The organism is Rhodococcus sp. DN22 (genome assembly GCF_036669995.1).
In the GTDB taxonomy this organism is placed as follows: domain Bacteria; phylum Actinomycetota; class Actinomycetes; order Mycobacteriales; family Mycobacteriaceae; genus Rhodococcus_F; species Rhodococcus_F erythropolis.
In genome coordinates this window covers 956,029-1,186,714 of the sequence record NZ_CP133326.1, presented here as the reverse complement: position 1 = coordinate 1,186,714, position 230,686 = coordinate 956,029, and the positions used below count along the sequence as shown (strand labels likewise).

Sequence of the window (230,686 nt, the reverse complement as noted above, 5' to 3'; positions counted from 1 at the left end):
CACGAAGACCTGCGCCAACCCGAGATTCGCCAACCACACTTGATAGCCCCCGCCGGCACCGGGCAGGAACAGCAGGATCAGGACCACTGCCACCCAGTACGCCGGCAGAATGCGCGTCGCGCGGGAGATCCAGTACCGGACGGTCGACTGCGGCTGCCCGATTCCGCGAGCCTTTGCCGCGTGGGGGCGCCACAGGAGAAATCCGGACAAGGCAAAGAACACCGCTACGGCGAGATCGAGTCGACCGAACGCGCGCCCGATCGCACCGGACTGCGCTTCACCGGTCTGGAACGCGACATGGGTGACGAGGACGCCGAGCGCGGCCAATCCACGCATACCGTCCAAAGCCGGAACGAAGCCCCGAGCCTGTGGCGGGACCGTCTGAGAGGAATTCGTGGAACTGATCATCACGGATAAGTGTGCACCCCAGGCCGATTGAGGGAAACCACCAGGCACTCACAACAAAATGCCTGGCCAATTCATGCCCTCATGCGACAAACCGGGCCGGTGGACTGTTAGTGTTCTGCCACACATGGTGTCCATCGGGGGCCCCATGCGATCTGCGCAGCTCATATTGTGCCGGTTGGGGAACCTCGAAAGACTTAACGGGTTAGGAGTCACAGCATGGCGGAACGCTCAGGGCCGAGCCGGATACTTCCTTGCATTCTGGTGGGCCTCGGTGCCTTCCTTTTGGCCATCGCCATCCTCATTCCTACCTACACGGTAGGCAAGCTGGAGAAGACGCCACTCGACCTCGAGGTGACCACCGTCGCCACAGGCACCGGTAGCGTCCTCAACTCGGCGGCCCTCCTCGGCGGAAAGGCACAGGTCGACACCAACGTGCCGATCGTCGCTCAGCGCTACGTCACCACGCAGGACCCGTCCGACGCCGACATCATCACCGTCGAAGCCGGCCAGACGGTCCGTCGTACCGACAAGCAGGGCGATACCGGACTGCTGACCGCAACCCTGGACCGCGTCACGCTCGATCGCGTCAGCTCGATGCCGACCAACGATCCGGCCGGAACCGTCCAGACGTCCAGCGACCAGCCCGCCGAAGAAGTTTCCCGCGACGGTCTGCAGTACAAGTTCCCGTTCAACACGGAACAGAAGAGCTACCCCTACTTCGACCTGAACGCTCGCGCCACGAAGGACATCGACTTCGTCGAAGAGACCGAGATCAACGGTCTGAAGGTGTACCACTTCCAGCAGACGATCGATCCCGTCGACCTGTCGAAGGTCGTCAACTCCCCCACCAACAAGCTGAGCCTTCCCGCTGACACCTGGGGCGTTCCCGGCGGCGCAACCCCGATCACGATGACGCGTTGGTACACCAACGTCCGTGACCTGTGGGTCGAGCCCAAGACCGGTGTCGTCGTCAAGGGCCAGGAGCAGTTGCACCAGTACTACGGCCGCAACAAGGATGCCGTCGACGTCGAGGTTCTCAAGGTCACGCTGCCCTTCGACGAGGCGACCATCGAGTACCAGGTCCAGCAGGCGCGTGACGGCATGGACAAGCTCTCGCTGTTCGGCCGCACCGTCCCGATCGTGGCAGGTGTCCTCGGAGTCATCGCGCTGATCGCCGGTATCTTCCTCGGCCTTCGCGGCGGCAAGGGCGGAACTCCGGCCCGCGCTGCACACGGCGGAACGAACCAGAATCCCAGCGGCCAGGGTTCGCCCGAGCCGGCTCCGGGTGAGCACGACTGGACCTCGGACGACACTCAGGTGATCCCGCGTCCGGATCTGCGCAAGGACTGATTCAGGCAGTAAGCAGAGCGCCCCTTCCACACGGAAGGGGCGCTCTGCTGCATTTCGGGACTTTGTTGCCGGATCGGCGTACGGATTGGCGCAACGGGTCGTTCCCTCCGCGTGGTCGCGGGCTTAGCGTTTTCTGGAAGTCCAGACCACCCCGAACACGAGGAGCCACATGCCCGCATCAACAGTTCTGGGTTCGCACATCTGTGTCAGCGATCTGACACGTCGGAGATTTGTTGTCGGCAGTGCTGCATTCTCCGGGCTGTTCGCCGCCGGTTGCGCAAGGTCCGCCGGTACCGAGGGCGATGCGTCCGGGATGCGCACGGTCACGACCTCGCTCGGAACCTACGACATTCCGGTGACACCGAAGCGCGTCGTCGCCATCGACTCCCGACTCGACCTCGAACCAGCCGTTGCGATGGGCCTGCCGGTCATCGCGTACAGCTTCGACGCCGCCGAGCCGTGGGTTCCAGCCGATCCCACGGCGCAGGTGTTCGAGGCACCGGTCAACGTCGAGGCAATTCTCGCGCTGGAACCGGACCTGATCATCTGCACCGACATCGGTGAGGCCTCCGACATGTGGCCGCTGCAGCAGTTGAGCCAGACGGCTCCTGTGCTTCCGATGGACTTCACCCGTCCGTGGCGCGAGAACATCGATCAGTTGGCAAGTTGGCTGGATCGCACCGAGAACCCCGAAGTCCGTCAGGTCATCGGAGCGTACGAGGACAAGGCAGCCGGATTGAAGGAACGCCACGCCCGGAGTTTGGCGAGCAAGCAGATCGCGCTGCTGAACTACGTGAATCAGAAGGTCAACGGCGTCAACCGAAAGGGCATCTCCACGCAGGTGGCCGAAGACCTCGGCGTCCAACTCCAGTGGCCGGTCGAGGGACAGAAGGAGATCTCCACCGAAAATCTGGTGACTTCCCTCGACTCGGCCGACGGAATGATCGTCACCACCGCGCCCGGCGTGGATCCCGTCACCGACGACCGCGCGATGTGGAACCGTATCCGCGCAGTACAAGGCGACAACGTCGTCTACACGGGTGGGAACATCAACTACGGATCCGTCTACACCGCGATGCGTACGCTCGACTACTTCGACGATTTGTTCACGCGTCTGGAGAACTGACGTCGCTGTGAGGTGCCGGCCGGGCGCGGTCGGCACTTCGCACTGCGGCGACGGACACCGCCAAGGCCGTCGTCGACGCAACCACCACCGCGACGCCGATCAGCTCTCCCGGCGTCTTCGCCCACACCAGCATGACCGTCGCCTCCACAACCAGTCCCGCCCACGCAAGAAGGGCCACTCGCGTGCGTTCTGACGCGATTGCGGACAGCAAGGCACCCTGGAGTACCGCCAGCGCTGCACCGTGCAGGGCGAAGGCCCACAGCATCGGAGCCACGGCGGCGTACGCGTCGCCCACGAGCATCGGCACCAGCGGGCCGGCAACCGCCGCCCCCAGAACCAACACGGCGCCGATACCGACGAGCACCGCCAACGCCGAGCGAACCGCTTGCGCCGAGTGCGCCGGATTCGCCATCTTCGGGTACAGCACGACGCCCACTGCCTGTGGCAGCCAGAACGCCACCTTCGTCGCGACGGCGCCGAGTGCGTAGACACCGGCGTCGTACTCACTGAGGACGACGCGGACGATCAGCAGGTCCAGCGAAGACAACGCGATCAGCGCGAGCTGGACCTGTGACGCCGCGAGCACGGAGACGACGCCGATACGCACCGCACGGTCCTCGCTCACCGAGACGGTTCGGTCGACCACTCGAACTATCGCCACCAGCAACGCAGTTCCGGCCGCGCCCGCGACCAATGCCGCGCCTGCCCCGCCACCGAAAGCCAGAACGATCACTGCCGGAAGGACTTTCATCACCCCGGCTCCGGCCAGCACGGCGCTGAGAGTGCCGAATCGACCGTGACCCTGCAACAACCCCTGCTCCGTTGCCAGTAGAACCAACATCGGCGCAGTCACCAATGCCGAGAACGACGCCACGATTCCGGTGTCGAGCAGCCACGCCATCGCCGGAGCGAGCGCAACCGCGAGGACGGCAACGATCGCGGTGCATCGATACCCCAACGACCGCAACGCATCTGTGCTCTTGCCACGCACCGCCTCGCGGGCGACCACCGTCTGCAACGCCAAAGCCGGAACTGCAAGTACCAACTGGGCGGCAAGCAGACTCGCGAACTCGCCGTAGCCGACCGGACCCAACCATCGGCTGGCCAACCATGCCAACAGGTACGACGCGACATTGGCCGTCATCGATCCCACCAAAACCATGCCGACCCCGGCCGCGGCGGCGCGATCGAGTGGTTGGCGAGGCATGGCAGTAATGATGCACCACGTATCGTGCGCGTCATGACAGTGCAAGCCGGATACCGCCGTTACCTGCCTGCGGCGTACAGCCTGGCGCTGGCACTGTTGATCCTCGGACCGCTGCTCGGCCCCGGCTACCTCCTGCTGCGCGACGCCGTCAGCACGCCGCGCTCGTACCTGACCGACTCCGCCCTCGGACTCACCGACGCCGCAGCCCGCGCCGTTCCCCAGGACGCGCTGATCGCAGCGTTGAGCACCGTGATCGACGGCGGACTGGTGGTCAAGTTCATCCTGCTCGTGGCGCTCTGGCTCGCCGGTTGGGGTGCGGCGCGCATGGTCGCCGTCCTGCTGCCGACGGCCGGTCTCGGTCCACAACTGGTCGCGTCGACGGTGATGCTCTGGAACCCCTACGTGGCCGAGCGCCTGTTACAAGGACATTGGAGCCTGCTGACCGGTTATGCCGCACTGCCGTGGATCGTGGGTGCCGGAATCGGAGTTCGCCGAGCCACGCCCGGGTCCTGGTGGGCGTTGGCCGCGTCACTGGCATTCGCGGGCCTGACACCTACCGGCGCTCTGCTCGCTCTGACGGCCGCGCTGGTGGTGGTAGCCACCCCCGGAGGCCGAACCTCGGCCATGCGGCGTGTCTGCGGCGCTATCGGGCTGTTCCTCGTCGCCGCCTCGCCGTGGTTGGTCGCCACCTTCGTATCGGGAGCAGCAGGCGACGGTTCCGATCCGGCGGGAGTCGCCGCCTTTGCCGCCCGAGCAGAACCGGGACTCGCAACGCTCGGCAGCCTCGCCGGGCTCGGCGGTATCTGGAACTCGGCAGCGGTACCTTCCACGCGCACAACACTCTTCGCGTTGGTCGGAACAGTTCTTCTGCTTGTCGTGGTGTTTGCCGGTGTGCCCGCTCTATGGCGCCGACGCCGGAACCCCGTTGTCGGTGGACTCGGCGCGCTGGCCCTGTTCGCGGTGCTCGCTCCGACCCTGGGCGCTACTCCGTGGGGGCTCGACGTCGGCCGATGGTCGGTCGAGGTGTTCACCGGCGCCGGTCTACTGCGTGACGCCCAGAAGTGGGTCGCGCTGGCCGTACCGTTCTACGCACTCGCTGCCGCCGCCGCGGTGATGTGGGCGGGCAATCGGTTCTCCCTTCCCCGCCCGACATTCTCGATCGCCGCCGTCGTGGTGACGATCGTGGCGCTACCGGATCTGGTGTGGGGTGTCGGCGGCGCGTTGAAGCCCGTGCACTATCCCGGGTCCTGGACCGTGGTGGCCGAGCAACTACGAGACGAAACCGGTGACGTTGCAGTGCTTCCCGCCGGGATGTTCCGCGCCTTCCCCTACAGCGGTGATGCGCCGGTACTCGATCCAGCACCACGCTTCCTACCCCTCGACGTGCTGCAGACCGGCCAACTGGTGGTTGCCGGTGGTGCTGTCGGCGGTGAAGGAACCCGGGCCACCCAGGTCGAGGATGTGCTGCTTGCCGGCGGGAGTCCTACGCAGTTGGCCGATCTCGGAGTCGGATGGGTACTGATCGAGCGTGAGACACCAGGCCAGCTCGGCAAGGCGGCAGCGACACTCGACGGGTTGGAACAGGTCTTTGCCGACAACGATCTCGAGCTCTACCGGGTACCGGGAGATGTTGCCGCGCACGAAGCCTCGACCGGCGCCCGAACGGCCGTCATAGTTGCGCATCTCGCCTGGATACTGATGGGCGTGATCGCGCTGATCTCAGTCGGACTGAACCAGAACCGAATTCGACTCGCGAGGCGCGGCCAGTCCTGAGACCCAACGACCGTCCTTGTGCGCGGTCAGCACCTCGAGCACTCCGGTGCCGGTCTGCTCCCAGGAGAACTCGCCCGACCACACCCGAGCTTTCTCACCGAGCACCGTGCGGAGTTCGTGGTCGCGGAGCAGGGTGCCTGCTGCCTGCGTCAGATCAGCGATGTCGCCGTCGCCGGCGTGCTCACCGCCGACCAACAGCCCGGTCACTCCGTCGACGATCGAATCGGTCAAGCCCTTGGAACTGCGGTAACCGATCGTCGGAACACCGTGCTGCGCAGCCTCGATGACCGCCAGGCCCCACCCTTCCTTCCGCGAAGGCATGAGGTGAATCCACGACTGCGCAAGGAGTTCATGTTTACGAGCCTCGTCGACGTGACCGTAGAACGAGACGGCGTCACCGATTCCCAACTCGGCGGCGCGATCTCGCAGGTTCTGCTCCCACCAACCACCACCGATGACGTCGAGATGGATGTCCGGAAGCGTCGGACGCAGGGCTGCGACGGCCTCGAGTGCGTCCTCGATCTGCTTGTGCGGCACCAGTCGTGAGAGAACCGAGATGGTGGGACGCTCGGCCCTGGTGATCGATCCACCCGCGTCGACGCCGACGGGGAGCCGATCGGCACCGTTGCGCACCACGGCAATTCGTTCGCGCTCGACACCGAGGTCCACCAATTCTTCGGCCGAAGGAAGCGACACCGTCAGATACTGACTACGTCGATGGGTGCGCGGTGACAATCGCGATTCGACCCACCAGCCGATCCGGCCGACGAGCTTGCCTGCCACCGGCCATTGTTCACGATGGCAGTGATGGACCAGAAGCGTGACCGGCGCACCCGCCACGGTCTTCGAGAAGAAGGGGATGCCGTTCTGGGTGTCGATCACCGCGTCGGGGCGAATGCCCTTGAGCGATCCGAAACCCAGACGTCCGGCGGCAATGGCGGCCAGAGCGCGGGGGTACACGCTGAAACGTCCACCGGCCCGGCTGATCGTGATGCCGTCTCGAACCTCCGACGCGGGCGCCCCGGGATACGACGCCGTCCGCAGCGTCACCTTGATACCGCGCTCGGCCAACTGGGATCCGACCTGCTCGAGGTAACGCTCGCTTCCACCGCCCTGGGGATGCCCGGTATCGCGCCAGCAGAGCAACAGAACCTCGCGCACGTGCGTTACTCCCTGAGTCGGTCGGTGGCCACCCCGGTTCGGGCGATCCTGCGGGATGCCCCGCCTGACCGGCCGGTAACCCTGCCGAACACCCTAACTGTTCGAGCGTCCGTATTGCCGCGCTCCTGACGGTGTTCGTGGACCGGGCGACCCAGTGGCTAAAGTTGCTACCCGTGACCAAGCCCGCAGTGACCCGCATTTTCGGCCGACGGGCAACCCTGAAACGCTCGTTCGGCCTGCTCAGCGACTTCCGCCATGAGCAGTCCGCGCCCGACATCTTCTACGGCGCGCTTGCGCGCGACTCCGTCGAGTTGATCTCGGACCTGCACGAAGGTCACACCGGACGATCCCTCGACGGTCTCACTGTCCTCGACGTCGGCGGTGGTCCGGGCTATTTCGCGGAGGTCTTTCAAGCCGCAGGTGCCCGCTACATTCCCGTCGAACCCGACCCGTCGGAGATGCACGCCGCGGGTCTGACCGTGGGCGGCGCGGTGCGTGGATCCGGTTTGGCACTGCCGTTCCTGGACTCGTCCGTGGACATCTGCTTCTCCTCCAACGTGGCCGAACACGTCAGCGAGCCGTGGCTGATGGCCGAGGAAATGCTGCGCGTGACCAAGCCCGGCGGCTTGATGGTTCTCTCGTACACCCTGTGGTGGGGCCCGTTCGGCGGCCACGAAACCGGACCGTGGCACGCGCTGGGGGGCGAGTACGCAGCCAAGCGGTACCTCCGCAAGACCGGACGCGAACCGAAGAACAGATTCGGGGTGTCGTTGTTCAAAGTCGGCGCCACCGACGGCCTACGCTGGGCCCGTGGAACCAGCCAGGGCACGTTGCTCGCCGCGATCCCGCGCTACCACCCGTCGTGGGCGTGGTGGATGGTCCGAGTCCCCGGTCTTCGGGAGTTCCTGGTGAGCAACCTCGTCGTGGTTCTCGAAAAGCGATAGCGACATGCGCCTCGCACTCGATATCGGTGGCACCAAGATGGCGGCCGGCGTCGTGTCCGAGGACGGCCGCGTTCCCGTGTTCGACAGTGTGCCGACGCCGCAGACCGACCCGTGGGGAGCGTGTGCGGCGCTGCTCGAACGAGTCGCAGACGGCCGCGACGTCGACGGTGTGGGCATCGCTTGCGCCGGGCCGGTGGACACCGTCGCCGGCGTCGTGGCCCCCATCAACATCACCGAGTGGGCACAGGGATTCGAGCTCGTAGCGGGCGTCCGCAGCGTCTTTCCCGATGCCGGAACTGCCCTCGCCATGGACGGAGCCGCAGCGGCATTGGCGGAGTTCCACCACGGCGCCGGACGCGGAACCCCGAACCTCCTGAGCCTGGTCGTCTCGACGGGAATCGGCGGAGGAATCGTCCTCGGCGGTGAGATTGCTCGGGGTCGCACGGGGAACGCCGGTCACATCGGCCACCTCGTCGTTCCAGGATCTTCCGAACCGTGCAGCTGCGGGGGCGTCGGCTGCCTCGAGACGGTGGCCAGTGGACCGTCCGCGGTGCGATGGGCTCGTAGCCAGGGCTGGTCGGGAAACACCGGCCGTGAACTAGCCGAGGGTGCACGCAGCGGTGACGCGATCGCCGTGGACGCGCTTCACCGCGCAGGCACGGCGCTCGGTGGTGCCATCGCCTCGACGGCTGCCCTCCTGGACGTGGACCTCGCGGTGATCGGCGGCGGTTTCGCGCAGTCGGGTGCACCGCTGTGGGAACCGATGCTCGACGCGGCTGCCCGACATGCCCGTTTGTCGTTCATCGCCGGGCTCCGGATCGTTCCCGCCGAGCTGGGTGGCGCCGGAACTCTGACCGGTGCGGGCTTGCTCGCGCTCACCGCCGTTATCTGACACGCGTTCTTCCCCGATAAATCCGCAGGGAGTCCCACTAAACGGGTGCCACCTGTTCCCAATTTCTGTAACGTGTTTTAGTGTTCTGACTCACACCGTTACGGGCATTGCACGTGACGCCTACGGGAAGGAGGTGACCGTGAGCCCAGACGCTTCCTCATCTGACGTTGCCTCGACTGCTTCTTCGACCGATGAAACCGAGCATCACGCCCAGGTCGCCCGACCGAGCGATTCCCTCCGCGACACCGAAGACCTCCGTGAGCGCCTGGAACGGTGGATGGTCGGCAAGGTGCCGAGCGGATCCACTGTGACCGTCGCCGACGTCACCTTGCCCGCAGCCAACGGCATGTCCAGCGAAACCATCCTCTTCGACGCCACCTGGGACGGCGATCATCATCCCTTGGTCGCTCGGGTGGCACCGACGGAATCGACCATGCCGGTGTTTCCGACCTACGACCTCGAATCCCAGTTCCGCACCATGGCTCAGGTGCGCGAGCACTCGGCGGTGCCCATACCCGCGGTGTACTGGTCAGAATCCGACCCGGACGCGTTGGGTGCGCCGTTCTTCGTGATGGAACGAATCTCCGGCGACGTGCCGCCAGACGTCATGCCGTACAACTTCGGATCGTGGGTCACCGAAGCGTCCCCCGAGCAGCGAAAAACCCTCCAGCGCAGCTCGGTCGACGTCCTGGCTCAATTGCACGCCATCGACAAGCCGTGCGAGCGTTTCGACTTCCTCCGACTCCCGAATTCGGGAACGACGGCACGAGAAGCATTCACGGCGCACATCGCCGAGCAGCGCGCGTACTACGAGTGGGTGGTCTCCGACGGCATCAGATCACCGCTCATCGAACGTGCCCTCGACTGGATCGAGGAGAACAATCCCGCGGACGATTCTCCGGCGGTGCTCTGTTGGGGCGACTCGCGCATCGGCAACGTCATGTACCAGGACTTCGCGCCGGTAGCCGTACTCGACTGGGAAATGGCAACTCTCGGACCGCGAGAGATGGATCTGGGCTGGATGGCATTCCTGCACAGGTTCTTCGAGGACATCGCCGGACTGGCGAACCTACCCGGTCTTCCCGACTTCCTTCGACTGCCGGATCTCGCGCAGACCTACGCCGAGATCACCGGCCACACCCCACACGATCTGGAGTTCTACGTTACCTATGCCGCACTGCGTCAGGCGGTCATCATGTGGCGAATCCAGGCCCGCGCCATAGCTTTCGGCCAGTCGCAGCGACCCGAAGACCCCGACGACATGATCATGCACCGTGCTTCGCTCGCCGCGATGCTCGACGGTACCTACTGGGAGAGGTTGGCCTGACATGCTCTCACCGATGGACGACTATCCCGTTCACCAGATCGCCGAACCGATCCGTCACGTAGCCACCTCGGATCGAAACTTCTACGACCGCTACTACTTCAATTGCTACCCCACCGAATCCCCCGACGTGTTCCTCATCGTCGGACTCGGCCAGTACCCCAACCTCGGCGTCATGGACGCATTCGCTGTCCTTCGCCGCGGTGACGACCACATCGTTGCTCGCATGTCGAAGGCGCTGGGTGCCGACCGTACCGACACCACCGTCGGACCTTTGCGCATCGAAGTGCTCGAAGGGCTGCAGAAGCTCCGCGTCGTACTCGAACCGGGCAGCGAATACGATCTCTCCTTCGACATCACCTTCGATGCCACCATCCCCGCGGCGCTCGAGCCCAAGCACTTTCGCCGTCAACTCGAACGAGTCACGTTCGACACCTCACGCTTCCTGCAGACCGGCACGTGGACCGGATCGCTCACCGTCGACGGGGAGGACCTCGCGATCGACCCGAAGACGTGGCGAGGTAACCGCGACCGCTCGTGGGGTGTGCGTCCGGTCGGTGAAGCCGAACCGCAAGGCAGACGCGCCGTCGACGGAATCCAGAACTTCTTCTGGATCTACGCGGTCATGCAGTTCGACGAGTTCACGATCTCGGTGATCATGCAGGAAGACGAGCAGGGCAGGCGGATCGTCGAAGAAGCCATGCGAGTGTGGCCGGACGAAGCCAGGGACAACGAATGGCTCGGCCGACCCGAACACGAGCTGACGTTCTGCCCCGACACCCGCGACGTCACCGGAGCGACCATCACCTTCCACCGGCCAGGCGGTGAAGTCCTCACCGTCGCCTGCGAACTGCTGCTGGCCAACTACATCGGAATCGGCACCGGCTACGGGCTCGAACAGGACTGGCGTCACGGAATGTGGCAGGGCGAACTCGTCGTACAAGGGCTCCGCCACAAGGTCCACGAGATCGAACCGTTCCAACGCATGTTCTCCCCCGTCGACAACCTCGCGTCCTTCACGCTCACCGAAGGCACGAACACCAACACCGGCACCGGTCTTTTCGAGGTAGCCGCCATCGGACCGCACGAGAAATACGGATTCACCAGTTTCACCGACACCGCACAGGCAGACGACGCGTATGCCCTCGCGGCGACCGACAACACCGAGGAATGAATTGATGACTGACTACGACAAGCTCTACATCGGTGGAGCATGGGTGGCCCCGGCCACCGACCAGGTACTCGAAGTGTTCTCTCCCGCAACGGAGGAGCGCGTCGGCAGCTGTCCCATCGCAGCACCGGCAGATATCGACGCGGCCGTGTCCGCAGCCCGCGCGGCGTTCGAGGGACCGTGGTCACGCACCACCCCCGCCGAGCGCGGCGCGATCCTCGCCAAGGCCGCCAAGCTGATCGAAGAGCGCAGCGCGGAAATCAACCAGCTCATCTCCAACGAGATGGGCCAGCCGCCCGCCATGGTCGGCATGATGCAGCAGACCCCGTCGATGGCGACGCTGGGCTACTACGCCGAGCTGGCCGACAAGTTCGCGTGGGAAGAGAAGCGCACCGGTGCGTTCGGGCAGACCAAGGTGACCCGTGAGCCCGTCGGCGTCGTCGCCGCCGTGCTGGCCTGGAACGTCCCGCTGTTCCTGGCGATCAACAAGCTGGCCCCCGCGCTGCTCGCCGGCTGCACCGTACTGCTCAAGCCCGCACCCGAATCCCCTCTCTCCGTCCACGTGATCGCCGAGATCTTCACCGAGGCAGGCGTTCCCGAAGGCGTCATCTCCGTGCTCCCCGGCGGAGCCGAGACCGGCGAATACCTGGTCTCTCATGCGGGCATCGACAAGATCACGTTCACCGGATCCAGTGCCGTCGGCCGCAAGATCGGTGCCATCGCCGCGCAGAACCTCAAGCGCTGCTCCCTCGAACTGGGTGGCAAGTCCGCCGCGATCATCCTCGAGGACGCCGACATCGCCGCCGGAATGCCGATGCTCGTCATGGCCGGGCTGATGAACACCGGCCAGGCCTGTGTCGCTCAGACCCGAATCCTCGCTCCCCGTTCGCGTTACGACGAGGTCATCGAGGGAATGAAGACCGCGGCAGGCTTCATGACCGTCGGCGATCCGTCCGATCCCGCAGCACAACTCGGCCCGCTGATCTCCGAGAAGCAGCGCGAGCGCGTCGAGGGCTATATCGCCAAGGGCAAGGAAGAAGGCGCGCGCGTCGTACTCGGTGGTGGACGTCCCGCCGGCCTGGACAAGGGCTGGTACGTCGAGCCGACGATCTTCGCCGACGTGGACAACTCGATGACCATCGCACGCGAGGAGATCTTCGGACCCGTCCTCTCGGTGATCCCGTACGACTCCGAGGACGAGGCCATCAAGATCGCCAACGATTCGGATTACGGCCTCGCCGGATCGGTGTGGACCACCGACATCGATCACGGACTCGAAGTTGCCGCGCAGATCCGCACTGGTACCTACGCGATCAACTGGTACGCCTTCGATCCCGGATCACCGTTCGGTGGTTACAAGAACTCCGGTATCGGACGCGAGAACGGACCTGAGGGCCTCGAAGCCTTCTGCGAGACCAAGTCCGTACTCATGCCGCCCGGCTACGTGGGCTGACCCACCCGGGAGTTGGCACCCTTTGCTGACAGTTGGCACCCGTTCCGACCTGCCGGAACGGGTGCCAGCCCCATGAAATGGGTGCCAACTCCCAGCGAATCCACAGATCCACCCGGTACCGTCGAAAACGAATCAGTCATCTCACAAAGGACATTCATATGCTCACCAACGCCATCAACGCTTTCCTCGCACTCTGGGGCAGCGCCTCCGTCGGCAGCAGTGGATACCAGATCCCGCCGGGAACCCTTCCCTTCGGTTCCTGAGACAGGACAACAGAACCCGCTGAGCGCACTTCGCGCTCAGCGGGTTCTCTGTTTCGCCGACCTGTATCTACCGGTCCAGAACGTGATCCATCAATTGATTCTCCTGACCTGCGACCAATGCTTCAGCGTCACCGGCGTCCACATGACCGAACCAGGTGCCACCGGGGTTCGCGATCACCAACGGGCCCAGGTTGCACGGGCTCAGACAACCGGTTCCCGTCACCTTTGCCGAAGTGCCTTTGGCCGCCGCACTCATGGCCCGGTGGAGAGGCCCTGCTCCGTACGCCATGCAGCGGGGCCCCTTGCACACCAACAGATGCGTATCGTGCTGCTCGATCACCGACCAAGCCGGACTGCGATACGACGCCGGACTGGCAGTGATCGGCTTTCCGGCCGCGCCGAGTTCATCGATCACCTGCGCGGCCACAGCACCTTCGAGCGTTTCCGATTCGTGGAGCGAAACTTCCAGTTCGGCACCGATCCGGGTTTCGCGCCAGTTCGCAACCGCCTTGCTGGTCCACGTGAGCAGGTACCGATCCCTCGGCACCGCAACTGGAATCAACACGACCTTGCCCACGTCATCGGTATGCGCTCGATCGAGTTCCTCGTGAAGGCTCGGCGACGCGACATCGAGGTACGCAATACGAACGTCGGCGTCGGTGCCGGCCCGAACAGCGTCGAACATCCGTCGCGCGGCCGACTCGTCGAGGCCGCTGACGGTCGGCCGCAGTACGACGATCACCCGATTCGAACCACTGTCGACACTCATGCCGACGGCGCGGTTGTCCAGTCGATCCCGCTCGACGGAGCAAGTCCGAACTCTTCGATCTTCGCGCGCAGCTCTTCCGCGCCGTAGACGTTGGGGAATCCGCTGGTGAACATCGCGAGCGGGAGTACGACGAAGCGGTTCTGCTTGACGGCGTCGAGATCGCGTAGGCCTTCTCGGCTCTTGATCGCGTCGATCTTGCCCTGTACTTCGTCAGCGCTCTTCTTGTAGTCCATGATCACGATGACGTCGGGTTCTGACTTCGCGACGGTCTCCCAGCTCGCTTTGAACCAGGTGTTGTCGACGTCGGCGAACACGTTGGTTCCCCCGGCGACGTCGATGATTCCGTTGGGGGCTCCGTTGCCTCCGCTGGTGTACAGATCTTCTTCACCGCTGTCGTAGATCAAAACCTTCGGCTTGTCAGCGGCATCTGGCGCGGACTCCAGACGTGCCAAACGTGAATCCAATTCGGTCAGTGCCTCGGCGGCGGTGTCCTCGGTTCCGAACAGCTTGCCGTAATTGGTCACGTCCGCACGAAGGGCATCCCACGGACCCATCGTGCCGAGCGCGGAATCCGCTGCGGCACTCTGCCGACAACTATCGGAGATCACATATGCATCGATGTTGTTGCTCTGCAGCGATTCCGGCGTCACACCGGAGGCTCCCTTGAACAAGCCACTGTAGGAGCCGACCACCAGGTCCGCCTGCTTACCCAGAATCGTCTCCATCGTGATCGTTCCGTCCAGGTGTGGGACGTCCGCAATTCCAGGGCCGAACATCGACTCCATGATCGCGTCGTTGTTCGTGTTCAACACGACGGCCGCGAGACGATCCAAACCGCCGACTCGGAGAATGGTGCCGATATTGGCCGCATTGCTTGTCGCAACGACGTTCCCGATCGGAAGCTGGAAAGTGCTTTCGGTCCCGCAGTTCTCCACTGTCACCGAAGTCTTGTCTGCAGCTTCGTCGACGGGCGCGGTTGCCGAGCAGCCGGCAACTGTCAACAACGCTGTCGCGGCTACAACCGCACCGAACGACGCTCGAGTCTTGACATGTATCAAAGTGCACTCTCCGAAAATGATTGTTGTAGTTGAGAATTTCGTGATTCGAATACGAGGTGTGAACGGCCTGTCGCGGGGTTCACGAGCTCGAAAGTCTCGACGCCGAAGACAGTTGCCACCACCGAGGTGGTGAGTACGTCGGATGGATGTCCGAACGCCCTGGCCACTCCATCCGCGAGCACGAGCACCCGATCGCACACTGCCGCAGCCAAATCGAGGTCGTGCAGTGCCATGATCACCGTCCGGTCCAACGACCGGACCAGATCGAGCAGTTCGAGTTGATGCCGGATGTCGAGATGATTGGTCGGCTCGTCGAGGATGAGCACGCCGGCGTCCTGCGCGAGACCTCGGGCGAGAAATACCCGCCGACGCTCGCCGCCGGAAAGCGTGTCCATCGAAGAGAGCCTGTGCTCGATCATTCCGACCTCGCCCAGAGCACGATCAACGACGGCATTCTCGTGCTTTCCGCCGACACTCCAGGGCTTTGTATGTGGCGTGCGCCCCAGAGTCACGTACTCGTGAACCAACAAATCGGCGGGACTCTGCTCTTCCTGCGCCACAAAAGAAATGGCTTTGGCCCGCGAACGCGCGGACATCGCGTGCACGGACTCGCCGCCGACGCGGACGTCACCGTCAGCGATCGGTCCGAGACCGGCAAGCGCACGCAACAAAGTCGACTTGCCCGATCCGTTCGGACCGACGACGCCTACTACTGCACCGGCGTCCGCCGCGATGTCGACGCCCTTGACGACGGTTCGGCGATCGATGCGGACAACGACTCCGGACGCGGTCACCGCCAGGGCGCGGGCGCTCACGAACTGCCACCGAATCGGTAGCGCCGACGGCCGAGAAGCAGGAGAAACAGCGGGGCACCGATCACCCCGGTCACCACGCTCAGCGGGATCTCGGTCGGCCGCAACGAGGTCCGCGCCACGACGTCGACCCACACCAGGAACGACGCGCCGATCAGCGCTGCCGCCGGCAACACCACTCGATGTCTGGCTCCGACAAGCATGCGTGTGACGTGCGGTATGACCAAGCCTACGAAGGCAATCGCGCCGGACACTGCAACCATCGTGCCGACCAACGCTGCCAGCACGCCGAACAGCACGTTTCGCAGGGTTCGGATGGGAATACCGAGCGAAGCCGCGACGTCCGGTCCGGCCGCCAGCGCATCCAGCCAACCGTGCAGGGCGAACACCGCTGCCGTCAGCAGGAACACTACGATGACCGGCGCCCACAACTTGTCCCAGGATGCCCCGGCCAAACTTCCCAGGAGCCAGAACAATACGGACTGCGCGGCCTGGGAATCATTGGTACGCAGCACCAGAAAACTCGCGATCGCCGACAGGGCGGATGCGGTAACGGTGCCGGTCAGAACCAATCGCAGTGGAGTGATACCGCCTTGCAGCGTCGCGATGGTGAAGACGAGAATCGCAGCTCCCAACGCCCCGATCATCGCGCCGAAACTGAGCGCCCACACTCCCGCGCCGGCGAACAGTCCGGTGGTGATGACGGCGGTGGCACCTACACTCGCGCCGGACGACACTCCCAGCAAGTGGGGATCGGCGAGAGCGTTGCGGACGAGGGTTTGCACCACCGCGCCGGCGACGGCAAGACCAGCGCCGACGGCCAGACCGAGCAGTACCCGAGGTGCTCTGATCCCCCACACGATCGCAAGTTCGGAACGCGTGACGGGTGGGCCTCCGAAGCGCGAGTGCACCACGTCCACCACAGTGGACACGGGGAGCATCTCGGATCCGAATGCCAACGCGCACACAGCAGAGAGCACGGTGACGACCAGCAGAGCGGGCAGCACGATACCCGGACTGAGCCGTCCGCGAGGCGCACCAGCCTTCGGCGAAGGCAGGTGGGTAGGTGGAGACAGAGCTCCGCCAACAGCATTCATGGTGTGACCGATCCATCCTCGTGGCATGACACAACGTCAACGAGGGTGGTATCTGGCTACGGTCGACGCATGGACGACCTCACAGTGGCGGGACCGCGCCGGAATTGCACCGACTTCCCATTACCTCGATGATGACGTCAGAACCATAACGGACTGTGGTCACCATTCCGCACACCGGATCAGGATTCCGACGCGATCATCGATCTCGCCTGCCGCACGACGGCTTCCGTTCGCACTCGAAGGTCTTCGGGTGAATCCGATTCCAGCACAACCCGATGCACCTGGCTGTCCACGGCAGTCACAGTCAGCCGCGACGTCAACAACGCATCGTCCGCACTGAAACCGCGGCTCTGCAAGTACTCCGAAAAACCCAGTACCAGTTGCCGATTCATTCCTTCGACCTGCGCGATGAGCTCACGCGTACGCGGAACCTGATCGTAGAGCAGGTGAAAGAACTCTCGCGGCTTACTGTTCACTTCGACCGCGCACTCCACCAACATCCGGACGGCCTCGTCCGGGGCGAGTTCACGCTCGACGATGTCGGCAAGGCAGAGCGCAAAACTCTCCCGCGCAGCACTCACGTGACGGTTCGCCAACTCCGCAAGGATCTCGTACTTGTCGCCGAAATACTGGTAGAGCGAGCCCACCGACACCCCTGCTTCGTCAGCGATCCGGTTGGTGGTCGCTGCCATGCCCTCCGACGCGAAAACGCGAGTAGCTGCCTCCAGGATCGCGTCGTAGGTAGCCCTCGAGCGCTGCTGGGAGGGCCTTTTCCGCCGAGTCGACACGGTCCTCCGATGCGAGTTGTCAGCCGCGACGCCGATACCGAGAATTGTGTAGGTGACCAGCGCCGATTACTCGAAGTTTATGCCCGACCGGTACACCGACCACATGCCGGCGCCGACCCCGACGTGGTGGGAGTGGAACGGCAACACCGTCCACGTCGCACGGGCAGTGGTTCCAGACGCGCCGGTTCGTGTTCTCGGCATCCACGGCGCCGGCGGCTACTCGGGCGCATTGTGGCCGTTCGCCGGGATCGGCGTGAAACTCGGAGCCGAAGTCCTCTTCCCCGATCTTCCGCTGTACGGCGACACCGTCGTAGCCGATCCCGCCGGCGTCCGGTACGAGCAGTGGGTCGCTCTCCTCTGCGATCTCGTCCGGGACGAGAAGGCAGCCGACGATCGGCCGCTGGTGTTGTTGGGCGCCAGCATCGGCGGTCTGCTGGCCTACGAGGTAGCCGCGCGGACCGGTCTGGCCGACGCCGTCGTCGCCACCTGTCTGCTCGATCCCTCGAATCCGTCGGCCAGAGCTGCCGCGGCGCGCTTCGGCCCGATGGGTGTCTACGGCGCTCCCCTGATGCGCCGCACCGAACGACTGGTGGGCCGTATCCGCGTGCCCATCCGTTGGGTCGCCGACGTCGCGAACATGAGCAGCAACCGTGAACTCGCGACGCTGTGCGCAACCGATCCGCGCGGTGGCGGTGTTCGGGTGCCACTCGGATTCCTCAGCAGCTACTTCTCGTTCGAGCACACCGCACCCGAAGCATTTCGGACGACGCCCGTCTTGCTCACCCACCCGGCCGACGACCGATGGACGCCACCCGAACTGAGCTTGCAGTTCCTCCGCCGCATCAACGCACCCACCGAATTCGTGATGCTGGACGGGTGCGGGCACTTTCCCGTCGAAGAGCCGGGCCTGACGCAGTTCCACGACGCCGTCGACACACTGCTGCGCTCCGTCGCCGAGCGTCACCGCACGAAACCGTCGCCACCCGCCTAGCCTGAAGTTCGTGAGCATCGAACCCAAGGCCGAGCCGACGGGAAACGGCGACGAGAGCACCACGACAGTCGTACTGGCGTTTGCGGCTAACGCGCTGATCGCCGGGGCCAAGACGGCGGCCGCCATCGTCACCGGATCTGCATCGATGGTCGCCGAGGCCACCCACTCCTGGGCCGATACCGGCAACGAAGTGCTGCTGCTGATCGCGAACCGCCGCTCGAAAAGGGTTCCCGACCGAGACCAGCCACTCGGGTACGGCCGGGAGGCCTACATCTGGTCGATGTTCGCCGCCCTCGGACTCTTCGCGCTCGGCGCAGGTGTGTCGATCACCCACGGCATCCAGGAACTGTTCCATTCCGAACCGGCCACCGACTTCGGTGTCGCCTACGCAGTCCTCGGCGTCTCGTTCATCCTCGAAGGCATCTCGTTCCGGCAGGCGTACAAGCAACTCCGAACCGAAGCATCCGCCGTGAACCGCGACGTCATGGCCCAGGCGCTCAACACGTCCGACCCGACGACCCGGGCCGTGTTCGCCGAAGATGCTGCGGCACTGATCGGTTTGGTCATCGCATTCGTCGGCGTCCTACTGCACCAGATCACCGGTTCACCGATCCCCGACGCCCTCGGCTCCATCTTCGTCGGCATACTTCTCGGAGTCATCGCGATCATCCTGATCGATCGCAACCGCCGATTCCTGGTCGGCGAAGAGGCCTCACCGACGCTGCGGGCAGCAGCCGTCGAAGCTCTCACCCAACTGCCCGAGATCAACCGAATCACGTTCCTGCGCATGGAATACCTCGGTCCGCGGCAGGTGTACCTGGTGGCCAGCGTCGACCTGGTCGGCGACTACGCGGAATCCCGAGTGGCCCACACGTTGCGCGAACTCGAACGCTCACTCGAGCAGAGTCCACGCGTCGTGCGAGCGATCCTGACCCTCTCGACGCCCGAAGAACCGTCGATCGCAGTCTGAACTTCCGGCCGGGCGATAGGCTCGTTCGATGCGCGCACTGATCGTGATTCTGGCGGTTCTGGGATTTGTCGTCGGGGGAATTCCCCTGGTAGGCAGTCTGATCGACGTGATGACCAGTCCTGACGAGACCATCGTCTATCAGGGTTCCTACGTACCACTGCGCGGCGTACAGATGGCTCGGGACTACGAGTCGTCGTTGAACATCGCTTTCGACGCCCGATCGGACAATCCACGCTGGCTCGTCCTGGCCTGCTATCCCCTGATCGGAGCAGCACTGGGCGCTGCGACGGCCGTCGTACTGGGACGTCGCGGGTGGCACCTGACGCGAGCCTGAACAGACGCCGATGGCCACCCGCCGTCTACACGAGGGTGGCCATCGAAGAAGGAGTGCTTCAGATGTACATCGCAGGATCGATGTAACTGTTCGGGTCCACCAGTTTTTCCTTGGTGGTCCGTGGCCGCGCCACCGCCGGGATACCCGTCGCGATGGATTCGGCCGGAACATCTCTGGTGACAACGGCATTGGCGCCGATAGCGCTACCTTCACCGATGACGACAGGTCCGAGGATCTTGGCACCAGCGCCGACGGTGACCCGGTCTCCCAGCGTCGGGTGACGCTTGACCTGCTCGAGCGAGCGACCACCCAGGGTGACGCCGTGATAGAGCATCACGTCGTTACCGACCTCGGCCGTCTCCCCGATCACGACGCCCATGCCGTGGTCGATGAAGAACCGTCGACCGATGGTGGCACCGGGGTGAATCTCGATGCCGGTAACGAAGCGTGTCAGCTGCGAGAGCACTCGCGCCGGGCCGCGTAGTGCAGGGACGGCCCACATACGATGCGCAACCCGATGCGCCCAAATGGCATGCAGCCCTGAATAAACGAGCGCGTTCTCCACATTGCTGCGCGCGGCAGGATCCTGACCGCGCGCAGCCTGCAGGTCCTCGCGAATTATCCCGAGGATACTCACAAGTCTCAGTCCCGGATGTGTTCGAACAGCGGGGTGGAGATGTAACGCTCGCCGAAGTCACACACGACAGCCACGATCAGCTTGCCGGCGTTTTCCGGACGCTTCGCCAACTCGAGTGCGGCCCAGACGATGGCACCGGACGAGATGCCGCCCAGGATGCCTTCCTGGGTGCCGAGTGCGCGAGCGACCTCGATGGAATCGGGGAACGAGACGTCGATGATCTCGTCGTAGATCTCGCGATCGAGGACGTCGGGCACGAAGTTCGCGCCGATTCCCTGGATCTTGTGGGGACCGGGCTGGCCACCGTTGAGGATCGGCGAGTCGATGGGCTCGACGCCCACGATCTTGACCTCTGGCTTGTACTTGCGAAGGGTGCGTCCGACACCGGTGATGGTGCCGCCGGTGCCGATGCCGGACACGAAGATGTCGACGGCGCCGTCGGTGTCGGCCCAGACCTCTTCGCCCGTCGTTGCCTCGTGGATGGCCGGGTTGGCCGGGTTGGCGAACTGGCTGGCCGAGACGGCGTTCTCGGTCTGCTCGACGATTTCCTTGGCCTTGGCGACTGCACCGGCCATGCCCTCGGAGCCCGGGGTCAGCACGATCTCGGCGCCGTAAGCACGCAGCATCACGCGACGCTCGGTGGACATGGTCTCCGGCATGGTCAGGATGACCTTGTAGCCGCGAGCAGCACCGACCATGGCGAGTGCGATACCGGTGTTACCACTGGTGCCCTCGACGATGGTTCCGCCGGGCTTGAGTGCACCGGACTTCTCGGCGGCGTCGATGATTGCCACGCCGATCCGGTCCTTGACGCTGTTGGCCGGGTTGTAGAACTCGAGCTTGACGGCGACCTGTGCGTCCAGGCCCTCGGTCAGACGGTTGAGCCGCACGATCGGGGTGCGCCCGACCAGCTCGGTCACGTTGTTATAGATACCGCTCATATCTGGTCCTCCTGAGGATCGAGTGTGTCGACCCGCTCGCTGATCACTGCTTTACGGCTGAACTGCATAACGGCTGAACTGCTTAACGGCTACAGGCAAGGGCATACAGACGACCGATGCCGCATCGGTTCATCAAATTGAACCAATGCGGCATCAGACCACTACATACGGGGGCGGTTTATCAGGCCAACCGCTGCTTCAGAGCTTCGAACTCGTCACGAATGCCGGTCGGCAGCTTCTCGCCGACGAAGTCGAACCACTCTTCGATGAGCGGGATCTCGGCCTTCCACTCGTCGATGTTGACCGCGAGGGCCTCGGTGATGTCGGCGTCCGACACGTCCAGGCCTTCGATGTCGAGTGCCGATCCGGTGGGAACGACGCCGATCGGGGTGTCGATGCCGGCAGCCTTGTGCTCGATGCGCTCGACGATCCACTTCAGGACGCGAGAGTTCTCGCCGAAGCCTGGCCACAGGAAGCGTCCGTCATCGCCACGGCGGAACCAGTTGACGTAGAAGACCTTGGGGAGCTTGGACGCGTCCGCGGACTTGCCGAGGTCGATCCAGTGCTGGAAGTAGTCACCGACGTTGTAGCCGAGGAACGGCAGCATTGCCATCGGATCGCGGCGAACCGTACCGACCTGGCCTTCGGCTGCTGCGGTCTGCTCGGAGCCGACCGTTGCACCCATGAAGACGCCGTGCTGCCAGTCGCGAGCCTCGGTGACCAGCGGAACCGTCGTCTTGCGGCGTCCACCGAACAGGATTGCCGAGATCGGCACCCCCTTCGGGTCGTCCCACTCGGGAGCCATGATCGGGCACTGCGACATCGGGGTGCAGTAACGCGAGTTGGGATGAGCCGCATGGGTGCCCGACTCGGGCGTCCACTCGTTGCCCTTCCAGTCGATCAGGTGCTGCGGGTCGCCTTCGAGGCCTTCCCACCAAACGTCACCGTCGTCGGTCAGAGCGACGTTGGTGAAGACCGTGTTGCCCTGGTCGATGGTGCGCATGGCGTTGGGGTTCGACGACCAGTTGGTGCCGGGAGCCACGCCGAAGAAACCGAATTCCGGGTTGACGGCGTAGAGCTGTCCGTCCTCACCGAAACGCATCCAGGCAATGTCGTCACCGAGGGTCTCGGCGCGCCATCCGGGGATGGTCGGCTGGATCATCGCGAGGTTGGTCTTGCCACAAGCGGAGGGGAATGCCGCCGCGATGTAGTAGGCCTTGTCCTCGGGCGAGATGAGCTTGAGGATGAGCATGTGCTCGGCCAGCCAGCCCTCGTCGTGCGCCATTGCCGAAGCGATACGCAGCGAGTAGCACTTCTTGCCCAGGAGAGCGTTTCCGCCGTAGCCGGAACCGAAGCTCCAGATCTCACGATCCTCGGGGAAGTGGGTGATGTACTTGGTGTCGTTGCACGGCCACGCGACATCTTCCTGGCCATCGGCCAGCGGAGCGCCCAGCGAGTGCAGCGCCTTGACGAAGAATCCGTCGGTGCCGAGCTTGTCGAGAACCTTGCTGCCCATGCGGGTCATGACGCGCATGGAGACGACGACGTACTCGGAATCGGTGAGCTCGACGCCCAGCTTCGGATCCTCGGCGTCGAGGGGGCCCATGCAGAACGGCACGACGTACATGGTGCGTCCACGCATGCAACCGCGGTACAGGTCACCCATGAGGGTGCGCATCTCCGCCGGGTCCATCCAGTTGTTGGTGGGACCTGCGTCGATTTCTTCCTTCGAGCAGATGTACGTACGCGATTCGACTCGCGCGACATCGGACGGATCGGAGTTGCCGAGGAAAGAGTTCGGCTTCTTCTCGTCGTTGAGGCGGGTGAAGGTTCCTGCCTCGACCAACTTCGTTGTCAGTCGGTCCCATTCTTCGTCCGAGCCGTCTGCGAAGACGACGCGATCAGGCTGGGTGAGTTCGGCAACCTCTTGCACCCATGCAAGCAGTTCCTTGTGCTGCGTGGGGGGCGTGCCGTCAGTTCCATTGAGACCGGGAATGGTCGCTGAGGTCATCAAACTCTCCTGGGGTGAGCCGGAACCGGGTTCTCGTGACACCGGATGCAAACTGCAGCGCCCCGATACCAGTCGATCCCGGTGTCCCCCTCTCGACGGGGTCCAGCCGCGTCATCCACTCACGTGGATTTCACGGACGCCGGGTGTCCTATGTATTGAGGTTAACGCTGGCTGTTCACCTGCAGGTAATCGGGTGCGGTCAGAAATGTCACAGAAACGATTCAGTTGGTGTGTTCAGGTGCCTACCCGGCGCTCAGAGCACATAAACGGAACCTTCTCAGAGCGCTCCGGCATCGATTTTCTGCCACACGAGGGCGCCTTCGTCGTCTCGACTGCATTCCCAGGCCGAGTAGTCGCCGTCCGACTCGATCATCGTGAGGCGATCGGCACTACCGTCGCGATCGAAGTCGGACACGATCACGACGTCGTCGTCGGAGTGGACGACACGGCTGTCGACCGTTCCGTCACCGTCCAAGTCGAAGGCGTCGAAGTTCAGGTCGCCGGCATCGACCGGTCCCGACGAGGGCCCGAAGGTCTCGGGCTCGATACGCCCAGGATCGAGCGCTTCGGCTTCGTGCCCGTCGATGTGTCCGGCCGTGATCAGAAATGCGTCCATTACTCCCCCTACTGGATGGTGACCTACTGCTTCGGCAACCCCTACCGAAACCGTCCGCTCAGTATTACCAGACCCCGACGATCAGTCGAGGCCGAAATTACGACGCTGTGGAGAACTCTGCACTCGCGGAATGTCAGTAGGCGGCGTTCAAAACGGCGAGGTCGCGCTCGCACGACGCCAGTTGCCCTGATCTGGCCGCGGCAAGCTCGCGAAGTTCACCGTCGATCTCCACGATTCGGGCCTGCGCCGACGCCACCTGCTCGCGGCTCTCCGCCATGATCGCCGCTCCCAGATCCGCCTCGGCCTCGAGCAGAACACTCTGGACTCGCTGCTCCCACTGTGCGCGAACCGTCGACATCGATTCGACGATCCACGACCTGGAGTAGGCACGATCCGCCGTCAGCCCGCGAGTTCGCGCCAACCACCACGCCGCGGCGCCGCCCAGAACCAACGTCACGGGGATACTCGCGAACTCCAATGCTGGAATCATTTCCAGCGGAGTCACCGCGATACGGCCGAGGCCGAGACCCGCGGACGCGCCGACAAGAATTGTCACCCGGTCCTCGTTTCCGCGCTGACGTCCCGGCGGGCCCTCCGGAATCCGTGGGGAAGGCATGTACCCGGTCGTGCCCGCCACTTCCACCGCTGCCGCCATCGCGGCATCGAACACCCGGGTGTGATGGTCGACCTCGTGCTGCAGTCGCGTCGGCACGCTACCCAATTCGGCTCGCGAGGCCACATCGACCCAGGCACGTGCCCCCGCGACCGTAGCCCGGGTTGCCTCGGCGATTTGTTGTGACAGATCCCCGCGCGCTCGCTGCAGTCGGCTTCGCACCTGCACCAGGCGTTCGCCTCGCCGGCCGTCGCGGTCTGCGAGCAGCTGTGATCGCTCGGCCCGCAGTTCGGCACCAGGAACGCTGTCACGCAGATTCCGGATCTCTATCTCGATCATCCGGCGCGTCTGCGCGATGACACCGGAATCCGAACCGCCTGCTTCCCTCTGCCGTGCCGCCCGGCTGACGACCGAAACGAGCGACTGCTCTTGACCGGGCGCAATCGGGACCACCGGGGCCTGAGCAAAAGCAGTGCAGTGCGAAGCAAGAATCTGGGCATCACGCCGGCGCACCGCCTGCCAGTCTCGGTAGACGTCGATGCGGGTCAGCGCAACCACCACCGGGATTCCGCTCTCTGCAGCGTCGTCGAGAAGAAGAAGATCCTCGCGTCCGATCACACTGGCGGCATCGACGACCAGAAGTACGACGTCGGCGTCCACCTCGCGTGTCACTGTCGAACAGTCATCAGAAGCATTGAACATCCGGGCGACGTCTTCCCGTCCACACCTCGGTGGGCCGACAACGTAAATTCTAGTGCCACTGGATGTTTCGGCGGCGATCTGGCGACCCGGATCGGATGCCGGATTCCATCGCTGCACCACGCGCAGCACCGAATCCGGAAGTACCGAAACGCTATCCATCGGTCACCGCCGGAGCGGAGCGATCGCCCCCGAGCTGCGCCCACCGACGCACATACCCGCGACGAATCAGTGAGACCCTTTGTTGCGGAGCCTGTTCCGACTCGTCCACGAGCTCGCCCCACCACCGGCTGCATGTGCCCGCGTCGTCGGCGGTACGAGGATCGGGAGGCTCGCCTTGACGCAGGGCTCGAATTTCGGGGCTCATCATCGCCGCCGCGGCGCCGAACAGCACCGCGGAGTCCGAACTCAGATACAACTCGATCTCGTCCCTGCCCGCAGCGCTGCGCGAGGCAGACCGCCTCAGCGCCGGGCCGATCTGCTCGACCCTGCCCCACCACTGCGCCTCCAGAACAGGTCCGAGAGCCGCGAACAATTCTTCGACGCCGCGCCCGGTCAGCGTCTCCACCGGAACCGTGGGCACGCCGACGGTCTCCGAGATCTCCGCGGCCCGTCCCAGCGCCTCGTCCCAGCGCGGCCCGAACAAGTCAGCCTTGTTCGCAGCGACGACCACACGATCGGAAACTCGGGCAATGGCTCGGCCGTCGACGTCGCGGACCGCGTCGACCACCACGTAGACAACGCAACGACGACCCAGATCGGGGTTCGACGTTCCAGGGACGTCGAACGCGCGCGACTCGGTCACCACAACCGGTGCGCCGACGACTCTGCGCGAGAACCGGTCGTCGCGCCCCAGGATCCGCGCCAACGACGACCGCCCCACCCCGGCTCGCCCGGCGACCACCAATTCGAGCGGCGCGCTCAGCGATCCGAGCACCGAGTGAACCGCCTCTGCGGCTCCCGAATCGATCGACGTCAGCCGATATGCCAGAGCGCGCAAGTGGTCGATCGGCTCCGCGCAGGCGTCGTCGATCGATTCTGCGGGCAACATTCGTGACCAATTACTGCATGCAAATCCTGTGTTCATCCCCACCCCACGTCCCCATCGTGTCGGTGAGATTCTGTCAGGTTCTCGGCAAGGACGGCAGGTGACACCACTCTTTCGCTGGCTGTCCGAAGTCGGCTGTTTCAGGACTTTCCGCAGAAAGTCTCAACTCAAACTTCAGACCCGTCTGCGCTAAACGGGGGTCATGCGTGACAATGGGTTCGTGAACGAAGCCGATCAGCATGCACCGCAGACCCCTGACACGGGGCAGACGGACCACGCCAAGGGGTCCCGTCTCCATCCGAGAGTGACCAGCTTTCGCTCTCGCCGGGGTGCGCTGACCGACGCGCAGCAGCAGGCTTGGGACCGTCAGTGGCCGCTCATCGGCGCCGACGTCTCGGACACACCGCTCGACGCGAACGCCTGGTTCGGACGCGAGGCACCCCTGATCATCGAGATCGGTTCGGGTACCGGCACCGCGACGGCCGCTATGGCCAAGGCGGAACCGCACGTGAACCTGATCGCGATCGAGGTGTACCGCCCGGGGCTCGCGCAGCTTCTCCAGCAGGTCGAGCGTGAAGAGATTCCCAACGTCCGCGTACTACGCGGTGACGCGATGGACGTACTCGAGAACATGGTCGCCCCCGAGTCCCTGACGGGCGTCCGGGTGTTCTTCCCGGACCCGTGGCCCAAGGCCCGCCATCACAAGCGTCGCCTCCTGCAGGGGCCGACGTTCGCGCTGATCGCCAACCGCCTCAAGCCCGGCGGAGTCCTGCACGTGGCAACCGATCACGCCGAGTACGCCGAATGGATCGAAGAAGCCGGCAATGCCGAGCCACTGCTGACCGCACTCGACTGGGAGTCTCCGATGACCCACGAGCGTCCGGTCACCAAGTTCGAGGACAAAGCCCATAAGGTCGGTAGTGCAATCACCGAGCTTATATGGGGGAAGATCAGAGCATGAGCGTCAGCGAACAGCTATCCGACGACGTGACGTCGTCGGAATCTCCTCTCGACTTCGGTCGTGACTCCCGCCACCCCAAGCGGGTGCTTCTGGTCTGGGACGCCCCCAACCTCGACATGGGCCTCGGCGCCATCCTCGGTGGCCGGCCTACCGCCGCCTACCGGCCACGATTCGACGCTTTGGGTCGTTGGCTGCTCTCTCGCACCGCCGAACTGTCCGCACAGAACAGCGGCACGCTCGAGCCTGAAGCGACCGTCTTCACCAACATCGCGTCCGGCAGCGCCGACGTCGTTCGTCCTTGGGTCGAAGCCTTGCGTAACGTGGGTTTCGCGGTGTTCGCCAAGCCGAAGGTCGATGAAGACAGCGATGTCGATTCGGACATGCTCGAGCACATCGCGCTCCGGTACGGCGAGGGCCTCGCCGGAATCATGGTCGCGTCCGCCGACGGCCAAGCGTTCCGCGAACCTCTCGAGGACATCGCAGCAACCGGTATCCCGGTCCAGGTTCTCGGGTTCCGTGAACACGCCAGCTGGGCTGTGTCGTCCGATATCTTGGACTTCGTCGATCTCGAGGACATCCCAGGTGTCTTCCGTGAGCCTCTGCCACGGGTAAGCCTGGACACCCTGCCCGACGAGGGCGCCTGGTTGCAGCCGTTCCGACCGCTTTCTGCCCTGCTCATCGGGCGAAAAAGTGTTGCCGAGTAGGAGTTGATCAGTGTTCGCCAGCTGGGGAAGCATCGTCTATCGAGCCCGCTTCACCGTCATCGCTGTCATGGTGGCGGGGCTCCTCGGGCTCGCTGCGTACGGCCTGAGCCTGCAGGATCATCTCAGCCAGAGCGGCTGGGACGATCCGGGGTCGGAATCGGTAGAGGCTGCAAAACTCGCTGACGGCACGTTCGGACGCAGCACGACGGGTGACGTTCTGGCGCTGTACACGGCGCCGGAGGGCAAGACCGTCGACGACCCCGAGTTCCAAGCGAAGGTCATCGACAATCTGCAGCGGCTCGTCGCCGACAACCCCGACCAGATCATGAAGATCAACGGCTCGTACTTCAAGGTCGACAACGGTCTCTCGGTGGCGGCCCTGGCGGACAAGACCAAGCAACACGCGGTCACCAGCATCGCGATCGCCGGCGACAACGACACCGCGGTGTCCAACAACTTCCGCGACGTCGAGTCGCAGTTCTACATCGACGGCGTCGACGTGCAACTCGCCGGCCTGCAACCTGTCGCGAATTCGCTCAACGACACGATGGCCAACGACATCAAGCGCATGGAAATGCTCGCGATTCCCGCCGTCGGTGTCCTGCTGTTCTTCGTCTTCGGTGGCGTCGTCGCTGCAGCCCTCCCGTTGATCGTCGGCGGTCTGACCGTCATCGGCGCCAACGGCATCATTCGACTGATCACCAACTTCACCGAGGTCAACGCGTTTGTTGCGCCCGTGGTCTCTCTGGTCGGCCTGGGTCTCGCGATCGACTACGGACTGTTCATCGTCAGCCGTTTCCGAGAAGAGATAGCCGAGGGGTACGACACCCCGACCGCAGTACGCCGAACGGTCATGACGGCGGGTAGAACGGTCATGTTCTCGGCGACCATGGTTGCCGTCAGCCTCGGCGGTCTGCTGTTGTTCCCGCAGGGCTTCCTCAAATCGGTGGCCTACGGCGCCATTGCGGCCGTCATGCTTGCCGCGATCTCGTCCATCACGATTCTTCCCGCGATTCTCGGCATTCTCGGCAAACGGATCGACGCGCTGACCTTCAAGAAGCTGCGCCAGACCAAGACCAACGAGGAAATCGAGAACGGTTTCTGGGGCAAGCTCACCCGCTGGGTCATGCAGCATCCGCTCAAGGTCGCGGTCCCGATCGTCGCGGCTCTACTGCTGATGATCATTCCGCTGACGGGCATCAAGTTCGGCGGTATCAACGAGACGTACCTGCCCCCGGACAGCCCCACGCGTGTCGCGCAGGCGCAGTTCGACGAACTCTTCCCGGGCAATCGCACCGAGCCCGTTCGACTCGTCATCGAGGGAGCGGACAACACCACTCTCGGTCAGATTTCCAAGACCGCAAACGCTGCGCCGGGTCTGGTCGAGAAGTTCACCCCGGAGGTCGCGACCAAGGACGGGGTCAACGTCCTCAAAGCCGGTCTGACCGAGCGCAACGAGGCACGTCCCACCATCGACTATCTGCGATCCGCGGATTGGCCCGAGGGCACAACAGTGCTCGTCGGCGGTACTCCGGCCATCGAGCAGGACAGCGTCGACGCGTTGCTCGACCGTCTGCCGCTGATGGTCGTATCCGTCATCCTGCTGACGACGCTGCTGATGTTCTTGACGTTCGGTTCGCTCGTCCTGCCCATCAAGGCTGCGTTGATGAGCGCGCTCGGCCTGGGTTCGACGCTCGGAATCTTGACCTGGATCTTCATCGACGGCCACGGTTCCGGTCTGTTGAACTTCACGCCGGGACCGATCATGTCTCCCGTCCTGGTGTTGATCATCGCGATCGTCTACGGCCTGTCGACCGACTACGAAGTGTTCCTGCTCTCCCGCATGGTCGAAGCGCGAGCGCAGGGCGCGAGTACTACCGAATCCATCCGAATCGGCACGGCACATACCGGCCGGATCATCACCGCTGCCGCACTGATTCTGATCGTGGTCACCGGTGCATTCGGCCTGTCCGATCTGGTGATGATGAAGTACATCTCGTACGGCATGATCTCCGCGCTGATCATCGACGCCACGCTGATCCGAATGTTCCTGGTCCCCGCGACCATGAAAATGCTCGGCGACGACTGCTGGTGGGCCCCGGCCTGGATGAAGCGGATCCAGCAGAAGATCGGGCTGGGTGAGCCGATCCTCGACAACGAACTCGTGCTCGCAAACGTCCCGCAGATCGCGCCTGTCGGTGCGATCGCCGGACCGGGTCAGCCGCGCAAGATCGAAGCGGCCTCGCGGGTCATGCCGCCGCCTGCCCCGGCTGCACAGCCGGAAAGCGGACCTCGTGTTCCTGATCCCCTCACCGAGCCCATTCCGCTCAGCGAAATGACGATCAAGGCACCGAACACGGATACACCTGCCGCGGAGAAGCCGGCACCGCGACGTCGTCTCGATATCGGGAGTGCAGCCAGCGCGCCCCAGAACCTGATCGAGGCACCGGTCCCCAATCCCTCGTACCGGCCGCAACCGAACACCACCGACAAGCGGAGAAACCCGACGTCCCCTGCGCCGGCCGAACGTCCCATCGAGAGTTGGTTGTCGGACCTGCGGGCTCGGGAACAGACTCCCCCGGCCTCACGGCCGCTGCCGGTGGTCCGGACGCCTTCGCGTACAAACGGTTCGGCAAGCAGCGGTTCAGGTACCAACGGCTCGAGCCGGAATGGCTCTGCAAACGGTGCTACCAACGGTTCTGCAACAAATGGCGCTGCAACAAACGGCTCGGCCCCGACCTCGATGGAGGCGACCCCCCAGTCGCCGCCTCCACCGATCGCTCCGGAGCGTCGTCCCACCGAGCCCCGAGTCTCGGATGCCTCTGACGGCGACGACAACGCCACCGGCAGGCACCGACCTGACGACGCAGGCGCCATCAGTGTCAGCGAGCTCATCGCTCGCCAGAAGCGAAGCTGACTCATGATCCAGAAGCGGAGCTGACCTGCTCCTGCTTGGCGAAGGCTCGTGCATAACGAGTCCCGACCAGCAGGAGCAGCAAGCCGACCACCAGGAAGGCAGCGCTGCGCACCAGCCCACTGAGCGTGGCCAGGTCGAAGAGGAACAGCTTGGCCACTGCCGCGCTGGTGAGAGCAAGACCAGCTCCGAGCAAAACGCGAGCATGCTGACGGTTGTTCAGGCCGAGCACCAGCGCTGACGTGGCGGCAAGCATCCAGACGATGGTTGCAACGCTGTGCCCGGCAACAAATCCGGTTGCACTGTCGAAGATTTCGACGCCGGATGAGACGAGCGCACACGTCACCGCGTAGAGGACACCGAACCCTGCGGCCGCCCATAGAACCGCTGCATTCGAATCGGCGATCAACTTCAGTCGGTGAATCGCCCACACCAGCATCACCAGTGCACCTATCGCCGTCAGGCTCGAGAGTGCCGTGATCGCACCGAGTTGCATGGATGCGGCACGGGCAGTCGTCAACGCTTCCGGTGGAACCGTCGTGAGGTATCCGATCGATCCGATTGCCGCAAAGGCGGTTCCGAGGGCGAAGACGAAGCGCGAACCCGCATACAGCGAGACTCCGAGGAAGATCATGCCGACGGTGAGGACCAGCGGTACGACCAGAGATTCCGTCGCCCCGGACAAGCAGCACAGCAACAATGCGAGAGCGCCGGTTGCGCCCAGTCCGAATCGCAGTTGCGTCGGCAAAGGCTTGGCTGCCGCTGCAGCGGAAAGTAGTAGTAGCGCTGCAATTCCGTACAGCACTGCGGATTCGGTGCGCCCGAGCACGGCTCCGACGCTCATCAGCGGAAGGGACGAGACAACAAAGGTAGCGGTGGACCACGCCCCTGCAACTCCGCCGCGCGAGGGCGAACCCGTCCACTGCATAGCCATCGCGCAGCCGGCGCCCACTATTGCAACCACGCCGGCACTGATCACCAATTGCACTGCACTGTTACCGGATTCGCTGAAGATGGACTCCGACGCTATCGCTACGAGCAGCGCGAGAACCACCGGTACGGTGCGCGCCATGCCCAGGTACTTCCAGTCACGACCGAGTTGGGCGGATAACGTCGCCGACTGGATCGCGAAGAGGAAACCGATGAGAGTCAACGATATTCCCGAGGTCAACACGGGAGCCAGCACCGCTGCGCCCAGAACGATCATGAGCGCCAGTGATTCGGAATCCCATTTCACCGCCAAAGCAACGCCGGCCGCGGCAATCCCGAAGGCAATCACCACCGCGAGCGGCGTCGTCACCCAACCGTAGAGAACAGAGGCAGCGACGACGTCGAGGTACATTCCCGCAAAACCGGTGGCAGCCAGAGCAATCGCTCCCACTTTGCCACCTGGTCGTCCGTGGACCCGAACTCCGGCAAACACCAAGGCGCCGGAAAGGAGTGCGCCACCGAGCACCCGCAGCGGCGGTCCAAAGAATCCGGCCTGCGCTGCAAGTACCAGCAGCATCACGACGCCGATCAGTGTGACGGCTACACCGGCGGCGGCCAGGAGTCGACTGATGACACCGTCGCGTTGCCACCAGGGCTGGCGAGGTGCGGCAACCGGATACGTCGGCGGCTGCCAGGTGGGCACGTTCTGCTGAGGACGCATTGGCGGCATCTGTGGCGCCGGAGCTGCGGGTGCAGGAACTACCGGCATGGGCGGGGGCACAGTAGCCGAGGCCAGCTGAGTCTGCAGGATCGACAGGTTCTGGCCCATGTGACGCAACTGCCGGCCGATGCTGTCGCACTCGGCCGAGAGGGCGGTCACCAGTCGCGGATCGACGGCGGAAGAACTCGGTGTGGTCATGGCTACGAGCTTGCTGCGTGGCCGAACCGATCAGATGAGTAGTACTACTCGATCAGCCTGGGGACTTCTCGTATTCAACTGAGGACACCTTCGACTGACAGCACCATCAACCGACTGCACCATCGACCGACAGGGAACTATCGCCGAGGCGCTGCATTCCGCAATCGTTCGGAGAGCAACCGACCCGAAGTGTGAAGCGGAGCGGGATCCTGACGCGCCCGAGCGAGGACAAGCGCGCCCTCGAGTGCGGACAGAGCGAGAATTGCCTCGGACTCTGCGTCTTCGCGGGACCAACCGTCGGCTTCGAGGCGCTGAGCCAGCAGCCCCAGCCACGAGTTGTACCCGTCCGCACAAGCACCACGGATGACCTCGGATTCGGTTGCGGCATCCAGTGTTGCCGTAGCCAGGGCGCATCCACGTTCGTAGTCCGAATCCGACAAACGCGCAGCCAGTGCGGCAGCAAATGCCGAGATCGCGGTGGCGGCATCGGGTGAGCTCTCCAGGAGATGCCGGATGAAATCGGCCATTGCCTCACCGCGTCGCCTCAGAGCCTCGCCTGCGAGTTCTTCCTTGCCACCGGGAAAGTGAAAGTACAAGGACCCCTTGGTGGTCGCGCTCGCCGAGAGCACTTCCGACACACCCGTTCCCGCGTACCCCTTCCGCTGCAACAAGTCGGCAGCGGCATCGACCAACAAATCCCTCGTAGACATAAGTTCAACATACCGATCAGTACACATATCGACAACACTTGAAGTGCATAAATAGCCAAAACCTTGCATCACTAGACCGATTGGTACATGATTCGAGAATCGAAACCGGAGCGCAGCCAACGACGCTCACGACGGCAAAGGACCAAATCGATGTCACCGAATTCCGCAAACCACACCACGACGACCGTCCTCGGACCGGACGTAGATCTCGCCGGGACTCTCGCGGCCACCGGCGTCCGGATGATGGTTCGAAGCAAACAAACCGAGGGAGGATTCTCTCTTGTACAACACCGCATCGCTCCGCATTCGATGACCTCACCGGTCCATCGCCACAGCCGCGAAGACGAGTACACGGTGGTTCAAAGTGGCCGCGTCGCAGCGATGGTCGGAGACGAGGTCGTCTACGCGGAGACTGGCGCCATGATCTTCAAACCGCGTGGCCAGTGGCACGCCGTGTGGAATCCCGACGACGCTCCAGCACGGATTCTCGAAATCATCACGCCCGGAGGGATGGAAGACCTGTTCGAACTGATGCCGAAACTACTGGCCGAAGCAAGTTCCGCCGCGGAATCGGTTGCAGCGCGGGTAGAAGCAGATTTCGGGATCGAATTCGATCTCGTTGCCACCGCCGAGATCGCACAGACGCACGGTGTGGGATTCGGCATCGAAAGTCACTGACCGACTGCCAGCACCTACCGATCAAAGGAAGATTCATGCTTGTACTCACCGGAGCAGAAGACCTCAGCGCCAACCTGAACCAAGAGTTGGGCGTCAGCGACTGGCACGATGTCACGCAGGAGTCCATCGACGAGTTCGCCCGGGTCACCGGCGACGATCAGTGGATTCACGTCGATGTGGATCGCGCGAAGGAGTCACCGTTCGGTGGAACGATCGCGCACGGCAACTACACGCTCTCACTCGGACCCATGTTCTCGTATGCGATGTTCTCGCTCGAGGGTTTTGCGTTTGCTCTCAACTGCGGATTCGACAAGGTCAGGTTGCCTGCTCCGCTTCCGGTTGGCTCTCGCGTTCGCATGCGTGCGACGTTGAGCAAAGTCGAACCGATCAATGGCGGCGTCCAGATCACGGTGACGCAGACATTCGAACGAGAACACGGTGACAAACCCGTGTGCGTCGCCGAGATGTTGACCCGCGCGTATCACTGAAAGGTCAGGAGCCGAACATCTTTCGGATCGTGGTGCCGAAGGGATGCTTCGCGGTGACACTGCCGAATCGCACCTTGCCGTGCACCACCAGATGCAGCGGGCCCATCTGCGGGCCGGAACGAACCTTGTTCGACGCACTTCCTCCGACTGCCTCGACACCGTTCATGTCCACCGTCGCCTCTTCGGGAACGATCAGTGAAATCGAACTGGCGTAGTCGTCGATCGAGATGTTCACGACCTGCGTCTGCATCACAGCGCGCGTGAAATCGATAGTCACACTGGACATTCTGGTATCGACCACGACAGCGGGAGGAACGATCCATGCGCCGTTCCGCGTCACCGTCGCCATTCGTCCACGGATCACGGCAGCATTTGCCGCTCCGTAGTTACCGACTACCGGAGCCCCGACGGGAGCGCGGTAAGGCGGGCTCGGGTGAACCGGCGGCGGCTGGGGTTGGTATGTCGGCGCAGGATACGGCTGGCCTTGGTACATCGGCTGACCTGCATTGGGATACGCGGGTGGGTCGTAGTCGGAGATCAGCGTGATGCCCGGAAGATCGGCGAGAACCGAGTTGAGCTCACCTCGCGTCTTTGCAGCCAAGGCAGTGTCCATGCGCTCGGTGAACTCACCGAGCGAGAGCATCCCTTGACCGACAGCTTTCTGCAGCAGCTCGCCGACGTGCTCTCGTTCGGCATCGGATACGCGTAGATTCCTGGCCTCCATGATTTCCAGGATAAACGTTATTCCAGACCTTGTTCTATCGCGTATCGCGTGAGCTCGACGCGATTGGCCAACTGAAGTTTCCGCAGCGTCGCCTGGACGTGGTTTTCGACGGTCCGGTGGCTGAGCGAGAGCCTCGTGGCGATCTGTTTTGCGCTCAGCCCCTTGGCGACAAGACGGAGCACTTCGGTCTCACGGTCGGTGAGCCGAGGCAGCTCGGGTGCGCGATCGTCGGCCGGTGCCGTCGACATCCGGCGGTACTCGCCGAGCACCAATCCGGCGAGGCCGGGTGTGAAGACGGCTTGTCCGTCGAAAGTCGCTCGCACGGCCTCGAGAAGTTCCGCCACCGAAGCACTCTTGACCAGGTAACCCGACGCTCCGGCTTTGACCGCGTCGAGGACGTCGTCACGCTCGGCGGAGGCCGAAAGCACCAGTACCTTGCTCTTCGGCGAAACCTCGAGCACCGCGGTGGTGGCGTCGGCACCGTTTCCGTCCGGCAAGTTCATGTCCATCAGAACCACGGCCGGTTGCACGGCGGCGGCTCGGCGGCGCGCACTCTCGACACCCTCCGCCGTGGCGCTCACGGTGAAGCCCGCGGCTTCGAGGTCCCGGGAGACACCGTCGCGCCACATCGGGTGATCGTCGACGACCATCACCGTCACCGGATTCTCGCCCATTTCGTCAGCCACGCTCACTCTTCCCCTTCGGAACGTTGATCTCCCATTCGGTGCCCTCCCCCGGCCCCGTTTGCAGGACTGCAGTTCCGCCGAGCACCTGTACTCGACCGAGAATGGACTTCGATACTCCCATGCGGCCTTCGGCCTCGGCCTGCGCCAAGCGACCTTCGGGGATTCCGACGCCGTCGTCACGGACACTGACGATCACCTCGTCCGGCAGATCTTCGAGCAATACGTACGCCTTCGCCGCAGGACCGGCGTGAAGCCCGACATTGGACAGGGCATTGTCGACGATGGCTGCCAGTTCGATTGCTCGATCGCGCTCGATCACGACCGGATGCGCGGGCGTCGACACCGACACCGACGTGCTGGCCTGCGTAGTCAGCAGCGGACACAGATCCACTGTCTGTCCGCCGACATCTGCCGCGGCACCCGAAACCTGCTCGGAAATCAGCATTCTCAACGCGACCTCCTGCTCGCCGGCCAGCGCGGCCAGCTCAGCTGCCTCGCCGCCGAGTGCGGCTCCTCGCCGGCGCACCATCGCCAGCACCTGCAGAACGCCGTCGTGCACTTCGCGTGCCAATCGTTCGCGCTCTTCGGTAGCCGCCGCCAGACGTACGGCCTGCTCGAGTTGTCGATGCGAGCGCCGAGCGGTGGTGGTGGCCAAGCCCAACGCCAGGCCGACCGATACGAGCACGGGAGCCGTCGCATCGCGCCAGAGGTCCAGGTTGACCTGGTCGCGGATGATCGCGCTGGCCGCCGAGATGACAACTCCGGACGCCATACCGAGCCACGGCCCGCCGAGAATTGCCGCGGAGATGACCGCGTTGGTGGCCCACAGCGTGGTGGGGAGCGTCTGGTGATTCTGATACCACTCGTGGTCGGAGACCAGCCTCGTCGACGCCATCAGCAAGATGACGACAACCTGATCGGCGATCACCACCTGGTACCGCGGCAGCTTCTTCCCGAACAACGCACCGGAGGTCCCGAGCAACAGTGCCGACACCCCGGTCCACACGGCCATCAGAGCGACGAAGAACCAGCTGAGCCGGGAGTTGGTGTAGTCGGAGGCCGAAGCGAACTGGTAGCTGATCGCGTACACCAGCGTGACGAGGCGAAATGCCTGCGCCGCCCGCCACAGCGGGGCATCAGGGTCGGTGTCGACGCCCGACGCCTCGCGAACGGTCGGCTGATAGTGCAGCCGACGACGGCGGGTGGGCTCAGTCATCGGGAGGAGTGGGGTTCACGATGCGAGGCTCGGCGCGCGGCTCGTCGGGTTCGGCGGGGAACAGTGGGGTCTCCGGATCTTCGACGTGCAGTTCGGCGTACGCGATGTCCGGGTCGTCGGCGAGGAGGGAACGAATGGCGGTATTCAGGACCGCGACGATCGGAACAGCCAAGAGCCCGCCGACGATTCCGGCGAGGACGATGCCCGTTGTAATGGCGAGAACGACTGCCAGCGGATGCAGGCGAACAGCGCGACCCAACAACAGCGGTTGCATCACGTGCGCTTCGAGCTGCATGACGCCGATGATGATGCCGAGGACGATCAGTGCCGTCAGGAAACCCTTCGTGACCAGAGCGACAAGCACCGCGAGAAAACCGGTCAGAAATGCACCGACGATCGGGATGAACGCGCCGATGAACACCAACGACGCCAGCGGCAGGGCGAGCGGCACCCCGAGGATCGCCAGGCCGGCACCGATACCGATCGCGTCGGCGGCGGCAACCGCGACCGTGGCGCGCACGTAACCGATCAGCGACCCAAAACCTGCAGAACCGGCGATCCGCACCCGACGACGCGCGTCGGTGGGAACGATCCGGGTGACGAACTGCCAGATCTGGTCGCCGCCGTAGAGGAAGAAGATGAGAGTGAACAGCGTCAGCAATGCCCCGGTGAAGATCTCGCCGATGACTGTCGCCGTGGTCAAGGCGCCGCTGGTCAGGGACTCACGATTGGATTGCACCGACTTGACGACCGAATCACCAGCCTGGCGGATCTGATCCTCGCTGAAGTGCAGCGGTCCACTGGTGAGCCAGTTCTGAATCTGCGTGACGCTGGCCGTGAACTGGTCGGTGAGCTGGGGCAACCCGTCGATGAACTGCTCGACGACAAACGTCATGATTCCCGCGACCAGTCCGATCGAGGCAAGCAGAACGACGATCACAGCTGCCGAGCGGGGAACTCCCCACACCTGTAGCCGATCGACAACCGGAATCAACAGAGCCGATGCCAGTAGAGCCAGCCCCACCGGGATGAGCACGGTCTCGAGGCGCAGAACCACGTATCCGAGAACCAGTAGCCCGGCAAAGATCACGATGAGGCGCCACGACCATTCCGCCGCGATGCGCACGCCCGGGTGCACCGCCCGAGCGTCGGCGGAGATGGGTTTGTTCATCCTCGAAGCTCGCTCCGCACGCCCCCTGTTTGCGTTCACCTCGCGAGCCTAACCGGACCGGCCGACACAGGTGAGCGGACCAATAATCGGACGCGCGTACCAACACTTCGAGCTCTGCCAGCTAAATTGAACCCTGTGCGGGCCTCATACAGAGCAATAGCGGTGACCATCCGCAGCCGGTGGCCCCTCTATATGCTCTCCATGCTCGCAGCCAATCTGATCGGCGCGGTGCTGGTCTTTGCCTTCGTCCGGTACGGCGTTCCGATCCAGGAGTCCGACGCGATAGTTGCCGACCGTGTCCGCAACTTCGCGATCTTCGGCGTTTACCTGGCATTCGCCGGTGCCGTCAGCCTCACCGCGGCGGCCATGATGTTGAAATCGGTCATCCGTTGGCGGCTGCGCGGGGGTCCGCCGACGAGGTCCGAGCAGATGGCGGCACTTCACGCGCCGCTTCGCCAGGCCATCGTTCACCTGGTGCTGTGGATTCTGGGCGGCATCATCTTCGTGTTCCTGACCATCACCGAGATGCCCGGACTCGCGATCGCGGTGATCGTGACGGTCTGTATGGCCGCGACCACGACCTTCGGGTTCACCTACATGCTCGGTGAGCGCATTTTGCGTCCGGTCGCCGCCCAGGCCTTGAGTGAGGGCGAATTCGATCGGACCATGGCGCCGGGCGTCGGAACCCGGCTGGCGATGACCTGGGGTCTCGGCACGCTGATGCCCGTCGCCGGCATCATCTTGCTGTGCTCGACGCAGCTCACGACGAATCTCGAGTTCTCCCCCGACTCGCTCGCGTGGGCGATCCTGCTCATCTCGATCATGGCGATCGTGCAGGCCTTTGCACTGTCGATGCTGACGGCTACTCAGATCTCCGATCCGATCCGACAACTGCGACGCGCCATCGAGCGAGTGCAGCGCGGCGCCACCGACGTACGCGTCGAGGTGTTCGACGGCAGTGAGATCGGCCGGCTGCAGGTCGGCTTCAACCGCATGATGAAAGAGTCCGACGAGCGTCGCTTGCTGCGTGAGCTCTTCGGCCAGCACGTCGGCGAGGACGTGGCCCGCCGCGCGCTGAAGTTCGGTACCGAACTGGGCGGCGAAACTCGATTCGTGGCAGTTCTGTTCGTCGACATGGTCGGATCAACCGGTGCCGCGGCCGAGCGCCCGCCGGGCGAAGTGGTCGAGCTGCTCAACGAGTTCTTCCGTGTGGTCGTCGACGTCATCGATCGCCACCACGGTTTTGTCAACAAGTTCATGGGTGATGCGGCGCTCGCCATCTTCGGTGCACCACTCGATCGACCCGACGCTCCGACGGCAGCCCTCGCGGCGGCTCGCGAGCTGCGGTTCAAGCTCAACGACATCACCGGCCTGGACGTCGGTATCGGCGTGAGCGCGGGGCTCGCGGTCGCCGGCAACATCGGTGCTGCCGAACGTTTCGAGTACACCGTGATCGGCGATCCGGTCAACGAAGCATCACGGCTCACCGAGCTCGCGAAACTTCGGCCCAGCCGGGTGCTGGCGTCGACGAGCGCGCTGTATTTCGCCGACGAAGAGGAACAGGCCGAGTGGGAACTCGGCGAGCAAGTCCAACTGCGTGGGCGCCGACGACTGACGCATCTGGCGTGGCCGGAAAAGTATCCAGAGGTCGATCCGGATCAAATTGGTTAGGGTGAGTCGATGGCTCAGCCTGGAAACACCCCACGGCGACTGAGACGACCACGCTCGCCCGTGGCCGAGACCAGTCGGGCCAGAGGGCGCTTCTGGTGGCTGAAGTGGGTGCTCGGGATAGCGCTCATCGCCCTCCTGATAGTCGAAGGCGCATATCTCTGGCCCAGACTCAGTGAGGCCTGGCGGGTCCTGACCGAAATCCATTGGGGTTGGGTGGCCGCGTGCGTCGCGGCCCAACTCATTTCGTTAAGCGGATACGCGTCCGTTCAACAACGTCTGCTCAATGCCGCCGGTGTGGTTGCCGGTCACCTCAAGAACCTCTCGGTCATCTATGCCAGTACGGCAATGGCGCTGACGTTGCCTGCTGGCCAGGTCTTCTCCACTGCGTTCACGTACAAGCAGACTCGAAAGTGGGGCGCTACACCGGTTGTCGCATCCTGGCAGTTGGCGATGTGCGGTGTCATCGCTGCCGCGACGCTGGCACTACTCGGCGCTACCGGCGCAGCGGCGTTCGGCACCAAGGTCAGCCCGGTGACGCTGACGATTTCGCTCGTCGGCATGGCAGCACTGTTTCTGGCGTTGCGATACATAGCCCAGAATCCCGGCAGCATCGAGCGCATCGGGCACCGAGTTCTGGCGCTGTACAACCGTTCTCGCAATAACCCGACCGGGCGCGGTATGCACCGTTGGTCCGAAATCCTCAAGCAACTGGATTCGGTCGAGCTCAGCCGCACCGACTCGGTCATCGCATTCGGGTGGTCGGCCATCCATCGTGTCGCCGATGTCGCTTGTTTGGGTTTCGCATGCTGGGCGGTGGGCGCGGAACCCTCCTTCGCGGGGCTCCTGATTGCCTTTACCGCTGCCAAAGCAGTCGGCAGCATTCCGCTGCTTCCCGGCGGGCTGGGCTACGTGGACACCGCACTGATCACCGCGCTGACGATCGCCGGTGCCAGTGGACCGCAGGCAATTGCGGCATGGTTTGTATATCGGATGGTCAGCTTCATCATGGTCGCTGTCGCCGGTTGGATCGTCTTCTTGATCACGTTCCGTGCAACCCACCACGAAGATCTCGAGATGGACCTCGAGTTCGAACGTCGAGAACAACCCGGCGTCTAGCGTCGCAACGCTGCTGCCATGTCGTCGAGGTGGGCTCGGCTGATCCGTACCGCTGCCTCCGCGTCGCCGGCTTCGATGGCGTCCACCAACATTCGATGCTCGTCCGCATCCGGCTGACTGTGTGGATGCAGGTCCAGAACCGCGATCAACTCGATCAACGCGGCCCGCAGACGCGGCACAAAAGTCTCGAAGAGTTCCGACAGCACGGGATTGTGGGCCGCATCCACCACTGCCCGGTGGACGGCGATATCGGCGTCGACAAACGCTGCGTCTCCAGAGTGCGCGGCGGCAGTTCTACCGTCCAACGCCTGCCGCAGAGCCGCGACGTCAACGGCATCGCGGCGCTGTGCCGCCAGCCGAGCCGCTTCGATCTCGACCGCATTTCGCACCTCGACGACATGAAGAATCGCCTCGGCTTCGAGCACGCGCGGCCACTGATCCGGAGGCGTCGTACTCCGCAGGAAGACGCCGGCACCCTGTCTCGATTCGAGCATGCTGAGGCCCGCGAGGGTCCGCACCGCTTCCCTGATGGTGGACCGACCGATACCCAACTGCGCAGCCAAAGTGGTTTCACCTGGAAGTTTGGCGCCGACTTCCCATTCACCGCTCACGATCCGCGCTCGCAGCAACTCCGCGGCCTGGTCGGTGAGCAGCCGACGCTCGACGATAGGTGACACGTGAACTCCTCAGGTTGTCTGATAAGTGATTTCGTTCTAGTGTAGCCCGCATGGCTACAGGAGCACTCCTTCTCGACTGCCGCGGCGGGGCCTGACAGACCGGCACCCCTCCGCGGGGTTTCGCCATGCCGGTCTCTCGACTCGACCGCAGGAGAAACCGAAGATGAGTACTACCCGCGCCAACCGCTGGAACAACCAGAAGCCGTCACCCATGCCGTCCGAGCGCTACCGCGCCGCGTGGGATCGCGTCGACATTCCGACTTTCGACCGAACGTGGCCGTCCAATCGCACCACCGCGGCGCCCCTGTGGGTGCCCGTCGATCTGCGTGACGGCAATCAAGCCCTCGCAGAACCGATGGACCCCGAACGCAAGCGCCGAATGTTCGAACTGATGGTGGCGATCGGCTACAAGGAAATCGAGGTCGGCTATCCCTCTGCGAGCCAGACCGATTTCGATTTCGTTCGCGACCTGGTGCGGTTCGATCTCGTTCCCGACGACGTCACCATCGTCGTATTCACCGCCGCGCGTATGGATTTGATCGAACGGACGTACCAGTCGATCGAGGGACTGCCAAACGCGGTCGTCCACATGTACACCGCGACTGCGCCGACGTGGCGAAACGTGGTTCTCGGCAAAGAGCGAGAAGAGTTGCACGACATGATTTTCCGCGCGGCGCAGGACGTGGCCCGTGGCGGCGAAGGCCACGACGGGTGGCGATTCGAGTTCTCCCCCGAGGTCTTCAACCTCACCGAACCCGATTACATCCTGCAGGTCTGCAACAGCCTCACCGAACTCTGGGACGCCAGTCCCGATCGCCCGGTCATCCACAACCTGCCTGCCACAGTCGAAATCGCCACCCCCAACATCTATGCCGACCAGATCGAATACATGCACCAGAACCTGGCCCGACGCGATTCGGTGATTCTCTCGGTCCACCCGCACAACGACCGCGGCACCGGGGTTGCATGTGCCGAACTGGCAGTACTGGCCGGCGCGCAGCGCGTCGAGGGATGCCTGTTCGGCAACGGCGAGCGCACGGGCAACGTCGACCTGGTCACGCTGGGGCTGAATCTGCATGCACAGGGCGTCGATCCGGAAATCGACTTCTCCGACATCGACAAGATCCGTCGAACGGTGGAGTACTGCAACCGAATTCCCGTCCACGAGCGCCACCCGTACGGCGGCGATCTCGTGTACACGGCATTTTCCGGAACCCACCAGGATGCGATCAAGAAGGGCTTCGCCCATCACTACGAGAGTGCGGAGGCTGCCGGCGTCGATCCGGGATCGGCGCCGTGGGCAGTCCCCTATCTGCCGATCGACCCCGCCGACGTCGGCCGCGATTACCAGGCGGTGATTCGTGTGAACAGCCAGTCGGGCAAAGGCGGAATCGCTTATCTGTTGCAGACCGAGTACGGGGTCGAACTCCCGCGGCGCCTGCAAATCGACTTCGCCTCGCGGGTGCAGCTCGAGACCGACGACTCGGGCACCGAAATGACCGCCGACCAGCTGTGGAAACTGCTGCTGCGCGAGTACGGGTACAACGGAGGAGTGCGTCGGTACTCACTGGAACACACCGCCGACGGTGATCAGTTGTTCATCGCCATTGGTCGCGACGGACGCGAGGTCACCGCCGCCGCGAGTGCGTCCGGGCCGGTCGAGGCATTGAGCAAGATCCTGACGGAACAGGGCTCGGACGTCGAGGTCGTCTCGCTCACCCAGCATTCACTGCCCCGCAACCCGGAGTCTTCCGGTAGTGCGAATTCGGCAGTCACCATCGCAGAATGCGTGGTGAACGGCGAAGGGCACTGGGGCATTGCGGTGCATCAGTCAGTGACAGCGTCGGCGCTTCACGCGGTCTATGCCGCCAGTACACAAACTGTGATGCAGCTCACATGATCTTGCGGAAGGATTTCCAGGGGTCCATAGTTGAAGCTACAAGAACTTGAACATTCAACTACTTATTCAGGAGCTTCCATGACCACCGCAACCTTGCCCACATTGACCGCCGGAACCTGGGTCATCGACACCGTCCACTCCACTGTCGGATTCTCGGTTCGCCACCTCATGGTTTCCAAGGTTCGTGGAACGTTCGACGAGTTCTCGGGAACGATCACCGTTGCCGAAGACGGAACCCCCGCCGTCGAGGCCGAGATCTCCGTGGACTCCATCAACACCAAGAACGAGCAGCGCGACGGCCACATCAAGTCCGCTGACTTCTTCGACGTCGAGAAGTTCCCGAAGGCCACCTTCAAGTCCACCGCAGTGCGCTCCAAGGGCAGCGACTTCGTCCTCGCCGGCGACTTCACGCTCCACGGCGTCACCCGCGAGGTCGAGCTGAACCTCGAGTTCAACGGCGTCAACCCGGGCATGGGCCAGGGCCCCGTCGCCGGATTCGAAGCCACCACCGTCATCAACCGCAAGGACTTCGACATCTCCATCGAGATGCCCCTCGAAGGCGGCGGAGCAGTTGTCGGCGACAAGATCACGATCACCCTCGAGATCGAAGCCGGCCTCCAGGCCTAACAGCACTGTGCGCCTTTATTAACCGCCCGCGGTTAATAAAGGCGCACAGTCGTATGGTGTGAGCGTGAAGAAGTACGCACCATTCCTGCTGATCGACGCCATTCTTGTCATAATCTTCTGCGCGATAGGGCGCCGTACCCACGAAGAAGCCAATGCGCTCGCCGGTCTGGCGAAGACATCGTGGCCCTTCCTGACCGGCCTGGTGATCGGATGGGCTGCCACGTTCGCGCTGTACCGCGACAAGTTCAATGCCGTTCTCCTTCTTCCCACCGGCATTGTCGTTTGGCTCGGCGCCGTCGTCATCGGCATGATCCTGCGAGTGTTGAGTGGCCAGGGCACCCAGTTCAGCTTCATCGTCGTCGCGACGCTGGTCCTCGGCGCGTTCCTTCTCGGTTGGCGCGCACTCGCTCCGCTGGTAGTGAAAATCCGCACCAAGTCGTAACCAAACTCCACGGCTCGGAACCACCCGAAATGCCCGAGCACGTAGGACACTTTTCGAATGAGCAACACTACGGAGCCCGTCGAACGTAGCGAGAAAGAAGACCGGGGGTTCTTCGGCCAACCCTTTGCGCTGGCGAACCTGTTCGGCGTCGAGATGTGGGAGAGATTCTCCTTCTACGGGATGCAAGGCATCCTCATCTACTACCTGTACTACAGCGTCAGCGACGGCGGCCTCGGCATCAGTCAGGCGGCAGCGACCAGCATCGTCGGCGCATACGGCGGCACCGTCTATCTGTCGACGATTCTCGGCGCGTGGGTGGCCGACCGACTTCTCGGCTCCGAGCGCACACTCTTCTACAGCGCTTCGCTGGTGATGGCCGGCCACATCGCCTTGTCGGTTCTTCCTGGCATGTGGGGTGTGGGTGTCGGCCTGGTCATGGTCGCCTTCGGCAGCGGCGGCTTGAAGGCCAATGCGACCTCTCTGGTCGGAGACCTCTATTCCGAACAGGACAATCGCCGCGACGCCGGATTCTCCATCTTCTACATGGGCATCAACATCGGCGGTCTTGTCGGTCCACTGCTCACCGGAGCCGTCCAGGACGCCTGGGGATTCCACGCCGGTTTTGCTCTCGCCGCCGTCGGCATGGCTCTCGGCCTGATCCAGTACACGCTGGGTCGGAAGCATCTTCATGGAATCGGAGCCGAGCCCGGCAACCCGTTGCCCGCGGACAAGCGCGCGCTCTACATCGGGATCGGCATTGCCGCGATCGTCGTAGTCGCGGTTGCCTCGATCACCGGTTTGATCACCGCGGACAACATGTCCGACGTCGTTGTCGGACTCACGATCGTCGCTTCGGTCGGTTACTTCCTCCTCATGCTCACCAGCAAGAAGGTAACCAAGGTCGAACGCAGTCGAGTCTTTGCATTCATCCCGATGTTCATTGCGAGCGCGGCCTTCTGGTCGCTGTTTCAGCAGCAGTTCACCACCGTGCCGGTGATCTCCGACAAACTCCTGGACCGCAATCTCTTCGGTTGGGACTTCCCGCCGACGTGGGTGCAGTCGATCAATCCGGTGTTCATCATCATCTTTGCCGGTGTGTTTGCAGCGATGTGGACAAAACTCGGTGACCGTCAGCCGTCGTCGCCGATTAAGTTCGCGCTCGGTACCGGCACGATGGGTCTGGCGTTCCTGGCATTCATCCCGATCACCGGTGGCGGACCGAACAGTGCACCGCTCCTCGGCCTTGCCGGAGTGCTTCTGCTCTTCACCTTCGCGGAACTCTTCCTGTCCCCCGTCGGCCTTTCCCTTGCAACCAAACTCGCGCCCGAGCATTTCCACACCCAGATGGTGGCGTTGTTCTTCTTGTCCGTTGCGTTGGGTTCTTCGATGGCGGGAACCTTGGCCGGTTACTTCGACATCGACGACAGTCGCCCGTTCTTCCTGATCATCGGTTTCTCGTCAATCGGAATCGGAGTACTTCTTGCTCTTGCCTCACCATGGATCAAGAAGCTGATGCAGGGCGTGAAGTAGGCGGTCTCACTTCACCCACAACCACAGAGCCAGCACGAATCCCGCTATCGCTACTGCCACTCGCAGTACCGATGGCGGGATTTTCTTGACTACGGGCGGGCCACACCAACCTCCGGCCAACGCTCCGAGCGCCATCGCCAACGCGGCCACCCAATGCACCTGTCCGGAGAAGGCGAAGATGAGTGCAGCCACAAGATTGGCAATGCCGAGAAAGAAGCTCTTCAGGATCGTTGCACGCCACACCGTTTCGGACGTGAGGATGAGCGTCGCGGCCAGGAAGATGACGCCGGCACCGGCACCGAAATAGCCGCCGTAGACCGCGACGGCAAACAGTGCGGCCGAGTAGATTCCGGGACGGTCACCGCCGCCGGACAACTCACGAATCTTCGGTTGCAGTAGCAACGCGAGCGAGGCGAACACAACCATTGCCGGCACGACGGATTCGAACGAACCTTCCGGTGCCAGCCACAGAATCAGGGCACCGATGATGCCACCGGCAGCCGAATAGAGAGACCAGCGAACAAGTTTCGGACCCGTGTCGGCAACTTCACGGGACGAGTTCGCCAATGCGCCGACGCCCACGGCCACCAACGCGACGGTATTGGTCATGTTCGCGCTGACCGGCGAGAGCCCGACGCTCAGCAGCGCCGGATACGAAACGATCGACGCGAGACCGGTGACAAAACCGACTAGACCGCTGAAGAATCCCGCTACGACGAGGAAAAGGAAATCGAGCAGGTTCACGAACCAGGAATCTACCCGCGGTGCCTGGTACTACTTGTCGGCAGGCTTGCCGAGTTCCTGGAAGAGCTTGTCCGTCATCTGCATTGCTCGATCGCCGCCGTCGGCGTCTGCGACGAACACTGCAAACGCGAAGTCTCCGCGCGATCCGTAGAACCAGCGATCGTCACCGCTCGCTGCACCGGCCGCCATCATGTCCGGGTACCCGGCCAGTCCGCCGGCCCCTCGCATCGCGTCGCGCAGACGATTGTTCACGTCGCCGGGCAATGCCGTCGGTGTGACGTCGGCGGTAGCCGGTTGTCCGAAGACCATCATCGGCAGCGGGGCACTGCCGCGGGCGATCGATGCCGCGAGCATCGCCATTCCGAACGGTGTCACTGTCGGCGCGTCCGCGTCGTTGGACGTCTTGTTGGCCATGACGTTGTTCATCGCCTGGTCCACGCCGGGGCGGTTCGCGGCAAGTACTGCCGTCTGCTGATCGAGTCCCTGAATGTGGAAGCCGTTGCCGAGCCCGAGTTGCTGCCCGGTGTCGGCCAACTGTTCGGGTGACACAGATCCCGGGTCGACGCCGTTCTGCATCGACGATGCGAGGCGGACCAGATCGAGGGCGCCGCCGGCCGGGCGCAACCCGGTGAATGCGATCGGGCCCTGCTCGATGGCCTGATTGTTCTGTGCGGCAGCCAGAATGGCGCCGTCCGACGGGCGGATCGCGACGATGGCGGCGGGAGTACCTGCACTGACGACGGCTTCGATCGCAGCGAGTTGAGCGTGCGAATCGAGGGTTGCGGCGACGTCGGGGCCGGGAGGTCCTTGGAAGCCGGCTTGCTTGATCGGGAATCCGTTGGACTCCACCAGGTTGACCGCCCAACCGGCGGTGGCGTCGCGATTGGCCTGCCACACGGTCCGAAGCGGGTCCAGGAGCGGCGAGTTGATACGACGATCGGAGGCGATCAGCTTGGGTGTCTTGACCACGACGACGCCGGGGATTGCAAAATCGCTTTCCAGGTACGCGTAGTCGGGATCGCGGAGCAGTACGGCGGTGACGGGCTTGCCCGGGTTGGCCGCGAGGTCGGCCAGCATCGACTCCGAGGTCACCAACGGTGCGACGGGCTCGAGAACTGCGGCGAGGCGACGAGTGGTGTCGACGGGGTCCGGCATGGTCGTCGGGTCGAGAGTGATCGCGTTGATGGTCTGCTCGTTCATGAGCAGGGTGCCCGTGCTGTCGACCACCTTCGGGGGCGCTGCGTCGGTGCGGGTGTACGAGACGGTGCGCCCGTTTCCGAGGTCGGGAACCAGGACTGACGGGTCCCAGGACACCCGCCAGCCGACGGAAAGATCGCGAACCTCGCCCTGCGACTGGTAGCTCCAGTCCTTGCCTTCGCCGAAGTTCCAGGACGCGTCGAGGGTGAAGAGTCCGGAGTCGCTACCCAGATCCATGACCTGAGCGACGTCGAAGTCGGTGGACTTGGCGGCCAGTCCGTCGAACATCTGCTGGATCGAGGGGCGGGCTGCGTTGGGGTACGACGTGAGCGCCGCAGCAGCTTCGGCGTCGTGGTTGTTGAGGGCGGTGACGAAGTCTTCCACCACCGAAGCGGCGTCGGTTTTCTTCTCCCCACCGATGACACATGACGCGAGCGCCACTGTCAGAACGACAGCAGTTATCGAAGCAACGACATATTTTCCACGACGGTTGTGCTGTCCTCCGGGCCCCATGCATGTAACTCTTTACTTCTGTCACACGAGTAACAAGCACGGGATGCCTACGAACGTGTCACGGTTGAGCTACGACGGCGTGATCCAACTGCAACGGAAAACAGGTTTCAGCGCAGAAAAGTGCCCGCTACCTGCACCGCAGGCGAAGAGCTGTCCGCGCCGGCAATGAACACCGCAAATGCGAGATCTCCCTTGATTCCGACAAACCACCCGTGTGCTGGACCACCTTCGGTTTCGGCCGTACCGGTCTTGCCCAGAAGCCCCGGAATGTCCTGCAACGACGTTGCCGTACCGCCTGTGACGGTCTCGCGCATCATCACCCGCAACTGTTCGGTCACCTCGGTGGGAGCCGGTGCCACGGTCTGATCTGCCACGCCGGGCTGTCCCTTGACCAACATCGGCGCGGGTGTCGTCCCGTTGGCGATCGAGGCCGCCACGAGAGCCATCCCGAAAGGCGTGGCGGTCACCGTGCCCTGTCCGATCGCGGACTCGACGCGTTCGGCGGGCGTGTTCGCGTCGGGGACGTTGCCCGTCACCGTCGTGAGGCCCGGGGTGACGTAGTCGACGCCAAGCCCGAACTGCAGCGCCGCGTTGTGCAGAGCATCGGCAGGCAGACCGACGGCCATTCTGGCCATGGTGGTGTTGCACGACTTCGCGAACGCGGTGTGCAGCGGAACCGATCCGAGGTCGAACTCGTCGTCGTTGGGGATCTGACGGCCCTCGATGTTCTCGGTACCCGGGCACGCCACAACGGTGTCCGGTGTAGCGACGCCGGCTTGCAGCGCCGCGGAGGTCGTCACGGTCTTGAACGTGGACCCCGGTGGGTACAGGCCGGTCAACGCAATGGGGCCCTGTGCGTCGGCGGGGGCATTCTGGGCCACCGCCAACACCGCTCCGGTCGACGGCTGTAGCGCTACGATCGCCGCCTGTTGCGTCACCCCGGCGAGCGCGTTCTCGGCCGCGAACTGCAGTGGTCGGTCGATGGTGGTCGCGATGTTCGGAGCAACCGGCCCGTCTTGGCCGGCGACGGTGGTGATGGTTCCGTTCTGCTTCACCTGCTGCACCGCCCAGCCTGCGGATTTGTCCTGCCCCTCCTGCCACAGATCGGACAGCCCACTGAACGTCGGCGACGCCAAAGTTTTGTCCACCGAGAGCAACCGCGCTTGCGGCGCCAAGCTCACTCCGGGAATCGCCGCCAACCGCTCTTCGATCGGTGCAAGATCCTCGGCACGCAAAGTGATTGCGGTGACCGGCTTCCCGCTCGCCGACGCAAGGTCGCCGCTGAGCGATGCCGCCGTGATCGTCGGCGCGACGGGCGAGAGCAGGGCGGCCACGGCTGCCGTGTCCACCGGCGGAACCGCAGCGGAATCCAGATTGACCAGCGTCACCACCTGCTGCTCCATGATCGGCTGACCCGCCGCGTCCAGCACGGACGGCGGCGCACCGGTCGTGGGCGTGTAGCGCAGAGTGGTCGAGGAGGTCAGGTCCGGGGCCAGCAGCGCCGGGTCCCACTGGATCAGCCAGTTGTCCCCGCTTTTCGACGCGTTTCCCTGCGTCGAGTAGTTCCAGTCCTGACCTTCACCGAACTTCCACGCCGCATCGAGTGCGAACGTCCCCGCAGAATCACCGGACTCGGTGGCGTCGGAGACGGTGAATGTTCCCTCGTCCTTGCCCAGCCCGTCGATCAGAGCCGAAATCGCAGTCGAGGCCGCCGCCGGATCGGTGGTCAGGGCTGCCGCCGCTTGCACGTCATCCGACGTGAGCGCGGAGGCGAACTCCTCTGCCACTGATTTCGGCTGGTCAGGGCCAGAACTGCAGGCAACTACCGATCCTGCGGCCAATACCCCCAAAGCCACGGCAGCTACGGGACGACGGAAAGTTCGGAAGCTCTGACGAGCGTGTGAAAGGCGCACGACTCCGATCATGCCCGAATTTGTGGCGCCGGTTCGACTATCGGTGTAATCATGTAATCAGTGCAATAAACGCACGTCATGCTCCACCAGCTTTCCGAGGAGAACGCCATGAAGAACTCACAAAGCTCCGGCGACCGCAGGTTCGGCCGTCCCGGAGGTTGGCAACAGGCATCGGTTCCCGACGCGAGTGATGCGTCCGACTGGTTTGCCGGTCGACTTCCAGATGACTGGTTCACCGGGACCGCCGACGTCCAGGTCGACCGCGAAGAAATCGTCGTGATCGGTGAACTCCCGGCAGTCGACGGTGGCGAGGCCGCCGCGGACGGAAGGATCTCGCGCTTTCGTGAAACCACGCGCGCCGACCGGATGCGCATCGCCGACGAGGCCGAGGCTCGCTACGGACGCAAGGTCGCCTGGGGTGTACGCCTGGACGAAAAGACCGTCCTGTTCACACATCTCTCAGTTCCGGTGATGACACGACTACGTCAGCCCGAACGCAAGGTTCTCGACACCTTGGTGGACGCGGGAGTTGCTCGCTCGCGAGCGGACGCTCTCATGTGGACAGTCCGGTTGGCGGGCAAGCACAGCGAACAATGGCTCACGGAACTCCGCGAAGCGATGTCGAAGGTCGACGATCTTCGGTCCGAAGGCCCGAAAATCTGAGGACCAGAAAATCTCAGCACCGAACACTGACGAGACCGACAGCACAAATTAATTCGATTGCAGGGGACCACTCGAGTGTTCTAACCTGGAACACGAATCATTCCCGACAGAACAGGAAACGGGCCGTTGCTCCTCTAGAGGTTCATCACGCGAAGGCACTCGCACCCATCAGCAATTGCTGAGCCGGGCGCACAGTCCAAGCACCCTCTGGAGTACTCATGACCCAATCCCATCCTTCTCTGTCGCTCTCGGATCTCACCTTCATCTGGCCGGACGGCGAATCAGTCTTTTCCCGCACCAATTTTGTATTCCCCAGTGGCCGTGTCGGTCTCGTGGGACTTAACGGATCGGGAAAGTCGACTCTGCTGCGATTGATCGCGGGAGAGCTCTCACCGGAATCCGGATCCGTGACCGCTTCCGGCGAGGTCGGCTACCTCCGTCAGGACATCACACTCGATCCGAGTGTTCGGGTGGACGGCATCCTCGGTATCCACGAACTACGAAACGCATTGCACCGCATCGAAACCGGCAACGGATCCGAGTCCGATTTTGCACTCGTCGACAACAACTGGGATATCGAGGAGAGCGCTCTCTCCACCTTGCATCGACTCGGCCTCGAGAAGGTAGTTCCGGATACCGCAGCATTGAGCCGAACCGTCGGCACCCTCTCCGGCGGGGAGACCGTCCTACTCGGCCTGACCGCAACGCTGCTGAAGAATCCGCAGGTGCTGCTCCTCGACGAGCCGACCAACAACCTGGACCGCGACGCTCGATCACGAGTTCATGCTGCAGTCCAACAGTTTCCGGGAACCGTACTGATCGTCAGCCACGACCGGGAACTGCTCGACACCGCGGAGTACACGGTCGAACTACGTCGGGGCGATCTACGCGTGTTCGGCGGCAACTACTCGCACTACCAGGAGGTCGTGACCGCTGAGCAGGAAAGCGCACTCGCCACCGTTCGCGACGCCAAGGCCGATCTGGCGAAGCAGAGCCGCGAGCTGATCGACGCTCGAACAAAGCTGGACCGACGTAAGCGCTATGGGCAGAAGATGTTCGAGAACAAGCGGGTGCCGCTGATTATCGCGCAGGAACGAAAACGCCAAGCCCAAGTTTCGGCCGGAAAGCTGGCCCTCAACCATATCGGGAAGGTGGACGAGGCCAAGTCCGCCCTGTCGGAGGCAGAGGAACTCCTTCGAGACGATCGCGAGATTCGCCTGGACCTTCCTGCTACAGAGGTTCATCCGGGGCAGCAGGTTGCGCGGCTCGCCGAGGTTACGTTGCGGAGCGGCCAAGGGGTATCGCTCCAGATCACCGGGCCGGAGCGGATTGCGCTACTGGGACGCAACGGAATCGGCAAGACAACATTGCTCGATGCACTCGCTGCGTCGACTCCGTTCGTAGCCTCTCGTGCGCTCCCCCAACGTCTCGACGTGTTCGACGAGAATCTCTCGGTGGCGGACAACGTCGCTTTGGCCGCGCCACACGCGACAGCCGAGGAAATTCGTGGGCAGTTGGCACGGTTCCTTTTCCGGGGAACGGATTCCGATGTGTTGGCTTCTGCGCTCTCCGGCGGTGAACGATTGCGCGCGGCGTTAGCGACGATCCTTCTGGCCGAACCCGCGCCCCAGCTGCTTCTTCTCGACGAGCCGACTAACAACCTGGACCTACCGAGTCTCGCTCACCTCACGCAGGCACTTTCCGATTTCCGCGGTGCCATGGTGGTGGTGAGTCACGATCTGCCGTTCCTGCGCGACATCGGCATAACGCGATGGATCAGCATGGACGAGAATGGTATTCAGGACATCGATCCCGAGTAGGCCGACGGTTGACGCTATCGGTGCGAGACGGTCTGGCCTTACTGTGGGGCGATGTGCCTTCACCTCGACGCAACCGCCGCGCTGTCGATCGCATGTTGGGTTCGCGAAGAACCTACTCGATCGGCCTCTGCCCCAGTTCCGCAACCGCTGGTCGGCGTTTGTGATCAACTCATCGTGTGGGCGAGTTCGTTCTCCGTACTTGCCAGTTCCGACGACCAGGTGTGGTTTCTCTCGGCGGAGAACTATGCCGGTGGAGTCGGCGTCAGTGATGAGGCGTTTCCTTGGAATGCGTTCCGGCACGAGAGCCTGGCGGTCGCTTCCGGGCCGGCTGAGCGCGCGGCGATCAACGCCTTCTGGTCCACTCACCTCCCGGTTCTGCTGTCGGTACGCAATGGGTACGAGTACCTGGCGCTCGCACCGGACGGTCAGGTTGTCCGTGGGGGAGAGCCTGAGTTCGAGGAGGTCACCGTAGTTGCCACTGATTTCGAGGCTCTGCTTCGGGGCATAGGCGCAGGCGTCAGCACGGCAGACCCCTTCACCGATGCACTGCTTGGAACGGTGGGTACTGCCCGGCCGGGCAGTGACCGGTAGCTCTGAGGGAGGCCGAGTTGATTGCTCGACTGGTCGTGAAAGTTCACGGCATCCGTCGGAATGGCTCCGGACGACTACTCGAGTTCGTGTGCGCAGTAGCTGGCACCCATACTGGACGGGTGTTGCACGACGTGAGAAATCCGGTGGACGGTGCGCGGATCACCTATCAGATCGTGGGCGATGGCCCACCCCTGTTGATGGTGCACGGCACAGCGTTGTCGCGCTCCATCTGGCGTGGCTTCGGGTACGTCAAGGCGCTCCAGGAACAGTATCGTCTGATCCTCGTCGACATGCGGGGTCACGGACGCAGTGACAAACCACACGACTCCGATTCGTATGCAATGGATCTGGTGGTCGGCGACCTCCTGGAGATCCTCGACACGGAGTCTCCGTTCGAACCGGCGCACGTCCTCGGATACTCGTTCGGCGGGCGCTCGGTGATGTCGCTGACCGTCGAGCACTCCGAACGGGTGCGATCGCTGACCGTCGGGGGCGGTAGTAGCCGGCCGATGACGGGGGCGTTCGACGCATTGTTCTTCCCAGGCTGCATCGACGCACTCGAAAGCGGCGGTATCGAGGGGTTTCTGAGCGGTTGGGGCGCGAGGCGCGGCAAACCGGTGGATCCACAGACTGCGACTGCCTTTCGAATCAACGATGCCCTCGCACTCGCGGCCTACATGCGCCGGGCCGAGAAGGAGCAGGGCATCGACGACGCCGTGCTTCAACGGATCACCACACCGGCGTTGTTGTTCGTCGGATCGAGAGATCGCGAGCGCCTGCCGGATACCGAGCATCTCGCGTCGCTGATCCCGGACAGTGCCTTGACTGTGATCGAGGGGGCTGATCACGCGAGCGCAGTCGCGGACTCCGAAGCTGTGCTGCGTGCGCTCGTTCCGTTCCTGAGCCGACAGTAGTCCGCCTTCATCCGCTCACTACTGCGGTGTGAGCACTCTCGACTCGAACGCGGTCACCGGTGGTTGCCGCAAGTCCAAGCGTCGCAGCAACTGGGCATTCGCGGCAACGACCACAGTGGATACCGACATCAGGATTGCTCCGACCTCCATCGGCAGCACAAACCCGACGGGCGCCAGTACTCCCGCAGCGAGGGGAACCGAGATCGCGTTGTATCCCGCTGCCCACCAGAGGTTCTGAACCATCTTGCGGTAGGTGGCGCGGGACAGCTCGATGACCGAGCTCACCGAACGCGGATCATCGCTGGCCAGAACAACTCCCGCCGATGCGATCGCCACGTCGGTTCCGGCACCGATCGCGATACCCACATCCGCCTGGGCGAGTGCCGGCGCATCGTTGACCCCGTCACCGACCATCGCCACGCGGTGGCCCGCAGCCTGAAGCCGAGATACCTGCGCGCCCTTGTCCTGAGGAAGCACTTCGGCGAAAACTTCGTCGATCCCGAGCCTGCGAGCCACCGAATGGGCCACGGCCTCCGCGTCTCCGGTGACCATGGCCACTCGAACACCGCGAGCGTGGAGGGCGTCGACGGCCAATGCTGATTCCGGGCGAATCTCGTCGGCCAATGCCAATGCGCCGATTACCTTCTCGTCACGCACTACATGCAGGACCGTCGACCCGTCACTGAGCCACTCTTCGGTCCCCGGGATCGCTGTGGCCCCGACCGATCTCAACATCCCCGGTCCGCCGACACCGACGCGTGCGCCGCCGACGTCCGCAGCAACCCCGATTCCGTTGTGCGCCTGAAAGTCGGAACCCGAAGTGAATTCGAGCGACAACTCCCGCGCTGCTGCGACGACGGCGCGCCCGAGTGGATGTTCGCTGTCGAATTCGACGGCAGCTGCTGCGCTGAGAACTTCGTCGTCGGAGTACCCGTCGACGCCGCGCACACCGACCACTGCGGGCTCCCCCTTGGTGAGAGTGCCGGTCTTGTCGAAGAGAACGGTGTCTACGTTGCGCATCGCCTCGAGGGCCATGCGGTCGGTGATCAGAATCCCAGCCCGAGCTGCTCGTTCCGTCGCGATGGAGACGACCAGCGGAATCGCCAACCCGAGCGCGTGCGGGCAGGCGATCACCAGAACGGTGATCGTCCGGGTGACTGCGCTCTCCGGTGTGCCCCAGATACTCCAGGCGATCGCGGTCAGCACTGCCGCGCCCAGTGCGTACCAGAACAGCAGAGCAGCGGCCTTGTCCGCCAACACCTGAGCACGACTCGACGAGTTCTGCGCCTGTTCGACCAGGCGCCGAATACCGGCGAGCGCGGTGTCTTCTCCCACAGCGGTGACTCGAAGCCGAAGTGCCGAGTCGGTGGCTACGGTGCCGGCCACCACCTGATCTCCGACAGTCCGGCGGACGGTCTTCGACTCGCCCGTGATCATGGATTCGTCCATGTCGGCACTGCCCTCGACGACCGTTCCGTCCGAGGGAACGCGGGCGCCGGGACGAACTATCACCAGGTCGCCGGTGGCCAGAGCTGCGGTGGGCACGGTTTCCACCGACTCCCCCACCACCCGTTCGGCCTCGTCGGGCAGCAAAGCGGCAAGCGAATCCAAGGCGCTCGATGTCTGACTGAGCGAACGCATCTCGATCCAGTGACCCAACAACATGATCACGATCAGAAGCGCGAGCTCCCACCAGAAATCAAGAGTGTGATCCACCCAGTGCAGACTTGCAGCCCAAGAAGCGAAGAAGGCAACGGTGATGGCAAGTGCGATCAGAAGCATCATTCCGGGTTGCCGAGAACGTATTTCGGCGACAGCGCCGGTGAGGAACGGCTTGCCTCCCCAGAAGTACATCACGGTGCCGAGTACCGGTGAGATCCATTCCACCAGAGAGTTTTCCGGCAATGTCTACCCGACCAGATCAGCGAACATCGCATCTGCCGCAACAACCGGAACTGCGATTACCAGCATGACTGCGAACAACGTCCGGAACTGTGCGACATGATCCGCGTGACCACCGTGTGCACCGTGCTCCATCTGGCTATGGTCCATCGCGCTATGGTCCGTCTCGCTATGGTCCATCTGACTGTGATCCATGTGGCGGTCATCCCCTCGCGTGTGATTTCGGCACTGCAGCGGTCAAACCATCAGCCTCGAACGTATGCCCGACTCGGCCACCGAGCAAGGTCACGCGGCCGAGGTCAACCGTTCATTTCTCCTTCAACATCGCTTCCATCTGAGTGATTTCCGCCTGCTGACCGGCAATGATCGCTTCTGCCATCTTTTCCGCCGATGGATCGAGCCCGTTGTCGAGTTCGGTCTGGGACATGGTGATGGCACCCTTGTGGTGCTCGATCATCATCGTCAGCCACAACTTGTCGAACTCCGCGCCACTGGCGTCGGTGAGGGCGGTCATGTCGTCGGCCGACATCATGCCCGGCATCTCGGCCATCCCGACGCCGTGTCCCGCATGCGCCGAATCATCCATGCCCTCCATCGAACTCGACGAAGGATCGGGGCGTCCCCACTTCGTCAGCAATTCCGTCATCTGAGCCATTTCCGGGCCTTGCGCTGCCTCTATCTGCGCTGCAAGAGAGAGAAGTTCGGCATTGTCGGTTCGACCGTCGACCATTCTGGCCATGTCCAATGCCTGCGCGTGATGCGGGTACATCCCTTCGAGAAACTCGATATCGGCAGCATTGACACCCGCAGGAATCTCCGACTGTGCTGCGACGCTGGTTGTTTCGGAAGAATGGTTGACGCTCTCCCCGGAGTTGTCCGAGCATCCGGCAATCAACAGTGCTGCCGCTGCCACAACCGGTACGAACCGTGCGGCGCTCTTCCTGACCGTCAAAGACATGTTTCACTCCCGAAAATTGATTCTGTTCGATATGCACTGCACCACAATTGATTTGACAACAATGCTGCACATGCACAGTTGCCACGTTACCGGCGAAAATCCGCCTCGAAGCCCGATAACCGGCCCAAACAGGCTTCCTTCATCGAATCTTCACAGTCGAGCGGAAACCACCACACGACAGCAATGCAGACACACAGTCGACTAACCTCGGTTTGATGAGCGCCGAACTACGACCTGGTGAGGAACCGGGGCGTGTTCTTGTCGTCGACGACGAGACTGCCCTCGCGAAGGTTGTCGCCAACTATCTGACACGCGAAGGATTCACCGTGCGCCTCGCCCACGACGGGCCGAGCGCAGTACGCTCGGTGCGCGAATTCGAGCCCGCGCTGATCGTGCTCGATCTGATGCTCCCGGGCTTCGACGGCATGGAAGTCTGCCGACGAATCCGCACCTTCTCGGACGCGTACATCCTGATGCTCTCCGCCCGCGGTGAAGAGTCGGACAAAGTGACGGGTCTGGCGGCCGGCGCGGATGACTACGTGGTCAAACCCTTCGGCCCCCGCGAGTTGGTTGCGCGAGTGAAAGCTCTGCTCAGACGGCCACGCGCGTCGAGTTTGCTGCCGAAAGTGCTGCCAACGCCTCCCGGACTCGACATCGACGTCCTGGCGCGCACGGTCCGTGTCGACGACAACCTGGTCGATCTGACCCCCACCGAGTTCACCCTGTTGTCCGCGCTCGCATCCCGACCCGACGCAGCCTGGAGTCGGGCCGATATCATCGCCTCGGTGTGGGGGTCGTCCTGGTTCGGGGACCAGCACATCGTCGACGTCCATGTCCGTGCATTACGCCGCAAACTCGGCGACGACGCGACCGATCCGCGGTTCATCAGAACCGTCAGGGGCGTCGGATACTCACTGAGGTCGTCATGAACACGGTCGTCATGAAAAGACTCGGGCTACGCGGAAAACTACTGCTCGCGCAGCTTGTCGTCCTGTTCGTCGCCTGCCTCGTCATCGCCGCCGTTGCCATCGCCGTCGCTGCCCCGCTCTTTCACAACCACCTCATGATGGCCGGCATCGAAGACTCGAATGTCCGTACCCACACCGAAGAAGCATTCGCTCAGACCATGACCATTGCTCTGTTGTGCGGGATCGCGGTCGCGCTCGTGGGCGCAGGCATCGCCGCGGTCTACATCGTCCGACGCGTCACGGCACCGATCACCATGCTGGCAGAGGCGGCGCAAAGCGTCGCCGACGGGAACTTCGACGTGACTATCGGCAGGTCCGACGTAGATGCCGATTTCACGCGTCTCGAAACGGCATTCGCCGACATGGCTGCACGCCTTGATCATTCGGATCGGGTCCGCAAACGACTGCTTGCCGACCTTGCCCACGAATTGCGCACTCCGGTATCGACTTTGGCTGCGTACGTGGACGGCATCGAGGACGGAGTTGTGCCGACAGATCCTTCGTCATGGTCGGTGATGCGCGATCAACTCGAACGTCTGCGTCGGCTGTCGTGCGATCTGGCGGACGTCTCCGCTGCCGACGAACACGCTCTCGAACTCGATCGCCGGACCGAGAATCTCGACGACATCGTCTGCAGCGCAACGGCAGCAGCAGGGCCACGTTTTGCCGATCGTGGAGTCGAATTGACAACCGCCCTGCCTCCGCAACCGGTCACGGCCGAGGTCGATCGCCAACGAATCGAACAGATCCTCGCCAACCTGCTCGAAAACGCGTTGCGGCACACTCCAACCGGAGGTTCGGTGAAGGTGACACTCGCACGGGAAGGTGATCACCTCACGGTGTCCGTCACCGATACCGGTGACGGAATTCCCGCAGACCAACTCGAATCCGTCTTCGACCGTTTCCATCGCGGTGATCGATCCGACGGCTCCGGTTTGGGACTGACCATTGCGAGGAGCCTCGCGCTGGCGCATGGCGGCAACCTGACGGCCCGCCGCAATGAGCAGCCGCTCGGCAGCACGCTCGTCCTCACTGTGCCGATGGGACTCAGGCAGCTGCCTTGAACGGATCGTGCTCGGCGATCAACTTCTCGAGTCGAGCCTCGTCCACTCGAACCCTGACGGTAGACGCCTCCTGCTGATCACGAATCACCTTGGCCAACGTGAACGTACTGGTGACCAAGAACAGCAAGGACATTCCGAGAAATCCGCGTTGCCACGCATCGATCGGAAGATACGCAATTCCGAGGAGGGTGCCGACAAAACTGACGGCAAAGGCTATTCCGGCCTGCAGATAGAAGGCTGCAGTGGTCTTCGAAGGTGTTGTCGGTGTGCTCATGCTTCGAAGTCTGCTCGCCCATCCCGGCACTCGGATGCGTAGTCCTACTCGAGTGCGCACGGTACTTCCCCGGCAAAAATCAGATGCCGTTACCCATCCTGGTGGATAGTCTCGGTCCGGTATCCGGAGTTGTTCCAGAACAGTTGTTGTTCGACAACAGTCAGACGGCAGGAGTGATCGATGACCCGCAGACATATCGCCATGGTGAGCATTCCGGCACCTGGCCACGTCAATCCGAGCCTGGCGATCATCGCGCGTCTCGTCGCCGCCGGTCACCGCGTCACCTACGCCAACGACGAGTCGATGCGCGAGGTCATCGAGGCGACCGGGGCCGAATTCGCACCGTACGTCTCCACGCTGCCCAGCCTCGTTCCTTCCCCTGACGGCGCCGAACCGGAGAAGAGTTGGGATGGGGATCTGATCGATCAGTTGACGATTTTCCAGGACGACTACGAGGCGATGCTGCCGCAGCTGCGCCAAATCTACGACGACGACCGTCCCGACCTCTTTCTCTACGACATCGCCGGGATCCCCGCGCGAATACTGGCTCAGCAGTGGAACGTTCCCATCATCCAGTTGTCGCCGACGTATGTTGCCTGGGACGGCTACGAAGACGACGCCGCACCGATGTACGACGAGATTCGTTCCGATCCGAGAGGCGTCGACCTACTCGATCGCGAGGCCCGGTTCTTCCGCGCCGAAGGCGTCGAGGTCGATCCGCGTGAGTTCACCGGACGCCCACCCCGTGCAATCGTGCTGATCGCAGAATCGATGCAGCCCAACGCCGATCGCGTGAACCGCGACGTCTACACGTTTGTCGGCCCCGCACTCGAACCGAGCAATCAACCCTGGGTGAACCCGGATCCCGAACGCAAGCTTGTGTTGATTTCGCTGGGTTCAGCCTTCACCGATCATCCGGATTTCTATCGCACCTGCGTCGAGGCTTTCGGCCCGATGGACGGCTGGCACGTCGTCCTCCAGATCGGAAAGCAGGTGCAGATCTCGGATCTCGGACCACTACCCGACAACGTCGAAATACACCGCTGGGTACCGCAGTTCGCGATTCTGCAGCAGGCCGACATATTCGTGACCCACGCGGGTATGGGCGGATCCAGCGAGGGGCTCGTGACCGGCACACCCATGATCGCGGTGCCGCAAGCCGTCGATCAGTTCGGCAACGCCGACTCGCTCGTCGACGCCGGTGTCGCAGTACGCGTCGACGGCGCCACCGTCACGGCAGTAGAGCTTCGTGAGGCGCTGACTCGGGTGACCTCGGACGAGTTCCGCCGACGCAGTGCAGAGTTGGCAAAAGAACTCGCAGCGGCGGGCGGTGTATCTCGTGCCGTCGAGTTGATCGAGGCCGCCCTGCCAGACAGCGGGCGGCGGTAGTGGTGGCTACCAGTGCCAGGCGTCGCCGCCCACGTTCTTGATGGTTCGCTGCAGAACCGTGATGGTGGTGACGAATTCTTCTTCGCTGATTCCCTTCATCCGCTCTTCCTGCAGCATCTGCTGTACCCGCGCGGCGCGATCGAACTGCTGGGAGCCCGCATCAGTAGGGAGAAGGACAGACTCGACTTCACGCGCCCAGCCCAGGTCGAGAGCAGAGTCGACGGCCGCGTCGATCACGTCGGTTGATTCGTTCGGACCGATCGTTCGCAGGAGGACAGCTCGCTCCACCCCTTCAGGGTGCAGCGAAAGTTGGTGCAGGACCCACCACCCCGGCTGGGTCACGCCGATTGCTTCGAGCGCTCCGCGCGTGCGCGCGCGAATCGCTTCACCGGCACGCGCTGTCCAGAATCCGATCGGCTGATTGGCCGGCGGCTGCATCGCTTGTTTGTTCATGGACACGACGATAAAACCTCAACGGAAGTTCAGGTCAACCACCAGCGAGGTGAAGTTCTACATATGTTGTGTGATTGCTCGGCCGATGATGCGGGCGGCGTCGGGGAACTCACCCGGGTTCGGTCCGGCGTAGTTGAGCCGCAAAAACTTTCCGGTCGGTTCTGCCGGGAACCAATCGTCACCGGCCCCGACGATGACGCCGGCCGAGCGGCAGTCCTGCACGACACGTTCGAGATTCGTGGTGTCCGGGAGCCGAAGCCAGAGGTTGAGTCCGCCTTGCGGGACAGCGTCGAGGTGAGCGTCCGGCGCATGCTCGCGCAGACTCGACACGAGGAGGTCGCGTCTGGCCTCGAGTTGCTGACGAAGCCGGCGCAAGTGCGTACGCCAGGCCGGTTGGGTCACGACGTCGAGCGCTACCGCTTGCAGCATCCCACTGACATACATCGAATCCGCCTGTGTATCAGCAAGAATCCGCTCGTAGGCCGGGCCTCGGGCGATCAATCCGGCAACTCGCACCGACGGCGACACGCTCTTGGTCAGTGCACGAAGGTAGACGACGTGTCCGCTGTCGTCGCGTGCAGCGATGGGGCTGGGATCTGCGGTGATTCCGAAGTCGAGCGCCGAACTGTCCTCGATGAGGAAGGCGCCGTGGCGACGGACGGTGTCGAGAACCTTGTCAGCCAACGACGGCGACCACAGCGCTCCCGTCGGGCTCGCGAAGCTCGGTTGTGCGTAGAACGCACGGGCACCGGTCTGTTCGAATGCACGCGAAAGCTCTTCGGGATCAGGACCGTTGGCGCCACTGGAGATCGGAATGACCGTGACTCCGGCCTGGGCGGCAGCCAGGATCGCACCCCAGTAGGTCGGCGATTCCATGAGCAACGGACGCCCCTCCCCCACCAACGCGCGGAAGGACGTCGCAAGCCCACCCTGACTGCCGGGAAGTACAACCACGTCGTTCGGCCCCGGCGGAGTGATGCCGGCAGGAGTTGCGGAACCCAATTCGGAGGCAAACCAGGACTGCAGTTCCGGAAGCCCGGCAGCGAGGGGCCGATTGAACACAGCGTCGGTTCGCGTCGCCCTGGTGAATGCTGCACGAACCAGCCCTTCGGGCAACAGCTCTCGGGCCGGATAGCCGGAATGCAGTGCGATCACGTCGTTGGAGGTGGACTGCAGCGCAATAGGCAGCTGCAGACGATAGTTCGGCGATCCGAGCGCCGCGGTCTGCCACCCGTAATCGTTGGGTCGCACGACGCGTGCGGCGCGTACGAAGGTTCCCACACCGGGACGAGCCTCCACCACCCCCTGAGATACCAGCGTTCGCAGCGCCTTCTGCACGGTGACCGGGCTCGCCCCGTGCAGGCTCACGAGCGACCGAGTGGACGGAAGCTTCGCGCCTGGAGGTGCCGTCGCGATCCATTCGCGCAAGGCTGCGACAATCCTCGAACTGCTATCATTGGACATGTCGAATCATAGTAGCGCTACTCTCCTCTCGCCGCTAGCGCTATCGCGAATCAATGTCCGTTTCCAGACCGAACCCTGAGGCGCCCTTCTCATCTGAAACACAACTCGCCCACCCGAACCGGAGAGGTACGTAACCGCGTGAACACACCCATCGATCAGGCCCGCAAGCTCGAGAATGTCAGGTACGACATCAGAGGGCGAATTCTCGACAAGACCGAAGAACTCGAGGATCAGGGACACACGATCCTGCGACTCAACGTCGGTAATCCAGCCCCCTTCGGATTCGAAGCACCGGACGAAATCATGATGGCCATGATCCGCAATCTCCCTACCGCCCAGGGATATTGCGATTCTCGCGGACTGTATTCGGCGCGCACCGCGGTGGTCCAGTACTACCAGACGCGGGGTATCACCGACGTCACCGTCGACGAGATCTATCTCGGAAACGGCGTCTCCGAACTGATCACGCTGACGATGCAGGCGCTCTGCAATCCCGAGGACGAGATCCTGATTCCCGCTCCCGACTACCCCTTGTGGACGGCTTCGGTTTCACTTGCCGGCGGCACGCCGGTTCACTACCTCACCGATGAAAGCCAGGGCTGGGCACCGGACTTCGACGATCTGGAAGCCCGGATCTCTCCGCGCACCCGAGGGATTGTCGTCATCAATCCCAACAATCCGACGGGCGCCGTCTACTCGACGGAGGTGCTGCAACGCTTCGTCGACATTGCCCGCAAGCATGACCTGATGCTCTTCGCCGACGAGATCTACGAGAAGATCGTCTACGACGGCCGATCCATGACAAACCTTGCGTCGATGACCGGGCGAGACGTTTTGTGTCTGACGTACTCGGGGCTGTCCAAGGCCTACCGCGTCTGCGGGTTCCGAGCCGGATGGCTGGCCATCACCGGACCACTCGAGCGGGCGTCGAGTTTCATCGAAGGCATCAAACTGCTGGCCAACATGCGAATGTGTGCCAATGTGCCGGCGCAGCACGCGATCCAGACCGCACTCGGCGGACGCCAGTCCATCGAGGACCTCCTGCTCCCGCAAGGTCGACTGACAGCACAGCGCGATCTCGCGCACAGCACGCTCAACAGCATCGACGGGATCAGCTGTCAGCAGGCCGACGGCGCGCTGTATCTGTTCCCGAAGCTCGACGTCGACAAGTTCGGCATCGTCGACGACGAGAGGTTCGTTCTCGATCTACTGGAATCGGAGAAGATTCTGGTCAGTCACGGCCGCGCGTTCAATTGGATCGAACCCGACCACTTTCGGTTGGTGACCCTGCCGAACACCGACGACCTCGCGACCGCCCTCGAGCGTCTCGGCAACTTCCTCAGTTCCTACAGCCAGTAACCCGAGAACCGGGACGCCCCCACAAACGACTGAACGCCGACCGGATTTCCGGTCGGCGTTCAGTGGTGAAAATCAGCAGGCGATCAGGCAGTGACGATCGCGTCGAGTGCCGAGTAGAACAAGCCGAGTCCGTCGTCGCTCGGTCCGGTGAGAGCCTCGGTGGCGTGCTCGGGGTGCGGCATCAAACCGACGACGCGGCCGTTGGCCGAAGAGATACCGGCGATACGACGCTGCGAACCGTTGGGGTTCTCCTCCGAGTAGCGGAAGACGACGCGGCCTTCGCCCTCGAGTTCGTCGAGAACATTCTCGGAAGCCTGGAAGCGACCTTCACCCGACTTGAGCGGGATGAGGATCTGGGCGCCGGCCTCGTAACGCGAGGACCAAGCCGTGTTGTTGGCTTCGACCGTCAACCACTCGTCGCGGCAGATGAAGTGCAGACCCTGGTTACGGGTCAGGGCACCGGGGAGCAAACCTGCTTCGCAGAGGATCTGGAAACCGTTGCAGATGCCCAGGACCGGCATGCCTCCCTTGGCTGCTTCGACAACCTTGCCCATCGCGGGAGCAAAACGTGCGATCGCGCCGCAACGAAGGTAGTCGCCGTAGGAGAATCCGCCGGGAACGACAACCGCGTCGACACCCTTGAGGTCTGCGTCGCCGTGCCAGAGTTCGACAGCTTCACCGCCGGCCAGGTTGATGGCCCGAGCAGCATCGATGTCGTCGAGCGTGCCCGGGAACGTGATAACCCCGATACGTGCGCTCATGCCTCGACTCGCCTGACGGTCCAATCCTCGATCACCGTGTTGGCCAGCAGGCCTTCGGCGATCTTCTCGAGTTCGGCGTCTTCGACACTGCCGTCGATCTCCAACTCGAACCGCTTGCCCTGACGGACATCGGATACTCCTGCAAAGCCCAGGCGAGACAGTGCCCCGACAATTGCCTGTCCCTGGGGGTCGAGAATCTCGGCCTTGGGCATGACTTCGACGACGACACGGGCCACGTGCTGCTCCTCGGTACTAGTGCGCGAACCCGGAGTGAAACGCTCGGGTGATGGCCAGTTTACCGGGCGCACCCGAGATGGTTCGCATCGAGTGATCGGGGCGTGACGGCCAACACCCGCGAAACCCGCCTGCGAGTCACTCCAGGGCGGCGCATACTCGAAATCATGCGACTGACACATTTTGGCCATTCCTGTGTGCTCGTGGAGTTGAACGGATCGAAAATCCTCTTCGATCCCGGCAACTTCTCGCACGGATTCGAAGGCATCACCGGCCTCGACGCCATCCTCGTGACACATCAACACCCCGATCATGCCGACCCGGCGCGGCTACCCGAACTGGCCGAAGCAAACCCCGACGCGGTGCTGTACAGCGATCCGCAGACGGCTGAGAAGCTCGGTGGGCGCTGGACGGGAGTCCGGCCGGGCGACCGGTTCAGCATCGGCGACGTCGAGGTGACCGGAACCGGCGGAGAGCACGCGATCATCCATCCGGACCTACCGATGATCGACAACACCGCGTTCCTCCTCGGCGACGCCACCAACCCGGCGCAGTTCATGCATCCCGGCGATTCCCTCTACATCCCCGAACAGAAGGTCGACGTTCTTGCCCTTCCCGCCGCCGCACCGTGGCTCAAGATCTCGGAGGCCATCGACTACCTCCGCGCGGTAGCGCCGCGCGTCGCGGTTCCCATCCATCAAGCGATCATCCGCGACGAAGCCACAGGTATTTTCTACGGTCGCTATTCGGAAATGGCTGCCGACGGCACCGAGTTCCGAGTTCTCGGCGAGGAGTCGAGCGTCGAAGTCGCCTGATTCAGTTCTCACGCACTCACGTCGACGATGATCCAGCCGGTGCTCGTCCCACCGTCTGCATCGGTGAGTGTGTAGAGAATCCTGTCGGTGCCTGTCTTCGTTCCGGCCTCGAACACAACTTCACCGTTTTCGAGTTTTACCGTGCCACCGAGAAGTGATGTCCCCTCGACGCCGGTCACCTTGATCGAATCTCCGTTGCTGTCATGATCATTCGCGACGGCGTCGACGGTGGCCGCGCCACCTGAGCGGACCCGCGCGGTGTCGAGTGCGGCGTACGGCGGGATCGGACTTGCCGTGTACCGACCGACATCGTCGAGTCGAGCCGAGGCAACATCCGCAGCATCGACGATGGCAGCAAATTCGGTGCCGTCGAAGCGCGAGAGGTCGTTGCCGTTCATGATGGTCGATCCCTCGGCGCCACCGCCGTGATAGTCGTCGGCATAGAAGTTGTGGCCCAACTCGTGGCGGAGGACACGACTGAAGGTGCCATCGGGCCCGGCACCGACGTGCGCGTAGCTGTGATCGAGTTCGAACTTCGAGTAGTAGGCATTTCCGCCACCGGATTTGCACACGACAGTCGCCTGATCGACGCTGGTCCCGACTTGATCGGACCACAGTTCTTCCAACTGCTCGAGGTTTTCACAACTGCTCGAATACGGATCTTCGGCGGCATCTGCCCGAAGGACGACCCGACCGAGGATCGGCCGGATTCCGACGTCTCTGATCCAGATCGCAGCGGTTCTGGCCATGGATTCCTCGGCCCGGTCCAGGGCGACGGCGGGACTGCGTTCACCGTGCGCGGAGTACCACTCGCCGCTCAGGTCCAGCCCAACCACGAACTGCTTCACCGTCTTGCCGACGTTTGCTGCCGAGGCCGTCGCGATGGAGGCGGTCGGCCATTGCGGCTTCGCATCGATCGGCGCGGTGCTGCGACCGACCACGTCCGATCCGACGAACTCGATCGAAGCGCCCCGATCGAAAATCACCTGTCCGCGCAGTGTTCCGGCGGAGTCGACGATGGCCGAGACGATTGCGTCCGGATGCCCTTCCACACTGCCGATGTACGAACGGGGCGCCGGGATCACCACATCGGTCAGCTCGCCGCCGCTTTCCTGTACGGCCATCGAGAAGTCGGATCCCCGCAGATTCATCTTGTGAAGCCGCAGTGTGAGTTGCTCACCTTCGTCGTCGACAGTTGCGGTGCGGGTGCCTTCGCTCGCACCGCCGTCGACACCGCCTGTCGGCAGCGTGTGAACCACGCCGGTCGGAGCGGCAGACGCAACTGCCGGGACGATTGCAGCACAGACGACTGCGCCCACAGCCAGAGCGACAAGACCCTCGGCCGACTTGGAGAACCCTCGTGCGCGCATGGTGAACCTCAACTTCGTCTACTAGCGGCAGATTAACTGCACGCACTGTAGCAGCGAAAAGGTTGGGCGACGCCATACTCGAATTCAACGTCCACTTTATGCGACTTTGACCTAATCGGCCCTACTGCCTGCAAGGAACGGGATAAATGCGAAGAGTCTGCCTGCTCGGGCAACCCGGACACACGACACCATCTCGCAGCTATCAAATAGTTGCCAATGACCGAATTCAGGCAGCGCCGAGTGCCTGCGACGGGGAGTTCCATCGGTATACCTGCGAGGTGGCCTCATGAAAAAGCGCGAGGTCCACAGCGTCGAGAACAGCCTGACGTGGGCCCTCGTTTCCCAACTGCTTGGCAGTAATCGACAATCTGACCAGTCCCCCACGCTTGGCGGCGCGCCCGGCTCCGAGAACCAATGCGCGACACCACCACGGCTCGGCCTTGAAGCCCTCGCCGATACCGAAAACCCTTCCCCGCTGCAAGGTTCCACGGGTCAGATCGTGTACTGCGCCGAGGCCTGCCATCGTCCGAAAGCCGGTCTCCGGCAACACCGACATGGCACCAGGCGACACCACCCAGCGCGGCGGTGCGAACACCCGGGTCCGAAGGCCTGCATGCTCGAGAACCCGATCCGCAGCGAGTAGTCGCAGTTTTGCTTCGTGCTTCGACAGAGTGGCGAACTCGGCTCGACGACGCTTGGTCGCGGCCTGGTCGTAGCCGTGCAGAACGATGGCGTCGCCGTGCTCACGACGCTCACGCAGCCAGGCCGTCGTCACCGCGTCGTCGGCCAGTCGGTATTTGTCCTTCAGTCGCGGCGCCACCAGGAGCGACAGGCGGACACCTCGAGCGTCCATCTCGTCTGCGAATCCGGCAGCGAGATAACATGTCTCGTCTCTGATTCCGGATACCGACACGATCAGTTCTGCGGACATACTCCGATAGTGGCAGCTGTGGGTGAACAGCACACTGCCGCCGGATGATCATCCGGCGGCAGTTTTCAGCACAGCTACTAGTTCTTGAGAAGCGCGGCTACTAATTCCTGGGAAGCGCGGCTTCGATGGCGGCGACAACCTCGGGAGCGTCAGGTTCGGTCCGCGGACGGAAGCGGTTGACGACGGTGCCGTCCGGTCCGATCAAGAACTTCTCGAAGTTCCACTGGATGTCGCCCGCAGCGCCTTCGGCGTCGGCAGCCTTGGTGAGTTCGGCGTACAGCGGATGCTGGTTCTCGCCGTTCACCTCGATCTTCTCGAGGAGCGGGAACGTGACGCCGTAGGTAGTGGAGCAGAACGTCTCGATCTCTTCGGCGGTACCCGGTTCCTGCCCCATGAACTGGTTGCACGGGATGCCGATCACGGTCAGACCGCGATCGGCGTACTCGCTGGCCAGCTTCTCGAGCGCCGAGTACTGCGGGGTCAGTCCACACTTGGATGCCACGTTGACCACGAGCACGGCACGGCCGTCGTATTCACCCAACGAGGTGGGCACGCCACCGAGGGTGTTGATCGCGATGTTCTGTACTGGAGTTGTCATAGGTCCAACTTAGCGACTCTTGCCGACTGCCAGTTCTCGCCCACTACTTGTTCTCACCTACTGCTTGTTCTCACCTACTGCTACTTCGATGCTCCGAGAATGCGATCGAGGTCGTCCAGAACGGTGAGGCCGCCGAGCGGTCCGACGCCCGTGATCCAGTAGGACATGTCGACCAGATGTGGGTTCGGGAAGAATCCGGCGTTGTCCGCCACGGCCTTCGGCATCGTGCTGGCATCTGCCGGCTTCGCGGAGGTGACCAGGATGAGGTCGGCGTTGGCTCCGGAGACGAATTCCGGGGAGAGGTCGACGGAGATCGAGTTCTCCCAGTCGCGTGCGGGAATCGTGAGTCCCGCGCATTCGAGAGTGCTTCCGGCAAACGACGTGGGTCCGTACAGCGTCAGAACGTCGTCGCGTGGGCGGATGAGCTGAGCGGTCTTGCCCTCGGTGCTGTGCTTGCTCGCCACTTCCTCGCAGCGTGCCGTGTAATCACCGAGCAGTTCGCCTGCCTGATCGGTCTTGTTCAACGCCTCTGCGACGAACTGGACGTTGTCCTGCCACGGATCGGTCTGGGTCGCCATGTAGACGGTCGGCGCGATGGCAGCGAGTTGCTCGTACAGATCACCGTGCCGCGATTCCGTTCCGATGATCAGGTCCGGGCTCAGTGCGACGATCTTCTCGAGGTTCGGCGCCGCGACGGTGCCGACCATCTCGATCTCCGCGGCCTTCTCACCGAGGTACGCCGGAACACCGGTCGTCTCGCTGAGGACCGCGGTGCCCACGGGAATCACGCCCAGCGCTACCGACGTGTCGAGCTGAACCGGCTCGAGCACGACAACTCTCTGCGGATCCATCGGTACGTCCGTGGTTCCGCGGGCATGGGTGACCGCGTGCACGGTGTCGGCGGACTGACTGTCGGTATCCGTCTTGTCGTCACTGCCACACGCCGTTGTCGTTGCCACGATGGCGGCGAGGACAAAACCACCCAGCACGTACTTCGCCCGCGAGTTACTGCGTTTCATTCCCAACACTCCTGTTACCGACTGCTTTCGACCGTCACAGCCACGCGCATTCACCACGGCTGAGCAAAGGATTCACCATCCAATAGTCTGGTGAGCCTAACCTACGAGACTGGAGCCTCATCATGTCTTCCCTTCCCTGCCACACCTGCAGCGACGGTGTCCTGGGGAAGGCATCTACGCAGTGCTTTCCGGAATTTGTCGCCAATCCGCAAACCAGTCGACGCCCTCACGCCTGTACACGGCAGTCGTCGACCGCCGGCGAACCGATGGTCGGTCGCGCCGGAATGACACATCTGTGGGTGTTGATCGAGCACCCCGGCCCCTGGCCGGCGTCCGCTCCTGACGACGTTCTCCCAGTCGCACTCACCGAAAAAATCTACGCAGCGCAGGGTCGTATCCGCCTCGTGGTGATCCGGCGGCCCCGCAACCGCCGAGTCCTCACCCCGATGTGCGTACTCGCCTGGACGGACGGCACACGTCAGTGGATGCGGGAAGGGTCGGTCGACCGATACGAGGACCTGTCGGTACTGCCGTTCGAATCGATGGCCACCGGAGTGGAACCCGACTTCGGCCGCTCCCGCACGGAACCGCTCTTCGCGGTCTGCACACATGGAAAGAAGGATGCGTGCTGCGCGGAACTCGGTCGCCCGGTCGTGTCGGCGCTGAACGCGGCACAGATCGCAGATGTGTGGGAATGCAGTCACATCGGCGGAGATCGATTCGCGGCCAACATGATTGCGTGGCCCGCCGCAGTCTATTTCAGCCGACTGGACGGCAACTCCGCGATCGATGCAGCCGAAAAATGCCAAGCCGGAGAATTGGAGCTGCTGCACCTGCGCGGCCGAGCGGCACTGTCACAGGCCGCTCAGGCCGCCGAACACGCAGTCCGACGCGTTACCGGCATCGTCGCGACGGACGCACTCGAGAGCGTCACCGAGAGCGTCGACGGAGAACATACGACTGTCGATCTTCGATTGGAGGCGAGAGACTTTCGCGTGGTCGTTCGACCCGGCTCTCCAGGGCAGCCGTTCCGACACGATTGCGGTTCCGGAGGAACTGTCGAATGGAACGGATGGATCGTAGAACACCTTCACGAGCAATCGCACTGACCACTCGATTCCGGTAGAACTGCCCGGCAGGCCATCGAACCGAGATTTGCGCGGACTGACAACACTTCGAATCAGGTCGCGATGAAGGATCGACGCCCCTGGTGATTACAGCTTGCATTCTTCCCATGACCACCGCACTGACGCCGAATGCCGTTTCCCGGTCTGCAGATCCGATCAAGAGTGAGGTCGACTACGAAACACTGGCAGCAAAATTCCGTCCGATCTTCGCGGACATCGCACAAGCCGTCGTCGAACGCGAACGCGATCACGTGCTTCCCTTCCAACAGATCGACGCACTCAAGAAAGCAGGCTTCGGCGCCGTTCGGGTGCCGACAACACACGGTGGATCCGGCGCGAGCATCCCGCAATTGATCCGGTTACTAGTCGAGTTGTCGAGCGCCGATTCCAACATCACCCAGGCACTGCGCGGTCATTTCGCGTTTGTCGAAGACCGACTGGTCGCCGACCCCGGACCTGAGCGCGACACCTGGCTCCGACGCTTCGCGGAGGGACAGTTGGTCGGCAACGCGTGGACCGAAATCGGCGACGTTGCATTGGGTGAAGCCAACACCAAGGTCTCGCCCGCACCCGATTCCGACCATTTCTTGGCGAACGGGGCAAAGTTCTACAGCACGGGTTCCATTTTCGCCGACTGGATCGACCTGTACTCGCAGCGCACCGACACCGGCGCATTCGTGATCGCCGCAGTCGAAGCGAGACAACCCGGTGTCACACACAGTGACGACTGGAACGGGTTCGGCCAGCAGACGACTGGCTCCGGCTCGTCCGTCTACGAGAACGCAATAGTCCAGCCGGAGAACATCTTCGACTTCTCGACGCGCTTCAAATACCAGACCGCGTTCTACCAACTGTTCCATCTCGCCACTCTCGCCGGCATCGCCAAGGCTGCGACAACCGAGATCTCTCGTCGAGTCGCCTCTCGTACTCGAACCTTCAGTCACGGCAACGCTCCGAGATACGCGCAGGATTCGCAGATCCAGCAAGTTGTCGGCGAGGTGTCCTCGGCTGCCTTTGCAGCCGAGGCCGTGGCGCTGCACGCAGCACAGTCGTCCCAATGGGCATACGAAGCCGCATTCTCCGGCTCGCCGGAGGAAGAGAAAGCCGCCAACATCGCAGCCGAAATCGATTCGGGGCGAGGGCAAGTCGCCTCGATCGGACTCGTCGTTCCGGCCACGGCCAAGATCTTCGACGCACTCGGTGCTTCCGGAGTGAGCCGCGACCTCGATCTCGATCGGTTCTGGCGCAACGCGCGCACCGTGGCCAGTCATAATCCGGTCGTCTTCAAATCCAAAGTTGTCGGCGACTACGAAATCAACGGAACCGAACCGATTTACGTGTGGGCCATCGGGACTGCACCGACCGAAAAGGATGTACAGGCATGACCGTGACCAGTGAAACCGAAGTCTTCGTCGGCGTTCCCGACACATCCGAAGGCTGGATCGACCGCGCTCGCGAGGTGAGCAACGTCCTTGCCGTCGACGCGCTCGCCCGCGACCGAGCCGGCGAACCACCGTTCCGAGAAGTCCAGCTGCTCAAGGACAGTGGTCTGGTGACACTGCTGGGTCCGATCGAGTTCGGCGGCGGTGGGCAGCGATGGGAGACCGCCTACAAGGTGGTTCGGGAGATCGCGCGCGCCGACGGCTCGATCGGGCAACTGCTCGGGTACCACTACCTGTGGGCATGGGCAGCCAGATTGGTCGGAACCGATCCGCAGATCTCCGCTGTCGAGGAGCTGTACACGAGCAACCGATTCTTCTTCGGCGGCGCGGTGAACCCTCGAGACACCGACCTCACCGTCGTGGATCGCGGAGACACCCTGGTATTCAACGGTGTGAAGTCGTTTTCCACCGGCGGACGAGTCACCGACCTCACGGTGCTCGAAGGAATCATCGACGGAACTGCGACGCATGTGTTCGCTATCGTGCCGACTGCTCAGGACGGCATAGTCTTCCGCGGCGATTGGGACAACCTCGGGCAGCGCCTCACCGATTCGGGCAGTGTCGAGATCAACGACGTCGAGGTCGACTGGGCAAGTGCGGCAGGCTTTGTCGACAAGGAATTCCAACCTCTGGTCTACAACACCCTGAACTTCCCCGCGATCGAGATCGTGTTCGCGAACTTCTACCTCGGGATCGCCCGTGGCGCACTGGACACTGCGGCCGAGTACACCCGAACCCGTACGCGTCCATGGCCGTACGGCGGTGACAACCGCGAAATCGCAACCGACGAGTGGTACCTCCTTGAGGGCTACGGCGACTTGCAATCGAAGCTGTGGGCGGCGGAGGCCTTCGTGGATCAGGTCAGCCGTGAGGCCGACGCCGTGCTCCACGACGCTCGCGAAAACCTCACCGAGCAGGCTCGCGGCGACCTCGCCGTACGCATTGCGGCCGCAAAACTTCGCGCCGCCGACGTCTCCTTGGAGATCAGCAACAAGATCTTCGAACTGACCGGTGCCAGAGCCACGTCCAACGATGTCGGCCTGGATATCTACTGGCGCAACATCCGGACGCATACCCTTCACGATCCGCTCGCGTACAAGCGCCGTGAAGTCGGTAGTCGTTTTCTGACCGGCGAGATTCCCGAACCCACCTGGTACACATAGCACCCACGAACAGAAAGAGACCGTCGCACGGTTGGTGCGGCGGTCTCTTTCATCGTTACGACCAGGATCACTGATCGTAGATCGGGTTCCGCGCCTGCTGTGCGGTCAAACGTTCAGGAGAGCGGAAGTATCTAGTGATGGCTCACAAATGACTGCTTGGTGCCGGTCGGAGCCGTTTCGAGTTTGTGCTGCTCTTCTTCGTCCTCGTCGTCGAGCATCGTGGCTTCGTTGAACGGAATCTTCCCGTCGAGCACCTCGATGACGCGTTCCTTGTCGATCGTCTTGGTCCACGCGCCGACCAGGAGAGTCGCGACCGCATTGCCCGAGAAGTTGGTGATCGCTCGCGCTTCCGACATGAAGCGGTCGATTCCGACGATGAGTCCGACGCCGTCGAGAAGCTCGGGGCGATGGCTCTGCAGTCCACCGGCCAGCGTGGCCAGACCGGCGCCGCTGACTCCCGCAGCGCCCTTGGAGGCGATGATCATGAACACCAGCAGCGAGAGCTGTTCACCGAAGGCGAGCGGCTGTCCCATGGCGTCGGCGATGAAGATCGAGGCCATCGTCAGGTAGATCGCGGTGCCGTCGAGGTTGAACGAGTAGCCGGTGGGAACGACGATGCCCACCGTGGTGCGCTCGACGCCGACGTGCTCCATCTTGGCGATCAGACGCGGCAGTGCCGATTCGGAGGACGACGTGGCGAAGATGAGCAGGTACTCACGGGCCAAGTACTTGACCAGCTTGAAGATGTTGAATCCGGTGACGGCGCGCAGCAGCGTTCCGAGAACACCGAAGACGAAGATCAGGCAGGTCAGGTAGAAGCCGATCATCAGGGTTCCGAGCTGGACGACGGCGTTCAAACCGGTCTGGCCGACGACGCTGGCGATGGCGCCGAAAGCACCGATCGGGGCGAGCCAGAGAATCATCGTCAGGATCTTGAACACGAGCTTCTGGATGTATCCGACGGCCTTGAGAATCGGCTCACCCGACTTGCCGAGCGACTGGATCGCGAAGCCGACCAGAAGGGCGACGAACAGAGTCTGCAGCACGCTGCCGGCGGTGAGGGAGGACAGCATCGAAGTCGGAATGATGGACGCGATGAAGTCCCAGGTACCGCCCGCGCTGTGGGCCTGATCTGCAAGCTTGGCCACGGAGGCCGCGTTGGGCGTGATGTTCAGGCCACTGCCCGGGTTGAGCAGGTTGCCGACGCCCAGGCCGATCGCGAGTGCGATGGTGGACATCCCGATGAAGTAGGCGAGTGCGAGGCCGCCGACCTTGCCGACCTTGGCCGCAGCTCGAACCGAGCCGATGCCGAGCACGATGGTGCAGAAGATGACCGGGCTGATCATCATCTTGATCAGGCTGACGAACAACGTGCCGAGTACACCGACGGACTTACCGAACTCGGGTGCGAGCCAACCGACGAGGATGCCGCCGATAACCGCGACGATGACGCTCATGTAGAGCCAATGCGTCTTGTCGCGCTTTGCCTTGGTGCCCTCGGGCTGTGGGGAACCGTCTACTGTCCCTGTTGCCGTGCTGCTCATGGGGTGTCCTTTGGATCGGATATCTGTGAAGTGATCGGGATCACTTCGAGTCGTGGAGAATTCTTGTTGCAAACAGGTGGGCCCGGAAGTTTGTGTTCATTACGTTCAGGAGGCGCTCGATGGTCGAACGAAAGACCGGCCGACGTATGAGCGTCGCCAGGCAGATCCTGCTCCTGCAATTGGCGTTGTTGGCGCTGGTCATCGGCGTAGGGGCCGCGCTCGCAGTTGTCGACGAACGCCGAGACAGCGACGACGCGATCCGCAGACAGGTGAGCTCGATAGCGCAGACTCTCGCCCTGTCGGATTCGACGGCGGCCGCCCTGACGAGTCCGGACCCGACCGCGATTCTGCAACCACAGACCGAGAAGATCCGACAGGCAACCGGCGTCGATTTCATCGTGGTGATGGCGCCGGATCGCACTCGATTCACCCACACGAGCCCGGAGCTGATCGGTCAACTGTTCAACGGAAACATTGACCGCGCACTCGCCGGCGTGACCTTCACGGAGACGTACGCCGGGTCGCTGGGGCCGTCGATCCGCGCAGTCACTCCTGTCTACGATTCCGGCGGAACCCTGGTCGGTCTGGTTTCTGCCGGTGTCACCCGCGAGCAGATCAGCAAGCAGTTCGCCCAAAGTGTTCCGGTCATCCTGTTCGTTGCCGGCGGCGGTCTTCTTGCCGCCCTCCTGAGTTCACTTCTGGTGAGCCGACGCATCAGGCGACAGACCCTGGGAATGGCTCCGGACGAACTGCGCACCATGTACGAGCACCACGACGCCGTACTGCACAGCATCGGTGAGGGTTTGGTGGTGATCGGGCAAGGCCGAAGCAAAGACGCGAGAGTGGACATCGTCAACGACGAAGCACGTCGCCTCCTCGATCTACCGGACGGGCCCGTGCCACTTTCATCCATCCCCGAGACCATGCGGGTCGACGACGCCTCTCCCGCGAAGGATCAAGTGCACCTCACCGACAAGCGTGTGCTGGTGGTCAACCAACACCCGGTTGAGTGGGAGGGCAACAGAATTGGCACCGTGCTGACAATTCGCGATCACACCGAACTTCAGAACGTACTCGGGGAATTGGATTCGGTACGTAGTTTTGCCGAGTCGCTTCGATCTCAAGCCCACGAGAGCGCAAATCGTCTGCACACGATCATCACGATGGTCGAGTTGGGGCGAAACGAGGACGCAGTGGCCTTCGCCACCAACGAATTGCGGGTGTCCCAACAGCTGATCGATCGTCTGATGAATGCGGTCCACGAGCCGGCGCTGGCCGCACTACTGCTCGGGAAAATGAGCGAAGCGACCGAACGCGGGGTCGACCTGACCATCACGGAAGACACCGCGCTCGGTCCGGTTCCTTCGCTCAATGCACGCGAGTTGGTCACGCTGGTCGGCAATCTCGTGGACAATGCTATTGACGCATCGCGCGCGAGCGAGTCTCCGTGGGTGGAAGTGACGGTAATGGAAGAGGATTCGATGATGGTTGTTGCCGTCGCCGACAGCGGCCCGGGAATGACACCCGAAGCACTCGAAAAGGCCAAGGGCCGTGGCTACTCCACAAAATCCGGCTCTCGCGGACTCGGTCTCGCACTGGTCTCTCAAGTCGTGAAACGGCACGGCGGCACGCTCACCAGCGAGCCGGCGATGGGCTCCATGCTGGTTGTCCGTATCCCGCTGCGCGAGGCGGAAGCACCGCGATGATCCGTGTACTGATAGTCGACGACGAACCGTTGATCGCCCAGGCGCACCGTTCGTACGTCGAGCGTGTGCCGGAATTCGTGGTCCACAGCGTGGTTCATTCCGGGAACGCCGCCGTGCGTGCAGTTACGGCGGCCAATGCCACCGACCAGCCCATCGACCTGGTCCTGCTCGACATCGGGTTGCCCGACGCCAGCGGTCTCGACGTGGCCTCCGCCCTGGGCGGGTTGCGGCCCAGTCCGGACATCATCGCGGTTACCTCGGCGCGCGATCTGGAGGTGGTCCGAAGCGCCGTGGCTCGCGGGATCGTCCTCTATCTTCTCAAGCCGTTCACTTTCGCAGCATTCCGCGACAAGCTCGAGCGCTACCTCGAATATCGTGCAGCACTTCCCGCTGGAGAGTCTGCGGTCAGTCAACACGACATCGACCGCGCGATGTCCGCACTACGAACGTCCGACGATCGAGCAGCGGCACCGAAAGGCTTTGCGTCTCAAACACTCGGACTCGTCGCAGCGTCTGTCCGGGATTCTGAGGGACCGGTGACCGCTGCAGAGGTGGCAGCATCGGTCGGCGTGTCCCGGGTGACGGCCTGGCGCTACCTGGAAAAGCTGGCAGACGACGGCATGCTCACCCGGGAGACCGAGTACGGGCGCGCTGGGCGCCCTCAGGTTCGTTACCGCAGAACCTGATTGACACAGAAGCTAGTTTGCGCCGACCGTGTCGAGAACCCAGGCGAACTCGAACGCGACCTCTTTCCACTTCTCGTACCGACCGCTGACACCGCCGTGTCCGGCGCTCATCTCGGTCTTGAGAAGTAGCGGAGCATCACCGGTCTTGGTGGCGCGCAGTTTTGCGACCCACTTGGCCGGCTCCACGTACAGAACACGGGTGTCGTTGATGCTCGTGATCGCAAGAATGGCGGGATAGTCCTTGGCTTCCACGTTCTCGTACGGGCTGTACGAGCGCATGTAGTCGTAGACGTCCTTGTTGTGCAGCGGATCTCCCCATTCGTCCCACTCGATGACCGTCAACGGCAGCGACGGATCGAGAATCGACGTCAGCGGGTCGACAAACGGAACATTGGCGAGAATGCCGGCAAACAGTTCCGGGGCGAGGTTGGCGACAGCCCCCATCAGCAATCCACCCGCACTACCGCCGTCGGCAACCATCCGATCAGCGGCTGTGACACCGGTGTCGATCAAATGCTTTGCGCACGAGACAAAATCGGTGAAAGTGTTCTTCTTCGTGAGCGTCTTGCCGTTTTCGTACCAGTGACGACCCATCTCGCCGCCGCCGCGCACGTGTGCGACCACGAAGACGACGCCGCGATCGAGCAACGACAAGCGGGCAACCGAGAACGACGGGTCGATGCTCGCCTCGTAGGAACCGTAGCCGTACAACAGCAGCGGCGCGGGACCTTCCGGCGCACCTACGCGCCTCACGATCGAGAGCGGAATGCGGGTTCCGTCGTCGGCCACTGCCCAGTCGCGACGCTGCTCGTAATTACTCGCATCGAAGTCACCGAGAACAGGCTGCGACTTGCGCAGTGCCAGTTCACCACTGGCGACGTAGTAGTCGTACACCTGCCCGGGAGTGATGAACGACGTGAAGCCGAGTCGGATGGTGGGCTGCGCCCATTCCGGGTTGGACCCCATACCGATGCTGAAGAGTTCTTCGTCGAAGTCGATTTCGTGACGCTCGCCGTAGCCGTCATCCGTCAACGGCCACACGGCAACCCGAGTGAGCGCCTCGCGGCGGTAGCTCAGGACGAGGTGTCCGGCAAAAGCTTCGGCTTCTTCCAGACGAACGTCTGCGCTGTGCTCGATCAGCGTCGTCATGTTTGTCGGATCCGACACGGGAGCTTCCACCAACACGAAGTTCTCGGCCTTGACTCCGTCCACGACGTCGTTGTGGAGGATCAGGAAGCGGTCCTCTCCCCCGATCACCGCGTGTTCAGCGCCGTACTCGACGCCCTCGCGACGCGGGATGATGACGCGGAAGTCGCCTTCCGGGTTCGCCGATTCCAGCATCCAGCCTTCGCTGGTCACCTTGGAACCGACCCAGATCATCAGGTACTTCTCACTGCGGGTAGACCCCACCGAAACCCAGTACCGCTCGTCGGGCTCGTGGAACACCGAAACATCTTGACTCTGCGGCGTTCCCAGCTTGTGACGCCACACGGTGTCCGGACGCCAGGAATCGTCGACCGTCATGTAGAAGACGTGACTGTGGTCGATCGCCCAGGTGGCGCCAGGCGCGGTATCGGGAATCTCGTCGGCGAGCATCTCACCGGTCTCGAGGTTCTTGAACCGCAAGGTGTACCGCTCGTCGCCGACGATGTCCACCGAGTACGCGAGCAACGTGCCGTCCTCGCTGATGGAGAACGCGCCGAGCGAAAAGAACTCGTGCCCTTCGGCTTCGACGTTGCCGTCCATGAGGATCTGCTCGCCGGCCAGCTCGACGCCGGGCGTCAGGTTGGGCGGAGTCCAGTCGTCTTCACCGGCGATGGGGCACCGGCACTGGACGGTGTACGACTTGCCTTCCACGCTGCGCGAGTAGTACCACCACTTACCCATGCGAGTGGGCACCGACATGTCGGTTTCCTGCGTCCGCGACTTGATCTCCTGGAAGATCTTCTCGCGCAACGGCTCGAGCGCGGCCGTCTGCTCGTCGGTGTACGCGTTTTCGGCTTCGAGGTATGCGACTACCTCGGCGTTGTCCTTGTCCCGCAGCCACTCGTAGTCATCGACGAACGTGTGTCCGTGATGGGTACGTTCGGCGGGGACCTTCTTTGCGACCGGCGGGATCAGGCTCATGCGCTGGGACCGACCCAATCGTCGAAGGACAGACCGGAAATGCGCTCGTACGCCTCGATGTAGCGTGCCCGAGTCGCGTCGACGATCTCCTGCGGCAACGGCGGCGGTGTCGTGTCCGAGCTACGGTCCCAGCCAGATTCGGGGCTCGTGAGCCAGTCGCGCACGAACTGCTTGTCGAAACTGGGCTGCACCTTGCCCGCTTCATAGCCTTCGAGAGGCCAGTAGCGCGACGAGTCGGGGGTGAGCACCTCGTCGGCGAGCACGAGGTTTCCACCGGAGTCGAGACCGAATTCGAGCTTGGTGTCGGCAAGGATGATTCCGCGATCGGCCGCGAAGTTGGAGGCGCGGGCATAAACGTCGAGAGTGTCCTCGCGAAGCTGCACTGCCAGCTTCTGGCCGACCTTCTCCACTACCTGATCGAAGCTGATGTTCTCGTCGTGATCCCCGAGAGCTGCCTTGGACGCCGGGGTGAAGATGGGGTCGGGCAGCCGCGACGCCTCGACGAGGCCCTCGGGCAACGCGACGCCGCACACTGCGCCGGTGTTGTTGTAGTCGACCAGGCCGGAGCCGGTGAGGAAGCCACGAACGACGCATTCGACGGGAACCATGTCGAGGGAGCGCACCACGAGAGCGCGGCCGAGAACCTCTTCCGGGATGCGATCGTCGTCGGGCTCGCCGGCCAGGTGGTTGGTGCCACCGAGGACGTTGAAGAAGAACACGCTCATCGCGGTGAGCACGCGACCCTTGTCCGGGATCGGCGTGCTGAGCACGTGGTCGTAGGCCGAGATCCGATCACTCGCGACAAGCAGCAGATGCTCGTCGTCGATCGTGTAAAGGTCACGGACCTTGCCACCGGCCAGATGAGTGTAGGAATCAAGTGTAGGACGCACCCGGTCACCCTATCGGGCGTTCGCAGTTCGTACAGAACCCCGGTAGCCGGGACAGGTGAGCGTCCTCGCCGTTCGGAGAGCTGTCCGCCCTGCTCATCCGGATATGCAGGTGGCCCCTCGCCCGCAGGCGAGAGGCCACCGTCACAGTCGATGAACTACTGGTTTGCGGGCAGCTTCGACAGGCCCTCGTCGATCGAATCCAGCGTCAGAAGAGCCGTCTGATAGGTCGCGGCCAGCGAATGCTGGACCTGGACGACGTTGCCGGCCTTCACTGCGGGCAATTCCTTCCACAGCTTGGAATTGACCAGCTCCTGCAACTGCGGAGACATCGAGCCGTCGGCGTTGAGGCCGTAGACGATCACGTCGACATTTCCGAGATTTTCGCCGATCTTCTCGATGGATACCTGTTCGACGTGGATGTCGGCGGGGTCTGCGGGGGTGCCGGGGAACTGCAGTCCGAGTCCGTCGAACAGATTGGTCGTGTACGAAGACGCGTACTCGCGTGAGAAGGTGCCGGCCTCGGGCTTGCAGACGTTGCACACGCCGCCGAAGGTCAACGAGCCGAGCTTGTCCTTGTACTTCGCGGCCAGTTCGGCGGTTTTGGCGTCGTAGTCGTCCTTGAACTCGCCGTAGGTGTCGGAGACATTCGCGGCATCGGCGAACTGCTCGCCCAGCACTCGCCAATCAGCAGGAACCGTCGGTCCCAGGAAGACGACGGGAGCGGCCGCCTTGAGCTGCGTCATGTCCAGCTGGCTTTCGACACGAGCGGGAACACCCATGATGATCAGATCGGGCTCGGCAGCGACGATTCCCTCGTAGTTGAGCTGGGAGACGTTGCCGTCGGGCGCGACCTTCGGCAGAGCTTCGTAAGCGGCCTTGGTCTTGTCGTCCATGTTGCCGAGTTCACGGGTCCACTCACATACTGCTGCCAGGTTCGCTCCCGCCTGAATCAGCGGCAGAACTGCGTATCCGCAGGCCACGATCCGCTGCGGGTCGCTCGGGATCTCGATGGATCCGTTCTGTGCCTCGAAGACACGGGTCTGCGAGCTCGCGGCTGTCGTCGACGATTCGGACGACGCCTCCTCGGAGTTGCTGCAGCCGGCGACGCCGACCGCCAGCGCAGCTGCTGCGCCGATCACCACTGCGCGGCGAAACCGCGACAGACCTTGAACCCGCATGTTGAACTCCATCTGAACGCACCGGACTGCTCCGGAATTGATTTGGTGAGGCTAACCAATATCAGGGCACTGGACCTTTACACAAACACAGGTCTCGAGGAATGAACTGCGCCTCCCGAGTCACTCACGCTCACAGCAGCACGCCTCCCACTGAGAGGGAGCAAAGCAAGATTCCTCTCGAATCGGACACGCGAACTCGCTACCTTGCCTTCGCGATACCTCATCGACCAGCCACTCTCTCCGCTCGACGAAGGGCTCACACATGTCCCGATCCACGCGCACGTGCTCGCTACGGTCTGCCGCGGCCATTGCGTTGACCAGTAGCTTTCTCATCACCGGTTTCGGCGCCTCGATCGCGCACGCCGAACCTGCCCCCTCGGCTCCACAGTTCGGCTCACTGGATTTCGGATCCAGCAACTTCGGCAGTGCCGAGCAAACCCCAGATGCTCCGCGGCTGACCGGGATCGACAATTTCCGCGATGTCGCAGGCACCGGCGCCGGATACTCGGGAACTCTCGGTCTGCCCGTGAACAAGGGAGTCTTCTACCGCGCGAACGCGATCACGCCCAAGGGCGATGACATGAGCATTCTCGAAAAGCTGGGACTGACAAAGGTTTACGATCTGCGCACGGAACCCGAGATCGCCGGCAAGCCGGATGTCCTGCCCGACGGGGTTGCGTACGAGAACATTCCGATCCTGTCCGGGAACATCGCCGAGATGGTCGCGAAGATCAAGTCCCCCGAGGACTCACGATCGATGATGCAGGACATGAACCGCGCCTTCGTCACCGGAGCGACGGAGCGAGCCGGGTTCGCACAGTTGCTCACGGGCCTCGCGGAAACCGAAGGCGCACAGGTCTTCCATTGCACTGCAGGTAAAGACCGCACCGGCTGGACGTCCTTTCTGCTGCTGAGCATCGCCGGTGTCGACCGCTCAGTGATCATGAATGACTACTTGCTGACCAACGAATACACAGCCGAAGGCATGAAGGCCACGCGCGCGGGTATCGCGGCGAGCCTGGGCGAACAGATGGCCGTCAACATGGAGCCCCTGTTGGGTGTCGAGGCAAGCTATCTCGATGCCGGCCTCGCCCAGTTGGACCAGACCTACGGGTCGGTCGATCGTTACCTGACCGAGGGCTTGGGTCTGAGTCCGGCGACCGTCATGACGCTCAAAGCCAAACTGCTGGGCTGAGCGATCCAGCTGCCCCGGGTTCGACGAGGGGTCGAACCCGGGCACGTGGACTTTCTCTGCCCGCGCCGTGCCGGATGCGCCGCAGCGTCCCGTGCGTCAGCGCGATACGGCGATCACGTTGTTTCGGTACGCCCAGATGACGATCTGCACACGGGTGCGCACCTGCAGCTTCTTGCAGATGTTGCTGATGTGCGACTTCACCGTGCTCTGCTCGAGGCTGAGAGAATCTGCGATGTCGTTGTTTCCCAAGCCTTGTGACAGCAACTGCACCACATCCATTTCACGCGCGCTGAGACCGTGATCCGATCCGGAGCGCGCTGTGGACATCGGTGCCGGCTTGCGCCTCGCGAACTCCACGATCAGTCTCGACGTCAATCTCGGAGAGAGCACCGAGCCACCCTCGGCCACGGTCAGCACTGCCGACGAGAGCTCCTCGGGATCGGCGTCTTTGAGCAGGAACCCTGCGGCGCCACTGTCGAGCGCTTCGAAAACGTACTCGTCGAGATCGAACGTGGTGATCACGACGACGCGGGTCGCCGGAAACTCGGCAAGGACCTCCCTGGTCGCGGTCAACCCGTCACCGTGAGGCATTCGGATATCCATCAGTACGACGTCCGGACGCAGTGCACGCACCTGCTCGTACGCCTCGACTCCCGTCTTGGCATGCCCGACGACGCGAATCTCGGGGTGGCCGGAGAGAAACAGTTCGAACCCCTGCCGTACCACCTGCTGGTCGTCTGCAATAAGGACGTCGATCATGCGTTGATCCTCCCGTTCACCGGCACCAGTGCCTGCACAGCCCACTCACCTTCCGAATTCGGTCCGGCGTCCAGTTGACCACCCATGAGCGTCGCGCGTTCGCGCATTCCCACAATTCCGAGGTTTTGCCCGTCGGAGGACGGACGAGCATTCCCGAGCGTATTGATCACCCGGACTCTCACCGCACCGGCTTCTCGGCTCAGACATACCTTGGACTCGCTACCCGGCGCATGGCGAAGGACGTTCGACAACGCCTCCTGGACGATGCGGTAGCACGTCAACTGGACTCCGCTGTCCAGGTCGTCGAAGCGGCCGACCTTCTCGAGCGAGATCGACGAGATGGTGCGCCTGCAGTCGTCCACCAACTCGTCGATGTCGGAGACCATGGGCGTCGGGAAATCGGGGTCTTCCTCACCCAGACGAAGGATCCCCACGATCTGCCGCAAGCTGTTGAGGGCCCGCTGCCCCTGCTCGATGACGCCGCCCAGGAGGGCTTGCGCTTGTTCGGGATTGCTCGAGAAGAACTTGTCGGCGGCACGGGCCTGGATGATCATGCCGGTCATGTGGTGAGCCGCGACGTCGTGCAACTCACGTGCCATGTCCTGCCGTTCGGCGACAACGGCATTCGCAATCTTGCGCTCGCGGTCCCGGTGCAGATCCGCTACCGCCTGACTGTTCTCCACTGCTTGCTTTCGCAGACGCGCGACGATCTTTCCCATGGCGGCGACGACCAGAAAACTCGTGACGGTGTTTGCCGCCGGCTCGAGGAACAGGTGGGGCAACTCCCCCACCTGAACCTCTGCGACCGTCAGCCCGTCCCGCTCGGTGAGATACATCGCCAAGATCACGTCCATCGCCATTCCGAGGACCAGCAGTCCGACCAGGCGCATGCCGCTCACCCGGATGGACACTGCCATGATCGCGAACCAGAAAAGCGGCGTGGCCCCCAGCGATCGACTGCCGAGGAAGAGCATCAATCCGCCGGATCCTGCCAACGTCAGGAGGTAGTACGCGATCGGGTACCGCCGGCGCGCACACGCCACCACGGTCAACACCGTCAGGAAACCCATGATGCCGACGACGGTTCCCGGATCGCTCAGCACTCGATTGCTCGTCTCGGGTTCAGTCTTGAGACTGGCGAGACCGAACACCCACGGCACACTCAGCAGGCCGACGATCACGGCCGCCGTGGCCGGGTTGTTCAGGTTGAAACGTCCCCACCCTCGCGATGCCAGGGCTTGCCCCGAGACATTCTGACCAGCCGAGTCGAACATCCACTCCCCATTCCGCATCCGATGATTGACGTTCATGGTGGCATGCGCGCACCACTTGGTCCCACATTCGACGAACGTGAAGGGAATGTTCGATTCTCGGCTACAACCAAAGGACTAGTTCGGGGTGAAAGCACTAGTACTTATGGATCAGCCGAACTGCTCGACCAACCGGTTCACCATGTTGGTTGCGCTGTAGTAGTCGAGACGGAAGGTATCGAGCCCCACGGCATAGACATGGTGATCACGAATTGCCGGATGCTGCGCCAACAGGGGAAGTGCCTCGACCGCTTTCACCGCACCGTCGTCGGCGCTGACCAAGATCAGGGTGTTGCCCGCGATACCGTCGTAGAGGTTCTCGGCCGAGACCTGAATGATGTCCTTGCGCTTACCCATGGATTCACTGCTCTTCGCAGACTCGGGAATGTCGGCGACCGTGAAACCCATCGCCGTGAGCAACTTCGCCTGCCCGGACTCGTGCGTCCAGATATTGGCGCCGCTGCCGTCCTCGTAGTAGACGAGCGCGGTGGTCGGCTGCGGGGGAAGTGTGATCTTGGCCTTCGCTGCCTCTACTGCGCTGTCGAATTTCGCGACCGTGGCCGCTGCGTTGTCTTCGAGACCTGTCGCTTCACCCAGCACGGCGGCCACTTCCTGCCAACTACTTCCGCCGTAGTCCACCACTATTGTCGGAGCGATGGCCGTGAACTGTTCGTACAGATCGACGACGGAGTCACCTCCAGTCGCCGAGACGACGATGAGGTCCGGGTTCTGGGCCAGAACGGATTCTGCGTTCGCTCCGCCCATCGGCAGCACTGCGAGTCCACGTTCTCGAGCTATGTCGCCCCACTGTGTGAACAACCCCTGCGCATCCGATACGTCGGTGTTCGGTCCCGTCGATGCGGTAGCCACCACCGGAGCGTCGATCGACAACAGCGTGCCCGTCAGCGTCACACTGGTCGAGACGATCCTCTCCGGCTTCGACGTGATCTCCACCGGCCCCTTCGGCGTTTCCACCGTGCGGGGCCAATTACCCTGCGATGCAGCCGAATCAGCACCGGAATCGGCATCCGCAGAACTACATCCGGCGAGAGCGAACCCTGCCACCAAGACTGCGGAGAGCACCTTCAAGGCGCGCGATTTTTTCATTGTGACGCCCACTGGCGGACCACTCCTCGAATTCAAAAGCCCATGAAATTAGGTTAGGCTGTGCTCATGCTAACTCAGGCGGTGACAGAATTGTCCGCTTCCCTCGCGGCCTCGCCCGACATCGACACCTTCTGGAACCGGATAGTGCAACAAGGCACGCCGATCATCGAAAGTGTTGACACACATACAGTTCGAGTAACTTTCCTCTGGCGACAGCCCGAGGAGACGGAAGTCGACCGCGTCTACCTCGACGCAAACTCGTTGACCGACCATCACGCGGAACAACTCAGCGTGATGCAACGGATCGGCGAGAGTCCGGTGTGGTTCTACGCCGCCGAAGTCTCGAACACCTGGCGCAGCAGTTACAGCATCATCCCGGCGCCGAAGTCCGTAGTCGACGAATTCGACTATCCGGGAGCAGGCAAGGAAGACACGACCCGCCGCACCCGCTGGTTGGGGTTGCTCGAACACCGAATTGCCGACCCACTCAATCCGCTCTCCGCAGGCGTGGACACAAGGCGTTCCGTCGCCGAGATGCCCTCGGCGCCGGTCCAGTTCGGTTGGGATGCTCCAGTTTTCAGGAAGTCGATACAGCTCACCTGGGCCAGTTCGACGTTGGACGTCGAGCGGCCGGTGTGGATCTACGAGACCGTGGACGACGGATTGACACCGCTCGAAGAACGGCCGCTCGTGATACTTCTCGACGGGCGCCACTGGGCCGAGGTCATGCCAGCAGGTGCCGCCTTCGATCGTGCAGTCCAGACCGGCAAACTGAAGTCCTGCGTTCTGCTGGCCATCGATTCCGTTGACAATCAACGTCGTTCGAAGGAATTGCCGTGCAACCGCGACTACTGGAGTGCAGTCGTCGACGAACTACTTCCGCAGGTGCGCGCCGTCGCACCCTTCTCGTCTGATCGAACGCGAACGGTGGTGTCAGGGCAGAGTTTCGGCGGCCTGGCCTCGATGTTCGCAGCACTCGAATTCCCCGAACACTTCGCGCTGGTCGCCAGCGGGTCCGGTTCATTCTGGTGGCCGACAGGCTTGAAGCGCGGCCAGGACGGTCCGCCGGGTGGAGACATCGCCGCACGCATCGAGCGCGATGGCGTACCGGACGGTTTACGCGTTGTCCTCGAAGTAGGTAGGCACGAGTCCGACATGGTCGGGCACAGCGCAGCGGTCGCACAGGCGTTGGAGGCTGCCGGAGCGCAAGTGTCGTATCGGATCTTCGACGGCGGCCACGACTGGTTGTGCTGGCGCAGTGTCCTTCTGGACTCCGTTGTCGAACTGATCGGTAGTCCCTGAAAGTGGCCGGTGCCGCTAGTTCAGTGCACCGCGAATGACGGCAGCCGTGCTGTCGAGAATTGCCCGATTGGGCGTGCGAGGTAGCGCACGCAGGCCGAAGCCGTCGCCGCGATTTCGCGGAATGACGTGCAGATGAACATGGAAGACTTCCTGCCCCGCAACAGCTCCGTCGGAGAGATGCAGATTCACTCCGTCGACCGGGAGAGGTCCGGTACGCATCGCTGCGGCGATCTTCTGTGCGACGAAAAAGATCCTGGCACCGTCGTCGGAATCGAGCGTGGACAATCCACTGGCGTGGCGCTTCGGCACGACCAGGAGATGGCCGGATGTGAACGGCCGAATATCCATGAAGGCAAGGACATTCGCGTCGTCGTAGACGACGCTGGCCTCGGCCTCACCGGCGATGATGGAACAGAAGATGCAGTTCATGCTCTTCGACCCTGTGCGCCTTTTCGGTGGTGGTGACTACCGAAAAGGCGCACGGGGGCGTAGCCCTTACAGAATCGGCGACGGCGCATACGCCGCAGCTTCGGGGTTGGCGTCGACAAGCTTCTGCACCTCGGCGACAACGGCGTCGACCTGAGCAGACGCGGCGCCGACAAAGGCCGCCTTGTCGGCCAGTGCCTCGTCGAGTGCGGCGCGGTCGAGCGGCAAACGGTCGTCGGCGGCAAGGCGATCGAGCAGGTCGGGCTCCTTGCCTTCCTCACGCATCGCCAGCGCAACTGCGACGGCGTTCTCCTTGATCGCCTCGTGGGCGGTCTCGCGTCCGACGCCCGCGCGCACCGCTGCCATGAGAACGCGGGTCGTGGCGAGGAACGGCAGGTAGCGCGTCAGTTCCTTCTCGATGACGGCCGGGTACGCGCCCATCTCGATCAGCACGGTCAGGAAGGTCTCGAACATGCCGTCGATCGCGAAGAACGCGTCCGGGAGAGCGACGCGACGCACGACGGAGCAGAAGACGTCGCCTTCGTTCCACTGTGCACCCGCAAGCTCGGCTGCCATGGAGCCGTAGCCGCGCAGGATCACCTGAAGTCCGTTGACTCGCTCGCACGAGCGGGTGTTCATCTTGTGCGGCATCGCCGAGCTGCCGACCTGGCCGGGCTGGAAGCCTTCGGTGACCAGCTCATGGCCGGCCATCAGGCGGATCGTGTGTGCAAACGACGACGGGCCCGCGCCGACCTGGACGAGCGCGGAGATGACGTCGTGGTCGAGGGAACGCGGGTACACCTGGCCGACGCTGGTCAGTACGTGGGCGAATCCGAGGTGCTCCGCGACCTTCGCTTCGAGCTGCTCGAGCTTGGCCGCATCGCCGTCGAGGAGGTCGAGCATGTCCTGAGCGGTACCCATCGGGCCCTTGATCCCACGCAGCGGGTAGCGGTCGATCAGCTGACGCAGACGTGTCAGTGCAACGAGAAGCTCGTCGGCCGCGGAAGCGAAACGCTTGCCCAAGGTGGTGGCCTGAGCTGCGACGTTGTGCGAGCGGCCGGCCATCACGATGGACGAGTACTCGGCAGCGCGCTCACCCAGACGGGCGGCGACGGCGATGCCGTGGTTGTAGACGTGTTCGAGAGAACGCACGATCTGCAGCTGCTCGACGTTCTCGGTGAGGTCACGGCTGGTCATGCCCTTGTGGACCTGCTCGTGTCCGGCGAGTGCATTGAATTCCTCGATGCGTGCCTTCACGTCGTGGCGGGTGACCCGCTCGCGGTCCGCGATGGACGCCAGGTCGACGTTGTCGATGACGCGCTCGTAGTCGTCGATGGCGTCGGCCGGAATGTCGATGCCCAGCTCTGCCTGCGCACGCAACACCGCCACCCACAATTGGCGCTCGAGCACGATCTTGTACTCGGGAGACCACAGAGCAACAAGCTCCGGGCTGGCGTATCGGTTGGCAAGGACATTCGGGATGCGGCTCACGAGGCCTCAGTCTAACGGTGGCCGAGCAGTGCTGTTACCCCCGAGCTAGAGCAGCTGTCGCCCCCGAGCTAGACCGGCGGCGCCATCACGTCGATCGATTCCAAGAGCATTCCTCTGGCCAACCCGCGTGGGTCCGGGTCGTACTCCCCGAGCGCCGTGATCATCGCGCCGTCGACCATCGCGACAAGACGGCGCAATTGCCCCTCGGGAGCCGTTCGGCCCGAGCGTCGAAGCGCATCGGTCAACAGGTCGTCGAGCTGGGCGCGTAGGCGCAACTGCACGTCACGAAGCGCGGGATGACGGGCACACGCCACAAATCGTTCGTAGCGCGAGATCAATCGTTCGCGGCTCTCCGGCCGCTTCTCTTCGTCTCCGAGCAGCAGCTCGACCAAAAGTTCGACGGTTGATTCCGCGCCCCGCCGACGTTGGGTCACCGCAGCCACTCTGGCGCGCATCGCTTCCATGTCGGCGTTGCCGTTGAGCTCGACGGCACACGCGATCAGATCGTCGAGTGAGTCGAAGTAATAGGTCGTCGAAGCCAGAGGAAGGTCGGCCCTGGTTGCCACCGCTCGGTGACGAACGGCGTCGAACCCGCCCTCCAGCAAAAGTTCAGCAGCGGACGCCACCAGAGCTTGGCGACGTCGTTCACCCTTGGGCGTAGCTGCAGAAGACACCACGACATCGTGCCAGCAGAGGGCACCTCCGCATGGCGAAACAGCTCGAAGACCCTGCTGTTTGTTACCCGAGCCACTTCTCGAGGCGGGTCAGCGCCTCCTGGATGTCGGCTGTCGCGCCCGCGAACGAAAGTCTGACCATCCGGTTTCCGTGGACGGTATCGAAATCGATTCCGGGTGCCAACGCGACCCCGGTATCTGTCAGCAACCGGGCACACCACGCGGTAGCGCCCTCGTCGCCACACAGATGGCCGATATCCGCGTAGACGTAGAACGCACCGTCGGCGGGAGCCAGTTCGGTGATGCCCAGTTTCGGCAACCCGGTCAACAGCAGTTCACGATTGACGGCGTACCGCTGAACGTGCCCGTCCAACTCGACCTTCGCCTCGTCCGAGAACGCCTCGATGGCGGCGTACTGAGAGATCGCGGGCGGACACACCGTCATGTTCGACGCGAGTCGCTGCAGCGGGCGCCGCAAGTACGTCGGCACCAACATCCACCCGAGCCGCCAACCCGTCATCGAGAAGTACTTGGACACCGAGCCGATCACTACGGATTCGCGTGAGGTCTCCCAGGCGCTCGACGTGTGCTGATCGCCGTATCCGATGCCGTGGTAGATCTCGTCCGAGATCAGAAGGGTGCCGTGCTGCTCGCACCACGTCGCCAACGCAGCGAGCTCCTCGGGCGAGATCACCGTGCCCGTCGGATTTGCCGGGCTGGCGACGATCAGACCGGCAGGCGGCGACGGCAAGGCCTCGAGCATGTCCACCGTCGGCTGGTATCGGGTTGCCGGCCCGCAGTCGAGTTCGACGACGTTGCAGCCGAGAGCGGCAAGGGTGTTGCGGTAGGCGGGATATCCGGGGCGAGCGACCACCACGGTGTCGCCCTCGTCGAACGCGGCCAGGAAAAGCAAGGTGAACGCCCCGGACGAACCTGTCGTCACCACCACGTCTTCGGCGTCGACGGCTATTCCCGATCGCTCGCTGTGGTAGCGCGCAATAGCTTCGCGTAGCGGCAGGATCCCGAAAGTCTCGGTATACCCGAGTAGTTCGGTGCCGAGGATCTCGCGCGTCGCACGTAGCACCGGTGCCGGCGCGGGGGTCGACGGTTGACCGGCAGCCAACGTCAGAACGTCACCGTGCGTCCGCTGACGTTCGGTCGCGGCCTTCCATACATCCATGACATGGAAGGTCTGGATATCTGATCGACGAGATTCTGAGCGCACACCCCGACGGTAGCCGAACCACACTTCCGTGAGAAACGACGACCATCCTTTGTGACGATCCGACAGATTCAGGTGCTCAGCATGAGTCGATTCAACGAGACCTGGGCCACGTCCCTCGCGCAGCATTGATCAACGACATCCTTCGATCAAAAGGTGCATCAGATGAAAGCTCGCTCAGTGCCCACCGCGGCTCTGGTCACGATCGGCGTTCTCACGGTTGCCTCGTGCGGAAGCACCTCTGATCCTGGCGGCGGTACCTCCGGGGACTACGCCAAGGACGGGAGTTTCACGACGATCGTGAACACCGACCCCGGCAACCTTCATCCCCTGATCACCAACCTGACTGCCACGCAGGCAATCAACAGCTATACCAACGACTCGTTGTTGGCCATCGACCCCAAAACCCGTGCAGCGGGCTCGTATCTGGCCGAAAAATGGAGCGAGAACGGAACTTCGCTGAACTTCACCCTCAAAAAAGGGATCACGTGTGAAGACGGCACGACGTTCACTGCCCAGACAGCCGCGAACAACATCAACTGGGTCGTCGACAAGACGAACGGCTCGCCGTGGCTGGGAGCGTCGGTACCCGAAACCGCGGTAGCAACCGCCGATGGCGACGAGCTCACGATCAAGACGGCGGAACCTGCGCCCTTCCTGCTCGAGCGCATCGGTGCTCTCAAACTGGCATGCCAGGCAGCACTCGACGACCCCGCCAGTGTTCGCAGCAGCAGCAACGGAACCGGCCTGTTCAAGATCACCGAAGTAGTGGCAAACGATCACGTGACGCTCGAACGCCGCGACGGATACAACTGGGGACCGAACGGCGAAACCACATCGGACACCCTCGGAGTGCCCAAGGCCGTCACGATCAAGATCGTGACCGACGCGGCGACGACGGCGAACCTGGTCCTCACCGGAACGGTGAACGCAGCACCGGTGGCCGGTGCGGATATCGAACGTGTGGAAGCGTCCGGCCTGGAATCGATGACGTCGAACACCTTGAGCGGGCAGTTCATCTTCAACCACAATTCTGCTCTTCCCACCAAGGACGAAGCGGTGCGCAGCGCGCTCGTGCAGGCAATCGATCTCGACGACTACACGGACATCAACACCGGTGGCAAGGGTTCGCGCGCTACGGCATTGGCCGTTGTCGATCCGCGGGCATGTGACTACGACAGTGTCACCGGTGTAGTTCCGAAGTTCGACATGGCTGCGGCGAAGAAGACCCTCGCCGACGCCGGCTGGAAGCCCGGATCCGACGGCGTTCTGACCAAGGACGGTCAATCGCTGCAATTGACGGTCATCTTTGCCAACTACCGCGATACCACTTCTGCAGCAGCAGAATACGCGATGAAGCAGTGGCAGGAACTCGGCGCGAAGGTAGAGCTTCGCGGTGGTGACAACAATTTCATCATCTCCAATACGTTCGCGGCAAAGGACCTGACATCCTGGTCGATCTCGATCGGTCTGACCGTCCAGAGTGACACTCCCAGCATCTTCGTTCCGTACTTCTCCGGCCCGACCCCTCCGGCGGGCGTCAACTTCGCATCGATCGACAATCCCGAATACACCGAACTGGCTGCGAAGGCCTCGGTTCTGCCCGGGCAGGAATCCTGCTCGGTGTGGAAGGAAGCGGAACAGGCGCTGTTCACCTCTTCTGACGTCGTTCCGGTATCCACATCGCCGAACTTCATGTTCTTCAACGGTGCGACGTCCCTGTACGCGCCGATTGGTGGAACCCTGGCGGGCCCAGGCATCCGAGTTCTGAAATAAGCCGGAAGACAAAGCTTTACGTCTGCATCTATTTCTCCGATTCGAAGGATCTACATGACTGACCGTCCATTTGTTCTCGACGACCTCCACCGCGTGGTCACACCCACTGAAACCGCAATCTCGCCCGACGGCACCGTGGTCGTCTTCGTTCGCTCGGAAATTGTTGCCGGAAAGGCAACTACATCGCTCTGGGCAGTGCCCCGCGATTCGCAGGCTCGCCGCCTCACTGCGGGGCCCGCCGATTCGGCACCTCGGTTCTCTCCGGACGGAACCTCGATTGCCTTCCTCCGCAAGGTCGGCGACTCCGCGCAGCTGCACCTGATCCCGCTCGCCGGCGGCGAGGCCGAAACCCTCACCACAACAGCATCACTCCCCCTCGGTGCCGGCGCACCGGTCTGGAGCCCGGACGGAAATGCCATTGCATTCGCCGCTGTGATCTCACGTTCGGACTCCACCGATCCGAATGCGCCCATCGTCACCGACCGACTCGGATACAAGGTGGACGGCGCCGGTTGGCTCGGCACCTTCCGTCGCCACCTGCACACCGTCGATCTGGAGACGAAGGCAGTACGACGCCTCACCGACGGTGATTGGAATGCGGACGTACCGTCCTGGTCGCCCGACGGCACGGCTCTTGCCTTCACCGCGAATCTCGAACCGGACAGCGATCTGAACCTCACGTTCAGCGCTTACCGAATCCTCGTCGACGATCTGTCAGTTCCGCCGCAGCGACTCGGTCACGCCACCGGGGTGCAGGGCTCCACACTGTGGCACCCGCAAGGAGATTCGGTCGTCGCCATCGGCACCCCCGAGGTCCGTGTCGGAACTGCCGACCTGATCCGTCTGTCCGTCCCCGGCCCAACTGAGACACCGGTCGACGTCACCCTCACAGCTCATCTCGATCGCAACGTGATGCCCGGCGCGCCCGGTTATCCCGGTGGCACACCGGCACTGTCGAATACTCGCGACGAAATCGTGTTCTGCCTCCGCGATCGCGGATGGACGCATCTGTATGCAGCCGACATCGAAACCGGAACCTCTCGCTCCCTCGTCGCCAATCCCAACGAGGTCGTCTCGGCGCTCTCCGTTGCCCGTGACGCCCGCGTCGCCTCCGTCATCGTCACCACACAGCAGTCCTTCGGCGAGGTCGCACTCGTCGATCTCGACAGCGGCGCTGTCACCACGCTGACAAAATTCACCGCAGAAGCACTCCCCGAGGTGACCCTGTTTGCCGCCGAGGAGCGCGAATTCACCATCTCCGACGGCCGTACCGTGCATGGCTGGTTGCTGTCCGCTCCCGAAACTGATGGCGCTGCACCCCTTCTGCTCGACATTCACGGTGGACCGCACAACGCGTGGACCGGCGTTGCCGATACCTATCACCCCGCCCACCAGGTTCTCGCAGCGCAGGGCTGGCGCATCCTGACCCTCAATCCACGTGGATCGGACGGGTACGGCGCAGACTTCATGTACGCCGTCAACGGCGCCTGGGGTACCTCGGACCAAGCCGACTTCCTCGAGCCGATCGACGCGCTTGTCGCCGAGGGACTTGTCGACGGGGACCGACTGGCGATCACCGGGTACAGCTACGGCGGATACAGCACCTGCCACCTCACCTCGCAGACCGATCGCTTTGCCGCGGCGGTGGCCGGTGGGCTGATCTGCGATTTCAACGCCATGGCCGGAGTCTGCGATTTCGGTCCGCACCTCGCGTCGCTCGCCACCGGCACCACTGTTCCCGAGAACTCCGCGGGGCTGCTGGCAGCCTCACCGCTCGCCGCCGTGAAGAACGTGGTGACTCCGACGCTGATCCTGCACGGAAAGTCGGACGAGCGGTGCCCGCTGGGTCAGGCCGAGGCCTGGTTCGCCGCACTTCGCCAGCAGCATGTACCCACCCGACTGGTGGCGTATCCCGGTGCAAGCCACGGGTTCCTCGTCAACGGCTCGATCTCGCACCGAATCGACTACAGCACACGGCTCATCGAGTGGGTGAAGCGATACACCTCCGCGAAGCTGCCCAAGACCGGCCTGGCCAATGCATCTGCCGGCGCCGACGCGTGGAAGCGCTCACTGGACGTACTGTGTGAGCGTTACGGCGTCACCGGTGCTCAATTCGGTATTCTCACACTCGATTCCAGCGGCAAGGAAATCACCCGTACGACGGTGGCTTCCGGCGTGATCAATGCAGACACCGGGGTCGAGGTATCCACCGACTCCCTGTTCCAGATCGGATCCATCACCAAGGTATGGACCGCGATGCTGGTCATGCAGCTGGTCGACGAAGGCTTGCTCGACCTGGACGCGACCGTCCGGTCGATCCTGCCCGACTTCGCACTGCAGGACGAGGAAACAGCCGCCCGCATCACGGTTCGCGCACTTCTGAACCATCGCAACGGAATCGACGGTGACCTCTTCATCGACAAGGGTCGCGGAGACGACGTCGTCGAACGCTACGTCGAGGGCCTGCGTGACTTCCGTCAGGTTCATCCACTCGAGGACGGCTTCGCGTACTCGAATTCCGCGTACGTCCTTGCAGCTCGTATCGTCGAGGTTCTTCGCGGCGGTATCTGGGACGACATCCTCAAGGAGCGGATCATCGATCCGCTCGGCCTCGCGCACACACTCACGTTGACCGGAGATACTCCGAGATACTCTGTGGCAGCGGGCCATACAGGGAACTCCGTCGTGATGCCCGTCTGGCCGATCACGCGCTCGATGGGGCCGGCCGGCTGCATCACTGCCAGCATCGGAGATCTGCTCACGTTCGCGGAACTCGGCCTTCTCGAAGGTCAGAGCGTCGACGGTGTGCGGATCGTGTCGGAAAAATCAGCCGCCGCGATGCGTACACCCGAAATCGATATCAGCGAACTGTTCCCGGACAAGTCGGGCTGGGGTCTGGGTTGGTTCCACGAAACCTGGTCGGGCGAAGAAATTTTCGGCCACGACGGCAGCACCATCGGGCAGCACGCATATCTGCGCATCTTCCCCCGCCACAATGTCGCGATCGCGCTGCTGACCAGCGGCGGCAAAGCAGACGGCCTCTATCGTGATCTCTTCACCGAAGCCGCGGCCGCATTGGTCGGACTCGAACCTCCGCAAGCCCTCGCCCCGAACCCCGCGAGTGTGGAGTCGATTCCGGATTCGGTTCTGGGTAAGTACAGCTCGGGCGGAATAGCAATCGAGTTCCGTCGTGGAGAGTCCGCTGACGAGGCTGTGATCACCGTCATCGGCGACGTCATCCCGAATCCCGAGGAAGACGAAACAGCTCCGAAGAAGCCTGCAGCGGTAGCCACTCTCGTACCGTCGCAGATCCCGGGGACCTGGACCACCCGTCAACCCGGGGCTGCCGGGTGGACGACGGTACGACCGCACCGCGACGGCGTGTACGTCGGATTCCGCTTCCTACCACGGGTTAACGCGTGACGACGACCGATACACATACGATGACGGAAACACCGAACGCCGAAACACAGAACGCCAGCGAACTCGAGGAATCAAAGATGCAAGAACAGCTTCAGGAACTCGTCGACCAGTGGAGGGTCGAGGCAAACATCCCCGGCGTCTCGGTCGGTATCGTGCACGGCGACAAGGACATCGTCGTCACCAGTGGCATCGAGAGCGTCGAAACCCAGCTCCCGGTCACCGACAAGACGATGTTCATGATCGGTTCCACCACAAAGGTTTTTGCTGCAACAGCCGCGATGGCACTCGTCGAGGACGGCCTACTCGATCTCGACACCCCACTGGTCGAGTACGTCCCCGAACTGATCCTCGCCGACGACGAAGCCACGCGCACAGTCACGATGCGTCATCTTCTGACGCACACCGGCGGATTCACCGGCGACGCCAGCCTCTCGGCCGGCTGGGGTGAAGACGCGCTGGGTCGATCGATTTCACGGCTGAAGGAACTACGACAGGAATTTCCCGTCGGAGAGGTCTTCTCCTACAGCAACTCCGGATTCGTCCTCGCCGGATACGTCGTAGCCAAGATCAGTGGACTGACCTTCGAAGAGCTGGTCAAGCAGCGCGTTCTGGACCCACTCGAGATGAAGAACTCGGCGTTCCTGCCCTGGGACGTGATGACCCACCGGTTTGCACTCGGCCACTACATCCGCGAGGGTGAGCCGTTCGTGTCCAACGAGACCGGACTGGACCGCGGTATGACGCCCTGCGGTGGAATGTGGTCCTCGGTGCGCGATCAGCTCGTCTGGGCACGCTACGCACTGTCGGGCGAACACCCGGGTGAGGGACAGCCGCTCGACGAGTCCACCCGGTTGCTGATGCAGAAGCCGCAGCGTCCCGCCGCGATGATGTTCGAGGAAGTCGGCATCGGCTGGCTACTGACTCGATACGGCACCACACAGGTTGTCCGGCACGGCGGAAACGTCAGCAACCTCCAGGTCTCCGAGTTCTTGACCGTGCCTGAGAAGAACTTCGCCGTCACCGTGCTGACCAACGCACTCGGCGGCGGAATCGGCAAGAAGATCGTCGACTGGTGCATGGCCAACCTCGCAGAGTTGCCCGCGCCGGCATCTCTCGACGTGGTCGAGCCCGAACCCTCTGCCGTCGACGCGGTCCTGGGCAAGTACCAGGCCGGCAACCTGACCATGACCGTCGCCCCCGGTGACGAGGGAATCGGCGTCCGCATGGGCAGCGCGCAGGACCTCGGCGAATACGAGGACATCGTCTGGCCACCGGCGATCCCGATCGCCTTCGTCAACGATCTCGACTTCGCTGCTCGCGCCGACACCACGCGGACGCTGGGGCGCTTCGTCACCGATGACACCGGACGCGCCGTGATGCTCGAATTCGGCGGCCGAACCGCCAAGCGAGTGGCTTGATCCTCTAGACGGGTGACGCGGTCCGATTACGAGGCCGCGTCACCCGTCTTTGTATATGCACAGCCTTTGTATATATGCACAGCCGCGAAGGTACAGACTGGACGCCATGAACGTCATCGGCGAGTCGATTCTGCACCCGTCCCGGTGGAGCGTGCGCGCCCGGACGACCGTGGCATCGACCCTCGTGATCGCCTTCTGCTTGGTGATCGCCGGGCTTGCACTGGTTTTCGTACTGGCGAACTCCCTGCACCTGTCCGCACTGAACAGCTCCGAGGCCCGTGCCGCACAGTTGGTCCAGCAACTCACCGGGAAGGGCCCAGCCGATCTCGACCCTTCGCTTCTGTCCACCGACAGCCAGATCGGAATCGTGCAGATCGTCGACGCCGATCACCGAATCGTCGCCCAATCGCCTGGAACTGACAGCGACCTACTGTCCGAACGCATTCTCGGCCCTGACGAGTCGGACACCTATGGAAGGGTCAAGAAGTCCGACGACGAGGACTACTGGCTGATCGGACACGGCGCTCAGACGCCGGCCGGACCGGTCACCGTTTTCGTCGGCGCCGACCGTGAACCGGTTGAAACCGTGGTGACCACCGTTGCCGTTCTGCTCGCCATCGCCGGGCCCCTGGTTCTTGGACTGGCCGCGTTTGCCACTTACCGCCTGGTGGGTTCGGCTCTCGCTCCCGTGGAACGCATCCGCGCTCGAGTTGCCTCGATATCGAGTGGGCGTCAAGGTGAACGAGTCCCCGTCCCGTCCGGGAACGACGAGATAGCCCGACTGGCAACAACAATGAACGACATGCTGGCGCGCCTCGACGAAGGCGCACTTGCTCAACAACGATTCGTCAGCGATGCCTCCCACGAGTTACGTAGTCCACTGTCCACGATCACGACGGCTCTCGAACTGGCACACCGACGCCCGGATCTCCTCGACGACGCACTGATCGAAGACGCGCTACTTCCCGAGGCGCGACGGATGCGGCAGTTGATCGAGGATCTGTTGATTCTCGCGCGCTCGGACGAAAGCGAACTCGAATCCATCGGTACCGTCGTCGACGTCGACCTCGACGACATTCTGTTCGCCGAGCAGAAGCGGATCGACGGTATCTCCGAGATCGCGGTCACCGCCACCGTTGCTCCGGTTCGCGTGTCCGGAGACCCGAGGGCGTTGGCGCGCATGGTGCGAAACCTGGTCGACAACGCAGTGCGGCACTCCGAGACCCTCGTGCATCTCGAGTGTTCCGAAGCCGGCCACGAAGCCCATATCGTGATCGAGGACGACGGGCCCGGAATCCCTGCAGCAGAACGCGAACGAATCTTCGGACGCTTCGTCCGCCTAGACCAGCCGCGGTCGAGGCAGGGAGGTGGCTCCGGACTCGGACTCGCCATCGCGTCGGAAATCGTTGCGGCGCATCACGGAACCATTTCCGTCAGCGAGAGGGTAGGCGGCGGAAGTCGATTCGAGGTGACAATTCCGCTACCGACCGATTGAAGATCAGGCAGTGCCGACAAAGCGGTACCCGATGCCTCGAATGGTTTCGATGCTGTGGGTTCCGAACGGGAGGTCGACCTTCTTACGTAGGTAACCGATGTAGACCTCGACGATGTTCTCGTCACCTTCGTAGTTGATGTCCCAGACGGAGCGAACGATCTCGGTCTTCGTGACCACAACTCCGTTGTTGCGCATCAGGAACTCGAGAACGCTGTACTCACGTGGCGTCAGCGTCAATTCGATTCCCGCTCTGATCACCTGATGTTTGGCGGGGTCGAGGGACAGGTCTCCCACGGTGAGTATCGATGGACGCTGGGGAGCGCCGCGCCGCACCAGTGCGCGAAGCCGCGCGAGGAATACTACAAACGAGAAGGGCTTGACCAGGTAGTCGTCGGCACCGAGATCGAAAGCATCAGCGAGGTCGTATTCGCCGTCCTTCGCCGAGAGCATGAGGATCGGCGTCCACACCTCCCGGGCGCGTAGGTCCCGCACGATGTCGTAACCGTGTTTGCCCGGCAACATGATGTCGAGAACGATCACGTCGAATTCGTCGCTGCAGGCAATCGCGAATCCGTCGTCCCCATTGAGTTCCACGGCGGTCACGAATCCCTCGGCTACCAATCCCCGCCGGATCGTCTCGGCCAGGCGTACTTCGTCTTCGACAACCAGTACTCGCACCACCGGCCCCGTTTCGTCGACACGCAGTTGTTCGGATGCACCCAGTAGAGCAGACGGTAGGCCCATGACCGAGTTACGTTCAGCGTTTCTTCAGCTTCGGATCGTCACACTGCATTCATGCCAGCAACTGTGTCGACCGTGCGAAACGTGGTCACCGAAGTCTTGACCGAGAGCACCACCGCAGAAATTGCGGTTGCCGCAATCGTGGTGGCCGCCGCGCTGTTCGCATTCGGTTCGGCCTACCGGGCCTCCAGCGTTCGGTCAACAGCGCTCCGCGCGTCCGGGCTCGCCCTCGCCCTGGTGACGCTCTCGATCCAGGTATATCGAAACGGGTGGTTGACGAGCTTCGACGGGCCGGTGACCGACTGGATGGTCGATCATCGGAGCGGCGCCCTCAACCAGATCGCGGTCGCCGTCACAGATCTCGGTAGTCCTGTCGCCACCACGCTGCTCGGGATCACCTGCGGAGTGCTCATCTCGTGGCGAGCGCGTTCGGTTGTTCCGGGTTTGATCGTGATCGGAACCGTTGGCGGTGCGGCAGTCGCCAGCACGGTAATCAAAGCGCTCGTCGGTCGCGAACGTCCGCCGACCAACATCCAAGTTCTTCTCGAGACCGGCCACGCGTTCCCGTCCGGTCACGTCACGGGCACAGCAGCGCTGTTCGGCATTGCGGTTCTCGTTGTGAGCGTCGACCGAACACCGTCCGTCAAACGTCTTCTGATGCTGCTCGCCGTGACGGTCACCGTTGTCGTCGCGCTCACTCGCCTCTATTTGGGAGCTCACTGGCTCACCGACGTCGTTGCCGGAGCTGTCCTCGCGACGCTTGCCGTCACTGCGGGTGGAGCAGTCTTCCGGTTCGTCGGCACGCACAACCAGTCCGAATCAACTACTGCTGCAGTGTGCTCTGCAGAACCTTCAGCACTTCACGAGCCGCAGTCGGCCCGGTATTGAGGTAGAAGACGTCGTCGTCGACAGCAACGGCATGGTTGGCAATCACTCCACGTAACTGCGCCCACAACGGCGCGTTGGTCAACGTCGCCGGGTCCCCGCCTTGCACTCCGTAGAAGATCCAATCAGCGTCCGCCACGTTCAGCTCTTCCTCACTGATGTCTCGGGAGGTGTCGTCGAATTGCTGCGACTCCGGACGCGTCAGGCCGGCATCCTGGGCGATACTTCCGGTGAACGAAGGAATACCGAAGATGCGCAAGCGATTTCCGTTCTGGCGGGTGAACGACACTGTCGTCGGCGACGAAAGGGACGAACCCAAGGCCGCGGCGTCGGCGTTGAACGTATCCAGCAGTGCCGTCGCCTGCTGCGTCTTACCTACCCCGTCGGCAACCAGCAGGAAGTCCTGCTTCCAGTTGACGCCGGTCCCCTGCGTTGCCACGGTGGGCGCAATTGCCGAAAGCTGGTCGTACAGCGAATCAGCATCCTTCCCTGCAACATTCATCAAGATCAGGTCAGGATCGAGCTTGACGATCGCTTCGAAGTTCGGTGTGAAGCGCCCACCTGCGTCGACGACATCACCTAGCTGGGCGCGGAATTCGGGGTATGCGGCCAACAGGTACGGCGGCACCAGGTCCGCACCGTCACCACGAGTCGAAGCCGCAGGAACGACACCGAGAGATAAAAGCGCATCTGCTTGCCCGGTCGAAATGACGACAACCTTTTCGGGCTGCGATTCGATCGTGGTGTCCCCTTTGAAGTGTGAAACGGTACGAGGGAATTCGCCGTCCGACTTTCCGCTCCCCATTCCAGCCGGGACTTCTCGCGGAGCGACAAACGCAGAGTCCGCCGGAGTCGACGCACTGATGTCAGTGTCTGTGGGCGAGGCGTCGCTCGAGCAGCCACTGAGAGCTGCCACCAATGTCAGTGCGCCGATCAGCATTACACTGCGTGACTTCTGTCCAAAATTCATGATCGTGTCCCGTACGTCGTGAAGCATGACAGCTTCATCTACCGTCATGGTTAGGTGACCCTACCCTTTGAGGAACTGTAAACTATATCTGTGTCAGATACAGTTTTGGGGCGTGGATCACACGAGGTCGATCGCTACTCTGATCGCGTGCCCACTGCGGAAGAAGCATCGAGATCGCTCATCGCTGCGGCGTTCGAATTGCGTCGAGCGCTGCGTGAATACATGGATACGTCGGGTACCGACGCGACTTTGCCAGAGGCACAATCCGAGGTACTTCACGATGTCGCGCACCATCCCGGCACTCGCATCGGGGCCGTGGCCGATCGCCTCTCCAGACGCCCGAACACCGTCAGCACGCTGGTGCGCATCCTCTCCGACAAGGACCTGATCGAGCGGCGACCCGATCCCACAGACGGCCGGGTGAGCACGCTTTTCGTGAAGGACGAGCGAAGCGCGCGCCGGGACCGTCGGTCCGAACTACGCATCGGTGTCCTGGCCCAAGAACTGACAGCCCTCGACGAAGGTGACCTCGACACATTGACCGCTGCCATCGGCATCCTCGACCGAGTCAATCGATCACTGCGAGTTCACGCACCGCGATGATGCCACTCAGGTGACTTTCCCACTCTTCTCGTAGACGTCGGCAAAACGCCTCATCTGCTCCGTGATGCCCGTCAGGCTGTACCCCGTACGCAGTTCTACCGAGGCAACCTGGCCCGAAACCACAGCCGGAAGCCTGGTGAACGTCCGCGAATTGAGCTCCGGCGCGTCAGACCACGTCGGCGGAATCAGGAGGAGATCGGCCGGAAAGACGCCCGGCTCTTCCCAACTCGCTGATGCCCAGAAACCGTCCTCGCTGTCCAGCTTCGCGAATTCGACGCCCATCGTTTCGAGAATACTTCCGAGCGGAGTCCATCCCGGCACCGCGTAGTCAAGGCTCGACTCCAACGGAATCGCGTATGCAACAGAGATATTCGTTCGCGATGTGGCCAATTCACGCACCCGGTCACCGAGCGCACTCAACTCTTCCCGTTTTGCCGCGTAGACCGGCGAGGTGTCGGTGCCGCCGATACCCTGAACCAACGAACTGAAGCTGTCCAACGCCGCTTGCGCCCCGTCGGTGATCTCGACACCTGCAATGGGAGCAACCTCTTCGACGCGAGCGATATCGTCGCCCCAGATGCTGCCGAAGTTTCCGCCGTTGTACGAACTCCAGATGTCGATGACCAGATCCGGGTCCACTGCCAGGAGTTTCTCGGCACTGATATCTGTGTCGGTCTCGCTGACATGGGCAATTCCACTGAAGTCGAATGCATTCAACGTGAATTCGTCGAGCCTGGAAAAGCCGATGATACCGACTGGAACGACCCCGTATTCGAGTAGCACCGGCGCGGTGTCCGCCGTCGCCACAATGCGCTCGGGGATCTTGTCGAGCGAAATCTGCTGACCACGCGCATCGACATACGTCCACGCATCACCGTCGGACTTCGCGTCGGTCGTCGAGGTGCCACATGCTGCCAGCGCCGTCGAAAGTGCCACTGCCACAGCCATGAAGATGGCCCTGCTACCGCGTTTCGAACGCGGCGCAACAAAATCGATCACTTCTGCCCCATGCTGTCGAGCGAGTTTCGGGAAACTCCCGAACCCGGAAAGTAAAGTAAGCCTCGCCTACATGGCTAACGGTAGAGCGGATCAGGGGATGACGCAATCGCGGAGTTTTGTCAAAGAATGTCGAAATCGGATCAACGATCCGCGTTCTTTCGAAATGCCATCGGCGTGACACCGGTGGACTGTTTGAAAGCGGCGACGAAACTACTGGGCGTCGAGTATCCGATCTGCTCTGCCACGTCGGCGACCGCAACACCTTGGCCGAGTAGGGACATCGCCACGTTCATCCGAAGCAGTACTCGCCACTGGCCGAAGCTCACGCCGGTGTCCACCTTGAACCGACGAGCCAAAGTGCTGGTGCTGACGCCGATCTCGTTCGCCCAGTCTCCGAAACTGCGTGGGTCCTCCGGATGGGACAACAGGTCGCGTGCAATCCGCCCGACCGGGCCCGAATCGGGGATCTTCATCGCTCCGCGCTCGTCGCCGGGAACAACGAGGTCGAAGAACACTCGCTCGGCGCGGCGCCTCGCGTCGTCCGACATCTCTCGAGCACTCAGATGCAGAAACAACTCGTAGAGTAGCGGCGTGCCGTGTACCGCAACCGGGCGATCACCGAGCGAAGGCCCCTGCCCTACAGCGCAATACACCGTCAGGAACTGCGCACCCGCGGCAACGCGCACCGAGTGTCGATGCAGTGCCGGTATCCACAGCCCTCGTCCCGGCAACAACGTCCACATCTGGGCGCCCGAGCGAACAACCACAATGCCGGAACGCGGGAACAGAATCTCGTTCGATCGGTGCGCGTGGGTTTCCCATGTCACCGGTTGATCAGCACTCGACGCACCACCCCACAGAACCAAATCTTCGGGCTCGTCGTCTAATTCGTGTTCGGATACCACCAGCTCGTCGCTCGACGGCACGCCCCACCGGAGCCAATCACCGTCGACCTCGGATTTTGTCCGCCTCACGTCTACATCCCTGGATCGACCGTCGTCTGTCCAGGTGACTGTAACCGCTACCCACGCCGAGCAGGTGCGGCAGGAAGTTGATCCCACCGCACCTGACCCCGAGTCGCCCCTCTAGTTCATGTCGTTCGCAATGATGTTCTCGATGTTCCGTTCGGCCAGAGCGGTGATGGTGACAAACGGATTGACTCCGACATTGCCCGGAACGAGGGATCCGTCCATGACATACAGTCCCGGGTACTCCGGCAGACGACCGTAACCGTCGGTCGCCTTGCCAAGCACACAACCGCCGAGGGGGTGGTACGTCAACTGGTCGCCCCACGTCTGCACCGGACCGAAGAGGTCGGTCCGGTAGATCGTGCCTTCCTTCTTGTTGATCTTGTCGAAGAGTTTCTTCGCCATGTCGATCGACGGCTGGTTCTGCGAGCGCTGCCAATTCAAACCGACTTTGCCTGTTGCCGAATTGAATTGGAACTGAGCACGTTGCGGATTCTTGGCAATCGCCAAGTACAGGCTGACCCACAGTTCGGTACCGGCTGGGAAGGGCGCGATTTCCGCGAACACAGGAGCGGATGTGTCAGCCCAGTTGTCGATACCCATCACGGGGATCGCCGACTGCTTCGCGCCGGTGGCGTCCCACATGTGATTGGCGCGACCCACCATCACGTTGCCGTTGTGCCCCCATTCCTGCCCAACCGCACCCGGCAAATTCGCCAGCTGCCCTTGTGCTTTCATCGCGACCAGGAGCTTACTGGTACCGATACTGCCGGCCGCGAAGAAGACCTTGTCCGCGGTCACCGTCTTGGTGCCGACGGTGTTGCCCTGCTCGTTGATCTGGTTCATCACCACTTGATATCCACCACCGGTCGCGGCCGGCGCAACCGAGGTCACGACGTGCAGCGCCGAGATCGTGAGCTTGCCGGTGGCGGATGCCGCAGCGAGGTACGTCTTGTCCAGAGACTTCTTTCCCGCGTTGTTGCCGTAGATGACCTCACTCACCAGGGCAGATTTGGTGACCTGACCAGCAGCTTCCTGCTTCATGTAGTTGAAGTCGTAAACATTCGGCACGAATGTTGTTGTGTAACCGGATCTCTCAGCGGTCTTTCGCCCGGTTCGTGCAAACTTGTAGTACTCGGTCGACTCGAACCAGGCCGGGTCGATGTTGTTGACTCCGAGCGCAGCGTTGGCCCGCGGGAAGTACGTCGAGTACATCTCGTTGGAATCGACCCCGGGCAGGATCTCTTCGAAGTAGTTGCGCTTGGGTGTGACGGCCATGCCGCCGTTGACCAGCGACCCGCCGCCGACCCCTCGGCCTTGGTAGACCTTGATCCCGCCGAAGTCCTCGGCGTCGAGAACGCCGACGTAGCGGCTGATGTTCTTGTCCACCGAGCCGCCGGAGAAGTGTGAAACCGGTTGAACTGTACGGTCTCTGAGCCAGAAGGAACGTCCGTCCGGTGAGAGCATCGGGCAGAAGACCTTGCCGTCGGACCCCGGTGTGGTCCACGACTTCCCCATCTCGACCATGTGTGTGTCGATGCCGGCCTGCGTCAGCCGAAGAGCCGCAACGGCTCCGCCGTATCCGCTGCCGATCACGAGCGCAGGGACACGGTCTCCGTCGCTCAATGCTCGCCTGGGCGCAGCGGCGGCCGTAGTCCACGAGGACGAGAGCGCAGCGGCGCCCACAGCTAATCCTGTTGCTGCCAAGAAGTTTCTACGCGAGAGCGTGGAATTGGTACGTGCGTGCCGTTCGTTGGATCCAGCGCGAATGCTCAAGTGTGCCCTTCTCTTTCCGTGACCCCCGCGCTGAGATATACCGGGAGAAACCGAACGAGAAGTCCATACTCGTGGGTAACTTCGAGGAACCGTTGATTTTCCATGAAAAGGGCCGATGAACAGAAAGTTCACCGGCCCTCCGAAAGAACGAGTCAGGGAAGAGAGATGCGCCCTTCGACGGCGCCGAGTCCGATGTCCGTGCGGAAATGACCGCCGGGAAGCTTGACGTCGGCGATCTTTGCGTAGGCGTCGTCACGCGCTTCGGTCAGATCCTTGCCCACTCCGACAACACTCAGCACACGCCCGCCGGCCGAGACGACGGCTCCGTCTTCACGCTTTTTGGTACCGGCATGCAGGACTCCGTCGGCGTCGGCTCCGGTGATCACGTCGCCGGTGCGGGGGGTCGCCGGGTAGTTCTCGGCAGCAATCACGACCGTGACAGCGGAACCGTCGCGCCACTGCAACGGACCGACCGAATCGAGTGTTCCGTTCGATGCCGCATTGAGTAGACCGCCCAGCGGCGTTTCGAGGAGAGCAAGCACGGCCTGAGTTTCGGGGTCACCGAATCGGCAGTTGAATTCGACGACGGCCGGGCCGTCGACACCGATCGCGAGACCGGCGTAGAGAAGGCCGGAGAAACTGCTACCGCGTGCGACCAACTCGGCAGCGACGGGCTTGACGACGTCGTCGACGATCTGCGTGACCATCTCGTCGGGCAGCCACGGCAAGGGTGTGTACGCGCCCATGCCGCCGGTGTTGGGTCCGGAGTCTCCGTCGCCGACGCGCTTGTGGTCCTGAGCCGGGAGCAGTGGGATCACAGTTTCACCGTCGACGAGGCAGAAGAGCGAAACTTCGGGACCGTCGAGGAAGGATTCGAGAAGAACCGGGTGCCCGGTCTCGAGCAGTTCAGCGGCATGATCGCGCGCGGCGAGACGATCCGTCGTGACGACTACGCCCTTGCCCGCGGCCAGCCCGTCATCCTTGACCACCCAGTTGGGACCGAAGCGGTCGAGTGCTTCGTCGAGCTTGGCCGGATTGTCGACGATCTCGCTGTGAGCGGTCTTGACGCCGGCGACAGCCATCACGTCCTTGGCGAAAGCCTTCGATCCCTCGATGCGGGCGGCGTCGGCCGAAGGCCCGAAGCAGGCGATACCTGCTGCGCGCACCGCGTCTGCGACGCCGAGGACCAGCGGAACCTCGGGTCCGATGACGACGAGGTCGGCTTCGACCTTCTGGGCCAGCGCGGTAACCGCGTCACCAGAGGCGACGTCGACGGGGTGCTGCTCGGCGATTTTTGCGATCCCGGCATTGCCAGGCGCGCAGATCAGGGCCGTGACACCTGGATCGCGAGCAAGAGAGAGAAGGAGGGCATGTTCACGGGCTCCGGAGCCGATTACTAGTACGCGCACGGGGAACAGACTACGGCCTGCGATAACAGCGCTCTCGGAGTGCCACTGACGGGGCCAAGGTCCCAGCGTTCGACCTTTGTGCGAAATATCCGTTTCGAGATGAGATCATATGAATACCTGAATAGGTGAACAGATGTTTTCGGACACCTGTCCACCAAGGAAAGGACACCCGTGAAACTCCATAAACCAGGCGTTCTGACGCTCACCGCAACCGCCGCAATCGGCGCACTTCTGATCACGTCGTGCAGTAGCCCGACTGGCACCGACTCCTCGGGCAACAACGACGGCCTGGTCTTGGCCGACGGCTACGAACTGGGCGGCTACAACCCGGTCGCAGGGTTCGGCGCTGCCGGTGAGGCCAAGATGTACGACGGTCTCGTCCGGCTCACCGGAGGCACCGGTATGCCGGGATTCGAGCCGTCTCTGGCCGCGGAGATGCCCACGGCCAACGCCGACGCGACAGTCTGGACGGTCAAACTCCGCGACGGGGTCACCTTCTCCGACGGGTCGACCTTCGACGCCGCCGACGTGGTTGCCACGTACAAGGCGATCCTCGATCCCGCTTCCGCCTCCGAAGCGCGGTCGTCGTACGACATGATCAGCGACGTCGTGGCCGTCGACGACAGCACAGTCGAGTTCCGCCTCGCCTACTCGTATGCCCCGCTGCTGACGAAGATGCTGATCGGCATGGTTCCATCGGAATCCCTCGTGACACCCGGGCTTGCCGCCGAATCGCCGTTGAACACCGCACCGGTTGGTACGGGTCCGTACACACTCGTCGACCTCTCACCGGATCGAGCGGTCTTCGAGGCGAACGAGAACTACTGGGACGGTGCGCCGGAGATCAAGAAGCTGACTCTCCTCTACGTTCCTGACGACAACACCCGCGCCCAACGTATGGTGTCCGGCGAGATCGACGGAACCAATCTCCCTCCACTGCTTGCCAATACGTTCTCAGGCAAGGACAACATGTCCGTGACGGCTCATCAGTCAGCAGACTGGCGCGGGCTCTCACTCCCGACGAACAATCCCGTGGCAGGCGACAAAGCCGTGCGGATGGCGCTCAACCTCGCCGCCGATCGCCAGTCGATGATCGACAACGTCCTGGGCGGACACGGCCGCGTCGCCGCCACTCCGATCCCCGAGGTCTACGGCGATTCGTACAACCCGAACGCAACCTTCGCCTACGACCCGACCCAGGCCGAGCGAATACTCACCGAAGCGGGCTGGATCGAAGGTGCCGACGGAATCCGTTCGAAAGACGGTCAGCGGGCGCAGTTCACGATCATGTACAACTCCGTCGACACCGTTCGACGCGATCTCGCTCAGGCATTTGCCTCCGACGCTCTCGCTGTCGGCATCGAGGTGGACCTCGAAGCACTCTCCTGGGACCGCATAGACCCTCGAATCAACCAGGATTCGACGCTTCTCGGTGGCGGCGACGAACCTTTCGACCCCGACACACAGGCGTACGACGCGCTGAACTCGAAGTACATCGCGCCCGGGGTCGGCAGCATCTACGACAACGCCAGTGACTACTCCAATCCAGCAGTCGACGCAGGCTTGGAAGTAGGACGCCGCAGCCTGGATCAGGCAACGCGTGATGCCGCGTATCGCGACGTACAGCAGGCGTACGTCGAAGATCCCGGGTTTGTCATCCTCGTGTTCCTCGACCATACGTACGTGTCGAAGGATTCCGACTGGCAGATGTCCGGACCGGTACTCGAACCACACTCACACGGTGTGACCTGGGGTCCATGGTGGTCACTGCAGACGTGGGCCCGAGGGCAATGACAGCGGTCGACGTTCGGCCAGACGCGGGGCCGACACGGGGTCACCGTGACAACTCCCGCCGAAAGGCCATCCTCACGATGGTCGGTCGGCGGGTGTTGTTCATCGTGCCGGTCATCGCCGTGGTGTCCGCGGGACTCTTTGCCGCCGCCGCGATCTCACCGTTCGATCCACTGGTCGGCTACCTCGGCACGCGATACATGACGACAAGCGACGCAGACAAAGCGTTGATCGCCGATCAGATGGGTTTCGACAACCCCTGGTACAGCACGTACTGGAATTGGCTCCAGGGTGTGTTCACCGGCGATCTCGGGATCTCCAGATCGTTCAATCAGCCTGTTTCCCAAGTCATCTTCGAACGTCTGCCATGGACCTTGCTGCTGGTCGGGATCTCACTCCTCATCGCGATTCTCGCCTCGCTGACACTCGGTGTTCTCGCCGGAATCCGCAGTGGAGGATTCCTGGACAAGACCGTGTCCGGGCTGAGCGTCGTGGTCCAAGGACTTCCGCCGTTTGTCTTGTCGCTGGGTGCCATCGCGCTCTTCGCGTTGACTCTCGGCTGGCTCCCGGTCGCCGGACTGACCGACGGGGGCGCCGATCCCACACCGGGACAGGTGATCCGGCACTTGGTCCTACCGGTGACGGTGCTCGCCATTTCGCAAATGCCGTGGCTCCTACTTGCCGTCCGAGAGTCCGTCGTGGGTTCGAAAAGTGAGGGATTTGTCGCCGGCGCGGTAGCACGCGGTATCCCGACGCCGACCATCACGAAGCGCCACATACTGCCCACATCACTGGCACCTTTCGTCAACATCGTCGGCGTGCGGTTGCCCGAGCTGATAGTCGGGGCAGTGCTGGTGGAAGAGGTGTTCAGTTGGCCGGGGATCGCCGGCGCCATCGTGTCGTCTGCGCGAGACCTAGACATGGCACTGCTCGCGTTCCTCACCGTCGGTACGACATTGACGGTCATGCTCGGCTCACTGCTTGCCGACGTGCTGGTTGCAGTGCTCGACCCGAGAGTAGGTACCGATGGCTGAACGACGCTTCAAGATCGCCCTCGGCGTGCTGATCCTTGTTGCGCTGTACGCGGCGTTGGTCCCATGGTTGGCCGACGTCGACGACCGAGTCACAGACTTCTCGGCGGCTCGCCTGGCTCCGTCGTTCGATCACCCGTTCGGAACCGACTCGGCGGGCCGAGATCTATTCGTGCGCATAGCTGCAGGCATCAGAACCTCACTTCTGATCGCGCTCGCCTGCGCGCTGCTCGCCACGGTGATCGGCGTCGCCGTCGGCACTACGGCCGGACTGGTCGGCGGCTGGGTGGACAGGTTCGTCATGCGCGGCACCGATGCCGTCAACGCACTCCCCCACCTGTTGCTCGGCATCGTCATCGTCGCGATGTTCCGTGGAAGCATTGCCGCCATCGTGCTTTCGATCGCACTGACCCACTGGACCCAAGTGGCCCGGATCATCCGCTCAGAGATCTTGAGTCTGCGCGAGCGTCCCTACATCGACGCCGCCATTCTCGCGGGAGCAAGTCGACGTCACGTGATCATGCGCCACCTCGTGCCGGCGACCGCGCCACAGGCCTTGATCGCAGTCGTTCTCCTGCTGCCCCATGCCGTCTGGCACGAATCAACATTGTCCTTCCTGGGTTTCGGTCTTCCCCCGCACAAACCCAGTCTCGGGACGCTCCTTGAAGAGGCACGCAGTTCTCTACTCCTCGGCGGTTGGTGGACGCTTGCATTCCCCGCCGCAGTCCTCGTGATCGCCACCGTCGCTGTTGCAGTTGCCGGTTCGGCCCTGCGGTCGATGCTCACGCCCCCTCGACCTTCGGAGCTACGACTGTGAAACGCGGCCTACGCATCAAATCCCTCACCGTCAGGATCCCTTTGCCCGGAGGATCCGTAGTCCACGCTGCGAGCGACATCGACCTCGACGTTCCAGCCGGCACGGTGACCGCACTTGTCGGGGAATCCGGGTGTGGCAAGTCGATCATCGCCACCTCGGTCATGAACATGTTGCCGCCGAATGCTTCTCGAACCGGAACGGTCACCGTCGATACAGCGGACCTCGAGATCGACGTCTTCTCCGGCACCGCGTTCCGTGGGCGGCACGTGGCTCTCGTTCCACAATCCGCCGCAACACATCTCACCCCCGTCCGGACTGCGCGATCGCAGCTACAGGAGACGATCGACGCACTCGGCAGCGATCACACTTGCGACGCCTTGGCACTTCGCGTCGGACTCGAACCGTCGGCCCTGGACTGTTACCCGCACGAACTGTCGGGCGGCATGGCGCAACGCGTTGCCATTGCCGGTGCGCTGGCCGGGAATCCATCGGTGATCGTCGCAGACGAACCCACCGCCAACCTCGACCGCGAACTCACCGACCACGTCATGGGATTACTTCGAGAGTGCGCTGACTCCGGGGCGGCTGTCCTGCTCATCACCCATGACCTTGCATCACTCACCCGCAGCGATGTCGCGGATCGACTTGCCGTCATGTACGCATCACGCATCATGGAAACCGGTCCGGCGGCTCTGGTGTTCCACGATCCGCTTCACGACTACACCCGAGACCTGCTCGGCGCCTTGCCATCCCGAGGCTTGAATCCCATGCCCGGATCACCACCGCAACTCACCGATCTCCCCGATGACTGCGTCTATCACCTACGACGCCCGGAGTCGAAACAATCCGGTGGCCCGACCGAACTGGTCACACTGGGTGACCGCACGTACCGAACGCTTCGGAAGGTGGGCTGACATGAGTTTGCAAGCTCTGGGAATCACCAGCGGTTACCATCGCAACCGGCCAGTTCTCGAGAACGTCTCGCTCGAAATTCCGCCGGGAAGGCTGATCGGCCTGACCGGGCCTTCGGGCACCGGAAAAACAACACTTGCAAGGATTCTCGCCTCGTTGAATGCACCGTGGTCAGGCGAGGTGCGAATCGACGGATCACCCGTCGTGGGTACCAAATTCTCGGTATCCGCGGCACTGCGCGGGACGGTGTCCATGCTGTTTCAGTCACCTCGCGCATCAACCGACCCTCGGCAGACGCTCGCCTCGATCATCGGTCAACCCGGCGATATTGCCGGTAGGACAATCGATGTGGTCGCACTGGCAGCAGAAGTGGGCCTCACTCCCGATCTCTTGTCCCGTAGACCCCACCAGGTGAGCGACGGCCAACTGCAGCGCGCCTGTCTAGCGAGATCGCTGGCGCAACAACCGAAATACCTCATCTGTGACGAGGCGACGGCGATGCTCGACGCCGCCACGACGGCCGCGCTCATTCGGTTGATCGAGAGTCGCGCCACCGAAACCGGCGTCGGCGTATTACTCATCAGCCATGATCGCGAATTGCTCGGCGCCTGCTGCGACGTGGTCCACGACCTCGACGGCATTCGCGCTTAGAGCGTGTTGCCAATCCTGATCCGGTAGTTCACGGCGAGTGTTTATGCGTTTTGCGTGATGCGATTTCGGATGAGGCGTGGGAGGTGATCGGTCCGTTGCTCCCGAAGGTGAAGGCGACCGGTCAACCGCCCGTAGATCGGCGCACGGTGTTCGAACCGACTGCGTGGCGGTTCCGGACGGGAGCGCGCTCCACCGACTCTCCTGCAACACTCGCAACTCTGCCTGGGATCTTCCTTGCCGCCTGCACCAACGAGGCGCTTACTGATCAAACGGCGCCGTGAACGACACTGGTTTGCCGGTGGCGCGCGCGTACGCGATCTCTCGGCGCGTGGACTCGCCAATGTATCCGCGTGGGTTGACGACCAGCACCCGATCAGCCAGGTCGATCTTGCGCAGGTGAAGCGCGTCGAGCAGCGTTTTCTGCTCGACAGAGATCGCCTCGTCTACTTCACCCGGCGCGACGACGATCACGCCTGCGAACGTCAGGTCGCGGTTCGCCTCCCGCATCTCTTCAGCGAATCGCACAGAGCCGCAAATACAGACAATCTCAGGTCGATCAGGCACGCTTCATTCTCTCATCGACCCGAGAACGCACGGCCATACCAGTCTCATCTGCCACCTCGAGCAACACACCCCAGCCCAACAAAATTGACCCTTGACTCGAACGCGTGTTCGAGTATTGTTTTGGGTGGGGATCGGGGGATTCAATGAGCGTCTATCTGTCGGACGTGGTTTCGGGTTCTGCGGTGGGGTTGCGCGGACGCCTGTGGCAGCTGTCTGCTTCTGAGTTGCGTGCTGCCGCTATCGAGGCGAGCGCGGAGATTCTTCGTCTCGAGGCGGTGCGGGTGGCGGTGGTGGACGAGTTGTCGATGCGGCCGGATGATCAGGTGATTGCCAGCCGCGGGGTGGGTTGCTGGTTGGCGGCAAACACGATGCTGCAAATCCGGGACGGGAAGAAGATCGCCGCCCTCGGTGCAGCGCTACGCCCGTTTCCGGCAGTGGCGGCCCGATTCGATGACGGGGACTGCTCGTTCGATCATGCCGTGTTGATCGTGGCGTTCTGCGAATCACCACCGAAGGGGATGCCGGAGGAAGCGCTCCCTCGCTGTATCGACTTGTTGCTGGCTGCCGCTTCCGGAGTGGAGGCCACGACCACGAAAGTGCGAAACGTCATCGCGACCTTGGAGCGCATTTTCGAATCGGATGAGATTCCACCCGCCGAAGATGTGGATCGGAACGAGTTGCGGATCGCGTCGACGTTGAATGGTCGGGTGGTGGTGCGCGGTGATTTCGATGCTCTCACCGGGGAAATGTTGTTGTCGGCGTTGTCGAATCTGACGATGCCGACCCCGGCACCGGATGGAACTCCGGATTCTCGGTCGGCGGCGAAGCGGACGGCGGATGGGTTCACCGAACTGATTCGCCGCTATCTGGACTGCGCGAAGACCGGTACGGATGGTGGTCAGCGTCCGCATGTGAACGTGCACATCAACGCCCGCGACCTCGCTGAGCATCGGGACTGCGCAGCCGCACCCGCTACTTCTGGTAGTGGAGTGGCTGTGTCGGATCTTGATGTCGGGCACATGCCCTGGCTGGGGCCACTGTCCGTCTCGCAGACCAGACTCCTCGGCTGCGACTGCTTCCTGTCCACCGTACTGCTCGAAGACCACGGCGCACCGCTCGATGCGAAACCCGGGAAACGGTTGGTCACCGCGGAGCAGCGAGTGGCGTTGATCGCGAGAGACAAGGGCTGCGCCTTCCCGGGCTGCACATGTGTGCCCGCGTGGACCGATGCACACCACATCCGGCACTGGGCCAACGGCGGGCCGACCGTGATGAACAACCTTGTCCTGTTGTGCCGTTCGCATCATCGGTTGATGCACCGGAAATCCGGATTCGTCGGGAAATGGGTAATCCGCATCGGCGTCGACAACAAACCCTGGTTCATCCCACCACCCTCGATAGACCCGCAGCAGCACCCGCGGCCGGCGAACACCACCTTCAAAACCTGAGGACGAACCTCAGACATACAACTTCACGCCAGGTCCGCATCGGGGGGAGCACCTCCGATGCGGACCTGGCGTGCGTTCATGTTGGTCAGCCCCCAACCGTCAAGTCGTAGAGGGTTACTCCGTCCACCGTTGTGGCGGTGAAGTTTTCGGTCACCCACGTCGAGATGGCGGTAGCGGTGCCTTCGGCGTTCATACCGCCACCCATCCCACCGCCGGCGATGAAGAAGTGAATCTTGCCCTCTGACACGTACTGCTGGAACTGCGCGAGTGTCGGGGACGGATCACTCCCGTTGAACCCTCCGATAGCCATGACCGGTGACTGCGTCGCAAGCTGATAGCCCGAGGCGCTGTTCGACCCGATTGCCGCGGCTACCCACGTGAACTGGTCGGAGTTCTCTTCGAGGGTGGACACGACCGCGGCTCCCGGTGTGCTGCCCTGAAGCAAACCACCGGCTGCGCCGCCGCCCATTGCACCCCGCGTTCCGTCGGTGGTCGATGTGGTGGTACCCGGAGCTGTTGCACCACCGGGCATCTGTCCCATTCCGGCAGGGGGCGTTCCCGGCGTTCCGGTGCCAGCCCCGTCAGTCCGACGGTTACCGCCGTCAGCCATGCCGCCAAATCCTCCGAATCCTCCGCGGCCACCGCCGGGCCCGCCCATTCCACCTTCGACGCTCGGTCCGGCCGAAACTATGGAACCGGTATGCGGAGTGTTGATCGTGTCGATCGCGTACGCAGTCGGACCCGCCAGACCGGTGAAGATCGCCGCGAGAATCACTGCCACAGCCAATCGACCTCGCGTCGCTGCCGGAATCAGCACTGCCACGGCAGTGACGATGCCGACGACCAGAATCGCCCAGCGAAGCCACGGTACGAACGAAGGCGAGCGTCCGAGCAGTACCCACGCCATCGCGACGGTTGCCGCCAACGACACTGCCAGAACGAGGCGAACCCAGAGGACGTCACGATGACGCCAAGCGAATACGGATCCTGAACCGATCAGTGCGGCGATCGCCGGCGCCAGCGCAACGGTGTAGTAAGCGTGGAAGATTCCCGCCATGAAACTGAAGGTCAGTCCGGTCACCAACAGCCACAGTCCCCAGACGATGAATGAAGCGCGCTGTGTGTCATCGCGGGGAGCCCTGCCTCGCAGCACGATTCCGGCCACCAGAAGTATCAGTGCGGCAGGAATCAACCAGGCGATCTGTCCGCCCTGGGCAGATTCGAACAGTCGGGTAATGCCGGTACTCCCCCACATACCGCCACCGGCGCCACCACCTGGTGCCATGCCTCCCGCTGCCATACCGCCTGCGGCCTCGCCCATTCCGGGGAAGCCTCCCGCAGCAGCACCGGCCGCAGCATCACCAGCACCGCGCATTCCGCCGCCGCCGACGCTTCCGGTCTCGTTGCCGCTCAAGCGTCCGAGCCCGTTGTAGCCGAGCGTCAGTTCGAGAATCGAATTGTTCTGCGAACCACCGATCCACGGACGTGAGTCGGCCGGCCACAGTTCGACGATTGCCAACCACCATCCGGCGGAGACGATCAGTCCGCCCAGTGCCGCGAACAGTTGGAGTACGCGCTTACCCAGTTTCGGCGGTCCGGCGATCAGATAGGTGAGCGCCAGCGGTGGAACTACCAACATGACCTGTAATTGCTTTGTCAGGAAACCGAATCCGCAGAAGATACCGACCAACACCAGCCAGCGGGTGCGACCGTCCTGCACGGCGCGCATCATCGCCCACACTGCTGCGATCATCAGGAGCACCAGCAGGGCATCCGGGTTGTTGAACCGGAACATCAGCGCCGCTACGGGTGTAAGCGCAAGTACCAAGCCGGCGAGGAGGCCGGCGGCCGCACCGAAATACCGTCGAACCGTTCCCCACAACAGCGCAACCGATCCGACCCCGAGGAGTGCCTGCGGCACCAACATCGCCCAGGAATTGAGTCCGAAGATGCGAACCGACAGCGACATCAACCACAGGGACATCGGTGGCTTGTCGACGGTGATCGAGTTGGCAGCATCCGAGGAACCGAAGAAGAAGGCCTTCCACGACACCGAACCTGCCTGGACCGCAGCAGCATAGAACGAGTTGGCCCATCCGGACGCGCCCAGGCCCCAGATGTAGGCGACTCCGGTACCCACCAACAACACTCCGAGCGCCCACGGTTCCCAGCGCACCTGACGCTGCGGTTCCGGCGCCGGCAGCGGCGCGGCGAGTGTCTCTGCAGTGGCGGTCATCGATTGGCTCCTACGGATTGTGCAGTGCGAAACACCCAGCGCAGCGCGACGAATCGGCTCACTGTGGCAACAAGATTGGCAATGACGAGTACGGCAAGCTCCACGTGCTTGGACGCGTCGGGCGCCATGACGTCGAGAACGAACAACGATCCGCTGGTGAGCAGTAGACCGAACCCGAACACGAGCAGGCCCTGCATCTGGTGACGGGCGGATCCTTCCGACCCGCGGATCCCGAAGGTGAAGGCTCGATTGGCGGCGGTGTTGAATACCGCGGTCACCAGCAATGCGACGGCGTTGGCCCACTGCGCCCCCATTACCGAGTGCAGTGCGAGGTAGAGCAGTGCGTACGCGAGTGTCGAAATGACTCCCACCACGGCAAAGCGCGAGAGCTGCCCGACCATTCCTCGAGGGACTCCGGGAACCAGTGGTTCACGTCCGAAACTCGCCCTGAGCTCGGCCAAGGGAAGGGAACCGGTCGACAGTGCTCGCCCGACGCGGACCACACCTTTGAGGTCGGCAACTGCGGTGGCAATGATGTCCACCCGACTGTCCGGATCGTCCACCCAGTCGACGGGGACCTCGTGAATCCGCATGCCCGCTCGCTCGGCCAGCACGAGCAATTCGGTATCGAAGAACCACCCGGTGTCCTCCACCAGCGGAAGTAGTTGCCGCGCAACATCGACTCGCATGGCTTTGAATCCGCACTGAGCGTCGGAGAAGCGAGCATGCAGTGCGCTTCGGAGGATGAGGTTGTAGCTACGTGAGATGAACTCGCGTTTGGGGCCGCGTACCACGCGCGACGAACGTGCCAACCGGGAACCGATGGCGATGTCCGAGTGGCCGGAGAGCAGCGGAGCAATCAACGGCATCAGGGCATTGAGATCGGTGGAGAGATCGACGTCCATGTACGCGACCACGTCGGCATCGGAGTCGCTCCACACCTGCCGCAGTGCTCGACCACGGCCCTTCGCATCCAGGTGGACGACCCGGACGTCGTCGAATTCTTCGGCGAGGGAACGCGCGAGCGCCAACGTGCCGTCGACACTGGCGTTGTCCGCGATGGTAATTCGTGCAGAGAATGGCACCTGTGTGCGTAAATGCCGGCGCAGGCGCCGCACGCACGTCTCGAGGCCTGCCTCTTCGTTGTATACCGGGACGACCACGTCCAGCACTACAGTCGTCGCGGAAAGCTCCCCTGCGTCCGTGCTGCCCGCGGTCTGCATGGCTTCTGTCGTCATGCGTCCTAGATTTGTCGGGCCGGCTCCGACGAACCTGCGTCCAGCCTGGGAGTTTCCTGGCAACCGGACGCGGGCTAATCTCGGGGTATGCCTTCAGTCTTCAGCGCCATCATCAACGGAGATCTACCAGGACGTTTCGTGTGGGAGGACGACGACGTTGTCGCGTTCCTGACCATTGCGCCGGTAACGCAGGGCCACGTACTCGTGGTACCGCGAGCCGAGGTCGATCAGTGGCAGGACGTGGATCCTGAACTCTTTGCCAAGGTCACCGCGGTTGCCCGCACCCTGGGTCAGGCTGTGCGGAAGGCGTTCGACGCGCCTCGGGCGGGTCTCCTCATCGCAGGTCTGGAAGTTCCGCATCTTCACGTTCACGTCTTCCCCGCATACGACATGGGGAACTTCGACATCAGTGGCGCCGATACTTCGCCGTCACCCGAATCTCTCGACGAGGCGCAGACCAAACTCAAGTCGGCGCTACGCGACCTCGGCTTCGAGGCAACTGTCTCGACTCGTTGATCCCGTACCTTCGACCGAATTTCGCTGGCCGATAACTGGACTCCCCGCCGCAGCCTCCAACGGAGGTTGCGGCGGTCGCATTTGTCACTCCTACCGACCGTGACCTGCGATTGCACACCGAACAGTCCGTTTCGCGCTGTCGCGCGAGCACGAGATTCGCTGCTACCGTGGGGCGCTGGTCCGGGACCTAGGGCCCTAAAACTGGTTCACGTGTTAACAGTCGGAGGACAAGGGAGCAATGCAGGAACGTGCCAAGATCAGTCGCCGACAGATTCTTCAAGGCGCTGCTGATCGGTTCGAAGTCACGGGGTACGGCAGCACGAGCATGAATGACATCGTGTCCGCGGCGCAGATGACCAAGGGCGCGGTCTATTTCCACTTCTCGTCCAAAGACGAATTGGCTCAGGCGGTCATCGAAGAACAGCACCAGATGTCGATCACTGCCTTCACCGCAGTTGCAGCCACGGGCGCACCGGCACTGGAGCAGCTCGTCATGGTGTGCCACGAGATGGGTCGCCAACTCGTCGCGGACCCGATTGTTCGTGCGGGAGTCCGACTTACCCTCGAATTGGCCTCTGCCGACGGTTCGCAAGGCCCGTACGTCGTGTGGATCCGCGAGCTTCGAAAACTGGCCGAGGCCGCGAAGCTCGAAGGCGACATCCGCGACGACGTGGAGCCGGAATCGGTGGGTCGCGTGGCGATCTCGGCATTCACCGGCGTTCAACTGGTTTCGAACGTGCTCACCAGACGAAGCGATTTGAACGACCGTATCGACGAATTGTTCACCATCCTGTTGGCAGGCGTGGTCTCGGACAAGCGTCGGACCGACGTCGCCGAACTGGTCGGACGTCGCCTCGAAACTTATGCGTCCTGACCCCCGGAACACCCCTGCCCCCGGAACACCCTGACAATCGGTTGATTCGGCGTATCAGCACCGAACCGTGCGCCAACCTTCGTCGATTCGTACAAGACCCCCCGTCGTCGACTCACTATCGTCAGATCCACGAATAACCCAGATATACGGATACCGACGAAAGGGCTTCTCGAATGACCGAAACCGCCACGTACGTTGAGAGCGCACAGCAGGAGATCGCTGCTGTTCTCGCCGAAGCGAAGACCGATGCGTTCGTCCACGCACGCGACATCGATTCCGGCGAAGAGTTCGGCTACGGCGCTGACGAAGGTGTCATCCTCGCCTCCGTTTTCAAGATTCCTGTTGTACTGCAGTACGCCCGTGAAGTTGCGGCCGGCACCCTTGATCCGACCGAGCACGCCACGGTGACCGCCGAGTTCCGCTCCGGCGGCATCGGTATCGGCGGCTGCGCCGACGACGTCACCGCAAGCTGGCGAGATCTCGCTCTGCTCATGATGAGCTTCAGCGACAACGCCGCCACGGACTTCTTGTACGAACGCCTCGGACTCGACAACATCGTCGCAACGCTGCGCGGGCTCGGTTTGGAGAAGACCAACTTGGTCCGTGACTGCCGTGGTCTGTTCAAATCGGTCTACGACGACCTCGGTGTCGACAAGGGCACCTTGCTGGACATGCCGCCCATCGAAATTCTTCGGACAATTTCCGTCATGGATCCGGCCCGCTCCAACTCCAGCACTCCTCGTGAGATCACAATGTTGCTGGCTGCAATCTGGAGGGACGAAGCCGGCCCCGCATCGGCCTGTGAAGAAGTCCGAACCATCATGAGCAAGCAGGTCTGGCCGCATCGCCTTTCGTCCGGTTTCCCCGACGAGGTCACTGTCGCCGCCAAGACCGGAACGCTGGGATTGGTACGAAACGAAGCCGGCGTCGTGGCGTACCCGGACGGCAAGCGTTACGCCGTCGGTGTCTTCACCAAGTCCCACGAGCTCACCCACCGAGCCCCGAAGATCGACGCCTCCATCGGAACCGTCGGCCGCATCGCTGTCGAAGCACTTCGCAACAACAGCTGATCTGAACCCACTGACAAAGAATGCGGGTCGCGCTGAGAAATCAGTGCGACCCGCATTTTTCGGATTTCGAGCTAGCGTGGACCGCGCAGACGAAGATGCACCATCAACCGGAAGCGGACGTTGGGATCGTCCAGGTCCAACGCGGCCATACCCTTCAACTTGCTGAGACGATACCGAAAGGTGTTGGGGTGTACGTGCAATGACGCCGCGGCGTCACCGACGTCACCGAAGGCGTTGAGCCACGCATCGAGGGTGTCGACGAACGAGGTCGCATGAGCTGCGTCGTGGCTGGCGATCGCCTCGATGGGTCCGAGGTCCGAGAACCCTTCGGCTGCAGCTTCCGACGCGATCTCCAACAGGATGGCATCGACGTGGACGCTACTGAAGGTGGCGACGCTGCCCGACGCTCGTCCCGCCAACAACACTTCGAGGGCATGTTCGGCGTCGCGCTTCGATCGGCTCAGCTGCGCCGGTCTGGTCACGACCCGGCCGATCCCGATGATCGTGTCGCCGGACGCTCCGGTTCGGTCCAGGAAGTCCGAGGCCACACGGAACGCCTGTAGCTCGGCTTCTGCCGGGGAATGCCCTCGCACCGACAGCACCGCGTAGCCGGTTCCGTTGACCAGAGCAGCAGCCGACTGCGAATGGACCGCGCCCAGGTGCATGGCCAGAGCGTCGGTCAGCCGCACCACGTGGGCTGCGTCGTCCGGCTTCGACGATCCTTCGAAAGACCTGCGGCCCAATGCCATCACGAGTGCGGGACCGGTCCCGAGGCCGAGGCGATTCATCGCGTCGACCGCACTGGACCCACCGTCGAGAAGGGTTGCGATCAGGTCTGCGCGCAGTCGACGCTCGGCGTCGGCGCCGCCGCGCAACCGCAACATCTGCAGTGCAATCAACCCGGCCGAATCGCGCAGTGCACGCATCCGGTCCTCGGACATCGGCTCACCGGTTGCCACCCACATGGAGCCGAGGAACTCGTCGCCGGCTCTGATGGACACGGCGATACGACCCATTTTTGTACCGAGGGTCTCGGCCGAAACCCACACCGGATCATCGCTGCGATAGAGCCGGTCGAAGACTCCCGCTTCTTCGAGCACTCGAATGTACTGGTCAGGAACTTGGCGCTCCAGAACGGTCGCGATACGTGGACCGTCACCTTCTTCCTGACGTCCGGAGAAGGCGATGACCCGTGAGCTTCGGTCCTCGATCGTGATCGGCGCATCCAGAAGTGCGCTGACGGCGTTGGCGAAAGCGAACAGATCGCCGGCCGGTCCACCTCCGCGCGAGTGGATGTGCCCGACTTCGTTCCGTGCCGAGAGCACCGAATGAAGCAGGCTTGTGAGCTGAACCCACGAAACTCCACGCGCCAAGGTCAATACGACAACGCCGGAGGAGATGATGGATTCACGGTCGGCATCGCTGACCTCGGTGGTCACTCGCGCGACCACCACGCGTACTCCGCGCTCGGCCAGGCCGGCCACGGACTCCGCGATACGTTCGCCTCCGGTGATGCCGACGAGCAGCACCATGGAGTCCGGTGTCGAGGGTGAGTCGTCGTCGGGGTCGTGAATGACCACCGAGGCGATCTCCTGGACCGCCTCCGGGTCGCCGACAACCGGGTTCAGCACCGTAGTTCCCACGTCTTCGAGAAGCCGCACCAAACTGATGCGAGGTCGTACGGTGCCCACGTCTATCACTCCTTCGTCCTGTGAACGAAGTGTGTCATAGTGATTCGTCAAAGCCGATCCATGCCGATCCATTCGACCGACGTGGTGATTGCTTCGAGCAGGTCAGGGATCGGTTCGACGCCGATGCCCGGCCCTTCCGGAACCTTCACGTAACCGTTGTCGAGTACGAACGGCTCGGTGATGTCTTCGGCGAAGTACCGGTCGGAAGCCGACGTATCGCCTGGTAGGACAAATCCGGGGAGCGCGGCAAGAGCGACGTTGGCAGCCCTGCCGATTCCGGTCTCGAGCATTCCGCCGCACCACACGGCAATTCCGTTGGCCTTGCAGACGTCGTGGATACGACGCGATTCCAGATAACCGCCCACACGTCCCGGTTTGATGTTCACCACGCTGCACGCACCGATTGCCAGAGCGTCGGCGGTGACCTTCGCGGAGGTGATCGACTCGTCGAGGCAGACCGGCGTCCGCATCATCTCGGCCAGCCTGGCGTGGCCACGCAGTTCCTCTTCGGGAAGCGGCTGCTCGATCAGCAGGAGGTCGAAGTCGTCGAGCCGCTGGAGATGGCGCGCGTCAGCCAGGGTGTACGCCGTGTTCGCGTCGACCTGGAGGAGTACGTCGTCGCCGAACCTCTCGCGGACTGCGCGAACCGGCTCGATGTCCCAGCCCGGTTCGATCTTCAGTTTGATGCGCAGGTATCCGGCCTCGAGGAACCCGCCTACCTCTTCGAGCAGTTCGTCGATCGAATTCTTGATACCCACCGAAACACCCGCGGGTACACGATCGACTACTGCACCCAGGTACGAAGACATGCTCGTCCCGGCGGCCCGTAACTCGGCGTCGAGAAATGCGGTTTCCAGTGCCGCTTTGGCCATGGGGTGTCCGGCGAACTGTTCCATCGTCGCGCTCAGTGCGTGCACGTCGGGATCGGTGAGTTCACCCAGAGACGGAATCAGGAACTTACGAAGGACTTCGGCGGCGCCGTCCGTGTATTCGGAGCAGTAGCGAGGCTCGGACATCGCAACGCACTCGCCCCAGCCCTCCGACTCCGAGGCGACGACCTTGACGAACAACACGTCCTTGGTGGTCTCCGTGCCGAACGAGGTTCGGAACGGCGCCTTCAACGGCATTGCTGCCCGGCGTAATTCAACTCCGTCGATCTTCACGATGTAACCTCCGCTGTTGTCCTGCCTGCCTGTGTTCCCGGCGCACGGTCCAGTACATATTTTCCGGTCCTGGTGACTGCGAGAACCACTCCGTTCTCGGCGAGCACACCCCCGAGAGTCTCGCGGACTGCCAGGCGCCAGTCGTTCGCTGCCGCCGGGTCCGACTTACGCAGTGTGTACACGTCATTCGGTGTAGCCACCGTGACGAATCGATTCTTGGTCGACTTCAACACGGGCAGACCGGCTTCGGAGATCGACAACAGTTCGCTCGCTCCCAACGACTCGGGAGTCGGGACCTCTCCCGAACCGGCGACGACGTCGGAAACCTTGCTGCTACCGATTTCCCAGTCGATCAGCAATCGGTCGCTGTCTGCGCCGCCGTTGAGACTGTCGTTCATCGGCGCGTAGAAACGCGGCAGATACTGGATCGGGAACGCACCGAGTTTCGAGACGTTGAAGTAGGCATTGCGAGCAACGAGCGGGTCGAAAGTCCACCGCACGTGAAGAATTCCCCGTTCCAGTGCCCACGCTCGCTGGAACAGTTTCAACGCGAGGCCGATGTGCCCGTTCTGCACGTTCGGCAGGATCCCCGTGATGTGTGAATGCAACGAACGATGTTGCGGTTCCTCGAAGAATGCAACCGAGCCGCCGATCAGATCTCCGCCACGAAAAGCGCCGGCGACGTAGTTACCGGAGTGCGCGAGCGCTTTCATCATGTCCCGATGGACGGGAGGGTTGCCGCTCTCCGGCTGCCATACCTTCTCGAACAGACCGAATACCTGTTCCAACTCGGCATGCCCGGTGACGGTTTCGATAGTCACACATGCAAGCAGAGCGGCTTGCTCGGCCTGGCTGATTGCTTGCCGCATCCGTGAAGGCGATACACCTCCGAATGGTTGAACGGTCTTGCGTTGGACATTGTTCGGCGACGTCATCGTCACAGTCCTCCCTCCAGGATTCGAGTCACCAGGCCGGCCAACAAGGTGGCGCGCGGGATCATCTGATCTATCTCTACGTGTTCTGTCGCTGCGTGGGCACCACCGCCGACGGCACCGAGGCCGTCCAACGTGGGAGTTCCGACTGCGGCAGTGAAATTTCCGTCCGACGCACCGCCGACTGCGCAGTCGCGAAGCATTCCCAACCCGCTCTCACTGCTGACCTGGTGAGCGAGAAAGTACAGCTTCTCCGAAGACACTGATTCCAGTGGCCCACGGTTGGGTCCTCCGGATACCGAAATTCGGCTTTCGGCCAGCGCCGGTGTCAGTGCACGGATCGAACGGTCGATGCGTTCCTGTTCCTTCGCGGACCACATGCGAACGTCACACCACAGTTGTGCTTGCGCTGCAACGGTATTGGTCGTGGTTCCGCCACTGATCACGGACGGCACCACCGACGTTCCCGCCGCCGGGTCCGCGAGCTCCACCACGGCCTGAATCTGATGTGCGAGCTCAATTACAGCGTTCACACCTCGCTCCGGTTCCAGTCCGGCGTGTGCAGCGCGTCCCTCGATGTCGACGCAGTACAGCGACATACCCTTGCGCGCGGTCTTCACCGCGCCGTCGGCGGCGGCTTCGAGTACCAGCACCGCGTCGACCTGACGGGCTTGCTCCTCGATCAGTGCGCGTGAGGTCGGGGAGCCGATTTCCTCGTCGGAGTTGAGGAGCACGACCACCCCGTCGAGCGACGGAAGCGATGCGAGCGCATGGAAGAGCTGGACGATGCCGGCCTTCATGTCGAAGACTCCGGGCCCTGTGGCGATGTTGTCGGTGACCGACCAGGGCAACTCCGCGAGCGTTCCGAGCGGCCAGACGGTGTCGAAATGGCCCAGGAGCATCACCTTCGGCTCCGCGCCGAACGACCAACGCAAGTGCTGGCGTCCGTCGATACGGATACGTTCGGGGGCGCTTCCGAGATGGCGTTCGCCGATGTCGGCCACCACATCCGCACATGCATCGACTGCGCCGAGGTCGGAACTGGGCGACTCGGCGGTTACCAGCGCCGCCAGGTCCGCCACCATTGATTTCTTGTCCACTCCGACGCTCTCCTGTCACCGACTTGCAACTTCGCAGTCAAGCTTGGCCGAAGCGACCCTGTCGGATCTTGTCCAAGACTCCTGTCCTTCGGGCTCGGATTCGTCGTGCGTCACGAACAGCTGGGTGTGACAAGCAACTGTGTGTCATCAAGCAGGTGTGTCAGGTACCGATCTCGGTTCGGACAGCAAACAGCTCAGGGAAGAAGCTCAACTCCAGCGCACGTTGCAGGAACCCGGCACCACCACTCGAACCGCCGGTCCCCTTCTTCATGCCGATCACCCGCAGCACGGTCCGAAGATGCCGGAACCGCCACAGCTGAAAGCTCTCCTCGAGGTCGACCAACTCCTCGAATGCCTCGTACGCCGTCCAGTGCTGTTCGACGTTCTCGTAGATTGCCTTGACCAGCGGAATCAGCTCGTCGTTTCGCACGTAGGGCGCGCTGACGTCTCGTTCGAGAGCCGACGCCGGAACGTCGTAACCCTGCCTGGACAGGTACCGCCAGAACTCGTCGTACAGCGTCGGCTCTCCGAGCAGGGTCTCCAACAATCGATGGGCGGACGGATCCGATTCGAACACCTTCAGCATGCCGGCGTTCTTGTTCCCGAGCACGAATTCCACGGCGCGGTACTGGTACGACTGGAACCCCGACGAGTTGCCGAGAACGCCCCTGAACTCCGCATACTCCGCCGGCGTCAGTGTCGCCAACACGGACCACTGTTCGGTCAGAGTGGCCTGGATGTGTTTGACGCGTGCGATCCGCTTGAATGCGACCCGAATGTCGTCGGCAGCGATCGCTGCTCTGGCCGCCCGTATCTCGTGGAGAAACAGCTTGAGCCACAACTCGCTGGTCTGGTGCTGAATGATGAACAAGAGTTCGTCGTGGTGTTCCGGCTCGCTCACCGGATGCTGCGAATCCAGGAGGGTATCGAGTCCGAGGTAGGCCCCGTAACTCATCTTCTCGGAAAAATCGGTGACGACGTCGTCTTCGATCTTTCGTGTGCCGTCCGTTGCCGACATCTTCAGTCTCCTTCTCAGAATTTCGCCGGGGTCTGCGGAACGATCATGGCCACCAATGCGGCAGCGCTCGTCGCTCCGACCAGGACTCCGAATGCAGCCATGTACGAGAACTGGTCCACCATCCATCCCATCACGAGCGGGGTGATGAAACCGGCGAACTGACCACAACCGTTGATCAAACCCATTCCGGAACCGAGGAATTCGGAAGGAAGTGCCCGCAACGGCATCGCGAAGATCGACATCGAACACAGACCGCTGATGCCTAGAGCCAACGTCTCGTAGAACGTGAACATCGCGACGGTGTCAGCGGTGGTCATCAGGAACAACAGGACTGCCGACGTGGCCATACACGGAACCAGAAGAATCCGAGCCCGGTCGTGGAAGTACTTGTCCACCAACCGCCCGCCCACGATCGTGGCCAGCGCCGTGACGATGAAAGGGATCGCGGCAAAGATTCCCGTGTCGATCAGCGAGAGTCCCTTGTCGTTGAGCAGATAACTCGGCACCCAGGTCATCAGACCGTACGCGGACATGTTGGCCAGGCAGAACAGAATTGCGAACTTCCACACCGACGCGGACTTGAACACCGCGGCGCGAGAGTGCTCGCTCGCCAGAGGTTGCAGCGCAGCCTCCGGATCTTCCGAGATTTCCGTGTCCAACGGTGCCGGCAGCACCAACCACACCACCGTGCCGATCACAGCGCCGACGATGGCCACCAGCCAGAACGCGTCACGCCACCCCACGGCCATGAGGACCGGCGCGATGATCAGCGGTGCGACGCCGGGGCCGAGGTTGTTGGCGCCGAGCATGAAACCCATCGCGGTCGCTCTGGTTTTCGGACGCGTCCGCTCAGCCAAAGCCTTGAACGACGCCGCCGGAAAGAGCCCCTGGCTGATACCGAACATCGCACGCATGACCATCAGCGAGATGAGACCCCACGCGAACCCTGTCAACGCGGTGAACACCGACCACAGGATCAACGCCACGATCAACAGTGGCCTGGGTCCGAAGCGGTCGGCCAACATTCCGCCGGGGACCTGCCCGAGCATGTAGAAGATCGCGAAGACCGAAACCACACCACCCAACTGCGTACTGCTGAGCGAGAATTCGTCGCCGATCATCGGAAGCGCAAGCCCGATCATGACGCGATCCACCATGTCGATCAACCAGATAGTACTGAGCAGCCCCACCGTAACGGTGGTCGTGCGACGAATCGACTTGTTGTCCACAATGTTTCGAACCGAACCGCCGGTCCCCCGCGATGGTTCTTCCACCGTGACGCGTTCCGCCTTCATCAAGCCTCCCGAATTGTCTTGTGCCGCATGGACTAGAACATTGAAAAGACTGATGAAGTGTGACAGTGAACACGTCTACCGCATTGGTCCGTTTCACCAATACCTGAAGCAACGTTTGGTCGGTCGGAACATGTTCTGCCCCAGTAGATGACAAATGCCGCCGACACACACGGCGTCGGCGGCATTTCGCGATGGAGTCGCTACTTCATCACGTGCGATTGGCGACTGCCACGATCGTCGAGACGCCTGCGGCTGCAAGCCGAGCATTGACAGTGATCAGGCCGAGAATGTCGTCGACGCTGCCGAGTGTGTGCGAAATCGTACGATCCGAAATCCGTCGTGAGCCGGGAACAGCCTCGGCGAGTTCAGCTCCCGTAGTGGTGGGGTGAACGATCTCGAGGGTCCACTCGTCACGCAGCTCGACCGGCTTCAGTGTGTCGGCCTTGCGCACTGCGCGCTCGGCGCCTGCTCGGATCTGCTCGCACGCCAGCGACGGCGGCAGCGAATTGGTTGCCGACCATCCGTGTGCCTTCTTGACCTCGACGGTCTCGGTTGTCGGCGAGGCCGCGTCCACCAAGCCACAGATGATGTCGTCACCGGTCACGAGACCGACGGGAACGCCCTGGGTGGCAGCGTAGAGGGTGTTGACGTCGGTCTCGGAGACGGACTTGCCGTCGAGGCGGACGTCGGCGAACAAACTCGAGAACGTGTGCGCCAAGACGCCGGGTCCACCAGCTGGTGCGTGATAGCCGACAAACAGGGCGACGTCGTGATCCGACGTCATTCCTTCGGCCATGCACTGCATCTTGGGTGATCCGAAGATCAGGCGCGCCCGTGGATCCAGATCGGCGTGAAGCAGGTTGTCCATCGTTCCGTGGCTGTCGTTGACCAGGACGCTCGTCGCACCGGCGTCGAACGCACCGGCGATCGCAGCATTGGTCTCGGCAGTCATGAGCATCTGCGCACGGTGGTAGCCGCCACCGCCGCGGATCGTCTGATCGAGCGTCGCGATACCCGCGATACCCTCCATGTCCACCGAAATATAGACGTGCATTCCTGTCCTCCATCGATCTCAATCGGCTGAATTGATAACTTCGCTTTCACCTTCACACTCGACTGCATTCGTTTCTTGTCCGGTCGAACGGTGAGTCGGCCTCCATTTGGGACGTTCACACCAGAATCCGATACCCGAGCCGTGAAACCATCGGGACATTCGCCGGGCCAGGCGGTTCGACCAACGACAGGAGTGCAGCGCTGATGCAGGTCCACGACATCGTGTTCACCGGCGGCCGCGTCGTCGATCCCGCATCGGGGACCGACGAGGTTCGGGGCATCGCGATCACCGACGGCAAGGTCTCGGCGTGGGGTCACGACGCGATCGAGGCTCGGCAGACGATCGACGTGACCGGTCAGGTGATCTGCCCCGGATTCATCGACCTGCACAGCCACGGACAGGAAATCGCCGAGCAGCGACTTCAGGCGTTGGACGGAGTGACGACGGCCCTCGAACTGGAGGCAGGCGTCATTCCTGTTGCGAAGGCATATGCGCGTGCCGGTGCCGAGGGGCGCCCGATCAACTACGGCTACGCGACGTCGTGGGCGCACGCCCGTATGATCGAACTCTCGGGCGCCGATCCCGATGGCGACATCAGGACTCTCCTGCACCATGTCGGTTCCCCGAACTGGCAGGGCGAACCCACCGCCTCCCAGCGTGCACACATTCTCGAACTCCTCGAAAACGATCTGGCTGCAGGCGCTCTCGGCATCGGCGTGGTGGTCGGATACGCCCCGAAATCCGATCCGGCCGAGTACCTGCAGGTGGCGGATCTCGCGGCCCGAGCCGGTGTTCCCACCTACACCCATGCGCGCCCACTCATCTCGGCCGACCCGTCGAGCCCGGTGGACGGCGCCGTCGAAATCGCCCGTGCAGCAGCCGAAACCGGCGCGCACATGCACTACTGCCACGTCAACAGCACCTCGGGAATGCACGTCGACCATGCACTGTCCGTGGTGGCTCAGGTCCAGGCAGCCGGATCTCGCGTCACGACAGAGGCGTATCCGTACGGGTCAGGATCAACGGCCGTCGGAGCTGCGTTTCTCGATCCAGACAAGCTGCATCTGATGAATCTGACACCACGATCGCTGACTTTCGTGCCCACCGGTGAACGTATCGCGGACCGCAAGCAGCTGGAACATCTTCGGGCAACGGACCCCGGCGGACTGGTACTTGTGGAGTTCCTCGACGAGAACGACACCGTGCAGCGCGAATTCCTCGAACGCGCGATGACTTTCGACCGTGCCGCCATCGCGAGCGACGCGATGCCACTGACCTGGCCAGGCCGTACCGCTGCCGATGCGTTGCAGTGGCCATTGCCGGAGAAGGCACTCGGCCACCCACGCGGCGCCGGCACCTATGCGCGAGCGATTCGTACGCTGTACCGCGAGCGTCAACTGCTGTCGCTGTCGGAGATCATCGCGCGCTGCTCGTTGATCCCCGCGCAGATTCTGGAGGAGTCGGTTCCCTCGATGGCGACGAAAGGTCGGATCAGCCCCGGTAGCGACGCGGACATCCTCGTTTTCGACCCCGAGCGAATCACCGACAACGCCACCTACATCGACGGCACCCGTCCCTCCACCGGAATCAGCCGCGTGCTGGTCGGCGGCGTACCCGTCGTCGAAGGCGGTGCCGTGGTCCAGGACGCGTTGCCCGGTCGCCCGGTACGCCGCTCATAGCCGGATCTCGTTCTGACCTGCATAGTTCTGACAGAAAGTCACCACACATGAACACATCGTCTGCAATCAACGGCACAATCGATACCATGACGGATTTCGCGAACCCCCCGATCGGTTGGCAGCACAAGGCATTCGGCACCGACCTCGAAGGTCGCGACGGCTCCGACCTGGAGCCACTGGGGATCTCTGCGCTCGACGGCAACCTCCTGCTACCCGTGATGACACTCGATCGTGCAGCGATCGCGCACAATGTCGACCTCATGGCGCAGTTCTGCTCCGATCACGATGTGGATCTGGCGCCCCACGCGAAGACCACGATGAGCCCCGAACTGGTTCGTCGGCAACTCGACGCCGGGGCTTGGGCGATGACGGCGGCAACCGTTGCGCAGGCACGCATTCTGCGTGAGTTCGGTGTGGACACCATCATCATCGCCAGTCAGGTGCTCGATCCCGCCGGCATTCGGTGGATCTGCGACGCCCAGGCCACCGACCCCGATTTCTTCGTCACCACCCTCGTGGACTCGGTCGAGAGCGTCCGCCTGATGGAACAGTTGATCGCGAAAGTCTCACCGGCCAGCCGTATCCGGGTTCTCGTCGAACTCGGCTACGACAGCGGACGCGCGGGCGCTCGCACTGTCGAGCAAGCACTCGACGTCGCACGCGCAGCATCGCAGGCACCTTCGTTGATTCTCACCGGAGTCGAGGGGTTCGAGGGCATGATGCCCGGAGCCTCGGTAGCAGCCCGCCGTATCTCCGTCGATTCGTATCTCAAATCCGCGCGGGTTTTCACGGAAATCTGTGTTGCCGAGAACCTGTTCGAGAACAACTCCGCGAAGGCTCCCCGGCCACTGGTCACTTTCGGCGGCAGTGCGTTTCACGATCTGGTTGTACGCGAGCTGGCCGGCCGGTGGGCACTCGACAACGGTGTACGCGTCGTGCTGCGCAGCGGTTGCTACATCACTCACGATCACGGTCTCTATGCCCAGACTTCGCCGTGGGCTGACGGTCCGCGAACTCTGCAGGGAGCCGCAGAGGTCTGGGGCGTAGTGCTCTCAATACCTGAACCCGGACGGGTGATCCTGGGCTTCGGCCGCCGCGATGTCGGTTCCGACGCAGGCTTTCCCATAGTCCTGTGGCGCCGACGCGACGGATCCAACCGACCAGCGCGAGAGCTGACGATCACCGCACTCAACGACCAGCACGCGTACGTCGACGTCCCGGCTGACTTCGACGTGAAGGTCGGCGATCTGCTCGGTTGCGGAATCTCGCATCCCTGCACCACGTTCGACAAGTGGTCACTGATTCCCGAGGTCGATTCGGATTACCGCGTCGTCGGCACGGTGCACACCTACTTCTGAGGGGCCGGTTGCGGTAATCCGGCGTCAGTCGTCCTTCGGGTCACGCGGCAATTCGACGCGGAACATCGTCCCCTGCCCGAGGGAGGTCTCGACGCTGACGGTTCCGTCGTGCGCTGCAACCAAAGCCGAAACGATGGACAGGCCGAGACCGGCGCCCCCGGTCTCACGGGTGCGAGAGGTGTCGGCGCGGTAGAAACGCTCGAAGATCCGCGCGGCATCCTCGTCACTCAAACCCTGACCGGTATCCGAAACCTCGACCACCGCGGAGTTCTCGGTCGTACCGACACGAACGGTGACCTGCGCATCCGGCGGAGTGTGTTTGATCGCGTTGCCCACCAGATTGGCGACTACCTGACGCAGCCTGGCCTCGTCACCCTGCACTTCGGGCAGGCCCGGGCCGCCGGTCATCTGAAGTTCGACAGTTCGATCCGGTGCGATCGCTCGTGCCGCCTGTACCGAATCCGCCGCAACTGCAAGCAGATCCACCGGCTTGTTCTCGAGTGGACGCTGTTCGTCGAGTCTTGCCAGCATGAGCAGATCTTCGACCAGAAGTCCCATCCTCGACGCCTCGCCCTCGATCCGGTTCATCAGCGTTTCCGTATCCGTCATGGCGCCTTGGCGATACAACTCGGCGAACCCACGAATAGTCGTCAAGGGTGTGCGCAACTCGTGGCTCGCGTCGCCGACAAACCTACGCATCTTCTCCTCGGAACGCCGTGCTGATTCCTCCGAAGCCTCGGTCGCGGCAAATGCGTGTTGAATCTGCGCGAGCATTCCGTTGAGCGCCACCGACAATCGGCCGACCTCGGTGCGGTCGTCACGCTCCGGGACCCGTCGATGAAGGTCGCCGGCGGCAATGGCAGCGGCAGTTTCCTCAACCTCGACCAGCGGACGAAGGCTCCGACGAACCACGAAATACGCTCCGCCGCCGAGGATCAGCAGGACAACCAGGCCGATGCCGAGTTGCAGGCCGACCAGGTCGTCGACGGTCTGTTCGATATCCGTCAGTCGCACACCGATAGTCGTGGTCGTGTCGTCGCGAACCGTCGTGAGAACTCGCCAGTTCACGTCCGAACCGTCGCTCGATCCGACGGTGATCGGGCCGTTGGTGGAATCTTTCGACAGGTCGGGTTCGGTTGTCGTCGACTTGTCGTTGAGAGTGAACACCTTCCCGTCCGGGGTCACCGTCCGAACGAAGAAGGGACTGGGCGGACGAGTTTGCGGACCGACATCGCTGGGTGGCTGCAAATCTCTGGTGTGCGGCTTTGCCCAGCCGTCGACCGCCTCGTACAGCGTTTTGTCGGTTCGCTGGGTCAGTGAATTCTCGAGAGCAGAAGTGACCGCGACGCCAGACGCCAACAGACCCAGCGCCGCCAACACCAGCAAGGCCGCAACCAAGGTGAAACGCAGCGGCAGTGAATGGAGACGGAAACGACCCCGCTTCGGAAGCTGATCGTTTTCCGCGGCGGCGATCATTGCCGCGGTTCACGCATCACGTAGCCGACCCCACGCAATGTGTGAATCAGCGGTGTCTCCCCCGTATCCACCTTGCGCCGCAGGTAGGACACGTAGGACTCGACAACTCCGACCTCCCCGCCGAAGTCGTAGTTCCAGACGTGGTCGAGAATTCGAGGCTTACTGAGAACCGTCCCGGCGTTGACCATGAAGTATCGGAGCAGTGTGAACTCGGTGGGTGAGAGTGCAACCAATTCGCCCTTCTTCCAGACCTCGCGGGTGTCGTCGTCGAGTTCGATGTCGGCGAACTTCACCCGCGGCGACTGCTCCGGTTCGACACCGCGGCCGGCGCGGCGCAGGATGACCCGCAACCTCGTCACGACCTCTTCGAGGCTGAACGGCTTGGTCACGTAGTCGTCCGCGCCGAGGGTCAGGCCGCTGATCTTGTCGTCGAGCGAATCCTTCGCCGTCAGAAACAGGACCGGTGCGTCCACACCGTCGGCACGGAGGCGTCGGAGCAGACCGAAGCCGTCCATCCCGGGCATCATGACGTCGAGAACAATCGCGTCGGGACGGAATGTCCGTGCGACGTCCAGGCCTTGGGCTCCGCTCGAAGCAGTCGCCACCTCGAAACCCTGGAATCGGAGGCTCACGGAGAGCAACTCCACGATGGTGGGTTCGTCGTCGACGACGAGGATGCGGGCTTCGGGGGTCTTGTCGGTCACGAGAACCATCTTCTCCCCTGCCACTGGATTCTCGCTGTATGTTCCCTGGGAGCTTCCTGTGAACGGCTGAGTGCAGGTGAAAAGCCGGGTGCAGGTGAAAAGCTGGGTGCAGATGAAAAGCTGGGGTACAGGCCCACGAACCGGAAGGATGCGGCATGTCACTACCTCCACTGTGGAACATGGAATGACTGTGGAACATGGAATGCTTGACCTGGCGTATTCCTCTGTTCACCAACAACTCCGATCCCGGCGAGGATCCCGGCTTCGCGCCACCGGAGTCTTGGGCACAAGCCCTCGCGGCTGTAGCCCAAGATCTGCGTTGCCTGCGATTCGGACCTGAAGTTGTTGTCGATCGTCTGATCTGGGAATTTTCGATCAACAGCGACTACAACGTCACGATCGGCTGGCAAGGCGCACGTGACATCGGCGGATTCAGCTACTTCAACGCACTGTCGATGGATACTGCATTCGCGGACGCTGCGGTGTGGGTCGCCGATATCGTTCAGACCAAATTGGCCGGGTACGACTTCGTTCAGTGGCCGAGCCGAGGGCGCCATCTGCTTGTCCCTCGACTTCGAGACGGGGAACCGGTGTGGATGGATCCGCACGGCGATGTGACGATCAGTCGTATCGGCGAGTTGTGCAAAAATTCGACGAATTATGCAGCAACGTAGCCCAGTTCAAATCGCTCAGCTCTACGGTTCGGTGGCGTCCGCGCTGGTCGGCGGTGTGGTGGCCGCGTACGCAGTGGCCGAGTCTCGAGTTGACGACTTCTCGTTCTCCGACGACGGCCTCACCTCGGTGGTGATCACACCGCAGTGGGCGGGAGCAACTGCCGCTGTGGTTGCGGCGGTCGGTGTTGCGCTACTACATCGCTGGGGACGTGGCGGACTCGCGAGTGTCTTCGCTGCCGTTGGCGCCCTAGTCATCGCGTTACCAGCATTCGTCCCTGTCTCCGCCTCGATATCGGTGACCCTGAACGCAATGGGAGCCGGCACTTTCCTCGCGGCGGCGGCATATCCGACGAAGAGTCACCGCGCAGCACAAATTGCTCTCGCACTCGGGGTGACCGCGACGACCCTGTACTTCGGCGGCGCAGACTTGTGGCGCGATCGCGTCGCAAGGTGGTCGCTCACACTTCCGGGCGATACCTACCCCGTGCCGTCCACGGTTCCCGTCTGGATACTGCTCGCTGCAACTCTTCTGGTAGCCGGAGTCGCCTTGGTCGCACGATCAGGTCAAGAGACGGACGACGTCGACACACGCCTGGTGACTTTGGGAGTTGTTCTGCCCCTGGCATTCACGGCCCTGTATGCGTGGTTGGGCTCGACGTCGACAGCGCCTGGGTCCTGGGTGACGGCGGTGGTGATCGCGGTTGCCGTTACCGTCGCACTGGCTTGGCGTTTGCCGCAACACGACGCCCGCTTCATACTCGCCGGACTCGCAATCGGCGCGGTTTCGATCAGCTCGATTTCCTTTTCATCCGACTGGACTTGGGCGGTGCCCGCGGTGGGTGCTGCGCTGGCGCTGGGCGTCGCCGTCGGCTGGAAAAGACCAATGCCCCAACTCGGGCTGGGACTGCTTGCCGTGACCGCACTCTCGGGATTGCTGGATGCCGCCCTGACCACGGTCGCCTACGTCTTCGTCCTCCCACTTGCGCTGGGACTGGCCGTCGCGTCATGCATGCCTGTTGCCGTCGGAGCAGTCGCGAGCGGGTCGGTACTTCCCTTCACTCTTACCTTGTTCTCGGTTTCAGCGACCTTCCTGGACCCTGCCTCGCAGGAATTCGGGTGGTCGACCGCTCCGCTCGAGGAACACGGTCCGGCCGCCGTGACGACGCCGATTCCATTGACTGTTCTCGCTGCGACGGCGACGATCGTGGTGGCCATGTCGACCATCCATCTGAAGAGAGTTCGAACGGCTGTGGTGACCTAAATCGCCAGCTGATCGGGTCGGAACGCAGAATTCTGTTGCTATGGTTGGGTGGTCAACGACGACATCCGGACGAGCGCACCGTACCCGGCCAGCGAAAAGACGGTGCCTTGGGAGTTGTTCACCATGGCATGGATCGTGCTCGTCATTTCCGGACTTTTCGAAGCTGTCTGGGCTACCGCGCTGGGTAAGTCCGACGGATTCAGCAAGATGTCACCCACCGTTGTCTTCATCCTCGGCCTGATCGTCAGTATGGCCGGCCTCGCGTATGCAATGCGCACCCTTCCCATCGGAACTGCGTACGCGGTCTGGGTCGGCATCGGCGCCGCCCTGACCGTCGGATACGCGATGATCACCGGTGCGGAGTCCACGTCGGTCGTCAAGATTCTGCTGATCCTCGGCATCGTCGGTTGTGTGGTCGGTCTGAAGGTCCTTCACTGACCGGCGATCCTGGTGAGTGTTTGTGTGTTACCGGTTACAGTTAACGCATGAAACTGCTGGAGATGCTCACGCTTCCCCTACGCGCGGGCATTGCAGCCGCAGAGATCAGCTTGGGAATCGCCGAGCTGACGGTGACTACCGTCCGTATCGCCGTCGGTAATACCGGTGCCGTGACGGCGGGTGCTGCAGGCCTGGCCAGCCCCCGCGGACCCATGCAGATGATCCAGCAGTTGTCATCGCTTACTGCAGACGATCGGCCCATCGGGCAGGCCTTGGCCCCCGGTGGGCCGCTCGATCGCCTTCTCTCACCCGGCGGCCCGGTCGACAAACTGACTGCACCCGACGGCACTCTCGAACGACTTCTCGCTCCCGGCGGACCACTCGAAAGACTTCTTGCTCCCGGCGGACCGCTGGATCGGGTGCTCGCCGAGAACGGCGCCTTGGAACGGTTGCTCGCCCCGGACGGTCTCCTCGACCGAATGATGGCGGAGGACGGTCCGCTGGAACGACTGACCGCACAGGACGGTGCCGTCGAACGCCTGACTGCCAAGGACGGTGTCATCGATCGCGCACTGGCCGAGAACGGCATCCTCGAAACACTCTTGGCGGAGAACGGCGCCTTCGAACGGCTCATCGCCGAAGGCGGCCCGCTTGACCAGATCGTTGCACTGTCCGATACCTTGACTTCGCTCGCCCCCAACCTCGAGAGAATGAGCGCCAGCATCGAGGTACTGCAGGAAACAGTCGGAATCCTCAGTGCTGCAGTCGGTCCACTCGGAGAACTGGCCGGCAAGCTTCCCAATCGCTGGCTCAAGAGCAAGGGCGAGCGCCCAGGGCCGGACCTTCCGATCGAATCGGCATAACAAACGGTTACTCGCCGATTACGCGGTCAGTTGTTGATCACGATGTTGAGATTGATGATGATTCCGCCGAAAGTCAGAATCGTGTTGGCCAAGCCAACGGTCATTCCACTGTTCAGAGCCGCGATCAGTCCGTTCATCGTCGTATCCCCTTCACTGTCTGCGGGTTACGCGTACAAGATTGTGCGCTGGCGCTGACAATAGGCCAAGTTCGCGACCTGCGCGCCATTGCGGAGAAAACTTGTACCGCGGTCGCAGTTTCCGCGTTAACTGTTGCAGGACAACGCAATTCCATACTCGGCGCACTACCCGCAAATGACTGAACCAAACATCACGATTAGGCATACGTATCCCACCCGCATAACCGTCTGCCCCACCAGACACTTGTCCACCCAAACAGAGTGCACAACAGTTAGTCCGGTGCAACAATAAGACGAATCGGACATGCCTGCGACGTGATGGGGAAGGGTGGTTGAGACAATGACGGCGCCGCGCATTGCCAGAGAACACCGCGGCCCTACCGGGGGCCGAAATTCCGCGTCGCAGGACAGCCTGGACGCCGCCTCGGACGCCCTGCAATCGCTGTACGCGCACCTCGATCCACATGCCCAGGCCGAGCAATTTCTCGAACAGGTCTGCAAACACGCCGTCGATCTCATCGCCGACGCCGACATGGCCGGAATTACCATCGGCGGTTCGGATTCGACATTCCGAACCGTAGCCGCCACCCATCAACTCGTTCGCACCGTCGACTCGATCCAATTCCGACTGGACTACGGACCGAGTGTGACGTCGTCACGCACGGGCACGGTTGTACGTGCGCATGCCAGCGAAGCCCACAGCCGGTGGCCTCAATTCGCAAGCGCGGCAAAAGCAGTCGGCGCCGTCAGCTTTCTGTCGATGCCATTGCCCGGTAGAGATCGCCCACTGGGAACCCTCAATCTCTACAGCCATGACCTCCGAGGCTTCACCGGCGCCGACGTGGCATTGCTCCAACTGTTCGCCGTCACCTCGTCCTACGCACTGCACAGCTCGCAGCGCCTCGACATCGCCAGAAAGCACGCGATGGACCTCGAGCGTGCACTCGAATCGAGAGGCGTCATCGAACAGGCCAAGGGCATCATCATGGGCACCCACCGCGTCGACGCCGACCGCGCCTTCCGCATCCTCATCCAGGACTCACAGCGCAGCAACGTCAAACTGCGAGTGATCGCCCAGCAGTACATCGACGGCGCGATCGATCCGCGCCAGGCCACGAACAAGCCTGAGACCAACTGAACCCGGCAAACACAGTGCTTCGGCAACCACAGCGCTTCGGCAAACACAGAGGCACCCACCAGAATCTTGGTGAGTGCCTCTACTTTCGGAGCCTCCTGTCGGGATTGAACCGACGACCTTTCGCTTACAAGGCGAGTGCTCTACCACTGAGCTAAGGAGGCGAAGACCGACGCGTTGCCGCGACTGACTTTGCGGAGCCATCATATCCAAGCCGTCACGGTGGCCGCGCCCGGGTCACGTTAGATAGCGTGGGCCCCATGCGCAACTCCCACTCCGCCCCCTGATGGCGAAATTCACCGAAGCACTCACACGCCTGACGGGAAACCGCCAAGCCACCGTCGACACGGTCACGTCGGCTCCCGCGCCGCTACAACCGATCGACCTCACAGACGACGCCGTCGTCGCAGAAGTTCTGGACCTGGCGGTTCGGGTCGGCGAAGTCCTCCTCGCCTCCGGGACCGCGGCCATGGACACGGCGGAGCAGGTGCAGTTCATCGCCGCCACCTACGGCCTCGCCCAGTGTGACGTCGACGTCACCTACAACTCGATTGTGCTCTCTGCCTATCGCGGCCCGACGCGACCGCCGGCGAGCACGATGCGCATCGTCCACTACCGCTCGATGGACTTCACGCGACTGGCGGCTGTCGACCGTCTGACGCGTCGTATCCGCCGTGAGGCGATCACACCGGACCAAGCGCACGACGCACTCACAGCCATCACGACGGCGCCGCACCCGTACAACCGATGGACCGCAACCATGGCCTGGGCAGCGATGGCGGCTTCGGTCTCCGTCCTGCTCGGCGGCGGGTTCCTTGTTGCCACAGTCGCGTTTCTGACGACGATGGTTATCGATCGGGTCAACCGCGTACTGAACCGGTTCGGGTTGCCGTTCTTCTTCCAGCAGGTAGTCGGTGGTCTCATCGCGGCTGCGCCCGCCGCGGCGCTCTATACCTTTCAGGATCAGCTGGGGATCAGTATCCGGCCGTCGCTGGTGATCGCGGCCGGAGTGGTCGTTCTGCTGTCCGGGCTGTCGCTGGTGGGCTCGGTCCAGGACGCGATCATGGGCGCTCCGATCACGGCTGTAGCGCGATTCTTCGAAGTGGTGATGATGACGGGCGGCATCATCGCGGGTGTCGCGATCTCACTGCGAATGACCGGGATGCTGGGTTCGACGCTTCCACCGATCAACGTGGAAGTATCGACCATCACGCAGTTGCCGATCCTCATGCTCTCCGGCGCGTGTGCGTCGGTCTTCTACGCTCTGGCCTGCTACGCCGAGCGGCGTGCACTCACCGCGGCATTCCTGGGCGGCGCGGCCGGCAGCGGTGTGTCGATCTTCGTGCAAACACTCGACGTCGGCCCCGTGATCGCCGCAGCGATCGCGGCGACCGTCGTCGGTCTTGCCGGTGGTCTGATGGCTCGCCGCGCCCTGACGCCTCCGCTGGTCGTCGCGGTCGCAGGCATCACTCCCCTACTCCCCGGTCTGTCGCTGTACCGAGGCCTGTACGCGCTGCTCAACGACCAGGTACTGATCGGTCTGACTGCTTTGCTGTCGGCATTCGGTATCGGCTGCGCCCTGGCTGCTGGCGTGACGCTCGGCGAATGGGGAGCACGAACACTGCGTCGTCCACGAATCCTGATGCGCGTGGACTCGCTACGCCGACCGATGGTCCGCAAGCGCAAACGCCGCGTTCCCGTCACCGAGAAGTAAGAGAGATTCAAGCAGAAAGAGCTGGGCACCTGACGGTGCCCAGCTCTTTCGGTTCACTCGGGGGTTTCCGAGCAGTGAGAGAATCAGCTCTCGACTGCGTGCTTTCCGCCGGCAGCCTGATCGGCTTCCATGGCCTCGCGCAGGCTCTTCGGACGCATGTCGGTCCAGTTCGCCTCGACGTATTCGAGGCACGCCTTGCGGCTGTCTTCACCGAACACCACGCGCCAGCCGGCGGGGACCTCGGAAAACGTGGGCCACAGCGAGTGCTGGTCCTCGTCGTTCACCAGCACGTAGAAGCGGCCGTCTTCGTCATCGAAAGGGTTAGTGCTCATCTCGCCTCACTCGTTACGTACGTGTCTTGTGCGCCCAGACTAGCAAGCGCACCAGTTCGGTTCTGGTGGCTCAGCACCGACGCCAGAATCTCCCCCGCCCGCACTGCCACGTTCGACAGCAGCGACGACGTCAATCCGTGAGTCTGTTCTGTCCCACCCTGCAGATAGATACCGCCTGTCACGTCCTCCGTTACAGCCAGTCGATAATCCCGACTGACGTTACGCGGAACGGACGAATCCGGCACGAGTTCACCCAACAAATTGTCCAGCGGTGCCGGGGTGAAACCCGTGGCCAGAATGAGTGCGTCGCACGACAGCGTGTCGGTCAAACCGTCGAGGTTGCTGCGGACGGCCAGTTCGATGCCGGATTCGGTCTCCACGGCACTCGTGATCTCCGAGGCCCGACGCATGAACAGTCGCCGCGGCCCACGAACCATCTCCTGATACTCGGTGGCATAGAGCTTGTTGATCAGTTCGATGTCGACGACCGAGTAATTGGTACTGCGGTGCAGATCGAGAAGTCGACGTCGTTCCGCGGCGTCGGCGCCGTGCAGTTGATCGACGGCTTCGGGATCGAAGATGCGATTTGCGTACGGGCTGTCGTCTGCCGGGCTGTAGCCGTAGCGGGCAAAAACACTGTGGACTTCGGCGTTCGGGTAGTTCGCGTGCAGGTAGTCGACGATCTCCGCGGCACTCTGACCGGCACCGAGAACAACGAACCTGTTGTGCACGGGCTCAGGCATCGCTTCGAGGTGGAAGAGGAACTGGTGGTTGTGGAAGCACCGGGACGACGGCGTTGCCCACTCCGGGATCCGCTCTTTCAATCCGGCGCCGACGACGATGTTGCGCGCGATCACCGTCTCACCGTCGGCTGTGCGAACCGCAAAGCGATCGACCACACCGTCGGAGTTCTTGATGCCCTCGACCCCGTCGACGGTTGTACCGAACTGCACATCCGCGTCGACTCGTCGAGCCGCCCAGCACAGGTAGTCGTTGAACTCGTGGCGCGTGGGAAAGAAGGTCTGGTGGTTGACGAAGTCGACCAGTCGCCCTTGCTCGAACAGATACGAGAAGAAGCTGTATCCGCTCTGTGGGTTACGGAACGTCACCAGGTCCTTCGGAAACGCGATCTGCATCGTGGCACCGTCGAGCAGCATCCCGGGATGCCACGCGAACTGAGACTGCTTTTCGAAGAACCGCGCATTCACCCGATCAACGGCTGCACAATTTGCATTGTGTTCTTCGACAGCGATGGCCAACGCGAGGTTGGCCGGACCGAACCCGACGCCGACGATGTCGACCACGGCGGGTTCGGCGCTGGAGTCTCTCGGTGATTCACTCATTACAGGTAGTCCATCCCCGACGGGACGACCTGATGAGGTCGCCAATCGATGTCCCGAAGTAAGTAGCAAAGGCTACCCTTAATGAGGTGAGGGTATCAATACTGTGAGCCCCCGTATAGCGGTCGACCCCGCGGAGCGATGCGACGTATGTCATAGTTTCGCCCCTTCACTCACGTCATCCCCTTCGGCGATGGCCGCAGCCTCGATCACGTCGACCAGCTGACCTGCCCATTCACGGACCGCGCCCGCATCGACGCGGTCGGCACGGAACCCGAGCGTTGCAAAAACAGGCCCTTCGCCCACCGGCTCGTAAAAACTCAACGTCAAATCCGCATCGGGCACTCCCACCGGAATCGGTACGAGAGAACCGAAGTCGCCGAGCCCCTCCAAATCCGCCTGTTGGTGATGGATCACCATCACCTGAGGTCTCATGGACGCCGGATTACCCAGAGCCTGCTCGACATACACATACGAGACGTCCTGATTGCTCAGCGCTTCCAGGTTGCCTTCCCTCACCCGACCGAGCAATTCTGCAAACGTCGGACTACCGGACGTATCCGTGCGCAGGAGAACAACATTGAAGAAGGATCCGATCATCGGTTCGAGACGGGGATCCGACCTGCCCGCAACCAATGAACCGATCGGAAGATCGGTACCCGCCCTGGCCTTCGTGAGAACGGCGGCCAGCGCAGCCTGAAGGACCATGAACATGCTCGTCCCGGTGCGCGCAGCCAGCGCGTCGATTCTGGCGTGCAGATCCGCGTCGATGTCGACAGAGACCACATCACCCCGAGGTTCCGAGTCATCTTCCGGCAACGGAAGATTCACACTGGTCGGTATTCCGTCGAGCGCATCCTGCCAGTACGCAAGTTGCTTCGACGCACGGCTGTCGACGTCCAGGGGGTCTCCCAACAGCTCGTCCGACCACACGGTGTAGTCGGCGTAGGTCAACGCAAGCTCGTCCCAGATCGGTTGATCTCCCTGCGACCTGGCTGCATAAGCAGAGACCAGATCTCCCAGCAGCGGCACTACGGACCACTCGTCGACGGCGATGTAGTGCATGACGAGAAGCAGTGTCCGAGAGCCGTCTTCACCGAGCACCAGATGAACCCGCAACGACGATTGCTCACGCAGATCCATCGGAAGTTGAGCGAGTTCGAACACCACTCGACCCACATCGCCGGCGCCGACATCGACCACATCGACAGTCGGCCGCACCGATTCTCTTGCCACGACGATGCCGTCGACCTCGACGAAGGTGGTCCGCAGGGGTTCGTGGCGCGACGTCACGTCATCCAAGGCGTGCCCGAGAATCTCCGGATCGATCTTCGATTTCAGGGTCAGTGCCAGAGCGTGGCTCGCTTGCGGATTCGCACCGGCCGAGCGGAACAACTCCCACTGACGACGTTGCGGCGCAGACAGACCCATGGTCTCCGGACGCCTCGCCGCCGGCGCCAGGACCGGGCGTCCACCCTCCGAACGCGCAACGACTGCCGCCAACTCCGCAACGCTCGGTGCGTCGAACACGTCTCGAATACTGACGTCCACGCCGAACGCTTCACGAATGCGACCGACCAGTTTCATCGAAGCCATCGAATGTCCACCGAGTTCGAAGAAACTGTCGTGGACTCCGACGCTCGGGAGTTGCAATATCTCCGCGAAGGCAACTGCAACCGTGGACTCCACGGCAGAGCGAGGAGCAACATCACCCGCCAACTCCGACCAGTCCGGAGCGGGCAACGCCTTGCGGTCGAGCTTTCCGTTGGGCGTCAACGGGAGCGGACCATCGAGAGCGACAACCATGGTCGGGACCATGTAATCGGGCAACGACATTGCAGCGAGATTTCGCACTGCCGTCGTGTCCACCACAGCACCGGGTTCGGGTGACACGTAACCGACCAGGCGCGTGATTTCGCCCTGCCGATCCGCGACGACCGTTGCCTGCTTCACCGAAGGATGGGCACTGAGAGCTCCGATGATTTCACCCAATTCGATTCGGAAACCGCGAATCTTGACCTGATCGTCCACGCGGCCGAGGAAGTCGATGTTCCCGTCCGAGCGCCACCGCGCTCGATCGCCGGTGCGATACATGCGATCGCCCGCGGTGAAGGGATCGGCGATGAATCTCTGTGCCGTCAGATCGAATCGGCCCAGGTAGCCTCTCGCCAGGCCGCGTCCCGCGATGTACAGCTCGCCGGATACTCCCGGCGGAACCGGACGCAGTTGATCGTCGAGCACGTACGCCTGTTCGTTGGGGTCTGGGACTCCGATGGGCACAGCACCGTTCCAACCGGGTTCCGCCTGCCACAGTGTGTTGTTCACCGTGGCTTCGGTGAGTCCGTACGCGGCAAGCAAATTCAGCCGCTCCGCCCATCGCCCGATCAGCTCGGGCGGAACCGTCTCGGTTCCGACCAACACCGTGCAACCCTGCGGTACTTCACATCCCGCCGGCAGGGCGGCCAGCAACGAGGGAGGGATGATTGCATGAGTCACGCGATTGCTCGTCATGAAATCGGTCAACGCCGGGCCGGCCACTCGTGCGCTCTGCGGCACGATCACCAGGGTGCTGCTCGTGCACAGAGCCATCGCCAATTCGAATACCGCAACGTCGAAGCCGACCGAAGCGAACTGCATCACCACCGAACCCGGTACCAGTCGCATCCGAACCTCGGCTGTCGCAACAAGACTCGGAATACCGTCATGAGAAAGGACAGCGCCCTTCGGCTTGCCGGTCGATCCCGAAGTGTAGATGACATAGGCCGCGTGGTTGACGCCAACTGGTGGCCTGGGAGTTTCGACGATCACTGCCTCGTCCAGTTCCGCACGTATCAGCGGATCGTCCAAGAGGATTCGCTCGACGCCGACCACATCCTCGATCCGCGAGCTTTCCTCCGAGGTGGACAGTAGTACCGACGTGCGAGAATCGGTGAGCATGTAGGCGATGCGCTCGCTCGGGTGGCTCAGATCCAGGGGTAGATACGCTGCCCCCAGCTTGAGCACGGCGAGGACCGACGCGACCATCTCCACCGAACGCGGGACGGCAAGTCCCACCACGTCTTCGACCGAGACCCCGCGCCGATACAGCACGCCGGCTATCCGATCACATTGCTCGGAGAGCTCGCGGTACGTGGCCTGCCCCGCCTCGTCGCGCACCGCGATCGCCTCGGGTGTAGCAGCGACCCCACGCGCGAAGGCGTCGTAGAACGTTTCCTCCGGCACGTCGACGGCGGTGTCGTTGAACGAGGTGACAACCTGTTCGAGTTCGCCGGGCAAGAAGATGTCGATGTCGCCGATCTCAATGTCGGCCGATTCCACGACTGCCGCGATCACCGATTCCAATCGGTTCGAAATTCGCTGTGCTGTTTCGCGATCGAAGAGGTCGCTGCCGTATTCGAGTCGGACGTCGATGCAGCCTTCGTCGCCGAGGTACTCGGTGAAGTTGAACACCAGATCGAACTTGGCCGTGTACTCCTCGAGTTCGAACGGATCCCCGCCCATCTCCTCGCGGCTGTGATAGCCGACCATGACCTGGAACAGCGGGTTGCGTGCCAAGGTGCGCGACGGATTGAGGCGTTCCACCACAGTTTCGAAGGGAACATCGGCGTTGGCGAAGGCCTCGAGGTCTCCCTCGCGAATGCGATCCACCAACTCCCGGAACGTCGGGTTACCCGACGTATCCGTGCGCAGCACAATCGTATTGACGAAGAAGCCGACCAAGTCGTCGAGCCCCTGTTCACTACGTCCGGCCACGGGAGCGCCGAGGGGAAGGTCCTCACCCGCTCCGAGCGCAGTCAGCAACGCCGCCGACGCCGCGTGCAGGACCATGAACATCGAACTCTGGCTCTCGCGCGCCAGATCTCGCAGTGCGGCAGTTGTGTCCACACCCAACCGTGTTACCACTGCGCCACCGGAGAAACTCGGTCTGGCCGGTCGGCTCCGGTCGGTGGGAAGCAGCAGTTCTTCGGGGGCTCCGTCCAAACTCTTCGCCCAGAAGTCCAACTGCGTTCTCAGGACACTCGACGGATCGTCGGCGCTGCCGAGTAATTCCCGTTGCCACAGGGTGTAGTCCGCATACTGAACCGGTAGCGGTTCGAACGCTGGCTCCTCGCCCTGAATCCGAGAGGAGTAGGCAGACATCAGATCGCGCAGGAACGGCCGATCGGACCATTCGTCCGTTGTGATGTGATGCAGGACGATCACGACGATTACGGCACCGTCTACTCGGATCAGACGGGCGCGGATCGGAATCTCGTTCGAAAGGTCGAACGGACGGCCCACTGCCACTGCAACTTCGCCGGCGACACCGCATTCCCGTGAATGAACTGTCTCGACCGGAACCTTCGCCGATTCGAGAATTATCTGTTGCGGTGTTCCGTCCACCAACCGGAACACCGTACGCAAGGATTCGTGTCGTCCAACGACGTCACCCAGCGCCGCGGCGAAGACGTCCGCGTCCAATGCACTGTCCAAGCGGAGCACGATCGGGAAGTTGTAGGCCGCGGAGTTCTCTTCCATCTGTCCGATCAGCCACAAACGCTGTTGAGCGGCAGAAAGTGGAAGGTGGTCCGGCCGCGGCTTCGCTACCAGCATCGGTCGCGTCGATCCCTGCTCGACCAAAATGCGTTCCGCGAGTTCCGCGACGGTCGGCGCTTCGAAGAGATCACGCATGGTCAGACTGTTCGGAATGGCGATCCGAGCTCGACTGATCAGTTTGGTGGCCAGAAGCGAGTGCCCACCGAGGTCGAAGAAGTTGTCGTCGACACCGATGTCGTCCACATCGAGTACGTCGGAGAAGAGCTCACAGAGAACCTCTTCCGTGTGGTTCCGCGGTGCAATCGACTCCCCACTCCGCTCCCCCAGCACCGAATCGGCCGTGGGCAGTGCCTTGACGTCGAGCTTGCCGTTGACGGTCATCGGTAGTGACTCCACCTCGATCACCACGGCCGGAACCATGTAGTCGGGTAGGCGAACTCGCGCCTGCGCGCGGTAGTCGTGCGCGGCGCCGAGCTGCACGGGTGTCACGTAGCCGACGAGTCTCTTGACTCCGCCCGCCCCGACGTCGACCACGACCGCTGCTTGCCGCACGTGCTCGTCGGATTCGAGAACGGAGACGATTTCGCTCGGCTCGATGCGGTGACCTCTGATCTTCACCTGGTCGTCGGTGCGGCCCAGGAAGTCCAGGTTGCCGTCAGCGCGTCGCCGCACCAGATCCCCGGTGCGGTACATACGTTCTCCGGTCCCGGCCGGATCTGCGACAAAGCGCTCGGACGTGAGCGCAAAGCGTCCGAGGTAGCCGCGAGCCAAACCGGCTCCGGCAATGTACAGTTCGCCGGCAACTCCATCGGGGACCGGTCGCAGCCAGCCGTCGAGAATGTGCGCGGCGGTGTTCCAGATCGGCTTGCCGACCGTCGGGGTGTCACTGTCGGTCGTTCCGCCGCCGAGAGTGTTGATCGTGTATTCCGTCGGACCGTAGAGGTTGTAGCCCACGGTTCCCTCGGTCTCGCGCAGCCTGTTCCACACCGAATCCGGAACGGCTTCACCGCCGAGCAGGACCAGCGGCGGACGGTGTTGTCCCACACCGTCGTCGAGCAACCCGCTGTCGATCAGGTGCGTCGCGTAGGTCGGTGTCACGTTGACGACGTCGATTTCCTGTGCGTCGCAGTATGCAACGAGCGCCTCGGCATCACGACGCAGATCCTCGTCACAGATGTGGACCTCGTGACCTTCCACGAGCCACAGAAGTTCCTCCCACGACATGTCGAAGGCGAAGGACACGGTGTGCGCGATCCGCAGGCGCCGGCCCGTCGCGGCGATCACCGGTTCGAAGATCGCCTCGCGGTGGTTGAACTGCATGTTCGTCAAGCCGCGGTAACCGGTGACCACGCCCTTGGGCTTGCCGGTCGAACCGGAGGTGTAGATGACGTACGCGGGGTGGTCGAGCCGATGCGGTGCTCCCGGGGCGAATGCTCCGAGTTCCGCCGCGGAGAGTGCCCGCGCCGAGATCGTCAGTCGCCTTGCCGCAGTGTCCGGCTCGTCGAGCACGATGGTCCGAATGTCCGCAGTGCGGACGTCCGCGCCTTCGAATTTCGGTGCGGCGGCGACAGTCGTCAGCAACACGACCGGATCCGCGTCGTCGATCATCACGGCCAACCGTTCGGCCGGATGGTCGAGTTCGAGAGGTAAATAGGCAGCGCCCGTGCGCAATACGGCGAAGAGCGCGACGACCATGTCCACCGAGCGCGGCAGACCAAGAGCCACGATCTTTTCCGGCCCGGCGCCGTAGTTGATCAGCAACCGCGCCATCCGATTGATCTCGCCGTCGAGATCGGCGTAGGTCATCCGACGCTTCCCGAACACGAGTGCCGTGTCGTTCGGTTGCGCCGACGCCACCTCTTCGAACAGGTCGGCAATGGTGCGCTCCGGCAACTCTCGGATCTGCGTCTGCTGCGCTACCGCGGGAATCGGCGTCGCAACGACCGAACCTGTCATATCCTGCGACCAACTCTGGAGCAGGTCGACGAAGTGACCGAGCAGGTCCTCGGCTCGGCGCGCGGTCACCAGATGCGGATGGAACTCGAACTTGACGTTGACGGTGGTACCCGGGGTGACAACCACGGTCAGCGGATAGTGCGTGTGATCGATACTGTCGCTGCCGCTCACGTCGTGTGCGGCATTGAGTGCGTCGACTTGCTTCTCGTCCACGAAGTTCTGCAGGACCATCAGCACGTCGAACAGTTGACGATGCTCGGATACACGCTGGATCGAGGCCAATCCGAGATAGTCGAACGGCATCAGCGAAAGTCGATCCGCCTGAGTGCGACGAAGAAGTTCCTCGACGCTCTCGTTCGGATCCAGTTGCAGCCGAACGGGAACGGTGTTGAGGAACATGCCCACCACGGTGTCGATTCCCGGTACCTCCGGCGGCCTTCCGGCAACCGTGGAGCCGAAGACGACGTCCTGTCGACCGGTGGCCGACGCCAGCACCATAGCCAGCGCTGCGTTGAGTACCGTGTTGAACGTGACGCCGGATGCGGCAGCGCGCTCACGCAATGCACGCGAAAGCGGTTCCGACAGAACCGCATCGCGGCGATCCGGAAGCTGAGGTTCGACGCCGGGCGCAGGCTCGGCAACAAGCGTCGGCTCCTCGAGTCCTGCGAGCGCTCCGCGCCACCCCGCGTCGGCGGCTGCACCGTCGCGGTCGGCCAACCAGGCGAGGTAGGCCTCGAACGACCCCTCGGGTTCGCCGAATGCGCTGTCATCCCCGCCGGTGTCGTACAGCGCCAGAAGCTGGCTGACGACAAGGCCGTTGGACCAGCCGTCCCACAACAGGAACTGCCGGTTGATCACCAGTCGATCATGTCCGCCGGGCAGATACAGCACGCTCATACGCCACAGCGGCGGCGCGGTCAGGTCGAATGGAGTCACTCTGTCTTGGGCGGCGACGGCCTCGGCGCGCTCACGAGCAGCCGAGTCGTCGAGTTGACGGAGATCGTGGACGGCGACGGGAACATCGAGTCCCGCACTGAAGAACTGCACGGGCTCGTTCAGTCCTTCGCTCACGAACCCCGCTCGCAACGTGGGATTTCGTCGTTGAAGTGTCCGGGCGGCCGCAGCCAACTTGTCGACATCGAGGGTGTGCCCGAAGTCCATCGAGAACTGTGCCGTGTAGATGTCTCCACCACTACTGCTGTCGCTGCTGCCTGCGTAGCCGGCTTGGAAGTACAGGCCTTCCTGCAACGGTGAGAGTGGGAGGATGCTGCTGACACCGGCCGGGCTCGCGTCGGCTATCGCGTCGATCTCGGCCTGACTCAGGTCGAGCAACGGCACATCGGACGGGGTCAGGATGGGAGGCCCGTCATGCTCCGCGGCCGCAGCCGCCAGATCGCCGAGCGCCGAAACCCAGCCGTCGGAGAGTGACTGCGCATCCTCCTCGGACAAATCTTCACTTGCCCAAGCGAAGTCGGCACGGAGTTCCGAATCCACGCTGACGACATTCACGATCAGCCGATACGGACCTCCCATGTCTGCGTCGGGATCGGTGGACATGGCTTCGGATTCCGCTGCCAGGGACCATGCTGTCGATCCAGCTGTCGTCGTACGTCCGAGATAATTGAACAGGATCTGAGATTCGGAGCGCCCCGCCAATCTCGATGCCGTACGTGCATTCACGTACCGCAACATCCCGTAGCCGATACCGCCGTCCGGAGCCGCCCGCAGGCTCTCCTTCACCTCGCGCAGCGTGTCCACCGGGTCGGTTCCGCCGAGCAGTCGCATCGGGGCAATCGTGGTGAACCAGCCGACTGTTCGCGACAGATCGGTCCCGGGTACCAATTCCTCGCGGCCGTGCCTTTCGAGATCGACCAGCAGTTCGCGCTCACTGCGACCGGTGGAACGACGCCAGCGCTCGACCGACATCACCAACGCAGCCAACAGAACATCCGTTCCCTCAGCACCCAGCATGGCCGGAACCGTTCCGAGTGCCGCCTCGGAGATTGCTCCGTCCACCGTGACCGTGCGCCTCGAGCCTCCGGATACAACGGCATAGCTCGCGGTACCGGGGATCAACTCCGCGCCCGGAGCGGTCACGGTCAGCCAGTGATCGAGTTCGGCAAATCGATGAGCACTGCTTGCGTGTTCGGCCACCGTGCGGGAGAAGGTACGCAGCGAAGTTCCGACGGCGTCCAATGCTGCGGGCTCTCCGGCCTCGACGGCCACCCAGGCCATCGCGAGATCCTCGAGCAGGGTTCCCCACGAAACCCCGTCCACGACCAGGTGGTGCGCGACTATCGCGAGTCGGCCCAGATTCTCAGCGCCGCAATCGAACCAGACCACCGAGACCATCCGTCCTGCAGACGGATCCAATCGACTGGTCGCCCACTCGGAACGTTCGGTGATGAGCGTCCGCAACTCGGCGTCATCCAGTCCCCGAGCATCAACGCGTACGACAAGGTTCGCTGCCCGGATACTGCCGGGTTCCTCGATCCGCGCCGACCACATTCCGCGGTCATGCCGGATCAAGGTTTGGCGAAGTCCGTCGTGGTGATCGAGCACGGCCTGCAATGCACCGGTGATCGAATCGAGAGATGTTGCCGGAGAGTGGATCAGAACTGCCTGGTTGAAGCGATCGGTACCACCCGTCCATTCGGACAAGCGGTGCACCACCGGCAGCGGAACCAGCTCACCCACGCCGATGTCGGCCGTGACGGTGGCAAGCGACGTGGCGACATCACCCACCGCTGCGGCGATCGCAGCGGGAGTGCGCAATTCGAAGATCTGACGCGGGGTCAGTACTACCGAATCACGACGAGCCAGGTTGACCAGTCGGATCGCCAGGATACTGTCGCCGCCGAGAGTGAAGAAGTCGTCGCGTGCCCCGACGCGTGGCAGGCCGAGAACTGTCGCGAAATGCCTGGCGAGGAGGTCGGCAACGCCCGAGGAAACTACTCCCGTCGTTTCGCCCACCTGTGCCGCGAAATCCGGTGCCGGTAGGGCTTTTCGGTCGAGCTTGCCACTCGGGCTCAGCGGCAGGGACTCGAGCCGCACGAACGCGCTTGGCACCATGAACTCCGGTAGCACGGACAACAACTGCCCTCGAACCGCAGCGTCATCAGCATCTCCGACCAGATAGGCGACCACCTGTGCGCGGTTACTCGGACCGTCGGTTCGGACGATCACGGCACTTGCCGAGACTCCGGGGCACAATGCCAACTGCGCTTCGATTTCACCGAGCTCGATGCGGAATCCACGAACCTTCACCTGCTCGTCGACACGGCCGAGGTACTCGAGAACGCCGTCGGCATTCCACCGCACGATGTCACCGGTCCGGTACATCCGCGAGCCGCCGTCGCTGTACGGATTCGCCACAAATCTTTCGGAGGTCAATCCCCCACGTCCGTTGTAACCACGCGCCAGTTGTGGTCCAGCCAGATACAGCTCACCGGTGGCACCGGCCGGAACGTTCTGCAGATACGGATCGAGAACGAACAGGCCGGTATTGGCGGCGGGTTCGCCGATCGGGACACTGACCGCGTCTGCCGGAGTTTCCTGCACCGACGGCTGCCAACTGACGTCGACGGCGGCCTCGGTGGGGCCGTAGAGGTTGTCCACCAGAACGTTCGGCAGGATCTCGGCAACCTTGCGTGCAACGTGAACGGGCAGTGCCTCACCGCTGCAGTTGACGATCTCCAGGGAAGAGCACAGTGCTGCTTTCGGCTCCGCAAGAAAAACTTCCAGCATCGACGGAACAAAATGCACTCGGGTCACGGAATGTTCGACGATGACGTCGGCCAGATAGCCCGGATCCTTGTGCCCGTCCGGCTCGGCCATCACCAGAGTTGCCCCCACCAGGAACGGCCAGAAGAATTCGGGGACGGAGACGTCAAAACTCGACGGGGTCTTCTGCAGCATCCGGTCGGAGAAGTCCAGCGGACGTATCTGCTGTGCCCAGAGCAATCGGTTGACCACACCCTCGTTGGTGACCACAACGCCTTTGGGACGACCGGTCGAACCCGAGGTGTAGATCATGTACGCGGCATCCGCGGGCGATCCTGGGACGCTCAGCGGTTCGGCTGGGAACTGCGCCGACTCCGATACCGTCACCCGCGGAACCGAACCCGAATCGAGTGAAGAATCTTCCGACACCACGACGCACACCGGATCGGCGTCGTCCAGCATGTACGTCAGCCGCTCCGCCGGATAGCCGGTGTCGAGCGGAACGTATGCTCCCCCGGCCTTCCCGATGCCGAGTATCGCAACCATCAGATCGACCGAGCGCGGCAAGGCAACCGCCACCAATGATTCGCGTCCGACGCCACGTTCGTGCAGCAGATGCGCAAAACGATCAGCGCGAGAGTGAAGTTCGGCGTAGGTCAACGACTCTTCACGGAAAATCACTGCGGTGGCTTCGGGCGTACGCCCGGCTTGATCCTGCAGCAGCTCGGTCAGCGTTGCGCGCGGCCGATCCAGGGCCTTGCCGACGCTCCCGGGCTGTGCGGGTGCCAGCGCGATCCGGCCGATGACCTGGTCGAGATCCCGAGAGAGTTCTGCTAGCACGACTGCGAGAGCTTCCGCCAGCGACGCAGCGGCATCGCCGTCCACCTGAGCAGTGTCGTACTTGAGCTCCAACGCCAATTGATCGCCGGGGACGACGATCAGGGTCAGCGGGTAGGCCGGTCGCTCGTCGAATCGAATTCCCGTCAGTCTCACCGAGTTCGTCGGATCAGCGATTGCCGTGTCACCGAGTGGATAGTTCTCGAACACGACCAGTGATTCGAAGTTCTGCTCCAGTCCGCCGGTCCGCCGCAGTTCCGGTAGCCCCAGGTACTGATGGTCGAGTAGTTCCGATTGTTCCCTCTGCCAACGAGAAAGTGCTTGCGCGGCTGTCTCTGCCGGATCGAACCGCAACCGAGCCGGCACAGTGTTGATGAACAAGCCCACCATGGACTCGATGCCGGGCAGGTCTCCACCGCGTCCCGATACGGTTGATCCGAACAGCACGTCTGTTCGGCCGGTCATTCGGCCGAGCACCAGTCCCCAGGCGCCGTGCACGAGCGTGCTCAGCGTCAAACCGTAGGAGCGTCCGGTGGTCGACAGCGCGCGAGTATCACTGTCGGACAGCCCGACTCGGGTAGCATGGACACCGCTGCTGCCCGCGCTCGGCGCGGGAAGTTCGACCGCGGGCCCGGGAGAGTTCAGTGCTTTTCTCCACACCGCTGCCGAAGCCTCGTGATCGTGGCCGGCCAACCATTCGAGGTAGCTGCGGTACGGCGCCGGGTTCGGGAGCACGACGCCGGAATCGGCAACGCTGTACGACGCCATCAGCTCCCGCAGCATCACCGGGACCGACCATCCGTCTGCGACCGCGTGGTGAATCGACTGCAGCAGAAGGTACTTCTCCGAAGAGGCACGGAGCAGTGTGTAACGGACGAGCGGCGGCTGCGCGAGGTCGAACCCGCGCGCGCGGTCGGCGGAAAGCAGTTCATCCACGTCGGCGCCGGCATCCGTGACTACTGCCATCTCCACGACGACGCTCGGGTGCACCACCTGCACGACCCGGCCGTCGCCCAGGACCGAGAATCCGGTGCGCAGCGCCTCGTGTCGATCCACGACGGATTGCAGCGCACGGCGCAGAGCCGCGCTGTCCACGGCGCCGGTCAGCTCCACGACCTGTTGCACGACATACTGATCAGCCCCCGGATCGGCAAAAGCCGAATGGAAGTAGATCCCTTCCTGCAACGGAGTGAGCGGGAGAATCTCTTCTGCCTTCGGCAACCCGTCCACATCGGCCTGAGTGAGCGCCACCAGAGGGTAGTCGGACGGTGTCGCGCCGCCGAAGGCTGCGAGCCCGGACACGGCCTTGAGCGAGTCCAGCCACAACCGCGCAAACCTGTCGATATCGCTACGCAGGAAGATATTCGACGCCCAGGTCAGAGTGGCCCTCAGTCGTGGCCCACCGGCCGCTTCCTCGGCTACGACGTCGACAGACAACGCGTGACCCAACGGCATGGACGGATCGGCAGCGCCGTCCATCGACACCGGGAACCAGTCCCCCTCTGCAACTGCAGTGCGCCCCAGATAGTTGAGCACCACCTCGGGTGCTGCGACGCTGCGCAACTGATCCGAGCTGCCGAGGTATCGCAATGCGCCGTACCCGAAGCCTGCGTTCGGGACGCGTCGAAGTTGCTCCTTGACGCTCTTGAGAACCACCGCCAACTCACCGCTCGCTTCGAGATCCGGAGCGGCTGTATCGATTTCGAGTGCAACCGGGAATACCGTGGTGAACCATCCGACAGTACGTGTCAGGTCGACGTGCGCAGCGCCGTCACCGCGAACGATGTCTTCGTCGCGTCCGTGCCCTTCCAAGTCGATCGTCACCGATGAGGCACCGCTCCACTTGCTCAGCGCAACGGCCAATGCGGTGATCAGCACTTCGCTCACGTCGGCCCCGAATGCCCGTGGGACACTGCCCAACAACCGATCGGCGAATTCCGGAGGCAGGGTGATCGATCGCGCCGCGGCGGTGCGTGCGAGGTCAACTGTCGGGTCGAGTGCCCGACGGCCGAGAGGTGACTGTTGTGCGGAAGTCACCGAGTCCCAGAACTCGATCTCCGAGTCCAGTCGCCCGGCTCCGACCGCCTCCGAAACGAGTTCGGCGTACCTTCTCACCGACGTGCCGACCGGAGCGAGTGAGGGTTCGTCGCCCTGTATCGCTGCGATACCCGCGCGCGCAAGGTCTTCGAGGATGATGCGCCAGGAGACACCGTCGACGACCGCGTGGTGGATGACGAGCAACAGTCTTCCGGGACCGGTCGCAGTGGTGAAAAGAACAGCACTGACCATCGTGCCGTCTGCCGGGTTCAGACGCCTGACGGCTCGCTCGGTCTCGGCGACGATCAGCGGTCCGCATTCTTCGAGCGGCACCGGTAATGCACGGGTCTCGAAGACCACAGCCAATTCGTTGGTGGCCGGAACAAGCAGCGATCCTTCGGAAGTCAACTTCGCACGAAGTCCATCGTGGCGTGCCACCAGGGCATCGAGCGCCGCCTCGACATGCTCGGACGTCAAAGCTGACGGAGTCTGAATCAGCGCTCGCTGATGGAAGGTTCGTGCTACGTCCGGCGTCCCGAGGGCCCTGGCAGCGATGGGCGTCGTGGCTACGTGGCCGATCGGTTCGTCCGAATGATCGACGATCTCAGCCGTTCGGCCGGATTGGGCGCGTGCCATCGCCTCGGCGGTGCGCAGCTGAAACACTTCGCGTGGACTGATCGACAAACCGGCTGCACGAGCCGCGGTCACGAGCGAGATCGCGACGATGCTGTCACCGCCCAGTGCAAAGAAATCGTCGGTCACGCCAACCGATTCGAGACCTACCGCCGACGCGATCAACGTGCAGAATTGTTGTTCGACTTCGTTTCTCGCGGCGACGTGTGCACTCAGTTCGGCGAGATCGGGCTCAGGAAGGGCTCGACGGTCGAGTTTGCCGTTGGCCGTGAGCGGAAACTCGTCGAGGACAGTGACGGTGGTCGGGACCATGTAGTCGGGCAGCTTGCTCGCCGCCCACTCGCGAATGTCCTGTGAGTCGACCGCAAGGTTCGTCCCCGACGCTGCACTCACGTACGCGGCGAGATACTTTGCACCTGTGGGTGCTTGACGCACCAGAACTGCCACGTGGCGCACTCCGGGGTGTGAGATCACGGCGGCTTCGACGTCTTCGAGTTCTAGGCGCATGCCACGAATCTTCACCTGATTGTCCGTGCGCCCCAGGAAGTCGAGGGTGCCGTCGGCGGTCCATCGAGCCAAGTCACCGGTGCGATACATCCGGGATCCGGCCAAATCACCGGAAACAAAGGGATCTGCAAGAAAACGAGACGCGGTCAACGCCGACGCGCCCACATATCCGCGCCCCAGTAAGAAGCCCGCTGCGTAGAGTTCGCCGCCGGTGCCGACCGGAACCGGCTGCAGGTCACCGTCCAACACGTACAAACGAGTGTTGGGGTTCGGTCGGCCGATGGATGTGGCGATTCGTTCCGCGTCCTCGCGGTAGATCACATGGGAGACACCGATGGTCGCTTCGGCGGGCCCGTAGCCGTGATACAGCGTCGTGGACAGTTGGGCACGGAACCGATCGAAGAGTTCAGGCGTGAGAACCTCACCGCCGCACCACACGTGCTTCAACGAATCGAGCTGATCGGTCTCGTTCGCCAGGTCCAGAAGGATGTCGAGCATGGACGAGACCAGGTAGACGAAGGTGACCGATTCTCCGGCGATCAGGTCGAGCAGGTATTGCGGGTCGCGTTCCCCCTCTGGCTTCGCGATCACCAATCGACCGCCGGAGACGAGCGGGAGCAGGATCTCGTTGATCGAGATGTCGAACGAGAGTGGGGCTTTGAACAGGGAGGCATCGCCGGACCCGAACCCGAGAATCCGCTCCCGCTGCCACAGCAACCTTGCGCAGATTGCCTCGTGGCGGATCATGGCGCCCTTCGGACGTCCGGTCGAACCGGACGTGAAAATGACATATGCGAGTTGGGCACCGTGAATACGAATGCCGGAGGTCATTATCTCGGACAGGTCCGAAGGCCCGTCCTCGTACGCCCACGCGGAGAGATCGACCAATACGGAGTCGTCTACGCCGTCCGAGGTGAGCACCAATGTGGCACCGGCATCGGTGAGTACCGATTCGCGGCGCTCTGCGGGCCAGGACGGATCCAGTGGCACGAAGGCGCCGCCGGCGCACATGACGGCCAACAACCCCACCACCATCTCGGCGGATCTCGGAAGGCCGATCGCCACAACGGTTTCGGGTGCGACACCGCGAGAGATCAAGTGCGCGGCGAGCTGCGATACCCGACTTTCGAGCTCGCCGTAGGTCAGCCGAACGTTGCCGTCGACCACGGCGACAGCGCCCCGATCGGCCGAGAAGCTGCTGCGCAACAAATCCGGCACCGTCGTCACGGGCTGCGGTTCTGCGGTGTCGTTCCACCCATGGAGAACGAGTTCACGCTCCGCGGGCGACATGGGGTCGAGTGCCGAGATCGGAAGCTGCGGCTCGGCCACGAATCGATCGAGGAACTGTTCGATTCTGGCGGTGTGATCGGCCAACTCCCTGTCGAATCCGGCCGGGGCGCGGACGTCGATCTCGATCGGTTCCCCGTCCTGACCACCGCGCACGCTCAGATCCAGGTCACTGACCCGACCGGTCACCGAATTACGCACGCGCACCGGGCAGCCGCCGAAGGTGAGTGTGTGTTCGAACATCATCGAGTTGATGCCGGGACCGAAGACCTGGCGGTCGGGATCGATTGCTCGCACGTCGCGTGCGAGATCCTCTCCCCGGTACCGCCCGTGCTTGAGTATCGAGATCAAGGCGGTATCGAGACGAGTTGCCAACTGGCCGATGGTTTCCGAGCGTTCGACCCGAATACCGAGCGGCAGAATCGTCGACGCCATCGAGGGAGTGCGCCGCATGTCGCGACCCACCCGAGCGGCCATCGGCACCGAGACGACAACGTCGTGCTGTCCGGTGGTTCGTGCAATGTACGCGATCAGCGCAGCCATGGGCAGGCGAGTTCGCCGAATCCCGGCGTCGGCGGCATAGCGATAGAGCTGCGCTGCACGATCGACGTCGAGCGTGAGCATCGCCGCGATCGGCGGCAGCGAGTCATCCACCTGCCCATGCAAAATCCGCGTCGCTTCCGGTCCTGATTCAACTCGTTCGACCCAGTACTGACGGTCGAGCAGGAACCGCGGAGAGTTCCTGTATTCCAGATCGGCCGCCACCACCGCATCGAGCGACCACACCGGCGCCGCAGTCTCGAGGTCCGGATCGTCGTACCGCTCGGCGACGTCGGCGACGATGAGCGAGATGCCGTACCCGTCGACCACGCTGTGGTGATAGCGCTGATACCAGATGACTCGGTCGTCAGCAGTTCGCAGAAGCACCTGGCGGAACAGCAGATCGTCCGCACCGAAGACCCGAGCCATATCGGTGTCCATCCACGACTGCGCAGTCGAATCGGGATCCGCCTCGGCGCGAAGGTCGAGAATTTCCACGTCCCAGCGCGCATCCGGAATCGGCACCTGGATCAGCTGGTTGTCAGCATCCACCCGAAAGTGCACGAACAGCGCTTCGACGCGTCCGACTGTGGCCTTGATCGCCGCTGCCGCGCGCTCGACGTCGATCGTCCCGTCGACCTCGACGACAAGTCCGATGTTGTACACCGGACTGCTCGGATCGACGTTCTGAGCAACCCACACCTCACGCTGAGCGGCCGTCGCCGGGAGCGCTGCGTCCAGATCGCCACCGCCCGATACAGACGGGTGAGCTACCTGAGAGTGGTCAGACATCGACAAATCCGATCATCGTCGTTCATGCTCATCGAACGACGAACACCCTCGCAAGTTTAGGGTAGGCTACCCAGGAACGTGAAGGTGCGCTCCCGCCCTGGTCAGACCTGTTCCCACGGACCGAATTCGAGCAAAACGTCGATTGCCGTCTTACCGTCCTGCGGCCGGACGACATGTTCGAGGGCGTAGACCCTCGATCCCTCCGCGGCGCGAGCGAGATCGGAAATACCGGGCAGAATGGTCGGTTCGGGTGGTCCGCCCACACCACGGTGGAAGTTCTCGATCGAATGCCCCAAATAGAGGACGCGCCCGCCTGGCGTCAGCCACTCCCCGACGCGTTTGAGCGTGTCGGCCAACTCGTCGACCTCGAGGTGAAGAAAGCTGACCAACACCAGGTCAACTACCCCTTCCGGTTGCCACGTGGTCGCGTCGCCGACCTGCCAGTCGACAGCCTTGTCCAAGTCACTCGCCCGTGCCAGATCGATCGCCACCGACGAGTAGTCGACGGCAGTCACCGACCACCCTTGCCCGGCCATCCACCGCGCGTGACGGCCGTCGCCGCAGGCCAGATCGATCGCAGTGCCCGGCTGCAGGTCGGCAATTCGTGTTGCGACGGTTCCCGCCGGGTCGATTCCCCACGGCTCCGTCACCGCTCGGTATCGCTCGTCCCAGTCGTGTGCGTCCATGATCACTGCTCCTCGTGGTTCGTTTCACCGCGGTTCGTTCCACTGTCTCCGATCAGACGGTGCAACGAGCAGCATAGAGAACCCTCAAACGTGACAGATACATACCCCTGGGGGTATACAGGTGACGGTCAGGAATACCCCCACCCGTATCAGGAGCGAAGATGTCAGCGACCAGAACAGTCACCGCGGACCCACCCGCCCAATCCGACGGCATACTCGCGCGCCTCGGTCGATCGATGGGGGCGCACACCCGCCTCGTCATCGGCGTCTGGTTGATCGCGTTGGTCGCACTCGGCGCCGCAGCACCCAGCGTCTTCACCTCCCTGGCCGGCGCAGGTTGGCAGGCAAACGGATCCGAATCAGTGCAGGTTCGCGAGTTGGCCGAGCAGCATTTCGGTGGAAACTCCTCCGCTGCAGTGCAGGTGGTCGTTCACTCGGATTCTGTGCCCATCACCGATCCGTCGATGCAGCAAACGCTGGCGGCGGCAACGGAAATCTTTTTCGCGGACCCTCGTTTCGGCGAAGTGGTCGCCCCGCAGACCGGCATGACCATCAGCCCGGACGGACATACCGGCATCATGATCGCGGGCGCCAACGCAAGTACCGACGAGATGGTCAGTGCGGTAGACGAACTCGGCAAGGAACTCACTGCATTGTCCACGGACACCATCGAGGTGTACCCCACCGGCGCGTCGGCTTTGTGGAGCGATTTCAACAAGGCCAATCACGAAGCGATGATCAAGGCCGAAATGATGTCGTGGCCCGTCACTCTCGCGATCATGGTGTTGGCCTTCGGCTCCCTGGTTGCCGCAGGACTCCCACTGCTTCTGACACTCGCAGGTCTGGTCGCCTCGGCGGGCGGGCTTGTGATCCTCAACGAGATCACGCCGATTTCCGTGTGGGCCATGAACTTCGCGATGATGTTCGCTCTCGCACTCGGCATCGACTACGCACTCTTCCTCGTCGCCAGGTTCCGGGAAGCACTGCGAACCGATCCGGATCCGCGGGCCGCCGTGGCTCAAACGATGGACACCGCCGGCAAAGCTGTTGTCCTCTCCGGCCTCACAGTTCTGGTCAGTTTGTCTGCGGTGCTCATCGTTCCAGCCCCGGCCGTACGCACGATGGCTGTCGGAATCATGCTCGCTGTGATCTTCGTTCTCGCCGCAACACTCACCCTGCTACCTGCCGTGCTCGGCCGGATCGGCGCCAAGGTCAACGGCGGTTCACTACCGTATGCAAAGCGCCAGCAGCACCGCTCCCCGATGTTCGCAGCTTGGGCATCACTGCTGCACAAGCACCCGTGGCCTTTCGGCATCGGCGCCGTGATCGTCCTTATCGCCCTCGTCGTTCCGGTCTTCGGACTGAAGGTTGCAATGCCCTCCATCGCCGTGGTTCCCGAGGACGCCCCGGTTCGACAGGGATACGAATTGGTGCAGCAGCAGTTCGGTGACGGGGCACCCGGAATGCTGCAGATCGTCACGTCCGCCGACGATGCAGCCGACACCTCGCGTCTTGCCATGAGCGTGGATGGCGTCGCAATGATCACCCCGACGCAACAAGCGGCCGACGGATCCGATCTGGTTATGCTGCAAGCAGTTCCCACCGTCGACCCGTCAGATCCTGCGATGGAAACCATCCTTGCCGACCTTCGGTCGCAACTGCCGGAATCGGCGCTCGTCGGCGGCGCTCCGGCTGAAAATCTCGACCTTCAGAAGGCGCTCGACGACTACCTTCCCTTCGTGGTGGTCGTGATTCTGACGCTCGGATTCCTGTTGCTGCTGATCGCCCTCCAGGCACCTTTGATCGCCTTGATCGGCACGCTGGTCAGCCTGCTGTCCACTGGGGCCGCATTCGGAATCGCGAAGTTGATTTTCCAGGACGGCCACGGAGCAGGCCTGCTCGGCTTCGATCCCCAGGGGTTTCTCAACGGGTGGGGTCCGGTCTTCTTCTTCGCCATGATCTTTGCCATCGCGATGGACTACACCGTGTTCCTGCTCTCGAGCGCCAAGGAGCACTACGAACGCACAGGTGACCCCGAGACCGCACACATCGACGGCCTCGCACATTCGGGTCGGGTCATTGCGGCGGCAGCAGCGGTGATGGTTGCGGTCTTCTTCATTTTTGCGCTCGCAGATCCCTTGCCACCCAAGGAAATGGGCATCATTCTCGGTGTAGCTGTCCTCCTGGACGCAGTGCTCGTCCGCTTGGTGCTGCTGCCCGTTCTCCTGCGCCTCAGCGGCAGGGCGGCCTGGTGGGCGCCTGCATGGTTACGACGCGTCCTGCCGAACATCAGCTTCTCGCATGGCTGACCGTGTACCCGACATCACTGTCCTCTTGATACCCCCAGGGGTATGATGGAGACAAGAGAAATCGAAGCCAACGACATCGAAGCCAATGGCACCGAAGCCGACGACAAGGAGCGGGCAATGACAACACCCACAGAACCGATAGCGATCGCAACCAAGGTCACCGGAACTTTCGACGACGTCGTCACCCGAACTCGTGCTGCTCTCGCCGAGCAGGGCTTCGGCATCCTGACCGAGATCGACATGCAGGCAACACTCAAGGCGAAGCTGGACGAGGACATGGAAAAGTACCTGATCCTGGGTGCCTGTAACCCGCCGTTGGCCCATCGGGCAGTTTCGGTGGATCGTCAGATCGGCCTCCTGCTGCCGTGCAACGTTGTCGTCCGCGAAGATACGACTACCGAGAATTCGTTCTTCGTCGAAGCGATGAATCCCGCTCTCATGGTTCAGGTTTCCGGCGAACCAGGCCTGGAGTCCGTGGCGGCCGACGCCGCCGTCAAGTTGCGGGCAGCCGTCGACTCGTTGATCTGACACCGCAGCCGGATCAAACACTGGATCAAGCAGTGACATGCCCCCAGGGGTACCCTCGGTCGCAGCACGAACACTCGAGAAGGGGCCACCATGACCGGCGACGAAGAGAGCATTGCGCTCGTACTGAACAGACTGCGGCGTGCTCACGGCCAACTTGCCGGGGTCATCTCGATGATCGAGAACGGCCGCGACTGCAAGGACGTCGTGACGCAGCTCGCAGCCGTGTCGAAGGCGCTGGACCGAGCAGGGTTCAAGATCGTCGCTTCCGGGCTGCGTGAATGCCTGAGCGGTGACAGCGCGGAAGGTCAGGAACCGATGACCGAGGCCGAACTCGAGAAGCTGTTCCTGGCACTGGCCTGAAATATGAGAAGGGCCTGACCTGCAGTCAGCAGGTCAGGCCCTTTCTCGCATGCGGAAAACTACTTCGCCAGGAAGTCGATCAGCACCTTGTTCACGGCCTCCGGACGCTCGAGGTACCCGTAGTGTCCGGCGTCGGGAATCTCTTCGAACGACGCCGTCGCGATGCAGTCCGCCACCTCGCGGGAGAGGTAGGGCGGGATCATGCGGTCGTCGGCGAAAGCGACGGACAGGCAGGGGCGCATGATCGACTTGTACGCGCCCCGTCGATCGAAGGCGCGGTCCATACCGAGCTGCGCGCGAACACCCGGTGACGTTGCGCCGCCGGTGAACTCGAAGATATCCATCCAGTCGCGCGCGGAGTGATCGTCTGCCAGCGTGGCCGGCGAAAGGTTCATCACCGCGGTCACTGCGGCACGGTATTTGGCCGGCAGAGCGACGCCACTGTCGAACAACTGGCGCTCACCCTCGGTCAGGACCTGCTGGAAATGATCCATCCGGGCGTGGCCGGCGAGGAACACTGCTTTGCGAACCAGATCGGGCCTGGCGAGCGTCAGTTCCTGCGCCACCCGGGCGCCCATCGAGGTTCCGATGACATGGGCGGGGCCGCCACCGAGGTGCTCGATCAGTCCGGCGGTGTCCGCAACCATGTCGGGCATCGTGATGCCGCCGAGGCTCTCGCCGGACGGTGCGATTCCGCGGTTGTCGAAGGTGCAGACTCGGTAGCCGGCGGCCACCAGCGCCGGGGTCTGGTGCAGATCCCAGACGCGGCCGGGGCTGCCGGTCCCCATGATGAGCACCACCAGATCTCCATCACCCTTGACCTGGTAATTGATGGGGATTCCGTTGATTGTGGCGACCGTCATGTCAGCCTTCCTCCTCGTACGTGTGATCAACAATTTTGGTTGGATAGCCTAAGCTGATGGGCGGTCGTGTGACCGCAACCCCAGCCCATGCTCGTCCAGGAGGACCCCCGTTGAGAGTCGCTACGCTCGGATACCAAACCTGGGGCCACCGTACCCTGCAGGCCTTGATCGACTCCGATCACGAGGTCGTGCTGGCAATCACACACCCGAAGAGTGAGCACGTCTACGAACAGATGTGGGCGGACTCGGTTGCAGATCTGGCGGCCGAGAACGGTGTACCCGTTCACGTGGCGAACAAGCCTGACGACGCCTTCAAGGCCGCGCTGGCCGAAGCAGCTCCCGACATCATCGTCGCCAACAACTGGCGTACCTGGCTGCCTGCGGAGGTCTTCGACGCACCTAAGTACGGCACCCTCAACATCCACGATTCGCTGCTGCCCAAGTACACGGGATTCTCCCCGCTCATCTGGGCTCTGATCAACGGCGAAGAAGAAGTTGGCCTCACGGCGCACCTGATGGACGAGGAACTCGATGCGGGCGACATCGTGCTGCAGCGATCGACAACGGTCGGCCCGACCGACACCGTCACCGATCTGTTCCACCGCACGATCGACATGATCGGCCCCATCACACTCGACGCCCTGGATCTGATCGCGTCCGGGCGGACCGACTGGACGCCGCAGGACCGATCGCAGGCCACGTTCTTCCACAAGCGCGCACCGCAGGACAGCCACGTCGACTGGTCCTGGCCGGCCGAGGTCATCGAGCGTTTCGTCCGGGCACAGTCCGATCCGTACCCCAACGCTTTCGCGGAGTTCAAGGGCCGGCGCATCCGCATCCTGAAGGCGTCCGTCTCACGCGGGCACTACGGAGGAACCCCCGGCCGAGTGTTCATTCAAGAAGATGACGGCATGGTGATCGTCGCGGGCCCCGACGCATGGTCGGGCAAGAACAAGGGACTGCGGATCGAGCGCGTCCGACTCGACGACGGCAGCGAGTACACCGCCGCCGAGTTCTTCCCCCACGGCGGCGGGTACCTCACCTGATCGTCTGAACAAACCCCTCAGTGCAAACCCCAGTACAAACCCCTCAGTCGCGACCTTCCCAGGCCGCCCACAGTTGTGCGTAACGCCCGCCCGCGGACACCAGTTCGCGGTGCGGGCCTTCTTCTACGATCTGTCCGTGTTCGAGCACGATCACTCGGTCGGCGCCCGCAGCCTGTGTAAGCCGGTGTGCAACAACCAGAGTGGTGCGGCCCTCCGTAGCGGCTTCGGCAGTCGCTTCCAGTTCCCGTGCTCCGGCGCTGCCCGCCTCCGCTGTAGCTTCGTCCAGTACCGCGACGGCCGGGTCGGCCAACACCAGTCGCGCCAAAGCCAACTGCTGCGCCTGTGCCGCCGTCATCTCGTGCCCGCCTTCGCCCACGACGGTCAGCATTCCCTCGTCGAGAGCCTCCACCCACTCGTACGCGCCGACCGTCCGCAGCGCCGCGGCTACGTCCTCGTCCGAGGATTCGGGAGCGGCCAACCTCAGATCCTCGATCAGGGGCCCGGCAAAAACATGGACCTCCTGACTCACGATCGCGATGTGGCGTCGTAGGTAGTCGAGGTCGGCAAGCGGGACACCACCGATCGACACCCGCCCCGACGTCGGAGTGATCGAACCGGCAGCGATCGCCGCAAGCGTCGTTTTTCCGGCTCCGGTCGAACCGACGAGCGCCACGCGCTCCCCCGCTCGCAAGGTGAGAGTCACTCCGTGGAGAACCTCATGGCCACCGTCGTAGCTGTGCCGAATGTCGTCCAGACGCAGCGAACCGTCGGCCGGAACGGAACCTGCATCCGTCGAAGGCTCCGTTTCCTCGATCTCGACGACGCCGACCAGTCGCGCGAGGCTGGCGCCGGCCGACTGCACTTCGTCGAAGGTGTAAAGCAGCGAGCCGATCGGGTTGAACAGGCGATGGAACAGCAGAGCAGCAGTCGTCGTCTGGCCGACTGTCACGACGTCCTCACGGACCAGCAGGAATCCGACGACGAGAATCATGGACAAGCCCACGAATTCGGCGCGGTTACCGCGACCGGCGAACCTCGTGAACAGGCCGAACACGCCGACGGCCAGATCACGCGCTTTTGCCGACGCCGCATCTATCTGACCGAGGTGTTCCTTCTCGAGGCTGTACGCGCGGACCGTCTTGGCACCCTGGAGGCTGCTGATGAGCGCTTGTGAACGAGCGCCCATCGCTACCCGCTCGGCAGCGTAAATGGGAGCCGATCGCGGCAGGTACCACTTGAGCGCCAGCGCGTACATCGGCAGCGCGACCATTCCGGCGAGGCCGAGGCGCCAGTCGAGTCCCAGCATGGTCACCATGCTCAGAGCCACGAGCAGAACTGCTGCGATCATGCCGGGAACCACGTCGGACACGGCCTTGGCGATCACCGACACGTCGTCGCCGACTCGTGAGAGCAGATCGCCCTTGCCGACCTTCTCGACGGTCTGGATCGGGAGGCGCAGTGCCCGGTCCACGGTTCGCTCGCGCAGGTCCGCCAGAATCGTCTCGCCGAGTCGCTTGATCAGATAGGCGGCCACACCGGTGAACACACCGCCCACGATTGCGGCGGCGGCGATGATCACGACCACCCCGACGATCGTCGACGTGGGCGCGTTGTCCCGGACCCGGTCGACCAGGACACCGAATACGTAAATCGGCACCAAGGCCATCGCCGACGCCGAAGCCGCGACGATCAGGACCAACAGGCTCTGCATCCGGTGTTCGGCCAGCGCTGCTCGCAACCACTTCCAGGTCTGTCGACCACCCGCGATCGGCAACAGTTCGCGCTCGGTCACCTTCTCCGCGTTCTCCCCGGCCGGCATATCGGTTGTCATGTCCGTGGCCGTCACCGCAGCACCGCTCCTCGGTAGTTCGCGTCCCCGCGAGAGAGTTCGGAATGTGTGCCGATCGAGGCAATCACTCCGTCGTTCAAGACGATCACTCGATCCGTCACAGCCAACAAGGCGGGGCTGCTGGTGATCAATACCGTCGTGTGGATGCCACCGGCACCCTCGTGCCGCAGTTCTGCGATTCCTTCGGCGATCGACGCCTCGGTCACCGCGTCCACTGCCGTAGTCGGATCGTGCAGGACCATCACGGGTGCCTGTGCCACCAAGGCGCGCGCGAGGGCGACGCGTTGTCGCTGACCTCCCGACAAACTGGCGCCTCGATCGGTCACTTCGAGGTCGAGACCGTCCGGATGTGCGTCGACGACATCCGCCGCTGCCGACGCCGCCAGAGCGCTCTGGATGTCGAGAGCAGCGGCGTCACCGGCGCCCGCAGTGACGTTCGAGGCGAGGGACCCGGAGAACAGATCGGTGATGTGCGGCTCCACCAACACCGTCCGACGCGCCAATCGCAAGTCCATGTCGGACAGGCTGATTCCGCCAACCCTCACCACTCCGCGATACGAACCCTGCGCCAGCTGACCGGACAGGACCGCGACAAGAGCGTCGGCGTCCTGCGGCTGGTAAGCCACGACGCCCAGCAGTTCTCCGGCAGGCAGGTGCAGGTCGATGCCCTTGAGCGACTTGTACTCGACGCCGTCGAGGGTCAGGTCGGTGCCTTCGAGTTCGGTCTGCGAACCCGCGCCCCGCAGTGGCTCCGCGTCCAAGACCAATGCCAGTCGATCCGACGACGCCCGCGCCACCGCGAAGTATCCGGGAATGGACGCAAGCAATCCGAGCGGTTCGATGATGAACTGCGCAAGCCCCACCACGGTGATCAGTTCACCGACCGTGATCCGGCCCTGCAACGCGAAGTACCCGGCGAAGCCCGCAACACCGACCGCGAGCAACGCACTGACGGTCGCGGCAACGCCGGTGTAGATACCGGTCGCCTTGGCCGTGCCGATCGTCGACGCGAGCGCCTGACGGCTGACTGTGCGATAGCGAGCCGACGCGGTCTTCTCACCACCGATACCGCGCAGTGGACGCAATCCGCTGACCAGATCCGTAGCCATCGCCGACGCCCGCGCGATCGACGCCTGCTGACCGGTGGCCCTCGACGTGATGAGCGGCGCCGCCAATTGCAGCAGACCGAGAATGACCGGCGTTCCGATCAGAACGGCCAATCCCAGCCAGAGGTCGATCCACACCAACGCCACGGCCGACGCGACCGCAGCCGTCAGGGCCGCAGCCGCGCGCGGGACGATGTCCGCGATCCACGAAGTCTGCTCGGCGTCCGATGTCGAAACAGTCAGCAGTTCACCTGAACGCAGATCGGTTCGCACCCCACGCGGATCGAGGACGCGGTGCGCCACCTCGAGCCGGAGGCGATGAGCCTCCTGCTGCATCGCGGTGACGATGAAGCGTGCACCGAAGCGCCACGCGGCCGTCAGAACGAGAAACAGAGCCGCGAGACCGACGATGGAGACGATCAGGGCCGTGGTGTCCGAAGTCTCCACGGCACGGTCGATGATCACACCGATGGAGATCGGCACCGCCGTCTCGGTCAGTTGGTGCAGACAGACCAGAACCGTGCCGATAGCGAGCGGGCGACGGTTGCGGACGAGGACGCGTCGCAAAATCGCAGCACCGCTGTGATTGCCACTATCGGGCTCGTCCGAGTCGACGGTCACACTCGAGGGGGTCGAACTCATGGAACTCCAAGCATCGGTGGAAGCGATAAAGTTGAGTACAGAGATAAGTAAGTCGACCCTAATACATGAGCAACTAGCGTCGACACGCCCAGTTCTCATAGAGTCGCGAGTAAGAAACATTGCTTGCGCCGTGCAGGCAAGCACGAGAGGAACATGATGGCTGAGAACACGACCGTCGAAACCGAGATCGCGGACGAGGAAATCGAGACCGTCGCCGAGGAAACAGCGCGCATGGCGCAGCACGTTGTCGCTGCATACGCGGAGGATGCCGACGAGTGCAGGATGCTGCTCTCGATGCTCGGTATCTCTCCCGCCGCCAAGCTCGACTGAATCTTTCCCTCACCGACCGAGAAGGAACCACGTGCCTGTCAGTCCGGATTCGACCAGTTCAACCCTTTCTGACAGCGCACTTGCTTCTTCGACCGGTGACACCGTGTCCGGGCAGGCTGAGTTCGTCGTCGTAGCGAACCGCCTGCCCGTCGACTTGGAACGGCTTCCCGACGGCACCACCCGCTGGAAGCGGAGCCCCGGTGGACTGGTCACCGCTCTCGAGCCGATTCTGCGCAGCAATCAGGGCGCGTGGGTGGGCTGGGCGGGCGTGCCCGACGCCGATCTCGACCCCATCGTCGAAGACGGACTCGAGCTCTACCCCGTGCCGCTGAGCGCCGAGGAGATCAACGAGTACTACGAGGGGTTCTCCAACGCCACCCTCTGGCCGCTCTATCACGACGTCATCGTCAAACCCGAGTACCACCGCGAATGGTGGAACGCCTACGTCGAGGTGAATCGGCGGTTCGCCGAAGCCACTTCCAAGGCAGCGGCTCAGGGCGCAACCGTCTGGATCCAGGACTACCAGCTGCAGTTGGTACCGAAGATGCTGCGGATGCTGCGCCCCGACCTCACCATCGGATTCTTCCTGCACATTCCGTTTCCCCCGGTCGAGCTGTTCATGCAGATGCCGTGGCGCACCGAGATCGTCGAAGGCCTCCTCGGCGCCGACCTCATCGGCTTCCACCTTCCGGGTGGCGCACAGAATTTCCTCTATCTGGCCAGACGCCTTGCCGGACAGCAGACTTCACGCGGAACCGTCGGCGTCCGCTCCAAACTCGGTGTGGTGCAAGTAGGTTTCCGTAGCGTCCGCGTCGGTGCATTCCCCATCTCCATCGACTCCGGCAAGCTCGACGAACTATCACGCACCAAGGCAATTCGAGACCGCGCCAAGCAGATTCGCAAAGAACTCGGAAACCCCAAGCACATCATGCTGGGCGTGGACCGCCTCGACTACACCAAGGGCATCGACGTCAGGCTCGCCGCACTCCACGAACTTCTCATGGAGAAGCGCATCGATCCCGCCGACACGGTCATGGTGCAGTTGGCGACCCCGAGCCGCGAACGCGTCGAAAGCTACGTACAGATGCGCGGAGACATCGAGCAGAAGGTCTCCCGGATCAACGGCGAGTTCAGCGAAGTCGGTCGCCCCGTCGTCCACTACATCCATCGGCCGATCCCCCGCGACGAACTGGTCGCGTTCTTCGTCGCTGCCGACCTCATGCTGGTCACGCCGCTGCGTGACGGTATGAACCTGGTCGCCAAGGAGTACGTCGCCTGCCGCAGTGATCTGGGCGGCGCATTGCTGCTCAGCGAATTCACCGGCGCTGCAGCAGAACTCCGCCAGGCTTTCCTGTGCAATCCCCACGACCTCGACGACGTCAAGGATTCGATGGAGAAGGCCCTCAATCAACCGCGAGAGGACGGCCGACGCCACATGCGTGCGCTACGTCGTCAGGTCCTGACCCACGACGTCGACCGCTGGGCACGCTCGTTCCTCGACGCGCTCGCGCACGGCGGTGCCGCAGGTCCGGCGCTGATCGCCCCGGCCGAAGCACAAGACCACTGAGGACAGTGCACAAAGGCTGGGGCCGCGGAGAGTGAATCTCCGCGGCCCCAGCCTGTTTCAGGTGATCGACCCCAGCCTGTTTCAGGTGATCGACCCCAGCCTGTTTCAGGTGATCGACCCCAGCCTGTTTCAGGTGATCGATCAGAAGGGTTGGACGTTGTTCACGAGCCAACGCCCGTCCTGCTTCTCCAGACTCATCTTGACGCGACTACCACTGGCGACGGCTTCGGGTGATTCCGAAGACGTAGTGATCTGATTGAGGAACAGCATCGTCGTCGCGCTGTCCGCCTCCGCGTCGAGAACCGCGGCACCCTGGACGACTACCTGAACGGTCAGCGACTTTTCCTTGGCTCCCGGAATGATCACCGATTCGATCAGGTTGGTGAACGTGCCCTGGAAATCGCCCGTCAAACCGTCTGTGGCCGCGTGCAACTGCTGGTCGACGTTGTTGTAGTCGTACTGGAACATCGCAACCGCCTGATCGGAAGAGGCCTGTGCCACTTCGTCTCTGGTCTGATCGATCGCCGCGATGTCACGCGTTCCACCCGGACCGAAGTAGAGATACGCCGACACTGCCGCCAACGCGATGGCCACTGCACTGATGACGCACAGAACGATGGCGAGCGGTGAGACGCGCTTGGGCTTGGACGTCTCGGGGATTACTTCTGGGGTCATGGCACAAACTCCACATTCGAGGCAAGCAACTGCCCGTCGACGTCGCACATGGTGATTCGGAGTCGGTAGTTGCGTTCAGCGGGCGCTTCGTCGCCGTTCTTCTGCATCGCACGCACGGCGACCAATGAAGTCCCGCAATCGCCGTCGGACTTCTCGAACCCGGCTTCGAGTACCTCGCCGTCGGTCTGAACTCCGGCCTGCCCGAGGACGTTGACAAACGAATCCTTGCGTCCGTCGAACTGCGACTTGAACTCGTCGGTGGTGCCGGCGAGGAACTTGTCGAGGTCGGCAGCCGCTGTATCCGCGTGCAGTGTCGTCAGATTCAGTGCGGTGGTCCGGGCACCGGCCACGTAGCGCGCTCGGTCCTCGTCGGCATTGGACGCCTTGTTCCGGTCGACGAGAAGAAACACCGTCAGGGCCGCAAGAGCAACAGCGATCACCGAAGCAACGGCGATCCCGACTACCAACCCGGCCTTGGGCTTCGAACGAACAGGGGTGTCCACAGCAGTTTCTGCGGGGGTTTCGGCGGCGCCGGTCGGCTCAGCCTTGGTCGCGACCTGATCGCCGCTGACGACCTTCTCAGGTGGAGTATCGGGCTTGCCCAAAGCAACTGGCGCCGCCGCCTTCTGCTCAGCCGCCTTCTGCTCAGCCGCCTTCTGCTCGGCTGGCTTCTGCTCAGCTGGCTTCTGTTCGGCCGACTTCTTTTCGGTGGGCACTACTACCGCGGCAGCGTCTGCATCCGCACCCGTGGGTCCGGCGCTGCGGGACGCGCGACGGCGCACCCGCTGCCCGGCCTGTGGATCTTCGTCTGTCATCAACCCTGCTGACCCTTCATGAACTGTTCGAGACTGACGTCGCCGCCACCGAGGTTCGGTTGCGAGTACGTCCTTCCGTCCGGCCCGATGTACGTGCCTGTAATCGGATCGTACCGACGAGCCGAGACCGAAGGCGTCGACGTGTACGAGCTCGGGGTCGCGGTAATCGGTTCCGGAGGCCCGGATTGCGGGTTCGTGCCCATCGGTACGTAGCCGGAACGGCACTGTTCGACCGTCGGCGCACGACGTCCCGGATACTCCTCGCAGGGAAGGTTTCTCGCGCCCCGCACGGCGATCGGCGAATCCTGGGCAACCTGGCAGAAGAGATCCGACGGCGTCTCGATCGGTGATTCGTCCTTCGGACTGCGCCACTGCTCTGCGGGCAGGAATCCTGTAGTGCACGGCGGCGGGTCGTTGACCTCCATGTGGAAGTCCACCAGTGCACCATCCGCAGCCGGGCCGGAGCCTGCCACCGTGACCAGCGCTGCGGCCAGCGGCGGGTAGATGACCAGAATCTGCTCGATCGCGTTGTTGTAGATCACGCCGACCTGTCCGACGGACACGAGGTTCGCCAGAAGAATCGGCAATGTCGGCTGCATGTCTTGCAGAAGAGCATTCGCCTCCGCCGCTGCGGCCGGCCCCTTCTGGATGACGGCACGCAGATCAGGGTCGCTGGCTCGGAGCTGGTCGGTGAACGTCACCAGATTGCTTGTCCAGGAACGGATGGCGTCGCTGCTGACCACCTGAGTGTCCAGGAGTGGACCGGCCTGCTCGATCAGCGTCTTGGTCGCGTCGGAGTTGTTGTTCGCCTCCTCGACGAACAGCCGAGCCGAGTCGATCAGCTTCTGCAGATCCGGGCCGGCACCGTTGAACGCCTTGAAGGATTCGTCGATGACGGTCTTGAGCTTGGTGTCGGAAATGCTCTGCAGCAACAGATCTGCCTGATCGAGCATCGCGCCGACATCCTGCGGAATGCTGGTTCGGTCTTCGGGAATCACCGATCCGTTTTCCAGATGCCCGTCGACCACGATCGCTCCGGAGCTGTCGGTGTGCGGAATCAGGTCGACGAACTGCTCGCCGATCGCCGACACACTCTTGACCGCAGCATCGACGTCCGACGGAACCTTGACGCCACTCTCGAGAGACAGTCGCGCATTCACACCCGTCTCCGAGAGCTCCACCGCGTTCACGACACCGATGGTCTGACCGCGGTAGGTGACGTTCGAGTTCTTGTACAGCCCACCGGTGGCGGGCAATTCGACAGTGACGTCGTATCGGCCGATACCGACCATCGCCGGAACACGCACGTACTGAGTGGCCATCACGATCAAACCGACGACCGTCAAGACGGCGAAGATGATGAGCTGGATGCGGACGAACTTTGTGAGCATCATGGTGCCGGTGCCCCCTGAGGAAGTCCTGGAATGTTGATCGGCGGAAGACCCGGAATCTGAATGGTATTCGGATCCGCTGCCGGGGCCTGCGCAGCGGGAGCCTGTCCGGCAGGAGCCTGGGCCGGCGGTGCGGCAGGCTTGAGTGGATCGCTCAACGGATTGCCAGTCTGCCCGGCGAGCCCGGCCTGCTTACCCAACACCCCCTCCGGTCCGGAGAGCGTTCCCGCCAACGGAGTTCCGGTGAGGAAGTTCGCGTCGAGTCGGGGCAGCGAGATGTCGATGGTCATCGCCAAGTTGGCGTAGTCACCGCGGATGACGTTGTCGATTCCGTTCTGTGGGAACGGGAACGTCAAGAGGACTCCGAGAACCTGAGTGAGAGCGTTACCCGAATCCGCCAAGGCCTTCAGAGTCGGCGAAAGGGCCCGAACGTTGGTCGCGAAATCGTCGCCGCTCTCCTGGATGACACGGCTCGCCACCTCGCTGAGACCACCGAGGGAGGTCAACGCGTTGGTGATGTCCTGACGCTGAGCGACAAGAATCTCGAGTGCCGGCGGAATACCTTCGAGCGCTTTGTTCAAGGTGTCGTGCTGTGCCTGGACGGTCGAGGACAGTCGATCGAGTCCTTCCATCGCCGAAACGATGTCGCCTCGTTGCTTGTCCAGACTTCCGACCAGCTGATCGAGCTGAGGTAGGAGGTCTCGAACGGAATCTTCACGCCCACCGAGAGCGGCATTGAGTTCCTTCGTGATGTCCTGAACCTGAGCGAGACCGCCGCCGTTGAGAACAACGGACAGCGACGACAGCGTCTGTTCCGTCGTCGGGTAAGCGCCCGCCCGCTCGATCGGAATCAGGTCACCGGCTTCGAGTCGGCCCTCGGGCTCTTCTCCAACCGGCGGCGCCAACTCGATGTGCTGAGAGCCGAGCAAGCTTGTCTGGCCGATTTTTGCCGTCGCGTTGGCGGGCAACTGAACCTCGGGATTCAGCGACACCGTCACCAGAGCGTGCCAGCCCTGAACCTCGATGTTCGAAACGCTTCCCACTGCCACGTCATCCACCCGGACGGGCGAATTCTGCGACAGCGTAGTCACGTTCGGCATCTCGATCTGGACCTCGTATGCGCCTTCGCCCCGGCCCTGAGTTCCTGGCATCGGCACAGAGTTGAGACCGTTCCATTCACAACCGCTGGCGCCGAGTGCCACTGCCGTGGCCAACACGGCAACCGTGGTCTTGCGAGCTACCCGCATCAGTTCCCTCCGCCCATGTTGAAGAGTTCGGCGAGATCCTTGGGAACACTCGTCATGGGAGCACCTGACATCGGTCCTGCGACAGTTTCCGGCTGATTCTGACTTGCCGCTTCCAATCCCGGTTCGGTGTAGACGATCTGATCCGGGAAAGCCTGCACGCCCGCGACCGGGTTGAACAGGAATCCGGGGTAGTTGCCGATCATCGTGCTGAGCACCGGCCCGAGGTACTGCTTACACAGGTCGGCACTGTTCTGGGAGTTACCACTGTCGATGCCTTCGATGGAACCACAGATCCACTGGATTGGATTCTTGAAGTTACTCAGTGCAATTGCGCCGGTCATGCTGCCCTGAGCCGGTTTGTAGATCTGATAGAAGTTGGCAAGCGACGTCGGTCCGGAGTGCAGAACCTGCTCGATCTCCGGGCGCTTGTCAGTCAGTACCTGGGTGGCATCGGCCAGACGCGCGACCGATTCGCTCAGTCCCTCGCTGTTGTCCTTGACGAACCGCTGAACGTCGCCCACCGCCAGGTCGAGATCGCTGAGGGCGGTGCCCAACTCGTCGGAGCTGCTTGCGAGAACGCTTGTCACCGAAGCGAGGTGACCGCTGAACTGCACGATCTGCTCGTTGCTCGAGGACAAGGCAGTGACAAACGCCTGCAGGTTCCGAATGGTGGAGAACAAATCGGTCCGGCCTTCGGACAGCGTGTGCATCGTGGCCGAGAGTTCGCGCAGCGTCGACCGAATGGACTCACCGTTACCGTCGAGGTTCGTTCCCACGGTGTCGATGAATCGGCCGAGGGAACCCTGATCGTCCAGACCCTCCGGTCCGAGGGCGTCCGACAGTTTGGTCAGTTCGGTCTTGATCTCGTCCCACTCCACCGGAACGGCGGTGCGCTCGATCGGGATCTCGCCGCCGTTGGGCATCTGTTCCCCGCCGGAGTACACGGGGGTCAATTGCACGAAGCGTGCGGACACGAGGCTTTGAGCAACGATGAGCGCCTTGGCATCTGCCGGAACGTCGACGCTCGAGTCGATCTTCATCTCGACGTACGTGTCCCGATCACGCGGTTCGATCTTCGTCACCTTGCCGACGTTGACACCGAGCACTCGCACGACGTCGCCCTCGTAGAGACCTGTCGTCGAGACGAAGTGCGCGGAGATCTTGGTCTTGCCCAGGCCAGGGATGAAGAGGTAGGCCGCACCCGCCACGAGCAGCGCGACCAGCACACCCGCTCCGATCAGCACCCACTTCTTGCGTGGGTTGGTGGAGCCCTGTGAATCCTGTGAAGTCATGGTCTCGGTCATTCTCCCGGCCCCCTGATCGTCGGTGGAATGCCGGGGAAGAAGTCTTCCAGGTCGCCCGGAACCTGCTCGGGTGCGACGCTGGTGTCCACCAAGGTCTTCCACCAGTTACTCGGCAGAATGTTGATGATGAAGGCATCGAAGAACGGGCCGCTGGCCACGGTCTCGCCGAGCGCGGTGATGTACGGTCCGAGGCCGTCGAGCGCCCCGGCGATGTTGTCCTTGTTCTGCTGAAGAACCTCGGCGACCGAATTCAGCTTCTCGAGGGTCGGCCCCATCTGAGCCTCGTTCTCCTGCACCAGCGCTGACAGTTGACGTGAGACTGCGCCGGTGTTGACGATCAGTTCGCTGATCGCGTCACGCCGCAAGCTGAGTTCGGCAAACAGCTTGTTTCCGTCAACCAGTAACGAATCGATCTGACCGCTTCTGTCGGAGAGGATCTTGGTGACATCTTCGGCCCGCGAGAGCAATTGGAGCAGGCTCTCGTCGCGTGAGTTGATGCTCTGCGAAAGCCGCGTCATTCCGTCCAATGCGGTGCGAAGTTCCGGCGGAGTATCGGCCAGGGTGTCCGAGATCGCGTTGAGCGAATCGTTGATCTGTTCCGTGTCGAGTTCGGACACCGTTGTCCCGAGGTCACCCAGAGCGTCGTTGAGCGAGTACGGGGAGTTGGTGCGTTCCACCGGAATCGGCGTGTCCGTGCGCAGCAGTCCGGATCCTTCCGGCCGCACCGCCAACGACTTTCGGCCGAGAACCGTGTTGGTCTTGATGTCGGCCGCGGTCTGCTCGCCCAGGGCGACGCCGTCCTGAACGGTGAAGGTGACCAGCACCTTCTGGTCGTCGAGTTCGACGTCGCTGACCTTGCCGACCTTCACGCCGGCCATGGTGACGTCGTCGCCGGTGACCAGGCCGCCGGCATCCTGGAAGTACGCCGAGTAGCGAATGCCGCCGTTGATGAACTGGAGTTGATCGTATTGAAGCGCGGCACCCACTGTTGCCACCGCCAGGACGAGACCGATGACACCGATCTGTACCGGATTGCGTTCACGGGTAGGGGTCATGAGACTTTTGCGCACCTTCCCGTGTCCTGCACTGCCGTGGGCAAGATGATCGTCGTTCCGTCAGGTCCGGAGAACTTGAAAGTGTTGGCGCACAGATAGAACTGGAAGAACGCTCCGTACGTGCCCACTCGGATCAGCTTCCGGTAGTCGGACGGCAGACGACCGAGAGCGGTATTGATGTCGTCCTTGCCCAGGTCCAGCTGCGTCATCGTTCGGTTGGTCTCCCCGATCAGGGTCTGGATGTCCGGACGTGTCGCCTGCAGCAGCGATGCGAGATCTCCGGTGGCGCCGGCGATCTCGGTGATCGAATTACCGATCGGGCCACTGTCCTTCGCCAATCCACTGACCAACTGCTGGAGCTGATCGATCGTGGTGGAGAACTGATCACCCTTGTCGTTGATCGTGCCGAGTACGTCGTTGAGGTTGGTGATGACGTCCCCGATCAGCTGATCTCGGTCCGCCAACGTGCTGGTGAACGAACTGGTGTTTCCCAGAAGCGAAACCAATGTTCCACCCTGGCCTTGGAGTACCTGGAGCAGGGCCCCGGAGAGGTCGTTGACCTGCTGGGGGTCGAGAGAGCGAAGCAGCGGCTTGAATCCGCCGAGCAGCAGATCCAGATCGAGCGCGGGCGACGTCTGGTCGACTGGAATCGATCCACCTGACGAAAGCGTCTCGGTGGAACCAGCGCCCTCGAGCAGTTCCATGTAGCGGTCGCCCACCAGGTTCTCGTAGCGCACAGTCGCTTTGGTGCTCTTCATCAGTGAGTACTTGGTATCGACGTCGAACTCGACCTCGGCCTGGTTGGAGTCACCGATGGACACTCCGGTGACCGACCCGACCGGAACACCGGCGATACGTACCTTGTCGCCGGACTTGAGTCCCGAGACGTCCGAGAAGGTGGCGTGAAATCCGTTGCTGCTGCTGAAGCGCACCTGACTGAAGACGATCGCCAGTCCGGCGAAGATGACCGCCATGACGACGGTGAAAATCAGCAGCTTGACCGTGGTCGGTCTCATCACTTCCCGTCTTCCTGCTCGTAGGAGTCACCGAAGAGATACTGGAAAATAGTCGGCACGGTGACGCGCAGTTCGGTGTTGGGAACGAAAGGCACGTTGCCGGTGTTGGTGACTGCGAACGGGGCATGCCCGTCGACCTTCGGATCGAATTCGGGCAGACCATAACAATTGGGTCCACCGGAGGCCGCGACCTTGGGGAGAGATTGCGGGTTCTGGTACGCCTCGGCGCCGTACATGAAGCTCGCGCTCAGCATCAGTGCCGCTTTGTCCCCGGTGCCTGCCAGCGGCTCGAACTTGATCCGGCCGTCGTTCAACCCGACGATGAAGCACGTCAGACCCGACGAGTACTTGTCGAGCAGGGTCGTCGTCGCGGTCAGAGTGTCGAGGGCGGTGGTCAGGTTCTGCTCGTTGTCGGTCAACAACGCGTTGCCGGTGTCCGCGAGGCCGGTGACGTTCAGCAACAGCAAGTCGAGGTTTGCCTGCTCCGCCACGATCGATCCGCTTGTCGCGGTGGCATTGTCGAGGATGCGCATCAGATCCGGTGCCACGTCGGCGTACAGGTTGGTGACATCGGCGGCGCCGACCAAGTCTTCCTGGAGCTGCGGCAGAACCGGATTCATCTTCTTCAGATAGGTGTCACCGAGCTCGAGAACCTCACCCAGCGACTCGCCGCGCCCGTTGAGCGCAGTGGAGATCGCGCCGAGTGTGGCGTTGAGCTTTTCCGGTTCGATCTTCGCGAGCACGTCCGAAAGATGTTCGAAGACACTGTTGAACTCGACGGTGACGCTGTCCGAGGCGATGACAGCACCCTCCTGGATCGGCTGGGTCGACGGATCGTCGGGAATCACGATGTTGACGTACTTCGCACCGAACACCGTGGTGGTCTTGATTTCCACCCGGGCGTTCGACGGAATCTTCGACATCTGGCCCGGATCCATCGCCAACTTCAGGCTTGCCTGGTCGCCGACGAGGGAGATCGATTCGACGCGGCCTACCTGCACTCCGCGCAGCTTCACCTTGGCATTCGGTTCCATGACCAGGCCGGCACGCGTGGACGTCACGGTGATGGGCGTGCTCTTGGTGAACCCACCCGAGAACATGGTGAGAGCAACGGCGACGATCGCCACGAGTCCGAGGACCAGGCCGGCTGCGGCCAACTTCTTGTGCCATCTGGGTACGGTCATCGCTTGCCCGCCTATCCCGACAGGTTGAAGTTGCCGGACCCGCCGTAGATGGCGAGTGAGATGAGCAGGGTGACCGTGACGACCGCGATCAACGAGGCGCGCACTGCGTTACCCACCGCGACACCGACGCCGACCGGGCCACCGGTTGCGTTGAAGCCGTAGTAGGTGTGGATGAGCATGACGGCCAGCGCCATGACTATCGCCTGGGCGAACGACCACAGTATGTCCGTGGGTATCAGGAAGGTCGTGAAGTAGTGGTCGTACACGCCGCCGGACTGGTTGTAGAGGAACACCGTCGCAAAGCGGCTGGCGACGAACGACGCGATCACCGCCAGGGAGTACAGCGGGATGATCGCGATCATGCCGGCCATGACGCGGGTGCTGACCAGATACGGAATCGACGGGATCGCCATCGTCTCCAGGGCGTCGATCTCTTCGGAGACGCGCATCGCACCGAGCTGCGCGGTGGAGCCGGCGCCGATGGTCGCGGCGAGGCCGATTCCGGCGATGACCGGCGCTGCGATGCGAACGTTGATGAAGGCGGCGAAGAAGCCCGTCAGTGCTTCGACACCGATGTTGCCCAGCGAGCTGTAGCCCTGAACGGCGATGGTGCCACCGGTGAACAGTGTCAGGAATCCGACGATCACGACGGTGCCACCGATGACGGCGAGCGCACCGGTGCCCATGCTGATCTCGGCGATCAGTCGCAGAGTTTCACGCGGATAACGCATCAGCGCCTTGGGAGCGTGACCGAGAGCCTTCGCGAAGAACAGCGCTTGATCACCGATGCTGTCGATACTGCGAGAGATCGAGCCGATCTGTCGACGTGTGCGCGGGAAGCGTCCCGCTGCGGCCAACGCCATCAGATCTCCTCCCGTCCGTCGTTCGTCGTTCTGTTCACTTCGATCTCTCCGACTGCCGTGTGCCTCATCCGGCCGTCAACTTGATACCGATGGTCGTGATGAGCACGTTGACGACGAAGAGCGCCATGAACGCGAACACGACGGTCTGGTTGACCGCGTCACCGACGCTCTTGGCGCCGCCCTTGACGTTGAGTCCGAGGTAGGCCGCAACCAGGCCGGCGATCATGCCGAACAGTCCTGCTTTGACCATGGAGAGCATGAGCTCACCGAATCCGGTGAGCAGTGTGATGCCGTTGACGAAGGCGCCGGGATTCACGTCCTGGATGAACACGGAGAAGACGAAACCGCCGAGGATGCCGATGGTGCAGACCAGTCCGTTGAGGAGCAGCGCCACTCCCGTCGACGCGAGCACCCGGGGAACGACCAACCGGTGGATCGGATTGATACCGAGCACCTTCATGGCGTCGATCTCTTCGCGAATGGTTCTGGCCGAGAGGTCCGCGCAGATGGCGGTTGCGCCGGCGCCGGCGACGATCAGCACGGTGACGATGGGGCCGACCTGTGTGACGGTACCGAGCGCAGCGCCGGCACCGCTGAGGTCGGCTGCACCGATCTCGCGCAAGAGAATGTTGATGGTGAAGCTGACCAGCACCGTGAACGGGATTGCGACCAGCACCGTCGGCACCATCGAGACTCGCGCCACGAACCAGGCCTGATCGATGAACTCTTGACGCTGGAAGGGGCGGGAGAAGACTGCCCTCAAGGTTTGGGCGGACATCTGAAAGAAGCCACCGACCGCTCGTAATGGCACCTCGACGAGGTCTACCATTCGCCCTCCTCGTCCTTGGTTGCCGCAGTACTGTCTGTTCTCATAGTCCAGCCCCCGACAGCTTGTGACTCAGGTCATATTAACTAGAACGTGTTCACCTGTCAAAAACAAGTGTCCAACTCTAAGAAGTAGCCTCACGGCGACGATCCGAAACCCGAAGGTTCGGGCCATGGGAAGCATCCCTTTTCGGTGCGAATTTCGCCGAAATATCCTGGAAATTAATACTTTTGAATGATCAGCGCTTATCGGCGCCGGATCGAGACCCTGCTACCGCGCCAGCCTTGACCGGGCACGTCGATCGAATATCGCATCGTTCACAGGAATGCAAAATTGGAACACAGTCTAGTTTTTTCGAGACCGTTGGTCTCGTTGTAGAACGCAGGCAGAGTGCCGCGCCCACCGACTCGTGAACACGCTATTTCTACCAGGAAGTGGACACGTAGACCGTCTAAGTGCGAACAACGGTTCTACGTGTCGCGCACCTGAGAATCAGACCCGTCGATCAGCCCAACGCGCGCAGGGCCGCCGATGCCGAGAACATCTTTGCCGGGTCACGGTCAGCGAAGTAGTCACCCATCACCGCGGACAGCGTTTCCGGCGACCAGGAATCTCCCTCTGCGTCGAACCGCTGCTCGACGACGGGCGCCGCCATCAGCGCAACCATCGGTCCGTACACCACGAATACCTGACCGTTGACGGCGTCGGCCGCCGGTGACGCCAGGTACGAGACGAGCGATGCCACATGCTCGGGCGAGAGCGGATCGATGCCGTCGGCCGGCGCGTCACCGAACACACCTTCGGTCATCGACGTCCGTGCCCGCGGGCAGATCGCGTTGGCCCGAACGCCGTAGCGCGAGAGCCCACGTGCGGCCGACAACGTCAGCGCCGTGATTCCGGCTTTTGCAGCGCCGTAGTTGGGCTGCCCTTCCGGTCCGAGAAGGCCCGCCTCCGAAGAAGTGTTGACGATGCGCCCGTACACCGGCGCCCCGGCTTCCTTGGATTTCGCCCGCCAGTAGGCAGCGGCGTTGCGGCACAGGAGGAAATGGCCGCGAAGATGAACTTCGAGTACCAGATCCCAGTCTTCGTCGGACATGTTGAACAGCATCCGGTCGCGCACGACGCCGGCATTGTTGACGACGATGTCGACACTGCCGAACTGCCCCTGCGCTGCTTCCATCAGTGCGTCGGCGGTAGAACGCTCACCGACGTTGCCTGCCACGAATTCGACTTTGGCGCCGAGACCGCGGATCTCCTCGAGCGTTGCTTCGACGGCCTCGTTCGGGGCCAGATCGTTGACGACCAACGACGCACCGGCCTTCGCCAGACCGATGGCCTCGAACTTTCCGAGCCCCGATCCGGCACCGGTCACGATGGCGACCTTGCCTTCGAGACTGGTTTCTGGGCTGTTCACAGCATTCATCGAAGCGCTCTCCCGGTTCTCTGCGGTCGTGTGTCGAGTTACCCGGCTCGATTGCCGTGACCCACGAGTTCGCAACTTTAGAACGTGTTCTTGTTTTGGGCAACCATCGTCACGGATGTTCGGTCAGCGCCGCGCGCGGGCACTGAGCGATCGCGGAACGGACATCTTCCCAGCGATCCTCCGGCGGACGCACGGAACTGATCACGAGCTCCTCGTTGTCGTCGAGGTCGAAAATATCGGGTGCGATCCCTACGCACACACCGTTTGCCTCGCAACGGTCCAGATCAACCCTGACCTCCATGGCGATTCCTCTTCTCTACTCACTACTACTGGCGCGAACACGGATACGAAACGAGTGCCGCAGGGCTGTGCCGCACACCGTTCCTGGCGATAACACTAGAACCTGTTTCAGTCGTGTGCAATGATTCGAAAAAGTACCGAGAACGGACGTCGAACGATCCGCCGGAGACGGCGAGAGCGTCCCTTGTCGCCGATGTACGCATCGATAGAACCTGTGTCAATCGAATGGTTGGCGCTTTGAATCGTATCTCTATGGAGAGGTAACCATGCACATCACCTACACCCCTGAGCAGCAACAGCTCCAGGAGGAGTTGCGTGCCTACTTCGCACAACTGATGACTCCCGAGCGGCGTGAAGCACTCGCTGCCACGACGGGTGAGTACGGCGAAGGCAATGTGTACCGCGAAGTCGTCGCGCAGATGGGCCAGGACGGCTGGCTCACGCTGGGTTGGCCGAAAGAGTACGGCGGACAGGAACGCTCCGCGATGGACCAGCTGATCTTCACCGACGAAGCTGCCATTGCCGGTGCGCCCGTGCCGTTCCTGACGATCAATTCCGTAGCGCCGACAATCATGCATTTCGGGACGGACGAGCAGAAGGCCTTCTTCCTGCCCAAGATCTCCCGCGGTGAGCTCCACTTCGCGATCGGTTACTCCGAGCCCGAGGCCGGCACCGACTTGGCGTCTCTGCGCACGTCGGCCGTCCGTGACGGTGACGATTACGTCATCAACGGGCAGAAGATGTGGACGAGCCTGATCCAGTACGCCGACTACGTGTGGTTGGCGTGCCGCACCGATCCGGAAGCCAAGAAACACAAGGGAATCAGCATGCTGATCGTCCCGACCACCGCAGAAGGCTTCTCCTACACCCCGGTTCACACCATGGCCGGCCCCGACACCAGCGCCACTTACTACCAGGACGTACGGGTCCCGGCGTCGTCGATAGTCGGCCAGGAACACGGCGGCTGGGCACTGATCACCAATCAGCTCAACCACGAGCGTGTTGCCCTCACCTCGGCCGGACCGATTCTGACCGCGCAGCGTGAGGTCCGCGAGTGGGCACAGAACACCAAGCTGCCCGACGGCCGACGCATGATCGACCAGGAATGGGTGCAGATCAATCTGGCTCGCGTGCATGCCAAGGCCGAGTACCTGAAGTTGATGAACTGGGAAATCGCCTCCGCAACCGATCACGCTCCCGGTCCCGAAGCGGCGTCGGCCAACAAGGTGTTCGGTACCGAATTCGCCACCGAGGCTTACCGCTTGCTGATGGAGATCCTCGGATCCTCCGCCACGATCAGGCAGAACTCCCCCGGCGCTCTTCTACGTGGACGCATCGAACGCATGCATCGTTCTTCGCTGATCCTGACGTTCGGCGGCGGTACCAACGAAGTGCAACGCGACATCATCGGAATGACAGCTCTGCGGCTTCCCGCATCGAAGCGATAAGGACCAACGATCATGGAATTCACCCTTACCGAGGCCCAGCAGGACCTGTCCGGACTGACACGATCCGTCGTCGCCGAACTGGTCACCAACGACCGCCTTCGTGAACTCGACGCCGCCGAAGACCGTTTCGATGCCCTCTTGTGGAATGCACTGGCTTCGGCCGGCGTTCTCGGCGCGGCCCTTCCGGAATCGGTGGGCGGCGACGGATTCGGTGTCCTCGAGCAGTGCAGCATCCTGGCCGAACTCGGCCGCGGCGTCGCAGCTGTTCCGTTCCTGACGTCCATCGTCGGGTCCGCCGCAGCGATAGCCGAATTCGGCTCGGACAAGCAGCGCGACGACTGGGCAAGCGCTGCCGCTGCCGGTGAGAAGATACTCACCGCGGCCCTCGCCGAGGAATACAACGACGACCCGGCACACCCGATCACGCGTGCCGAGAAGACCGCCGATGGTTGGCGCATCGACGGAGCCAAGATCACCGTCGACAGTGCTCCGCTCGCAGATCTGTTCCTCGTCCCTGCCATCACCGAGGACGGTGTCGCGGTCTTCCTCGTCGAACCGTCGGACGCGGGCGTGAGCATTACCAGGCAATCGACCACGGATTTCTCGAGTGCGGCCCTGGTCGAGTTCGATTCGGTGCAGATCCCGGCCGATCGTGTTCTCGGCTCGGTTGCCCAAGGATCCGACATCGCGGCATGGATCGTCGAACGAATTCAGCTCGGTTCCAGCGCCTACCAGTACGGGGTGCTCGATCAAGCGCTGAAGCTGACCGCCGAATACGCCACCGAGCGTGTACAGTTCGGCCGTCCGATCGGTAGTTTCCAGGCCGTGGCCCAGCGCCTCGCCGACGGATACATCGACGTCAAGGGCGTGCGCCTGACTCTCTGGGCCGCAGCGTGGCGTCTGAGCGAAGGACTTCCGTCCGACGGGGCCGTGCAGACGGCCAAGTTCTGGGCTGCAGATGCGGGACACCGCGTCGGGCACACCGCTGTTCACGTTCACGGCGGCGTTGGTCTGGACGAGGACCATCCGGTTCACCGCTACTTCCTCGCGGCCAAGCATCACGAGTTCCTGCTCGGCAACGCAACAGATCAGCTTCGCGCACTGGGCAAGGAACTTGCCGCAGTTCCTGCCTGAGTGCGTCCCACCGAGTGGAAATCCATGACCTGGTCCGAGACGAATCGATGATGATGCAGCTATGAGTCAGAGCCCCACTGTTTCCGATCTACTCCTCGGAGTCAGCGAGATCGACGACCGCGGTATCCGTTTCGAGGACCAGGTCATCACCTGGCGCGAGCACATTCAAGGCTCGTTCGATCGAGCAGCGCTGCTGGACACGCTGCTCGATCGAACGCGCCCCCGGCATTTCGGTCTTCTGATGGAGAACGTCCCCGAATTCTCACTATTGCTCGGCGCAGCATCGTTCTCGGGTTCGGTTGCTGCCGGCCTGAACACGACCAGGCGCGGCCCGGCATTGGCGCGAGACATCCAACTCTCCGACTGCCAGGTCATCTTCACCGAGAACAACCAGGCACATCTACTCGACGACGTCGATCTCGGTGACGTCCGGGTGATCAACGTGGATTCTCCGGCCTGGACGCAATTGTTGGCGCCCTTCGCCGATACGCCGGCCTACGCGTCGACGGCGCAGCCCGATGATCTGTTGATGCTCATTTTCACTTCCGGAACAAGCGGTGATCCCAAAGCGGTTCGGTGCACGCACCACAAGTTGGCCTCTCCCGGAGTCATGCTTGCCGATCGTTTCGGGCTCGGCGCCGACGACGTCGTCTACATGGCGATGCCCATGTTCCATTCCAACGCCATGATGGCGGCGTGGACGGTCGCGCTGCACGCTCGTGCGGGAATTGCCATGCGCCGCAAGTTCTCCGCTTCGGGCTTTCTGCCCGACGTTCACAAGTACGGAATCACGTACTCCAACTACGTCGGAAAGCCGTTGTCCTTCATCGCTTCCACCCCCGAGGTGCCGAACGAGCGGGAGAACACCTTGAAGATCATGTACGGCAACGAGGGTTCGGCGCCCGCCGTCGCCACCTTCATCCGGCGCTTCGATGCCCGCGTCATCGACGGGTTCGGTTCCACCGAGGGCGGCATTTCGATTTCCGCGGCGCCGGTGCCGAGGACCGGCGCCCTCGGACTTCTCCCGGACGGAGTCAAGATCCTCGATCCCGAGACCGGAGCCCCATGCCCGCCTGCAGTCTTCGACGCTGACGGCCGGATCACCAATGCCGACGAGGCAACCGGTGAACTGGTCAACGTCACCGGCCCAGGCACATTCGCCGGGTACTACAAGAACCCGGAAGCCGACGCCGAGCGAATGCGCAACGGCCAGTACTGGAGTGGCGATCTGGCGTACACCGACCTCGACGGCTACGTCTACTTCGCGGGACGCAGTTCCGGTTGGCTACGAGTGGACGGCGAGAACATCGGCGCCGCCCCCATCGAACGCTCGCTCGTCGGTTACCCGGGCTTCGCGCAGGTGTCCGTGTACGCAGTACCCGACAGCGATGTCGGCGACCGCGTCATGGCGTCGGTGATTCCGGTCGGCGACGTCGACAACTTCGACCCGGCAGCCGTAGCCGAATACATCGATTCCCGGCCGGAACTCGGGCCGAAGCAGAAACCGACCTTGATCCGCGTGTGCAGTGAGTTCCCGAGAACGGCGACGTTCAAGGTGGTCACTCGAACGCAGAGCGCCGAACGATGGAACACATCCGATCCGGTGTGGATCCGCCGGCGCGGAGAATCCGACTTCCAATTACTCACTCCCGAAATGGCACTCGGCCTCGAGAAGACGCGAGAGCCCGTCTAGTCCGATATCTCAGTAGTGCTGAGCAAGCGGTTTGTGCGCAGACACCGTTTTGTAGAACTCGGTGAGCCGAAGCTGTGATGCCGCTGCATCGTCGATCACCACCGTCGCGTGTGGATGCAGTTGGAGGACCGATGCCGGGCACACCGCGGCCAGCGGCCCCTCGACGGCAGCGGCAATCGCAGCGGCCTTGTGCTCGCCGGTCGCGATCATCACCAGATGCTTTGCTTCGCAGATAGTTCCGAGGCCCTGGGTGATCACGTGCCGTGGTACGTCGTCCGGACTCTCGAAGAATCGGGCGTTGTCGGTTCGAGTCTGTTCCGTCAGCGTCTTGACCCGGGTCCTCGAATTCAGCGAGGACGTCGGTTCGTTGAAACCGATGTGACCGTTGCCGCCGATGCCCAGAAGTTGTACGTCCACCGGACCATTCGACGCAATCGCCCGGTCGTAGGCTGCCGCGGCGGCAAATGGATCCGGCGCGGTGCCGTCGGGGCTGAATACCCTTGCCGCGTCCAGGTCCAGGTGATTCACCAGTTCGGTGCGGATCACCTGGGCATACGACTCCGGGTGGCCTCCCGGCAGGCCGACGTATTCGTCCAACAGGAACGCCTGCACGCCGGCAAAACTCAACCCGTCCTCGCGGTGACGGCGCGCGAGTTCGCGGTACACAGAGAGCGGTGAAGATCCTGTCGCCAGGCCCAAAGTCCGTGCACCTGAATGCACCGCGTGTTCGAAGATGTCGGCAACAACGGTGCCGGCCGCCTCCGCACTGTCGACAATGACAATTTCCATCGGTTGATTCCTCAGCTTTCGGTGTAGTTCATGAGCCAGTTCCCAGCGGCCATGACGGCGCGGGTTTCGAGTTCTGGACCGGTGACGATCAGATCGGCGCGGCAACCCGGCACGAGATCGCCGACCATTCCGGCCAACCCCATCAGCGAAGCAGGCGTTGCCGTCGCTGCGATGACAGCCGAAAGCAGATCGACGCCGGCGTGATTGACAGCCCGGCGGACTATGTCCATCAACCGACTCGTCCCGCCGGCAATGGCCGTATCCCCCTGGCCGGCCAATCGCGCCACGCCACCGACCACGTCGACGTCGAGAGGCCCGAGTGGGTAACGGCCGTCGGGCATTCCGGCGGCAGCCATCGCGTCGGAGACCAACGCGATCTGATGCGGACCGACAAGATCGAACACCGTCGCTACCGTCTCGTCGGCCAGATGTACTCCGTCCCCGACCAACTCGACCACCATCTGTCCTTTCGCAGCCGCGGCAAGACATGCCGCCACTGCGCCGGGAGCACGGTGATGCATCGGAGCCATACCGTTGAACAGGTGAGTGGCACTGAGCGGTGCATGCGCCGAGTGTGCGATCGAACGTGTCGCAATCGGGTTGGACGCATCGGTGTGTCCGATACTCACGACGGCACCGTGACGCTCCAGCAATGAGGCAAGTTCGTCGAAGTGTACTGTCTCCGGAGCGATCGTCATCGAGCGAATGTGCCCACGGCCGGCTTCCAGCAGCGACTCGAGCAGAGCCGGGTCGCCGTCGAGAATGCTGTCGGGATCCTGGGCGCCACAACGAAGTACCGAAAGGAATGGACCTTCCAGGTGAATTCCGGCCAGCGTGCCCTCGTCCACCAGTCCTGCCAGGAGCTCGATGCGACTGCGCAGGATCTGCGGCGGCGCGGAGACGAGCGAGCCGATCACCGAGGTCGTGCCGTTCGTCCGATGGTGATCGGCAGCCACGGTTGATCCGAACTCGTCTGCCTCGGGGAAACCGAATCCGCCGGCGCCGTGGCAGTGAACGTCGACCAAACCCGGAATGATCGTTGTTCCCGCAGCTGCCCGTTCGGGTAACGGGTCGGTTCGCTGCGACGCGGGTCCGGCCCACACCACACGATCACCGGAGATCTCGACAACCCCATCCGAGAGCAATCGACCACCGGTCACCAATTGTCCACGCAGAATTTGTCCACGAAGTGTCACGACATCACCTGCGGTACAACGGGAACTTCGGCATCCGCGATCGACAACTCACGGAGCACGGCGTCCGCGAGCACGTAGTGCCCTTGTTCGTTCGGATGGAACGCGTCAGCCAGGAGAGCCGGCGGTGGACCCTCGGGAGAATGGGCCGTCCACTGCGCGTAGTGGTCGACGAACACCGCACGCGTCGAGGCGGCAACCTGCCGCACGACCTCGACGTACTGAAGCAATCCCGCTCTGGTGGGCGCATTCTCGACGTCGATCGGTGGCGGCGTCTGCAGGATCGGCACCGCACCGATCGCTCGCGTCCGGAAAATCATGTCCGAGAGGTCGTCTCGAAACCGCTCCAGTCCTTCTTCGCCATCCAATGCGTCATTCGTACCGAGCATGATCAACACCACCGAGGGTTCGAACACTTCGATGCGGTATGCGAAACCTGCACGCACATCGGAGGATCGATTGCCGCTCACCCCGGTGTTGACAAGGACGTGGTTGAACAAGGAAAGTTCACCACGGACGCGCTCGGCGCAGTGTTCGACGTAACTTCGATGACCGTCGGTGTGCGTCAATCCCTGAGTGATGCTGTCGCCGGTGAAGACCCACCGGATCGGCGTCGACGAGTCTACGAGCAAAGTCTCCAGTCGAATCCGTTCAGAAGTCTTGGACTTCAAAGCCTTCGACGTCGGGGTCACACCCTCTGCCCTTCGGCGCCCGATACTGCGGCTGCAAATTTCGACGTGATGAACGCCGGATCCGTGATTGCGGTTCCGACAACCACCGAGTCTGCACCCAGGGCGATGGCGCGTGCCGCATCCTCCGGGCTGTGGTATCGCCCCTCGGCGATGAGGACTACATCTGGAAGTGCCTGCCGCAGTTCCGAGATCAGCTCCAGATCCGGGCCGGCCAGGCGTCGGCTGTTCTCGGTATATCCCGCCAGTGTGCTGGAGATGATGTCGGCGCCCGCCGCGGCGGCAGCGATGCCGTCCTCGAGTGTTCCACAATCAGCCATGACGAGGCCGCCGCGATCATGGACCGCGTCGACGGTGTCGGCAAAGGTCAGCCCGTCCGGACGAGGTCGCAGGGTGGCGTCGGCAGCCACGATCTGCGCACCCGAATCCACGACTTCGAGGGCTGATTCCCTTGTCGGCGTGATGAACACGCCCTCCGAGCCGATCTTCGTCAAACCGATCACCGGTACCTTCACTGCCGACACGACTGCGGCGACATCCGGGGTTCCGCCCACACCGCCGCAGCGGATCGCCACTGCACCGCCGTCGACCGCGGCGCGGGCCATCCTCTCGATGGTCCCGGTGTCGCGCATGGCATGGCCGTGTCCGGCCTGACAGGACACGATCAGCTTCCCGCTGATGATCGTGAGCAGTTCTTCGACAGTCACGGTGTTACCTCGATTCGTGTTGCGGCGGCCAGGAGCGCAGCTCCGACGAGCGGCGCATCGGTGCCCAAACGGGCAGGAAGAATGGCGGTTTCGGCAATGGGACCCATCGCTTCCACCCGGAAAGCGGACGTCAGCGGCGACAAGAGGTCGGCTCCGATCTGGGCTGCGCCGCCGCCGATGACGATCACCTCGGGATCGAATGCGGTGGCGACGCCGGCCAGGACTCGGCCGAGCAGAGTACCGGCGTCGGTGACCACGGCACGGGCGATCGGGTCGCCGGAGCGCATGAGTGCCACCACCTTCTGCAACGGTTGAGTGGGCACACCCGCCCGCGCTGCGTACTCGGCCGCCATCGCCGGGCCAGAGGCGACTGCCTCGAGGTGATCGGTTCTACCGCAACCGCAACCTATCGCCCCGGAGACCGGAACCAGCAGATGCGCGAGCTCGCCGGCTGTTCCGTGGGCGCCGTGATACAGCTGTCCGCCCACGGTCAACGCGCCACCGATTCCAGTACCGACCGAGACGAACAGTGCAGAGCTTCGACCGCGACCGGCGCCGATCATGTTCTCGCCGTGGGCCATCGCGCGCACGTCGTTGTCCACCGTCACCGGTAGACCCGAGTGCGCCTCGAGTTCCCCGCGAACCTCGGCGCCACTCCATCCGGACAGAATGTCGGAGGCGAAGACGACGCGGCCACGCACCCGATCGATGATTCCCGGTGCACCGACTCCGATTCCGGCTACCGGGTGATCCGCCCTCAAACAGTCGACCAACGCGGTGGCGGTCTCGAGAACAGCCTCCCTACCGGCCGTCGGTGTTGCCGCACGAACGGTGTCGATCACGTATCCGTCGGACGTCACCACCGCGGCAGCCACTTTGGTGCCGCCGATGTCGATGCCGATCCATCGCTTCTGCCCAGATGTCATGTCAGAGGAGCCCGGCCTGTTCCAGAACGACCTTGATCGTTGCGGTCTCGGACTCGTCGAGCGAGAGCATCGGGGCGCACATCGTGTTGCCGGTGATGACGCCGCGCAGGGCCAGAGCCGTCTTGAATGCGCCCAGACCCGCGGCACCGGCACTGACGCGACCCGGTGTCGGTGCCTCGACGATGGAGAACAGATCGGTGAGTCGATCCTGCTCGGCCTTCGCCGCCGCCCAGTCTCCTGCCTGCGCAGCGCGCCACAGTCGCACGTAACCGTGGGGGTCCACGTTGGCCAGGCCGGGCACAGCGCCCGAAGCACCCATCAGCAGGCATCCGTCGACGACTACCTCGTGCCCGGTGAAGACGGCGAAGTTTTCGAGCCCGGCCGACTGACGGAGCAACATACGGAAACTGACGTCGTCGCCGCTCGAATCCTTCACGCCGGCGATGACTCCCTCGCGACCGAGCTCGACCAGCATTGCCGGGCTGAGCTTGCTGTGGACACGAACCGGGACGTCGTAGGCGAACAACGGAAGATCCACTGCGGCGTGGATGGAGCGGAAATGCGTTGCCGTCTCGGCTGCGTCGGTGATCGCGTAGAACGGCGCCGTCGCGACGATGGCATCCGCACCCGCTTCACGCGCCTGCTCGGCGACGGCGATGACCCGGTTGGTGGTCATGTCGTTCACGCCGACGAGGACCGGTACCTGGCCGCCGACGTGACCGATGGCCGTCTGCACCACCTGGGCGCGCTGAGCGTCGGTGAGGTAACCGACCTCACCCGAGGAACCGAGGACGAACAAGCCGTCGACTCCGGCTTCGATCTGCAGTGAGAGCAGGCGTTCGAGCGACGTGGTGTCGACCTCGCCCTCGAGCGTCAGTGGTGTGACGATCGGCGGGACGATTCCGCTGAAGGTGGTGGTTTCCGTGCTCATGGGGTCTCCATATGTTGGTTGTCGGATTGAGTTGTGGGTGCGGCTGTCAGGGAGAGACGGAGACCGGCTGACCGCTCGAGGCGGACAGATAGGCAGCATCGATCACGCGCATCGACGCGCGGGCGTCTGCCACGGTGTAGTCGGGTTCGGTCCGTGTGGGAAGTCGATCGAGCACGTGAGAGAGAAAGCTCGACACCGCGTTGTCCGAACCGAAGCCGCCGATGGGTAGTGCGGTCACGTCTCCCGAGGATGCGAAGTGGGTCACCGCGGGTTTGTCGTCGTCGGAACTCGCGTATCCGTGGGAGCCGAGGACCCGAAGCGTCGCGGTATTCGCGCCGAAACCCGGTGCTGCGGGGATTCTTCCGACGGTCACCGTCGCGGTGACGCCGTTTTCCAGGGCGAGCGAGATCAACGCCGTGTCTTCGACTCCGAACTGCTGGTGGGCCCCGCCGTAGAGTGTGCTCGTCTCGGCGTACACCTCGGCGACGTCCAGGCCGGTGAGGTATCTGAGGTAGTCGGCGGCGTAACCGGCGAAGTTCACTACTTCTCCCCCGCCGGAAAGCGCGGGATCCACCACCAGTTCGGGACGCTCGACGGACGTCGCGAAATGTGTTCCGCTTGCAAGGAACTCGATGTCCACGTGGCGCGGCAGTCCGAGGTTTCCGGCATCGATCCAGCGGCGCAGTCGCCGGAGCGCAGGTGAATGAGTGCGGTTCACCACCGTACAGATTCGCCCGTTCGACCGTGCCGCTTCCTCGACCGCCGCGGCCTCCGACTCGTCGATACCCACCGGCTTGTCCACCAGGACGTCGAGTCCCGCGTTCAGTGCGGCAATCGCAAGCCGTGCATGCCTGGTCGGCTCACTGCAGATGATCGCCAGGTCTATCCGTTCGGGGTCGAGCAGCTCGCCGAGTTCGTCGATCCACTCGATGTCTGCGGCCTTTGCCATCGCGATTCCGTCCTCACGAATCCAATCGGGGACCGAGGATTCGTCGGAGGCCCCGATCAAGCTCACTCGAGGATCGGAGCGCAACAGGTCCGCATAGGAGCCGGCATGCCTTACGCCGCTGACAAATCCGACGCGGATCGAACCGGTGCCGGTCATCGGTGTTCTCCGATCGAAATCGCGCGGCCGGTGTCGAGTGACTGTTGTGCAGCGATGGCAGTCGCGAGAGCTGCACGTACCTGCCAGTTCTCGACTATCGGGGTCGCGGAACCGTCGAGAGTGGCGATCCAGTGGCGCATCTGATGCGCCATCGCATCTTCGATCGACGACGGCGGCGCGTTTGTCGTATCCGTCATCAGGCCTGGGTCGTCGCCGGTGTCGTGCGCGAGCGTGCCGGATGTCCCCGACACCACGATCCGGCGCACCATCTTTCCCGATTGCGGCAGTGCGTAAGCCAATTCGATGAGCGCCAGCGATCCGTCCTCGAAGCGAACGGTCAGATGGAAGCTGTCGTGCACGGGCATCCCCGCCGCGAAGGTGGGGAAACTACGAGCGAACACACGGATCGGACGACGACCGATCAGCCACGTCACCAGATCGAGAGCGTGGGTTCCGTTGTGAACGGGGTGACCACCCGAGCGGTCCTTGTCGTGTTGCCAGCCTCGCCAGCCCCCTGGCCAGACGTGGCCGGTGTACCAACTGAGGTGGATCAACCGGGGGTCGCCGATGGCGCCTTGTGCAACCGAGTTTCCGATCGAGGAGATCGACGGCTGGAATCGTACGGTCTGTCCGACCATCAGTGAGGCGCCGCCACCTTCGGTGGCCTCGACCATCGCGTCGAAGTCCGCGACTGTCAGCGCGGCCGGCTTCTCCACGTGCACATGCTTTCCCGCGCGGCCTGCGGCTATCGTCACGGGCGCGTGGTCCGGAGTGGCCCCCACGACGTTGACCGCGTGCACGCTCGGGTCTGCGAGAATCTTTGCCAGATCGGTACTGGCCTTCGCACCCGGCGTCAATGCCGCAACCGATGCGGCACGGTCCAAGTCACTGCCGAATACGTAGACGACTTCGACCGACGGGATGCGCGCCAAAGCGCTGACGTGGTCCCGCGCGATTGCGCCGCTGCCGATGACGGCTACACGCACGGTCACTTCGCACTTCCCGACAGCGCCGCCGGTTCTCCGCCACCGAGTCGCACCTGCTCGGCGACGACGAGTGCGCGTTCACGTGCGTATGTCAACGGTGAGCCGGAGTCAGCCTTGCCGTCGAGAACTGCTGCCATCTCGTCGATTTCGTGGCGAATCGCAGCCTGCATCCACAGCGGGGATCCTCCGTTCCCCGAGTTGTACTTCTGCGTCCTGCTCGCAGAGTCGATCAACGATTGGTTCTCGGCGTCGACGTCGAAGATCGGCCACGACTCTTCGACCCGTCCCCCGCGCAGTCGGCTGACCCGGCCGGTGTGGAAGTCCGCGTGGACCGAGCCTTCGGCGGCATCGACCGTCAGCTCCCACGAAGAAGTGTGTGAACGCGTCGAGATGGTGTGCCTGCCGATCGCGCCGCCGGCGAACGACACCACTGTGTTGCGGAAGCCGTCGTCCGCAGTGGCGATGCTCGACACGGCAGTCACCTCGCCGCCGAGCCAGCACATCAGGTCCAGTTCGTGAATCTCGTGAGTCAGTTCTCCACCCGTTCGGCTCTTGTCGAGCTTCCACCACTGTGGATCTGCGCCGTCGGTGTCGATCCAGCGTGAGCGAGACGTTTCGATCGCAGCGACCTCGCCGAGCTCCCCCGACGCCAGCAGGTCCGCCAGACGTCGTACACCCGGCATCATCCGCATGATGTGCCCGACCATCAACGGCGAACCGCTCGCGTCGGCGCTCGCGATCATGTTCTGCGCATCGACCAGTTCGACGGCAAGTGGCTTCTCGACAAAAACTGCCTTGCCGTGTTCGAGTGCCGCGATGGCAGGTTCGGCGTGCGCGTGATTGGGCGTCGCGACGACAACGAGGGCCAACTCCGGGTGAGCGGCCACCGCGTCGTGATCGTCTGTCGGGGTTGCCGAGAACTCTGCGGCGACGTCCTTGGCCCGCTCGAAGTCACGGTCGCACAGCATCGCCAGTTCGAAACGTGGATGGGCAGCCAGCTCGCGAGCGAGGGAACTACCGAAGAATCCGCAACCGACCACACCGACTTTGTATCGGGTCATGAAGTCTCCAAAGATTGGATGAGGGATATCCTATGTTATACGGCCAGCGTCATCGGTCGTCAATTCGACGTCGGTAACACAGTCTTCATCTATGCAGGTGAGAGCACTATTTTTGGTTCGAAACCGACGAAACGTCGAAGTTCAACACCGCCAGTTCCGAAGATTCTCTAGACGCTTTCTGATCCACAATGTAAGTTACGCAACATCGGACGTCGAACATAGGACATCCCCTATCCACTCCCTTGATGTCCCGCTCCCCGCCTTGGAGGCCGCCTTGAAGAACGAACGACCGCTGAGCTCCGCGTTCACACGCCGAGACCTGTTCCGGTACACCGGGCTACTGGGAGCTGCAGCAGGTATCACCGCGACTCTCGCGGCCTGCGGCGGCGGCCCGTCGTCGACCTCGGTTGTCGGCGGTTCCGCGAGCACCGGCGATCTGACCACCGCCATCGGATACGGCAACGACCAGAGCTTCGACCCGATGCAGACTGCATCCGGTTTCCTCATGGCAGCGGTCAACCACGTCTACGAGGGACTGCTCGAAAACGATCCAGGCACCGGTGAGACGTATGCGGCGCTCGCACAGGCCGTCCCGACCGACGCCACCGCCTCGAGCTGGACCATGAAAATCCGCGAGGGAGCAACCTGGCACGACGGCACTCCGGTCACCTCGGACGACGTCGTCTTCACCTTCGATCGCATCCTCGATCCACAGCAGAACGTACTGATCCGCTCCTTCTTCTCCTCCTGGTTGCAGTCCGTCACCAAGGTCGACGACCAAACGGTGACCCTGAACTTCAACTACCCGTTCAGCGCTGCCGCACAGCGTCTCTCGATCGCCAAGATCATGCCCAAGCACGTCTTCGACGGCCACTGGGACGAGGCCAAGTCCGGAGCGCTGGTCGTCGGTTCCGGTCCGTACAAGCTCAAGAGCCACACCCCCAAGAGCAACACAGCTTTCGAGGCCTTCGAGGCGTACAACGGGCCGCGCCCGGCCAACTTCGCGACCATGAACTGGCTCTCCATCGTCGACACCTCCTCACGCATCGCGCGCGTCTCGGGCAACAATGCCGGTGCACAACTCGCCGACAACATCCCCGTCGCCAACGTCCCCACCCTCACCTCCGGTGGGCGCACCGTCGAGGGCAACCCGGGCATGAACCTCATGTACCTGCTCTTCGACACCACTCAGGCACCGTTCGACGACGTTCGTGTTCGCCAGGCGATGTTCTATGCGATCAACACCCCGAAGATGATCGAGATCGCCCTCGGCGGCAAGGCAACACCGGCCACGAGCTACCTGTACGAGCGCAACCCCGACTACGCGCGAGCGTCCACTGTCTACTCGTACGATCCGGACAAGGCCCGCTCGCTCCTCACTGCCGCCGGTGTAAGTGGCCTCGACCTGACGCTGCTCTCCACCAACGTCAGCTGGTTGGCCGACTGCTTGCCGACCATCAAAGAGTCTTGGGACGCAGTCGGATTCAACACGACGCTCGAACCGCAGGACACCAGCGCCATGGTGAGCAAGCTCAACAGCGGCCAGAAGTTCCAGATCGCTGCGGGTACGTCCAACCCACAGGCGTTCGGCAGCGACGTCGACCTCCTCGTGCGCTACACGTACAGCAAGGGCGGCCTGTGGACGAAGACCTACGCCAAGTGGGACGACACCCCCGAGGCACAGAAGATCTACGCCACCATGGACGAGGCCACCCGCGAGACAGACCCGGCAAAGCGCAGCACCCTTGTGCAGTCGTACCTGAACCAGATCGCCGAAAACGCTGTCTACTATCCGGTTCTCCATCAGGAACTCCTGACTGCGTGGGATCCGAAGAAGATCGCCGACGTCACTCCGCTGCCGTACCCCGGCGTCAACCTGCTTCAGGCGAAGCCGGCCTGATACCCGCCCGCTCGGCCGTTTCCCACAACTGAGAGATTCCCCGATGGCAAGAGTCCTCCCCATGCTGATCAGGCGATTACTGATACTGATCCCCCTGATCCTCGGCATCATCGCGTTCGTCTTCATCGTGATGCAGTTCGCGCCCACCGATCCCGCAACGGCGGCGTTCAACGGCGGCAACCCGACTGCGGAACAGTTGCAGCAGTTCAAGGAAGAGAACGGACTGCTCGATCCGCTTCCGCTGCAATACGTTCACTTCGTGACCGATCTGGTCAGCGGCAATATGGGTGACAGTCTGATTTCCGGTACCCCGGTGTTGGATTCGATCTCCACCGCTCTACCACTGACCATTCAGCTCACGGTTCTCGGACTGGTGATCGCCATCGTGCTCTCGCTGATCTTCGGTGTCACCAGCGCACTGTTCCGCGATCGTTGGCCGGATCAGGTCATCCGAGTGATCTCCCTCGGTGGTGTGGCAGCACCGTCATTCTGGTTGGCACTGCTGATGATTCAGTATCTGGCCGTCCAACTCGGATGGTTCCCCACCGGTGGCTACGTCAATCCGAGCGACTCCGTCACCGACTGGCTCTGGTACATGGCGCTCCCGGCGCTGTCCCTGTCACTGCCCGTCGCAGCACAACTCACGCGAATCATCCGCACGTCGATGGTCGAGGAGTTGGACAAGGACTACGTCCGTACCGCGATCGGCAGCGGCCTGCCGTATCACGTGGTGATCGGGCGAAATGTCTTGCGTAACGCACTGATCAACCCGCTCACCGTCCTGGGTCTACGGGTCGGTTACCTCCTCGGCGGCGCTGTGGTCATCGAGCAGATCTTCGGCCTTCCCGGAATGGGTCAGCTCATGATCAACGGCGTCACCAACGGTGACCCCGCAGTAGTTCAGGGTGTTGTCATCGTCATCGCGGTCGGCTTCGTCGTCGTCAACCTCGCTGTCGACATCCTCTACCTGCTCGTCAATCCACGACTTCGGAGCGCAGCATGATGAGAAGAAAACTCACCGAGAAGCTTTCGCGACCCGGCATCACCTTTTCTCGCTTCCCCCTCTCGGCCTGGCTGTCGATGGCGGTTCTCGCGATCATCGTGCTCGCCTGCCTCTTCGCGCCGCTGATCACGCAGTACACCCCGCTCGAACAGGCGGTGGGTACCGCGGGCCCCAGCGCCGATCACTGGTTCGGTCAGGACAGTCTCGGCCGAGATCTGTTCAGCCGCTTGCTCTACGGCGGACGTTGGTCGTTGACCATCGGTCTCGGGTCCACCTTCCTCGCATTGTGCGCCGGTGCTCTCATCGGGTCGGTCGCCGCAACGAGCCGAAAAGGCGTCGACGAAACCATCATGCGAGTGCTCGACGTGGTCATGGCGTTCCCGGGCATCGCGCTCGCTGCCGTACTCGTCGCAGCCTTCGGTGGTTCGATTCCGGTTCTGATCGTCACTATCGCGTTCCTCTACACACCGATGGTGGCCCGCGTCGTTCGCGCGAACGTTCTCGCTCAGTACGGTGAGGACTACGTCGCGGCCGAAAAGGTCATCGGCGCAAGAACTTCACACATCGTCGTCAAGCACGTCGTAGCCAACTGTGCTGCGCCGGTTCTCGTCTTCTGCACTGTCATGGTCGCGGACGCCATCGTGCTGGAGGCCAGCCTGTCGTTCATCGGAGCAGGTGTCCGTCCCCCGGATCCGTCGTGGGGATCGGTGATCGCCGACGGCAAGAACATGGTCCTTCTCGGTGGTTGGTGGGCAACGGTGTTCCCCGGTCTGCTGATTCTTCTGACGGTGCTCTCCCTCAACGTGCTCGCCGAGGGCCTGACGGACGCGATGGCCGATCCGAGTCTGAAGAAGACCAAGAAGACGCCCTCCGCACTCCAAGCAGCGCAGACCGCCGCAGCGGAGGAGACCTCCAACGAACTCATTCTGGAGGACGAAGCCGCATCGGTCGCCAACACTCCGGAGTTGATCGACGACTTCGCCGACCCGAGCGTCGTGAAAGATGTCCTGAAGCCGGCGGCCGAGCCGACTCCTCTCGAAACTCACCTGAAAATCCTGGCGGAAACCGAGCGGTCTCGGTCCGATCGTCTTGTGTACGAGGGCGATGCAGCGCCCCTCCTCGAGGTCCGCAATCTCACGATCCGGTTCCCCGAACGCTACGGAGACACGGCGATCGTCGACAACGTGAGCTTCACCGTCCGCCCGAACGAGACGATGGCACTGGTCGGCGAGTCCGGTTGCGGAAAGTCGCTCACTTCGCTGGCGATCATGGGTCTACTGCCCAAGACGGCGGTGGTGACCGGCGAGATCCTGTTCGACGGAGTCAACGTCCTCGAGCTGAACAACCGGGAGCGAAACAAGCTGCGCGGGCACGACATGGCGATGATCTACCAGGATGCGCTGAGTTCTCTGAATCCGGCGATGCTGATCCGCGCGCAGTTCAAGCAGCTCACCAAGCGCGGCGGTACCCGCACAGCCGAGGAACTGCTCGAACTCGTCGGACTCGATCCGGTGCGCACTCTCTCCAGCTACCCACACGAGCTTTCCGGTGGTCAGCGTCAGCGCGTTCTGATCGCCATGTCGCTCACCCGCAGTCCGCGGTTGATCGTCGCGGACGAGCCCACCACCGCTCTCGACGTCACCGTCCAGGCCCAGGTCGTGGACTTGCTCAACGATCTTCGGGAAAAGCTCGGCTTTGCCATGGTTTTCGTGAGCCACGATCTTGCACTCGTTGCTTCACTCGCTCACAAGATCACGGTGATGTACGCCGGTCAGGTCGTCGAGTCTGCGCCCACCAGCGATCTACTCGTCGATCCGCGTCACGAATACACTCAGGGCCTCCTCGGCGCCGTTCTCTCCATCGAGGACGAGGCTCCGCGGCTCCACCAGATCCAGGGAACCGTACCGTCGCCAGGCAGCTTCGCCGCCGGTGACCGTTTTGCCGAACGTTCCCTGCGTCCGGATTCCGATCCAAACCGAAAGCCCGAGATGGTTCGGATCGGCGAGACCGAGCATTTCTTCGCGAACCAGTCCGCGACTCCCGCACACGCAGAATCGGAATTGGAGAGCGTGCGATGATTACAGCTGAAGCACCCATCCTGGAACTGAAGAACATTCACGTCGTCCACAAGACCCGTTCGGGATCACTGTTCAAACCCGGCACGGTTCACGCGGTCAACGATGTCAGTATCGCCGTACGACGAGGGGCGACGATCGGCATCGTGGGCGAGTCGGGTTGCGGCAAGTCCACTCTGGCCAAAGTCATGGTCGGATTGCAGAAACCGACGTCGGGCGACGTGGTATTTCGCGGCCGAAGCGCTCTGACCCGGTCGGCGGGCGTGCGCAAGGAGTTCGGGCGGGCGATCTCGATCGTCTTCCAGGACCCGGCTACCGCGCTCAATCCGCGAATGACGGTGGCCGACATCCTCACCGATCCGCTCGACGTCCACGGCATCGGCAACCGCGCGAGCCGAACCGCCCGAGTTCGCGAGCTGGTCGGTTTGGTCGGACTCCCCCAATCTGCGCTCGAAGTCATCCCGAGCCAGATCTCCGGCGGTCAGCGTCAACGTGTCGCGATCGCGCGTGCGCTCGCGCTCGAGCCTGACGTCATCGTGGCCGACGAACCGACGTCGGCTCTCGATGTCTCGGTGCGAGCGCAGATCCTGAACCTGCTCAGCGACATCAAGGCTCGGTTGGGGCTCGGCATGGTGTTCATCTCGCACGACATCCAGACGGTGCGGTATGTCTCCGACACGATCGTCGTCATGAACGCCGGGCGGATCGTCGAGCAGGGAACGGCCCAGGAAGTATTCGACAACCCGTCGGATGCGTACACGGCCAAACTGCTGGGCGCAGCGCCCAGTCTCCTGCAACGCACCGTTGACGTGGGTTGACCAATGGAGCGGATGACCGGACATAGGATGAAGGACGTTCGTATCAGAAAAGGGGAATCGATGTCTGTCCGGAGTGGCACACAGGGCGCTCGTTTCAGCGCGCAAAACCGCATGCGCGCACTTCAGACGGACATCATGAACTTGATCCTCGAACGCAGACTCTCCCCTGGCGACCCGATGCCCACCGAGGCCGAACTGTCCGAGGAATTGGGAATCGGCCGGAACACCCTCCGCGAGGCACTCAAGGTTCTGCAGGCCTTGGGCGTCGTCGAGATCCGTCACGGTTTCGGAATGTTCGTCGCCCCGAGCAACTTCGACGCTCTCGCCGACGGCCTGACCTTCCGTGGCCGGTTGTCGTTGCAGGGCACCGGGCACGAGGCGATGGAACTGGTCGACATTCGTCAGGCACTCGAGACCGGACTGATCGGTGCGGCGATGGCCGAGATGACGTCGGCCGACCACGCCGACCTCGACGAACTCGTCACCGGCATGGAGGTCCGTGCCGCCGCCGGGAAGAACTTCTCCGACATCGACGCGACCTTCCATTCCCGCCTGTACTCCCCGCTCGACAACCAGGTCCTCGCTCAGTTGATGGACGTCTTCTGGCAGGTGTACAGCGAGATCCAGCAGGCTATCGGGCATTCGGATACACCACTGATCGACATCGCGTCGAAGCATCGTGCGATTCTCGACGCGATCCGTACGGGTGATGCCGTCGAGGCGGCGCACACTCTCGATGTGCACTTCGGTGGCCTGCGCGAGCGGATCGCCGGCCTTCATGCTTCCGAAGCGCAGTAGTTTCGAAACGCGTGATTTTGCTCCGCTGTCTCACCATCGCGCCCGTTCTTCCGGCAAAATTACGGGTATGAAGAACCCGAATCTGACGCCTTCGCGCGTTCTCGCAGTTGTCCTCGCTGCCGCCCTGGTCATTTTCGTGATCGCACGTCGCCGCGACGACGGCGCCCTCAGCCGCGGAGAATGGTTGTCGGACAGCGTCGGACCGGACGACCTCGCCGGCTGAAACGACGTATGCCCTCGGCCGAAACTCGGCCGAGGGCATACGTACGTGTCATCTACTACTTCATCGAATCCAGTCGGGTTCGCGCGTCCTCGAACCCCGACACCAGCTCTGCCATGACCTCGGCGACCGGTCGGATCTCGTTCATCCGTCCCACGATCTGACCGACGGGCATTGCCACAACTTCCGGGTTCTCCGATGCAGCGATTCTCTGATGAGCGTCGCTGACCAGTAGGTTCTGCAGCGGCATCGGCAAGGGCGCCGGTGCTCCCGGGTTCGACCAGGCTTCCGTCCACTTGGTCTTGAGCAACCGAGCGGGCTTACCCGAGTAGATGCGCGAACGTACGGTGTCGGCCGACGTCGCGCCCAACAGTGCACGCTGAATAGCGGAAGGGCCTTCGCCCGACGCACTGCCGAGTTTGTATTCGGATGTGGTGAGCCAGTACGAGCCCATCCACACTCCGGACGCACCGAGTGCAAGTGCAGCAGCCACCTGACGGCCGCTGCCGATACCGCCGGCAGCCAGTACGGCCGCCGAATCGCCCAGTGCATCAACGATTTCCGGAACGAGAACCATCGACGCAATTTCGCCGGTGTGACCGCCGGCCTCGTAGCCCTGCGCGATCACGATGTCGACACCGTTCTCGACGTGACGACGTGCGTGCTCGACGGCGCCGGCCAGTGCTGCTACCGGAACGCCTTTCTCGTGAGCTTGATCGATGACGTCCTTCGGCGGTGATCCCAGTGCATTCGCAATCAACGCGATCCGGTGTCCCAGAGCAACATCGACGTGAGACCGGGCCACCGAGTGAAGCCATCCCAGTACGCCGGTCGCATGCTCGACGTCGTCGGAAAGCGGCGGCACACCGAGCTCGTCGAGCGTGCGGTTGACGAAGGCGCGGTGCTCCTCCGGAATCAGCTTGTCGAGATCGACGGCGCCGCCCTCGGTCGGCACCTTTGCCGGCATGACGATGTCGACGCCGTACGGCTTACCGTCTGTGTTCTCGTCCATCCACGTCAGTGCGGCTTCGAGCTCTTCCGGATCGTTGAACCGGACGCAACCGAGCACGCCCAGACCGCCCGCGCGGCTGATCGCGGCCGCGACATGCTCGGAAGGAGTGAATCCGAAAATCGGGTATTCGATGCCGAACTTATCGGCGAGATCCGAACGCATCAGGCTTCCACGCTTTCGTTTGCGGACGACACAGGAGCGCCGTTTCCGTTGTGATCATCGGCCTCGCGCGATTCCGTTTCGGCCTTCGCCCAGCGGTAGTCGGGCTTGCCGGCCGGATTGCGCTTGATCTGGTCGACGAACCACACACTGCGCGGAACCTTGTATCCGGCAATCTCTTTGCGCGCTGCGGTGGCGATGTCGTGCAACGTCGGCGACGTGCCTTCACGTACCTGAACCACTGCGGCAACCCGCTGACCGAAGCGCTCGTCGGGGATACCGACCACCAGCACGTCGAAGATGTCCGGGTGCGCCTTCAACGCGCCCTCGACCTCTTCCGGGTAAACCTTCTCGCCGCCGCTGTTGATGGACACCGAACCGCGGCCGAGCATCGTGACCGTGCCGTCGGCTTCGACCTGCGCATAGTCGCCGGGGATCGAGTAGCGAACGCCATTGATGGTGCGGAAGGTTTCGGCCGTCTTGACCTCGTCCTTGTAGTAGCCGAGCGGGATGTTGCCCTTGCGCGCGAGCATGCCGCGCTTGCCCGATCCGGGTTCGACCTCGTTGCCGTCGTCGTCGAGAACCGTTGTGGAGGCGTCGATCTTGACCGTCGGACCGCCAGTGTGCTTCTGACCCTTGCTCAGCACGGCCAGTCCGCCGAAGCCGGTCTCGGATGCTCCGATGGAGTCGGTCAGCAGGCGGTTGGGCAACAGTTCGAGGAACTGCTCCTGGATGCTCGGCGAGAAGAGTGCAGCACTGCTGGCCATCACGTAGAGCGTCGAAAGATCGTACGGCTCACCCGTCTTCGGATTGCCGGCGATCAGTGCGTCGAGCATCGGACGGCCCATCGCGTCACCCGTGATGAAGATCAGGTTGACCTTGTGCTTGTCGATGTTCTGCCACACCTCGTGGGCGTCGAATTCCGGGTGCATCAAACAGGTTCCGCCGCCGAAGAGGCTGTGGAACACCGCAGACTGCGAACCACCGTGAATCATCGGGGGAATCGGGTAGCGGATCATGCTCGGGTTGGCTGCGCCGACCTTCGCCATCTCGTACTCGTCCTCGACCGGAACTCCGGTGACGAAGTTGATGCCGCCGCCGAGAACACGCCACCAGTCCTCGTGGCGCCACATGACGCCCTTGGGACTTCCGGTGGTGCCGCCGGTGTAGAGCATGAAGATGTCGTCGTTGCTGCGCTCTTCGAAATCACGCTCAGCCGAACTCTGCGCGAGTGCGTCCTCGTAGCCGATGCCGAAAGCACTGAAGTCCAGATCGGTGCCGTCCTCGACCACGATGACGGACTTGACCTTGGGAGTGTTCGGCAGGACGTTCGCGACCTTGTCCGAGTAGCGGCGCTCGTGAATGAGCGCAACCATGTCGGAGTTGTCGAAGATGTACTGCAACTCGTTCTCGACGTACCGGTAGTTGATGTTGACCATCACGGCCCGGATTTTGAAAACGGCGACCATGGCCTCGATCGCCTCGATGACGTTTCGGCAGTAGATGCCGACCTTGTCACCCGGCTGAACGCCATGTTCACGCAGGTAGTGACCGAGGCGGTTTGCTCGGTCCTCCAACTGCGCATAAGTCATCTCGCGGTTGTCCGAGACCAGCGCAACGCGGTCCGGAACGAGGTCGATTGCGTGCTCTACGAAGTCTGCGATGTTAAGGGCCACGAGTTCAAAGTAGAACGTGTTACCGTTTCTGGCAAGACCCAATTTGAGAGCCAGCTCACAGACCCGCCAGGAGCCATCAGTGTCCACTTCGACGACCGAAAAATCAGACATTTCGGAAACCGCGCCGCATTGCCTCGTGGAGAAGCGTGGCCACGTTCTCATCGTGACCATGAATCGCCCCGAGCGTAAGAACGCCATCACCGGCGAAATGATGGCGATCATGGTCGACGCCTGGGATCAGGTCGACAACGACCCCGAAATCCGCGTCGCGATCCTCACCGGAGCTGGCGGCGACTTCTGCGCCGGCGCCGACCTCAAGAACATGTCCGCCAAGCCTCCGGGAGATTCCTTCGCGGGCGGCGGCGTCGACATGTCCAAGATCGAAGGTCTACTCAAGGGGCGCCGGTTGACCAAGCCGCTGATCGCTGCGGTCGAGGGTGCAGCCATCGCCGGCGGAACCGAAATCCTGCAGGGCACCGACATCCGCGTCGCGGGTGAGAGCGCCAAGTTCGGCGTCTCCGAAGCCAAGTGGGGGCTCTTCCCGCTCGGCGGTTCCGCGGTGCGTCTCGTTCGACAGATTCCGTACACGATCGCAGCCGACATCCTGCTCACCGGTCGTCACATAAAGGCTCCGGAGGCCAAGGAGATCGGGCTTATCGGCCACGTCGTCCCGGACGGTCAGGCCCTCGACAAGGCGCTGGAGCTCGCGGACCTGATCAGTGCAAACGGTCCCCTCGCCGTGCAGGCGATTCTCAAGACCATCCGCGACACCGAGGGTATGCACGAGGAAGAGGCCTTCCAGATCGACGCGCAGCTGGGCATGAAGGTGTTCATGAGCGCGGACGCCAAGGAGGGCCCGCGAGCCTTCGGTGAGAAGCGGGCGCCCCAGTTCAAGGGCATCTGAGTCAGGGTTGTCCGACCCACCCCCCTTTCCCCCTCTCGGTGCACCGGTGCCCTATCCCGTCCCACTCTGCACAGCACCGCTCCCCACACCACCGCTCTGCGCACCACCGCTCCCCGATCGCGTGAACGTATCGCTCCCCTTGTCTGACAAGGGGAGCGATACGTTCACCCTCCGGGTCTGGCACTGATTGACACCCTCGGACGCGGCCGTGACGCGGCCAGCGCAAAATGCGCACGCAGGTCGCTTATCACGCGCTCGGGCTCTGCGCGCAACGCGCTCGGCACAGTCGGAAGCACGATGATGCCCGCGTTCTGCATACGAGTCCGACGCTCGACCGTCGCCCGGTAGTCCCCAGGTGACAGATGCCAGTCCAGTGAATCGATGTCCCACGCAAAAGCCACAGAATCGATCCACCCGTCGGGCATTGCAATGAATTTCCCATTTGCGTCGCAGATCTCACGGTTGAATACCATTTCGGGCAGCCCGGTTCTCCTCCAGAGCTCGCGGGCCTCTGCCTCCGGCACCGAATGCACGTTGGCATCCACCTCCCGCAAAACTTTGCGGGGCAACGCGCTACCGCGAATACTTCCGGCTTCCAACTCTTTGGACAGATCACGAACCACAACGTCACCTCGTTGAACGACGTCTGCAATCAACGCGCGAGCACTATCCAAAGTCTTGCATCGCCGTGCAGCATCGAGTACCGCCCGAACCAGTGGCGCGCAATCAATTCCGCTACGTGTCAGTGGCGTCGGCAGCCTTACAGTCCTTTCGACCACGACGAATCCGGTCGATTGCACCCTGCGATGCATGGGCATCAAGATTTGAACCTCGCCGGAGTGCGGACGATAGCCATGCTGCGCCATAGCGGCTTTTCCAGTGACCATCGATCCGCGGCCGCAGAACATCAATGCAGCGATCGTGCGCTGTCGCGGCGTCGGATAACCGTTCCCCAGCAGAACTATGCCGGGAAGCATTCGCTGCCAAGTACCGCCCGTGCGGCATCGCCCGGCAATCGCTGTGTCCGACACACCCAATCTGGTCAGCTCTGCCACGCGAATTACGCCATCCGTGCTCGCAACGATCAGCACACTCGGATCGTCTCCCCATTCGCCCCTTCTCATGGAGACATCATGGGCTTTCCCGGCCGCGCAGGCCCTTGCCAATCAGGCATTTACACCGACCTGTGGATAACCCTCCGCCCTGTGAACGTATCGCTCCCCCTGTCAGAGAAGGGCAGCGATACGTTCACGCGATGTGGCAGGAGGCTGGCGGCGGCACTGAGGTTGGGAAATTAGTGCTCGAGCATTCCGTTCGCTCGAAAAAAGGGGGTGCCCCGCTCAACCACCCACCGCGGCCGCGAGCTCTCGCACATGGTCGGCGTCGCGGCAGGTCACCAGCAGCATCGTGACTCCGGCTTCCTCCCAACGCTTCACGTCCGCGCGCACCTCGTCGACGTTGCCGATGATCATGGTCTCGGTGACCATCTCGTCGGGGACGACGGCAGCAGCTTCGTCCTTGCGACCCGACATGAAGAGGCGACCGATCTCGTCGACCTCCTTCTCGTAGCCCATCCGCTTGTAGACCTGTGCGTGAAAGTTCAACTCCGGGGCGCCCATTCCGCCGACGTAGAGGGCGGTCATCGGCTTGAGAGCGGCGATGGCGGCGGCACGATCGTCGGTCACGATGACCTGGCACGTGGCGGCCACCTCGAAGTCTTCGCGACTACGACGGGCCCCGGCGCGAGCGAAGCCTTCGTCGAGCCACTTGTTGTACATCGGGGCCAGGCGCGGGGTGTAGTAGATCGCCAGCCACCCGTCGGCGATTTCACCGGCGAGCGCGACGTTCTTCGGCCCTTCGGCGCCGAGCCAGATCGGGATGTCCGCACGCAGCGGGTGCGTAATGGGCTTGAGCGGCTTGCCAAGTCCCGAACTGCCCGGTCCCGCATACGGCAGAGGGTAGTGGGGGCCGGGGCTGGTGACGGGCGCTTCACGGGCGAGGACCTGGCGCACGATCGAGACGTATTCGCGGGTGCGCGCGAGCGGCTTCTCGAATGGCTGGCCGTACCAACCTTCGACGACCTGCGGTCCGGATACGCCGAGCCCGAGGATCGTTCGCCCACCGTTGAGGTGATCGAGAGTGAGCGCGTGCATGGCACAGCTGGTCGGTGTTCGCGCCGAAATCTGTACGACGGAGGTGCCGAGACGGACGTTCTCGGTGCGCGATCCCCACCAGGCAAGCGGGGTGAATGCGTCCGAGCCCCACGACTCCGCCGCGAAGACCGCGTCGAATCCCGCGCCTTCCGCGGCCTCGATCAGTTCCGGGGCGTTTGCCGGCGGCTGTGCGCCCCAGTATCCGAGTTGCAACCCAAGCTTCATCGCAGGCCTCCACATTGCCGGTGATCAGAAGTGACTCTTGCCACAATCTCTAGAACCTGTTCTACTCGATCTTGTGACCATCGGAAAGAGCGGGGTGGCCGACAAGCCCCTGAGCGCACCATTGAATCTCCATTTCGACTACACCAGATCGACGGGACCGACCATCGGCGCGTTCGTGACTGCCCTGCGTGATCGCAAGGTGATCGGCGCACGTGGGTCGAACGGTCGTGTCTTCGTGCCGCCACCGGAATTCGATCCGGATACGGCCGAACCACTGACCGACTTCGTCGGAGTCTCCGACGGCGGAACGGTCGTGAGTTGGACGTGGATGCCCGAACCCATCGAGGGTCAACCCCTGACGAAGCCTTTCGCGTGGGCCCTGATCAAGCTCGACGGCGCGGACACGTCCATGCTCCACGCGGTCGACGTCGACTCCCCCGACGACATCAGCACCGGCCTGCGGGTTCGTGCTCGCTGGGCGTCGGAGCGGATCGGGCAGATCAAGGACATCGAGTGCTTCGAACCAGGTGAGAGCGAAAATGGAATCGCGACAGTCGATTCCAGCGCCGATCCTGTCACCATGATCACGACGCCTGTCGACCTGCACTTCATGCATTCCGCTTCGGCCGAGGAGAGCTTCTACCTCCGCGGTCTCGCAGAAGGCAAACTGATCGGTGGTCGCAGCGGACCCGAAGACAAGATCTACATCCCACCGCGCGGCGCGAATCCCACCAACGGGAAGCCGACGAGCGAGCAGATCGAACTGCCCGACAAGGGAATTGTCACCACCTTCTGCATCGTCAACGTCCCGTTCCTCGGGCAGCGAATCAAACCGCCCTACGTGGCCGCCTACGTGCTTCTCGACGGAGCCGACATTCCGTTCCTGCACTTGATCCTCGAATGTGATGCCGCGGACGTACGCATGGGCATGCGCGTCGAAGCCAAGTGGAAGCCTCGCGAAGAGTGGGGTTACACCCTCGAGAACATCGAATACTTCCGGCCGACAGGTGAACCCGACGCCGAGTACTCCACCTTCCAACACCACCTGTGAGGCTCCTGAAATGACTTCTGCAGACATCGCAGTCGTGGGCTTTGCTCAGGCACCCCACGTCCGCGAAACCAACGGCACCACCAACGGCGTCGAGATGCTCGTCCCGTGCTTCCAGCAGCTCTACAGCGATCTGGGAATCACCAAGTCCGACATCGGCTTCTGGTGCTCCGGATCTTCCGATTACCTGGCCGGACGAGCGTTCTCCTTCATCTCGGCCATCGACTCCATCGGAGCGGTCCCGCCGATCAACGAATCTCACGTCGAGATGGATGCTGCGTGGGCCTTCTACGAAGCGTGGATCAAGATCTTGACCGGCGAGGTCGAGACCGCGCTGGTGTACGGCTTCGGCAAATCCTCCGCCGGGCACCTGCGCAAGATCCTGTCCATGCAGCTCGATCCGTACCTCGTCACTCCGCTGTGGCCGGACTCCGTCTCGATCGCCGGACTTCAAGCCCGACTCGGACTCGACGCGGGTAAGTGGACGCAAGAGGACATGGCGGAGGTTGCCGCTCGCAGCCGTCGTCACGCGCTGAGTAATCCGAAGGCTCAGCTCGCAGGCGAGGTCGACATCGAGGCACTACTCGCCAGCCCGTTCCTCGCAGATCCGTTGCGCGCACACGATTGTGCGCCCATCACCGATGGTGCGGCAGCAATCGTGCTGGCCTCGGGTAACCGCGCCCGCGATCTCTGCGAGCGGCCGGCGTGGATCACCGGACTCGAGCATCGCATCGACTCCCCCAACCAGGGTGCCCGTGACCTGACCACCTCGCCGTCCACAACGTCGGCAGCCAAGGCGGCAACGGGCGGCGAGGTCGGCAACATCGACGTCGCCGAACTGCACGCGCCGTTCACTCACCAGGAATTGATCTTGAAGGAAGCGATCGGCCTGACCGACGCCACCACGATCAATCCGTCCGGCGGTCCGCTCAGCGGCAACCCACTGTTCGCCGGTGGTCTGGAACGAATCGGCCACGCCGCCAAGGCAATCTTCGACGGCCAGGCGAATCGCGCTCTGGCCCATGCAACAAGCGGCCCTGTGCTGCAGCAGAACCTGGTAGCAGTCTTGGAGGGACGGAACTGATGGCCGGAACGCCTCAACTCGCGGCCGTGCTCGGCACCGGCCAAACTCACTACGTCGCAAAGCGTCATGATGTCTCGATGGCGGGCTTGGTTCGTGAAGCCATCGACGCCGCGATGCTCGACGCCAACGTCGGCTGGGACGACATCGACGCCGTCGTCATCGGAAAGGCCCCCGACCTGTTCGAGGGTTCGATGATGCCCGAACTCGCCATGTCGGATGCCCTTGGCGCCAACGGAAAGCCGTTGCTGCGTGTTCACACTGCCGGCTCGGTGGGTGGTTCGACGGCTATCGTCGCCTCCAGCCTGGTCAAATCCGGTGTCCACAAGCGGGTTCTGACGGTTTCCTGGGAGAAGCAGTCCGAGTCGAACGCCATGTGGGCGCTGTCCACACCGGTACCGTTCAACATGCCTGTCGGCGCCGGCGCCGGTGGATACTTCGCCCCGCACGTCCGTTCGTACATTCGTCGATCGGGCGCACCGGAGCACATCGGCTACCTCGTCGCGGTGAAAGATCGGCTCAACGGCAGCCTCAATCCGTATGCGCACCTGCGGCAGCCGGACATCACCTTCGAATCGGTGCAGGCATCTCAGATGCTTTGGGATCCGATCCGCTACGACGAGACCTGCCCGTCCTCGGACGGCGCGTGCGCTCTGGTGATCGGCAACGAGGAAGCGGCCGCACAGGTCGAGGCCGAGGGTCGTTCGGTCGCGTGGATCCACGCAACCGCCATGCGCACCGAGCCGACCTTCTATGCCGGACGCGATCAGGTCAATCCGCAGGCCGGCCGTGACGCCGCGGCCGCGCTGTGGAAGTCCGCGGGAATCACCGATCCGCTCAACGAAATCGACTGCGCCGAAATCTATGTCCCGTTCTCGTGGTTCGAGCCGATGTGGCTCGAGAACCTCGGTTTCGCGGAGGAAGGCCAGGGCTGGAAGCTGACCGAGGCCGGCGAAACCGCGATCGGCGGCAAGCTCCCGGTCAATGCCTCGGGCGGTGTTCTCTCTTCCAACCCGATCGGCGCCTCGGGCATGATCCGTTTTGCCGAGTCGGCGATGCAGGTCATGCACCGCGCCGGCGATCACCAGGTGGCCGACGCGCGCAAGGCTCTCGGCCATGCCTACGGCGGTGGCTCGCAGTACTTCTCGATGTGGGTCGTCGGCTCCGAACGTCCCACCACGTAACAGCAGCACACACGCCGATCAGGAAGAGACCGAAGATGAAGTACACCGTCGGGGTTGCCATGAACCCCTTGGACCAGTTAGCCGGTATCGCCAAAACGGCCGAAGAATGCGGCTTTTCGTCGATCGCTCTCCCCGATTCACTGTTCTTCATGGAAACGCAGGCGGCGGATTACCCGTACACCCCGGACGGGTCTCGGATGTGGAATGCCGAGACCCCCTGGGTCGATCCGCTGATCGCCGCAGCTGCAATGGGCGCGGTGACCGAGAAGATCGAGTTCTACACCCAGGTGCTCAAGCTGGGTAGCCGCAATCCGGTCCTGCTCGCGCGGCAGGTCGGATCGGTAGCGGCATTGACGAACAACCGTTTCGGCTTCGGTGTCGGAATCGGTTGGGCTCCTGAAGAGTTCGAGTGGTGCGGCGCTCCGTACAAGCGTCGCGGCGCCCGAGTGGACGAGATGATCGACGTTCTCAAACTAATTCTCGGCGGCGGGATGGTCGAGTATCACGGCGAGTTCTTCGATTTCGATCGCCTGCAGATGAGTCCGGCTCCCACCAAGCCGGTTCCGTTCTACGTCGGCGGCCACACCGAGGTGGCGCTCAAGCGTGCTGCGCGAGTCGGCGACGGTTGGACCTCGGCGATGATCAAGTTCGACGACCTGGTGGGTGTGATCGCACGACTACGCGAACTACGCGCCGAGTACGGCCGCGAGAACGAGCCGTTCGAAATCCAGACGGTGTGCATCGACCGTTTCGGCAAGGACGGTTACGCAGAACTCGAAGATGCCGGCGTCACGGACATCATCACCGTACCTTGGGTTTTCGACGGAATCGGCTTCGATGCCCCGCTGGAGGCAAAGCAGGATTCGATGCGTAAGTTCGCCGAGCAGTACATCAACTGAGGAGTCGCGATGACTGACGAACACCCCGCCCGCGTCGCGGGTAACGCTTCGCGCGCCGCAGCGAGTGGCAAGAACAAGGAAGCCTGGCTGGACCTCTTCGCCGAGGACGGTTGGGTGGAGGATCCGGTCGGGCCGTCGGGATTCGATCCCGAGGGCAAAGGCCATCACGGACGCGAAGCGATCTCCAAGTTCTACGACATGACGATCGCGACCGCGGACAAGCTCGAGTTTCTGATCGACGATTCACTGGTGTGCGGCAACGAGAACGTCAACATCGGCAAGATCCGGACCACCATCGGCGGCTCGATCATCGACGCCGAGGGCGTGTTCGTCTATCGCGTGAACGACGCAGGCAAGATCGCGTCGCTTCGAGCATTCTGGGAAGTGGACCGTGCGATGAAGACGGCACGCAAAGCCTGAGAACCCACAGTACGAGAGCGGCCCCGGTCATCGACCGGGGCCGCTCTCGTCGTATTCGAATCAGCCTGTCGTACTTGCACCGAGAACCCTGAAATGGTTTCCTGGTTGCCAACGTCGCGTGTCGATGACGGACTGCGTCAGGCATGGAGGCGTCGTACTGCAAGGGGTCACTCATGACCATTTCGTTCAACCACACCATCATCGCCGCAAAAGACCGACAAGAGTCTGCGTGGTTCTTCACTCACATGTTCGGTCTGCCAGGCCCGGTCGAGGCCGGCTACTTTCTCGGCGTCGAACTCGAGCACGGGGTGACACTGGACTTCGCACAGGTGGAAGAGGGCGCCGAGGTTGCGTCTCAGCACTACGCTTTCCTCGTCTCCGAAGATGACTTCGACGGCATCTACCAGCGGATACAGGCGTTGAAACTTGATCACTGGGCCGATCCGCGCCAGTCGAGTACCGGCTTCAACACCAACGACGGTGGGCGTGGGGTCTACTTCCTCGACCCGTCGGGACATTTCCTGGAAGCGATCACCAAGCCATACGGCGGCTGAATTAGAGATTGAACTACAAACGGCGGCGCCTACGGGAGATGAGGGATCCCGCAGACGCCGCCGCAGTTCCAGGTTGCCAACTAGTGGCCCCCCGGAACGTCTACTGTAGTTCTGCGTGTTCGAGAGTGCAGAGGCAACTCCCGAAAACCTACACAGAACCTACTCGCCGGTTACCAGGTCAGTATATGTCCGGATCAGTGTTTGACCGGGCAGCCCGATGTCTTGTAATCAACCTGAAACTCTTTGATGCCGTTGAGCCAGCCCGAGCGCAGGCGACGGGGATCGCCGAGCCTGGTGATGTCGGGTAGGTGATCGGCGATCGCGTTGAAGATCAGATCGATTTCGAGACGAGCCAAGTTGGCGCCGATGCAGAAGTGCGCACCCGTGCCGCCGAATCCGAGGTGCGGATTGGGGTCACGCATGATGTCGAACTTCGTGGGGTTCTCGAAGACGTCTTCGTCGAAGTTGGCCGACGCGTACATCATCACGACGCGATCGCCCTTCTTGATCTTCTGTCCCCCGAGTTCGGTGTCTTCGAGCGCGGTCCGCTGGAAAGAGGTCACCGGGGTGGCCCAACGAACGATCTCGTCGGCCGCAGTCTTCGGGCGTTCCTTCTTGTACAGCTCCCACTGGTCGGGATTGTCGAGGAAGGCAACCATGCCGTGTGTGATGGCATTGCGAGTGGTCTCGTTACCCGCGACCGCAAGCAGAATCACGAAGAAGCCGAATTCCTCTGGGGAGAGCTCATTTCCGTCGATGTCAGCTTCGATGAGCTTGGTGACGATGTCATCGGCGGGACACTTCTTGCGCTGATCCGCCATCTGGTACGCGTATCCCAGAATCTCCATCGACGCTGCCTGCGGGTCGATGTCGAACTCAGGATCGTCGTAGGACGTCATCTGGTTGGACCAGTCGAAGAGCTTCATTCGATCTTCCTGCGGCACACCGAGAAGCTCGGCGATTGCCTGCAGCGGAAGTTCGGACGCGACCTGAACCACGAAGTCTCCGGCACCACCGGCAGCCGCAGTCTTGACGATCTTTTCGGCGCGCTCGGTCAGTTCTTCGCGCAGGCTGTTGATGGCTCGCGGGGTGAATCCACGCGAAACCAGCTTGCGAAGCTTGGTGTGCTCCGGAGCGTCCTTGTTGATGAGGATGAATCGCTGCATCTCGACGTTCTCACGCGGGATGTCGTCGGCGAAGCGAGGAATCGCAGTGTTCTCGTGGGTCGAGAAGATGTCGCTTCGCTGCGAGACCTCCTTGACCTCTTCATGACGGGTGACCACCCAGAAGCCCTCGTCCTGGAATCCACCGATTTCCGGGGGCTGCGGATTCCACCACACGGGGGCCGTCTTCCGGAGTTCGGCGAACTCCTCGAACGGCATGCGTTCCGCGTAGATGTCGGGGTCCGTGAAGTCGATTCCCTCGGGGAATGCGGGCTGTGCCACTGATGTCTCCTGCCCTAAGCCTTTTCATCACAGGGGTGATGGGGATCCGTGATGTGTAACACGTTCTACTCTCATTGAAACACAAGACTGCTTACTAGGAAAGGAAACGTCGGCAGGTCTTGCTTCCCGCAGAGAACCTGTTCTACTTTTTCATTACAAGGAAAGGAGCCCGCTGTGGGCACACCAGTAATCGTCGAGGCTGTCCGTACACCGATCGGCAAGCGCGGAGGTTGGCTCGCCGGTCTGCACGCCGCCGAGATCCTCGGAGCGGCACAAAAGGGCGTTCTCGACCGGTCGGGAATCGACCCGTTGCTGATCGAGCAGGTGATCGGCGGCTGCGTCACCCAGGCCGGCGCTCAGTCCAACAACATCACGCGCACGGCTTGGCTGCACGCCGGACTTCCGTGGCAGACCGGCGCAACCACCGTGGACTGCCAGTGCGGTTCGGCCCAGCAGGCGAACCATCTGATCGCCGGTCTGATTGCCACCGGCGCCATCGACGCCGGCATCGCCTGCGGCATCGAAGCCATGAGCCAGGTTCCCCTCGGCGCAAACGTCGGCGATCAGGCCGGACCGCGTCGGCCTGCGACGTGGGACATCGACATGCCCAACCAGTTCGAAGCTGCGGAACGCATCGCGCGTCGACGCGGACTGACCCGTGACGACATCGAAGCCCTCGGCGTCCGCTCGCAGGCGCTGGCCAAGCAGGCCTGGGAGGAAGGGCGTTTCGACCGCGAGGTTCTCGAACTTTCGGCGCCCCAGGTCGACAAGGAAGGAAACCTCACGGGCGAGACGAAGCTCGTCAATCGCGATCAGGGCCTGCGCGATACGACGGCCGAGTCCCTAGCCCGACTGAAGCCCGTCCTCGAAGGCGGGATTCACACGGCCGGAACGTCTTCCCAGATCTCCGACGGTGCAGCCGCAGTCCTGCTCATGGACGAGGACAAGGCTCGCGCACTCGGGTTGAAGCCGCGAGCCCGCATCATCGCCCAGGCCCTGGTCGGCTCGGAACCGGAATTCCACCTCGACGGACCGGTGCAGGCAACCAGCCGTGTCCTGGAGAAGAGCGGAATGAAGATCGGCGACCTCGATCTGTTCGAGATCAACGAAGCATTCGCATCCGTCGCACTGTCCTGGGCTCAGGTTCACGAACCTGACTTCGACAACGTCAATGTCAACGGCGGCGCGCTCGCTCTCGGCCATCCGGTCGGCAGCACGGGCTCTCGACTGATCACCACCGCACTGCACGAATTGGAGCGTCGCAACGGCTCGACGGCTCTGATCACGATGTGCGCCGGCGGCGCGCTGGCCACCGGAACCATCATCGAGCGTATCTGAGATGACTACTCCCCCAGCTAAACCCAAGGGACTCGACGCTCCGGCGACGGTCAAGATCATCAAGTGGATGTCGAAGGCAAACGTCGCCATGTATCGCGCCACCGACGGGCGGCTGGGTAGCAAGTGGCGGGTCGGCAGCGCGTTCCCGCGCGGGCTGCCGATCTGCCTGCTCACCACCACCGGTCGCAAATCCGGCGAGGAGCGGATCAGTCCGTTGCTGTTCCTCGAGGACGGCGAGAACGTGATTCTGGTGGCGTCGCAAGGTGGTCTTCCGAAGAACCCGATGTGGTACCTCAACATCAAGGCGGATCCGGTGGTGACGGTGCAGATCAAGTCTCGGATCCGATCGATGAAAGCCCGCGTCTCCACCGAGGACGAGCGCGCTCGACTGTGGCCGATGTTGACGGCGATGTATCCGGATTTCGACAACTATCAGGCCTGGACCGACCGGATCATTCCCGTCATCGTGTGCGAGCCACTGAAGAAATAAACGAACTGTTTACAACAAAACGTTTACATCGGCCCGGGTTCGTGCCAGCCTGGGTTCATGACCGATGACCAGTTCAGACCGATCGATTCCGGCCGCGAACGCGCACATCGCGAGTACGCCGGACTCTTTCGGATCAGCGAGCGCCACGGCGCGACCCAAAGCCAGCGCGCGCGGCAATCTCATCCGGAGATGCTCGAGCCCTACGGCGCGGTGCGCGTCGTGGCTCGTCTTGCCGGCGGGACCGACACACCGCAGCCGAACGAACCCGAGGTCGACGACGCCGATGTCATGGCTGCGTTGACTCTGATTCCCAAGGCCCGAGCCGAAATGGAACAGCTGGAAGCGCTGTTCCTCGGAATTGCCCGCGAACGGGGCATGACCTGGCAAGATATTGCCTTCGGACTCGGGCTCGGCAGCACTCAAGCTGCCCGCCAGCGCTACGAACGGCTCGTTCGCCGCACCGGAGGCTGAACACGTGCCATAACGAGCGAGTTGGAGCACTATTGACTCGTACGGTCCGCACGGCGTTTCGACAGAGCCTCGAACACAGCAAGGAGTCGCATATATGACGACGCATATTCAAGATCAAATCCTGGACCGACGCGAGATCACCTCAGCCCTCGTGCGTGCGCTGGAGCGTCGCCACGAGGTGCTGGACGCAGTGGTCGACAGCAAGGACCACCAGGAGGCACTGACCACCGTCGCGGAACTCCTCGGCACGTCGGAAGCAAATGCCGAAGCAGTTCTGAGCCTCAAGTTCAGTGCGCTCACCAAGGCTGCGCGCGATCGCATCCAGGGCGAGCTGGAGAATCTCGACGCCACTCTCGAATGGACGACGCTCGATCGTCCCGCGAGCAGCGGGCAGAACTTCACCCTGCGTCCGTTCAGCGACAGCGCAGAAGACAAGGCGCTGTTCACGATTCGTTCGGGCGAGCAGCTCGGCGAAGACGGCAAGCCGTGGAGCGAGGATCGGATCGAAGCTGAGCGCGTCGGTGGCCTCGGCCGGATCGACGACGAGACCGCTGCCTGGTTCGTCGCCGAGGACGTCTCCGGTGACGGCTCGAAGAGCGTCGGCCTGGTCTTCGGCGAACTCGACGGCCAAGAGGTCAACGTGGCGATCTGGATCGCGCCGGAATCTCGCAAGAAGGGCTACGGCACAGCCTGCGTGAAGCATTCGCGGCGCGAGCTCGCCGCAGAGTTCCCCGGCACCGTGTTGGTGGTTCGGGCGCCTGCGTAGGCGGCACACCACCTGTGAGTGGTTAAGGAGTCCCTGCACTCCTTAACCACTCACGGGGCCGGAGGCCCTACGCCCCGTACACCGGCGTCGGAATCTCCGCCTTCTCCAACAGCGTTGCCACGACGGGCCCGATCTCCTTCGGGTCCCAACGGTCACCCTTGTCCTCGCTCGGGCCGTGACGCCAGCCCTCCGCGACGGTGATCTTTCCGCCCTCGACCTCGAACACCCGCCCCGTGACGTCCTTGGACTCGGCGCTACCGAGCCAGACGACCAGCGGCGAGATGTTCTCGGGCGCCATGGCATCGAAGCCCTCTTCGGGAGCTGCCATCGACTCGGCCATCGCCCCACCCGCGCCGACGGTCATGCGCGTGCGCGCAGCAGGCGCGATCGCGTTGACACTGACGCCGTAATTCTTGAGCTCGGCTGCGGCCTGGATGGTCATCTCGGCGATACCGGCCTTCGCGGCAGCGTAGTTACCCTGGCCGATCGAACCTTGCAGTCCTGCACCCGAACTGGTGTTGATGATGCGTGCGTCGACGGTCTTGCCCGCCTTGGCCTCAGCGCGCCAGTAGGCAGCAGCGTGACGCAGCGGCGCGAAGTGCCCCTTGAGGTGCACGCGAATCACCGCGTCCCACTCGCCTTCGCTCATGCCGACCAGCATGCGGTCCCGCAGGAAGCCCGCGTTGTTCACGAGTACGTCCAGGCCACCGAAGGTGTCGATCGCGGTCTTGATCAGATTCTCGGCGCCCGCCCAGTCGGCCACGTCGTCTCCGTTGACCACTGCTTGGCCACCGGCGGCGATGATCTCCGCGACAACCTGCTCGGCCGGACTCTCACCGGTCTCGGAACCGTCGGCACCCGCACCGATGTCGTTGACGACGACCTTGGCGCCCTCGGCAGCAAACGCCAAGGCATGCGCACGCCCGATCCCGCGACCAGCCCCGGTGATGATGACTACGCGTCCGTCGACCAATCCACTCATATTTGTCTCCTAATGCACTCTGCTCGGGCTTGTCGGCTCCGCTTGTGTGCTAACTTACCAAGCAATCGCTTGGTTTGGTACACAGACGTAAGGAATCCCGATATGGGCATCAGCACCTCCTCCGACGGAACCGGCATCACCACGGTCACCATCGACTACGCGCCGGTCAATGCAATCCCGTCCAAGGGATGGTTCGAGCTTGCCGACGCCATCCTCGACGCGGGCAAGGATCTCAACACTCACGTGGTGATCCTGCGAGCCGAGGGACGCGGATTCAACGCCGGCGTCGACATCAAGGAGATGCAGGCGACCGAGGGATTCGACGCACTGGTCGCCGCCAACCGCGGTTGCGCCGCGGCCTTCGCAGCCGTCTACGACTGCGCTGTACCCGTCGTCGTGGCCGTCAACGGATTCTGTGTCGGCGGTGGCATCGGACTGGTCGGCAACGCGGACGTGATCGTCGCTTCCGACGACGCGATCTTCTCCCTCCCCGAGGTCGACCGCGGCGCACTCGGCGCTGCCACGCACCTCTCACGTCTGGTGCCGCAACACATGATGCGCACGCTCTACTACACCGCACAGAGCGTCGACGCCCACACACTCAAACAGTTCGGCAGCGTCTACGACGTGGTCCCGCGCGAGAAGCTCGACGAGTGCGCTCGCGAGATCGCCGCGAAGATCGCCGCGAAGGACACCCGCATCATCCGGTGCGCCAAGGAAGCCATCAACGGCATCGACCCGGTCGACGTCAAGGGCAGCTACCGCCTCGAGCAGGGCTACACCTTCGAACTCAACCTCCTCGGTGTGTCCGACGAACACCGCGACGAATTCGTCGCCACCGGCAAGCCGCGCGAGAACGCAACCCAGAAGGAAGGCTGAGACAAACATGGCTAGCAAGCGTGACAAGACGAAGTCGCTCGACGAGGTAGTCGGCGAGCTCCGCAGCGGAATGACGATCGGCTTGGGCGGCTGGGGATCTCGCCGCAAGCCGATGGCCTTCGTGCGTGCGATTCTGCGTTCGGACATCAAGGACCTGACCGTGGTCACTTACGGCGGACCGGATCTCGGGCTGCTGTGCTCGGCCGGCAAGGTCAAGAAGGCGTACTACGGTTTCGTGTCCCTGGACTCCGCACCGTACTACGATCCGTGGTTTGCCAAGGCGCGCACCGCCGGTGAGATCGAAGTCCGCGAGATGGACGAGGGAATGGTCAAGTGCGGCCTCGAAGCCGCTGCCGCTCGCCTCCCTTTCCTCCCGATCCGCGCAGGCCTGGGTTCGGACGTTCGCAACTTCTGGGGCGACGAACTCAAGACCGTCACCTCCCCGTACCCCGAGGCCGACGGCCGTTCCGAGACCTTGATCGCGATGCCTGCACTCAACCTCGATGCGTCGTTCGTTCACCTCAATCTCGGTGACAAGCACGGCAATGCCGCGTACAACGGTGTCGACCCGTACTTCGACGACCTGTACTGCATGGCCGCCGAAAAGCGTTACGTCTCCGTCGAACGCATTGTCGAGACCGAGGAACTGGTCAAATCCGTTCCACTGCAGAATCTTCTGCTCAACCGCATGATGGTCGACGCCGTCGTCGAGGCCCCGAACGGTGCCCACTTCACGTTGGCCGGCGAAAGCTACGGCCGCGACGAGAAGTTCCAGCGTCACTACGCCGAGGCCGCCAAGACCCCCGAGTCGTGGCAGACGTTCGTCGACACCTTCCTCTCCGGCAGCGAAGAGGACTACCAAGCCGCAGTAAAGAAGTTTGCCGATTCATCAAAGGCAGGGGAGCAGGCAAAATGAGCGAATCCACCGTCACCCGCGCAGAGTACGTTGTTCTCGCGTGCGCTGAAATCTTCTCCGGTGCAGGCGAAATCATGGCCAGCCCGATGTCGACGTCGTCCGCCATCGGCGCTCGCCTGGCTCGACTCACCACCGAACCCGACCTGCTGATCACCGATGGTGAAGCCCTCATCCTCGAGGACACTCCGGCAGTCGGAACGAAGGGCCCCATCGAAGGATGGATGCCTTTCCGTAAGGTGTTCGACGTCGTCGCTTCGGGCCGTCGCCACGTAGTCATGGGCGCCAATCAGCTCGATCGCCACGGCAACCAGAACCTCTCCGCCTTCGGCCCGCTTCAGCAGCCGACGCGTCAGATGTTCGGTGTGCGCGGCGCCCCGGGTAACACCATCAACCACGCGACGAGCTACTTCGTCCCCAAGCACTCCAAGCGCGTGTTCGTCGACAAGGTCGACGTGGTGTGCGGTGTCGGCTACGACCAGATCGATCCCGAGAACCCGGCATACAAGTACCTGAACATCCCCCGCGTTGTCACCAACCTCGGCGTCTTCGACTTCGGCGGACCGGGAAACACCTTCCGCGCGTTGAGCCTCCATCCCGGCGTCACCGCCGAAGAGGTAGCCGCGAACACCTCGTTCGAGGTAGCCGGACTCGCTGAGGCCGGTATCACCCGTGACCCCACCGCCGAAGAGCTCCACCTCATTCGCGAGACCCTCGATCCGCGCAACCTCCGGGACCGTGAGGTCTCGGCATGACCCCCACTCTGAAGACAGCACTGACCGAACTGGTCGGTGTCGAGTACCCGATCGTGCAGACAGGCATGGGCTGGGTTTCCGGGCCAGCACTGACGTCGGCGACGGCCAACGCGGGCGGTCTCGGCATCCTGGCTTCGGCCACGATGACCTACGACGAGCTCGAGCACGCGATCAAGAAGACGAAACAGCTCACGGACAAGCCGTTCGGCGTCAACATGCGTGCCGACGCCACCGACGCGCCGCAGCGCGCGGACCTGCTGATCCGTGAGGGCGTCAAGGTCGCGTCGTTTGCCTTGGCTCCCAAGAAGGAACTGATCGCCAAGCTCAAGGACCACGGCATCGTCGTCGTACCGTCGATCGGTGCCGCGAAGCATGCGGTCAAGGTTGCATCTTGGGGCGCGGACGCCGTCATCGTCCAGGGCGGCGAAGGTGGTGGTCACACCGGCGGTGTGGCAACGACATTGCTTCTTCCCTCGGTTCTCGACGCGGTCGATATTCCGGTCATCGCCGGTGGCGGATTCTTCGACGGCCGCGGGCTGGCCGCAGCGTTGGCGTACGGCGCTGCCGGTGTCGCCATGGGGACGCGTTTCTTGCTCACCAGTGACTCTTCGGTGCCGGACTCCGTCAAGCAGGAATACCTCAAGCGAGGACTGACGGATACGACGGTCTCACGCAAGGTCGACGGCATGCCTCATCGTGTGCTCAACACCGACCTGGTCAACAGCCTCGAAGGTTCCAGCTATGCAACCGGTTTGATCGCTGCTGCCAAGAACGCCACCAAGTTCAAGGCAATGACAGGTATGAAGTGGTCGACGCTCGCCAAGGACGGCCTCGCGATGAAGCGCTCGGGTGACCGCACGCTGATGCAAATCATCATGGCGGCGAATACCCCGATGTTGCTCAAGGCCGGTCTGGTCGAGGGCAATACGGAAGCCGGCGTGCTTGCCTCGGGCCAGGTTGTCGGAATGATCAACGATCTGCCCAGCTGCAAGGAACTGATCGAGAACATCATGGAGGACGCGGCCAAGCGTATCGACGCGCTTGCGGCTCTTCGCTGACGCAGATTCATCCGAGTGCGTCTCCCCCACTGCGCTTTACGCGGAGTCGGAGGAGGCGCACTCTGCGCATTGCCGAGCTAACCGGTCTGCTGGTGACGACCACCCGGCACCTCGAAATACTGGGAGATTGCCACCGCGGCCATCTGTACCGGTGCAACGTGTCGATCGTCGATCTTGCCTCGAACGAGTGGGCCGCTGATCGACAGACCGACTTCCGCTTCGCCCAGCGCACCCACCCGCACACCGATGCAGCCGAGACCCGAAGTACACGTACCGAATACGACACCGTACCGATGGTTGGCTATTGCGGAATGTTGCGCGACCGTCGAACGGCGGCCCGCTGCCAAGAGTGCCTTGCCGATTGCCGAGGATCGCGCCGGGATGCGTGAGCCAACGCCTGTCTGGAGGTCAGGTATCGCCTGGCTGCCGATCTTCTGAAGGTATCGCACGTTGCTTCCCTCGAGGACCCCGAGATGTACGGCCTGATTGGTGACGAGGTGCAGGTTGTACAACAACGGCACCACCACCCTCTCGAACTTGTTTCGATACAACGAGATTGCCCCAAGATCGCCGAGTTTGTCGCCGATTTCGTACTCGAGGCCTTCTCTGCGAAGCCAATCCATCCTCACTAGCTTCAGAAGCATCCTGTGCACGGACGATCGCGGAATCCCGGTTCGACGGGCCACCTCGCCCAGCGTCAACCGCGGCGTGTCACGAAAGCAATCCACCACCATCGCCAACCTGTCGAGGGTTGACATAGGGATGGGCTCTTCTGTGATCGGTCCGACCGACATGGCGTCTCCGTTTCGGTGATCCGCCCGTCGAGAGGACAGCGCTGGGCGTGCTCTGCTGACTGCAAATCTGGGCCTTCACCGGACGAACCGCCAGGGTGTTTCCCACCGTGCGGGAGACAAACCTGCCTGGCCACTCCACCTGCAGCTATACCGATCACCGGTTACCCCCGTTGAACCTGGACCAACTCCTCACCACAGTGGCCAACACAGATCACTGAACAAAGGACGACGAGTTGACTACAGACGTGACGACCACAACGGACCTCGGCGAAGTCGACGACATCCGCATGATCGACGAGGGCGCTGCTCCCGAACGTTTTGCCCGCGGATGGCACTGCCTCGGACTTGCAACGGATTTCCACGACGGGAACCCACATCCGATCGAGGCCTTCGGCACCAAGCTTGTCGTATTTGCCGACAGCCAGGGCGAATTGAAGGTCCTCGATGCCTACTGCCGTCACATGGGCGGCGACCTCAGTCAGGGCACGGTCAAGGGCGATTCAGTCGCCTGCCCCTTCCACGACTGGCGTTGGGGCGGCAACGGCAAATGCACCGCGATCCCCTATGCACGCCGCGTTCCACCGCTTGCCAAAACCCGCGCCTGGACCACCCTCGAACAAGACGGACTGCTTTTCGTCTGGCATGACCCCGAAGGCAATCCGCCTCCGGCCGAAGTCGCCATACCGGTAATCAAAACTCCGGACCACGAATGGACCGATTGGGTATGGAAGTCAATCGTCATCGACACCAACTGTCGAGAAATCGTCGACAACGTCGTGGACATGGCGCACTTCTTCTACGTGCACTTTTCGTTTCCCACTTACTTCAAGAACGTCTTCGAGGGGCATGTCGCCATCCAGGAGCAGAGCGGTATCAACCGCGACGACATCGTGACCTGGACGGATCCCGACGTGCCGCAGTTGGTCTCGAACTTCTCGGTGGCCGCCTATCACGGACCGTCGTTCATGATCGACGATCTGGTGTACCAGTACGAAACGTTCAAGGTGGATTCGGTTTTGATCAACTGCCACTATCCGGTCAGCCCGAACAAGTTTGTCCTGATGTACGGCATCACCGTCAAGAAGACCGAGGAACTTCCCGCCGGGATAGCGGACCAAACCGTTGACGCGATGATCGGTTACATCGGCGTCGGATTCGAGCAGGACATCGAGATCTGGAAGAACAAGACCCGCATCGACAACCCACTACTCTGCACCGAGGACGGTCCGGTCTACCAACTGAGGCGGTGGTACGAACAGTTCTACGTCGACGTCGCCGACGTCACGCCCGAGATGATCGATCGCTTCGAATTCGAGATGGACACAAGCAAACCCATCGAGGTGTGGAAACAGGAGGTTGCAGACAACCTCGCACGCCGTGCAGGAGCAGCGCAGTGACCATGGAACCAGTGGACTGCGAGCGGTGTGGAACATATGTCCTCGTCGAGAAGAACAGCTGGCAACATACCTCGACTCAATGGCGATCGGATCCGCACAACGTGTGTTCGGAGTATCGCGAAGACAAGGCGTCGCCGAAAATTCGCACCGGAACTTGTTCGGCATTAAGAGATTCCATCAACCGAGCTGCAGTCGACGGGAGACTCACCGTTCCAGATTGACCTAGCGCGCGCCCACCGCATCCACCTCGTCGCCGGCCATCACAGCGGCCAGCTCTGATGCCAATGTTCCATTGTTCTCCACGACTACGGTGTCGCAGCCTTGCCACATTGCGGTTCTACGAAGGAGCTCAGCCAGACGCGGTGCAGTGTCGGCATCGGCGGTGGGCTCGGCCCAAGCAGCGCGCACGAGTAGCCGACGGTTCTGTCGGTCGTTCTTGAGATCGACTCGCGCGCAGATATTGTCGTCGATCAACACAGGGAGCACATAGTAGCCGTGAACCCGCTTGTGTGCGGGAGTATAGATCTCGATCCGGTAGTGAAAGTCGAAGAGCCGCAACGCTCGATCGCGCGCCCACACTACCGGATCGAAGGGCGACAACAGAGCCTCGGTTCGGATCGACCTTGGACGCTTTGCCTGTGGGTCAATCCATACCTCGCGAGGCTTGCCGCGACGCTCCCAGCCCTCGACGGAAACACTGCGTACATTGCCGGCGTCTTCGAGCTCACGCAAGGCAATTCGTGCCTCAGCGCTCGGCAGCCGAAAGTAGTCGGCGATATCGTCGAGCGTACCGAGTCCGTGGGCCTTCACACCGCGCAGCACCAGCTCACGGATCGCGTCCGATCGATCGATCCTCGCATCGAGGATCTCGGGCGCGAGCATGTGTTCGGCAAGGCCGTATCGACGTTCGAATCCTGCGCGACCCGCCGATACCACTTCGCCCCATCGGAACAGAGTCTCCAGCCCGACTTTCACGTCCGACCACCCCCACCACGGGCCGCGGCGTGTATTCGCTTCATGCTCGACTTCGCTCGCCGCCATCGGACCGTTTTCACGCAGTTCGTTGCGCAACCAGTCGAGGAAGTCGCGCCGATCAGACGCCCATCCGTTCTTGTCGCTCAACGCTTTGTCACGAAACTGGTCCATGCGCCAACGAAAGAGCGGCCACATGTCCACCGGCAGGAACGTCGCTTCGTGTCCCCAGTATTCGAGGTACCCCGACTCCGGGGAGAAGGTCAGCTGATCAAGCCTGGACTTGTCGTACGCGCCCAGTCGCGCATAAACGGGCAGGTAGTGACTGCGTTCGAAAACGTTGACCGAGTCGATCTGCAAGACCTGCAGCCGGTCCATCACGCTGACCAGATTGCGCCGCGTCACCGTTGCCGGGTGTGATTTGCCGAACCCTTGAGCGGCGAGCGCTGTTCGGCGGGCAGCTGCCAGAGACACGACTTCGCTCATAGCCGACCACACTACGCACGCCGTCCGACAAGTTTCAGGGCGGCGAGAAGTTCAGGGCGGCGAGAAGTTCAGGGCGGCGCGAAGTTCAGGGCGGCGGAGCCGGGCGGCCGAAGAGAACTGCTGACATGAACGTCTGAAGTGTGGAGGCGTTTTCTGCTGCAACATCGAACTTCATCAAGCGTCCGATGTCGGGGACCAGGTTCAAAGCAGCGTGAACCAGGAACTTCGCCTCTATCGCCGAAAGGTCCGGACGAATTTCGCGAAGTATCCGCGCCCACTCGACCACGTACAGCTTCTGCCGATTCTTCAGATCGCTTCGATGTCCCGGCAGAAGGTTGTTCATCTCGGAAAAATAGACCGACATCAATTCATGTTGTGCAAACGACAACTCCACGTACATCGCCGACAGTGTGCGCAGCGCTTCCTCCGGCGACGTCGCAGACTCGAATACTGCTGCCGTCGCGAGGTCCAGACGGTCTGCCGCTCGATAGAACACCGCCCCGAGAAGTTCCGCTTTGCTCGGAAAGTAGCGGTACATCCCGGAAGCGTTCAAACCCGCAGCGGCTGCGATCTCTTCGATACTGACGTCGTGATAGCCGCGAGAATCGAAGAGCCGCACGGCTTCCTGCAGCAGACGTTCACGCTTGTTCGTCGTCACCGGTCGCGTCGACACAGTGATTTCCGACCGCCGCCATGTAATTGCACTCCCACCGTGTTCGATCGACAGACAAGCATCGAGAAGAACTTGCTCCATCCGACGTTGGGGCAGTATCAGATTGTGAGCGGTGATGCTGCCGATCACGCTGAACATCGCTGAGGTGAGGATGGTTTCGGCACGAGCACTCGCCGGCGGTTCGGAGCGTGAAAGATGCAGTGCAACTCGGCAATTGACAGCAGCTGCCTGAGCTCGGACCGATTTCCGATCGGCAGCGTCGAGAAACCGACTCTCCCACCGGTAGATCCCGGCTGTGCGCCGATTACGCACCGTCGTTCGGATCACAGCGAGCAAATCCTCGCGTAGGCGCTCCCGGTCAGTTGCATCGGCGGCGACGGAGACCGCATCGAGTGCACTCTCGAGCGCGTCGGTCAATTCCAGTGCCGCGTGGCGGAACATCGCATACTTGTTCGGAAAATGCCGATAGAGTGCCGAACCCGAAATACCGACGGACGACGCGATGTCCTCGACGCCTACGGCAGGATATCCCCGTTCGCTGAACGCAATTGCAGCCGCAGCGGCGATCTTCGCCTTGCGGTCCTTCGGACGTCGCTTGACCGACTCCGATCCCGCCGCTCGAAGGATTACACGCGGGGTCTGTTCGTCAACTGTCTGCGCATCGACAGACTGCTGTCTCGGGCTCACTCGTGCACCCCTCTCTCAGCCCCACACCAGACATCAAACCAATCCTTTTGCGAATGAGCATAATCATAATCGGTGCACGCCATCGGAAACTTTCGAGATTTCCACTGTATCAACGTTCCATATACGCTGCTAGCTGCCCCAACTCCAGGTTGCCATCAACTGCATCGCCCCGATCATCGATGCTGAAACTCAAGCGAATTCTCGTTAACAAAGCCTTGCCCTGTGGTCGAAACCAGGGGTAGGGTCACCGCTCGAAGCGGCCCCTCCCTCCCCGATCGGGACATCCGACGATAGCTTCCGGAATTTCGATGAACTTAAGCCGAGGACGCCACCCGACAGAACTCATATTGGCACGTCAACGCACTCACCGTCGCTGTTACACCAAAAATTCCCCCGAGAATTTTCGTTCACATAATGCTTGCCACGTCACATATATGTGTGAGATGCTTCACAAGCAGTTCGCTCGACCGCCAGCGTCCGAACAGTTCGACTTTCGTGCTGAACCATGTTGATCTGCAAAGGAATTCAATTAGATGACGTACGAGCTACCAGCCCCGAAAGGCCCGGTACGAGACGTAGCGTTGCAGGGGGGCTATCTGATCGGATTCTCGGTGCAGGCACTGTTCGGCCTGTTCACGGCAATCCTCCGCAGGCGACTCTCGTTGCACGAGACGGTCACTCAGACGCTCTTCATCGGTCGCGTCAGCACTGGTCCGTCGCTGCTCCTCATGATTCCGATCGGTGTCTTCATCGCGGTGTCGGTCGGCGAACTGGCCGGCCGCATCGGTGCCGGTGGCTACTCGGGCGCCGTCGTGGCATTCATCATCGTCGGACAGGCCGCAGCACTGGTGTGCGCGTTGATGATGGCCGGTGTTGCCGGGTCGGCGATCTGCACCGATCTTGGTTCGCGAAAGATTCGCGAAGAGATCGATGCCATGGAAGTGATGGGCATCGATGTGATCGAACGCCTGGTAGCTCCGAGATTGGTTGCGGCAGTGATCGTCTCCCTCGCACTGTGCTCGATGGTGACCTTCGGCGGAGTGATCGCATGCTATCTGTACCACATCTACGTGCAGCATCTTCCGGCCGGAACGTTCATGGCAACGTTCAGCCAATACGGTCGATCGTCCGACTTCGTCATGGCTTTGGTGAAAGCCGCGATCTTCGGCCTCGCTTCGACTTTGGTGGCCACTTTCAAAGGTCTCCATGCAAAAGGCGGCCCTCGCGGCGTTGCCGACGCAGTCAACGAGGCCGTCGTCATTGCGTTCGCGCTCGTCTTCATCGTGAACACAGTGTTGTCCGCGTTGTACACCGTAATCGTCCCGGCAGTCGGTGAATTCTGATGTCGCTCGTCGATCTCCGTGTTCGAGCCCGTCAAGCGAGCAGACCCCTGCGAACCGCCGGCGACGGCCTCGTCTCCCTCGGTCAGCACGTCACTTTCTACGTCCGCACCATCGCATCGATCCCTTTTGCGCTCACCAAGTACCGCAAGCACGTACTCGGTCAGATCAGCGAGGTCAGCTTCGGCACGAACTCCTTGCTGTCCGGCGGCGGCACCATCGGGATCGTCTTCGCGATGTCGCTCGCCGCGGCAATGATGTTGGGCGTCGAGACTCACCGGGGCCTCGAACTCGTCGGGATGACCTCGCTCTCGGGCATGCTGTCTGCGGTCGCGAACACCCGTGAGCTTGCCCCTGTTGTCGTCGCTATCGCGTTGGCTGCCAAGGTCGGAACGGGTTTCACTGCCCAGATCGGGGCTATGCGCATCTCGGACGAGATCGACGCCCTCGACTCGATGGCGATCAGATCCATCCCCTTCCTCGCGGGTACGCGGGTGATCGCTGCCATGATCTGCGTCATCCCGATCTACATGATCGGACTGCTCGCCAGCTACCTGTCGACCCGACTGGTCGTCGTGTTCTTCAACGGTGCATCGGCCGGTACTTACGACTACTTCTTCCATCTGGCGATCTCGCCGCAGGATCTCCTGTACTCGGGCCTCAAGGCCGTGGTGTTCGCCGCTGTTGTCGCGCTGGTTCACTGCGCGTACGGCTACTATGCCTCCGGTGGTCCGGCCGGCGTCGGGCAGGCTGCCGGGCGCGCGCTTCGGACTGCGATCCTCGCGATCGGAATCCTCGACGTACTGATGACTTTCGCGCTGTGGGGCCTCGTGCCCCAGATCCCGGGAATGGGGGTCTGAGCCGTGGACAGACTCACTACACACACAAAGATCGTGTACGCCCTTCGCGGCGCGATCGCCGTAGTGGTAGCCGTCGCCGCCGCTGTGACAATGGTTCTACGCGGTTCGGGAAACCTCGAGCAGAGCACCGACATCTTCGTCTCTGTTCCAGCCACAGCCGGTCTCATCAGCGGTGAAGCTCCGGTTCGGTACCACGGCGTCAACGTCGGCCGAATCGGCGAAATCGAATCAGGCACCGCCGAATCCGTTGTGCAGTTGCAGATTCAGACCGATGACGCGTCGAAGATTCCCGCCGACGTGGTAGCCCGCGTCGTTCCGCGCACGTTCTTCGGCGACATCTACGTGCAGCTCGTGGACAGTCCGAATGGGCAGGGCCAGACGACTCTGTCGGACGGAGACGAGATCCACATGGACGACGGTCCCGAAGCCGTTGCGCTCTACGACGTGTACACCAAATTGGTGGGAGTCCTCACGGCGATGCAGCCCGAGAAGTTGCAGACAGCCCTGACTGCGCTGGGCCAGGCACTCGACGGAAACGGAGCCGAGATCGGTACCACGATAGACAATCTCAGTGCCGCGTCCGGCGTACTGACACCCG

196 protein-coding genes, 1 tRNA gene, 1 pseudogene and 2 riboswitches (2 of these 200 running past the window's edge) are annotated in these 230,686 nt (G+C 62.7%); of the genes and pseudogenes, 95 read left to right on the top strand and 103 right to left on the bottom strand.

The annotated features are described in order from the left end of the window. Positions 1-408, bottom strand: a pseudogene (locus tag RA302_RS05380) (acyltransferase) (its annotated part extends 708 nt beyond the left edge of the window); the annotation flags it as partial. A 216-nt stretch (positions 409-624) separates the two neighbouring features. Here RA302_RS05380 and RA302_RS05375 point away from each other — a divergent pair. Further along, a complete protein-coding gene (locus tag RA302_RS05375) occupies positions 625-1,758 on the top strand; it encodes a DUF3068 domain-containing protein (protein ID WP_166501905.1) in 1,134 nt (377 codons plus the stop codon). Between the two features lie 169 nt (positions 1,759-1,927). Next, complete coding sequence (locus RA302_RS05370; RefSeq protein ID WP_166501904.1) at positions 1,928-2,884, top strand: ABC transporter substrate-binding protein; 957 nt, start codon at positions 1,928-1,930, stop codon at positions 2,882-2,884. Here the strand turns inward: RA302_RS05370 and RA302_RS05365 are convergent. After that, positions 2,865-4,091 carry a polysaccharide biosynthesis protein gene (locus tag RA302_RS05365; protein WP_031331334.1) on the bottom strand — a complete coding sequence of 409 codons (1,227 nt, stop codon included), beginning with the start codon at positions 4,089-4,091 and terminating at the stop codon, positions 2,865-2,867. The two genes, RA302_RS05370 and RA302_RS05365, sit on opposite strands and share 20 nt — an antisense overlap. A 33-nt stretch (positions 4,092-4,124) precedes the next feature. On the opposite strand from RA302_RS05365, the gene RA302_RS05360 reads away from it, so the two are divergent. Next, positions 4,125-5,864: a hypothetical protein gene (locus RA302_RS05360; protein ID WP_166501903.1), complete on the top strand. Its 1,740-nt coding sequence runs from the start codon at positions 4,125-4,127 to the stop codon at positions 5,862-5,864. Here the strand turns inward: RA302_RS05360 and RA302_RS05355 are convergent. Then, positions 5,811-7,025 (bottom strand): glycosyltransferase family 4 protein, encoded by a 1,215-nt coding sequence (locus RA302_RS05355; protein ID WP_019747129.1) that lies wholly within the window; start codon positions 7,023-7,025, stop codon positions 5,811-5,813. The genes RA302_RS05360 and RA302_RS05355 overlap by 54 nt on opposite strands. 173 nt (positions 7,026-7,198) lie before the next feature. Here RA302_RS05355 and RA302_RS05350 point away from each other — a divergent pair, with 173 nt between their 5' ends. The 5 genes from RA302_RS05350 (at position 7,199) to RA302_RS05330 (ending at position 12,809) form a co-directional block, all read left to right on the top strand. Beyond that, the gene (locus tag RA302_RS05350; RefSeq protein WP_003945692.1) at positions 7,199-7,969 is read left to right on the top strand and encodes a class I SAM-dependent methyltransferase; all 771 of its coding nucleotides are present in this window, start codon (positions 7,199-7,201) and stop codon (positions 7,967-7,969) included. 4 nt (positions 7,970-7,973) lie between these two features. Then, on the top strand, positions 7,974-8,861 hold the full coding sequence (locus tag RA302_RS05345) for an ROK family protein (RefSeq protein WP_166501902.1): 888 nt from the start codon (positions 7,974-7,976) through the stop codon (positions 8,859-8,861). A 139-nt stretch (positions 8,862-9,000) separates the two neighbouring features. Further along, positions 9,001-10,188, top strand: coding sequence for a phosphotransferase family protein (locus tag RA302_RS05340; RefSeq protein ID WP_166501901.1), 1,188 nt, complete (start codon positions 9,001-9,003; stop codon positions 10,186-10,188). 1 nt (position 10,189) lies between these two features. Continuing rightward, positions 10,190-11,359: a hypothetical protein gene (locus tag RA302_RS05335; RefSeq protein WP_142006637.1), complete on the top strand. Its 1,170-nt coding sequence runs from the start codon at positions 10,190-10,192 to the stop codon at positions 11,357-11,359. Between the two features lie 4 nt (positions 11,360-11,363). Next, positions 11,364-12,809, top strand: coding sequence for an aldehyde dehydrogenase (locus tag RA302_RS05330; RefSeq protein ID WP_166501900.1), 1,446 nt, complete (start codon positions 11,364-11,366; stop codon positions 12,807-12,809). Between the two features lie 330 nt (positions 12,810-13,139). Here RA302_RS05330 and RA302_RS05325 read toward each other — a convergent pair whose 3' ends face one another. From RA302_RS05325 to RA302_RS05305, 5 genes are all read right to left on the bottom strand, one after another. Then, complete coding sequence (locus RA302_RS05325) at positions 13,140-13,841, bottom strand: (2Fe-2S) ferredoxin domain-containing protein (protein WP_238054138.1); 702 nt, start codon at positions 13,839-13,841, stop codon at positions 13,140-13,142. Next, entirely contained in the window at positions 13,838-14,899 is a 1,062-nt protein-coding gene (locus RA302_RS05320) for an ABC transporter substrate-binding protein (RefSeq protein WP_141487718.1), read from the bottom strand. The genes RA302_RS05325 and RA302_RS05320 overlap by 4 nt, the downstream gene beginning before the upstream one ends. Further along, on the bottom strand, positions 14,896-15,714 hold the full coding sequence (locus RA302_RS05315; protein ID WP_019747122.1) for an ABC transporter ATP-binding protein: 819 nt from the start codon (positions 15,712-15,714) through the stop codon (positions 14,896-14,898). Before RA302_RS05315 ends, RA302_RS05320 begins: the two co-directional genes overlap by 4 nt. Beyond that, the gene (locus tag RA302_RS05310) at positions 15,711-16,718 is read right to left on the bottom strand and encodes an iron ABC transporter permease (RefSeq protein WP_003945625.1); all 1,008 of its coding nucleotides are present in this window, start codon (positions 16,716-16,718) and stop codon (positions 15,711-15,713) included. The genes RA302_RS05315 and RA302_RS05310 overlap by 4 nt, the downstream gene beginning before the upstream one ends. 115 nt (positions 16,719-16,833) lie before the next feature. Further along, positions 16,834-16,971: riboswitch (cobalamin riboswitch) on the bottom strand. Between the two features lie 16 nt (positions 16,972-16,987). Further along, on the bottom strand, positions 16,988-17,596 hold the full coding sequence (locus tag RA302_RS05305; protein WP_020906415.1) for a TetR/AcrR family transcriptional regulator: 609 nt from the start codon (positions 17,594-17,596) through the stop codon (positions 16,988-16,990). A gap of 52 nt (positions 17,597-17,648) precedes the next feature. Between RA302_RS05305 and RA302_RS05300 the strand changes: the two genes are divergently transcribed. The 3 genes from RA302_RS05300 to RA302_RS05290 are packed head-to-tail and all read left to right on the top strand — an operon-like array spanning position 17,649 to position 19,891. Next, complete coding sequence (locus tag RA302_RS05300; protein ID WP_134998371.1) at positions 17,649-18,587, top strand: alpha/beta hydrolase; 939 nt, start codon at positions 17,649-17,651, stop codon at positions 18,585-18,587. 10 nt (positions 18,588-18,597) lie between these two features. Beyond that, positions 18,598-19,557, top strand: coding sequence for a cation diffusion facilitator family transporter (locus RA302_RS05295; RefSeq protein ID WP_019747118.1), 960 nt, complete (start codon positions 18,598-18,600; stop codon positions 19,555-19,557). Between the two features lie 28 nt (positions 19,558-19,585). Then, positions 19,586-19,891, top strand: coding sequence for a hypothetical protein (locus RA302_RS05290; protein WP_020968582.1), 306 nt, complete (start codon positions 19,586-19,588; stop codon positions 19,889-19,891). 58 nt (positions 19,892-19,949) lie between these two features. Here RA302_RS05290 and epsC read toward each other — a convergent pair whose 3' ends face one another. The 6 genes from epsC to RA302_RS05260 form a co-directional block, all read right to left on the bottom strand. Next, on the bottom strand, positions 19,950-20,528 hold the full coding sequence (gene epsC, locus RA302_RS05285) for a serine O-acetyltransferase EpsC (protein WP_166501899.1): 579 nt from the start codon (positions 20,526-20,528) through the stop codon (positions 19,950-19,952). Positions 20,529-20,533: 5 nt separating this feature from the next. Further along, positions 20,534-21,469, bottom strand: a complete 936-nt coding sequence (cysK, locus tag RA302_RS05280; RefSeq protein ID WP_019747115.1) for a cysteine synthase A — start codon at positions 21,467-21,469, stop codon at positions 20,534-20,536. Positions 21,470-21,650: 181 nt separating this feature from the next. Continuing rightward, complete coding sequence (locus tag RA302_RS05275; RefSeq protein WP_029254577.1) at positions 21,651-23,480, bottom strand: phosphoenolpyruvate carboxykinase (GTP); 1,830 nt, start codon at positions 23,478-23,480, stop codon at positions 21,651-21,653. A 277-nt stretch (positions 23,481-23,757) separates the two neighbouring features. Beyond that, the gene (locus RA302_RS05270; RefSeq protein WP_021333139.1) at positions 23,758-24,096 is read right to left on the bottom strand and encodes a DUF6802 family protein; all 339 of its coding nucleotides are present in this window, start codon (positions 24,094-24,096) and stop codon (positions 23,758-23,760) included. A 133-nt stretch (positions 24,097-24,229) separates the two neighbouring features. Further along, positions 24,230-25,381, bottom strand: coding sequence for a hypothetical protein (locus RA302_RS05265; protein WP_225320286.1), 1,152 nt, complete (start codon positions 25,379-25,381; stop codon positions 24,230-24,232). Between the two features lie 181 nt (positions 25,382-25,562). Then, positions 25,563-26,495 (bottom strand): GTPase domain-containing protein, encoded by a 933-nt coding sequence (locus RA302_RS05260; protein WP_225320285.1) that lies wholly within the window; start codon positions 26,493-26,495, stop codon positions 25,563-25,565. Between the two features lie 163 nt (positions 26,496-26,658). Between RA302_RS05260 and trmB the strand changes: the two genes are divergently transcribed. From trmB to RA302_RS05245, 3 genes are read left to right on the top strand one after another with little or no spacing between them, the layout of a single operon-like run. Next, a complete protein-coding gene (gene trmB / locus RA302_RS05255; RefSeq protein WP_019747110.1) occupies positions 26,659-27,417 on the top strand; it encodes a tRNA (guanosine(46)-N7)-methyltransferase TrmB in 759 nt (252 codons plus the stop codon). After that, positions 27,414-28,121, top strand: a complete 708-nt coding sequence (locus RA302_RS05250) for an NYN domain-containing protein (protein ID WP_003945733.1) — start codon at positions 27,414-27,416, stop codon at positions 28,119-28,121. The genes trmB and RA302_RS05250 overlap by 4 nt, the downstream gene beginning before the upstream one ends. Before the next feature lie 10 nt (positions 28,122-28,131). Beyond that, complete coding sequence (locus RA302_RS05245) at positions 28,132-31,038, top strand: MMPL family transporter (protein ID WP_046378015.1); 2,907 nt, start codon at positions 28,132-28,134, stop codon at positions 31,036-31,038. A gap of 1 nt (position 31,039) precedes the next feature. On the opposite strand, the gene RA302_RS05240 is transcribed toward RA302_RS05245, so the two are convergent. Together RA302_RS05240 and RA302_RS05235 are read right to left on the bottom strand one after the other, a co-directional pair. Beyond that, entirely contained in the window at positions 31,040-32,884 is a 1,845-nt protein-coding gene (locus tag RA302_RS05240; protein ID WP_019747107.1) for a DUF2339 domain-containing protein, read from the bottom strand. A gap of 137 nt (positions 32,885-33,021) precedes the next feature. Continuing rightward, positions 33,022-33,594, bottom strand: a complete 573-nt coding sequence (locus RA302_RS05235; RefSeq protein WP_019747106.1) for a TetR/AcrR family transcriptional regulator — start codon at positions 33,592-33,594, stop codon at positions 33,022-33,024. 150 nt (positions 33,595-33,744) lie between these two features. On the opposite strand from RA302_RS05235, the gene RA302_RS05230 reads away from it, so the two are divergent. Both RA302_RS05230 and RA302_RS05225 read left to right on the top strand, forming a co-directional pair. Next, positions 33,745-34,272, top strand: a complete 528-nt coding sequence (locus tag RA302_RS05230) for a cupin domain-containing protein (protein WP_019747105.1) — start codon at positions 33,745-33,747, stop codon at positions 34,270-34,272. A 35-nt stretch (positions 34,273-34,307) separates the two neighbouring features. After that, positions 34,308-34,760 carry a MaoC family dehydratase gene (locus RA302_RS05225; RefSeq protein ID WP_019747104.1) on the top strand — a complete coding sequence of 151 codons (453 nt, stop codon included), beginning with the start codon at positions 34,308-34,310 and terminating at the stop codon, positions 34,758-34,760. 4 nt (positions 34,761-34,764) lie between these two features. Here RA302_RS05225 and RA302_RS05220 read toward each other — a convergent pair whose 3' ends face one another. Genes RA302_RS05220 through RA302_RS05205 form a run of 4 tightly spaced genes read right to left on the bottom strand, consistent with a single transcriptional unit; the run spans position 34,765 to position 38,557 of the window. After that, a complete protein-coding gene (locus RA302_RS05220; protein ID WP_019747103.1) occupies positions 34,765-35,484 on the bottom strand; it encodes a DUF1707 domain-containing protein in 720 nt (239 codons plus the stop codon). A gap of 17 nt (positions 35,485-35,501) precedes the next feature. Further along, on the bottom strand, positions 35,502-36,158 hold the full coding sequence (locus RA302_RS05215) for a response regulator transcription factor (protein WP_037134012.1): 657 nt from the start codon (positions 36,156-36,158) through the stop codon (positions 35,502-35,504). Between the two features lie 4 nt (positions 36,159-36,162). Continuing rightward, positions 36,163-37,386: a DUF5931 domain-containing protein gene (locus tag RA302_RS05210; protein WP_003945490.1), complete on the bottom strand. Its 1,224-nt coding sequence runs from the start codon at positions 37,384-37,386 to the stop codon at positions 36,163-36,165. Next, complete coding sequence (locus RA302_RS05205; protein ID WP_019747101.1) at positions 37,379-38,557, bottom strand: AI-2E family transporter; 1,179 nt, start codon at positions 38,555-38,557, stop codon at positions 37,379-37,381. Before RA302_RS05205 ends, RA302_RS05210 begins: the two co-directional genes overlap by 8 nt. A gap of 192 nt (positions 38,558-38,749) precedes the next feature. On the opposite strand from RA302_RS05205, the gene RA302_RS05200 reads away from it, so the two are divergent. After that, on the top strand, positions 38,750-40,228 hold the full coding sequence (locus tag RA302_RS05200) for an adenylate/guanylate cyclase domain-containing protein (protein WP_021343017.1): 1,479 nt from the start codon (positions 38,750-38,752) through the stop codon (positions 40,226-40,228). Positions 40,229-40,237: 9 nt separating this feature from the next. Next, a complete protein-coding gene (locus RA302_RS05195) occupies positions 40,238-41,344 on the top strand; it encodes a YbhN family protein (protein WP_166501898.1) in 1,107 nt (368 codons plus the stop codon). On the opposite strand, the gene RA302_RS05190 is transcribed toward RA302_RS05195, so the two are convergent. Next, positions 41,341-42,021, bottom strand: coding sequence for a FadR/GntR family transcriptional regulator (locus tag RA302_RS05190; RefSeq protein WP_166501897.1), 681 nt, complete (start codon positions 42,019-42,021; stop codon positions 41,341-41,343). The two genes, RA302_RS05195 and RA302_RS05190, sit on opposite strands and share 4 nt — an antisense overlap. Positions 42,022-42,184: 163 nt before the next feature. Here RA302_RS05190 and RA302_RS05185 point away from each other — a divergent pair, with 163 nt between their 5' ends. The 4 genes from RA302_RS05185 to RA302_RS05170 all read left to right on the top strand — a co-directional run bounded on the left by RA302_RS05185 (position 42,185) and on the right by RA302_RS05170 (position 46,520). After that, complete coding sequence (locus RA302_RS05185; RefSeq protein WP_166501896.1) at positions 42,185-43,921, top strand: 2-isopropylmalate synthase; 1,737 nt, start codon at positions 42,185-42,187, stop codon at positions 43,919-43,921. 78 nt (positions 43,922-43,999) lie between these two features. Further along, positions 44,000-44,548, top strand: a complete 549-nt coding sequence (locus RA302_RS05180) for a YceI family protein (protein WP_019747097.1) — start codon at positions 44,000-44,002, stop codon at positions 44,546-44,548. A 64-nt stretch (positions 44,549-44,612) separates the two neighbouring features. Beyond that, positions 44,613-44,990: a DUF3054 domain-containing protein gene (locus RA302_RS05175; RefSeq protein ID WP_029537615.1), complete on the top strand. Its 378-nt coding sequence runs from the start codon at positions 44,613-44,615 to the stop codon at positions 44,988-44,990. A 57-nt stretch (positions 44,991-45,047) separates the two neighbouring features. Further along, positions 45,048-46,520: an oligopeptide:H+ symporter gene (locus RA302_RS05170; RefSeq protein ID WP_019747095.1), complete on the top strand. Its 1,473-nt coding sequence runs from the start codon at positions 45,048-45,050 to the stop codon at positions 46,518-46,520. A 6-nt stretch (positions 46,521-46,526) separates the two neighbouring features. On the opposite strand, the gene RA302_RS05165 is transcribed toward RA302_RS05170, so the two are convergent. The 3 genes from RA302_RS05165 to RA302_RS05155 all read right to left on the bottom strand — a co-directional run bounded on the left by RA302_RS05165 (position 46,527) and on the right by RA302_RS05155 (position 50,899). Next, positions 46,527-47,264, bottom strand: coding sequence for a sulfite exporter TauE/SafE family protein (locus tag RA302_RS05165; RefSeq protein ID WP_003945554.1), 738 nt, complete (start codon positions 47,262-47,264; stop codon positions 46,527-46,529). A gap of 30 nt (positions 47,265-47,294) precedes the next feature. Beyond that, positions 47,295-48,974, bottom strand: a complete 1,680-nt coding sequence (locus tag RA302_RS05160; RefSeq protein ID WP_019747094.1) for an NTF2-like N-terminal transpeptidase domain-containing protein — start codon at positions 48,972-48,974, stop codon at positions 47,295-47,297. A 107-nt stretch (positions 48,975-49,081) separates the two neighbouring features. After that, entirely contained in the window at positions 49,082-50,899 is a 1,818-nt protein-coding gene (locus RA302_RS05155) for a penicillin-binding transpeptidase domain-containing protein (RefSeq protein ID WP_225320284.1), read from the bottom strand. Between the two features lie 96 nt (positions 50,900-50,995). Here RA302_RS05155 and RA302_RS05150 point away from each other — a divergent pair, with 96 nt between their 5' ends. The 4 genes from RA302_RS05150 to RA302_RS05135 all read left to right on the top strand — a co-directional run bounded on the left by RA302_RS05150 (position 50,996) and on the right by RA302_RS05135 (position 54,875). Further along, entirely contained in the window at positions 50,996-51,550 is a 555-nt protein-coding gene (locus RA302_RS05150; protein WP_238054137.1) for a hypothetical protein, read from the top strand. A 218-nt stretch (positions 51,551-51,768) separates the two neighbouring features. Then, positions 51,769-53,370 carry an ABC-F family ATP-binding cassette domain-containing protein gene (locus RA302_RS05145; RefSeq protein WP_238054136.1) on the top strand — a complete coding sequence of 534 codons (1,602 nt, stop codon included), beginning with the start codon at positions 51,769-51,771 and terminating at the stop codon, positions 53,368-53,370. Between the two features lie 51 nt (positions 53,371-53,421). Then, on the top strand, positions 53,422-53,961 hold the full coding sequence (locus RA302_RS05140; protein ID WP_166501895.1) for a hypothetical protein: 540 nt from the start codon (positions 53,422-53,424) through the stop codon (positions 53,959-53,961). A 143-nt stretch (positions 53,962-54,104) separates the two neighbouring features. Then, positions 54,105-54,875, top strand: a complete 771-nt coding sequence (locus RA302_RS05135) for an alpha/beta fold hydrolase (RefSeq protein WP_197941750.1) — start codon at positions 54,105-54,107, stop codon at positions 54,873-54,875. Positions 54,876-54,893: 18 nt separating this feature from the next. Here the strand turns inward: RA302_RS05135 and RA302_RS05130 are convergent, their stop codons facing one another. From RA302_RS05130 to RA302_RS05120, 3 genes are all read right to left on the bottom strand, one after another. After that, positions 54,894-56,762 (bottom strand): heavy metal translocating P-type ATPase, encoded by a 1,869-nt coding sequence (locus RA302_RS05130; RefSeq protein ID WP_338479619.1) that lies wholly within the window; start codon positions 56,760-56,762, stop codon positions 54,894-54,896. A 21-nt stretch (positions 56,763-56,783) separates the two neighbouring features. After that, entirely contained in the window at positions 56,784-56,927 is a 144-nt protein-coding gene (locus RA302_RS05125) for a hypothetical protein (RefSeq protein WP_338479617.1), read from the bottom strand. Between the two features lie 157 nt (positions 56,928-57,084). Then, positions 57,085-57,735, bottom strand: a complete 651-nt coding sequence (locus tag RA302_RS05120) for a DUF305 domain-containing protein (RefSeq protein ID WP_019747083.1) — start codon at positions 57,733-57,735, stop codon at positions 57,085-57,087. A 215-nt stretch (positions 57,736-57,950) separates the two neighbouring features. Between RA302_RS05120 and RA302_RS05115 the strand changes: the two genes are divergently transcribed. Both RA302_RS05115 and RA302_RS05110 read left to right on the top strand, forming a co-directional pair. Further along, the gene (locus RA302_RS05115) at positions 57,951-58,664 is read left to right on the top strand and encodes a response regulator transcription factor (RefSeq protein WP_080908998.1); all 714 of its coding nucleotides are present in this window, start codon (positions 57,951-57,953) and stop codon (positions 58,662-58,664) included. Further along, entirely contained in the window at positions 58,661-59,767 is a 1,107-nt protein-coding gene (locus RA302_RS05110; protein WP_166501893.1) for an ATP-binding protein, read from the top strand. Before RA302_RS05115 ends, RA302_RS05110 begins: the two co-directional genes overlap by 4 nt. Here the strand turns inward: RA302_RS05110 and RA302_RS05105 are convergent. After that, positions 59,751-60,041: a YiaA/YiaB family inner membrane protein gene (locus RA302_RS05105; RefSeq protein WP_003945505.1), complete on the bottom strand. Its 291-nt coding sequence runs from the start codon at positions 60,039-60,041 to the stop codon at positions 59,751-59,753. The two genes, RA302_RS05110 and RA302_RS05105, sit on opposite strands and share 17 nt — an antisense overlap. Before the next feature lie 180 nt (positions 60,042-60,221). On the opposite strand from RA302_RS05105, the gene RA302_RS05100 reads away from it, so the two are divergent. Next, a complete protein-coding gene (locus RA302_RS05100) occupies positions 60,222-61,430 on the top strand; it encodes a macrolide family glycosyltransferase (protein WP_166501892.1) in 1,209 nt (402 codons plus the stop codon). Between the two features lie 6 nt (positions 61,431-61,436). On the opposite strand, the gene RA302_RS05095 is transcribed toward RA302_RS05100, so the two are convergent. Further along, positions 61,437-61,883 (bottom strand): hypothetical protein, encoded by a 447-nt coding sequence (locus RA302_RS05095; protein WP_166501891.1) that lies wholly within the window; start codon positions 61,881-61,883, stop codon positions 61,437-61,439. A gap of 57 nt (positions 61,884-61,940) precedes the next feature. Continuing rightward, on the bottom strand, positions 61,941-63,347 hold the full coding sequence (locus tag RA302_RS05090) for a PLP-dependent aminotransferase family protein (protein ID WP_166501890.1): 1,407 nt from the start codon (positions 63,345-63,347) through the stop codon (positions 61,941-61,943). Between the two features lie 138 nt (positions 63,348-63,485). On the opposite strand from RA302_RS05090, the gene RA302_RS05085 reads away from it, so the two are divergent. Next, positions 63,486-64,706, top strand: a complete 1,221-nt coding sequence (locus RA302_RS05085; RefSeq protein WP_019747078.1) for a pyridoxal phosphate-dependent aminotransferase — start codon at positions 63,486-63,488, stop codon at positions 64,704-64,706. Positions 64,707-64,789: 83 nt separating this feature from the next. Here the strand turns inward: RA302_RS05085 and purQ are convergent, their stop codons facing one another. Then, positions 64,790-65,467, bottom strand: coding sequence for a phosphoribosylformylglycinamidine synthase subunit PurQ (gene purQ, locus RA302_RS05080; RefSeq protein WP_019747077.1), 678 nt, complete (start codon positions 65,465-65,467; stop codon positions 64,790-64,792). Next, positions 65,464-65,703, bottom strand: a complete 240-nt coding sequence (gene purS / locus RA302_RS05075) for a phosphoribosylformylglycinamidine synthase subunit PurS (protein WP_003945817.1) — start codon at positions 65,701-65,703, stop codon at positions 65,464-65,466. Before purS ends, purQ begins: the two co-directional genes overlap by 4 nt. A 165-nt stretch (positions 65,704-65,868) precedes the next feature. Between purS and RA302_RS05070 the strand changes: the two genes are divergently transcribed. Next, a complete protein-coding gene (locus RA302_RS05070) occupies positions 65,869-66,516 on the top strand; it encodes an MBL fold metallo-hydrolase (RefSeq protein ID WP_166501889.1) in 648 nt (215 codons plus the stop codon). Between the two features lie 8 nt (positions 66,517-66,524). Here the strand turns inward: RA302_RS05070 and RA302_RS05065 are convergent, their stop codons facing one another. The 4 genes from RA302_RS05065 to RA302_RS05050 all read right to left on the bottom strand — a co-directional run bounded on the left by RA302_RS05065 (position 66,525) and on the right by RA302_RS05050 (position 70,434). Then, positions 66,525-67,886, bottom strand: a complete 1,362-nt coding sequence (locus tag RA302_RS05065; RefSeq protein ID WP_166501888.1) for an Ig-like domain-containing protein — start codon at positions 67,884-67,886, stop codon at positions 66,525-66,527. Between the two features lie 226 nt (positions 67,887-68,112). Beyond that, positions 68,113-68,817 (bottom strand): DUF2334 domain-containing protein, encoded by a 705-nt coding sequence (locus RA302_RS05060; protein WP_166501887.1) that lies wholly within the window; start codon positions 68,815-68,817, stop codon positions 68,113-68,115. A 100-nt stretch (positions 68,818-68,917) separates the two neighbouring features. Next, on the bottom strand, positions 68,918-69,415 hold the full coding sequence (locus RA302_RS05055; RefSeq protein WP_166501886.1) for a glutathione peroxidase: 498 nt from the start codon (positions 69,413-69,415) through the stop codon (positions 68,918-68,920). Positions 69,416-69,495: 80 nt separating this feature from the next. Continuing rightward, positions 69,496-70,434, bottom strand: a complete 939-nt coding sequence (locus RA302_RS05050; protein WP_020906375.1) for an iron-siderophore ABC transporter substrate-binding protein — start codon at positions 70,432-70,434, stop codon at positions 69,496-69,498. 122 nt (positions 70,435-70,556) lie between these two features. Between RA302_RS05050 and RA302_RS05045 the strand changes: the two genes are divergently transcribed. The 3 genes from RA302_RS05045 (at position 70,557) to RA302_RS05035 (ending at position 74,166) form a co-directional block, all read left to right on the top strand. Further along, on the top strand, positions 70,557-71,543 hold the full coding sequence (locus tag RA302_RS05045; RefSeq protein ID WP_225320282.1) for a sucrase ferredoxin: 987 nt from the start codon (positions 70,557-70,559) through the stop codon (positions 71,541-71,543). A gap of 125 nt (positions 71,544-71,668) precedes the next feature. Further along, entirely contained in the window at positions 71,669-72,946 is a 1,278-nt protein-coding gene (locus tag RA302_RS05040; RefSeq protein ID WP_020968556.1) for an acyl-CoA dehydrogenase family protein, read from the top strand. Beyond that, positions 72,943-74,166, top strand: coding sequence for an acyl-CoA dehydrogenase family protein (locus tag RA302_RS05035; protein WP_166501885.1), 1,224 nt, complete (start codon positions 72,943-72,945; stop codon positions 74,164-74,166). Before RA302_RS05040 ends, RA302_RS05035 begins: the two co-directional genes overlap by 4 nt. A gap of 131 nt (positions 74,167-74,297) precedes the next feature. On the opposite strand, the gene RA302_RS05030 is transcribed toward RA302_RS05035, so the two are convergent. Continuing rightward, positions 74,298-75,710 carry a C4-dicarboxylate transporter DctA gene (locus tag RA302_RS05030; RefSeq protein ID WP_003945501.1) on the bottom strand — a complete coding sequence of 471 codons (1,413 nt, stop codon included), beginning with the start codon at positions 75,708-75,710 and terminating at the stop codon, positions 74,298-74,300. 119 nt (positions 75,711-75,829) lie between these two features. On the opposite strand from RA302_RS05030, the gene RA302_RS05025 reads away from it, so the two are divergent. Both RA302_RS05025 and RA302_RS05020 read left to right on the top strand, forming a co-directional pair. After that, positions 75,830-77,416, top strand: a complete 1,587-nt coding sequence (locus RA302_RS05025) for a sensor histidine kinase (RefSeq protein WP_019747069.1) — start codon at positions 75,830-75,832, stop codon at positions 77,414-77,416. Next, positions 77,413-78,102, top strand: a complete 690-nt coding sequence (locus RA302_RS05020; protein WP_020906370.1) for a response regulator — start codon at positions 77,413-77,415, stop codon at positions 78,100-78,102. The genes RA302_RS05025 and RA302_RS05020 overlap by 4 nt, the downstream gene beginning before the upstream one ends. Positions 78,103-78,114: 12 nt before the next feature. On the opposite strand, the gene RA302_RS05015 is transcribed toward RA302_RS05020, so the two are convergent. The 3 genes from RA302_RS05015 to RA302_RS05005 all read right to left on the bottom strand — a co-directional run bounded on the left by RA302_RS05015 (position 78,115) and on the right by RA302_RS05005 (position 82,309). Then, positions 78,115-80,229 (bottom strand): S9 family peptidase, encoded by a 2,115-nt coding sequence (locus RA302_RS05015; protein ID WP_019747068.1) that lies wholly within the window; start codon positions 80,227-80,229, stop codon positions 78,115-78,117. Beyond that, complete coding sequence (locus RA302_RS05010; protein WP_019747067.1) at positions 80,226-81,119, bottom strand: phosphoribosylaminoimidazolesuccinocarboxamide synthase; 894 nt, start codon at positions 81,117-81,119, stop codon at positions 80,226-80,228. Before RA302_RS05010 ends, RA302_RS05015 begins: the two co-directional genes overlap by 4 nt. Positions 81,120-81,274: 155 nt before the next feature. Beyond that, a complete protein-coding gene (locus RA302_RS05005; RefSeq protein WP_166501884.1) occupies positions 81,275-82,309 on the bottom strand; it encodes an ABC transporter substrate-binding protein in 1,035 nt (344 codons plus the stop codon). A 250-nt stretch (positions 82,310-82,559) separates the two neighbouring features. Between RA302_RS05005 and RA302_RS05000 the strand changes: the two genes are divergently transcribed. Continuing rightward, on the top strand, positions 82,560-83,492 hold the full coding sequence (locus tag RA302_RS05000; protein WP_166501883.1) for a tyrosine-protein phosphatase: 933 nt from the start codon (positions 82,560-82,562) through the stop codon (positions 83,490-83,492). A gap of 96 nt (positions 83,493-83,588) precedes the next feature. Here RA302_RS05000 and RA302_RS04995 read toward each other — a convergent pair whose 3' ends face one another. The 3 genes from RA302_RS04995 to fepB form a co-directional block, all read right to left on the bottom strand. Next, positions 83,589-84,251: a response regulator transcription factor gene (locus tag RA302_RS04995; RefSeq protein ID WP_019747064.1), complete on the bottom strand. Its 663-nt coding sequence runs from the start codon at positions 84,249-84,251 to the stop codon at positions 83,589-83,591. Further along, a complete protein-coding gene (locus RA302_RS04990) occupies positions 84,248-85,525 on the bottom strand; it encodes a histidine kinase (protein WP_020906367.1) in 1,278 nt (425 codons plus the stop codon). Before RA302_RS04990 ends, RA302_RS04995 begins: the two co-directional genes overlap by 4 nt. Before the next feature lie 147 nt (positions 85,526-85,672). Next, a complete protein-coding gene (gene fepB, locus RA302_RS04985; RefSeq protein WP_024487532.1) occupies positions 85,673-86,668 on the bottom strand; it encodes a Fe2+-enterobactin ABC transporter substrate-binding protein in 996 nt (331 codons plus the stop codon). Positions 86,669-86,734: 66 nt separating this feature from the next. Here fepB and fes point away from each other — a divergent pair, with 66 nt between their 5' ends. Further along, a complete protein-coding gene (gene fes, locus RA302_RS04980; protein ID WP_166501882.1) occupies positions 86,735-87,970 on the top strand; it encodes an enterochelin esterase in 1,236 nt (411 codons plus the stop codon). A 15-nt stretch (positions 87,971-87,985) separates the two neighbouring features. Here the strand turns inward: fes and RA302_RS04975 are convergent, their stop codons facing one another. The 4 genes from RA302_RS04975 to RA302_RS04960 all read right to left on the bottom strand — a co-directional run bounded on the left by RA302_RS04975 (position 87,986) and on the right by RA302_RS04960 (position 91,786). Next, on the bottom strand, positions 87,986-88,399 hold the full coding sequence (locus RA302_RS04975) for an HIT family protein (RefSeq protein ID WP_020968550.1): 414 nt from the start codon (positions 88,397-88,399) through the stop codon (positions 87,986-87,988). A 66-nt stretch (positions 88,400-88,465) separates the two neighbouring features. Then, positions 88,466-89,887 (bottom strand): adenylosuccinate lyase, encoded by a 1,422-nt coding sequence (gene purB, locus RA302_RS04970; protein WP_019747059.1) that lies wholly within the window; start codon positions 89,885-89,887, stop codon positions 88,466-88,468. 68 nt (positions 89,888-89,955) lie between these two features. Next, positions 89,956-90,561, bottom strand: a complete 606-nt coding sequence (locus RA302_RS04965) for a TetR family transcriptional regulator (RefSeq protein ID WP_046379784.1) — start codon at positions 90,559-90,561, stop codon at positions 89,956-89,958. A gap of 64 nt (positions 90,562-90,625) precedes the next feature. Continuing rightward, positions 90,626-91,786 carry a pyridoxal phosphate-dependent aminotransferase gene (locus tag RA302_RS04960; protein ID WP_024487530.1) on the bottom strand — a complete coding sequence of 387 codons (1,161 nt, stop codon included), beginning with the start codon at positions 91,784-91,786 and terminating at the stop codon, positions 90,626-90,628. A 162-nt stretch (positions 91,787-91,948) separates the two neighbouring features. Between RA302_RS04960 and RA302_RS04955 the strand changes: the two genes are divergently transcribed. From RA302_RS04955 to RA302_RS04940, 4 genes are all read left to right on the top strand, one after another. Beyond that, on the top strand, positions 91,949-93,559 hold the full coding sequence (locus tag RA302_RS04955) for an ABC transporter substrate-binding protein (protein ID WP_070796326.1): 1,611 nt from the start codon (positions 91,949-91,951) through the stop codon (positions 93,557-93,559). Positions 93,560-93,613: 54 nt separating this feature from the next. Continuing rightward, positions 93,614-96,982 (top strand): serine hydrolase, encoded by a 3,369-nt coding sequence (locus tag RA302_RS04950; protein ID WP_166501880.1) that lies wholly within the window; start codon positions 93,614-93,616, stop codon positions 96,980-96,982. Positions 96,983-97,002: 20 nt separating this feature from the next. After that, entirely contained in the window at positions 97,003-98,400 is a 1,398-nt protein-coding gene (locus RA302_RS04945) for a serine hydrolase domain-containing protein (RefSeq protein WP_021342978.1), read from the top strand. Between the two features lie 106 nt (positions 98,401-98,506). After that, positions 98,507-99,895, top strand: a complete 1,389-nt coding sequence (locus RA302_RS04940; protein WP_166501879.1) for a HAMP domain-containing sensor histidine kinase — start codon at positions 98,507-98,509, stop codon at positions 99,893-99,895. Between the two features lie 3 nt (positions 99,896-99,898). Here the strand turns inward: RA302_RS04940 and RA302_RS04935 are convergent, their stop codons facing one another. Then, positions 99,899-100,573 carry a response regulator transcription factor gene (locus RA302_RS04935; RefSeq protein WP_225320381.1) on the bottom strand — a complete coding sequence of 225 codons (675 nt, stop codon included), beginning with the start codon at positions 100,571-100,573 and terminating at the stop codon, positions 99,899-99,901. A gap of 117 nt (positions 100,574-100,690) precedes the next feature. Here RA302_RS04935 and RA302_RS04930 point away from each other — a divergent pair, with 117 nt between their 5' ends. Continuing rightward, the gene (locus RA302_RS04930; protein WP_225320281.1) at positions 100,691-101,524 is read left to right on the top strand and encodes a phosphatase PAP2 family protein; all 834 of its coding nucleotides are present in this window, start codon (positions 100,691-100,693) and stop codon (positions 101,522-101,524) included. On the opposite strand, the gene RA302_RS04925 is transcribed toward RA302_RS04930, so the two are convergent. Next, complete coding sequence (locus RA302_RS04925; RefSeq protein WP_225320280.1) at positions 101,460-102,539, bottom strand: ABC transporter substrate-binding protein; 1,080 nt, start codon at positions 102,537-102,539, stop codon at positions 101,460-101,462. The genes RA302_RS04930 and RA302_RS04925 overlap by 65 nt on opposite strands. Before the next feature lie 99 nt (positions 102,540-102,638). Between RA302_RS04925 and RA302_RS04920 the strand changes: the two genes are divergently transcribed. Next, positions 102,639-103,094 carry a MarR family winged helix-turn-helix transcriptional regulator gene (locus RA302_RS04920; protein WP_113682173.1) on the top strand — a complete coding sequence of 152 codons (456 nt, stop codon included), beginning with the start codon at positions 102,639-102,641 and terminating at the stop codon, positions 103,092-103,094. A gap of 6 nt (positions 103,095-103,100) precedes the next feature. Here RA302_RS04920 and RA302_RS04915 read toward each other — a convergent pair whose 3' ends face one another. From RA302_RS04915 to purD, 4 genes are all read right to left on the bottom strand, one after another. Continuing rightward, positions 103,101-104,042: an ABC transporter substrate-binding protein gene (locus RA302_RS04915; RefSeq protein ID WP_166501878.1), complete on the bottom strand. Its 942-nt coding sequence runs from the start codon at positions 104,040-104,042 to the stop codon at positions 103,101-103,103. Between the two features lie 191 nt (positions 104,043-104,233). Further along, positions 104,234-105,067: an AraC family transcriptional regulator gene (locus RA302_RS04910; RefSeq protein WP_031332880.1), complete on the bottom strand. Its 834-nt coding sequence runs from the start codon at positions 105,065-105,067 to the stop codon at positions 104,234-104,236. Between the two features lie 111 nt (positions 105,068-105,178). Beyond that, positions 105,179-106,747 carry a GMC oxidoreductase gene (locus RA302_RS04905; protein WP_020968539.1) on the bottom strand — a complete coding sequence of 523 codons (1,569 nt, stop codon included), beginning with the start codon at positions 106,745-106,747 and terminating at the stop codon, positions 105,179-105,181. Between the two features lie 242 nt (positions 106,748-106,989). After that, entirely contained in the window at positions 106,990-108,246 is a 1,257-nt protein-coding gene (gene purD / locus RA302_RS04900) for a phosphoribosylamine--glycine ligase (RefSeq protein ID WP_020968538.1), read from the bottom strand. 171 nt (positions 108,247-108,417) lie between these two features. Here purD and RA302_RS04895 point away from each other — a divergent pair, with 171 nt between their 5' ends. Genes RA302_RS04895 through RA302_RS04875 form a run of 5 tightly spaced genes read left to right on the top strand, consistent with a single transcriptional unit; the run spans position 108,418 to position 113,448 of the window. Further along, the gene (locus RA302_RS04895; RefSeq protein WP_084326897.1) at positions 108,418-110,040 is read left to right on the top strand and encodes an ABC transporter substrate-binding protein; all 1,623 of its coding nucleotides are present in this window, start codon (positions 108,418-108,420) and stop codon (positions 110,038-110,040) included. Then, entirely contained in the window at positions 110,037-111,071 is a 1,035-nt protein-coding gene (locus RA302_RS04890) for an ABC transporter permease (protein ID WP_020968536.1), read from the top strand. Before RA302_RS04895 ends, RA302_RS04890 begins: the two co-directional genes overlap by 4 nt. Beyond that, positions 111,064-111,885 carry an ABC transporter permease gene (locus tag RA302_RS04885; RefSeq protein WP_020906350.1) on the top strand — a complete coding sequence of 274 codons (822 nt, stop codon included), beginning with the start codon at positions 111,064-111,066 and terminating at the stop codon, positions 111,883-111,885. Before RA302_RS04890 ends, RA302_RS04885 begins: the two co-directional genes overlap by 8 nt. Beyond that, a complete protein-coding gene (locus RA302_RS04880) occupies positions 111,882-112,799 on the top strand; it encodes an ABC transporter ATP-binding protein (protein ID WP_166501877.1) in 918 nt (305 codons plus the stop codon). The genes RA302_RS04885 and RA302_RS04880 overlap by 4 nt, the downstream gene beginning before the upstream one ends. A 1-nt stretch (position 112,800) precedes the next feature. Beyond that, positions 112,801-113,448: an ATP-binding cassette domain-containing protein gene (locus RA302_RS04875; RefSeq protein WP_029537583.1), complete on the top strand. Its 648-nt coding sequence runs from the start codon at positions 112,801-112,803 to the stop codon at positions 113,446-113,448. 258 nt (positions 113,449-113,706) lie between these two features. On the opposite strand, the gene RA302_RS04870 is transcribed toward RA302_RS04875, so the two are convergent. Continuing rightward, the gene (locus tag RA302_RS04870; protein WP_225320279.1) at positions 113,707-113,955 is read right to left on the bottom strand and encodes a hypothetical protein; all 249 of its coding nucleotides are present in this window, start codon (positions 113,953-113,955) and stop codon (positions 113,707-113,709) included. A gap of 200 nt (positions 113,956-114,155) precedes the next feature. On the opposite strand from RA302_RS04870, the gene RA302_RS04865 reads away from it, so the two are divergent. Beyond that, a complete protein-coding gene (locus RA302_RS04865; protein ID WP_166501876.1) occupies positions 114,156-115,460 on the top strand; it encodes an HNH endonuclease signature motif containing protein in 1,305 nt (434 codons plus the stop codon). Between the two features lie 85 nt (positions 115,461-115,545). Here RA302_RS04865 and RA302_RS04860 read toward each other — a convergent pair whose 3' ends face one another. Next, a complete protein-coding gene (locus tag RA302_RS04860) occupies positions 115,546-117,696 on the bottom strand; it encodes a glycosyltransferase family 39 protein (protein ID WP_166501875.1) in 2,151 nt (716 codons plus the stop codon). Then, complete coding sequence (locus tag RA302_RS04855; protein WP_086935726.1) at positions 117,693-118,919, bottom strand: dolichyl-phosphate beta-glucosyltransferase; 1,227 nt, start codon at positions 118,917-118,919, stop codon at positions 117,693-117,695. Before RA302_RS04855 ends, RA302_RS04860 begins: the two co-directional genes overlap by 4 nt. Before the next feature lie 102 nt (positions 118,920-119,021). On the opposite strand from RA302_RS04855, the gene RA302_RS04850 reads away from it, so the two are divergent. The 3 genes from RA302_RS04850 (at position 119,022) to RA302_RS04840 (ending at position 121,394) form a co-directional block, all read left to right on the top strand. Next, complete coding sequence (locus RA302_RS04850) at positions 119,022-119,450, top strand: HIT family protein (protein ID WP_019747035.1); 429 nt, start codon at positions 119,022-119,024, stop codon at positions 119,448-119,450. Between the two features lie 238 nt (positions 119,451-119,688). Further along, positions 119,689-120,324, top strand: a complete 636-nt coding sequence (locus tag RA302_RS04845) for a ScbR family autoregulator-binding transcription factor (protein WP_019747034.1) — start codon at positions 119,689-119,691, stop codon at positions 120,322-120,324. 173 nt (positions 120,325-120,497) lie between these two features. After that, entirely contained in the window at positions 120,498-121,394 is an 897-nt protein-coding gene (locus RA302_RS04840; protein WP_166501874.1) for a serine hydrolase, read from the top strand. A 71-nt stretch (positions 121,395-121,465) separates the two neighbouring features. Here the strand turns inward: RA302_RS04840 and RA302_RS04835 are convergent, their stop codons facing one another. From RA302_RS04835 to RA302_RS04805, 7 genes are all read right to left on the bottom strand, one after another. Further along, entirely contained in the window at positions 121,466-123,085 is a 1,620-nt protein-coding gene (locus RA302_RS04835; RefSeq protein WP_166501873.1) for a helix-turn-helix domain-containing protein, read from the bottom strand. A 47-nt stretch (positions 123,086-123,132) separates the two neighbouring features. Next, entirely contained in the window at positions 123,133-124,248 is a 1,116-nt protein-coding gene (gene menC / locus RA302_RS04830) for an o-succinylbenzoate synthase (protein ID WP_166501872.1), read from the bottom strand. After that, complete coding sequence (locus RA302_RS04825) at positions 124,245-125,183, bottom strand: GNAT family N-acetyltransferase (RefSeq protein WP_003945514.1); 939 nt, start codon at positions 125,181-125,183, stop codon at positions 124,245-124,247. The genes menC and RA302_RS04825 overlap by 4 nt, the downstream gene beginning before the upstream one ends. A gap of 2 nt (positions 125,184-125,185) precedes the next feature. Continuing rightward, on the bottom strand, positions 125,186-126,280 hold the full coding sequence (locus tag RA302_RS04820) for a M20 family metallopeptidase (protein WP_166501871.1): 1,095 nt from the start codon (positions 126,278-126,280) through the stop codon (positions 125,186-125,188). A gap of 160 nt (positions 126,281-126,440) precedes the next feature. Further along, entirely contained in the window at positions 126,441-127,298 is an 858-nt protein-coding gene (locus tag RA302_RS04815) for a tryptophan 2,3-dioxygenase family protein (protein WP_166501870.1), read from the bottom strand. Between the two features lie 14 nt (positions 127,299-127,312). Next, the gene (locus RA302_RS04810) at positions 127,313-128,593 is read right to left on the bottom strand and encodes an MFS transporter (RefSeq protein WP_166501869.1); all 1,281 of its coding nucleotides are present in this window, start codon (positions 128,591-128,593) and stop codon (positions 127,313-127,315) included. Between the two features lie 208 nt (positions 128,594-128,801). Continuing rightward, positions 128,802-129,647 (bottom strand): M55 family metallopeptidase, encoded by an 846-nt coding sequence (locus tag RA302_RS04805; RefSeq protein WP_019747026.1) that lies wholly within the window; start codon positions 129,645-129,647, stop codon positions 128,802-128,804. Between the two features lie 203 nt (positions 129,648-129,850). Here RA302_RS04805 and RA302_RS04800 point away from each other — a divergent pair, with 203 nt between their 5' ends. Further along, positions 129,851-131,326 carry an amidohydrolase family protein gene (locus tag RA302_RS04800; RefSeq protein WP_166501868.1) on the top strand — a complete coding sequence of 492 codons (1,476 nt, stop codon included), beginning with the start codon at positions 129,851-129,853 and terminating at the stop codon, positions 131,324-131,326. Positions 131,327-131,412: 86 nt separating this feature from the next. Beyond that, positions 131,413-132,684 carry an alanine racemase gene (locus tag RA302_RS04795; protein WP_225320278.1) on the top strand — a complete coding sequence of 424 codons (1,272 nt, stop codon included), beginning with the start codon at positions 131,413-131,415 and terminating at the stop codon, positions 132,682-132,684. A 24-nt stretch (positions 132,685-132,708) separates the two neighbouring features. On the opposite strand, the gene RA302_RS04790 is transcribed toward RA302_RS04795, so the two are convergent. After that, entirely contained in the window at positions 132,709-134,160 is a 1,452-nt protein-coding gene (locus RA302_RS04790) for a HAMP domain-containing sensor histidine kinase (RefSeq protein ID WP_166501867.1), read from the bottom strand. After that, the gene (locus RA302_RS04785) at positions 134,157-134,873 is read right to left on the bottom strand and encodes a response regulator transcription factor (RefSeq protein WP_166501866.1); all 717 of its coding nucleotides are present in this window, start codon (positions 134,871-134,873) and stop codon (positions 134,157-134,159) included. The genes RA302_RS04790 and RA302_RS04785 overlap by 4 nt, the downstream gene beginning before the upstream one ends. A 197-nt stretch (positions 134,874-135,070) precedes the next feature. Here RA302_RS04785 and RA302_RS04780 point away from each other — a divergent pair, with 197 nt between their 5' ends. From RA302_RS04780 to RA302_RS04760, 5 genes are all read left to right on the top strand, one after another. Continuing rightward, entirely contained in the window at positions 135,071-135,538 is a 468-nt protein-coding gene (locus RA302_RS04780; RefSeq protein ID WP_225320277.1) for a hypothetical protein, read from the top strand. Beyond that, positions 135,525-136,799 carry a hypothetical protein gene (locus RA302_RS04775; protein ID WP_166501865.1) on the top strand — a complete coding sequence of 425 codons (1,275 nt, stop codon included), beginning with the start codon at positions 135,525-135,527 and terminating at the stop codon, positions 136,797-136,799. Before RA302_RS04780 ends, RA302_RS04775 begins: the two co-directional genes overlap by 14 nt. Before the next feature lie 43 nt (positions 136,800-136,842). Then, a riboswitch (guanidine-III (ykkC-III) riboswitch) is annotated at positions 136,843-136,908 on the top strand. 14 nt (positions 136,909-136,922) lie between these two features. Next, positions 136,923-137,237, top strand: a complete 315-nt coding sequence (locus tag RA302_RS04770; RefSeq protein WP_020906330.1) for a multidrug efflux SMR transporter — start codon at positions 136,923-136,925, stop codon at positions 137,235-137,237. A gap of 47 nt (positions 137,238-137,284) precedes the next feature. After that, positions 137,285-138,100 (top strand): hypothetical protein, encoded by an 816-nt coding sequence (locus RA302_RS04765; RefSeq protein WP_019747018.1) that lies wholly within the window; start codon positions 137,285-137,287, stop codon positions 138,098-138,100. A 477-nt stretch (positions 138,101-138,577) separates the two neighbouring features. Next, positions 138,578-139,375, top strand: a complete 798-nt coding sequence (locus RA302_RS04760) for a GAF and ANTAR domain-containing protein (protein WP_020968516.1) — start codon at positions 138,578-138,580, stop codon at positions 139,373-139,375. An 89-nt stretch (positions 139,376-139,464) separates the two neighbouring features. Here the strand turns inward: RA302_RS04760 and RA302_RS04755 are convergent. Next, a tRNA-Thr gene (locus RA302_RS04755) sits at positions 139,465-139,536 on the bottom strand. A gap of 122 nt (positions 139,537-139,658) precedes the next feature. Between RA302_RS04755 and RA302_RS04750 the strand changes: the two genes are divergently transcribed. Next, positions 139,659-141,086 carry a threonine/serine exporter family protein gene (locus RA302_RS04750; protein WP_166501864.1) on the top strand — a complete coding sequence of 476 codons (1,428 nt, stop codon included), beginning with the start codon at positions 139,659-139,661 and terminating at the stop codon, positions 141,084-141,086. A gap of 83 nt (positions 141,087-141,169) precedes the next feature. On the opposite strand, the gene RA302_RS04745 is transcribed toward RA302_RS04750, so the two are convergent. From RA302_RS04745 to RA302_RS04730, 4 genes are all read right to left on the bottom strand, one after another. Further along, positions 141,170-141,418: an MbtH family protein gene (locus RA302_RS04745; RefSeq protein WP_003945538.1), complete on the bottom strand. Its 249-nt coding sequence runs from the start codon at positions 141,416-141,418 to the stop codon at positions 141,170-141,172. Further along, positions 141,415-142,761, bottom strand: coding sequence for a SidA/IucD/PvdA family monooxygenase (locus RA302_RS04740; protein ID WP_019747015.1), 1,347 nt, complete (start codon positions 142,759-142,761; stop codon positions 141,415-141,417). Before RA302_RS04740 ends, RA302_RS04745 begins: the two co-directional genes overlap by 4 nt. A 150-nt stretch (positions 142,762-142,911) precedes the next feature. Next, a complete protein-coding gene (locus RA302_RS04735) occupies positions 142,912-159,606 on the bottom strand; it encodes a non-ribosomal peptide synthetase (RefSeq protein ID WP_238054134.1) in 16,695 nt (5,564 codons plus the stop codon). Between the two features lie 101 nt (positions 159,607-159,707). Next, positions 159,708-160,292 (bottom strand): class I SAM-dependent methyltransferase, encoded by a 585-nt coding sequence (locus tag RA302_RS04730; protein ID WP_060938453.1) that lies wholly within the window; start codon positions 160,290-160,292, stop codon positions 159,708-159,710. Positions 160,293-160,453: 161 nt separating this feature from the next. Here RA302_RS04730 and RA302_RS04725 point away from each other — a divergent pair, with 161 nt between their 5' ends. The 3 genes from RA302_RS04725 (at position 160,454) to RA302_RS04715 (ending at position 163,489) form a co-directional block, all read left to right on the top strand. Beyond that, a complete protein-coding gene (locus RA302_RS04725; RefSeq protein ID WP_338479570.1) occupies positions 160,454-162,601 on the top strand; it encodes an MMPL family transporter in 2,148 nt (715 codons plus the stop codon). A gap of 117 nt (positions 162,602-162,718) precedes the next feature. Then, positions 162,719-163,129 carry a DUF302 domain-containing protein gene (locus RA302_RS04720; RefSeq protein WP_020968512.1) on the top strand — a complete coding sequence of 137 codons (411 nt, stop codon included), beginning with the start codon at positions 162,719-162,721 and terminating at the stop codon, positions 163,127-163,129. A 90-nt stretch (positions 163,130-163,219) separates the two neighbouring features. Further along, a complete protein-coding gene (locus RA302_RS04715; RefSeq protein ID WP_007734349.1) occupies positions 163,220-163,489 on the top strand; it encodes a metal-sensitive transcriptional regulator in 270 nt (89 codons plus the stop codon). A 59-nt stretch (positions 163,490-163,548) separates the two neighbouring features. On the opposite strand, the gene RA302_RS04710 is transcribed toward RA302_RS04715, so the two are convergent. Next, on the bottom strand, positions 163,549-164,352 hold the full coding sequence (locus RA302_RS04710) for an alpha/beta hydrolase (protein WP_020906324.1): 804 nt from the start codon (positions 164,350-164,352) through the stop codon (positions 163,549-163,551). 110 nt (positions 164,353-164,462) lie between these two features. Between RA302_RS04710 and RA302_RS04705 the strand changes: the two genes are divergently transcribed. Beyond that, positions 164,463-165,398, top strand: coding sequence for a methionyl-tRNA formyltransferase (locus tag RA302_RS04705; RefSeq protein WP_020906323.1), 936 nt, complete (start codon positions 164,463-164,465; stop codon positions 165,396-165,398). A gap of 43 nt (positions 165,399-165,441) precedes the next feature. Here RA302_RS04705 and RA302_RS04700 read toward each other — a convergent pair whose 3' ends face one another. Further along, positions 165,442-167,217 carry an ABC transporter ATP-binding protein gene (locus tag RA302_RS04700; RefSeq protein ID WP_166502908.1) on the bottom strand — a complete coding sequence of 592 codons (1,776 nt, stop codon included), beginning with the start codon at positions 167,215-167,217 and terminating at the stop codon, positions 165,442-165,444. 23 nt (positions 167,218-167,240) lie between these two features. After that, on the bottom strand, positions 167,241-168,995 hold the full coding sequence (locus RA302_RS04695) for an ABC transporter ATP-binding protein (protein WP_081098327.1): 1,755 nt from the start codon (positions 168,993-168,995) through the stop codon (positions 167,241-167,243). A gap of 156 nt (positions 168,996-169,151) precedes the next feature. Here RA302_RS04695 and RA302_RS04690 point away from each other — a divergent pair, with 156 nt between their 5' ends. Together RA302_RS04690 and RA302_RS04685 are read left to right on the top strand one after the other, a co-directional pair. After that, positions 169,152-169,325, top strand: coding sequence for a hypothetical protein (locus RA302_RS04690; protein WP_020968508.1), 174 nt, complete (start codon positions 169,152-169,154; stop codon positions 169,323-169,325). Positions 169,326-169,428: 103 nt separating this feature from the next. Next, positions 169,429-170,892 carry a trehalose-6-phosphate synthase gene (locus tag RA302_RS04685; RefSeq protein WP_020906320.1) on the top strand — a complete coding sequence of 488 codons (1,464 nt, stop codon included), beginning with the start codon at positions 169,429-169,431 and terminating at the stop codon, positions 170,890-170,892. Between the two features lie 141 nt (positions 170,893-171,033). Here RA302_RS04685 and RA302_RS04680 read toward each other — a convergent pair whose 3' ends face one another. The 12 genes from RA302_RS04680 to RA302_RS04625 form a co-directional block, all read right to left on the bottom strand. Next, positions 171,034-171,567 (bottom strand): twin-arginine translocation pathway signal, encoded by a 534-nt coding sequence (locus tag RA302_RS04680; protein ID WP_019747004.1) that lies wholly within the window; start codon positions 171,565-171,567, stop codon positions 171,034-171,036. After that, complete coding sequence (locus RA302_RS04675; protein ID WP_225320276.1) at positions 171,564-172,382, bottom strand: hypothetical protein; 819 nt, start codon at positions 172,380-172,382, stop codon at positions 171,564-171,566. Before RA302_RS04675 ends, RA302_RS04680 begins: the two co-directional genes overlap by 4 nt. Further along, a complete protein-coding gene (locus RA302_RS04670) occupies positions 172,382-173,776 on the bottom strand; it encodes an MlaD family protein (RefSeq protein WP_020906318.1) in 1,395 nt (464 codons plus the stop codon). The genes RA302_RS04675 and RA302_RS04670 overlap by 1 nt, the downstream gene beginning before the upstream one ends. Continuing rightward, positions 173,773-175,020 carry an MCE family protein gene (locus tag RA302_RS04665; protein WP_007734342.1) on the bottom strand — a complete coding sequence of 416 codons (1,248 nt, stop codon included), beginning with the start codon at positions 175,018-175,020 and terminating at the stop codon, positions 173,773-173,775. Before RA302_RS04665 ends, RA302_RS04670 begins: the two co-directional genes overlap by 4 nt. Then, complete coding sequence (locus RA302_RS04660) at positions 175,020-176,324, bottom strand: MCE family protein (RefSeq protein ID WP_019747000.1); 1,305 nt, start codon at positions 176,322-176,324, stop codon at positions 175,020-175,022. The genes RA302_RS04665 and RA302_RS04660 overlap by 1 nt, the downstream gene beginning before the upstream one ends. Continuing rightward, a complete protein-coding gene (locus tag RA302_RS04655; RefSeq protein ID WP_003945728.1) occupies positions 176,321-177,379 on the bottom strand; it encodes an MCE family protein in 1,059 nt (352 codons plus the stop codon). The genes RA302_RS04660 and RA302_RS04655 overlap by 4 nt, the downstream gene beginning before the upstream one ends. Continuing rightward, a complete protein-coding gene (locus RA302_RS04650; RefSeq protein WP_019746999.1) occupies positions 177,376-178,395 on the bottom strand; it encodes an MCE family protein in 1,020 nt (339 codons plus the stop codon). The genes RA302_RS04655 and RA302_RS04650 overlap by 4 nt, the downstream gene beginning before the upstream one ends. Continuing rightward, a complete protein-coding gene (locus tag RA302_RS04645; RefSeq protein ID WP_020906316.1) occupies positions 178,395-179,579 on the bottom strand; it encodes an MCE family protein in 1,185 nt (394 codons plus the stop codon). Before RA302_RS04645 ends, RA302_RS04650 begins: the two co-directional genes overlap by 1 nt. Positions 179,580-179,590: 11 nt before the next feature. Continuing rightward, positions 179,591-180,442, bottom strand: coding sequence for an ABC transporter permease (locus tag RA302_RS04640; RefSeq protein ID WP_003945759.1), 852 nt, complete (start codon positions 180,440-180,442; stop codon positions 179,591-179,593). A gap of 64 nt (positions 180,443-180,506) precedes the next feature. After that, entirely contained in the window at positions 180,507-181,271 is a 765-nt protein-coding gene (locus RA302_RS04635; RefSeq protein ID WP_003945687.1) for an ABC transporter permease, read from the bottom strand. 502 nt (positions 181,272-181,773) lie between these two features. After that, positions 181,774-182,691 carry a 3-oxoacyl-ACP reductase gene (locus RA302_RS04630; RefSeq protein WP_007734334.1) on the bottom strand — a complete coding sequence of 306 codons (918 nt, stop codon included), beginning with the start codon at positions 182,689-182,691 and terminating at the stop codon, positions 181,774-181,776. A 109-nt stretch (positions 182,692-182,800) separates the two neighbouring features. Next, positions 182,801-182,992 (bottom strand): ferredoxin, encoded by a 192-nt coding sequence (locus RA302_RS04625; RefSeq protein ID WP_007734330.1) that lies wholly within the window; start codon positions 182,990-182,992, stop codon positions 182,801-182,803. Between the two features lie 265 nt (positions 182,993-183,257). Here RA302_RS04625 and RA302_RS04620 point away from each other — a divergent pair, with 265 nt between their 5' ends. The 3 genes from RA302_RS04620 to RA302_RS04610 all read left to right on the top strand — a co-directional run bounded on the left by RA302_RS04620 (position 183,258) and on the right by RA302_RS04610 (position 187,266). Continuing rightward, complete coding sequence (locus tag RA302_RS04620) at positions 183,258-184,439, top strand: acyl-CoA dehydrogenase family protein (RefSeq protein WP_003945878.1); 1,182 nt, start codon at positions 183,258-183,260, stop codon at positions 184,437-184,439. Between the two features lie 12 nt (positions 184,440-184,451). Then, positions 184,452-185,573, top strand: a complete 1,122-nt coding sequence (locus RA302_RS04615) for an acyl-CoA dehydrogenase family protein (RefSeq protein ID WP_021332432.1) — start codon at positions 184,452-184,454, stop codon at positions 185,571-185,573. Between the two features lie 61 nt (positions 185,574-185,634). Further along, positions 185,635-187,266: a long-chain-fatty-acid--CoA ligase gene (locus tag RA302_RS04610; RefSeq protein WP_238054133.1), complete on the top strand. Its 1,632-nt coding sequence runs from the start codon at positions 185,635-185,637 to the stop codon at positions 187,264-187,266. Positions 187,267-187,275: 9 nt separating this feature from the next. Here RA302_RS04610 and nagB read toward each other — a convergent pair whose 3' ends face one another. From nagB to RA302_RS04565, 9 genes are read right to left on the bottom strand one after another with little or no spacing between them, the layout of a single operon-like run. Beyond that, positions 187,276-188,055 (bottom strand): glucosamine-6-phosphate deaminase, encoded by a 780-nt coding sequence (gene nagB, locus RA302_RS04605; RefSeq protein WP_166501863.1) that lies wholly within the window; start codon positions 188,053-188,055, stop codon positions 187,276-187,278. Between the two features lie 11 nt (positions 188,056-188,066). Then, entirely contained in the window at positions 188,067-189,251 is a 1,185-nt protein-coding gene (locus RA302_RS04600) for an amidohydrolase family protein (RefSeq protein WP_166501862.1), read from the bottom strand. After that, the gene (locus tag RA302_RS04595) at positions 189,248-189,940 is read right to left on the bottom strand and encodes a GDSL-type esterase/lipase family protein (RefSeq protein WP_047889265.1); all 693 of its coding nucleotides are present in this window, start codon (positions 189,938-189,940) and stop codon (positions 189,248-189,250) included. The genes RA302_RS04600 and RA302_RS04595 overlap by 4 nt, the downstream gene beginning before the upstream one ends. Beyond that, positions 189,937-190,644 carry an N-acetylmannosamine-6-phosphate 2-epimerase gene (locus tag RA302_RS04590; RefSeq protein ID WP_046377969.1) on the bottom strand — a complete coding sequence of 236 codons (708 nt, stop codon included), beginning with the start codon at positions 190,642-190,644 and terminating at the stop codon, positions 189,937-189,939. The genes RA302_RS04595 and RA302_RS04590 overlap by 4 nt, the downstream gene beginning before the upstream one ends. Beyond that, entirely contained in the window at positions 190,641-191,570 is a 930-nt protein-coding gene (locus RA302_RS04585; RefSeq protein ID WP_070796347.1) for an ROK family protein, read from the bottom strand. The genes RA302_RS04590 and RA302_RS04585 overlap by 4 nt, the downstream gene beginning before the upstream one ends. Before the next feature lies 1 nt (position 191,571). Beyond that, positions 191,572-192,501, bottom strand: coding sequence for a dihydrodipicolinate synthase family protein (locus RA302_RS04580; RefSeq protein WP_007734313.1), 930 nt, complete (start codon positions 192,499-192,501; stop codon positions 191,572-191,574). 46 nt (positions 192,502-192,547) lie between these two features. Further along, on the bottom strand, positions 192,548-193,606 hold the full coding sequence (locus RA302_RS04575; RefSeq protein ID WP_029254518.1) for a Gfo/Idh/MocA family oxidoreductase: 1,059 nt from the start codon (positions 193,604-193,606) through the stop codon (positions 192,548-192,550). Next, a complete protein-coding gene (locus tag RA302_RS04570) occupies positions 193,603-194,598 on the bottom strand; it encodes a Gfo/Idh/MocA family oxidoreductase (RefSeq protein WP_060938396.1) in 996 nt (331 codons plus the stop codon). Before RA302_RS04570 ends, RA302_RS04575 begins: the two co-directional genes overlap by 4 nt. Continuing rightward, positions 194,595-195,653: a Gfo/Idh/MocA family oxidoreductase gene (locus tag RA302_RS04565; protein WP_019746988.1), complete on the bottom strand. Its 1,059-nt coding sequence runs from the start codon at positions 195,651-195,653 to the stop codon at positions 194,595-194,597. Before RA302_RS04565 ends, RA302_RS04570 begins: the two co-directional genes overlap by 4 nt. Before the next feature lie 274 nt (positions 195,654-195,927). Here RA302_RS04565 and RA302_RS04560 point away from each other — a divergent pair, with 274 nt between their 5' ends. From RA302_RS04560 to RA302_RS04535, 6 genes are all read left to right on the top strand, one after another. Then, positions 195,928-197,553 (top strand): ABC transporter substrate-binding protein, encoded by a 1,626-nt coding sequence (locus RA302_RS04560; protein ID WP_133727671.1) that lies wholly within the window; start codon positions 195,928-195,930, stop codon positions 197,551-197,553. 43 nt (positions 197,554-197,596) lie between these two features. Beyond that, positions 197,597-198,556: an ABC transporter permease gene (locus RA302_RS04555; RefSeq protein WP_020906304.1), complete on the top strand. Its 960-nt coding sequence runs from the start codon at positions 197,597-197,599 to the stop codon at positions 198,554-198,556. Then, positions 198,556-200,634: a dipeptide/oligopeptide/nickel ABC transporter permease/ATP-binding protein gene (locus tag RA302_RS04550; protein WP_046377966.1), complete on the top strand. Its 2,079-nt coding sequence runs from the start codon at positions 198,556-198,558 to the stop codon at positions 200,632-200,634. The genes RA302_RS04555 and RA302_RS04550 overlap by 1 nt, the downstream gene beginning before the upstream one ends. Beyond that, positions 200,631-201,449 (top strand): ATP-binding cassette domain-containing protein, encoded by an 819-nt coding sequence (locus RA302_RS04545; RefSeq protein ID WP_166501861.1) that lies wholly within the window; start codon positions 200,631-200,633, stop codon positions 201,447-201,449. Before RA302_RS04550 ends, RA302_RS04545 begins: the two co-directional genes overlap by 4 nt. Before the next feature lie 60 nt (positions 201,450-201,509). Next, the gene (locus RA302_RS04540; RefSeq protein ID WP_024487763.1) at positions 201,510-202,247 is read left to right on the top strand and encodes an FCD domain-containing protein; all 738 of its coding nucleotides are present in this window, start codon (positions 201,510-201,512) and stop codon (positions 202,245-202,247) included. 67 nt (positions 202,248-202,314) lie between these two features. Then, entirely contained in the window at positions 202,315-202,470 is a 156-nt protein-coding gene (locus RA302_RS04535) for a hypothetical protein (protein WP_019746984.1), read from the top strand. A 55-nt stretch (positions 202,471-202,525) separates the two neighbouring features. On the opposite strand, the gene RA302_RS04530 is transcribed toward RA302_RS04535, so the two are convergent. Both RA302_RS04530 and RA302_RS04525 read right to left on the bottom strand, forming a co-directional pair. After that, positions 202,526-203,641, bottom strand: coding sequence for a nitronate monooxygenase (locus tag RA302_RS04530; protein ID WP_003945863.1), 1,116 nt, complete (start codon positions 203,639-203,641; stop codon positions 202,526-202,528). Next, entirely contained in the window at positions 203,641-205,314 is a 1,674-nt protein-coding gene (locus RA302_RS04525; protein ID WP_020906300.1) for an acyl-CoA synthetase, read from the bottom strand. Before RA302_RS04525 ends, RA302_RS04530 begins: the two co-directional genes overlap by 1 nt. A gap of 79 nt (positions 205,315-205,393) precedes the next feature. Here RA302_RS04525 and RA302_RS04520 point away from each other — a divergent pair, with 79 nt between their 5' ends. Next, positions 205,394-206,218: a crotonase/enoyl-CoA hydratase family protein gene (locus RA302_RS04520; RefSeq protein ID WP_070796348.1), complete on the top strand. Its 825-nt coding sequence runs from the start codon at positions 205,394-205,396 to the stop codon at positions 206,216-206,218. A gap of 164 nt (positions 206,219-206,382) precedes the next feature. Here the strand turns inward: RA302_RS04520 and RA302_RS04515 are convergent, their stop codons facing one another. Both RA302_RS04515 and RA302_RS04510 read right to left on the bottom strand, forming a co-directional pair. Next, positions 206,383-207,342 carry a hypothetical protein gene (locus RA302_RS04515; RefSeq protein WP_019746981.1) on the bottom strand — a complete coding sequence of 320 codons (960 nt, stop codon included), beginning with the start codon at positions 207,340-207,342 and terminating at the stop codon, positions 206,383-206,385. 216 nt (positions 207,343-207,558) lie between these two features. Beyond that, positions 207,559-208,596 (bottom strand): LLM class F420-dependent oxidoreductase, encoded by a 1,038-nt coding sequence (locus RA302_RS04510; RefSeq protein ID WP_019746980.1) that lies wholly within the window; start codon positions 208,594-208,596, stop codon positions 207,559-207,561. Between the two features lie 73 nt (positions 208,597-208,669). Between RA302_RS04510 and RA302_RS04505 the strand changes: the two genes are divergently transcribed. The 6 genes from RA302_RS04505 (at position 208,670) to RA302_RS04480 (ending at position 213,782) form a co-directional block, all read left to right on the top strand. Next, a complete protein-coding gene (locus tag RA302_RS04505; protein WP_019746979.1) occupies positions 208,670-209,647 on the top strand; it encodes an OB-fold nucleic acid binding domain-containing protein in 978 nt (325 codons plus the stop codon). Positions 209,648-209,657: 10 nt separating this feature from the next. Next, positions 209,658-210,728, top strand: a complete 1,071-nt coding sequence (locus tag RA302_RS04500) for a thiolase domain-containing protein (RefSeq protein ID WP_166501860.1) — start codon at positions 209,658-209,660, stop codon at positions 210,726-210,728. After that, positions 210,728-211,909, top strand: coding sequence for a thiolase domain-containing protein (locus RA302_RS04495; RefSeq protein WP_003945946.1), 1,182 nt, complete (start codon positions 210,728-210,730; stop codon positions 211,907-211,909). Before RA302_RS04500 ends, RA302_RS04495 begins: the two co-directional genes overlap by 1 nt. A gap of 35 nt (positions 211,910-211,944) precedes the next feature. Further along, positions 211,945-212,808, top strand: a complete 864-nt coding sequence (locus tag RA302_RS04490) for a TIGR03619 family F420-dependent LLM class oxidoreductase (protein ID WP_019746978.1) — start codon at positions 211,945-211,947, stop codon at positions 212,806-212,808. A gap of 9 nt (positions 212,809-212,817) precedes the next feature. Then, positions 212,818-213,228 (top strand): nuclear transport factor 2 family protein, encoded by a 411-nt coding sequence (locus RA302_RS04485; protein ID WP_019746977.1) that lies wholly within the window; start codon positions 212,818-212,820, stop codon positions 213,226-213,228. Between the two features lie 173 nt (positions 213,229-213,401). Beyond that, on the top strand, positions 213,402-213,782 hold the full coding sequence (locus tag RA302_RS04480) for a VOC family protein (protein ID WP_020906296.1): 381 nt from the start codon (positions 213,402-213,404) through the stop codon (positions 213,780-213,782). 194 nt (positions 213,783-213,976) lie between these two features. On the opposite strand, the gene RA302_RS04475 is transcribed toward RA302_RS04480, so the two are convergent. After that, positions 213,977-215,227 (bottom strand): cytochrome P450, encoded by a 1,251-nt coding sequence (locus RA302_RS04475; RefSeq protein ID WP_003945573.1) that lies wholly within the window; start codon positions 215,225-215,227, stop codon positions 213,977-213,979. Positions 215,228-215,401: 174 nt separating this feature from the next. Between RA302_RS04475 and RA302_RS04470 the strand changes: the two genes are divergently transcribed. From RA302_RS04470 to RA302_RS04455, 4 genes are all read left to right on the top strand, one after another. Then, a complete protein-coding gene (locus RA302_RS04470) occupies positions 215,402-216,565 on the top strand; it encodes a steroid 3-ketoacyl-CoA thiolase (protein ID WP_019746975.1) in 1,164 nt (387 codons plus the stop codon). Position 216,566: 1 nt separating this feature from the next. Next, positions 216,567-217,055 carry a nitroreductase family deazaflavin-dependent oxidoreductase gene (locus RA302_RS04465; protein ID WP_029254509.1) on the top strand — a complete coding sequence of 163 codons (489 nt, stop codon included), beginning with the start codon at positions 216,567-216,569 and terminating at the stop codon, positions 217,053-217,055. Positions 217,056-217,112: 57 nt separating this feature from the next. Beyond that, positions 217,113-217,526 carry a hypothetical protein gene (locus RA302_RS04460; RefSeq protein ID WP_021342917.1) on the top strand — a complete coding sequence of 138 codons (414 nt, stop codon included), beginning with the start codon at positions 217,113-217,115 and terminating at the stop codon, positions 217,524-217,526. Positions 217,527-217,620: 94 nt separating this feature from the next. Further along, entirely contained in the window at positions 217,621-218,292 is a 672-nt protein-coding gene (locus RA302_RS04455) for a hypothetical protein (RefSeq protein ID WP_060938400.1), read from the top strand. A gap of 67 nt (positions 218,293-218,359) precedes the next feature. Here the strand turns inward: RA302_RS04455 and RA302_RS04450 are convergent, their stop codons facing one another. Then, on the bottom strand, positions 218,360-219,274 hold the full coding sequence (locus RA302_RS04450) for an SDR family oxidoreductase (protein ID WP_020906294.1): 915 nt from the start codon (positions 219,272-219,274) through the stop codon (positions 218,360-218,362). A gap of 102 nt (positions 219,275-219,376) precedes the next feature. Here RA302_RS04450 and echA20 point away from each other — a divergent pair, with 102 nt between their 5' ends. From echA20 to RA302_RS04430, 4 genes are read left to right on the top strand one after another with little or no spacing between them, the layout of a single operon-like run. Beyond that, a complete protein-coding gene (gene echA20 / locus RA302_RS04445) occupies positions 219,377-220,153 on the top strand; it encodes a (7aS)-7a-methyl-1,5-dioxo-2,3,5,6,7,7a-hexahydro-1H-indene-carboxyl-CoA hydrolase (protein WP_003945611.1) in 777 nt (258 codons plus the stop codon). Positions 220,154-220,160: 7 nt separating this feature from the next. Next, on the top strand, positions 220,161-221,069 hold the full coding sequence (gene ipdA / locus RA302_RS04440) for a cholesterol ring-cleaving hydrolase subunit IpdA (protein WP_166501859.1): 909 nt from the start codon (positions 220,161-220,163) through the stop codon (positions 221,067-221,069). Further along, on the top strand, positions 221,066-221,821 hold the full coding sequence (locus tag RA302_RS04435) for a CoA-transferase (RefSeq protein WP_166501858.1): 756 nt from the start codon (positions 221,066-221,068) through the stop codon (positions 221,819-221,821). The genes ipdA and RA302_RS04435 overlap by 4 nt, the downstream gene beginning before the upstream one ends. Further along, positions 221,818-222,879 (top strand): nitronate monooxygenase, encoded by a 1,062-nt coding sequence (locus RA302_RS04430; RefSeq protein ID WP_019746967.1) that lies wholly within the window; start codon positions 221,818-221,820, stop codon positions 222,877-222,879. The genes RA302_RS04435 and RA302_RS04430 overlap by 4 nt, the downstream gene beginning before the upstream one ends. Before the next feature lie 77 nt (positions 222,880-222,956). Here the strand turns inward: RA302_RS04430 and RA302_RS04425 are convergent, their stop codons facing one another. Then, the gene (locus RA302_RS04425) at positions 222,957-223,637 is read right to left on the bottom strand and encodes a helix-turn-helix domain-containing protein (protein ID WP_223257971.1); all 681 of its coding nucleotides are present in this window, start codon (positions 223,635-223,637) and stop codon (positions 222,957-222,959) included. A gap of 323 nt (positions 223,638-223,960) precedes the next feature. Between RA302_RS04425 and RA302_RS04420 the strand changes: the two genes are divergently transcribed. Further along, positions 223,961-225,070, top strand: a complete 1,110-nt coding sequence (locus RA302_RS04420; RefSeq protein WP_046379777.1) for a Rieske 2Fe-2S domain-containing protein — start codon at positions 223,961-223,963, stop codon at positions 225,068-225,070. Positions 225,071-225,292: 222 nt separating this feature from the next. Here RA302_RS04420 and RA302_RS04415 read toward each other — a convergent pair whose 3' ends face one another. Together RA302_RS04415 and RA302_RS04410 are read right to left on the bottom strand one after the other, a co-directional pair. Continuing rightward, positions 225,293-226,528, bottom strand: a complete 1,236-nt coding sequence (locus tag RA302_RS04415) for a crosslink repair DNA glycosylase YcaQ family protein (protein WP_166501857.1) — start codon at positions 226,526-226,528, stop codon at positions 225,293-225,295. An 85-nt stretch (positions 226,529-226,613) separates the two neighbouring features. After that, positions 226,614-227,888, bottom strand: a complete 1,275-nt coding sequence (locus RA302_RS04410; RefSeq protein WP_166501856.1) for a TetR/AcrR family transcriptional regulator — start codon at positions 227,886-227,888, stop codon at positions 226,614-226,616. A gap of 533 nt (positions 227,889-228,421) precedes the next feature. On the opposite strand from RA302_RS04410, the gene RA302_RS04405 reads away from it, so the two are divergent. The 3 genes in view from RA302_RS04405 to RA302_RS04395 are tightly spaced (at most 33 nt apart) and all read left to right on the top strand, a layout consistent with a single transcriptional unit that may run on beyond the window. Then, positions 228,422-229,231 carry an ABC transporter permease gene (locus RA302_RS04405; protein WP_019746964.1) on the top strand — a complete coding sequence of 270 codons (810 nt, stop codon included), beginning with the start codon at positions 228,422-228,424 and terminating at the stop codon, positions 229,229-229,231. After that, the gene (locus RA302_RS04400) at positions 229,231-230,088 is read left to right on the top strand and encodes an ABC transporter permease (protein ID WP_003945491.1); all 858 of its coding nucleotides are present in this window, start codon (positions 229,231-229,233) and stop codon (positions 230,086-230,088) included. The genes RA302_RS04405 and RA302_RS04400 overlap by 1 nt, the downstream gene beginning before the upstream one ends. 33 nt (positions 230,089-230,121) lie before the next feature. Next, positions 230,122-230,686: the 5' portion of an MCE family protein gene (locus RA302_RS04395; protein WP_225320275.1), read on the top strand. Its footprint extends 629 nt past the window's final position; the window shows 565 of its 1,194 coding nt (coding positions 1-565); the start codon lies at positions 230,122-230,124; its stop codon lies off the right edge, out of view.

Coding starts and splice junctions, on each gene's coding strand:
- RA302_RS04695 (WP_081098327.1), bottom strand. CDS start 168,995: ATGAGTTCGACCCCCTCGAGTGTGACCGTCGACTCGGACGAGCCCGAT.
- RA302_RS04485 (WP_019746977.1), top strand. CDS start 212,818: ATGACTGACGAACACCCCGCCCGCGTCGCGGGTAACGCTTCGCGCGCC.
- RA302_RS04720 (WP_020968512.1), top strand. CDS start 162,719: ATGACAACACCCACAGAACCGATAGCGATCGCAACCAAGGTCACCGGA.
- RA302_RS04610 (WP_238054133.1), top strand. CDS start 185,635: ATGAGTCAGAGCCCCACTGTTTCCGATCTACTCCTCGGAGTCAGCGAG.
- RA302_RS04790 (WP_166501867.1), bottom strand. CDS start 134,160: ATGATCGCCGCCGCGGAAAACGATCAGCTTCCGAAGCGGGGTCGTTTC.
- RA302_RS04730 (WP_060938453.1), bottom strand. CDS start 160,292: ATGGACGCACACGACTGGGACGAGCGATACCGAGCGGTGACGGAGCCG.
- RA302_RS04885 (WP_020906350.1), top strand. CDS start 111,064: ATGGCTGAACGACGCTTCAAGATCGCCCTCGGCGTGCTGATCCTTGTT.
- RA302_RS05060 (WP_166501887.1), bottom strand. CDS start 68,817: ATGTCCGCAGAACTGATCGTGTCGGTATCCGGAATCAGAGACGAGACA.
- RA302_RS05210 (WP_003945490.1), bottom strand. CDS start 37,386: ATGACTGAGCCCACCCGCCGTCGTCGGCTGCACTATCAGCCGACCGTT.
- RA302_RS05235 (WP_019747106.1), bottom strand. CDS start 33,594: ATGTCTACGAGGGATTTGTTGGTCGATGCCGCTGCCGACTTGTTGCAG.
- RA302_RS05230 (WP_019747105.1), top strand. CDS start 33,745: ATGTCACCGAATTCCGCAAACCACACCACGACGACCGTCCTCGGACCG.
- RA302_RS04825 (WP_003945514.1), bottom strand. CDS start 125,183: ATGACGTCGCCGAACAATGTCCAACGCAAGACCGTTCAACCATTCGGA.
- RA302_RS04565 (WP_019746988.1), bottom strand. CDS start 195,653: ATGACCCGATACAAAGTCGGTGTGGTCGGTTGCGGATTCTTCGGTAGT.
- RA302_RS04680 (WP_019747004.1), bottom strand. CDS start 171,567: ATGACCCCAGAAGTAATCCCCGAGACGTCCAAGCCCAAGCGCGTCTCA.
- RA302_RS04870 (WP_225320279.1), bottom strand. CDS start 113,955: ATGCGGGAGGCGAACCGCGACCTGACGTTCGCAGGCGTGATCGTCGTC.
- RA302_RS05040 (WP_020968556.1), top strand. CDS start 71,669: ATGACCACCGCACTGACGCCGAATGCCGTTTCCCGGTCTGCAGATCCG.
- RA302_RS04675 (WP_225320276.1), bottom strand. CDS start 172,382: ATGACAGACGAAGATCCACAGGCCGGGCAGCGGGTGCGCCGTCGCGCG.
- RA302_RS04580 (WP_007734313.1), bottom strand. CDS start 192,501: ATGAGCACGGAAACCACCACCTTCAGCGGAATCGTCCCGCCGATCGTC.
- RA302_RS04665 (WP_007734342.1), bottom strand. CDS start 175,020: ATGCGGGTAGCTCGCAAGACCACGGTTGCCGTGTTGGCCACGGCAGTG.
- RA302_RS05095 (WP_166501891.1), bottom strand. CDS start 61,883: ATGAACAAACAAGCGATGCAGCCGCCGGCCAATCAGCCGATCGGATTC.
- RA302_RS05195 (WP_166501898.1), top strand. CDS start 40,238: ATGGCTCAGCCTGGAAACACCCCACGGCGACTGAGACGACCACGCTCG.
- RA302_RS04815 (WP_166501870.1), bottom strand. CDS start 127,298: ATGTCGGCAACGGACGGCACACGAAAGATCGAAGACGACGTCGTCACC.
- RA302_RS05345 (WP_166501902.1), top strand. CDS start 7,974: ATGCGCCTCGCACTCGATATCGGTGGCACCAAGATGGCGGCCGGCGTC.
- RA302_RS04735 (WP_238054134.1), bottom strand. CDS start 159,606: ATGTCTGACCACTCTCAGGTAGCTCACCCGTCTGTATCGGGCGGTGGC.
- RA302_RS05055 (WP_166501886.1), bottom strand. CDS start 69,415: ATGACAACTCCAGTACAGAACATCGCGATCAACACCCTCGGTGGCGTG.
- RA302_RS05045 (WP_225320282.1), top strand. CDS start 70,557: ATGTCTTCCCTTCCCTGCCACACCTGCAGCGACGGTGTCCTGGGGAAG.
- RA302_RS04865 (WP_166501876.1), top strand. CDS start 114,156: ATGAGCGTCTATCTGTCGGACGTGGTTTCGGGTTCTGCGGTGGGGTTG.
- ipdA (WP_166501859.1), top strand. CDS start 220,161: ATGGCTAGCAAGCGTGACAAGACGAAGTCGCTCGACGAGGTAGTCGGC.
- RA302_RS05240 (WP_019747107.1), bottom strand. CDS start 32,884: ATGACCACACCGAGTTCTTCCGCCGTCGATCCGCGACTGGTGACCGCC.
- RA302_RS04715 (WP_007734349.1), top strand. CDS start 163,220: ATGACCGGCGACGAAGAGAGCATTGCGCTCGTACTGAACAGACTGCGG.
- RA302_RS04455 (WP_060938400.1), top strand. CDS start 217,621: ATGACGACGCATATTCAAGATCAAATCCTGGACCGACGCGAGATCACC.
- RA302_RS05105 (WP_003945505.1), bottom strand. CDS start 60,041: ATGAGCACACCGACAACACCTTCGAAGACCACTGCAGCCTTCTATCTG.
- RA302_RS04750 (WP_166501864.1), top strand. CDS start 139,659: ATGGCGAAATTCACCGAAGCACTCACACGCCTGACGGGAAACCGCCAA.
- RA302_RS04795 (WP_225320278.1), top strand. CDS start 131,413: ATGACGGATTTCGCGAACCCCCCGATCGGTTGGCAGCACAAGGCATTC.
- RA302_RS05110 (WP_166501893.1), top strand. CDS start 58,661: ATGAACACGGTCGTCATGAAAAGACTCGGGCTACGCGGAAAACTACTG.
- RA302_RS05035 (WP_166501885.1), top strand. CDS start 72,943: ATGACCGTGACCAGTGAAACCGAAGTCTTCGTCGGCGTTCCCGACACA.
- RA302_RS04540 (WP_024487763.1), top strand. CDS start 201,510: ATGTCTGTCCGGAGTGGCACACAGGGCGCTCGTTTCAGCGCGCAAAAC.
- RA302_RS04575 (WP_029254518.1), bottom strand. CDS start 193,606: ATGACCGGCACCGGTTCGATCCGCGTCGGATTTGTCAGCGGCGTAAGG.
- RA302_RS05065 (WP_166501888.1), bottom strand. CDS start 67,886: ATGCGCGCACGAGGGTTCTCCAAGTCGGCCGAGGGTCTTGTCGCTCTG.
- RA302_RS05005 (WP_166501884.1), bottom strand. CDS start 82,309: ATGGAGTTCAACATGCGGGTTCAAGGTCTGTCGCGGTTTCGCCGCGCA.
- RA302_RS04785 (WP_166501866.1), bottom strand. CDS start 134,873: ATGGTTCTCGTGACCGACAAGACCCCCGAAGCCCGCATCCTCGTCGTC.
- RA302_RS05200 (WP_021343017.1), top strand. CDS start 38,750: ATGCTCTCCATGCTCGCAGCCAATCTGATCGGCGCGGTGCTGGTCTTT.
- RA302_RS04940 (WP_166501879.1), top strand. CDS start 98,507: ATGAACGTCATCGGCGAGTCGATTCTGCACCCGTCCCGGTGGAGCGTG.
- RA302_RS04760 (WP_020968516.1), top strand. CDS start 138,578: ATGACGGCGCCGCGCATTGCCAGAGAACACCGCGGCCCTACCGGGGGC.
- RA302_RS05150 (WP_238054137.1), top strand. CDS start 50,996: ATGAAGAACTCACAAAGCTCCGGCGACCGCAGGTTCGGCCGTCCCGGA.
- RA302_RS05100 (WP_166501892.1), top strand. CDS start 60,222: ATGACCCGCAGACATATCGCCATGGTGAGCATTCCGGCACCTGGCCAC.
- RA302_RS05260 (WP_225320285.1), bottom strand. CDS start 26,495: ATGAACACAGGATTTGCATGCAGTAATTGGTCACGAATGTTGCCCGCA.
- RA302_RS04990 (WP_020906367.1), bottom strand. CDS start 85,525: ATGTTCGACTCGGCTGGTCAGAATGTCTCGGGGCAAGCCCTGGCATCG.
- RA302_RS04770 (WP_020906330.1), top strand. CDS start 136,923: ATGGCATGGATCGTGCTCGTCATTTCCGGACTTTTCGAAGCTGTCTGG.
- RA302_RS04500 (WP_166501860.1), top strand. CDS start 209,658: ATGACTTCTGCAGACATCGCAGTCGTGGGCTTTGCTCAGGCACCCCAC.
- RA302_RS05120 (WP_019747083.1), bottom strand. CDS start 57,735: ATGTCTTTGACGGTCAGGAAGAGCGCCGCACGGTTCGTACCGGTTGTG.
- RA302_RS05270 (WP_021333139.1), bottom strand. CDS start 24,096: ATGGACGCATTTCTGATCACGGCCGGACACATCGACGGGCACGAAGCC.
- RA302_RS04840 (WP_166501874.1), top strand. CDS start 120,498: ATGACCGAAACCGCCACGTACGTTGAGAGCGCACAGCAGGAGATCGCT.
- RA302_RS05275 (WP_029254577.1), bottom strand. CDS start 23,480: ATGACCTCAGCGACCATTCCCGGTCTCAATGGAACTGACGGCACGCCC.
- RA302_RS05375 (WP_166501905.1), top strand. CDS start 625: ATGGCGGAACGCTCAGGGCCGAGCCGGATACTTCCTTGCATTCTGGTG.
- RA302_RS04460 (WP_021342917.1), top strand. CDS start 217,113: ATGACCGATGACCAGTTCAGACCGATCGATTCCGGCCGCGAACGCGCA.
- RA302_RS04710 (WP_020906324.1), bottom strand. CDS start 164,352: ATGACGGTCGCCACAATCAACGGAATCCCCATCAATTACCAGGTCAAG.
- RA302_RS04515 (WP_019746981.1), bottom strand. CDS start 207,342: ATGAGAAGGGGCGAATGGGGAGACGATCCGAGTGTGCTGATCGTTGCG.
- RA302_RS04555 (WP_020906304.1), top strand. CDS start 197,597: ATGGCAAGAGTCCTCCCCATGCTGATCAGGCGATTACTGATACTGATC.
- RA302_RS04810 (WP_166501869.1), bottom strand. CDS start 128,593: ATGAAGGCGGAACGCGTCACGGTGGAAGAACCATCGCGGGGGACCGGC.
- RA302_RS04950 (WP_166501880.1), top strand. CDS start 93,614: ATGACTGACCGTCCATTTGTTCTCGACGACCTCCACCGCGTGGTCACA.
- RA302_RS04740 (WP_019747015.1), bottom strand. CDS start 142,761: ATGAGTGAATCACCGAGAGACTCCAGCGCCGAACCCGCCGTGGTCGAC.
- RA302_RS04615 (WP_021332432.1), top strand. CDS start 184,452: ATGGAATTCACCCTTACCGAGGCCCAGCAGGACCTGTCCGGACTGACA.
- RA302_RS04875 (WP_029537583.1), top strand. CDS start 112,801: ATGAGTTTGCAAGCTCTGGGAATCACCAGCGGTTACCATCGCAACCGG.
- purQ (WP_019747077.1), bottom strand. CDS start 65,467: ATGAGCGCACGTATCGGGGTTATCACGTTCCCGGGCACGCTCGACGAC.
- RA302_RS05250 (WP_003945733.1), top strand. CDS start 27,414: ATGAGCGTCAGCGAACAGCTATCCGACGACGTGACGTCGTCGGAATCT.
- RA302_RS04725 (WP_338479570.1), top strand. CDS start 160,454: ATGTCAGCGACCAGAACAGTCACCGCGGACCCACCCGCCCAATCCGAC.
- RA302_RS05365 (WP_031331334.1), bottom strand. CDS start 4,091: ATGCCTCGCCAACCACTCGATCGCGCCGCCGCGGCCGGGGTCGGCATG.
- RA302_RS04700 (WP_166502908.1), bottom strand. CDS start 167,217: ATGCCGGCCGGGGAGAACGCGGAGAAGGTGACCGAGCGCGAACTGTTG.
- RA302_RS04550 (WP_046377966.1), top strand. CDS start 198,556: ATGAGAAGAAAACTCACCGAGAAGCTTTCGCGACCCGGCATCACCTTT.
- RA302_RS05360 (WP_166501903.1), top strand. CDS start 4,125: ATGACAGTGCAAGCCGGATACCGCCGTTACCTGCCTGCGGCGTACAGC.
- RA302_RS04425 (WP_223257971.1), bottom strand. CDS start 223,637: ATGTCAACCCTCGACAGGTTGGCGATGGTGGTGGATTGCTTTCGTGAC.
- RA302_RS04945 (WP_021342978.1), top strand. CDS start 97,003: ATGACGGAAACACCGAACGCCGAAACACAGAACGCCAGCGAACTCGAG.
- RA302_RS04435 (WP_166501858.1), top strand. CDS start 221,066: ATGAGCGAATCCACCGTCACCCGCGCAGAGTACGTTGTTCTCGCGTGC.
- RA302_RS05030 (WP_003945501.1), bottom strand. CDS start 75,710: ATGAGCAGCACGGCAACAGGGACAGTAGACGGTTCCCCACAGCCCGAG.
- fes (WP_166501882.1), top strand. CDS start 86,735: ATGCTAACTCAGGCGGTGACAGAATTGTCCGCTTCCCTCGCGGCCTCG.
- RA302_RS04635 (WP_003945687.1), bottom strand. CDS start 181,271: ATGGTAGACCTCGTCGAGGTGCCATTACGAGCGGTCGGTGGCTTCTTT.
- RA302_RS04690 (WP_020968508.1), top strand. CDS start 169,152: ATGGCTGAGAACACGACCGTCGAAACCGAGATCGCGGACGAGGAAATC.
- RA302_RS04655 (WP_003945728.1), bottom strand. CDS start 177,379: ATGACCCCTACCCGTGAACGCAATCCGGTACAGATCGGTGTCATCGGT.
- RA302_RS04465 (WP_029254509.1), top strand. CDS start 216,567: ATGACTACTCCCCCAGCTAAACCCAAGGGACTCGACGCTCCGGCGACG.
- RA302_RS05015 (WP_019747068.1), bottom strand. CDS start 80,229: ATGAGCCTGATCCCGCCGGTCGCAAAGAAGGTCCCCGCCGAACGTACC.
- RA302_RS05115 (WP_080908998.1), top strand. CDS start 57,951: ATGAGCGCCGAACTACGACCTGGTGAGGAACCGGGGCGTGTTCTTGTC.
- RA302_RS04620 (WP_003945878.1), top strand. CDS start 183,258: ATGCACATCACCTACACCCCTGAGCAGCAACAGCTCCAGGAGGAGTTG.
- RA302_RS05290 (WP_020968582.1), top strand. CDS start 19,586: ATGCGCGCACTGATCGTGATTCTGGCGGTTCTGGGATTTGTCGTCGGG.
- RA302_RS05140 (WP_166501895.1), top strand. CDS start 53,422: ATGTGCCTTCACCTCGACGCAACCGCCGCGCTGTCGATCGCATGTTGG.
- nagB (WP_166501863.1), bottom strand. CDS start 188,055: ATGGAAATTGTCATTGTCGACAGTGCGGAGGCGGCCGGCACCGTTGTT.
- RA302_RS04745 (WP_003945538.1), bottom strand. CDS start 141,418: ATGAGCACTAACCCTTTCGATGACGAAGACGGCCGCTTCTACGTGCTG.
- RA302_RS04495 (WP_003945946.1), top strand. CDS start 210,728: ATGGCCGGAACGCCTCAACTCGCGGCCGTGCTCGGCACCGGCCAAACT.
- RA302_RS04845 (WP_019747034.1), top strand. CDS start 119,689: ATGCAGGAACGTGCCAAGATCAGTCGCCGACAGATTCTTCAAGGCGCT.
- RA302_RS04860 (WP_166501875.1), bottom strand. CDS start 117,696: ATGACCGCCACTGCAGAGACACTCGCCGCGCCGCTGCCGGCGCCGGAA.
- RA302_RS04400 (WP_003945491.1), top strand. CDS start 229,231: ATGTCGCTCGTCGATCTCCGTGTTCGAGCCCGTCAAGCGAGCAGACCC.
- RA302_RS04480 (WP_020906296.1), top strand. CDS start 213,402: ATGACCATTTCGTTCAACCACACCATCATCGCCGCAAAAGACCGACAA.
- RA302_RS04805 (WP_019747026.1), bottom strand. CDS start 129,647: ATGCACGTCTATATTTCGGTGGACATGGAGGGTATCGCGGGTATCGCG.
- RA302_RS04925 (WP_225320280.1), bottom strand. CDS start 102,539: ATGACGGTAGATGAAGCTGTCATGCTTCACGACGTACGGGACACGATC.
- RA302_RS05185 (WP_166501896.1), top strand. CDS start 42,185: ATGAGTACTACCCGCGCCAACCGCTGGAACAACCAGAAGCCGTCACCC.
- RA302_RS04975 (WP_020968550.1), bottom strand. CDS start 88,399: ATGAACTGCATCTTCTGTTCCATCATCGCCGGTGAGGCCGAGGCCAGC.
- RA302_RS04625 (WP_007734330.1), bottom strand. CDS start 182,992: ATGGAGGTCAGGGTTGATCTGGACCGTTGCGAGGCAAACGGTGTGTGC.
- RA302_RS05180 (WP_019747097.1), top strand. CDS start 44,000: ATGACCACCGCAACCTTGCCCACATTGACCGCCGGAACCTGGGTCATC.
- RA302_RS05225 (WP_019747104.1), top strand. CDS start 34,308: ATGCTTGTACTCACCGGAGCAGAAGACCTCAGCGCCAACCTGAACCAA.
- RA302_RS04630 (WP_007734334.1), bottom strand. CDS start 182,691: ATGAATGCTGTGAACAGCCCAGAAACCAGTCTCGAAGGCAAGGTCGCC.
- RA302_RS05335 (WP_142006637.1), top strand. CDS start 10,190: ATGCTCTCACCGATGGACGACTATCCCGTTCACCAGATCGCCGAACCG.
- RA302_RS04955 (WP_070796326.1), top strand. CDS start 91,949: ATGAAAGCTCGCTCAGTGCCCACCGCGGCTCTGGTCACGATCGGCGTT.
- RA302_RS05330 (WP_166501900.1), top strand. CDS start 11,364: ATGACTGACTACGACAAGCTCTACATCGGTGGAGCATGGGTGGCCCCG.
- RA302_RS04640 (WP_003945759.1), bottom strand. CDS start 180,442: ATGGCGTTGGCCGCAGCGGGACGCTTCCCGCGCACACGTCGACAGATC.
- RA302_RS04765 (WP_019747018.1), top strand. CDS start 137,285: ATGAAACTGCTGGAGATGCTCACGCTTCCCCTACGCGCGGGCATTGCA.
- RA302_RS04535 (WP_019746984.1), top strand. CDS start 202,315: ATGAAGAACCCGAATCTGACGCCTTCGCGCGTTCTCGCAGTTGTCCTC.
- RA302_RS04420 (WP_046379777.1), top strand. CDS start 223,961: ATGATCGACGAGGGCGCTGCTCCCGAACGTTTTGCCCGCGGATGGCAC.
- RA302_RS05325 (WP_238054138.1), bottom strand. CDS start 13,841: ATGAGTGTCGACAGTGGTTCGAATCGGGTGATCGTCGTACTGCGGCCG.
- RA302_RS04855 (WP_086935726.1), bottom strand. CDS start 118,919: ATGCAGACCGCGGGCAGCACGGACGCAGGGGAGCTTTCCGCGACGACT.
- RA302_RS04585 (WP_070796347.1), bottom strand. CDS start 191,570: ATGACATCTGGGCAGAAGCGATGGATCGGCATCGACATCGGCGGCACC.
- RA302_RS05145 (WP_238054136.1), top strand. CDS start 51,769: ATGACCCAATCCCATCCTTCTCTGTCGCTCTCGGATCTCACCTTCATC.
- RA302_RS05050 (WP_020906375.1), bottom strand. CDS start 70,434: ATGAAACGCAGTAACTCGCGGGCGAAGTACGTGCTGGGTGGTTTTGTC.
- RA302_RS04650 (WP_019746999.1), bottom strand. CDS start 178,395: ATGAGACCGACCACGGTCAAGCTGCTGATTTTCACCGTCGTCATGGCG.
- RA302_RS05125 (WP_338479617.1), bottom strand. CDS start 56,927: ATGGACCATAGCCAGATGGAGCACGGTGCACACGGTGGTCACGCGGAT.
- echA20 (WP_003945611.1), top strand. CDS start 219,377: ATGGGCATCAGCACCTCCTCCGACGGAACCGGCATCACCACGGTCACC.
- RA302_RS04775 (WP_166501865.1), top strand. CDS start 135,525: ATGCAGCAACGTAGCCCAGTTCAAATCGCTCAGCTCTACGGTTCGGTG.
- RA302_RS04890 (WP_020968536.1), top strand. CDS start 110,037: ATGACAGCGGTCGACGTTCGGCCAGACGCGGGGCCGACACGGGGTCAC.
- RA302_RS04415 (WP_166501857.1), bottom strand. CDS start 226,528: ATGAGCGAAGTCGTGTCTCTGGCAGCTGCCCGCCGAACAGCGCTCGCC.
- RA302_RS05205 (WP_019747101.1), bottom strand. CDS start 38,557: ATGAACAAACCCATCTCCGCCGACGCTCGGGCGGTGCACCCGGGCGTG.
- RA302_RS05000 (WP_166501883.1), top strand. CDS start 82,560: ATGTCCCGATCCACGCGCACGTGCTCGCTACGGTCTGCCGCGGCCATT.
- RA302_RS05370 (WP_166501904.1), top strand. CDS start 1,928: ATGCCCGCATCAACAGTTCTGGGTTCGCACATCTGTGTCAGCGATCTG.
- RA302_RS04660 (WP_019747000.1), bottom strand. CDS start 176,324: ATGACCGAGACCATGACTTCACAGGATTCACAGGGCTCCACCAACCCA.
- RA302_RS05090 (WP_166501890.1), bottom strand. CDS start 63,347: ATGTCCAATGATAGCAGTTCGAGGATTGTCGCAGCCTTGCGCGAATGG.
- RA302_RS05160 (WP_019747094.1), bottom strand. CDS start 48,974: ATGGGGCCCGGAGGACAGCACAACCGTCGTGGAAAATATGTCGTTGCT.
- RA302_RS05155 (WP_225320284.1), bottom strand. CDS start 50,899: ATGATCGGAGTCGTGCGCCTTTCACACGCTCGTCAGAGCTTCCGAACT.
- RA302_RS04930 (WP_225320281.1), top strand. CDS start 100,691: ATGCCAGCAACTGTGTCGACCGTGCGAAACGTGGTCACCGAAGTCTTG.
- RA302_RS04850 (WP_019747035.1), top strand. CDS start 119,022: ATGCCTTCAGTCTTCAGCGCCATCATCAACGGAGATCTACCAGGACGT.
- RA302_RS04510 (WP_019746980.1), bottom strand. CDS start 208,596: ATGAAGCTTGGGTTGCAACTCGGATACTGGGGCGCACAGCCGCCGGCA.
- RA302_RS05025 (WP_019747069.1), top strand. CDS start 75,830: ATGGTCGAACGAAAGACCGGCCGACGTATGAGCGTCGCCAGGCAGATC.
- RA302_RS05220 (WP_019747103.1), bottom strand. CDS start 35,484: ATGGAGGCCAGGAATCTACGCGTATCCGATGCCGAACGAGAGCACGTC.
- RA302_RS04430 (WP_019746967.1), top strand. CDS start 221,818: ATGACCCCCACTCTGAAGACAGCACTGACCGAACTGGTCGGTGTCGAG.
- RA302_RS05215 (WP_037134012.1), bottom strand. CDS start 36,158: ATGGGCGAGAATCCGGTGACGGTGATGGTCGTCGACGATCACCCGATG.
- RA302_RS05070 (WP_166501889.1), top strand. CDS start 65,869: ATGCGACTGACACATTTTGGCCATTCCTGTGTGCTCGTGGAGTTGAAC.
- RA302_RS04670 (WP_020906318.1), bottom strand. CDS start 173,776: ATGATGCTCACAAAGTTCGTCCGCATCCAGCTCATCATCTTCGCCGTC.
- RA302_RS04995 (WP_019747064.1), bottom strand. CDS start 84,251: ATGATCGACGTCCTTATTGCAGACGACCAGCAGGTGGTACGGCAGGGG.
- RA302_RS04450 (WP_020906294.1), bottom strand. CDS start 219,274: ATGAGTGGATTGGTCGACGGACGCGTAGTCATCATCACCGGGGCTGGT.
- fepB (WP_024487532.1), bottom strand. CDS start 86,668: ATGAAAAAATCGCGCGCCTTGAAGGTGCTCTCCGCAGTCTTGGTGGCA.
- RA302_RS04915 (WP_166501878.1), bottom strand. CDS start 104,042: ATGGCTGTGGCAGTGGCACTTTCGACGGCGCTGGCAGCATGTGGCACC.
- cysK (WP_019747115.1), bottom strand. CDS start 21,469: ATGAGCGGTATCTATAACAACGTGACCGAGCTGGTCGGGCGCACCCCG.
- trmB (WP_019747110.1), top strand. CDS start 26,659: ATGCGTGACAATGGGTTCGTGAACGAAGCCGATCAGCATGCACCGCAG.
- RA302_RS04405 (WP_019746964.1), top strand. CDS start 228,422: ATGACGTACGAGCTACCAGCCCCGAAAGGCCCGGTACGAGACGTAGCG.
- RA302_RS04800 (WP_166501868.1), top strand. CDS start 129,851: ATGCAGGTCCACGACATCGTGTTCACCGGCGGCCGCGTCGTCGATCCC.
- RA302_RS04490 (WP_019746978.1), top strand. CDS start 211,945: ATGAAGTACACCGTCGGGGTTGCCATGAACCCCTTGGACCAGTTAGCC.
- RA302_RS04530 (WP_003945863.1), bottom strand. CDS start 203,641: ATGCGTTCGGATCTCGCCGATAAGTTCGGCATCGAATACCCGATTTTC.
- RA302_RS05020 (WP_020906370.1), top strand. CDS start 77,413: ATGATCCGTGTACTGATAGTCGACGACGAACCGTTGATCGCCCAGGCG.
- RA302_RS05170 (WP_019747095.1), top strand. CDS start 45,048: ATGAGCAACACTACGGAGCCCGTCGAACGTAGCGAGAAAGAAGACCGG.
- RA302_RS04645 (WP_020906316.1), bottom strand. CDS start 179,579: ATGACCGTACCCAGATGGCACAAGAAGTTGGCCGCAGCCGGCCTGGTC.
- RA302_RS04545 (WP_166501861.1), top strand. CDS start 200,631: ATGATTACAGCTGAAGCACCCATCCTGGAACTGAAGAACATTCACGTC.